Genomic DNA, 230,686 nt, shown 5'->3' on the forward strand with positions numbered 1-230,686 from the left:
GAAATTCTTGAAAACGGAAAATATATCAATCCGAAAAAATTACTAGCTTTTTAATGAGAAAAGCTAGTAACGCATAAAAAGTCAGTATTTTATCAAGAAAATGCAAAACGTGTTCTGAATAGCTTTGTCCTCACATAAGGTGAAGAAATGCGCAAATGTGCATCTGATTGCCAAAGCATTTTGTGAAATTGTGTGGAAAGGACGAAGAACGTGCATGAGCACATTCGGAAGCGCTGCATACGCCTCGGTGAATTACTGATTGAGACGCGTGAGACTGTGCGTGTCCTCGCGAAAATGACTGGTTATTCAAAAAGTACGGTGCACAAGGATTTAACAGAGCGATTACCAACAATTCATGAAGGATTAGCTGACCAAGTGAAAGAAATACTCGCCTACCATAAGGCCGTACGTCATATTCGCGGAGGAGAAGCAACGAAAAACAAGTGGAAAGAAAGAGCGAGTCAAGAATGATTCGTTCTTTTTTGTTGTGTTAGACAAACATAAGGATGATTTTCTAAGGAATAGTAATTCTATATTATAGCCGTTCACTGCGTAAAAAGAAAACAGTCTTATTCACTAAATTTAGGTGAAATTACCAATAGAATATGATAAAATATTCTAGATAAAGAGATAAAATGAACGTTATGTAGTTGGAACTGGCGGGAAGGAGAAATTATAAAATGTTTTCGAAAGATATTGGCATTGACTTAGGGACTGCGAACGTATTAATCCACGTTAAAGGGAAAGGGATTGTCCTCAATGAACCATCTGTTGTGGCGATCGATAAAAAGACAAATAAAGTATTAGCGGTAGGGGAAGAAGCCCGCCAAATGGTAGGGAGAACGCCAGGCAATATCACAGCTATTCGTCCACTAAGAGACGGAGTCATTGCAGATTTTGATGTGACAGAGGCGATGTTAAGACATTTCATCAATAAATTAAACGTAAAAGGATTTTTGGCGAAACCACGCATATTAATTTGCTGTCCAACGAATATTACAAGTGTTGAACAAAAGGCAATTCGTGAAGCTGCTGAAAAATCTGGTGGTAAAAAAGTATATTTAGAGGAAGAGCCAAAAGTAGCAGCAATAGGTGCTGGAATGGATATTTTCCAACCAAGTGGAAATATGGTAGTCGATATCGGGGGCGGAACAACAGATATCGCAGTTCTATCAATGGGTGATATCGTAACAAGTGAATCCATTAAAGTAGCAGGCGATGTGTTTGATAACGATATTTTGCAATATATTAAAAAAGAATATAAATTGCTAATTGGTGAACGTACTGCAGAGGCAATCAAAATGACAATTGGTACAGTTTTCAAAGGTAGTCGCAATGATACGATGGATATTCGTGGCCGTGATATGGTAACGGGTTTACCACGTACAATTACAATTGAGTCTGAAGAAATTGAACGTGCACTACATGAATCAGTAGCCATGATTGTCCAGTCAGCTAAAAATGTCTTAGAAAAAACACCACCTGAACTATCAGCCGATATCATTGATCGTGGAGTGATTATAACTGGTGGTGGTGCATTATTACATGGAATGGACCAGCTATTAATAGAAGAGCTAAAGGTACCTGTTTTCATTGCAGAGAGACCTATGGATTGTGTAGCCATTGGTACAGGTATCATGCTTGAAAATATTGATCGTGTGCCAGCATCCTTATAAAATTAAAATGAGGTGATTTCTTTGTTTAAAGGATTTTATACAGTTGCAACAGGTATGATCACGCAACAAAGAAGAACAGAATTACTTACCAATAATTTATCAAATGCGAATACACCAGGATTTAAGGCAGATCAATCTACGATTCGCTCATTCCCAGATATGCTAATGTCTAGCATTGGTAAAACAAATGCTCCTGCTCACCAACAAGCCGGCGCTGAATATATGAGTCAAGTAGGAGCTTTAAATACAGGGACATATTTACAAGAAACATTGCCAAATTACATACAAGGCCAAATCTATAACACTGATTTTACAACAGATATGGCATTGATTAATGGAAACTTACCACAAAATGAAGATGGTGTTACGGGTTCAATTTTCTTCCGACTAGAACATCCTGCTGGTGGTGAGGCTTACACACGTAATGGTAATTTCACATTAGATGGGCAAGGCTATTTAGTTAATGGTCAAGGATTATATGTACTAAATGATGCTGGGCAACGTATCCAGCTACCAAATGATGATTTCCGATTAGATGAAAGTGGCGCTATCTTTGTAAATAATCAACAAGTGGCTCGTGTTGGTGTATCATTTGCTACTAACCCGAACATGCTACAAAAACAAGATAATGGCCTTATTCGTACAGAAAATGGTGAGAACTTGCCAACAGCTTATGGAGCGAATGGTGTTTCCTTTACACTACGTCAAAACTTTTTAGAAGGTTCGAACGTAGATTCTGGTCGCACAATGACAGATTTAATGACTGCCTACCGTGCATTTGAAGCAAATCAAAAAGTATTACAAGCTTATGATCGTAGCATGGAGAAGGCTGTGAATGAAATCGGAAAAATTTAATGGGCGAACAGGAGGCTTTTATCAATGCTACGTACAATGATTACAGCTACAAACACAATGGGGCAACTACAAAACAAACTGGATACAATTAGTAATAACATTGCTAACAGTAATACAACGGGCTATAAAACAAAGGAAGCATCCTTTAATGAATTACTTTATCAGCAATTTAATAATGATAAGCAGGATCGCGCAGAACGACAAACACCTGTTGGTATTCGCTATGGATCTGGTGCAATGGTTGGCCAAATTAAATCCAATGAAAAGCAAGGTTCATTACAAACAACTAATCGTGATTTAGACTTAGCTTTCACAAAAGCGAAACAATATTTCAATATTTTGATGCCAGATGGTGAAAATGGAACTGAAACAGTGTATACTCGACAAGGTGACTTTTATTTATCTCCATTGAATAATGGAACAGTTATGCTTGTAACAGCAGAGGGTTATCCAGTAGCTAATGTTGCAGGACAAGCTATTACATTACCCGACACGGTTCAAAAGTTTGCTGTTCGAGATGGTGGTGTATTAGAAGCATCTTATCCAAATGGAGATATAATTCGTACGAATTTAGCTGTAACAGAATTCCAAAAGCCGCAATTAATGGAGCATGTTGCCGGTTCTTATATGGGATTACCTAATAATTTAGCTGAACTTGGCTATACGCAGGCGGAAGTTTTGACAGAGCTTGTGGGAGCCAACCGTCAGCAAATTGGCATGCAAAGTGGTACACTAGAAATGTCCAATGTTAACCTCTCGAAAGAAATGACAGAACTCATTCAAACACAACGTTCTTATCAATTCAACGCAAGAGCGGTGACATTAGCAGATCAAATGCTTGGACTAATTAATGGCATTCGATAGCAAGTTATCCAAAAACGCATAGTAAGGAATGAAGAGGAGTACAATCTATGACAAACGATTCACGTCGACGTTCTGTGCCGACACAAGAAACCGATACGCAACCGCAACCAGAAAAGAAAGAACGCCGCTCGACTGGAGAGCAACGCGAGGTTCGATGGGTGCAAATCCGACTGATTCCGATTTGGTTACGCATTGTAATTGTTCTCATTTTAGTCGTTGTTGCCGCAGCATTAGGCGCAATGTTTGGCTTTAGCGTTATTGGAGAAGGCAATGCTATGGATATTTTTAAACGAGAAACATGGCAGCATATATTTGATATTATGAATGGTAAAGAATAACTTTATTCTTTACCTTACTTTGTGTATACATACTTAATTTTTGAGGGGGAAATGACATGTTATCTGCAGAACAAATTCAAGCAATTTTACCACACCGCTATCCTTTTTTATTCGTAGATCGCATCATTGAATTAGAAGAAGGGAAGCGTGCAGTAGGATTAAAAAACGTTTCAATCAACGAAGATTTTTTTAATGGGCACTTCCCAGGTTATCCAGTTATGCCAGGTGTGTTAATTGTGGAAGCTTTAGCTCAAGTAGGTGGAGTGGCTTTATTAAATGCTGAAGAATTTAAGGGTCGTTTAGCATTTTTAACGGGTGTTGATAATTGTCGTTTCAAGCGTCAAGTCCTACCTGGCGACCAACTTAAATTGGAAGTAGAATTTGTAAAACTTCGTGGCGCAATGGGGAAAGGTCATGGTGTAGCTACTGTAGATGGAGAACTTGTATGTGAAGCCGACATTCTATTTGCCATTGGGCCTGAACAGCCTAAACAAGCTTAATTTGCATTTGTAGACCAAAAGATATAAAATAGATAAAGTCAAGTCAAAAATTGATTAGTAGGTTCATAAATTGCGATGGTAAATAAGCGATTGTGAATTGAAATAGATGTAATTTTTAGGTTTTACAAACGTAGGAGGATTATTAAGATGTATAAGGAATTGTCTTCAGGTATTAAAATTAGCATTACTCGTTCGATTTCAACATCTTTTGAAACATACTTAGCAAGTATTGGTTGGGATGAAGAGCGCTTTTCCATGGAAGACTTCATTGCAAGCTGGCAGACTTATTTTCAGGAGAATGCCGCATGGATCGAAAAAATCCCTGCTGATACATTGATGAGTGCACAGTTTCATGAAGAAATGGCACAAAAAATCGATGAGGTTATTGCCAAAATTTTAAATGAAGAACCAACAGCACAGCAAGTCGAAACAATCGAGGCATTGCAAAAAGAGCTAGGTACAAACTATAGCTACGACTGTAAAGCAGAGGCAGCATATATTGAACAGTTATTAAAAGAAAAACAAAAATAGTTTGTACAAAAATCGGATAGTTCCCTCCTTTCTCGGGCAATCTATGTAGGATCACAAATACAGTTGATGTATTTGATGACATAGTACCCAAGAAAGGAGGTTTTTTACTATGTGGAAAATGTCATTTTTAACCATCATTCTTGCAACTGCATTCCTTGGAGGTTGTAACTGGGGAAATAATGCAGTGGAAGATCACCCTGTTCGAGAAGTCGAGAATGACGTACGTCGAGGAGTCGACGATGTCGAAGACGCATTAGATCCGAATAATCGTGATGATGCATACAATCGCAATAATGTGAATGGGAATGGTGTAGATCGAGGTACTGTTAACGATAATACAACATTACCTGAAGCAACAACACCTGGTTCAAATGCCGATATGAACGGCACAAACGGCTATGACAACACACCAAATGCAAACGGTGTAAATGGTGTTGAACGTAATGACAACATGAACGGTAACAATAATAATGATGTTGTCGACGATAAAGTAAACAACACTGAAAAATACCGTGATGGTATGAACAACCGATAACATAAAAAGAGTGTTTCCTCTGCGGAAAACACTCTTTTTTCAATTTAGAGGAAAGCGAAGTGAATACCCGCGGAAGCAGACCTAATACTCGCGGAAGCAGAGTAAGTACCCGCGAAAACAGAGTGAATACCAGCGAAAGCAGGGTGAATACCTAAAAGCTAAGCAAAACCCCCATCAAAAAAATTCTTCATATGCTCCAGTAAATTTTCTGGTAAATGGTAAACACGATTCTTATAGGTACCGGTATATGGAAACTGAAACTTCCGTAGCAATCGAGTAGCTGCATCGTTAGAATTAATTCTAAAAAACGCTCGTAACTGTTTATTGGTAATAGAATGACTAATCAATAACCGATAATCAAGCATAGCCTCTGCGAAAATTTCTATACTTCTATAATGACAAAATGAACATTCCCAAATGCCACGATGGAAGTACATATTATTTTGATAGGTACATTTTGGACAAAGAACACCGTGTCGAAATCGTGATGGGGCAATTGATGTATGAATCTGAGGAATAATTTGTTTAGAAAGTAGTAGGTGCACTAATTGGGTTAATTGATTATCCATTAATTTTTTAGGGTGCTTTTTAAAAAGCGACTGGAGATACTTATGAAGTCCGGACGCATGAAAAATGGGAAGAGTACTAGTTGAATTGACGATGATTGTGGAAGGATTTGCTATAACAACAGCCCCTTCAACAGGAAGGGAATAACTTGTAATCAGATTTTTAAGAAATCCCATATGACGCTCAGTTTGAGTAAGAGCATTTGGAAATCCTTCAACAGTACCATCAACCCTTGTGCGTGTGCATTGATGTGTGTGTTGATTAAATTCAAGACGACCATGTATGTTTTTGATTTCTACAACCAACATAAAATGGGGACAAATAAAAAGCGTATCAATCTGATGCAGATGTTGAGCCGTGTTCATAAGACATAAATTATGTAAGACAAAAAAGGTATTTGGATATATTAATTCATGCCATACGTGATCAACCTTTTGCTCGCCAGCAAACCCTGCATCTAGTCGACGATACTGCTCTTGATAATAATGAAATTCTACATCATCCTTTAAAAGACGCCTCATCAAAGCCTCAAGCCATAATAATTTTAAAGGCTTCTTCCTTATAGCAACCACCAAATGTAACCCTCCTTTTTTAAATTGTATTGTACAAAAAAATTACTGCTTGTCCAATAAAAAAAACGATGCAAAATTCGCATCGTCAGTCATTTTTTAATTTTGGTCGCTTTTTCATATCTTGTGTAAAGCGATCCAGTAAATCCTCTAAAGAAACACCCTCAGCAAGTAGCTCGGAAAGTAATTGTTCTGCATATTTTGATCGTTTAATTTTAAGCGTACCTTTTAATAGTACTGAAACATGATCACCGATATCTTCAACAGTATGTACGATCACCTGAAAAGGAGCGGGTTCATTATCTGGGAATGAAATAACTGCACGTACATTGAAGACTGTAGTATTCGCTAAGAGCTCATCAAAGGTTGAGCGATATTGTTTTTCCATAAACAATTCAAGTACCCAAGATTGATGGCTATTTTCCTGATTAATAATGATGCCATCGATTAAAGGGAATGGTTGCACGCCATCTTTCGTGACAAGGTCAAAGGAAAGCATTTTAAAGGTTTTCAATATGTATATTCCTCCTAAGTCTGTCATTCTTTTAGTATAACACATGAGACAGCTGTTGTTTGTGATGCGCACCTGTGACGGTTTTTCAAAAACTGTGAAATTGCAGATTTCATGGAATAGCATTTGCCATTACAGCCTAAAGCATTCAGCTAGAAAATTAATAAAAAATAGAAAAATAAAAATGCCGATTTACCCAATTTATGCACAAAAACTGAAGGAAATTAACAATATTGATTTTTGCGAATACCGGAATCATTTTGTAAGATGAGAGCAATCAAAAGCAAAGGAGGTGAATGAATGAATCAAGTCGGATTGGTTGGAAGGTTTACAAAAGACCCGGTGTTACGTTACTTATCTGGAAATCGTGTGCAAACTCATTTCTCACTAGCCATTAATCGTAATTTTAAAAACAATCAAGGGGAAGTAGATACAGATTTTGTTTTCTGTACAGCTTGGGGAAGGCTTGCAGAGAATATCGTTAAATATTGCGGTAAAGGTTCATTAATCGGTGCCACTGGCCGTATTCAAACAAGGTCATTTGTAAATGAGGAAAGCACTAAGATTTTTATGACAGAGATAGTGGTTGAGGATGTTAGATTTTATCAACTTAAACAAAGAGATAGTGACGAAGCAGTTACTATACCGCCACAGCCACCGAATGAACAGGAACACTTAAAGGATTTTGTTTTACCTTAGCAAGTATAGCTTACATACGGGGCAAGAGAACATTCATTGTCTGATCCGCCATTCTCCTTATATTTCTTGCACCGTAACAAACAGAAAGGAATGATGTGGAACACAAATAAAAAACATTGCTGAAGACCGCACAGCAATGGAATTTTCAACACAACTAAATACAAATGATGAAGTAAGTAGGGAAAAGAAGTAGCAAGTTCCACTAAAAGCGCCAAGAACTATTTGCTCTTGGCGCATCTCATTATTATATATCTAATGTTATTAAATCGCGGAGTTCTTGATCTTCTAACTCGGTCAACCACTGGCTTGATTGAATAAGCTCTTCGGATAATGCAGATTTCTGCACCAGCATCTTATCAATTTTTTCCTCGATCGTGCCAATTGTCACAAACTTATGGACCTGCACAAATTGTGTCTGTCCGATTCGATATGCTCGATCGGTCGCTTGGTTTTCAACAGCAGGATTCCACCAGCGATCTGCATGTAAAACATGATTAGCTGCTGTTAAATTAAGTCCTGTTCCACCAGCTTTCAAAGAAAGGATAAATATAGGGAAATCTCCTGCCTGGAAAGCCTCTACTAAGCGGTCTCGCTGCTGCTTAGGCATGGCACCAGTTAAAAATGGTGCATCCACATTATATATTTCACTAAAGCAATGTTGTAGCAATTGTCCCATTCCAATATATTGTGTAAAGATGAGACATTGCTCGCCATTGTCCACAATCTCAGCTGCCATTTGTACAATGCGTTCTAGCTTAGTCGAACGTGCAAGCATTGTTTCGGCATCCTCGAAAGGTTCCTTTAAATATAAGGCAGGATGATTACATAGTTGCTTTAATTTACTGAGCATCTTTAAGACGCGACCCTTTTTTTGAAAGCCTGTTAACTGCTCCAGCTGATCAAGCGTCTCTAAAATATAGCCCTCATAGAGTGAAGCTTGCTCTGTTGTTAATGGACAATATTCATTCGATTCTAGCTTATCTGGTAAGTTAAGCTGTAAATGTGGATCTCGCTTTGTACGACGCAATAAAAATGGCTGAATTTTAGCTCGAAGCTTCTGCTTATGCGACTCTGATTCGTCCCGTTCAATAGGCAAAATAAATTCTTCATTGAAGCGACCGAAGCTACCTAGATAGCCCTTATGAATGAAATCAAAAATAGCCCATAACTCAGATAAACGATTTTCTACAGGTGTCCCAGTGAGAGCAATGTGATGGTCACCTAGCAATTTACGAATGGCTTTTGATTGTAATGTTTGCATATTTTTTATATTTTGGGCTTCATCGAGTACCACCGTTGCCCAATCGATATTCTGTAAAAATTCAGTATCCTGTGACACAGTACCATAGGTTGATAAAATGACATGTGGTCTTTCTGCTGTCACTAGCTGTTTAAACTCTTCATCCTTTGCTCGATTTGCTTGATAATGCGTATGCACAATCAGGGAAGGAGCAAATCGAGCAAGTTCTTTTTGCCAGTTCCCAAGCACTGAAGTGGGACAAATAATGATAGATGGTTTTGTGTAATCAGTTGATGACTCATAAATATGAAGCAAATAGGTAATCAATTGAACCGTTTTTCCAAGGCCCATATCATCAGCTAGACATGCACCGAAACCTTGTTGGCGCATAAAGACTAACCATTCAAAGCCCTCTAATTGATAAGGGCGTAATTCGGTTTGTAGAGACAATGGAATCGAGACGGCAGGCAAGCCTTTCTTCTCCAAAAGTTGCTCCATGTATGCTTTTAATGATTGTTGTATTTCCAATGCAAAGATTGGATCATCTCTCAGTGCATCATCTGCATCTTCTTCCTCAAGAGGGGCAGACAAGTCTTCTGGTAACTCTCTAAATAATAATTCTCGAACAGTCCAACTTTCATCTTCTGCTTGTTGCATCAATTCACGCATTTCTTGCATCCAATTGGCATCTACTCGGAACCATTCAGTACCAATACGAATAAATTCACGTTTCTCATCCACAAGTTTTTTAAATTGCTCAGCTGAAATCGTTTGTCCGTTCATAGAAAACTGCCATTTAAACGTTAAAATATCATCTAAACCTGCTACCTTCCTTGTGGAAACATTATTGGTTGTCACGCGTACTCGAATTTTGGATTGTTTTAAATCCTTTAGCCATGCTGGCAGTACAACATCAAAACCAAGTGCCTGCAATCTAGCAAGATCCTCACGTAAAAAAGAGCGAACTTCTAAATCTTCCAGTGTCACACGAATAAAGATATCACTATTAATTGTATCGATGGATAGAAGTTCTACAATTTGCTGTTGTTGCTGCGTAATTTCAGTCGCGAACATTCGCCACTTTGTAGGTAGTGCTTCTTCAATAGGTAAGGATTGTTTACGTATAGCAGGTGTCCAGTAGTTTTTTGTTGTAGCAGTGCTTAGGACCGTTTCTAATAACCATACATCGGCATCTTCTTCTGGCTCACTTAATCGTAAAGAGACGGAAACAGCTCCAGCTTGACGAGCTTGATCCAAAGGCCAGCCGCCACGTAGGAAAAAGGGTAGTAACTTTGGTAAATCAGCTAGTATTAGCCCAACCTGTGAAAGCTTCTGCTGTACAGCCGTTTCCAATAATGCTGAATCGATATGATCAATAGGGAAAGTTAATGATGAAAAATCATCTGCAATCACAGCATGTGACCAAAGTGATGGCTCTTGCCAGTATGCTTGTAATGCATAAACTTTATTTAACCATTTTATACTTTCTTCATTTGCACCAATCCAATTAATGAAGGGGTGCTGGAAGCTTGTTGAAAAAATATCTAGTAATTCAGCCGTAGAAACTTCAATCGTAAAATCAGCCCGATTTGTTAATAATCCATAAACATTTGCCTCATAAGTAAAGAATAGCGAAGAAATTAATGTATCAACATCGATTGCTGTACCATTTGCAGTAAAACCCTGCAACGTAAAATATCCTTCCCGAGCTACTTCGATACGGAGCTGTTGTGTTTTGGAAAAAGGGGAAGGAGCATTTATTGTCATCATACTAAGTTTCCTTTCTCAATTTCTTCTTGTAACGCACGTAGTCGTTTATATTCTGCACGAATGGTTTGCATATATGTTTCAAAATAAGCTGCTTTGCCAGCTCGCTTTGCAGCGCTACGCATACTTTTCCAAATACGCACAGCCTGTTTATAATTTAAGCGTGATTTTTGTGCAATTTCAGCCATTGCATAGACATGATATAGAGGTAAAACAGTTGCAGGTTCAACCTGTAATACATCCTTTAATCCACACATTTCTAAGTAGGAGAGGGATGATGGGTTTAGTTGATGTAGAGCGGCCCATTCCCGATAGTGACCTTTTTTAATTAAAAAACTTGAGAAGGGCTGTAGTCCATACACACCAAAGGCACTGTAAAGCATTGCTTCCTCTTCCTCCGTAAGTTGAATCTCGTCAAATAAAAGTTGAAATTGCCTTACGTATTGGGCACGCTGAACGACTGGAACGACCTCCTGTAGAAATACTTCTGTCAAAGGTAAAATTGCTCGTAAAATGATTGCTAATGAATAGGACTCTCCAGCACGTTGAGCAAAAGTAGCTAGTTCAAACAAATCCTGCATTTGTGGTAAATCAATCTGTGCCAAATTTTCAAGTAATAAATCCTCTTTCTGTAATAGCACATAAAATAATAATTTTAACGATTGTAGAGAAATTTCTGTTGAAGGTTTATTAAGATTATTTATAAATGCCAATTCCTGTTCACGACGAGGCTTCTCATAAAAAAGCACTGCCCATAGTAGCATGTATAGACGAAGGCGATTGGCGAAAAGCCCTTGTCTTTCTAATAAAAATTCTCTTACTAGCTCTTGGATGGCATCATAAAATGGATCTGTCGCAAATAGTCGTGATCGATTAGAAAGCTCTGTAAGAATGCTCTCAAAAGATTGCATGCTTTGCTCGATAAAATATTTCATATAAGGTGAATCTAACGAATGTCCAGTTGTTTCATTTAAATGCCGCCATATTGAATTAAAAATGGCTAGTTCCATATAGAGCTTATAAAGAGGTTGCCATTCACGCTCAAAGGGCATATGTCGACGAAGTCGCTCCAAAGCATCGGTTCTTACAGCGGAAAGCCCATAGCCTTCTAGTATGCGGCCAGGTGGTAATAATCGTTTCATCACCTCATCCACCATCATCGACCAGCTTTGCGGGCTGCGTTCATCTGCTAAAGATTTTAATTGAACTGATTTTTGTGCACGCCAAGCACTCGACCAATTTTGAACCGAATCAAAATATTGGTAGAGAGCGAGTAAAGCACCTACTTGATGTCGACACCATTTTGCTTGAGGACAGCTACAATGTAGCTCTTCCTTTGAAAAATCAATTTCAACAGAAGCGGGTCTGACATCTTGAACACTTGCATATAATATAGAACTTGCTCCATTAAATCGTTCAAAAACAATGGATTTATTCCTTACTGAAAAGACAGCACGGCGCACTAGTTCCTCATCTTCGGTAGAGGATGGATGTAACCCTTGTTCAGCTTCTTTTAATTTAGTCAGCACAAATGCTTGATGTTCCTTAGCTAATTGCGATATAGACAATGCCATAACCTCACTCCTTTCATCTTGTATGGCTATAGTTAACATTGTTAATTGTAAAAAGGAAAAAAAGACTGTCCTTCCATTATACGATTAAAATGCAGTAATGATAAGCTGAATGATCAGAAAGAAAAAAATGAGTTAAAGATAGTTAACAAGGCTTTTGATTTGTGTTAAAATCTGAATAATCAGATAACTAGGGAGGGATGAATGATGATGCAAGTTCAATACATGAAGCCGTTTTACACAAAAGTTACTGGAGATAAATTACGTCTCGTATTTGCTTATCAATATTTCTCTATTTTAAAAGAGAATGAGATTTTCCATTTCATTCCCATAGAAGGTAAAGAGATGATCATCAACATGAAGACACAGCAGATTGAAAATTTATCTGAGGTTTTTGTTTTCCAAAAAGGAAATCGCTTTATTCGGTTACCACTTTATCAACTATTGCTTATTACCAATGTTCATGAGCATTTAGCACCAATACTTGAAAGCGCTACACCAAAGCAACAAATTCCAATGGTTTCTACTGTGACGGTTGGCGAAATCGATCAGCTTATTGCAGAGCTAGAGGAGAAAAATTTGGATCATTTGATTGATCAGGCATTATTAGAGAATGATAAAGAACTCTTTTTCGAATTGCTACAGCAAAAGAGCCATCAACTTGGGGGTTTCAAAATTGAATAGATGGAATGTCCAGTAAGCACCTACTTATCATAAACGACAAGCAGGTGCTTTTATTATGTAGGTAATCCACTATAAAATGTTAAAAACGCATAAAAAATTAGAAACCATTTCCAATATTAAGGTCAATAGATGAGATGTTGGACCGATATAAAAACAAGAAGGTGGTGAAATCATGCTAGGTAAGTGGTCAGCAACAGGGATGGCAATCCTGAATAATATGAATCGTCATTATGGGACGATGAGTAAAGCCATGCTACGAATTTCTTCGGGATATCGAATTAATAGTGCAGCGGACGATCCAGCTGGACTGGCGATTTCTGAAAAAATGCGTGCTCAAATTCGTGGCTTGAATATGGCAGCTAAGAATATACAGGATGGTATTTCGCTTGTGCAGACGGCAGAAGGGGCACTGAATGAGACACATGCCATGATTCAGCGTATGCGTGAGTTAGCAGTGGAGGCAGCCAATGATACATTAACAGATGATGATCGTAAAAAATTAGATTTGGAATTTCAGGAATTAAAAAAGGAAATCCAGCGCACATCAACCGATACAGAATTTAATACGAAGACATTACTTAACGGGGATTATGAAACAAATGGCATCAAGATTCAAGCAGGCGCCAATGCAGGACAGAGTATCGAATTATTTATCAATGGGATGGGGTCCGAGAAACTTGGGTTGAAGGATGCTTCTATTGCTACTCGTGAGGAAGCGGAAAAAGCCATGTCTTCGATGGATAAAGCCTTAAAACAAGTTTCCAATGAGCGCTCACGTCTTGGTGCCTATCAGAACCGCTTGGAATATGCCTATAATGCCAATGTGAACACGGCTGAGAATTTACAAGCAGCAGAGTCTCGTATTCGAGATGCGGATATCGCTAAAGAGATGATGACTATGGTGAAGGCGCAGATTTTAATGCAAGCAGGTCAATATGTTTTAGCGATGCATATGCAACAGGCACAATCCATTTTAAAATTATTAGAAGTAGGAAAAAAATGATGAATTTCAATGTTAATTGAAATTCATCATTTTTTAATGTTTATTTTGACAAAGCATCAATTGCTAATTTAGCAGTTGCAGTTGCTTCATCTTGCAATGGGATGACGGCCTGGCGCATTTTTTCTTGAACTGTTGTATAGGATTCAAGAATGGCTACAGCTTGTTCAAACAATGTTACACCATTCCAATCATCAACCTCGACATGACCGATGACAGGCTGATCAACGATATCAGCAAAAGCATCAATTTTCGGATCATACGAAATGGCAATAAACGGTGTTGCATAGATTGCTGAGAAAATTAAGGAGTGTAGTCGCATACCTATCAATAGTTGAGATTGACCAATCACTGCGATTTTTTCCTCAATAGATAAATCAGCAGGAGCAATCAAGCTCTTTTCCTTCATAAGTGCTGCTACTTCCTGTGAAGTAGTAAAATCATGCTCACCATGCATAGGGAGGAAGACGATTTGCTCACCCTGACGTACTAATTCATCTAGGCTGTGTGCAATTTTTTCTTTGTAGGCAACAGCGGAAGGCCAATCTCGAACGCTTACAGAAATATAGCTATCGGCTGACAAAGAGACATCTTCTAGCCAATCACAATGAAAGTCATTACCGTTCAATCCCATAACAGGATCTGGCACGATTTTTGTTTCTTTTCGTACACCGATCTCTGTTAAAAGAGCTAAAGAGGCTCTATCTCTGACTGTTATTTGCTCGACCTTATTAAAAACTGTACGAACAATAAATTTACTAAGCGGGTGATTGATTGGACCCATGCCTTGGGCGTAAACAAATACTGGTTTTTTCAACCATTTTGCGATTTGAATAACGCCCGCATAGTAAGGAATCGTTTTCAAGCCTGTTTGATCCTGCATGAGACTACCACCACCACTAATCAGTCCATCTGCTGTTTTAAGTAATTGGCGAATTTCTTTCATTTTCCATCGGTTAATGGCTTTGACACCATATGTTTGCTCAGTAGCTGCTGGATTATTAGATAATACCGTGATCTCTATATCACTTTGCCACTTTTTTAAAGATTGGATAATGGACAGTAGAATGGCATCATCTCCGACATTATCAAATCCATAATAACCAGATAAAACAACGTGCATTATGACCACCTCGCGATTGCCTTAGAAACCCAACGATAACCGATTTTGAAGATGAGGATAAACACCAATCCTACTACAAGACCTAGCGATACACTGTAGAGTGTACGTAATACAGATACAGCTACTGGAATGTGTAGATGAGTAAATGTATTCATGATGGATAAGAAACCGATAACACCTGGTACTAGGAGAATACTTCCCCATTTGCGATTAATACCCATTACATATAACGCTAAAATGAAGAATGGGAAACCAATTAAAAATTCCTTTGTTCTTGGTCGAACATACAATGTATTTTCTAGCCATTGTCTAAAGGCTAATTCCATATCACTTACAGAGCCAGAGTTCCCTGTTCGGCTAATGTAAAATAATCCGACACCTGCCAACACAACGAGTAGTAGTACATGCCAATATTTTAACTCTTTATTTAACAATGTTACCGTATTTGATAAAGAGTTCTTAATGTTTTGTTCAGCTAGTCGGTTTACCTCAATCACTGTAAATAGTAAAACACCCATAATTGGAATAAGATAAACAAGCTTAACCCCTTTAAATACAGCAAAGCCTGTCATAAAGGCATTACCATTCAATAAGCCAATAACAATTACAATGCCAATAACGCTAATTGCTACTGCCTTTAAGTATTGGACCAATATGTTAGACACCTTCGTAGAACCTTGCGCTGATTTGATGACTGCATAGGTTGGGGCAAGGACTGCAATAATGAGTGCAAATGCTTGTAAGAATAGAGTACTTTTCAGGATAAAGTATGCAATTGCTAGTACAGCCATAAAGCCAGCTGCCGCGATACGAAGAGGCATCCATTTTACTAATTCTGAAATGATAAAGGTAAATAAAATACCTGCTACTAATACGGCTGCTGTGACCCAAGCTGGTACGACTACTTTATCAAATAGCTTTGGTTCACCTGCTTTGAAATGATCTGGCATTGTGTCATGCACACCATTTAAATAATCAATCGTCTCTTCTACATTTTCTTTGGCATTACCTGTTGTTTTAATATGATAGAAAATGGAGCGAATATTACGCTCTTTGACAGCTCGTGTTGTACGATCAATACTTGCATTTAGCTTTAATTTAGTCTCTCTGTTGACATTGATACTATGCAAACGAATCATATTGTAATCCGTCATTTGAGCGATTTTACTTTCGCCTTTGAGTGGGTTACTTTCAATTGTGTAGAAGTAATAGCCAGCATCATTTAGTTTTTCAACTAATTGATTGCCGTCTTCTTGTCCAAAACCGATAGCTTCATCACCTTGACCAAGTAAGCGGCCTGCTGAAGCCTCTTTTAAATCGACTAATTGATTGACCAACTTTTCGTTAGCTACTTCATTATCTGCATTTTCCACCTTAAAGATGTGAGCTAGTCCATGCTTACTAATCATGTCAATAGCAGGCTGATCATAGCCAATTGGTGTTTTTAAATCAAAATTGTGGTTAGAAGTAGGAAGGAAATAAAAAGGCTCTTCTCCTATTTGTACTTCCTCTGGTTCAATGCTCTCCATGATCAGCTTTTGGTAGCTTTCATTTTCAGGCACTCGAATATAATAGCCGCTATTAGAGATATCAACAGCATCTTTATAAGGTGTAAACAATAATTGTGCTGCTAACTCACTTTCTTTATAAACGGTAATTAAGTTTTGCTTTTCCATTTCCTTTAATGTTAAGGGCTCTAGACTCACAGTATTCAGCCCAGCATTCTTTAAGGAAGAAAGAATGTCATTCATTGTTAGGTCGCTATTTTTTTCTGCGGTTTGTATTTCATCATAGGGAATAACAATTTCATAAGCATCATTCGATTGCTCCGCATTCCACCTCTTCATGATACCTGTAGAGGAAACGACGAGTAAAAGAACAATGATTCCCCAAAGCCATTTCTGTTTTGACATAAGTGTCCTACCTCTCTTATTTATGAAAATCTTTTTCCGATAACAGGGATTTTCTTTAAATCTTGTTTATGAATAGCTTTCATCAGCCATAGTAGAAGGAAGTAAATAGCCCCACCAACTACGATTGCGATAGTTAGATAGCCCATTGCCGACATTCTTGACCAATGTGTAAAGTCAAGCCAAAGTGTTGGTAATCCAACTGCTGCTCCCATTACAATGGAAGACACAATCATTTTCACCGTATCTTTTCCAAGGACAGTAAAGCGAATCATACGATAAATAAAGACAGAATTCACAATAAATAACACAAAATACACTAGCAAAGTTGCATAGGCAGCACCATCTAAACCAAATGCTTGAATAAGGAAGATGTTAGAAAACACCTTAAGGACAACACCACTCAAAATAATGAGAGCTCCTGTTTTGGCAGCATTCATACCCTGTAGAATTCCTGTTCCAAGCAAAGTTAGTGATGTAAAGACAGAGCTTAGATTGATGATGGCTAACATTAAGCTTCCCTCTAAGTCTTTAAAAAGAGCTAGATTTAAAGGCAAGGTTAAGGCTAGTAACCCAATCGCAGCTGGCCATGAAATAAGGTGTGTCATACGATGAGTTTGCTCAATAATAGTGCGTGTTTCATCCAATTTACGCTCAGCTAGCTTCGTTGTAATCAACGGCACAAGCGGCAAGATTATCGACGAAGCAAAAACAGTCGTAATTTGAACTAATGTTAGTCCTCGACCATAAATACCATAAAGGTAGCTAATTTCACTCGCATCTGCACCAGCACTTCTTAAGCCATATGTAACCGTAAAGGAATCAACAAAGTTAAAGAGTGCCATTGTCACAGAACCGATCGCAATGGGAATCGAAATTTTTAAAATGGTTTTACTGTATTTAGAGAAATCCTTACCAGAATATTTCTCCTTACTCGTCACTTTTACCGAAGAACGGAAATATTTAAAGAGTAAATAGAAAAGTGACCCGAGGGCTCCTAATACAGAGCCTGCCATAATTCCACCAGCTACGATATCATTTGAATAATCCATTGCTACTAGGAAATACGCAACAATTAAAATTAACGCAACACGTACTAACTGCTCAATCACTTGAGAAATGGCAGTAGGTCGCATATCCCCAAAACCTTGGAAAAATCCACGATAGACAGCCATATAAGGAGCTACCAGTAATGTAAGGGCAACAATAATTAAGGCAATCTCTGTTGAGGGCCCACCAAGTGCATTCGCTATCTGCTCTGAAAAGCCGTAAATGATTGTAAAACTAATGACGCCAAAGGATAATGCAAGGATTCTTGCAGTCACATAAATTTTCTTAATTTTAGCAGTATCATGACTCGTCCTAGCTTCGGCTATTAGCTTAGAAATAGCGATAGGGATACCCGCAACGGATAAATAAAGTGCTACCATATAAACAGGATAGACAAGACTAAAAATACCAAGTACTTCATCACCAGCAATATTTTGAAGTGGTATACGGAAGATACTTCCGATTACTTTGGAAAGTAAGGTGGCAATCGTCAGGATGAGTGTGCTTTTAACAAATGTTGACTGACTCATTTTGTTTTGCCCTGACCTTTAAACTTTAATGCAAATACCTTTAAAGCAAAGCGAGGGAGCACAAGCATTCTTCCAAACCGACTCGGCTGGCGTAACAGTCGATAGAGCCATTCAAGATTTAACTTTTGCCAAATTACTGGTGCACGTTTTACAGTACCAGCGATGACATCGAAGGAGCCACCTACACCGATAAATACACCCTTTGAAAATTTATCAAGATTTTCTGTTATCCATTTTTCCTGTCTTGGTACACCTAATGCCACAAATACAAGATCAGGCTGTAAAGTTGCAATTTCTTTTGCAAAATCATTATTATTCCAGTCGAAGTAGCCATCATGATAGCCAACGACATCAACGTTTGGATAGTTCTTATGAATATTAGCAACCGTCTTTTCGATAGTTTCCTTTTGAGCACCTAGTAAATAGATTTTAAAATGCTTTTGCTGACCAACCTCTAACAGACGTACCATCGTATCATAGCCAGTTACTCGCTCTGGAAGTGAATCTCCAAGGATTTGTGCAGCCTTAACGACACCAATGCCATCTGCACAAATGTATGTTGCCTGCTTTAAGTAATTCATGACAGTTGGATTTTCATTTGCCTGCATGACGACTTCAGGATTGGCTGTCACAACGAAAATTTTTTCTTGCTGTTCAATACGATTAACGAGTAAATCAACAAACCCTTGTTGACCAATATGTAAAAAGGGTACGCCCATAATCGTTACATGCCTCATATAGTGTTCAAACCTTTCTGTAATTCCATTTTCACTGCAATCTATCATACCACAAAAGCAATATTGACAGGAAATTTTCGATAATGGGTTTAACGATGATTACCTAAAGTATAACTCTTATTAGTAACGATTTTTACATGGTATAGCAATCGTCCTATTAAGCTTTTTTAGGACACTATTTTGACGTAGAATTTACTAAATTTTAGGGGGATAGTATGAAAATTATATCCTAAAATTTCGAGTTTCTTCTATTATATAGCGCTTTCATCTCGTTGATAAAAAATGACTAACAAAAAGAGTGCGAATTATCATCGCACTCTTCTTTTGCGCATCCTATTAAAATCATTTTTTTACAATATAATCGCCATGTACCCAGCCTGTTTTTCCGTTGTAAAGCACCTGATACCAGGCACCATTTTTTATAAACTCACCTTTATCGTCTACAGCCCCGATAATAAAGCCATTCGGTTTAACAGTACCTAAAATAGCACTTGTCGTAGATGGTTCACTTCGAACATTAAGTGTAATGTTCATATTAACAATTTGTAAGCCATTTTCAAGACTCACATAATCATCAATCACCCAGCCCTCTTGTCCATTGACACTTACTTTCAACCAACCACCATTTTCACCAAGAACTTTAAAGGAGGTATCCTTTGGCAAATTCGTCATAATCGAAGCATTATCTGCTGTATTCGGATACGTTCTCATATTGAGATTAATCGTCGTCTTCCCAGTTGCTCCAGCTAACCCTAAATCCAATGCGTATTGCTTCGATGGACTCGGTAATGAAGGAGCGGAAGATTGACTTTGATAGGCAGGCACATCAAACACTAGGTTTGTTGTCGTATGAGCACCAATTAATTCATAAATATCATAGATCTTTTTCGCTTGAATGACAGCCCACATCACATGTGTTGCATACTGGTGGACTGTCGGATTATCAGGATTCCAACGCATTTTATAGAGCGTATCCTGCCCCCTGCTAATATACTGATCCTTTACAAATTGGGCACCTCCGATAATGGCATCCTGAACAGTAAACCAGCCATTTGTATAAGCGCGCTCCGCACCATACTTATTAGCATCAGCATCAATAGCGCCAATACCGTAAGCATTGTAGGTTGTCTTAATAGCAGTTAATTTATCACGATTTTCTGGTGTTGCTACCATTGGCTTGCCATTTGTATCTAATCCAACCTCGATCCCTTTAATTAGTGCAGAACCACCATTGGCTGTTTCATGCAAGGCATGGGAGACTAAATAAATAGCATTAATTTTATTGTCTACACCAGCTTGAATGAAGGCATCCGCTGTACCTGCTAAGCTTCCTTTATTGGCAAGTACTTTATCATTTAGCTCTTTTGCACTCAGATTATTGACGACAGTAGATAATTTTAGGAATTGATAATAAGAGGGGCTATCCTGCATAAAGCTTTTTGGGTGTACATAGTATGACACTAGTGCCTCGCTAGCCGTGAAAATGCCAGCACCATCGACCTTTGGATTATTCATGGTTTGTTTACTCACTACAGAGGAGTAATCATGTGAGTAATTCGTCGTCATGTATTGCTTACCACCCGTCCCAGGAGCCTCTAGATGGATTAAACGATAGAGCACGGTAGCTGCCTCAGCACGAGTTGTTTGAGCAAGAGGTGCAAATTGATTATTTGGCTTCCCAACAAGTAGTCCTGTTGTGACGACAGCTTGTACATCAGCATAGGCCCATTTGGCAATGCGCGTATTATCACTAAAAGCAATAGGGGAGGAAGAAGTATTGATGTTTTGATAAGTAAGAGCTCTTTTTAACATAGCGGCCATTTCCTGACGATTAATGTGATGATTCGGATGGAACTTGCCTTGCTCGTCACCTTTAATTAGCCCATGATAGCTTGCTTGCTCGACTACCCCATAATACCAGTCACCTTTTTTAACATCTGTAAAGGTCGCCTGACTAGAAGCTGCTGGTAAGTTCAGTGTTCTAACAAGAAAGGCTGCAAATTCAGCACGCGTGACAGCATCATTTGGACGATAATGGCCGAATTCATCACCCTTCATTAAATCGTTGGTAATAAGATAGTTCATTTCATTGTAGGCCCAGTGCTTCGAAATATCTTCTGCTGAAGCAGAAGTTGGCGCAAGATATAACATGCCTGCCAGCACGGCCCCGTAAAGAGGAAATTTACGTTTCATTTTTTAAGCTCCCTTCAATAGCTGATATGTTCTATCAAACTATCAAAAGTGTAGCATAAAAAGTGGCAATCTATTATTACAACATGGGGACAGATAGATTTAGCTTTTTACTTAATAATGAAGAAACTCATAAAGTTGTTGGGGAAGAGGCAGAATTCGCTAAGAAACGCCTTCTATATTTCTGTTTCTTTACAATTATAACTAAAATATTACGGGAGTCTTTAATTTTTGACAATTTAGTAACCATTCCAGAAAATGCTTGGTTATTATTGAGAGTAAGGTATAATAGGTAACGGAACTATATGTTACCAATACAAATGAGGATATAATTAGTTGTAAGTTTAATGGTTTCTATTAAATACCATATTAGGTATGGTAAAAAAATCTTCTATAACTAAATTTATGTCCCAATGCTTGAATTTCGGAAAAGATAGTGTTATATTATTGTAGAAAGTGAATAAACTTACTAGAATGGTATTCTACTACGCTTTTTCTAGTAAATTTACTAACAAATTTGCTTTAGTTTTGTATTATTCAAGAAAGCTATAATACATACATTTAGGTAACTAGGCGGTACTATAGTTTTCGTTGGATTAATATCAATTTAAGGAATTTTAGGGAGGAATACATTAATGGCAAAGCAAAACAAAGGCCGTAAGTTCTTCGCGGCATCAGCAACAGCTGCATTAGTTGCATCGGCAATCGTACCTGTAGCATCTGCTGCGCAAGTAAACGACTATAACAAAATCTCTGGATACGCTAAAGAAGCAGTTCAATCTTTAGTTGACGCTGGTGTAATCCAAGGTGACACTAACGGGAACTTCAACCCACTTAACACAGTAACTCGTGCACAAGCTGCAGAAATCTTCACGAAAGCTCTAGAATTAGAAGCTGACGGCGATGTAAACTTCTCAGACGTTAAAAAAGGTGCTTGGTACTACAACTCAATCGCAGCAGTAGTAGCAAACGGCATTTTTGAAGGCGTAAGTGCAAAAGAATTCGCACCAAACAAATCTTTAACTCGTTCTGAAGCAGCTAAAGTTCTTGTAGATGCTTTCGGTTTAGAAGGTAGCGAAAGCCTAAGCCAATTCGCTGACGCTTCTCAAGTTAAACCATGGGCTAAAGATGCTCTAGAAACTGCTGTAGCAAACGGAATCTTCACTGGTTCTGAAGAAAACGGTAAATTAAACCTAAAACCAAACGCAGCGATCACTCGCCAAGACTTCGCAGTAGTATTCGCTCGTACGCTTGAATTAGTTGATACAGAAGCACCAGTAGATGCTACTGTAAAAGCGATCAACAACACAACTGTTGAAGTAACATTCGACGAAAAAGTTGGTAACCTAGATGAGCTTAAATTTGAAATCGATGGCCTAGAAATTAAAAACAAAGCTCACAAACAATCTAATGATAAAGTAGTTGTATTAACTACAGCAGCTCAAGAAGTTGGTAAAGAATACACTGTTAAATTAGATGGTGAAGAGATCGGTAAATTCAAAGGCGTTGAAGCTGTAATTCCAACAGCTGTAGATGTTGTTGAGCAATCTTTACAAGCTAAACTTGGAACTCAAGTAACTGTAAAAGCTCAAGTTAAAGTGGAAGAAGGCAAATCAAAAGCTGGTATCCCTGTAACATTCAACATTGTAAATGCACAAGGTAATCAACAAAACCCAGGTGGTTCTTTAAACCAACCTATCATTGCTGAAGCACACACTGACGAAAATGGTGTAGCTACTTACACTTACACTCGTTATGCTTCAACTGCTAATCAATTAGCAACTAGTGACGAGGTGCAAGCATACGCAACTGGTAACGCAACACTTCGCTCATTTGGTAAAGTTTACTGGGCAGCTATTCAACCATTAACAATTACTGAAGTAACTGAAGGTAATACAATTAACAATGGTGCGAAAAAAGTTTATAAAGTTAAAGTTGCTCGTGAGCACGCTGAATATCAAGCAAATCCATTTGTAATTGATGGAAAAACTTATGCAGCTGGTAGCTATGTAAACATCGCATATGAAGAAAACTTAAATGTAACTCCAGATAAAGCTGTAAAAGCTGTGGATGTAATTGATGCAAACGGAACTAGCTTAAGCTATCCAGGTCAATTCACAACTTCTTTAGGTAACCAAAGCAATGTTAAAGTTGTAAAACTTCTTGTAAATTCTGATGGTGAAGCAACATTCACATTATCAGGTAGCAATGGTAAAGTAACACCTATCGTATTCGTTGACCAAAAAGAAAACCCAGCAAATGCTTCAGGTCAATACGGTCGTTTCAATCCAACTGAATTATTTGCTAAAGCTCCAACTGTTGACTTCAGCAAAATCCAAAATCTTGGTTTAAATGTAACTTCAGCTGGTACTAAAGATGCTGCAGCTTACCGTAACGTACCAACATTTGGTCAAAAAGATGCTGCAAGCTCGTCTGCAAGAGTATTTGCATACCGTGATGATGCTCCACTTGCAACTGGAAAATCTGCTTCTACAAAATTAGAGGAAGATATTGCAAACACAGGTGGTCGTGATTATAAAGCAGTATTAACAGATAAAGCTGGAAAACTTGCTCCAAGTGGAACAGTTGTAAAAGTTTCTGTTGAGAGTGGTTCAGCTTTAAAAACTACTGGTCCTATCTACTTAGTAGATAACAACCGCCAAATTGTCTACCAATTAGACAACTCTAAAACAACTGAAGAGTTTGCTTTAGCTACTGATTCAAAAGGTGAAGTTTCATTCACACTATTCGGTAACAAAGATAGCTATGCTACTCCAACTGTATTTGTTGAGACTGGTGACAAAACTGGTTTAGATAAAAACGATTTACAACAAGTGGGCGAAATTGCATACTTCGGCGATGTGAAAATTAGCACTGCTAAATTAACTGTAAATGGTAAAGATCAAAATTCTGCATCTGTATCAGAGGCAGCTACATTCTCTTACAAAACAGTTGATCAAAATAACAAACCATACTTCAATGGAACTGAATTTAATGTTAACTTCCAAGTAGATACAACATTTACTTCAGCAACAATTTATGATGCTCGCACAAATGCATTATTAGGTACTGTAAACCAAGGTAGCGCAGGTTCAGGTAACTTCACTGTTCGTACTACTAATGGTATTGCTTCAATTAAAGCTGTATCAACAAACGGTAATACAGTTAGCGTTCATGCGACTTCTGCAAACCTACCTTCTTTAACTGCATCTGCAACATTCACTAAAGTGAATACTGAAGGTATTGAAGCAGGTCAATCTGTAACTGGTAAAGTAATTGCAGTTGATAAAAATACTAACCGTATTTTATTATCTAACTCTACTGGTTCTGTAGTATACGAACTTTCTTATGATAATTCAGTTCTTTACACAGGAGCTATTCAATTACTTGAAGGTACATTTGAAACTGATTTATCTGTAGGTGATGAGTTAACATTTACTCAAGCAACAGATAAAGATAAAAAAGTGTTCAAAAATACAAACGTTAATTCAGGTGTTACATTAAAAGATAATGTTAAACTTGTATTATCTTACAATGATTCAGTTTATGACTTCTATAATCCAATTACATCTACTAATGGAGTAATCGGTAACGCTAATAAAGCTGCTATCGAAGTTCAAGGCAACAATGTAACACTTAAAAACCTTACTTTAAATGGTAATTTAGAAGTTACAGACAAAGTAGTAAACGACTTTACTTTAGATACTGTTAATGTAACAGGTACAACTACAGTTAAGGGCGGAGATGGCAACACATTCAATGCTATTAGCTCAAATCTTGGTCTTGTATTCTTAGATATTAAAGAGCATATTGCGTTAACAAGCTCAACAATTGGTGAATTAGTTGCCAAAGTAACAGGCTCTTCTGTAACAGGTAATGGTACTATTACTTCTCTTACAGTTCCTGCTGGCGTAACTGCTCCATCAGTTATTGGTGTAAATGTAACTGCAACAGCTCCAGAAGTACCATTTACTAATGTAGTAGTTAATACAACTGGTGACACTGCAACATTCACATTTGCTGCAAATGTTACAGCTAACATTGCTTCTGTATCTGGTGGTACTGTAGCAACAACAACTGGTGACACTGTAACAGTTAACTTTGCTCCTGCACTTGTAGGCGGCCAAGTAGTAACTGTAGTAAGCGGCGGTAAAACTTACACTGCTACTTATACAGCTGGATCAAATAAATTAACATTTACTCGTAAATACTAATTTTAGTAATTAAATTAGTTAGAGTTAATTAAATTAACAAAACCCTATGAAGAGTAATTTTCATAGGGTTTTGTTCTTTTTCTGTCTTTTGAAAACTCCTTGCTATACGAGGGGGCCCAAGAGCTTCTAGCTATGGACAAGAAAAAAACCCCATCCGTAAAATGAAATCAGGTCTGGTCAACCGACTTCGTACGAAAGGGGCTCCAAATGGATAATAAAGGTTTAGCACACACGACATGAAATTGTAAGTATCACATCGTCTTTGCGGTAAAAGCTACAGCCTGTCCTGATCATATTCATATGTTGGTGAGTAATTTTTCAAAAAATAAGTGTTTCATTGTTTGTGGGTTATTTGAAAGGGAAGAGTAGTTTGATGATATTCGATCGGCGTGCGAACCTGAAATCAAATATGGAAATAGGGAGTTTTGGTGTCCCGAATATTATGTAGATACACTAGGACGAAACAGAAAAATTATACAGAAATATATAAAGAATCAATTGCAAGAGGAGATTCTTGTGGATCAAATGACTATGAAAGAATTCATTGATCCATTTACAGGAGAAGAAATATAAGTAAAAAGCGAAAATAATAAAACTACTTTAGAGGTAGCGTGAAAACGGAGTGCGGTTGCCTGACTTTAAGTGTCTTTAGACATGGGCCAGTACCCCAAGTGTTTCACTCGTAGAGCAAAAAACTAGTTAGACTGTTGGTTCTGATTAAAATATTTTAAAATAATCGTAGTTTAACTAACTACCAAATATTGAAATCTAGAAAAATAATAAATTAGCATTTCTTTGTAGGTAACTAATATAAAAGTTCTGTATTGTCTAAGTCAACAGACAATAAGTCAGAGTAAAATTGATTATTGAAAGTAATTGCGAATTGGAAAGTAGGTAATCATAGAGAATAATACTAAAGTTGATGTCATTAACAAAAAGCTAATGAAGTTATTGTTGATAAGAAAGCTTAAAGTCCAATCAATTTATTTTGAAACAAAAATTAAAGGCGTATCAAACATAGTTTTATCTTTTGCTAACTGGCAGTCTACCCTACATATGGATGCTAATTTATAGTATAATAACGATATGCGAAAAATGACAAAGTTTGAGAAGGGTAGAGTTATAATGACATTTACTGAACCAATAAGGAAATATATATTATCAGGTATGGTGGCTTTTGTAGTAATTGGTCTAATAGTGGCAAATGTGATGGCCGATAAACAAGATGAGGAGTTTAAGAATACTGAAACGTTATATGGGCAAGCCATTCAATTACAATCAACGGGAGATTTGGCTGGAGCAGAAGATGCAATAAAAAGAGTTCTTAAAAAAGAACCTAAATCTGAAATTGCGAATTATACGGCCGCCTTACTTTCTGCACAAAATGGGGACATGAAACAGGCAGCTATTCTTATGCAAAAAACTTTAGATTTAAATCCTTATAAAGTAGAAGATCCTACTTTTATGATTCAGTTAGGAGAAGTTTTTATAGGTGCTGAGAGATTTGAAGATGCTAAAACTGTCCTATTACGCTGTCAAGAATCTGGTTGGGCATCAGAAAATATCCCTAACTACCAAGAGCATGTGGCAACCTTGCTAGCTCAAATCGAAAATTTACAACTAAAGGAAGGTACGAATAATGAGTAAGTTTTACGAAAAAGTTGCCTATCGTGATGTGGAGGAAGACATAAAATCGCAAAAATCTGTAGACAAATGGATATTTGGATTACTTCTTATTGTAATAGGTTTTGTACCATTAATCGTGATGGCGAGCATAGTAGAGGTTCAATCACCACTGATTACTAATGTAAGTGCATTAACTGGTGGAACAAAGGGTGATCTTTTTACGCACTACAAAGGTTTGGCTGTGTTAGTCATTACTCTATTAGCAAGTATTATGTTTATGGCTAAAATATTATTTATGAACGGTGAGATTCGAAAAACAAAATTGAATTATGCAATAGGAGCATTTGCTGCAGCAATTGTGTTATCAACAATTTTTTCACCAAACATTTCTATTGCATTGCATGGCCAATACAACCGTACAGATGGTGCCATTAGTTGGTTATGTTATTTAGCATTGTTTTTTATTGCGATGAATATAGATTATCCAAAGAAAGCTATTCAATATATTGTTTACGCAACTATTCCATTTGTTCTGATTAATTTTGTTATTATTACATTAAATTTTTATGGGAAAGATTTACTTCAAAAAGGTTGGGCTAAAAAGTTCTTTACAGCGTTTTTACCTGAAGGAGCATCCTTGGGAGAAGGCTCGGTATTATTAGGGACATTAAACCATGGGAACTACATGAGTGGAATGTTTGCTGTTATAGTTATAATGTTTTTAGCTAAGAGTATTCTAGATAAGAAGATCTTTAATAAAATAATTAGTTTTGTTATAGCTATAATTGCAGTTTTTGTTGTGTTTATGTCGTTATCAACAAGTGGGTTTTTGACAATCGTAGCAATGATGATTTTCATTTTATGGATTGCCCTTAAAAATGAAAAGAGGGTAATTGCTTTTATTCAAATAGTAGCGTTTTGTGCTATTTCTGTTGCAGGAATTCATATTTTAGCAGGAGAAAACTCAAAGGTATGGGATGAAACATTTGGTTTCTTTGTTTCTAGCAATCCGTATAAAGAAGAGGCAGCTGTTTTAAATAAAAATCTTTTCGACTTAGATAAAGCATATGCATCAGATAACACCTTTGAGCTTCCAGAGATTGCTCCTTCAGGTGTAGGTGCAGGTTCAGGGCGTGTTTATATTTGGACATACATTATGGATTTAGTCAAAGAGAGACCAATCTTAGGTTATGGTCTCGATACATTAATCTATAATTTCCCACATTATAATAAAGATGCGAGAGCGAATCTTGAAACTGAAGCAGTAATCGTGGATAAGCCTCATAATATGTATATTGGGGTTTTATATGGAACTGGGATTATAGGGTTTATTGCCTTCTTAGTTTTATTAGCATTTACAATGTTTAATAGTTTAAAAATAATTCTTAGTGGGAAAAATAGCTTAGTAGTGTTAGCCGTAGCAGTAATAGCATTTTTATTTCAAGCAATTTTTAATGATACATTGCCAGGGGTCACCGCTACAATGATGGTTATTTTAGGAATGTCAAGTATACAAATAGATATAAATAAATTTAATTTGACTTAATAACTTAAAGAATGCAATAAGTTTTAGAACGAAGAGGAAGTTATATGAGTATATTCAAAAATGTGAATAATAATAAAAACATAATTTTTAGTTTAGCAAAACAAAATTTTAAAAATAGGTACTTAGGCTCCCAATTAGGAATTCTATGGGCATTCATACAACCTACTATTATGATTGGTATATACTGGTTTGTCTTTGAAGTGGGATTTAAATCCTTACCAGTAAACGATTATCCTTTTCTTTTATGGTTTATAGCGGGTATTATCCCGTGGTTCTATTTTTCAGAGGCAGTTTCTAGTGCAACTACTTGTATCATAGAAAATACTCATCTTGTAAAAAAAATAGTATTTCCCATTTTTATTTTGCCTGTTATTTCAATCTGTAGTTCATTATTTGTACATTTGTTTTTTATTATAGTTACGTTATTTTTGTTTTTAGGACTTGGGTATGGTGCTGACCTATATTATCTTCAAATCACCTATTATTTAGTTTTTATGTTAGTAATGGTATCTGCTTTAGCGTATATAACATCAGCATTAATGATATTTTTAAAAGATACTGGGCAAATTGTTGCAATGATTCTCCAGTTTGGGTTTTGGTTAACACCAATAATCTGGACTATCGATATGCTACCTCAAAAATATGAGGTCTTTATAAAATTAAACCCAATGTTTTATATTGTTGATGGATATAGAGACTCTTTTATTAATAAAGTCTGGTTTTGGGAAAAACCATTTCTAACCTTTTATAATTTAGTTATTTTAATTTTATTGATTTTTATTGGAGCATGGATATTTAAGCGATTAAAACCGCATTTTGCTGACTTATTGTAGGAGGATAATTATGGGGAATAAAACTGTGATTAAAGTTAATAACTTAAGCAAGACATATAAGATTTATGACAAACCGATAGATCGTTTAAAAGAATCGATATCACCAATTAAAAAAAAATACCATAAAGAATTTAAAGCATTAGATAATATCTCTTTAGAAGTTAATAAAGGAGAGATAATAGGTATACTTGGGAAAAATGGTTCTGGTAAGTCAACATTATTAAAAATTATCACTGGAGTTTTAAATCCTACAGAAGGTCATGTTGAGATAAGTGGAAAAATATCTGCATTATTAGAATTAGGAGCAGGGTTTAATCAAGAGTTAACGGGTATAGAAAATATTTATCTAAATGGAATGATAATGGGCTTCTCAAAAAAAGAAATAGATGAAAAATTAGAGGAAATTGTAGAGTTTGCTGAAATTGGAGATTTTGTATACCAACCTGTGAAAACTTATTCAAGCGGAATGTTTGCAAGACTAGCCTTTGCTGTAGCAATTAATGTGGATCCGGATATATTAATAATAGATGAAGCACTTTCAGTAGGAGATATGTATTTTCAAGAGAAGTCATTTACAAAAATGAAAAGTTTTAGAGATAAAGGGAAAACTATTTTTTTTGTAAGTCACTCTGTACCAAGTGTTAGAAATTTTTGTAATAGAGCAATTTGGATACATGAAGGCGTATTAAGAATGAATGGGTCGGCAGAAGTAGTTTGTAGTGAATATTTAGATTGGGTTGAAAGCCATGCTGAGATGATTGAAACAGAAGCAGGCAATGTTAATATTAATCATAAATCTAAAATTTATATAGAAAAAGTAATTTTAGATAAAGAGATGTATATAACTGATGAAACAATAACTTTAAATATTTATTTAGGATTTAGAGAGAATGTAAATAATTATGGCATAGGTGTATTAATTTACAATTCTAAAAATGAAATTGTTACTCTTTATAACACTGTGCGAGATGATATTGAATTTAATAATCAACATAAAAAAATTTGCTTAAAAATTCCTCAAAATGATTTTTTAAAAGGACTCTACAGAATATCAATATCAATCTCTGATGAATTAGTAATGTTTCATTATGATAGAAAGGATAATATTGCTCAATTTAGAGTTGAAAATAAATCTAATAAAGATGGTATCCCTGTTGCTGAAGGGTATTTTAGAAGTAAGCATGAATGGATTTACTAATAAAAGCGGAATAATCGAGAAAAAATATTAATAATAAATTTAGCTTATAACTAAATTTACTATTAAGGATTAAATGTTTATAAAGGGAGGATTCACGTTGCTAGAAAATAAAAAGAGCAGCATTTTGCTAACCTGCCATTCACTTGTTGATTATGCAGGAGCAGAGATTAATGCTACAAGTCTTGCCATTCAACTTGAAGAATGTGGATTTGATGTAGAAATTGCTACTTTACAGTTTGGATACCCAATTAAGGATTTAATCAATAAAAAAAAAATAACAGTTAAAAATATATTAATAGAAGAATTAGAGAAAAAAGAATATGATATTATTTGGTCACATCATGTGCCAATTTTAAACTATTTGATTTTGGAAAAAGAGATTAAAGCTGAAAAAGTAATATTTAGTAGTTTATCTCCATTTGAGCCATTAGAGTTCCCACCAATATATGCAAATGAATTAACTTTATGTTTAGCTAACAGTATGGAAACTTATAATCAATTAAAGGTTGAGGGAGTTAATGAAGAGAAGATAAGGTTATTTCCTAATTATGCACCTAAAAGCTACTTTGAAAAATCAAGAAAAGAGTTTAAAGAAAAAATAAACAGGGTTTGTATTGTATCTAACCATGTTACTGCTGAACTTCAAGAATTATATAATTATTTGGAGCAAGAGCAAATTGAACTAGATATTTACGGAATAAACTATACTCCTATTGAGATAACAGAAGAGTTATTATTAAATTATGATGCGGTTATCACAATTGGGAAAACAGTACAATATTGTTTAGCATTAAAAATACCTGTTTTTTGTTACGATGTACATGGTGGACCAGGATGGATTAATGAAAAAAACTATGATAAAGCTAAGTACTATAATTTTTCAGGTAGAGGCTTTGGTCAAAAATATAATACTGAAGAAATAAAAAAACAAATAATTAAAGGATATAATGATACTTTAAAAAGTGTTGATTTATTATATCAAAAAGCAATAGATGAATTTAATTTAGAAAAAAATATTTATATTTTATTGTCTGAAATTAGGAATAATAGGGAAAAGGTAAATTTTGAAAAGATTAAAAAGTTATATCCAATAAGAAGAAGTAACCAAGCATTTTTAAGAGAGTATGAATATAATAATTATCGAAAAAATCTTATAAAGGATTTAGAACATTCCCTATATGGTATAAAGGACAATATTTTTAATGAAATTATCGTTAAAAATTTTACAGACGATAGCAGTTTTGATAAATTTACTAACAATTTAAAAAGAGATATCAATTTTACTAAAAAAGTAAATGACAATCTATCTTTGGAGTTAATAGTAGATGAAATTAAAGAAGAAATAAAGCTTTTAAAAGAACTAATCGAAGAGAAAGATGTTAGAAACAAACATTTATTGGCATTAGTTGAAGAAAAAGAAGCTAATAACAAATATCTATTGGAATTAGTTGAAGAAAAAAATAGAAAAATGTTAGAAATGACGAGTACAAAGCTTTGGATGTATGGTGAAAAATTTAGGAGAGGACTAATAAAAACAAAAAGTGTTGTCAAAAATCCTAAAAAGATAGCAAATAAAATTTTAAGAAAACCAAATTTGGTTAATGTCAGAAGTTATAATAATACTTCTCTAAATCTAAATGATCCACTAGTATCTGTTGTAATACCAATTTACGATAGAGAAGATGTGTTAATAGAAAGTATAGAGTCTATATTGAATCAAACATACAAAAATATTGAGTTAATATTAGTTTGCGATGGCTCTCCAGAGAATACATTAAAAATTGTTGATAGGTACAAAATCAATCCTAAAGTTAGAATATATAAATTTAATAATAATAGTGGAAATGCAGTAAGAGGAAGAAACAAAGCTATTAAAGAAGCTAGGGGGGAATACTTGGCTTTTCAAGATAGCGATGATATAGCAGAGCCAAATAGAATTCAATTATCGTTAGACTATTTAATTAAGTATAAAGTTGATGTGGTCTATGGTGGATGGAGAGCCATTGTAGAAGAATCACGAGAAATTGACTTACAAGATAAACAAGAAGTTTATAGCCCAGATTGTGATTATGAGTTTTTAAAGCAAATTTGTGTTCCATGCCAAAGTACTGTGATGGTAAGGTTAGAACCATTAAGAAAAGTTGGTGGTTTGAAAACCAAGATGAGATACAGAGAAGATCATGAATTGTGGTTAAGACTTGCATATAACGGGTATAAATTCAAAGCTATCCCAGAAATTTTAACCAACCTGAGGCTGCATGAAGGAAATTTAGAATTGTCATTTAAAGAAAATGATGATAAGTGGGAAAAGTTAACTTTACAAGAACATAAGATAATAGAGAGAATGAAGCCGAAAATAGGTTATGTAGTATCTGGTACAGGTATTTCTGGTGGACTTGCTGTTATTTGTCAACATGCTAATCAATTATTAAAAAGGGGATATGATGTATATATATATACTGAAGATGGGACTAATTCAATAGAATGGTTCCCAAATCAACAAGTACAGGTACTACCAATTAAAGAAATACCTGATAACCTGGATATTGTAATTGCAACATATTGGAAGACAGCTTATACAATTAAATCTATACCAGCATCAAAAAAGTACTATTTCATCCAATCTGATGAAAGTAAATTTTTCTCTGAAAATTCCCCTGAATACAAGGCTGCTCTCCAAACATATCAAATGAATTATGAATTTATTACCATGGCGAAATGGATTCAAACTTGGTTAAAAGATACCTTCGGAAAAGATTCATTTTATGTACCAAATGGTGTAGATCTAGACATTATGAAACCATCAGAACCTTTAATACCTAAAGGAAGTAAGGTAAGAGTACTGTTAGAGGGACCGATTGATGTACCATTTAAGGGGATGAAAGAAGCATTTGAAGTTGTTAAAGACTTAGATTGTGAGGTAGTATGTGTTAGTACAGCAGGTATACCTAAAAAAGAATGGAAATGTGATTATTTATATCAAAATGTCCCAATGGATAGAATGAGATACATTTATTCTAGTTGTGATATCTTGTTAAAGATGAGTAAAGTAGAGAGCTTTTGCTTACCAGCGTTAGAAATGATGGCGTGTGGTAATACCTGCGTCGTGAATAAATTCAATGGTATTGATGAATTTGTTATAGATGGATTAAATGGAAAAGTGGTTGAGTTAGGAAATGTTGAACAAGCAAAAGTTGCTTTAGAAGAGTTGATAAATAATGAGAAATTAAGAAAAACATTTTCAAAAAATGCTTTAAAAACTGCAGGAGAATGGAATTGGGATAAAAGTATTAATAAACTAGAGAAAATATTTATTGAATAATAATATAGAACTATAGTTTGGTGAGTTTAGTAAATGGGGTAAATTGGAGAGAAAATAATGAGATTTTTATTAAAGGTCAAACGCTATATTAAATTGTACGGTTTTACCTCTTTGTTGTATTTATTTATTGAAAAAGTGACGTTTTTTAAGAGATATAATTACTTCAATAATTTAGATAATAAAGATGAGAATATATCTTTTTTGATTGAGAATAGCAGATTTCAAAATAATGCATTAAAGTATAGTATAGTAGTACCGCTTTTTAATACTAATCTCTTTTTTTTAGAGAAAATGATAGAATCAGTTTTGAATCAAACATATAGTAATTTTGAACTCTGCTTACATAATGGTGGAAGTGAGAAAAAAGAAATTGAGGAAATAGTTAAAAAGTACAGTAAAATTGATTCTAGAATAAAATATAAGTCTTCTATAGAAAAACTAGGTATTTCAACTAATACCAATGAGGCATTAAAAATGGCTACAGGAGACTATATTGGGTTATTAGATCATGATGATTTATTACACCAAAATGCTTTGGAAGAATGTTATAAAGTTATATGCAATAAAGCTCCAGACGTAATCTACACAGACGAAGATAAAATAACAAAGAGTGGTAAGAGAAGATTGAAGCCACATCGAAAATCAGATTGGGCACCAGATACATTAATGAGTTATAACTATGTATGCCATTTTTTAGTCTTTAATAGAAAATTGTTAAACGATATAGAAGGATTTAATTCAAATTTTGATGGAAGTCAAGATTTTGATTTCATTTTAAGACTAAGCCAAATCACCAATAACATATATCATATACCTAAAATACTTTACCACTGGAGAATTAGTGAAACTTCAACATCGGGGGATATAGGTATTAAACAGTATGCTATAACTGCAGGACAAAAATCACTAGAAGCTTATTATAAAAAAATAAATAGGGATGTAATAGTGAATCAAAGTTTATTACCAGGTGTATTTGTCAGAGGTTTTAAAAACACGGAATGGTCTAAAAAAAAGATTTTAATAGTTGTGAGTGGAGAATTTGAAAATAGTCAAGAATTAATTAAATACTATAATCAATTGAATTTAGAGAGAGTAAAGTATGCAAAATGTATCATTTTAAATGAGAATCAAGAGATACATGAGTTTAAGGAAAATTGTGAAGTTATTTTAAAGAATAAATTTAATTTTTCAAACCAAGTGAATTCTATCTTATTAGAAAATGAATTTGAGCTATGTGTTTTTATCAATTATAATACTGAGATACTTGTATCAGATTGGCTAGAAAAACTGATCCTAGAAGCTGAATTTAATCATGTTGGAGCGGTAGCTCCTAAAATAATAATTAACAGAAAAGTTGAAAGTTTTGGTTTAGCAATTACTAAAAAGAAGATAGTTGATATTCATAATGGGATTAATAGAAACTTCAATGGTTATTTTTTAAGAAATCAAATCTCTCAAAATTTCACTGCCGCAAGTCCGCATATTTTGTTGGTGAAAAAAGATGTTTTTGATAAGATTGGCTACCTTGATGAAGCGTTAAAAACTCCTATGGCTCTAATAGAATATTGTTTGCGCATTAATTCTAAAGGGAAGTTTATCAAAATGATACCCCTAGAATTAGCGAAATGTAATAAGAAAAAATGGTTATCCAATTATGAGGAGAATTATATATTATCTAAGTACGATTCCTTTTTGGAAGAATATAGAGATAGATTTTACCCAATAGATAAGTAAAATATTGATATTAATTCTTAAGAAGGACGGAGTGTATAAAATGAAAGGAATTATTTTAGCAGGCGGAAGTGGAACACGTTTATACCCACTAACTCGTTCAGTTTCCAAACAATTATTACCGATTTACGATAAACCAATGATTTATTATCCTCTTTCTGTCTTAATGTTGGCAGGAATTAAGGAAATCCTTATTATTTCAACACCAGAAGATACACCTCGCTTTGAACAATTATTAGGTAATGGTGAAGATTTAGGGATACATTTAGAATATGCAGTACAACCATCACCAGATGGCCTAGCCCAAGCCTTCATTATAGGTGAAGAGTTTATCGGCAGTGATTCTGTTGCCTTAATTCTTGGAGATAATATTTTCTATGGTCACAAATTTACTACGATGCTAGAAAGAGCAGCTTCAAGAAAAGAGGGAGCTACTGTTTTTGGTTATAATGTAAATGACCCAGAACGTTTTGGTGTAGTAGAGTTTGATGAAGTTGGAAAGGCCATTTCTATAGAAGAAAAGCCTGAAAATCCCAAATCTTCATATGCTGTAACAGGTTTATATTTCTATGATAATAGTGTTGTAGAAGTAGCAAAATCTATTAAGCCTTCAGCACGTGGGGAACTTGAAATTACAGATGTTAACAAAGCCTATTTAGAAGCAGGAAATCTTCATGTAGAGTTGCTAGGTCGAGGCTTTGCTTGGTTAGATACAGGGACACATGAATCGTTACTAGAAGCTTCATCATTTATCGAAACAATTGAAAAGCGTCAAAGCTTAAAGGTTGCATGTTTAGAGGAGATTGCCTATCGCAAAGGATATATTACGAAAGAGCAATTACTAGAGCTTGCAGAGCCATTAAAGAAAAATGGCTATGGACAGTATTTAATTAAATTGGCGAATAAAAAATTATAAGGGGCCCTATGTAGTGAATTTGATTAAAACAAAACTAAAAGATGCCTATATCTTGGAACCAAAAGTGTATGGGGATCATCGTGGTTTTTTTATGGAAACATATAATACTAAATTATTGGAAGAACAGGGTTACTATTTTAATTTTGTACAAGATAATCACGCATTATCAAAAGAAAGTGGTGTACTAAGAGGACTACATTACCAATTAGATCCATTTGCTCAAACAAAGCTAGTACGAGTTACAAAAGGTGCTGTGTACGATGTAATTGTTGATATCCGTGAAGATTCACCTACATTCGGACAGTGGGAAGGGTTTATTTTGAGCGAGGATAATAAAAGACAATTACTAGTACCTCAAGGGTTTGCACATGGTTATTGTACATTAGTTGAAAATACAGAATTTCTTTATAAGGTAGATAATTATTATTCTCCAGAGCATGATCGTGGAATTGCTTGGAATGATCCGTATTTAAATATAGACTGGCCGACGTCAAATCCAATCTTATCTGAAAAAGATACAAAACATCCTAATCTTAAGGATTTAGGAAGCCAATTTATATATAAAGGTAAGGGATGATAAGTATGAAAATTCTAGTAACAGGCGGAGCAGGTTTTATTGGTAGTAACTTTGTAAACTACATGGTTGATAAATATCCTGAATATATGATTATTAATGTTGATGCTTTAACATATGCAGGTAATTTAGAAAATTTAAAGCCTTCTGAAGGCAGGCTAAATTATCAATTTGTCAAGGCTGATATAACAGATGCAGAGACGATGGATCAGCTAATTGGTGATGGTGTAGATGCTGTGATTAACTTTGCTGCAGAATCACATGTTGACCGAAGTATTACAAACCCTGGAATCTTTGTGCAAACAAATATTCAAGGAACTCAAGTATTATTAGATGCAGCTAAAAAATATAACATCAAAAAGTATTTACAGGTATCGACAGATGAAGTATATGGTTCATTAGGAGAGAAAGGCTACTTTACTGAACAGACGCCACTAGCTCCAAATAGTCCTTATAGTGCAAGTAAGGCTGGAGCAGATATGCTTGTACTTGCATACCATGAAACTTTTGGACTGCCAGTAAATATTACACGTTGCTCTAATAACTACGGTCCGTTCCATTTCCCTGAAAAATTAATCCCTTTAATGATTATTAATGCATTGAATGATAAAAAACTTCCGGTTTATGGAGATGGTAAGAATGTTCGAGACTGGCTACATGTAACAGATCATTGTAGTGCCATTGATTTAGTTTTACATAAAGGAATAAATGGTGAAGTTTATAATGTTGGTGGACATAATGAAAAAACGAACTTAGAGGTTGTTAAAGAAATCTTAAAGCAGCTTGATAAGCCAGAGTCATTAATCCAATATGTAGAAGATCGTTTAGGTCATGATCGTCGTTATGCAATTGATCCAACGAAGCTTCAAAAAGAGTTAGGTTGGGAGCCAAGATATACATTTGAAACAGGCTTAAAAGAAACTGTGCAATGGTATCTAGATAATCAAGCTTGGTGGGAAAATATCATTTCAGGAGATTATCAAAATTACTATCAACAACAGTACGGTGGTAAATTGTAATGAAGATTATGGTAACAGGTGCTAATGGACAACTTGGTCAGGAGCTTGTTAAACAGTTAGCAAATAGCTCGCATGATTTGTTTGCATTTACTAAAACTGAGTTAGATATCACGGATACAGAGAGTGTGCTTACTGTATGTAATGATATTCGACCAGATATTATTATTAATGCTGCTGCTTATACAAATGTTGATGGAGCAGAAACTAATGAAGAATTAGCTTTTCAAGTAAATGCTGTAGGGCAGCGAAATTTAACTGTTGCAGCAGAAAAAGTTGGAGCGAAAATTTGTTATATTAGTACTGACTATGTTTTTAATGGAGAAGCAATTTCTCCATATAATGAGTATAGGAATGTAGATCCATTAGGAGTGTATGGACAATCAAAGTATGCAGGTGAGTTTTTAACCCAAACGCTCAACGCAAAGTATTTTATTGTACGCACAGCATGGGTTTATGGAGAGTATGGTCCTAACTTTGTGAAAACCATGCTAAAATTAGCTGAGGAAAAATCCGAACTAGGTGTTGTTCATGATCAAGTTGGATCTCCTACTTATACAGTCGACTTAGCAGAGTTCCTCATTGAGCTAGTCCAAACGGAAAAATACGGTATCTATCATTGTACAAATAGTGGAACATGCTCGTGGTATGAATTTGCTCAAGAGATATTTAAATTAGCTAAAAAAGATATCAAAGTTAATCCATTAACGTCAGATCAATTCCCGAGACCTGCAAAGCGTCCTGCTTATTCTGTCTTAGGCGATTTGTCAATTCGAATAAATGGTTTTGCTCCTAGGAGAAATTGGAAGGAAGCTTTAGGTGAATATTTAAACAAAAATAACAATCTCCTTTAGATTGTTATTTTTGTTTATAAAGCTATAATTAAAATGTATTATAAAAGGAATAGAGGGGTAATTTGGCTAGTATAGCTGTTCAAATTGTTACATATAATAGTGCGGATTATATAACAGATTGTTTAGATTCAGTCATTTTGCAATCATATCTAGTTGAGAAGATAATAGTCATTGATAATAATTCAAATGATTGCATTGAAGACATTGTTTCTCGTTATTCGAATGTTTATTTTGTTCAAAATAGCATAAATAGCGGATTTGTAGGTGGTCATAACCAAGGCTTAAATTATGCTGAGACAGATTATGTTTTAGTATTAAATCCAGATGTAATATTAGATAAATATTATATAGAACATATTATAAAATTTATGCAGCTTAATGAAAAAGTTGGTGCTGCCACTGGTAAATTATATAGAGATTTAGATTCACACATTATTGACAGTACAGGGATTAATATAAAGAAAAGTCGTCGCGCAGTTGATCGGGGAAGTGGGGAAGTAGACCAAGGACAATATGACGACATGATAAATGTTTTTGGAGTTTCAGGTGCTGCAGCCGTTTATAAAAGAGAAATGGTTGAGATGATTTCTAGAGAGGGACAATTTTTTGACGAAAGTTTTTTTGCTTATAAAGAAGATGTTGATGTTAGTTGGAGAGCCAGGCTAGCAGGTTGGGAAATATGTTTTGTCCCTCAAGCTATAGCAAAACATGAACGTGGTTGGAAGGATAACAAATCAAGGAAGGATATCTCCCTTCAAACCAGAAAGCATTCCTATATCAATAGACATTTTTATATAATTAAAAACGATAACTTTTTTTACTTTTTATTGCATTTTCCTTTTATTTTACTATATGAAGCATCTTGTTTGGTTTATATTCTCCTAAAAGAACGAAAGCTTTTCTATGCATATAAACTTCTTTTTATGGAGTATAAAAGTTTAAAAAATAAGAAAGCGTTTATACAATCATATAGAAAGGCTCCTTCAAAAAAGATTTATCAATATTTTAAAGGAATATGGTAAAAATTAAAATGGATTTAAGTATAGTCATTGTAAATTATAATACAAAAAAGCTAACAATTGATTGTATTCAATCAGTTTTAAAATCAAATGTAAGTTTCCAATATGAGATTTTTGTAGTAGATAATGCTTCTTCAGATGGGTCTGTAGTACAAATACAAAATCTATTTCCGCAAGTGCATATGATATCTAATAAAGAAAATGTCGGATTTTCCAAAGCGAATAACCAAGCAATAAGAGAGTGTAACGGCCGTTATGTTTTATTGTTAAATTCTGATACTATAGTGAATGAGAATACATTAGATAAAATTATTTGTTTCATGGATAGAGAAACGAATATTGGTGCTGTTGGATGCGAAGTAAATTTAGCGGATGGTACATTGGATAAGGCTTGTCATAGAGGTTTTCCAACCCCAGAAGCTTCCTTCTATTATATGATGGGTTTAGCTCAAAAATATCCTACTAGCCCTAAATATAATAGCTATCATAAAAGCTACCTCAATATGAAAGAAATACATGACATTGATTGTTTAGTAGGTGCATTTATGCTGGTAAAACGAGAAGTAATTGAGCAAGTAGGGCTTTTAGATGAAGAATTTTTTATGTATGGGGAAGATATAGACTGGTGTTATAGAATTAAAGAAGCAGGATGGCGAATTGTTTATAATCCAACGGTATCTATAACTCATTATAAGGGTGCTAGTAGTCGAAAAAAACCATTTAAAATAGTATATGAGTTCCATAGAGCCATGTATGTATTCCATAAAAAGCATTTTGCAAAAAAATATAACTTTTTGGTTAATAGTATAGTTTATACAGGAATTACAATAAAACTAACATTTGCTACAATAAGTAACCTTTTGAAAAGATTACATTAAATATAAAGTTAAATAGGTGATTAAAGTGATAAGAGGAAAAGAGCGCTTTATAACACAGCTATATATGACAACAGATTTCATCTTTATTCAATTAGCATTTGCTGTTGCATGGTATTTTCGCTTTGTGATTAATAAAGAGCAACAAGGGTCGTATTTGCCACTAACTGATTATTTTATTTGGAACATTGTTTACTCAGTGGCATTTTTGGCTATAGGTTTTTTGATTGGCTTATACGTGCCGAAAAGAAAAATGAAGTTTGCAAAAGAAATTTCTAAAATAATCCAAGTTCAAATTTATAGTATGTTTGTTTTGTTAAGTGTTTTATTTATTGTTAAAACGATCGATATTTCAAGGATGTTCTTAATCATCTATCTACTAGTAGGATTTTTGATAATTGTCATGTATCGCTTTTTTGTTAAGCAACTATTAAGATCGATGCGGACAAAAGGCTTCAACCAACAGTTTGTGTTAATTTTAGGAGCGGGGTCAGTAGGAAAAAGATATATAGAAAACTTAGATAACCATCCCGAATATGGGCTAAAAGTAATTGGTTTTTTGGATGATTTTAAAGAAATCCATAGTGAAAAAAAAGTATTAGGAAAGATTAAGGATCTTTCAACAATATTAGAAAATAAAATAATTGACGAGGTAGTTATTGCTTTACCTTTAACGGTTTTTTCTAAATATCACCAAATTATAGAAGCCTGCGAAAAGGCAGGTGTACGAGTATCGATTGTGCCAGACTTCTATGATATATTGCCTGCAACGCCACACTTTGAACGATTTGGTGATTTACCAGTCATCAATGTTCGAGATATACCTTTAGACGAATATATTAATAGAGTACTAAAACGAATATTTGATATTGCTTTTTCGTTATGTGCAATAATTGTTATATCACCACTGTTATTGTTTATTGCTCTTGGTGTGAAATTAACCTCTCCAGGACCTATTTTATTTAAACAAGAGCGCGTGGGTCTAAATCGAAGAACATTTTATATGTATAAATTTAGATCGATGAAACACATGTCTGTAGAAGACTCTAATACACAATGGACTGTTGAAAATGACCCAAGAAGGACTAAATTTGGTACTTTCCTGCGAAAAACTAGTCTTGATGAATTCCCACAATTCTTTAATGTGCTGAAGGGTGACATGAGTATAGTTGGACCTAGGCCTGAGCGACCTTATTTTGTAGATCAATTTAAAGAAGAAATTCCAAAATACATGGTGAAGCATCATGTGAGACCTGGAATAACAGGTTGGGCTCAAGTATGCGGATTGCGCGGTGATACTTCAATTGAAGACAGAATAGAACACGATATTCAGTATATTGAAAATTGGACTTTACTATTTGATATAAAAATAATTATAAAAACAATTATTAATGGCTTTGTAAATAAAAATGCATATTAAATAAAAATTCCAATAATTAGAAAATTGGATAGTATTGTATATAATTCATGTAAATTTCTTTAGGAAGTGACGCTCAATGAAAAAAATCCGCAAAGCAATTATCCCTGCAGCTGGTCTTGGTACACGTTTCCTTCCTGCTACAAAAGCAATGCCTAAAGAAATGTTACCAATAGTAGATAAGCCTACGATTCAATATATTGTAGAGGAAGCAATTGCATCAGGGATTGAAGATATTATTATAGTTACAGGTAAAGGCAAACGAGCCATCGAGGATCATTTTGATAATGCCATAGAGCTTGAAACAAACCTACTTGAAAAAGGTAAATTCGATATTCTTGAGAAGGTGCAGGAATCTGCCAATGTAGAGATTCATTATATTCGGCAGAAGGAACCACTTGGTTTAGGTCATGCTATTTGGTGTGCTCGTAAATTTATTGGCGATGAGCCTTTTGCTGTGCTGCTTGGTGATGATGTTGTAAAAAGTGAAGAACCTTGTTTAAAGCAACTCATGAATCAATTTGAGAAAACTTTTTCAAGTGTCATAGGTGTACAAGAGGTGGCCGATGAAGACGTTCATCGTTATGGAGTGATCGATCCGGTAAGCAGAAACAACCAATTAATGCAAGTCACTAAATTTGTTGAAAAGCCTGCATTAGAGGAAGCTCCATCCAATTTTGCAATTATTGGACGCTATATTTTGACCCCAGAAATTTTCCGCTTCTTAGATGAAAAGAAGAAGGGGAAAGGTGGAGAAATTCAATTAACCGATGCCATTGAATCTTTAAATGGTATCCAAAGAGTCTTTGCCTATGCCTTTGAAGGAAGACGTTATGATGTTGGTGAGCAATTAGGATTTATAGAAACAATTATTGATTTTGCATTGGAACGTGATGATTTGAGTGAAGGTATAAAAGAATTTATTTTAAAAAAAGCCAAAGAATTAAGTGGTGAAACGATATGATACTAGTTGTTGGTGGTGCCGGTTATATTGGTAGTCATTTGGTGAAAGAATTAGTAAAAAGTCAAGATGTTGTTGTACTAGATAATCTGAGCACAGGTCATTCTTGGGCAGTAAACACAAGAGCTATTTTTGTACAAGGTGATTTGGGAGATCCTACTACTGTTCAATACATATTTGATACATATAAAATTGAAGCAGTTTTACATTTTGCAGCCTGTAGCTTAGTTGGTGAGTCTGTAATTAATCCTCTGAAATACTATGAGAATAATGTTGTAGCTACATTAAATTTATTAAAAATGATGAAGCAATATCAAATTAATAAGTTTATTTTCTCTTCTACTGCTGCAACTTATGGGATGCCAAATGTTGATGACATCGATGAAGAAACGCCAACTCATCCAATTAACCCATATGGTCAGTCGAAGTTAATGGTTGAGCAAATACTCGCCGATTTCGCACATAGCTACGGATTGAAATATGTTGTTTTACGATATTTTAATGTGGCAGGGGCTGATGAAACAGCTGAAATTGGCGAAAGTCATGATCCAGAAACACATTTAATTCCGATTATCCTTCAGCATTTAGGAGGACAGCGAGACTACATTTCAGTATTTGGCACTGACTATGATACACCTGATGGGACTTGTATTAGAGACTATATTCATATTACTGATTTAGCTAACGCGCATTTATTGGCACTTGAGGCATTATTAGAAAATAGGATTGCAACAGCAACATATAATTTGGGAAATGGTGACGGTTATTCAGTGAAGCAAATTATTGAAACTTGTGAGCAAATTACTGGGAAAAAGGCGAATGTACAGAATGTTGAACGACGTTCGGGTGATCCTGCTAAGCTAGTTGCCAATGCGGATAAAATTTATGCCGAATTAGGCTGGAAGGCCCAATTAGACATTCAAGATATTATAAAAAGTGCATGGAGATGGCATAAAAAACATTTCTAATTACCAATTCGACATTGTTCGAGTTGGTTTTCTTTTTTCTATATGTCATAATATACATATCAAAATTTACCTTAAGAAGAGAGGATTCTATAGTGTTTACAGAAATTGTGAAAACAACATTACTGAATTGTTCGTTAAATAATAGCGATCTTATTCAATATAAAGATCGTGTAAAAAAAATCCATAACACTTTACCACAATATCCTCTAACAGGCTGGATAGGGTTACCGCTAGAGAATCATGAAGGAATGCTTACTTCTATAGAAAATGTAGCAAGTGAAATAAGGGCTTGTGCTGATGTTTTGGTTGTTGTAGGTGTTGGAGGCTCCTTCTTAGGTGCGCGTGCGATACAGGAAGCGTTGATGCCTTACTTCGGATTAGGTAAGTGTGGTATAGAAGTTGTCTATGTAGGTCTTAATATGAGTGGTGCCTATATTAAAGAGCTTCTAGCTTATTTAGATACAAAACAAGTATATGTCAATGTTATTTCAAAGTCAGGTGGGACAATGGAACCAGCACTTGCCTTTCGTGTCATGCGTTTATATATGGAAGAGCGTTATGGTGAAAAGGCAAAAGAGCGCATTATTGTAACAACTGATGCAAATAAAGGTCTATTAAAAGGAATTGCCGATAAGGCAGGCTATCGTCAATTTGCCATACCTGATGATGTGGGTGGGCGTTATTCTGTTTTAACACCTGTAGGTTTGTTACCTGTAGCAGTTGCAGGTGTAGATATTCGTGCTTTAATGAATGGTGCTCGTCATGCTGCAACAGAGCTAGCAGAGGAAGATTTGGTACACAATGATGCCTACAAATATGCTGTGACGCGCCATATGCTCTATGAGCAAGGCTATACGATTGAATTACTTGCTTCGTTCGAGCCAGGTCTCAATAAATTTCATGAATGGTGGAAGCAATTATTTGGTGAAAGTGAAGGGAAAGAGTATAAAGGGCTTTATCCTTCTACTGTCAACTTCTCTACCGACTTACATGCTATTGGGCAGTTTATTCAGGAAGGCAGTCGCGTGATGTTCGAAACTTTATTACACTTCCATGAAATTGAGGGCGATTTAGCCGTACCTTTTGATGCACGAAATGAGGATGGCTTAAATTATTTGTCGAGTCGTACTTTTAATGAGATTAATGCTATTTCTAAGCAGGGAACAGCCCTTGCACATGCTGAAGGTCAGGTACCTGTTATTCAACTTGAATTGCCCAAACTAGATGCTTATCATCTTGGTTATTTGATTTATTTCTTTATGAAGGCATGTGCGATGAGTGCCTGCCTGCTAGAGGTTAATCCATTTGATCAGCCGGGTGTAGAGGCCTATAAAAGTAAAATGCTAGAGTTGTTGAAAAAAGAAAAGGTGATAGGTAAATGATGAATGTTCAGGAATTAATTAATTGCTGGTTAGCTCAGCCGCTTCCGAGTTATTTAGCTGAGGAGCTTACCACTATTGCTTCTGATAAACTGGCCATTGAAGATCGATTTTATCAATATGTATCATTTGGGACAGGTGGCATGCGCGGTTTACTAGGAGCTGGAACGAATCGGATAAACATTTATACGATCCGTCGTGTAGCAGAAGGCCTTGCTCGTTATATTGAGTCTAGTGGGGAAGAAGCTAAACAACGTGGCGTTGTATTGGCGTATGACACCCGTCATTTTTCCTATGAATTTGCCTGTGAGACTGCAAGTGTACTAGGAGTACATGGAATTCGATCCTATATATATAAGAAAGCTAGACCAACACCTCAGTTGTCGTTTACAGTTCGTAAATTAAATGCTTATGCAGGTGTCGTAATTACTGCAAGTCATAACCCAAAACAGTATAACGGCTTTAAAGTATATGGGGAAGATGGTGCACAGCTAACACCAGATTTTGCAAATGAGATTATCTACTATATGAACGAAATAAAGGATATTTTTGCTATTAAGGTAGAGGAGCTTGCTTTATTAGAACAGCAAGGGTATATTACATGGCTTGCTAGTGATTTAGATAAAGAGTACTTAACAAGTCTTTTGACTTTAAAGAGCAATCAAGATGTGGCTTTAAATATGAACATTGTCTATACACCATTGCATGGTGCTGGTTTGGTGCCAGTTAGTGAAGGATTACGGGCATTCGGCTTTCAACAAGTACACATTGTAGAACAGCAAGCTGTGCAGGATGGAGAATTTCCAACAGTTGCTTACCCAAATCCAGAGGAATCAAATGCCTTTGAGTTAGCAATGAAGCTAGGTAATCAGGTTGGGGCAGATCTATTGCTAGCAACTGATCCAGATGCTGATCGGTTGGGGGTAGCTGTTAAAAGTGATGATAGTTATAAGCTTTTGACAGGGAATCAGCTGGGTGCATTATTGCTGAATTATATATTGTCGACAAAACAACAGCTCGGTTCTTTACCTCAAAATGGAGTTATGTTAAAAACGATTGTGACTTCAGAATTGGGTACTCATATTGCAGAAAAATATGATGTAGCGACAGTAAATACATTAACAGGCTTTAAATATATTGCTGAGAAGATTGCAGAGTATGAGCGAACGGGTGAGTATTCGTATTTATTCGGCTATGAGGAAAGCTATGGTTATCTAATTGAAACTTTTGTGCGAGATAAAGATGCGGTGCAAGTTGCATTAAAGGTTGCAGAAATGGCTGCTTATTACGAGACGCAAGGTCATACATTGCTTGATCAGCTAGACAATTTATATAAGGAATATGGTTACCACAATGAAGCTCTGCTTTCCCAGCAATTTGAGGGCAAAAACGGACAAACAGAAATGCAAGTTATGTTACAACGTTTACGTGACAATATGCCAAAAAAAATTGTTAATTTGACTGTGCTGCGTACAGAAGACTATTTAGTAGGACAAGCTGTCTTAGCAAACGGAACAATAGAAGGGCTTACTCTTCCAAAAGAAAATGTAGTAAAGTTAATTCTTGAGGACGGTTCATGGATTGCTATTCGTCCATCTGGTACTGAACCGAAATGCAAGTTTTATATTGGTGTAGTAGGGGAAACCGCAGAGCATACACAGCAAAAGCTTGAGCAAGTGAAGGAAGCTGTGCTGGAGATAGTAAAGTAGAATAAAATTAAAAGGTGCTCCTTATTTAATTAGCAAATGAATAATTAAAGAGGAGCGCTTTATGTAAAATTGAAAATATCTATATTATCAAGACTCTATTGAATAATTTGAGTAAGCTTCATATTTTTCATATAGTTTAGTCCCTTTAATTCATCCTAAACATCTTGAAGAGCAACTACTGCTACTTTATTCCCCAACCCGCACGAGCAATTTTAGCCCCAGAAATAAACCCCTCATGTTGCAATGTTTCAACAATCTCTCCGAACATACCTTTATCTATATCAAAATCATAAAATCTTGGTTCTTCATTATTAAGTATTCCCTCTAAAATATATAAGATAATAATCTTATCTTTCTTATAAATCCTCCAATCTATTATTATTCAGTATAATGATGAGATAATACCTTTCACATGATGTCCTCCTTTTACGGAAATTCTTCGAAAGTTATGTAACTTTTTCATACAATAACATGTCTACTTAATAGGATGATTTGAAGTACTAGCATGAGTAGAAACTATTCTTCTATAAAGCCAAAGGAGTTTTATAGAAAATGTTCGTGCGAATTGGAAAAACTCCTTTCATTATATGAAGCTTTCGAAGGAGAAAGGCTAGCACCCTAGTACCAAATTCTACTCTTTTCGATATAAATCCCACATTTTAGGGGTTTTTCGTGTTAAGATGATAAAGACTATTGTAAGAGGAAAAAGGAGATTAAGATGTTAAAGAAACTAAGGACTACATGTATTGTATCAGCAGTTGCGTTGGCTACGATTTTGCCAGGACAAGCGTCTGCATCAGCTACTAGTAACAATGGAATTCAGATAAAAAACAATGTTTCGATTACGATTAATGGAGAGACGATTCAAGTCAATGATCCTATTTTAAATAAATCGGATTTCTTATTATTACCAATGCGTGCATTGTATGAAGCGGTTGGTGCAAGTGTGGATTGGGATAAGGAAACGTTGACGGCATCGGCGATTCGCAATGGTAAGATGGTTGATTTAACAATCGATTCGTATAAGGCTTTAGTAGATGGTCAAGAGGTTGCAATGGATGTTGCGCCATTTATGTATAAAGATCGTACCTACATGCCATTACGTTTCGTCAGCGAAAACTTTGATGGAGTTGTTAATTGGGATGAGGCTACTCAATCGGTGGATATTACATTATCAGATGAAACAACAGCACCACCGCAGGAAGACCCATATATCTTACATATCAATAACAAACGTATTGTCATGAAAGATCCGATTGTTTCAAAGGATGGAAGAACCTATTTACCTGCTAGCTATATTTATGATTATTTAGATGATTCATCTGGTACTTGGCAGCCTGATGGTTCCTTTGAATTGTTAATTGGTGGGATGAGCTTTATTTTCAATGATAACAGCAATCAGGCTTTGGTTAATAATGAAGCAGTGACAATGATCGAAAAGCCATTTATACAAAAAGGCAAAATGTACATTCCTGCTAAGTTTCTTGTGGATACATTAGGTGGAAATTTACGTTATATCACAGAGAAAAAAGAAATGTATATTTATGTTTACCGTTATATGTTTACAAGCCCCTTCCTAGATAAATCATATGGCACGACGTCATCACCCGAGGCTGTTCCTTCTGCTCGTTTAGAGGGGGATCGTGATTTATTTATTAGTGATAATCCCGAAACGTTAACACGTAAGCTTGTGCCAATGAATAATGCGACGCTTGCCCAATATGATGTCAAACCAACTGCGGCAACGAATAAGCATCGTGTCTTTGGCTGGCATTACAACACATTAGGTACGGACGTCAATCTTGGCATTACCGTTCAAAACAAGTCTACGACAGAGAGCATTAAAGTGACTGACTCGAAGGGCATTAGCCAAAAAACGGGTAATAGCTGGGTAGGTCATGACCTAGGTTTGTCAATTGCGGACGCTACTTTAAATAACAAGCTTCAAAAATCAGAAAGTAGTGGTATTGTCATTGCACCAGGGGAAACAAAGGTCATTGAAACATACGATTTACACTATGATTATATTATCGGCTTTTTACATGATTTAGATATTCAAGCAGTCAATGGTGGAAAGCCAGAGTATACGATTCGTACTGTGCTTTCAAAAGATAATACAGATTTAACAACAATCCAATCAGAACAGGTTGCCGTGGATGAGTATGCGAAACATCCAAGAGGTGCTTGGCCAAGTGCTACCATTCTAGCAGAGCTACCAGCCTATACAGTAGATACTCCAGAGGTAGGCTATAACATTTCCAATGGCCGTACAGACCATTTACAAACGGCTGAAAATTCATTTTCTCAAATCAATGGTGCTGTAGGAAACCCAGGTCACTTCGGTATGAACTATAAAGTATCCATTCCTGTTGTCAATCCAACTGGCTCTACAAAAACGATTAAGCTGAAGTTAGCTGGTCGAGGAGGATTATACAGCGGAGCGATTAAGGTGAATGGCAAAGTGTATTTAGTGCCTTCTTTAAGAGTAGGGGCAGAGTATGTTGAATTACCAGATTTCAAAATGAAGGGTTCAAAAGATACGATTGAATTAGAACTAATGCATGCTGGTGGTGTCAACCTTCCAGTAGCAATCTATGTAGAAACAAAATAAAAAAGTCACTGGCACGGGTCATGTGACATGGTACGTGCCATACTTTGAATTAATTCGGAGTGAAAAATGGCAAGAAAACTAATAACGATTATTGTAGTCCTACTCATGCTTACACTAACAGTTAGCCCCATCAATGGAAAAGCTGCTGGTTTAGGCAATAAAGTCAGTGAAGTTAAAACAGAGGTTTCACCACAGGTAATACATTCACAGCAAAACTATACGTCAGGTTCGATACGTCAGTTTGTAAATGTTTTAGATGTCAATTTAAATAATACATATACAAAACTAGAAATTGGTATGCCCAATCCTATTAATTCATTAAAAACAACATCAGCGATGGCCAAGCAAAACACATATGATGGGCATCGTGTTGTTGGGGCTGTCAATGCCTCTTACTTTTTAGGAAATGGTATGCCTGCGAACTTGTTAGCAGAAAATAATGAAATTGTGAACTATGGTATTTTGGGAGATACATATGATAGCCCAACACAAAAGCCAGTTGCATTTGGTTTATCGAAATCAGGGAAAGCGATTGCAGACTATTATTCTACGAATCTAACTTTCCAAGTGAATGGCAAAAGCTATCCTATCGATCTTATTAATAGTGAACGAGGAACAAATAAAAACGTTTTATATACACCGGAAAAAAGATCAACAGGGACAAATACATGGGGTGTAGAACTCGTTGTGTCGGGCGCTAGTCAAGATACAAGCACCTTGCATTTTGGTGACCAGTTCTCTGGTACAGTATCTCATGTAACAGCATATGGAGCAGAAGGTAACTCTTCTGTACCAGCAGATGGCTTTGTTATCTCTGTCCAAAATAAAGAGTTAGCCGCTGAATTAAGTAGCATTACAGCAGGTACAAGCGTGGATGTCAGCTTATCGATCGATCAAAAATGGATGGATGCCCAGTTCATCTTAGCTGCTGGACCAATGCTTGTGCGTAACGGCAAAGTGGATATTTCTATGCCAACCAATTCAGGGTTTGCTTCTACACGTAGTCCACGTACAGCAGTAGCTATAGATGCTACAGGTACAAAGGTATCTCTTGTCACGATTGATGGACGCATAAGTGGTCATAGTAATGGTGTTAATTTATCAGATTTAGCTGCTCATTTAATTTCAGTGGGTGCTTCTTCGGCTATTAACCTAGATGGAGGCGGCTCTACAGCAATGGTGGCGCGTAATCCAGGAGGTTATTTCGCCAACCTAGTGAATAGACCGTCAGAGGGTAGTGAACGTCGTGTATCTGCCATTTTACAGGTAGTGAATACAGCGCCACCAGGGAAAGTAAAATCAATTACGTTAAGTAGTGTTGGTCAGGTAATGAAAGGATCTTCTGTAGATATGCAAGTTGCAAGTGCCTATGATCAATACTTGAATCCAATGACCATCAACCCAGCAAATATGAACTGGACAGTTGAAGGAAATATCGGCAAAATGGACGGTGCAACCTTCACAGCAACACAAAAGGGTGAAGGAAAAATTATTGGCGAGTATGAAGGAATTCGTACGTCTACAGCTGTGAAAGTAGTAGATCTAGCAGAGAAACCAATTGTACTAGATAGCTTTGATAATACTTCTTCTTGGACAACAGAAACAGCGAAAGCCAATGTTTCATTAGCAAGCTCTAAAGAGTATGCTAGACAGGGGACTGCTAGCTTACAATTAAACTATGATTTCACAACAGCAGGCACAGGTACAAAAGCAGCCTATATGGTTGCGAAAACACCAATTGCTATTTCAGGGCAGCCTAAAAATATCGGTCTTTGGGTATTTGGCGATGCTGGTAAGCATTGGCTAAGAGGCGTTGTGATTGATGGTGCTGGAGCGAAGCATACAATTGATTTCACAAGTCAGGGCGGTTTAGACTGGAGTGGCTGGAAATACGTGACGGCAGATATTCCAAGTGATCTACCACAGCCACTAAAATTCGAGCGTTTGTATGTTGCTCAGCCAACAGCTTCTCTTCAAAAGAAAGGACAGCTGTATTTCGATCAATTACAAGCAGTATATAAAGACAATCATGTGGAATTAGTTTATACAGATGTAACAAAAGGGCATTGGGCATTTTCCGAAATCCAAAGCTTATACGATCAATCTCTTATTAAAGGATACTCAAATGGAACGTTCAAACCTGAGGCATCCATTACACGTGCCGAGGCAGCTACGATCATCGCTAGAGCTTTAAATCTAACTACAACGAAGGATTCTAGCTTTAAAGATGTGAGTAAGAGCCATTATGCATACAGTGCCATTGCCGCAGTTGAGCAGGCTGGCATTATTAAAGGGCAAGAGGCAGGGAAGTTTAATCCAAACGGACAGCTTTCACGTGCAGAAATGTCTGCCATTTTAACAAGGGCCTATAAGTTAACAGGTACAAGCAAAGTAAGCTTCTCTGATGTGAAATCAACACATTGGGCATACAGCCATATCCAAGCACTTGTGGCAAATGATTTAACTGGCGGCTTCCCAGATAACACATTTAGACCCGATGCACAAATTACACGTGCGCAATTTGCAAGCTTCTTAAATAGATGTTTATCATTAAAATAAAAATGACGAATCCCCTGTAGTAATCTACAGGGGATTTCTTTTGTAAAAAAAACCGCCTTGTCCATAAAAAGACGAGGCGGATTTAGATTAGAAAACGATATATTTCACATATTGCTTCCAAGTTAGCTCTTTAAAATGGCTCCATTGGATTTTCTCAACAGGTAATGTTCTGAAGGTATAGGCTTCGAGATTACGTTTCTCATTGGAGAGCATTGGCGTACCTTCATCAAGATAATCCATAAAAATAGCTGACTTAGCCGTTTTAAATTGCACATTGACATCAATTAGCTGAATTTTACCGTCCTGATTGATGATATATAACTTTTTGTTCCCTTTTTTAGCTGTGGTTAGCCACGATTTATCGACTTTATAGGAATCGAATGCTTCGTTGACAATAATAGAGGCTTTGCCAGTTGTCGAAAATGGGATGTCCTCGAGTGGGGCATCCTGCTGCAAGGTCACTTCATAATTAGTTGGTTGTGGCAAGGCAGCCGTTTTGGCTAGCTCATTTGCCCAAACTGTCTGATCGTCAGTAGCAATCGTTTGTTTTTCTAATACGATGCCAGATAGATCATCCTTGACATGTTTCACCTTGAAATCTACAGTTTGCCCTTCCTCCACCTTTTGCCATTCCTTTTCTGATAAATAGGCATACATTGCTTTTTCATTCGAATAGATTTCAAAAGTTAGCGCACCAGCTTCTTCCTTAATCGCTGCCACAACACCATCAATAGGGCTGACAATACCCTGACGAGATTGAATTTGTGTAATTTGGGCTTCAAGTAATGCAATTTGACGATTTGTTTCAGCAATATGTCGATTTAACAGGGCAACCGCTGTAGATGCTGAATTTTGTTGAGCAAGCTCTAATTTTAGCGTTACAGATAGCTTGTCATTGATTTGATCCGTATTAATGGAGCTTTTTGGATTCGAATCGTCACCATATTCATCCTCAATTTGATCAAGTGCATCCTGTAAATCTTGTAATTCTGTTTCATAGGCTGTGCGTTCAGATTCAAGCTTTGTTAGCTCCTCATCCACCTCATCCGTTTTATAGGTAGCAAGTACATCATTCATCATCACTTCTTGGCCACGCTTTACATTCACAGCTGATAAGTTAGTTGCATCAGCAGTAATCGTGTATGTCTCAGCAGGTGCTACAATGGTATCTTTATGAACACGCTCTGTATTCGTGCCGATATAAGCTTTTTGAAATTCATCGATAAAGTAGGATCGTGTCACGTTGCTATTATCTTTAAAGACAAAATAAGCATTTATGCCGATTACTAGCATTGCTAACACGATGGTCGTAGTTGTCCATGGTCTTGTTTTGATAAATGCCATCATCCTAACCCCCTAGCAATCCATTCTTTAATTGGTAGTACACTAATCAAACCAACAAATATGGCCATAAATAGCTGTACACCAATCAATTTGACTACTAACATTTTTCTACTAGCCTCTTCCTCCCATTTTGATAGGAAGAGATACTGTACAATAATGATTAAAACCGTTGTTACCGTCAATTGATTGAGGGTAAATAACACGAAATCTGTTTCAATCACCTGTAAGGCAGCAGGAGCTAAGGAGAAGAAAGAAAACATGGTTGTATAGCGTACTGCATAGAAAACAGCAAAGAGGATTGCTTTTTCAATTAATAGAAAGGCTACAACATAAAGCTGGACTTTTTTTATCCAAGTATAAGGAATGTCCGTTAATAGATGTAAAAGATAGGTAACACCATAATAATGGAAGCAAAAATAGACGATTGCCCATAAAACGGCACCAAGCATCGAAAGTATACGTGCTACATAGTATTCATTTTGTAAATCCTTTGCGAATAAGGATGTTAAATTTTCTGTCCCCATTCCCCAATATTCGCGAGCAGCAAACAACAGGATGAAAAGAATGAACACCGTTAGTACTCTTTTTTTATATCCGATGACCTCGCCTTCCTCTACGATGCTAGTAAAGTAGGTAGGATTTTTTAAGCTATGCCAGAACTTATAATGGTAAAACATAAAACAGCGTCCTTTCTTCCAAAATAGGATATCAAAGTTGTAGTATACACCTTGTAAAGATATTATGACATATGAAAATAGCTGTTTTTTTCCAATAAATTCATTGAAAAAACATAATCTCTTATTATATGTCGATTGGTGAAAACCTTATATAACACCATTGTATAGTATAATTGAAATAACTTCCTGTTTTTCTAGCTAGTAATTTAGAAAAATTACTTTTGATATGTCTCATTTTGTAAATATATTAGAATGGCTTGAAATCAAGCAATTTACACCGATACTAAAGTCATAAATTCTAAATGAAAATGAATACAATCATTTTCCTATACATAAACGATGAAAGGGTGGTTCGATGAATCGAAAATTGACAGCAGGGGTCATAACGGGTCTTTTATTGGCACCTACGGCTATAGCGAACGCACAGGAAAATGATGCACAATCCCGCGTCACAACACATACGGAGCAAGTTGCCTATATGAATGAAGTAGCAGCTACCACTTCAAGAGAGCAGCTTATTGCTCAATTTAGTAAGCTGTCGGAGGATTCCTTAGAAAGTGAAATGGTACTTGCGGGAGGCGATCTAATAGTTGTACAGAATTCAGGAGATTTTAATTCTGATGAAAAAGCAATAATTAAAGCGAAATATGATTATGTAGTAGAACAACGTCGACTTTTACTGAAGCTTAAAGAAATTGGCCCTAAGATTGATAAAATTTCGTATTCAAGCAAAATATTTACCGAAGAAGTTAAAAATATAAAAGCTGAATATGACACATTTTTAGGGAATAAAGAAACAGCTACATCATATCTCTATGTACAAGATCAATTTAAAAAAGCTATTGAGGTAGCACTTATTAATAATGCCAGCGGGGTAGCATCCGATATACGAAAATCAGTTTTGCAGTATGGATATGAGGAGGAGGCTCCACGCAATGCTTACTTTAAAGGTAAGGGAGCAGATATAGACAAACTAAATAAATTAATTAGTGATGCAGCTACAGCGAAATTAGCTACAGATGAATTAGATAAATTAAATTTACTAGATGCTACTGCAATAAAAAGTTTTACGACTACTTATAATGCACTTACAGCAGATCAAAAGAAAATAGTCGAAGCCTATAACCCCAAAAACGAAGCAGTAACACCTTTTAAAAAGTATAAGGATGTTATAACAGGTCTGTCCGCAGTGGATAAAGTCTCTTTAAGTATCGATCAGCTAAAGGCAAAGCAACCTTCAGACTTTTCCTCAGCAACAAGTTTTATAAGTGCCGTAGCAGCTATTGAAAAATCATATAATAGCCTAAACAATGCTCAAAAGAATTTAGTTTCAAACTATGATGATTTAAAACCATTTATACAAGCAGCAGATGTTTCTAAGCAAATCTCATCTCTAAGAGTTTCAAGTGAAAAGTCTTATCGTGATTCAGTTTCATCATTAAAGACAATCTACGATAATTTAGATAAAATTAAATTATATGTAAAAAACAGTGTAGATCTAGAAATAGCGAATGAGAATATTAATTCTGCAGTATTCATTGAAGGATTAATTGAGAAAATTAAGGATGCTCCTAATAAAGTTGAAGCAATTAAAACAGCACGAAAAGCTTATGATGTCCCTTCATCACAGTTAGGAGCAACTATCAACGCAGCAAATGTCAAAAAAATAGTCAATAATCTAGCAGAGCTCACAGCGTGGGAGAAAAATTTAGGTGCTGCCTTAAAGGTAGATAAGTTAATTGATAGCCTTGATCCTGCCGCCAAAACATTTGAAAGTAAAACTTTATCTGCGTGGACTGCCTTTAATAAGCTGACTGAAAATGATCAGAAGCTAGTGCAGGGAGCGACAAAGCTAATGCTGTTTCAAACATACGCAGAAGCATCGAAAACGATTAATACATTAAAGCCGACAACTGACTACGGTACACAGCTTACCAAGTTGAAAGAGACAGTGGAGAAATTAGATACGACTTTGCAAGGGCATGAAACAGCTCTTACTAATTTGAAAACACAGCTGCAAAACAAAATAGATGCTTTAGTTAAAGAGGAAGAAGCGGTACAGGCTGTTACAACGGAAATTGATCTGTTAAATAGCAATATAGCTATTGAAAAAATATTGGATGCACGAGCTCACTATAATGCGTTATCATCAACAGCTAAAAAGCGTGTGACAAATATTAAAGTGTTAACAGATTTAGAGAAATCCTATAAATCGGTTGTTAATGTTATCTCTCAATTTGAAAAATTGGATCCTTCCTCTAAAAGCTATATTTCTAAAGCAAAATCAGCTTATACGGCTTATGCGAAGCTAGATGATAAAAATAAAATATTTGTCCAAAATTATAAAGAATTAAAAGATGTAATTCCTGCAATTGACGTAATGGTGCAAATTAGTACATTAAGCCCTTCTAAAAAAACGTATAAAGATGATGTGGTAAAAGCAGATGAAGCGTTTAATAAATTGGGTGAATCTCTTAAGGCAAAGGTAGTAAATAGCGAGGACCTAACAAAAGCACAAGGCTATATCAATACGGCCAAAGCATTTGATGACCGTATTATAGCATTAGCAAATGAAGGCCCTGACACATTTGTCAAAAAGGTAGCCGAACTTACATTAGAATATAAAGCAATGGATAAGAACGCACAGAAGCTAGTGGAGCAAGCCAAAATGTTAAGCTCCTATGAAAAGGATAACAAGGCAGTAATCAAGGTGATTCAAATGATTGATGCCTTAAATCCAACAAATAAGGATTATACAAAAAAGGTTCTTGATGCACGTAAAGCCTATAATGCACTTGATCAAGTCTCCCAAAAGCGAGTAACAAACTATGCTAATCTCACTGCTGTAGAGGATGTTGCTTCCTTAATTGGTCTCATTGCGTCGTTAAAACCAACAAGTAAAACTTTCTATCAAGATATGAAAACAGCGCGTGAGCTTTATGATGCCTTGCCAGCAGAGAAGCAGCAAGCGATCGTGAACTATGATGCACTGGTAGCAGCAGAAAATGAACAGGGATTAGCACAGAGTGTAGTCGAGCTAATTAAATTAACAGAAGTGCAAGATGCTGACTATTTAACGAAGCTGATGAATGCGCGTGTAGCATACGATAAACTGTCATCTGACCAAAAGAAATTAGTGACGAATATTAAAGATTTAACAACACGTGAAAAAGCAGTGAAACCAATTTTAAGTGTGATGGTTCAAATTAATGAATTAGATCCAGAATCAACAAGCTTTGTTAGTAAGGTAAACTCAGCACGTAAAGCGTATGATAAGCTATCGAAGGATCAAAAAAAATACATCGATAATATTAATATTCTCTTAAAATTTGAGCCTGTCTCGAGTGTGATGGAATTGATTAGTAAACTAAAATCTTCAAGTAACACATTCCTTCAAGATACATCGCGAGCACGCTCACTTTACGATGCACTACCTGGCGATATGAAGCAATATGTGACAAACTACTATTTATTGCAAGCAGCGGAGTCTAGTATTTTAGGGGCTGGTAATGTCATGCAAATGATTAATGACTTACCAACCGTTGATCCAAAGCAATATGTGAAACGTATCCAAGAAATCCGTGCTGCTTACAATGCTTTACCAAAGGATCAGCAACGAGCTGTTCAAAATTATAAAGTGCTACAAGATCAGGAAAAGCTGATAAAGCCTGTAATGAGTATTGTAGAAGATATAGACCGATTGCTAACGGCAAAAGATATGAATAGCCAATACCAAAAGATTTTAAAAGCCTATGATAAGCTCAATGCTGATCAACGACGCTATGTTTATAACGACCAGCTATTGCTTTCACTAGATAATGTTATAAAGGTTTATAATAATATTGCTAAATTGAATCCAAAGGATAAATATTACTTTGGTATGGTGGAAGCGGCGCGTAAAGAGTATGATAGTTTGAATACGACAGATAAACAGCGTATCTCCAATTATTCTCTTTTACTCGAAGCAGAGAAAAGTTTAGCTGATGTGAAGAAGGTTGTGGAGATCATAGCGGGACTGTCTCCAAGCTCGTCGACATATATTGAAGATGTGGCGAATGCCGTTGCTGCCTATAAGGCATTGGACTCTAAAATTAAAGGACAGGTCATTAATGAGGATGTCTTAAAGCAGGCTGAAAAAGATGTGGCTGCCGTTCTCAAAGTTGTTCAAGCGATCGGAAATATTGATCCAGACAGCTCATCATTTGAGAAAAAAGTGCTAGCAGCTCAAAAAGATTATAGTAATTTGTCGATTGAGCAACAGGGCTTAGTGTATAATTACCGCATTCTAGAAGACTATCTTAAAATGATTCAATAGTATGATAAAAAAGGAGTTTTCCCAATGAGTATAACGGGAAAACTCCTTTTATAAGTAAGAAAAAATGAATCCTAATATTAATTTCCAAAAAAGTGAAACTATATCATCTGAAATTCGTATCTTATAGTATAAATGGTCACTTTGATTGGGAGGTACCATTTCATACATTTTTATTTTGCCAACGTGAGGAGGTCGCCCTGTTGAAAAAATTATTGAGTATAATGGTACTTTCAATAGCTGCAACCGTAGGAAGTTTAACTAGTTTTAGTCAAGTAGAAGCAGCATCTGCTAAGGCAGTAGATGTGACAAATTCATACTGGGCAAATGCCTCAATTCAACATATGCTCACAAAACAAATTATGACTACATATAACGACAACACGTTTAAGCCAGAGCAAGCTATTACAAGGGCAGAAGCTGCTGCTGCCATTGCTCGTTCTCTTCAAACAAACCTGGACATTGAGAACCCTTTAAAATTCAAGGATGTTCCTACAACACATCCATATTATAAGGAAATTTGCCAGCTTGTTAAACGGGGAATCATTCAAAAGAGTGATGCCTTTCATCCAGAAGAGCCTTTAAAGCGTATGCAGGTGGCAAAAATGCTAGCTCTTGCGTATGAAATTAGGGTAGATGGCAAAAATAACAGTCAATTTGCGGATATTACACGTACGCATTGGGCAAAAGATTATATTGAATCCTTAGCAGATATCGGCATTATTGGTGGGGTGGATGCTAAACATTTTGCTCCTGACCAATTGGTAACACGTGCACAGTTTGCTGTATTTGTTGAGCGAAGCATGGCTTTTCAGCAAAAAATTAAGGCATTGGAAGTAGTCTATGACTATCTAGCAAAGGATTATATCCCAACTGTTAACCTTTCTTCTGAGTGGTCTAAAAAGGTAATTGAATTAATAAATGTTGAAAGACAGAAGAATAAGCTAGAACCTGTTGCTTATGATTCGGAACTTACTCAAATTGCCATTATCAAAGCACAGGACATGGTAAATCGCCACTATTTTGAACACGTTTCCCCATTTTATGGGGCACCTTGGGATTTAGCGACATTATTTGATTACAACTATACAAGTTTTGGAGAGAATATTGCTAGAAATATTAAAACACCTGAAATTGCTGTTAAGGCATGGATGGCTTCACCTAGCCATCGAGATAATATTTTAAAAGAGCACTATACGAACACAGGTGTTGCAATAGCACAGGATAGCAAAGGAAATTACTATTGGGTCCAAATGTTCTCTAGTCAATAAGTTGTTGTGTAACAAAGAATCGCTAATATTACAGAAATGTTACGAAAGTTCCGAATTACGATAAAAAAATCCCCTTTTTAACGCTGAAAATACCGCCAAACGTTGGTATTACAGCGTTTTTTTGCTGTCTAAAACCGTTACACAATTGAAAAATAACATTCGCCTCTTTTGTGATAGTCTATGTATAGGCAAAAAAGTTTTGAGAGGGGTATAACAAAAGTATGAATAAGAAATGGTTATTACCGATTTTTGCATCATTTATGTTATTTTCAACTACTAATATTAATACTGCTGAAGCAGCGTCTAAAGCAGATTTAACTGATACAGCTTCTAAATATTTAGGTGTACCATATAAATACGGCGGTACTACAACTAGCGGTTTTGATTGCTCTGGCTTTACTTCTAAAGTATTTTCAGACTTAGGCATTCAATTAAACCGTACGTCAGGATCTCAATATCAACAAGGTACTGCAGTTGCCAAGAGTGATCTTCAAGTTGGCGATTTAGTATTTTTCAATACAAGTGGTAGTGGTATTTCACATGTGGGGATATACATAGGTGATGGTAAAATGATCCACTCTCAAACTGGTCAAGGTGTAAGCTACTCAAATGTGAATGACCCATATTATTGGGGCGATCGTTATGTAGGTGCTAAACGTGTGGCAACATTTGATGCTCAACAACAAGCTGAAGTAAAACAAGCAGCTATTGACTTTTCCGTATATGCTTCTCGTGCAGAGGTAGCAGTACAAATTGCAAAAGCTTTAAACTTAGATACATCTGATACTACTACTAGTTTCGTAGATGTAAAACCTACATATGCGCATGCAGGTGCTATTGCAGCTGTAGCAAAATTAGGTATCTTTGAAGGCGATGCAAATGGTAAATTCAACCCGTCTTCACCAATTACGCGTGCACAAATTGCAAAAGTATTAGTGCTAGCATTTGGTCTTGAAAATAATGGCGGAAGTGTAGCATTTAGTGATGTGCCTCAAAAGAGCTGGGCTAATGAATATGTTTCTACTCTAGCATCTAATGGCATTACAAATGGTGACGGAGACGGTAGCTTCGGTTCCGATGAATTACTAAAAATCGAACAATTAAAAGTTTTTATTGAAAGAATCCAACAATAAATTCATAAAGTTAACACTTTAATTGTGTCATAGATTGCAAGAAATGATCTTTTGAATAGCGTATAATGGAAGAAGGGTTTGCAATAGCAGACTCTTCTATTTTTATGATAATTTTGTAGGAAAGGATGTGAATTGGAAAATTAAAGTTTAACAGTTCTATTGTATGATGCTTTATTTAGCTAATTTTGTTAAAATGGACACGTTAAGAGAACAAGAAGGGAGGAAATAAGACATTGAACATCAAAAAAATTAGTCTTATCTTGTGCGTCTTATTCATTTCGGCTTCTATGTTTACGATACATAGTGCAAGTGTCAGTGCAGCTAACAATTCAAATATAACATTTGAAGATGTTACTAAAAATCACCCAGCCTATGAAGAAATCAATTATTTAGTAAATTTGGGGGTAATTCAAGGTTACTTTGTGAATGGTAAGAGAGTCTTTGGCCCAAATAATAGTGTAACAAGAGGACAAGCAGCCAAAATGGTTGTTGTTGCCTCTGGTAATAAACCATTAGTTGTAAATAAATCTAGCTTTTCAGATGTTACAGTCGGCACTGAAATGTCAGGTTATATAGAACGTGCTGTACAGCTAGGATTTTTCGACAAAAATATAAAAGGTCAATTCTTACCAAATAAGCCTCTAACTCGTGGAGAAATGAGTCATGTATTAACAAAGGCTTTTAATTTAGATACTAGTGAGTATGAGGGGATCGACTCACCTTTTACTGATGTAGGAATCACACATGAATATGTGAAATACATCAATACAATCTATTATAATGGCATTACCAACGGAACAGGTAATACGTATTTACCGAACAGCACTGTAACACGTTCTCAATTCTCATTATTCGTTGCACGTGCAAACAGTGAAAAATATCGATTAGAGCTTCCTGTAAAAGGTGTACAAGTTCCAGATACATCACAAGTCATTGGCTTAGTGAAGGTCACTACAGATGGGTTAAACATCCGTAAGACAAAAGATTCTACTTCAAGCACGAACATTGTGGGCAAAGTCAATACAGGCGGTAAATTATCAGTCTACGCTGTTGAAAGTAATTGGCTAAAGGTTACTTATAAAGGCGCATATGCCTATATTTATAAGCAATATGCAGAATTTGTAGATGCAGATGGCAATGCGTTAGGAACAGTCGAAAAAGAAGTAACGACAAAAAATGCTGTCAATTTATATGTGAAGCCTACATCTTCAGCAAAAGTCATTTCATCGATTAAAGCAAACGAAAAGCTTCCTGTTTACAAAACAATTGGTGGCTACTACTTAACACAAGTAAATGGTTTACCAGGTTATATTGTAGTGAATAGCACTACGGATATTGTGGAAGAAGAAAAGCCAAATCCTAATCCAAATCCAGATCCAACGCCACCAGCTTCTGGTGATGTGCTAGGTAGAGTCACAGTTGCTAATTTAAATGTTCGCAGTCAAAGTAACTCTACATCAGCCGTATTATTTAAGCTGAATAAAGGAGAGTATGTCCAAGTTAATAACATCAATGGTTACTGGGCAGAAATCACCTATAATGGCCAAACAGGCTATGTTCACAAGTCTTATTTGAAGCTATTAAACCAAACAGCTAAACCTTTACAAAATCGTATTATCATCCTAGACCCAGGTCATGGTGGTAAAGATCCAGGTACAGTAAAGGGCTCTGCTTCTGAAAAGAACATTACATTAAAAGTCAGCACACAAGTGAAACAATTACTAGAGAATGCTGGTGCAAAAGTTTATATGACACGTACTGGTGATACGTATCCATCCTTACAAGATCGCGTAGACTTTACTCAAGCAAACTATGGTGAAATTTTTGTAAGTGTTCATGTCAACTCTGCTGCTAATACGTCAGCGTCTGGTACTGAAACATATTATGCAATATCTACAGGAGATATGTATCAGGAAGACGTTGATTTAGCGACATATGTTAATAATCAAATTGTTAACAATTTAAATATGAAAAATCGTGGTGTCAAGCAAGAGCAATACTACGTAATTCGTAATATGGTGATCCCGTCTATTCTAGTAGAACTTGGTTTCTTAACGAATGCAGAGGATAACAGTAAAATGACAAATGATCAATACGTTAAATTATTTGCAGAATCTATTTATAATGGTATTTTGCAATACTATAAAAAACAATAATTGATTAAGAGACGATTTCAAAGGTGTACTAGCCTTTGGGATCGTTTTCTTATTCTCTATATACCCAAATAAGAGAAAGACAAACTAATTGATAGAAATGGCTATAAAATTCTCTCTAATCATACAAATAATAGCTAATTTGATTGCTACGGCTAGCTAGTATGAAAGATAAGGAAAAGACACTTTTGCAAATATGATTGGAGTGGAGCCAGCGTCACAGATGAGACCCTGGAGCGAACGAAAGAGTGAAGCGGCTCATCGGACGTCCCCTGGAAAGGACGCTGGCGGAACGGAAATCAACCTCCTGCCTTATGAAAAGGCCTTTTTTCTACTAGTGACTTTATCTTTTTTACAAAATGAAATGGCTGCCTCCTTTATAAGAGGCAGCCATTTACTGTTATTTCACGGTATTGATGAATTTAATATAATCCTTACTTATATATCCAGGTTCAGTGTTTAGTTTATCTGAAACAATTTGATACCAACCATTTGCGCTTGTATCTGTAACGATGACAGGCATATTACTTTTACTAAATGTGAAAAGTGGACTTTGACTTGTTGATGCATCTGCACGAACATTTAGCCCAGCTGTTGTTGTAAGAGCGATTTTATAAGGATTATTTGCATCTTTAAAGCCTAAAGCTTTTTCTGCACGATAGTAATGTCCTGCAATTTTTGCGCCCCAGAATGGATCTGAAGCGTATTTTACGTTGAAGCCGATAGCCTTAGAACCGACAACTGCGCCATTCGTATAACGTCCACCTGGCGTAATATAATTTGGCTGAAGGAATTTTTCAACTAGCTCATTAATATTGGCTTCTACACTATCAAACTTCTTATTTAGTGGATTTGTATCATAGACATATAATCCAAATAGATTGTTTAGATTTTGAGCGTGATCACTCATACCATAGGCACTCTCATGCTGTGCTAGGGATAAAATAAGCATAGCATTGATATGAGAATTGGCTTCCACTTCTTTTAATACAGAGCCTAAACCAAGTAGTTTACTTTTAGTTGTGGCATTTTTATAAATCGAAGCACCTGAGCTTTCAACCTCTGCTAATTTTCCCACAATATATTGATCTAGCTCATCTGCTGTATATTGAGTTGTTGCACGAGCTGGTAAGAACTGATAGTAGTTATAGGCTTCTCCTTTTGAAGAACCATCAGCATTGGTAAAGTTGATGCCATCCCAGCTAAAGTATTTCTCACCCTGCTTCATAAAGCTAGGGGCCTTGCCATACACGTAACTAGCAGAATATTTATTAGTTTTATAATCATATAAGGTATGTTTTATTTCACCGTACTCATTTGTGTAATAAGACCGACCTTTTACTAGAGCAGAAGGAATTAAGGTAACGTCAGCCTGCTTTAAATAGCCAGTATGACCAGCTAAGCGTACTTTTACTTGTGTGGCATCACTACCTAGATACTCCATTTCTGTATTACCAGCAACTGCGATTTGATCCTTAATCGTTTCAGAATTTAGAGCAACATAATTATTCGTTACAACATAACCTGAAGTCATTTTAATAATTTTATCATTTTGAGTAATCACTAAGGAACTAGTCGTCATCGCCTTTTCAGCTGTTTCAAAGCTAGTAAAGGTTTGTTTGTCTACCAAGTTACCATTGGAAATTTCTTTGACGATATATGTGGTAGTATTACCGTTATTACCAGTATTACCGTTATTACCAGTATTATTGTTGTTCCCATTATTACCAGTATTATTGTTGTTCCCATTATTATTAGTATTACCGTTATTTTCGGAGTTACCATTGTTTTCATTTTTACCAGCGTCAACCTGATCAGCAAGAAGAATTAATCGTAGAATAAATGTCGATGCCTCACCAATTGTGGCATTGTCTCTTGGTAAAAACATGCCATTGGAGCTTCCTTTAATAAGTCCTAATTGTGCACCGATTGCAACATCCTGACGGAAATCTTTAAAAATAGTTGCATTGTCTTTGAAGGTAATAGAAGAAGTACCTTTTGGTATTTTTAAATAATCAACTGCTCTGATTAGCATCACTGCCATATGCTCTCTTGAAATACGGTCATCTGGCTTAAATGAGCCATCCGTATAACCAGTAATAATTCCAGCAGTAGCGGCAAGCTTAATTTCATTTGCAAATAAATATGTGTCGGACACATCTGTAAACGTTATCTCGTTCTTTGTGTCCAAATTTAAAGCTTTTGCTATGTATGTGGCGAATTCACCACGTGTAACCGTAGCATTCGGACGATAGCTTCCATTTGCATCCTTCAGTAATGCATCTTTCTGAATTAAATAGCGTAGACCACTTTCATGCATATGTCCTGATAGCTCGTCTGCATAGACAGATTGGGGCTGCCAAATGACTAGACTAACAAGCATCATGAGCAACATAAAAATTGATAGTTTTTTCATAGTCTTACCCTCCTAAACTGATATCATTTTAACAAAGTTACACAATCAAGATAAGGGTCAAATGTTAGAAATACCATAAAATATACCAGCGATTTATAGGCAATAAGTATGCTTTTGTCATTTGATGTGAGAGTTAGTTTTAAATAGGGGAAGGAAAGTGAACCAAAATTCACATGAGTTTCTTCTATTATATATGTCATTTGTGTTACCCCAAAAAAAATAATGTCGTACATTGCTTTCTAAGAAGCAATGTACGACATTTTATTGAAGTAAATATTAAAGCATTTCTGAAGTTGTTTTTGCTTGCATATGCAGTTGTAGGTAGTCTGGGCCACCTGCTTTTGAATCTGTACCTGACATGTTGAAGCCACCAAATGGTTGGTAACCAACGATTGCACCTGTACAGCCACGGTTGAAGTAAAGATTTCCTACATGGAATTCTTCACGCGCTTTTTCTAGGTTCATGCGGTTAGTTGTGATAACAGCGCCTGTTAAACCATATTCTGTATCGTTTGCAATTTCAATCGCATGGTCGAAATCTTTTGCTTTTGCGATCGCTACCACTGGTCCGAAGATTTCTTCTTTCATAATACGTGCAGAAGGATCTACGTCCGCGAACACAGTTGGTTGTACGAAGTAACCGACTGAATCGTCTGCTGTACCACCAGCTACTAAACGACCTTCGCCTTTACCGATTTCAATGTACTCAGTAATTTTGTTGAATGCTGCTTGGTCAATTACTGTTGCCATGAAGTTGCTGTAATCAGTTGGGTCACCCACTGTTAAAGCGTTTGTTAACTCTTCTACGCGATTTACCACTTGCTCATATACATCTTCTACGATGACAGCACGAGAACATGCTGAACATTTTTGACCTGAGAAACCAAATGCTGATTTCACGATCGATTGTGCAGCTAATTCTAAATCTGCTTCTTTATCGACTACGATTGTATCTTTACCGCCCATTTCAGCGATCACACGTTTAATCCATATTTGGCCTTCATTTAACACAGATGCACGTTGGTTGATACGTAAGCCGACATCACGTGATCCTGTAAAGCTGATGAAGCGTGTTTTTGGATGATCAACTAAGTAGTCACCTACTTCAGCACCAGAACCTGGTACGAAGTTAACCGCACCTGCTGGAAGACCAGCTTCTTCTAATACTTCGATAAATTTATACGCTACAACTGGCGTTGTAGAAGCTGGTTTTAATAATACTGTGTTCCCTGTTACTAAAGCAGCTACTGTTGTACCAGCCATGATTGCAAATGGGAAGTTCCAAGGAGAAATAACAATACCGATTCCTAATGGGATGTAGTCATAACGATTGTATTCACCTGGACGGCTTTCGACTGGCTGACCGTTTTTAATGCGTAGCATTTGGCGACCATAGTATTCCATGAAGTCGATTGCTTCTGCTGTATCTGCATCAGCCTCTGCCCATGGTTTACCAGCTTCTTTTGTTAATAAAGCAGAGAATTCATGTTTACGACGACGTACGATTGCTGCTGCTTTGAATAGAACGTCCGCACGAATCGCTGGATCAACTTTTTTCCACGTTTTGAATGTTTCATCTGCTGCTTGCATCGCTTTTTCAGCTAAATCTTTGCTCGCTTTTGACACGCGACCAATGACTTCTGTTTTCTTTGCAGGATTGTACGAAACGATTTTATCTTCTGTTGTAATGCGCTCGCCACCGATAATGAGTGGGTAATCTTGACCTAAGTAACCTTCAACTTTATTTAAAGCCTCTACATAAGCATTGTAGTTTGCCTCTTGTGAAAAATCTGTGAATGGTTCGTGTTTGTATGGAATCATGTCAGTTTCCTCCCCATGGATAAATGGTGCCAAATGATTATGCACCTTTTAAGATTGTGTTAATTATATAATGCAATATAATTTGGCATTAATCAACTCAAATTTTAAAACTTTTTTTAATTTTTGCATCTGCTTTTCATATTGGTGTTAGAATAAGCTTAATGGATTACAGGAGGACAAAATGGATAACAAGGTACTACTAAGTATTTATAAATACGTCATTGAAAAAGGCGATATGGGCATTTGTGTGGTAGACACAGAGGGTAAATTGCTTATATACAATAAAAAAATGAGAGAATTGGAAGGCGTCAATGAGGATGAGTTTGAGGAGAGGCGAGCCTTAGAGATTATTGATTTTGAAATCGAAAAAAGTGATATTTATAAGGTCCTCAGCTCTGAAACGCCAGTACGCAATATAAAAAAAACGTATTGGAATAAAAAAAATCAAGAAGTGACCTACATAAGCAATATTTATCCGTTGCACTATGAAGGCTCTTTAATAGGCGCTGTGGAATTTGCCCGAGATATAACACAGCTTGAATACATGATGTATCAGCCTCTAAGAAGGTATGGCGCACCATTGACATTTGACATCATCACGGCTGTGTCACCCGTCATGAAGGATGTCATTGAAAAAGCAAAAATTGTGGCGCTAAGTAGAATGCCTGTTGTGTTAATAGGGGAATCAGGTACTGGGATTGATATGGTTGCTGAGGGAATACATCATGACCTAAAGGTGCAAAATGATATGTTTATTGCTTTAATTTGCCGTCGAGATGAGAAAACAGTATTAAAGCAATTTGAAAAATATATTGTGGAAAAGGAGAAAATAACCTTCTTTGCTGAGCGCATTGAATATTTATCTCTAGAGGCACAAGAAAAGATTGTTGAACTTTTAAATAATCATCCTAATCATCAGCATGTTTTAATTGCTAGTGTTGGCAAAGATCCAATTGATTTAATTCAAAAGCATGAGCTATCCAAAAAGCTTTATAGACTTTTTTCAGGTATTACGATTTATGTACCTCCTTTACGAGAAAGAAAAGAAGATATTATGCCTTTTATCGATGATTATTTCAAAAGACATCGTGATAGCTTTGGCTCGTCTATTCATGGGCTTTCAGAAGAAGTCCAAGATATCTTTTTAAAATATGATTGGCCAGGAAATTTAAAGGAATTAGAAGTCCTACTGGATGAAATAACCTCATTGATCACCAATGAAACGATAGTTGAATCACATATGCTGCCAGTGCATTTCAAATGGAAAATCCAAAGCTCTTGTGAGGAGACGGAAAAAGAGGTTTCTACGAGCGACTTGTTTGTCATTAAAAATCAACAGGATATTCGACCATTAGATGTCTATATGAAAGAGGTAGAGGAGTACTATATTTCAAAGGCATTGGATTTTCATCAAGGAAATATCTCCAAAACAGCCGCTGCCTTGGGGATTCGTCGACAAAGTTTACAGTATCGAGTTAAAAACTATAAGCTTAATAAAAAAAGCGAAAACATTGATTAACCATGTTTTCGCTTTTTTGGATAGGTTCTCGAAAGTGAAAGATAGAATGATCTAACTGAAGGATAAAAACACGAAACTGATGGATAGCTTCAAGCTTGTATAATTATTTTCCTTTTTTCGAAAGGCGACCAAGCGCAAATGCTGCTGCTCCTAAACCAATTGCCATGTTCGTTTTTTTGTTAAACACTTGTTTTGTCACAAGTGCTACATTTTGTGGACGCTCAGCTAAACGACGCATAAAGTAACCGTACCAATCATTACCAAATGGTAGATATGTGCAGAAATTATACCCTTCACGAGCAAGGTCTAGCTGCATTTCTTTACGGAAACCATATAACATTTGGAATTCGAATTTTTCATTTGGAATATTGTGTTGTTTCACAAATTGTTTTACATGGTTGATCACATTATGGTCGTGTGTCGCAATCGAAGTAAATTTACCATGTAGCAAATGATATTCAATTAGTTTTAAGTAATTATGGTCAATATCAGCTTTAGATTGATAAGCCACATTTTCAGGTTCTTTATAAGCACCCTTTACAATACGTAAGCGGAAGTTTTTATATTTCTCAATATTTTCCTCTGATTCGAAGAAGTAAGCTTGAATAACCGTCCCTACGTTATCATACTCTTTGTGTAATTCCTCTAATAATTCAAAAGAGCTATGTAAACGCTCGTAGTTTTCCATATCGAAATTCACGAAAATATTATATTGATGTGCAAGAGCTACGATTTCTTCTAAGTTTTCATAACAAAATGCGTAATCAATATCTAAACCTAATTGTGAAGGTTTAAGTGAGATGTGTGCATCAAGCTGTTCATCATGAATAGCTTGTACAACAGCTAAAATATTATTTTTGGCCGCAGTTGCCTCTGATTTTTCGTAGACGAACTCGCCTAGATTATCGACTGTACAAGAAATATTGGCCTTGTTTAATTCCTTAATTGATTGCACAACTTCTGGTAAACTTGTGCCAGCAACAACACTTTGCGCACCCATTTTTAAACCATATTTTTGTGCAGCGCTGTTTAATAATTTGTTCTCGGATAAGTAAATGAAAAAGTCACGTAATACCATTATATGCCTCCAAAAATGAAAATTTTAAATTCTTGGCGATTATAACACTTTTTTTGAAAAGTAAAATGGTTTGATTTTCAGAAAAAATATTTTTTAAAGCCAGTTAGTGAGATAAAACTATTGCAATCATTGACTTTTTCATGAAAAAAATTTAAATTAAAAATTTTTTTCAAAAAAAAAAGACTTTTCAAAATAAAAGATTTGCTTTATGTTAATTAATATATGTCTTAATTTGCACATAGGCATGATGGTATTTAGGACTTAAAAGACATAATTATTATTTTAATATAATTTATTAGTGGGTATTCTTTGAAGTGATTCTTAGATATCCACTTTTTCATTTTTCAATTTAAATATCATATTAATAGTAGTTTATAGTAAAAAAAAACAGGGTGTATTATAATAAAATGGTATATAATCAAGATTAAATTATGTACGTTTTGTGAATTTATAGTTACTTTTGATTTAGAATAGTGTGTCTATATAAGCAATACAAAAGGGAATATGACTACTCTAAACTAAGATAAGGTGGAAAGTATGGCAAGAGGCAGAAAATTTAATTCAAATGGCGAACAAAGTAAACAACTATTACTTGAAAAAGCGATAGAGCTATTTTCTGATAAAGGTTATCATTACACAAAAATTAGTGACATTGTAAAGGCTGCCAATGTAACTCAGCCTACTTTTTATCTCTATTTTAAAAGCAAGGATGCCCTTTATAACGATTTGAATGCGCAATTTCAAAGCGGATTCTTGGCAGTAATGAATAGTAAGTCAACTGACATTATTGAATATGGGTTACAGGGGTTTATCACGCTATTAGAGCAAAAGTTATTGAACTTGTTCGTATACATAATTGAAAATCCTGAATTAACAAAAATAGGTTTGATTGAATCCAAGCAAGCACAATTGGTAAAAAACCAAATGACACAGCAATTGATCCACCTTATTTATCTGCATAATTGTGACAAAGATCTACAACTGTATAGTGTGGATATAAAAATCATGATAGATAGTTTAGTAGGCTCAATAGAAAGACTCATCATTACGAATTTATTAGAAGAAAAAAGGTTACCTGCAGAACTTGCAAATGATATTGTACAATTATATTTTTGGAAAACCAAAGAAGTAATATGAAAAACTGTCATCGATACTTATTATCGATGACAGTTTCAGACTGTAGACAAAAGCCCTCGAGAAGTTCACTCTCGAGGGCTTTTGTCATTTTTCTTCCTATGTCGTCTTGATATTTGGTCATACATTGCCAAATCCAACATACGCTTCGAGCATAGTTGCTCTCTTAAGCTACTTGCCACGTCCAAGTAGCCAGTTTCTTTAAATTCATGGCAGCAAAAGTAAGCATCGCCTGCATGGACAATTTTTTTAGACCTCTTAAGGTTGTCCATCGCATACCATGCTTTTCCTTTGCATCGGCAAAGACACGCTCAATCGTTTCTTTGCGCTTTGCATAGATTTGTTTGATTTCATTGGAATGACGTAAATGTTCTGCTTCCTCTACATATGATTCCCAAATATGACGTTGAATGAGTTTTTGATGTTGCTTACTTTCTGTACATTGGGATAGGCTCGGACACTTCGCACAAATCAAAGGATTCGATTTATATTGACGATACCCTTCTTTAGTCGTTGTCGTATACTTCAATATCTGTCCTTGTGGACAAAGATAACAATTATAGTGCTCATCATATATATACTCATGCTTTCGGAAGAAACCATCTTTCGTTTTAGGACGTGTATAAGGAAGAACAGGCAACATTTGATTCTCTAATAAAAAGTTTGTAATTGCGGGTGTTTTATAGGCTGCATCTGCCGCAACAGCTAATGGTTTTTGAACGTTTTTAATGATTCTTTCCACAAGTGGCTGTAATACATGACTATCGTGCACATTTCCCGGAGTCACAATGGCACCCAAGACAAAGCCCTTTTCATCTGTCGCTGCATGAAAAGAATACGCAAACTGTTTCGTACGTTCATCCTTCACGTAATAGCCACTTTCAGGATCTGTCGTGCTTTCCTTTATTTCTTTCCATTCTTCTTTTTCAAATTTCTCCGGGGAAAAGGGCTTTTTTCCGTGTTCCTCACGATCAATATTTAACTCTAATTCAAGTTTCTCTTCATAAGCCCGTGTTTCTTTTCGCACAACTTTTTTATCATACTTTCGTTTATTCGCACTCGCTTTCACATGCGTAGAATCGATAAATAAATGGTCTGCATGGAGGAGTCCTTGATGCATAATCTCTTTTAATATACGATAGAATATCTGCTCAAATAGATCAGTGTCTTGAAAGCGACGGACATAATTTTTACCAAAGGTAGAGAAATGCGGAACTTCTGTATGGAAGCCAAATCCTAAAAACCAACGATACGCCATATTCGTTTCAATTTCTTTGATGGTTTGACGCATGGACCGTATACCAAAAACGTACTGAATAAACGTCATTTTAAAGAGAACAACAGGATCAATACTAGGGCGTCCTTTAGCAGAGTAGAGGTTTTCTACTAAAGGATAGATAAATGAAAAATCAATAGCCGCCTCTAGTTTTCGTACTAAATGATCTTGGGGAACTAATTGATCAATCGTTAACATTTCTAATTGTTCACGTTCATTGATTTGATTTTTCGTCATCATGGTTGATCACCTCGAAAGTGTACTTTTTATCAATAGATGAATAAGGAATTCTTTATGTAGAAGTTGATTGGAACGAAGGGTGGCGACTCCTGCGGGAAAAGCGGGAAAGTCGAGATCCTGGACTGAGCGAAGCGAGGGAAGCAGCTCGACCCCGCCCGCGGAAAGCGTCCGCCCGTAGTGGAAATCAACGGCTTTACTTTATTTTATTGTAAAAGAAAAAAGACTGTAGGCAAACTCAAAATTCATTGAGTTTGTCTACAGTCTGAAACTGTCATCGATACTTATTATCGATGACAGTTTTTTTAATTGCTTATTTTTATATGCTGATAGTAGCCTTTTTGATCTTTGCTCTTTGGGTGAATAAGTAAAATATATTCCTGGTTCGGTGATAAAGCACTCTTAGGCGTAACCGTTATTGAACGCCCTTCAATTTTAACTGCTACGGGTACTTCCTTAGCTCCTAAAGCAGCCAGTTGAATGTTGCTCTTAGCGATTTGTGAAGTAAGCCCTGAAGGAATTTTCACTGTAAATTTTTGTGTATCAGCTATATTTTTTACCGTGGAAAGTTGTTTATATTTAGGATACTTCTCCTTCAATGCATCATAATGTGCCTGGAAAATAGGTGCTGTTGTGGTTTGAACATTTGGCTTAACGCCGACTTCATGAATAGTATGACCCGCAGGACCTGTAAATTTACCAACTGTAAGCTTTAAATAGCTTCCATCTTGTAATGTGTAAAAGCCTTGCATAGCACCTTTCCCATAAGTTGTTTCTCCGTATAAAATAGCAGCTTTCTGGTCTTTCAACGATGCGGAAAGCATTTCAGAAGCGCTGGCACTATAGCGGTTTATAAGAATACGTGTATCTTTAGGAAACTTTGTATCTTGTTGAACTGCTGGGATGGTATAAGAGTTATGTGCTTCTTCTAATAAATAGGCAACTTTAGCAGATTGGAATAATCCTGTTAGTTCTTCAGCGGTTGTCACATAACCTCCACCATTATTTTGTAAATCTAAGATGAACGATGTTGCACCACGTTTTTTTAAGTCTATCAGCGCATTTTTAACAAGCTGTGCACCATCCTCTGAAAAAGAAGCCAACGAAATATAGCCCACATTTCCAAATAGCAGGTCAGTTTGTACATTCGGTAATGTGAATTTCTTACGTGTAATAGTTTTGGTAGTTTTTGAACCGTCACTATTTTTTAATGTAACTTCCACCTTAGTTCCTTCATTACCAATTAAAAGGGAAGAGGCCTCTTGTGTAGAACGACCGATAATGGATTCACCGTTAACGCCAATAATGATATCTCCAGCCTGAACACCAGCCTCAAACGCGCCACTGCCTTCGATTACTTGTAAAATATGAATTCCATCTTCGTGTTCTTCAATCACCACACCTATACCTATAGTAGATAGGTTGATGCTATTCATATAATTTTCAAATTCTTGCTTAGTGAAGTAGGTTGAGTAAGGATCAAGCATACTCATGATTTCTGAGATGGATGTAGCCTTCTCTAAGTTTCCATTAATTGTTCCAACGTAAGTATCTTTCACAATCTCCTTAATTTCCTTGATAAGCTGTGGATCATTTTCAGCAGCGTGAGTAGTTGTAAAAGGGAGAAGGAAGAAGCCTAGAACAAATACGAATGACCATATTAACTTTTTCATTGGATACCTCTTTTCTAGAACTCAAAATAGAATGTATCATTATTAGGTATTAAATGGATGGTTACATTATGCAATTGAGTATCTGATTTTTATTATACATGAAGCTATCGCTATAGTGGTGGACTTATATGAGATAGAAAAAGAATCTACTTGTCGCTATGGGCAAGTAGATTCCTGTAAATTATTTTTTTATCAATTTATGAATAATAAAACCAATTGATGCACCAACAATAGCTGGTAAAAGCCAGCCTAAATTTTGTTCATACATTGGCAATGCCTTTAGGATAGTTTCATAAGGTGTAATTTCAACTTTCATTTGTTTTAAGCCATCATATAGACTGACAAGGAAAGTTGGAATGAGTGCTAAAATATAAACAATTTGTCCACCTTTAAAGAAATGATCTGCTAGTGACAAGACCATCAATACCATAGCTAAAGGATAAATGATTAATAGCACAGGTAGTGAAGCACTAATTATTGTTGAAAGTCCCACATTTGTAATAGCTGTACTAAAAATAGTAAAGACAACTAAAAATGTTTTATATGAAATTTGAGGGAATAGCTTATGGAAAAATTGTGCATTAGCAGTTAATAAGCCAACAGCTGTTGATATACAAGCTAGTAAAATAGTCGCAGACAAAATAATACTTCCAAGGCTTCCAAAGAGCACCTCAGCTGATTTTGCAATAATATTTCCGCCATTATCAGAAATACCGATTGCATTGATACTTGTATTACCTATATACCCTAGAGAGATATAGACAAAGGATAAACCTATTGCAGCAACGACCCCCGCAAAAATCGTTGTTTTTACTTGTTTTCTCGTATCTTTCATACCCATATCACGCAAGGCCTGTAAAATGACGATACCAAAAACAAGAGCACTTAGAACATCCATCGTTAAGTAACCTTTTACAAAGCCTTCAGCTAAAGGTGAGACCTTATAGTTTCCTACGGCTTCTCCTGGTTCTCCCATAGGAGAGATGAAACTTTTAACAGCAAGCAATAAAATAACGAAAAGCAGGGCAGGTGTTAAAATTTTACCTACTCGATCAACGAGCTTCGAAGGATTAATAGATAAATATAGAATTAACGTGAAAAACACAATAGATGTGATAAAAAGTGGCGCCCAATGATCTCTCATACCTTCAGAAAGAAAAGGCGCAATGCCTATTTCGTAGGACACAGACCCAGTACGTGGTACAGCAAAGAACGGTCCAATTGCTAAGTAGACGATGGAGGTGAAAATCACCCCAAAAGCAGGACTAACACGGTTAGCAAGCAGTTGTAAATCGCCTCCTGCTTTGGCAACAGCAACAATCGCTAACAATGGTAGACCAACACCTGTTATAAGGAAACCAATCATGGCTACAGTGACATTTTCACCTGCTTGTTGGCCCAATAATGGTGGGAAAATAATATTACCAGCACCCAAGAACAAGGCAAATAGTAGTAATCCTACTGCTAAATTTCCTTTGATGAAATGCAAGATGTTTTTCATAAGTATATTAACTCCTTTAAGATTGAAAAGCTAAAACTTTCTAAAAATTTTAAATACAGAAGTGTATGTTATCATAGGAACACTAATCTTGCAATGAAAACAGTATTTTAATATAGTCGGATTTCGTCGTATTCTATAAGTTTTCTATAATGTTTGAAAAATAGTCAGTTTTTCCGATTTTTCATGCAATAGTTATCTAGTATGATAGACACACAAGGGAATATTCTAGCACGAACGGAGGCACTTTGGTATGCAAAAGACAAAAAAATGGAGAATTCTTGTTCTAAGTACTTTAGCAACTTCATTTTTAGCATTACAAACAGCAGAAGCAGCAACATATACTGTACAAAAAGGAGATACTTTAACGAAAATCGCCCAAAATCATCAAGTCACGATTGGGGATATTATGAAGTGGAATAATCTATCCAAAGATACGATTTATGTAGCTCAAAAGCTTGAGATTTCAAAACAATCAACGAATGAGGGAGTAAAGCCCGCCACTCCATCAACATCTGGAAAACCAGCAACTAGTTCTCATACAGTAGCAAAGGGCGACACATTATCAAAAATTGCAAAGCTATATAATGTGACAATTAAGGATATAATGGATTGGAATAAGCTTGAAAAAGACACAATTTTTGTTGGACAAGTACTGAAGCTTTCTTCAGATGCAGTGATACCCGATGGTGATTCTATACATAATAATGTGACTTCAGGTACGGGCGCTCCATCAAAAGTAACAGCGAAAGATCCAACAGCTAATGGACAAACAATTTATAACAAAACCGTTGAAGTTGCCAATACATTGGTTGGCACACCCTATCTATACGGTGGAAATACACCTGTAGGGCTTGATTGCAGTGGCTTTATTTTTTATGCCTTCAATCAAGGTGGTTTAAAAATAGGAAGAGCAAGCAGTGAGGGCTATTTTTACGGTAATACTACTCATGTAGAAAATCCAGTACCTGGCGATTTAGTGTTCTTTGAGAATACGTATAAAGAAGGTATTTCTCATATGGGAATTTATCTCGGTGATAATAAATTCATTCATGCGGGTACAGATGGTGTAGAAGTTTCGGATGTTACGTACTCTTACTGGTCTTCTAAATTAGTAGCCTACAAACGTTTTGATAGTGTGAAATAAAAAGTAGCGATTTTTGCCTTGGCAAAAATCGCTTTTAACAAAACCCCCTTTCTTCTAAAACAGAAAGGGGGTTTTAGGTTATTGTGTTACACGCGCTGTCCAACGAGAGAGGTCAGCACCTTTTGGATTTACTAATTGGGCAGGGAAAATAAATGTCCATGGCTTTGTGGAGTTTGGTTGGACAGTTAAGATTGGATCCATTTTAAATGAACCTTTTGCTATTTGTTTTCCTCTCGCATCAATAATCTCAAGAGGTAGTTGTTCCAAGTTTATAGCCTTATTATGACCATTACGAATAAATATAGAGACATTTAAGCTGCCATTATTCATAAATTTAGCTTGCAAACCTGTAAAGTTTACTTCAGTTTCCCCTAATTTGGGTAAAGTTTTAACAATTTTGGCAAGTTCCTCTTTTTGTTCTGCTGGTAACTGTTCTTCCCAGGTAGGGTCTAATTCTAGTTGATGGTCACGTAATGATACTAGATTAAAAGCTAATTTCCAACCTTCTTCTGGTATCTCATCAATTTTAATAGCTGACTTGTCAAATTCAAATACCCAAGGGCGAGCACTTTTCGCAGGGATTGTACCAAGTGCTTTAAAGTCAAATTTTTTAGAAGCTACAAGCTTATCGTTTTTATCCATGATAAAAAGTTCGATTTCACCAAGTTCAATGGCTTCAGAAAGCGAAGAACGGAAAAATGCTCGTACTTGCCATTTTCCAGAGCGATCCTCATCAATACTAATTGAAGAAAGAGATAATTGATTTGGTTTTAATGGTTCTAGCTCATTAGCAAGGAAGTTAAAGATGTATTTTTGCTCCTGAGGTACATCCCAATCTGGGTGGAAAGAAAGTTTTGTTTCAATAATATCCTCATTACTGTCATGTGAAGAAGTGTTTCCTAGTAAGTCCTTTGAGTCAATAGTATTTTCTTGACCAACTTTGTCTGATTTTTTAAAGAATGAAAATAAGCCCATTATTTATTGCTCCTCCTGTTGCGCTTCGATTGTTTTCATAAATCCAATAATTTCTATAATGATCGTACGTCGTAATTCTTGGAAGTTTTTAGCGAATAATTCTAAGCCTTCTCGTTGATAAATACGCATAGGATCTTCTTGTTGATAGTGGCGAAGTCCAATTCCTTCTTTTAAGTGAGCCATAGACTCTAAGTGCTTAATCCAACCACTATCTAAGTTGCTTAACATGATTTGAGGGATGACATCTATTACTTGTTCATTTTGAGCAAACGTATCCATTTTTGCAGTTAACTCATCTACAGGGGCTTGTAGAGAGTCTAAAATAGGTATAACCTTTCCAACTTCTCTATCAATTGTAATTGGAGATAGGAAGAGACTATTTAAAGTTGCCTCTATTCCATCATAGTCCCATTCAAACGGTGGAATATCATCAGGTGTAGCATCACGAACTGCAAAGTCTACTGTTTCATACAACATTTGCTTTAGTTGATCTAATAAATCTTCTCCACCTAAAATTTTGTCGCGAAGTCCATAAAGAACGGTACGTTGGTCATTGATAACATCGTCTAGTTTTAGGTTATATTCCCGCATGCCATATTGGGAACCTTCAACAATACGTTGTGTTCGGTCAATCAGCTCTTGAACCTCTTTATTTTGAATAATACCCTGATCATTTACAATCATTTTTGCAGAGAATTTTTCTACTTCTTCTTTTGCGTAGCGGCGGAACATATCATCTTCAATAGAGAGAATGAAGCGACTTTCGCCTACATCACCTTGACGGCCTGAACGCCCACGTAGCTGATTGTCTACACGACGGCTTTCATGCTTTTCTGTCCCAATTACATATAAACCACCAAGCTCGTGTACACCATCACCTAACATGATATCTGTACCGCGACCAGCCATGTTTGTCGCTACCGTAATACGACCCTTTTGACCTGCCTGTGAAATAAGTTCAACTTCTTGTTCAACTGTTTTTGCATTAAGTAATTGGAATGTTAATTTTTCCTTGTTCAGATAGTCAGCTACTGTTTCAGACTGTAAAATCGATGTTGTCCCAATTAAAATTGGCTGACCTTTTTCATGTCGTTTTTTAACCTCAGCTGCAACATACTTATATTTTGCTTCCTGTGTGCTAAAAATAAGGTCAGGCTGATCAATACGCTGACGCGGACGGTTTGTTGGGATTTGCACCACTTCCATGCCGTATACTTCGCGAATTTCTTTTTCCTGTGTTTTCGCTGTACCCGTCATCCCAGAAAGCTTTGGATACATACGGAAATAGTTTTGAATTGTGACCTGGGCCATTGATTTATTTTCATCTGTAATCGTTACGCCTTCTTTAGCTTCAATCGCTTGATGTAAGCCATCAGAAAGTGAACGACCTTCTAAAATACGACCTGTAAACATATCAACAAGCTCAATTTTGTCTTCTTTGACAATGTAATCCACATCGCGCTTAAACATAACATGTGCACGTACTGCTTGGATTACGTAATGGAAGAGTGTTTGGTGTTCTAAGTCATATAAATTATCGATATTGAAGGCAGCCTCAACCTTTTCAATACCTTTATCCGTTAGAGAAGTAGCCTTTGTTTCATCGTCAAAGTCATAATCTTCATCTTTCTTGAATCGTTTGGCTAACATAGCAGCAATGCGGTGTAATTCCTCATTAGAAGGCATTTTACCTGCGATAATTAAAGGTGTTTTAGCCTCGTCGATTAATACACTATCTACTTCATCGATAATAGCGAAGTGATAAGGACGTTGTACTTTATCTGCTAAGCTATAGGCCATATTGTCACGTAGATAGTCGAAGCCAAATTCAGTACCTACACCGTATGTTATATCTGCATTATAAGCTTCTTTTTTCTCATCAGGTTCCATCATCGGAATATTTAAACCAACAGTTAAGCCAAGGAAACGATGGATCTGACCAACAAGCTCATAGTCACGCTTTGCTAGGTAATCATTAACTGTGATGACATGAACACCTTTACCTTCTAATGCACGTACATAAGAGGGAAGAGATGCAACTAACGTTTTACCTTCACCTGTAGGCATTTCAGCAATATTACCTTCTGTTAATACTAGACCACCGATAAGCTGCACATCAAAATGACGCATTCCTAATACACGCTTTGAGGCTTCGCGTACAACAGCAAATGCGTCCGGGATAATCGATGTAAGAGGCTCACCTTGTTCTAATTGCTCTTTGAAAATAAAAGTCATTTCTCGTAATTCGGCATCTGACTTGTTAACATATTTTTCTTCAAGATTGTTAATTTGATCTACTATTTTGTAGTAGCGTTTTAATTGACGAGCACTAGTTTGCTCTTTGTTACTTTTGAAAATTGAGAACATGAAATATACGCTCCTTTAATGTTGTCTACATGCTAGACACACCATTATTCTATCAAATTTTACTTATGGTGACTACAATTGACTATATAGGAATCTATTAATGCTAAAATGTACAAAATATTTGTGAAATCGTGGAAAATGTTTAGAAAAAGTATATTTCAATGCTTGTTCATGCTATAATCAATTTGGATTTCAATGTAGATTATTTATTTGAGGAGGAGAGACATGCTTTATGTGTCTTTAATAGCAGCGTTTGTTGCATCCATTTTGTTAACTCCATTAGTGAAACGTTTAGCGTTTAGAATAGGTGCAGTTGATGCACCAAACTATCGAAAAGTACATGCTCGAATTATGCCAAGACTTGGCGGTTTAGCCATTTTCCTTGCCTTTATTATTGGCGTGACGATTTTATACTCATTTTTAGTTCATACAAAACATGGTAGTAATGAGGCTTTATTAGCTATCATTATTGGTGCTTGTATAATCGTAATCACAGGTGTTATTGATGATATGCGTGAGATTTCTGCGAAAGCAAAAATGCTTGGTCAGCTAGTTGCTGCACTGATTGTTGTTTTTGTAGGCGGTATTGAAATTGAAATGGTTAATCTACCGTTCTTAGGTACATTAGACTTTGGTTTATTGAGTATTCCATTAACGATCATTTGGATTATCGGTATTACGAATGCCATTAATTTAATCGACGGCCTTGATGGTCTAGCTGCAGGTGTTTCTACGATTGCACTGATTACATTAGCTGTCATGGCATTTATCATGAGCAATGTGTTTGTTTTAGCGTTAGCAGCCATTTTAGCTGTAGCTTCACTAGGTTTCTTATTCTATAATTTCCACCCAGCAAAAATCTTTATGGGTGATACAGGGGCATTATTCTTAGGATTTATGATCTCTGTGTTAGCGTTACTTGGTTTTAAAAATATTACATTCGTAGCTTTAATCATCCCAATCATTATCCTTGGTGTTCCGATTTCTGATACATTCTTTGCGATTGTTCGTCGTGTTCGCATGAAGAAGAAATGGTCTGACCCAGATAAATCACATTTACACCATCGATTACTTGATATGGGCTTTACACATCGACAAACAGTCCTAATTATTTACGGAATTGCAGTAATGTTTGGATTAGCAGCTATCATTTTCTCTATGGCAAAGGTTTGGGGAGCTATATTACTTGTAGCGGTCATCCTAACAGCTATTGAAATCTTTGTAGAGGTCATCGGATTGGCTGGTAAAAACTATAAACCATTATTAAATTTTGTACGGATATTTAGTAAATAAAATATAAGCAATCATACAATTTGTATGATTGCTTTTTTATATTTATAAATAGCGTGGATATAAGGATTTTATCAAATTGAAAACCCTGAACTATATATGAAATGTTCATTTATCGTTTCGTTAGAGTTAGAGATTCTTATTAATATTGCTTAGTTAATGTTATTTATCCATATTCAATAATAAACAAGTTACTAAATTAAACCCAGTTAATAATAAGTACAAAAATACTTATATATGTTTAAAACTAGTAATATGATAATTTCAAATTTCTTTAAAGTGTTTTTCATTCATAATGAATGCGGATAGGATTAAAAAAATCGCAGTTAAGAGAAGAACACCCTTTTTTTTCTATAAATGTTAAAATATTTGTAGTTCTATAATGTTATAGGATGAATGAAATTGAGAGAAAAGAAAGGGAGATTAGAATGAAGAAAAAAAGTATTTTACGTAGCATGGCAGCTAGCATGGCAGTTGCGGGAATGATGTTTGCTAGTATTCCAGCTTTGGCTGCTGAATCGCCAGAATCGCCAGAATTGCCAAAGCCAATTACTATTGATGGCAAAGAGTATGTCATGGATGAGACAGCAGGTGGTGGAAGCGATACGGCAACACATGACAATAGTATGAGTAAGGTTCAAACTTTTGCTTCTTATAAACTTTTGGGTAGTGACGTTGGGTTATACATTAATCAAAATAACCATGGTGGTGATCATTATGCGTATGGCTGGGTAAGAACTACAGCGCCAACTTTCACAGCTCGAGCTGAAATTTGGTCCAATGGAAAGGTTAACACTACAGGTCCAAATAAGTTAAATTCAGGTGATATCGCCTACGCATTTTCTAATCAAGCTATAGGTCTGGTTCCAAATGCGACACCTCGTATTTTCTACGCTTGGTAATAAATGGTAAATTTATTGTTACGCTTAGTAAAACCTATTTATTTCATTATAGGAATGATGCTACTTGTTATGTTGATAGCATGTAGCAAAACAGATGAAGTTAGAGTATCAGATATGCAACAAACTCAGACCGAAACAGTTGTACCGGAAGAATCCCAAACTATGACACTTGAACCTCAGACATTTGAAGATTACAAGGATTACATAAATTATATCTCTGGCATACCTGCATTTGAACCGTACTATAAAACCGTTTTTGCTTTTGAAGAGGTTTCCGGTGGCATAACAAATTAGCTGTTGGGCTTTGATCAGCAGTTAAATTATGGAGCTATAAAAACTGTCAAGAGGTGAGTATAAGAGGCAAATAGACGGATAGCACTATCTTGATGATGAAATAAGCGTTCTTAGAGTGACTGTTGTTAAAACATTGGAGTAGTGTCTAATAAGAGTTCATATAAAAAAGCCTTTCCATGAATTAAAATGGAAAGGCTTTTTAGATTTATTGAGGTTGCTCATTAGTCGAAGATTCTTCGCTGATGGCATTTCTTTCAGTACGGTTACTAGTAAGACTTGATGAAGATTCATTTAATCCAAGATGATTTTTTAATGTTTCTTTCACTTCATTAACAGATTCTTGACTTAATTGATAATAATATATCCCAGTTGATGTATCATTAGTACCATCTAATGTTAAAGTATCGATTCGTGGTACACCCTCTGATAAATAGGACAAGAAAGATTTCATTTCAGTAAATGTCATATTAGTCTTCATGTTATCACCAAGTGCCTTAATAACATCATCGTATTTTGTTATTGTCTTAACAGAGGCAACTTTTTTGATAATAGCTGAAAGAATTTCTTGTTGACGTTTACCGCGCTCAATATCATTATCTTGTTTACGTGTTCTTGCAAGTGCAAGTGCTTGGCTACCGTTTAACTGTTGTAAACCTGGTTGTAGGTTGATTGTATACTTGTCGAATTCATCTAATTCATGTAAAGCATAAGGTACTTCAGCTTCAATACCGCCTAATGCATCAACTACATCAATAAAAGCATTGAAATTCATACGTACATAATAGTCAATTGGAATATCTAATAATTTTTCAACAGTATCAATTGATGCCAGTGTGCCCCCATATGCATGAGCATGGGTAATTTTATCTTTATAGCCTACTTCAGGAATATAAACGTATGAATCACGGGGTATGCTTAGCATTTTAATAGTTTGTGTTTTATTATTTAATGTAGCTAAAACGAGTGCATCGGAACGTGAATGGTCCGAACCCTGTCCTCGATTATCACTATCATCAACCCCGACAAATAAAATGGATACATTATCATGTACTGGCTCTACTTTTTCTTCGCGAAGTGTAGAAACTTCTCGGCCTTCTAATTCTTCATGTGCAGAATCGGCAGCATGCTCTACCTGTTTAGTCAGGTAAACAGCATAAGCCGTTACGCAAATTACCAAGCTGGCAACTAATAGAAGTGTAACTTTTATAATTAATGAAGCTTTAGAAGACCTCTTTTTAGTCGGACTAACAGATCTTTTTTTCATAATAGTTATATTCTCCTCTAATTATTGGGAATAATAATGCAATGAAGCTAACTTTTATTCAATTATCACTAAGTAATTGTGTGGACAATAAAATAGCTTAACAAAAAAATTATACTATGCATATTTAGTTTCGACAATTAAAACTATTTAATTGACAATAAATTCTACAAATTGAGCATCTTCGAAAGTGATGGTAGCCTGTCCATTTGTCATTTCTGTTATCCAACTTCGGAACTGTTCTTCTTCCTCTTTTAGCACAGAAACAATGATTTCAACACCCTCCAAATAACGTATTTCCTCTAAAGAATATGATGAACTTCTTATTTCATTTTCGACTTTTCCTAGCCATGTATAATCAATAGCTACTTTCATGAAATGATGCAATTTACGTTCAACTATCTGTGCAGCAATTAATCCCTCTGTAGTTGCTTTTCCATAAGCACGAATAAGACCACCACCACCGAGCTTAATGCCTCCAAAATAGCGGGTCACAACAACGACCGTATCTTTTAATCCTTGTTTTTTTAAGACCTCTAACATAGGGACGCCTGCAGTACCACTAGGTTCCCCATCATCATTTGCCTTTTGAATATGATCATGCTCTCCAATAATATATGCGGAGCAGTTATGTGTTGCATTATGATGCAATTTTTTTATACCATCTATAAAAGAAATTGCATCCTCTTCCGTTTCTGCACGTTCTATATAAGTGAGAAAGCGAGATTTGGAAATGACAATTTCGCTTTCACCATATCCTTTTACTGTTAAATAGTTTTCTCTCATTCGTATCAATCTCCTTTTAACTAGAGTTCTATTCTATAATTTTCATGAAGAAAAAGCATTAAATTTTAGCATGGTAATGCTATAATAGGTGTAGACTATGGAATATGTGATTTTAGTCTATTAAATTAGTAAGTAATCATAAGACATTAGACTGGGGAGTATACTATGTTTTCAAATGATACCTTCGATTTAAAGTCGCTTGATGACATTTTTAATCGGATGTTAGATACAATCATGAGCTCAAAGGATGATATCTTTATTATAAGTGAACAAAGCCGCAGAAGCTTTGAAGATATGCAAAAAGAGCTGGAAATTGTTCGAAAACAAATATCAATCGTAATTGATGATGGCGATGCATTGGAAAAAAGTACGCAGCTTGCTAAGCAACGACTTGTGCTAGTGAGTAAAGCTTTTGATAATTATACCGAAGAACAAGTTAGAGAAGCATATGAAACTGCACATGATTTTCAAGTAAAGCTCTCCGTTATTAGAACACAAGAAAAACAGCTACGGGATAAAAGAGATGATCTAGAGAGAAGATTAAGAGGATTACTCGATACGATTGAACGTGCTGATCATATTGTTAATCAGGTAAATGTCGTTTTGAATTACTTAACTTCAGATTTAAGAAATGTTGGTTTAGCCCTTGAACAAGCAAAAATGAAACAGGATTTTGGGATACGTATTATTGCAGCTCAAGAGGAAGAGCGTAAGCGTTTATCAAGAGAGATTCACGATGGACCTGCTCAAATGCTTGCAAATGTCCTTATGCGCACTGATTTAATCGATAGAACGTATCGTGAAAAAGGTATTGAAAAGGCTTTGGCTGAAATTGCCGATTTAAAGAAAACGGTACGTAATGCTTTATCTGAGGTGCGACGTATTATTTATGATCTACGACCAATGGCACTTGATGACTTGGGAATTATTCCGACATTAAAGAAGTATTTATCGACAGTGACTGAATATAATCCAGGTGTTGAAATTCATTTCCAATCGAGAAGTACAGAAAAACGTATACCTTCAAATTATGAAGTATCCATTTTCCGATTAGTACAAGAATGTGTAACAAATGCCATGAAGCATGGTAAGTGTAAAGACATTTGGGTAAAGCTTGAATGGTTAAAAGATGCCGTCAACATTGTTGTAAAAGATGATGGCATAGGCTTTGACCCACAAGTAGTGAAAGATCATTCCTTTGGAATATTAGGAATGAAAGAACGGATTGAAATATTAAATGGTACTATCACCATTAGTAGTGAAATCAATCGAGGTACGACGGTGTTATTTAAAATACCGTTAAAAGCTGAATGATGTAATGGTTGCAGAAATTTAGGGGGTAAAGGACAAATGACAAAGATTATTATTGTAGACGATCACCAGCTATTCCGCGAAGGAGTAAAACGCATTTTAGATTTTGAAGATACGTTTGATGTAGTAGCAGAAGGTGACGATGGTACAGATGTGGTTACGTTATACGCTGAAAACGAACCAGACGTAGTGCTTATGGATATTAACATGCCAGGCAAAAACGGAGTAGAAGCAACGGCAGAGTTAATTACTGAATTTCCAGATGCAAAAGTGATTATGCTGTCTATACATGATGATGAAACATATGTTACGCATGCATTAAAATCAGGTGCTCTTGGCTATATGTTAAAAGAAATGGATGCAGATGAAATCGTTGAGGCGATTAAAGTTGTTGCCAACGGCGGTTCTTATTTACATCCAAAAGTAACGAAAAACCTAGTAGCAGAATTTAAACGACTTTCAGAACATGAAAATAAAGGAAACTTCCATCAAACTGAAATTCGTCGTCCATTCCATTTGCTAACTAAGCGTGAATGTGAAGTATTACAATTATTAACAGATGGTCAATCAAACCGTACAATCGGTGAGACACTGTTTATCTCTGAAAAAACAGTTAAAAACCACGTATCAAGTATTCTACAAAAAATGAATGTGAATGACCGTACACAAGCAGTTGTAACAGCCATTAAAAATGGTTGGGTTGAAGTACGCTAATTGCTAAAACTGTTTTTAAAAGCTACTTTTTTTGAAGTAGTTTTTAAAACAGTTTTTTATTGTTTTTTGGTAATAATTTGTATTGAACTTACTTGATGAAGAACAGGTCATTCACAATTTTGTAACATTACTATTCATGAGTATGAATATGATAACTAGCAATTCATGCAACATTTTACAGCCTAAGGCGTCATAAGGAAGATGTAGCACTTAAATGTTGAAAATGCACAACAAAATTCCTACGAAAGCATTTATATGCTACAATATGCGCGGGAGGTTTTTTGATGTTAAAGAAAAGTTTTCTAGCAGTTCTAATCTTATTAGTGTTAACTGCCTGTGGTAATAAAGATGAAAAGATGAGTGATGAAGAACGAGATAAAGTAATAGAGGATGGTACAGTTGGCTTTGAAATGATGGGTGGAAACGTAGAAAAGGCTGATAATGTACCAGCGGAAGATGAAAAGGCGATTTTAGCATCTTTTGATGAGTATATTGCTGCATTAAATGCTGAAGAAATTGATCGTTATATGAATACAATCTCGAAAAATCCAAAGGGTTTTAAATACGATGAAGAAAAAACATATGCATCAGAAGTATTTGATCAATTTGATATTAAGCGTGAAGTAGAAAATGTAACAATTGCAAAGTATGAATCAGAAGAGGCGCAAGTATTTGCCAACATGAAAATGCACTCACTTCAGCTTGAGACAAATGTCGAACATGAAAGTGCAGGACGTCAGGTAACAGTCTTTGTGAAAGAGGACAATGATTGGAAAGTGACGAGTGTCTTTTATATTGGTGATGACTCACAGTCAAGTACAGGAAATTAACAGAAGCTATCTTCATTCAACATAACAATTGAGTGAAGATATGCCTATTATACATAGACAATGAATGTGAAATGGAAGCTAGCTAACTAGCATAACTCTAGAAGGGCGAGAACGGGAATCCGACGTTCGTCATTCATTTCACATTCATTTCTTTTTGTTTTTCGTAATATATGCAAAAGCGACAGTAACAACAGTAACAACAACGAACAACAATTGCACCAAGTAGAAATAGATTGTAAACTAAGAATTATAGGAGAGTGGACATGGATGAGGACGGCAATCGTAACAGATAGTACTGCATATATTACAGCTGAGGAACGTGCAAGCTTAAACATTCACATGATACCTTTAAGTGTTAATATCTCAGGTCAATTATTTGCAGAAGAAGTAGATATCACAGCATCTGAATTTTATGATAAGGTGCGTGGAGCTAAAGAATTTCCCAAAACAACACAGCCTCCAATCGGAGAATTTGTCGCTCTTTTTGATGAGCTAGCAAGAGATTACGATGAGATTATTTCCATCCATTTATCGAGTGGTATTAGTGGAACATACCAAGGTGCAGTACAGGCCGGTGAAATGGTGGAAGGCATTGATGTTTATACCTTTGACAGTGAAATATCCTGTGCTGTTCAAGGCTTTTACGTATTAAGGGCAGCGGAAATGGCGAAAGAGGGCCATTCAGCAAAAGACATACTTGCAGCATTAGCGGACATGCAGCAGTCTATTCGTGCTTACTTCATTGTAGACGACTTAGCACATTTACAGCGTGGTGGGCGTTTATCTTCTGCAGCTGCATTAATCGGTGGCTTATTACAAGTAAAGCCTGTTTTACATTTCGTGGACAAGGTAATTGTACCTTTCGAAAAAATCCGAACACGTAAAAAGGCATTAAAGCGTGCAGAAGAATTGTTAGCAGAAGATGCCAAAAAGTATGCAGCGATGGACGCTGTTGTCATTCACGGAAATTGTCCTGCTGAAGCCCAAGAATGGCTAGAGCAATTAGCCGCAACGTACCCAAACGTAAACTTTAAATTGAGCTATTTTGGTCCTGTTATTGGTACTCATTTAGGTGAAGGGTCGATGGGATTAGGATGGACAAAAAAATAATGAATTGTGAGAAGTCTCTACAGCAAAAGTAGAGGCTTTTTTCTATGAAAGGGGAAGTTTTAATGAGATATAGGGGCTGGTTATTTCCCCCAGCATTACGTGATTTTCATGAAGGTCGCATTTGGTTAAAAGAACATTCGCCATTTTCATCTGAAGATATTGAGAAAGCAATACAGCGAAAATTCGTCAGTATAATAGAAGGAATTCAAATGAAGCCAGCTATGAAATGCAATCGTTGCCACAATACAGACCCTCAATTATTCACAAAATTCGATTGCTCAAAATGTCAGCAACAATGTGTGTACTGCCGACACTGTATTAAGATGGGGAGAGTCAGTAGCTGTACACAATTGATAATTTGGACAGGCCCCAGGGCGATAAAAATTAACAAGCATTCATTAAAATGGGTAGGGCAATACACTGAACTCCAGCAACAGGCTGCTAATGAAACCTTGGCAAGTGTGAAAGCAAAACGCTCCCATTTAATTCATGCAGTTTGTGGTGCAGGCAAAACAGAGCTACTTTTCCCATCTGTGTATGATGCATTAAAGCGAGGGCTACGTGTTTGTATTGCGACACCACGGACAGATGTAGTGTTAGAACTGTATCCACGCTTCCAAGAGACTTTTCCTGATACAGTTATTCATGCTTTATACGGTGGAGCTCCTCATCAAAAGGGCTATGCCCAGCTTATTATAGCAACGACCCATCAGCTCTACCGATTTGACAAGGCATTTGATGTCATTATTGTAGATGAGGCAGATGCTTTTCCTTATACATTTGATGAAACTTTACAAAGAGCAGTAGAAAAGGCTAAAAAGGAAAATACTCCTCTGGTATTTGTGACAGCAACCCCATCAGCATCATTACTCCATACTTTCCAGCAAGAAAGCTACTCTTTTATTCCAAAACGCTATCATAATCATCCATTACCAGTCCCACAAGTTCGTTCTTTATGGAGCTATAATCAATGCTTTAAGCGAGGTAAAGTCCCTAAAAGGTTAAAAAAGTGGGTGGAGGAGCGCTTACGCCAAAAGGAACCCTTTTTACTATTTTTCCCGACAATTGACTTAATGAAACGTGCAACGCCTCTTCTTCAAGGGTTAAATGAAGACATATTAGCTGTACATGCAGCTGACCCAGAGCGGAAGGTGAAGGTGTTAAAGCTACGAAATAAAGAAGTTCCGGGCTTATTAACCACTACGATATTAGAAAGGGGCATTACAATCAGCAATGTACAGGTGGCTGTGATAGGGGCAGAGTCATTGATTTTTACTGCAAATGCTCTCATTCAGATCGCAGGTCGAGTTGGACGAAATGTTCAATTTCCTGATGGGGACGTCCTATTCTTTCATCACGGTATTACGGCAGAGATGGATGAGGCATGCGCAAAAATTCAATTTTATAATAAGAAGGGATTTTCTGAATGAATAAAATAGAACATCGTTGTTTAATATGCACACAGCCATTAAAAATAACTATTTCCTGGAAAATGATTGTAACCAAGCAATTCTCGCCGACTATATGTGAAAAATGTGCCGCTCGTTTTGAACCTTCTCAATCTGCTACATCCCTTTATCAATATAATGAGGCGATGAAGGATTACTTACACCAGTTAAAGTTTCTTCAAGATGTGGCTCTTGCCAAGGTATTTCGACAGGAGCTCTATGATCGTCTCAATAAAGAAAAAGCGATTATACTACCCATTCCGATGCACCCTTTTAAGCAGCAGGAGCGTACTTTCTCGCATACTGATGAACTATTAAAGGCAGCGCATATTCCTTTTATGCAATTATTAGAAAAGACAACGACAGAAACACAAAGCTCCAAAAATAGAGAGCAGCGTATACAGGCAGCTCCACTTTTTCGCTTAAAGGAGGCTGCACAAGTCGAACATAAAAATTATCTTCTTTTTGACGATATAAAAACCACAGGGACGACTCTAGAGCATGCTACAACTGTTTTAAAGCAGGCAGGTGCTAAAAATGTCCAATACTTCACATTAATTGAAGGATGAAAATACCAATACATTATGTATAATAGTTAATGAGACAGCATTCGTAGATAAATTTGCTAGAAAGAGGAGGAAAGGCTAATGGCAGAGGTTCGTAATTGTCCGAAATGTAATGAATTTTTTAATTATACAGGAGTCCGAGAAGTGTGTCATAAGTGTGCACAATCAGAGGAGGAGCTTTATCAAATCGTTTATCGTTTCTTACGTAAACGTGAAAACCGTGCGGCAACTGTAGAACGTATTGTAGAAGCAACGGGAGCAGATAAAGACTTACTATTTAAATGGGTCCGTAAAGGCCGTTTACAGCCAGCAATGTTCCCTAACCTTGGCTACCCATGTGATAACTGCGGTCATCTCACAACGACAGGAAAGCTCTGCTCGAAATGTCAGGATGAATTAAAAGCAGACTTACGGACATTTGAAGCTGCCAAAGAGTTTCGCCAAAGTGTTGAGGAACGTGAGAGAGTAACCTATCACTCAGAGCGTAAACGTTAATTACTCCAAGTGTGTTAATTTTAAACAAAATTAGCACACTTTTTTCTATGTGAAAACTTAACATTATGTGAGACAATCCGAAATAATAGTAAGATAGGATTTAGAGATGGGGGGTATTGAAATGAAAATTACATCTTATGGAGTTAATGCAGTAAACGCCTATAAAAACCAAGTACGCAATGCAAAATCAAATACAAACAAGGCATCTTTCGCCGATAAAATTGAAATTTCAAAGGCTGCACAAGAAATGCGAGGTGTTTCAACATACAGTTCTGAGCGAGCAAACCATGTTCAACAGTTGAAAAAGGATATCGCTTCTGGTGAATACAAAGTAGACGCTCGTAAAGTGGCAGAGGATATGCTGAAATATTATCGTTTCTAGGGAATAGCAGAAAGGGTGTATAACGATATGTCTGTAGAAGCAATTAGTTCTACACTAACAATGCTAGAGAGAATGCATAAAAGCTTACTCGAACTAGCCTTTAAAAAAACAGAAATTATCAAAGCTGGCGATATCGAAGCGCTAGACCAATTGCTCAAGGATGAGCAGGCACACATAGCAGCCATCGATAAGCTCGAGCAACAGCGTCAGAAACAGGTAACGGACTATCTTGAGGCAAAGGGACTTGCTTCAGCTGACAAAACAACTGTCGCGGATGTCATCGAGGCTGCTGAACAACAAGCTGACAAAGCAACACTATCAGCAGTTCGCGAACGTTTAATGCAAATTATCAATGACCTACGAAAACAAAATGATCTAAATCAAAAACTTGTTTTCCAATCCTTACAAGTCGTCAATCTAACATTAGATGCAGTAAGACCTCGTACAGAGCAAATGAACTATTCCAGCAATGAGGTCCGTGGCACAAACAATATAGCTAAAAAATCATATTTCGATTCACAAGCATAACAAGGGAGGAAGAAACATGCGCTCAACATTTATGGGCTTAGAAGCTAGTAAACGTGGCCTCTTCACACAGCAAACTGCTTTATATACAACAGGTCACAATATTTCCAACGCCAACACACTAGGCTACTCTCGTCAACGAGTGAACATGCAGGCAACACCTGGATTTCCAACGGCTGGGTTAAATCAGCCCATTTATCCTGGACACCTAGGTACAGGAGTAGAAGCAGGCTCAATTCAACGTATTCGCGATGAATTTATTGATCGTCAATATCGTCAAGAAACGAATAAGTTTGGTTATTGGGAATCCCGTTCTAATGCGATTTCACAAATGGAAGATATTATGGATGAGCCATCCCAATTTGGCTTAAATGCAGCATTAGAACAATTTTGGAAGGGGCTAGAGGATGTCAGTACGAATCCAGAAAATGCATCGTCCCGAACAGTAGCGATTGAACGAGCAAAACATCTTGCACAATCATTCAATTATATGGACACACAGATAAAAACAATACAAGGTAATTTAGGAAACGAAATTAATGTATCTACAGATCGTATTAACTCTATATTAAAGAGAATTGCATCCATTAATAAGCAAATACAAGAGGTTGAACCTAATGGGCATGTTCCTAATGATTTGTATGATGCACGTGATGTGTTAATTGATGAACTAAATAGCTATATACCAGTATCGATTGAACGTGTTCCTTCAGGTGGGGTTGCTAGTGAGGTGGCTGAGGGAAGTCTAACAATAAAGTTTAAGCCGTATCCATCAGGTGCGCCAATTGAATTAGTTAATGGCAGAGAATATGCGGCATTCACTACTACGGGAACAGATGCAACAGGCACAGTAGCAAGTATTGATGGTAATGATTTAACAAAGGTTTTTCAGGAAATAAAAATTTCCAAGTTAGGTGAACCACCAACAAAGCCAGCTGCTGATGCTGTAGGATTGGAATCAATTAAATATAACGAACTTGAGCCTGGAAAAGGTAAACTACTATCACTTATTAATTCGTACGGATATGCTGAATATGACGCTGGAGGTGCTTTTTCAGGTATAAAAGGTTACTATCCAGAAGCATTAGCAAATTTGGATAAACTAGCTTCTACCTTTGCTAATACATTTAATGCTGTACATAAGGCAGGCTATGATTTGACAGGTGTACAAAATGGATTAAACTTCTTTGAAACGATGGATGGTTCTACAACAATTAATGCTGGCAATATTAAAATAAATGAAGAATTTACCAAAGATACTTCCAAACTAGCTGCTTCTTCTGCTCCTAATGAAGTAGGTAATGGTAAATGGGCAATTGAGCTAGCCAATTTACAATCAAAAGCAATTGGTGCTGGAGGATTTACAATTACAGTTGGTGCAAATACTGTTGTAATTCCACCTTCAACAGAGCATCTTGATAGCGCAACTTTCAACTCTTTCTATCAAGGAATGATTGGAAAATTGGGTACAGACGGTGAAGAAGCCTATCAATTAAATAAAACCTCTGAAAACCTGTTATTATCAATAACTTATAACCGCGCATCTGTCAGCTCGGTGTCCTTAGATGAAGAAATGACGAATATGATTACGTTCCAACAGGCGTACAATGCCAATGCACGTATGATTACAGTTGTCGATGAAACTTTAGATAAAATTATCAATGGTATGGGCCGTGTAGGACTATAAAATTACTAGAAAGGGGTTTTTCTTAACATGCGTGTGACACAAACGATGCTATCAAATAACATGCTGCTTAACCTAAACAGAAGCTATGGCAGAATGTCTAAACTACAAGACCAACTTAATTCTGGTAAAAAAATTACTAGACCCTCTGATGATCCTGTTATTGCTGTAAAGGGAATGGGCTATCGTCGGGATTTGGGACGAGTTGAACAATATACACGGAATATGAATGAGGTCAATAACTGGATAGATACAACCGATGAGTCACTGAACCAAGTAGGTGAACAAATGAAGCGTGTTCGTGAACTTGTGATTCAAGCAGCCAATGATACAAATACACCTGATGAGCGTGCAAAAATTAAGAAAGAAATTGATCAAATTCGCCAACAGATTCAGGATGTATCAAATACAAAAATTGGTGACCGTTATATTTTCAGTGGTACGAATACGGATAAACCTTTATTTGTAGATGCGACTCCCCCAAATGCTGATGGTTCAAAAATAATTAATGCGGATTATCAACTTTACGATGGAACAAATATTATTTCTACAGCAGCTGATAAATTAACAGCACCGAATGCTGATGTTCAAATTGAGGTCTATGATGGGATTCAATTACAAGTGAATGCACCTGGTGCTGATTTATTTGGGAATATCGATTCATTAATGGGGAAAATATCAAACTTATTGGATCCTGAAAGAGTTCCTGGGCCAGCGACCAGCGAAGAAATTAGTAAAGCATTAGGTGGTTTTACTTCCAATAGTAAATCGGATGATATAACAAATATACACAATAAAATCCTTGAGACACAGGCCGATATGGGGGCACGCCAAAATCGTGTCGAATTAATGGAAAATCGCTTGTCACTTCGGGAAATTAGCGTAACTAAACAATTATCAAACAATGAAGATGTTGATTATTCAAAAGCGATAACGGAAATGGTTACTTCAGAGTCTATTCATCAGGCCGCATTATCTGTAGGCGCAAGAATTATTCAGCAAACTCTAGTAGATTTTATTAGATAATACGCACTAGTTATAATCTGAAAACCAAGAGATTATAGGGAAAAGCAAAGTGATAATAGGTATAGCGAACAAACTTTATAAATGAAAAAGGAAAGCGTTTGGACAATTCGTTCAGACGCTTTTATTGAAAGGAGAGGTAAAATGAGACTCCCTCAAATTCAAATTCGTACAACAGATGCCAAATTAGACCTTCATATAGGAAAACCACAACAACACATTGAACAACCAGAGGCTACTCTGCATATTGAACAACCAGCCGCTATCTTGGAGATTCATACAACAAGAGGTGTTTTAAAAATAGATTCCTCACAAGCGAGGAGAGATTTAGGGTTAATTGGACCAATTGAAGCAACTAAAAATGCTGCGAAAGAAGGTCAACAGACTGCTCTAAGTGGTATTGAGAGACGAGTAAATGAAGGGCGACAAATAATGATGTCAGCTGGTAAAGGACAAGGACGAGCTATTATGCAAAATATTGCTAAACAAAATCATGGGCCCCATCGTGTACCGTTCAATATCAAATTCGTACCATCCATAGGCTCTGTAAAAATCGACTATACTCCTGGCACAACAGATGTCAATATTGAACGGAGAGAGCCAATAATTGACGCAAAGGTGAACAAACCAATCTACGAATACACACCAGGGAAAGTAACTGGTACAATGGTACAAAGACCAAATGTTGACATTGATGTAATTGGTTAAAGGAGAGAGTAATCTAATGGATATTGAAACAAAATTTTTAGGAACAGTTGAAATTAATGAACAAGACATCTTAACATTTGAAACAGGACTGCCAGGCTTCCCAAATGCTCGTAAATTCGTCTTGTTACCTCTCGATGCAGATTTACCGTTAGTAGTCTTGCAATCTGTTGAACAACAAGAACTTGGCTTTGTGCTCGCTTATCCATTTGCCTTTAAAAAGGACTATGAATTCGAAATTGATGAGGAAGTTAAAGAGGATTTGCAAATCGAAAAAGAAGATGATATTGTACCATACGCAATTTTGACATTAAAAGAAACGTTCCAAGAATCTACAATGAATTTACTAGCTCCAGTTGTCATAAATACAGTAAAAAAACTTGGAAAACAAATTGTGTTACAAGATAGTGCAAGCTATCCATTACGCTATCCAATCGGTGCTGCGGAAGGAAGTGCCAAGTAATGCTTGTATTATCTAGAAAAAAAGGCGAATCCATCATGGTTGGCGACCAAATTGAAGTCAAGATACTTGCGGTCGAGGGTGATCAAATAAAGCTCGGCATCTTGGCACCAAAATCAGTGAAGGTTCATCGCTCAGAAATTTTTGAAGCCATTCAAGAACAAAATAAAGAAGCACTGGCAACTTCTCCAAACTTGTTAAGCAAATTGAAAAAAAACAAATAAAATTTTTTTGAAAACTATTAAACATTCAATCTATCGTACGATATATAGATTGTAAGGCAGAAGTAGTACATACTACAGAAACCAAGCTCTCCCACAAGGATGTGGGTTACAAAAAAACAATTCAAGGAGGAATTCTATTATGAGAATTCAACACAACATTTCTGCATTAAATGCACACCGTAACTTAGGTGCAAACAACACTCAAGCTTCTAAAAACCTTGAGAAGTTATCTTCTGGTTTCAAAATCAACCGTGCTGGTGACGATGCTGCTGGTTTAGCAATCTCTGAAAAAATGCGCGGACAAATCCGTGGTCTTGACATGGCTACGAAAAACTCGCAAGATGCAATTTCTTTAATCCAAACTGCTGAGGGTGCATTAAACGAAACACACTCAATTCTACAACGTATGCGTGAATTAGCAGTTCAATCTTCAAGTGATACAAACGTTAACCTTGACCGTGATGCAATCCAACAAGAAATCACGCAATTAACGGAAGAACTTGACCGCATTTCAGAAACAACTGAGTTCAACACTCAAAAATTACTTGATGGTTCATTCTCAGGAACTTTCCAAATCGGTGCTAACGAAGGTCAAGAACTTAAAATGGACATCGACAAAATGGGTGCAGCAGCTTTAGGTTTAGTTAATACGACTACTATTGCTAAAGATGTAGCTGAATCAAGTACTACTGGCGCTAAATTAGCAGATGGAACATATACTATCAACGCAGCTGGTAATAAATTACTTGATGCTAAAGGCAATGAAGTTGGAGCAGTAGCAGCTGGTGTGATTACTGGCACAAATGGTGCAGAGTATAAATTCACTACTTCTGCAAGTCTTGCAAGTGGAACATTGACTATTAAAGATGGTAAAGCAACTGCACAAACTACTTTAAATTCAGCATCTTCAAAACTTTCAGCTGGTAAATATGAAGTTGTTGGTACTCAAGTGATTAAAGATGGTAAAGTAGTAGGTGAAATGGTTGGTACTGGTGCAACAGCAGCACTTACATTTAAACAAGGTGATGGTACTACTTTATCAATTTCTAAAGCTGATTTAAACCTAGCTGATGATCTTCAAGCAGGCTCTACATTTGAAATCAATGGTGTAAGTGTATCTACACGTGATCAAGCTTCTGGTACAATTACAAAAATTGATAATGCAATTACTAAGGTCTCTGATCAACGTTCAGCATTAGGTGCAGTTCAAAACCGTTTAGAGCACACAATCAATAACTTAGGTGCTGCTTCTGAAAACTTAACAGCTGCTGAATCACGTATTCGTGATACAGATATGGCGAAGGAAATGATGGAGTTCACAAAGAACAATATCTTAATGCAAGCTGCACAATCTATGCTTGCGCAAGCTAACCAACAGCCACAAGGCGTATTACAGTTATTGGGGTAATACCCAAACATTGAAGCCATAGCGCATTGCGCTATGGCTTTTTTACTGAAAGGAGTGAATTTATGTATATCGAAGATAATATTTCTTTCTTGACAAATAATAAGTATAACTGGGTTGCACCAATTACTGAAGATTTGGAGCCAATATTTAAAGGATCCGAGCCTAATGGTAATACATATTTCCAGTATAGTAGTGGTGAATATGTAGTTCTGAAGGATAAATTGGATAAGGATTACAAAAGTAGAGTTACACACAAGGAAATACTTGTTGTTTTTGGGGTATTTTCTGTTAATGAAATATCAAAACTATATCAAACTAAAAATAAAGACACCTTAATAATTATTATTGAACCTAATTTAACTGTATTTAATTATGTACTCAATAATAAAAATTTAAAAATTTTTTCACAACCAAATATAGTTTTGTTTGCAGACAATAGTCCAGAAAATATTATCACATTTTTACAGCCTATTATTTTTGATATTTCATATGTTCAATTATTGAAGAAGGTTAATTTTTATTTTACTGATTATTACCGTACAAACGATTTAAAATTAATGAAACAATATATTCAGTTAATACGACAAACCATTTTAGGAACAGTACGAGCCTTTGGAAATGATATTGTTGATAGTTTAATCGGTTTAGAACGTAATTTAAAGAACCTGCCTTATATTTTAACAGCAAAAGATACTGCTCAAATGAAAGATTTACATAAAGGTAAACCAGCTATTATTGTAGCAGCTGGCCCATCTTTGAATAAAAATTTTCATTTATTGAAAAGTGTTAAAGATAAAGCGGTTATTGTAGCGGTAGATACTATTGTAAAGAGATTGCTAGATGAAGGGATTATACCTGATTTTGTATGTTCAATAGAGCGAAGTGAACGTACATATGAATTTTTTTATCAAGAAAATAATATCCCAAAAGAAGTAACTTTTGTAGCACCAGCTGTAATAGAAACAAGGATATTAGAAGAATATAAAGGTAATATTTTACTACCGTTTAGAAATGAAATATCAGAAACTATGTGGTTACAGCGTATAATGAACCTACCGAAGGAATCAGGTATTTACATGGGTTCATCATGCGCTCACGTTGCGTTTGGTATTGCAGAACACTTGGGATGTTCACCGCTAATTTTAGTTGGACAGGATTTGGCCTTTAGTGATGATAGTGTGACTACACATGCAGAGGGTACTATATATCATAAACTTAATCGTGCACCAATCTCTAAAAGTAGACATGATACTGTAGAGGGATATTTTGGCGGAACAGTAACAACAACAGATACTTGGCGACAGTTTAAAGTATGGTTTGAAAAACGTATAGGTGAAGCCAATCTACATGTAATTGATGCTACTGAGGGTGGGGCTAGAATTTATTTTACAGAACGTAAAAGTTTGCAAGAAACGATTGCAAAATATTGTGAAAAAGATGTTCCTCATACAAGTACCTTACTTTCAAACATTAAATCTTACCCAATTGATAAGAATCAATTAAGAAATAATTTACAAACTGAAGTAGATTACTGTGAGGCATTATTAAAAAATATTATAATCTATTTTAAAAAAGTAGAAAATATGGAGATTGATTATAATAATTTTACAAAATACTATGATGAATTAACTGTCATTCATTATATAATCAAAGATGTTTGGGATAATGATTTATTATTGCATAACCTACAATCTTCAATATTGAAATATTTATGGGCATTAAATAGCAGGGAACAGATAATAAATAAAGAAAACGTACAAAATGAAAAAGAAGAACAAATAAAATTATTAGGGATAATGAGTAGAACGATATATGAAGTACAAGTAAATATTAAAGCTGCCCTATATGAAATAAATAAGGAGTAAATTTTAATGAATTTATATGAATTAGTTACTGATTTTAATACTTATATAAGTAAAGTTCCTAATGGTTGTTTATATATAGCCAATGCTTTAAGAAACAATGATCTAGCTAGTGCATTACAATCTATTCGTGATTTCTCAGAAGGAGCACTGTGGTTAGTTGATGCTACGGAGTTATTAAATAATAATAATATAATTTATGACCTAAGAATTAATGAGATACAGTATTTTTTAGAAATCATTAATGATAATTTAGAAAAGAAAAATTATCTTAAAGTTGCAGATATTTTTGAACAAGAGATTTTTTTATTTTTTAATGGTCAAAAATTGATAAGAAATTTTGATAGTTAACTATATAAAGGCTAAGTTCTTTGTTTAGAGCTTAGCTTTTTCTATAAAATATAGAGGTGATATTTATGTATACAGATTTTCAAATAGCTAATAGGAAAATTGGTTTAAGTTATCCACCAGTGGTAATTGCAGAAATAGGTATTAATCATGAAGGTTCACTTGAAGTGGCTAAGCAAATGGTAGATGCTGCACATCTAGCTGGTGCCGAAATGGTTAAGCATCAAACACATGTAGTGGAAGATGAGATGAGTTCAGAAGCAAAAAAAGTAGTACCAGGTAATACCGATGTGTCAATTTATGAAGTAATGGAGCGTTGTGCATTAAGTGAAGAAGAAGAAATTGAATTAAAAAAGTATGTAGAAGCTAAAGGTATGATTTTTATTAGTACACCTTTTTCACGTGCAGCTGCAGAGCGTTTAGAACGAATGAATGTACTTGCTTATAAAATAGGTTCAGGTGAGTGCAATAATTACCCTTTAATTGAACATATCGCATCTTATGGTAAGCCAATGATTGTATCAACAGGTATGAATGATATTAAAAGTATTAGTAAAACTGTTGAAATTATGGAAAGTTATAATGTCCCTTATGCATTGCTCCATTGTACTAATATTTATCCAACACCACCTGAATTAGTTCGCTTAGGAGGTATGCAGCAACTACAAAAGGCTTTTCCAAACTCGGTAATCGGACTATCGGATCATACAGTAAATAATAATGCATGTTTAGCTGCTACAGCATTAGGCGCGAGTATTTTAGAACGTCATTTTACCGATAGCAAGGATCGTCCAGGTCCTGATATTGAATGTTCAATGACGCCGAAAGAACTAAAAAATCTTATTGAAGGAAGTAAACAAATTGCCAGAATGCGGGGAGGTGTTAAAGAAGCTGCAAAAGAAGAACAAGTGACAATTGATTTTGCCTTTTCAACAGTCGTATCGATTAAACCAATAAAAAAGGGAGAAATTTTTACTAAAGAAAATCTTTGGGTGAAACGCCCGGGTACTGGAGCAATAAAGGCAGAACACTATAATGAAGTTTTAGGTAAAGTAGCTACAAAAGATATATTAAAAGATATACATATTGATTGGGGTATGGTTAAATGAAACGCATCGTATTTTTAACAGGTACACGAGCGGACTATGGAAAATTAAAAGCACTTATGCTTGCTGTCGAAAAAAGTGCGCAATTTGAGCTACAAGTCTTTGTAACAGGTATGCATATGTTATCTAAATATGGTTCAACATATAAAGAAGTAATAAAAGATGGTTTCTCGAATATATATCAATTTGTAAATACCCGTGAAAATCAAAATATGGATATAACGTTAAGTAATACGATTATAGGTTTTAGTAATTATGTTGAGGAAAATAAACCTGATTTAATAGTAGTACACGGGGACCGTGTTGAAGCATTAGCTGGAGCTATAGTAGGAGCTTTTAATAATGTAAGAGTAGCACATATTGAAGGGGGAGAAATCTCAGGCACAATTGATGAATCAATTCGTCATGCGATTACAAAGTTTGCACATTTTCATTTAGTTGCTAATGAGCAGGCGACTAAACATGTTATACAGCTAGGTGAAGATTCAAGTACTATATTTGAGATTGGTTCTCCCGATATAGATGTCATGCAATCTGGAAATTTGCCGTCATTATCTAAAGCGAAAGAGCGTTATGGGATTAAATTTGAGAGTTATCACATTGTTATGTTCCACCCTATTACTACAGAAATCGATACTATTCGTTATCAAGCAGATCAGGTAGTAACAGCAATACAACAATACAGCGATAACTTTATTGTAATCTATCCTAATAATGATGAAGGGAGCAAACAAATTTTCGATGCGTATGAACAACTAAAAAAATGTACTCATGTAAAAATTTTTCCTTCTATAAGATTCGAATATTTTTTAACCCTTTTAAAACATGCGAAAAGTATCATTGGTAATTCAAGTGCAGGTATTCGTGAAGCTGGTGTATATGCAACAGCTTCACTTGATATAGGTAATCGGCAGAAAGGTCGTTATAATGTATTAGAGTTGCCACATATAATACATGTAGAGCCAAGTACACAAGATATTCTACAAGCTTTAGATAAAATTAAATATCTAAATATAGAACCACAATCAATATTTGGTGCAGGAGATAGTGTTAAACGATTTATGAAAGTGTTACAAAATAGGGAATTATGGAATTCTCCAATTCAAAAGCAATTTATCCCAATAGGAGGTAAGTAAAATGTATAAAGGTAAACGTATAGTTGCCATCATTCCTGCTCGGGGTGGGAGTAAAGGAATACCTAATAAAAATATTATCGAAGTAGGGGGAAAACCTCTGATTGCATATACAATTGAGACAGCTCTCCAATCGAAATATGTTGATAATATTTTTGTAACAACGGATAGTGAAAAAATTGCTAAAATTAGTAGACAGTGGGGAGCAAGTGTCCCTTTTTTGAGACCGTCAATATTAGCAACAGATGAGGCAAAAATAATTGATGCAGTTATACATACATTGGAAAACTTACCTGAATTATATGATTATGTTTTAATTTTACAACCAACTCAACCTCTACGAACGACTATACAAATTGATAAAGCAATTGAATTAATAATCAATAGTCAAGAAGATAGTTTAGTTAGTGTATCTAAAGCAAAACAACATCCAATCCTAATGCGAACGATTGATGAAAATGGTAAACTGCAGTCGTTGTTGAGACAAAACAGTACAGTGCGAAGACAGGATTTTCAAGACATTTATATAGTAGATGGATCAATTTATATTAATGCTATTCCCGCATTAAATAATAACACGAGTTTAAATGATAATGATTTAGCTTTTATTACCAACTCAAAGATGGTTGATATAGACGAATTTGATGATTTAGAAAAACTAGAGGAGTTAATTAAGAGATGAAAATAAAGATAGCTCATTTGGCAAGTTTTACAGGAAATATTGGTGATATAGCTAATCACGAAAGTTTTTATTATAATTTCAAAAAGGCATTAGGCTGTGATATAGAGATTACAAAATTAGAAATCAGAGATTACTATTTAATATGGAATAATAAAAAGTTTGATAATGATTTTATTGATTTGGTGAATCAACATGATTTGTTTATTATTGGTGGTGGAAATTTGTTTGAACTATGTTGGGATTATTCAGAAACAGGGACTACAGTTAACCTTTCTAATGAGCAGCTAGATATGATAACTACCCCCATTTTAATTAATGCAATTGGATTAGATGTAAATAAAGGAGTTAACAAAGAAAATATAAAGAAATTTAGTGATTTTATTGCAAAATTACAAGAAAAAAATTCTTTTTTCACAGTAAGAAACGAAGGCTCTTTTGATATAGTAAAAAAGTTTTTCCCTCAGTATGAAGAATACATATTAAAAACTATGGATAATGGTTTTTATTTATCTGATATTATAAAAGATAAAAAGAACAAAAAAAAATATATAGGTATAAATATCGCTAAGGACATGGCTGATATAAGATATGAGAAAATACCATATGAATGTTTTATAGAAGAAATTTGTAAGGTGATTGAAAAGATTTGTAATGAAACTGACTATAAGATAATGATGTTGCCTCATATTTATTCAGACTTTGAAGCAATTATGGATATAATGGAAAGTTTAGACAATCAATTAGTAAGAACTAGACTGTCTATTGCCCCATTAATACATGGTTTAGAATTAGATACATTTAATTATTATCGACAATGTAAAGCAATATACGCAATGCGTTTTCATGCGAATGTTTGTGCTATATCTCTAAATATTGCGACTGTGCCAATATTGAATTATCCTAAACACATTGAGCTTTATGATGATTTAGGCTACAAAGAACGAGTAATTGATACAAATAATAAAAATTTTGTTTCTAAGTTAAATGCATATACTGAGAAAATTATTAGTAATGATTTTTATAATATAGATGCAGAAGAGTATATTAAGAACTCTAAGGAAGTTTATTATAAAAAAATTAAAGAATGGTGGAATTGTAGAAGTGGATTTCCGTGTAGTTAGTCCTAGTTTGATGTTCTAATAATAAGCTGTATTCGAAAGTCGTTCAGAAAATTTAAATTTCCTGAACGACTTTATTTATTTCAGTTTTCTTGGATCTTAACATCTATATTTTGTAATTACTTATTGTCCAAGATATTTTATTTAAAGAACAGGAACAATAGTTAGTGGCTGAAATTTGATATTTCAATATACTAAGATACCATTAATTTTGTGGTATTTTTTACCTTTTAATTTTCTGTTTAAAAGGTAATTAATAAAAAACTGTAACTCTCTTTTTTTTGTCCGATACTAATAATAACAATATTTGTATTAGATTATAGGAGGTATAAAATTATGCGCATTTCAGGAAATGCAGATACTGGTGCAGCAACTATTCAACAGCAAGTCTCCTCTAATGCACCAGCAGTGGAGAAAGTAGTAACGCAAGGAAGCGACACTACAATGAAAAGTGCTACACCGATTGTTGAACAAATACAACAACTTAGTAATGATGATGAAACAAAAGCAAAAGTACAAGAAGTTGTCGATAAAATGAATAAAATGCTGGAAGTAAATCAGAGTGCTGCAAAGTTTAAGTATCATGAGGGTTTAGAACGTTATTATGTAACTGTAGTAGATAGTGCTACTGATGAGGTATTAAAAGAAATCCCACCGAAAAAGTTACTAGACGCTTTTTATGAAATGCAAAAGCTATTTGGGATGATTGTAGACGAAAAAATATAATTATATTTTAAAATGGAGGACTATTTATGGTAATGCGAATAGGTGGATTAGCATCAGGGATGGACATAGATGCTTTAGTAGAAAAATTAATGAATGCAGAAAGAGCGCCATTAAATAAGCTTTTACAAAATAAACAAAAATATGAATGGCAACGCGATGCTTATCGGGATGTCAATACAAAATTAAAAACATTTGATACGTACATTTCAGATAACTTAGTGATAAAAAACTTAAGTTCAAAAACAGCAAGTAGCTCAAATTCAGATTTAGTATCTGCTATTGCTACTAGTAAGGCTACAGGAACACTTTCTATTGAAGGAGTTTCTCAATTAGCAGAGGCTGCCCGTACAACGAGTGGAAATACGTATGCAAGTAACTCTACAAATATGAGTACTTTGGTAGATGGAGCAAAATTTATTTCCTTTAAAGCACCAGGAGCAACAGAAGCAACAGAAATTGAAATTACGTCCAACATGACAGTAGAAGATTTTGTTAAGAAAGTAAATGATAGTGGTTCAGGTGTATCGGCGGTTTTTGAAAATGGTCATTTTTCTTTTACTGCTACAAATACAGGAGCTGGTAAAATAGAAATAAAAGGGTTGGATAGTAAAGGTGGCAATGATGTAGCTCTCACAAAGCTAAACTTAACTGAATCTGCCGGAAAAAATGCTGTCTTTACAGTGAATGGAATTGCTACTGAGCGAGCATCAAACTCTTTCTCTATTAATGGTTACAACATTACATTAAAAAAGACTTTTAATGAAGCTGCAGCACACGATGAACTTGTTAATATTGCAAATAAAAATTTTGAGAATGCAGAAAACAAATTAAATGAAGTTTTTGCTGAATTTGAACAAAAATATGGCATCACATTAAGTGGTAATGTTAATGACAAATTTACACAGATGAATAACGAACTTACAAGTATAATAGGCACACATCAAACTGCAGTAAATAATGGGATAAATGATTTGAAAAATGCAAGAAACACAAATATTAGTGTAGCGGTAACAGGTTTATCTCAAGATGCGCAGGATTTTATTAACTCATTAACAGATAAACAAAGAGTAGCCTTTGCTGCGAAAGATATTGAGAATGATGATTTATCTGATCTAAATTTCACACATGAACAGGCTGAAGCCTTCAGTAATCTAACTAGTGAGAAGTCAGCAATGAATGTTTTAACAGAAACTGACTTAACAAGAACAGCTGGCTCTGTTTACGATAATGTTTACAGTGCATTGTCAGCCGATGCGAAAAATGCTCTTTCTACAAAAACCTTTGATGAATTGAGAAACGACACATCACTTTCACCAGAAGATTTAAATATTTTGAATGCCTTAACAACCGAAGAAATCGCAGCGGTACAAGATGTTCATGATAAAACAAACTCATTGGCAAGTGCGAAAGCTGATTTAGTAACAGCAGTTACACATGGTTCTAATATGACACAAGCAAAAACAGCATATGATGATGCATTGGAATCAAAAAATAATTTACCGAGTGCTCCAACATCAACAACAACTGCATCATCTGTTACATTAACGTCAACAACAAACGTTGATGACATGATGAATAAAATTAAAGATTTTGTGAATATGTACAATTCATTCATTAAAGATTTAAAAGAGCAAACGACACAAACGAAATATCGTGATTATGCTCCATTAACAGAAGATCAGAAAAAAGATATGAAGGAAAGCGAAATTAAGCTATGGGAAGAGAAAGCGAAAAGTGGCTTACTTCGTAACGATTCACTTCTTCGTGACGGACTTTCTAAAATGCGCTCACTTGTTTATGAAGCTGTTCCTGGTCTTGAAGACTCAAAATTTAATACATTATTCAGTGTCGGTATCACGACTACTAAAAATTACAATGATGGTGGCGCACTAGAGATTGATGAAAAGAAATTACGTCAAGCATTAGAGGCAGACCCAGATGCTGTGGCTCGTCTATTTAAAAATGATGCTGGTAAAGACAAAGATGTTGTAGATGGTAAAGTTGTTGATACGCGCGGCTACCTTGCCAGATTGCGCGGATCAATGGATGAGTTTAAAATTTCAATTGAACAAAAAGCTGGCCGTGCAACAATGACAGATCAACAATATACGATTGGTAAAAACTTAATTGATACAGATAAGCGTATTTCTACATGGCAAGATAAGCTCAAAAATATTGAGGCACGTTACTGGAAACAATTCTCAGCAATGGAGCAGGCCATTAATAAGGCAAATCAGCAATCTGGAATGTTCATGCAACAAGGCGGAGGCTTCTAAATAAGGTAGGGGAAACATATGCAGCAAATAGATCAACTATTGCAAGCTTCAGCAAATTTATTTAAGCATTTGGGTGAAACTCCAAAAGGTGAAGACCGAGATGAATATATCGACACTATTAACAACATGTTAGACAAGCGTGGTGCCATTATTGAAGAATTGATGAATGATGGATTTCGTTTCGATGAACAAAATCGCATTCATCGTACATTGCTAGATTTAGATAATGGTATTAAAAAGCGTTTAGCAGATGTAATGGATGCAGTTAAACAAGACATGGCAAACCTACAAAAAACGAAGAAAAGTGAACAGCAATATTATAATCCTTACTCGAATGTTCGCGTAATGGATGGCATGTATTATGACAAAAAAAATTAATCGTTTATCTTCATTCATCGTGGTGGAAGTTGCTAGCTGAATGAAGATAAAGCTTTGGCAGATGTCATAGACTTTTTAAAAGGAGTGAATTGTGAGCATACAATTCAAAATCCAGACAAATTTACGCCGAGACGTAAATAGCTTTTCTTCGGAAAATGGTTTAAACTAGTAAATAAGTAACCTTTCAAAGGAGTTGTCCTTTATTGGCAGCAAATTTAACAGCACAAAACGCGTATAAACAAAATAGTGTGACTACAGCTTCACCTGGCGAACTGACATTAATGCTTTATAATGGATGCTTGAAATTCTTGCATAAGGCGAAACAAGCTATCCAAGATAAGAATATTCAAGAGAAAAATACAAACATTCAAAAAGCTCAGGCGATTATTAGTGAACTGATGTCTACACTCAATATGGATATTGAGATTTCGAAACAAATGCTACCTCTTTATGAATATATGAATCATCGTTTAGTAGAAGCCAACATTCAAAATGATGTAGCCATTATTGAAGAAGTGGAAGGATTGGTGACGGAATTTCGCGATACGTGGAAGGAAGTTATTCGCATTAATCGACAACAGCAATTTGGTCAGGGAAACAGCGGACAAATTTAGACACAATTAGAGACCATCGAAAGTGATGGTCTCTTTCTTGTTAAATCGTTATGATTATGAAATAGTCATAAATTAGGTCATTCAAAGGTAAAATATGTTACTTATTCCCTGTGGCTGTTAGTTGGGCATCATGGCATAATCAAAGCAATAAACATGTTTAAAAGAGTACTGGGGTGGGAATATGATCTTTAAGCGTCAAGAAGGTTTCCGATTTAAATTTAAGGAGCCGATTCAAATAACTTTTGCTATTTATGAGAATGGAAAGGTCAATCATGGACAAACGGCTATGGCTGAATTGTTGGATATTAGTCCACGTGGATTGAAGATGTTTACGGAAGTGGATTTAGGTATAAACCCTCCTCCATTAGATATCCATTTTGTGCTTGATACACAAGAAGTTCGAGCGTATGGAGAAGTAATTTGGAGTCGTCCATTTGGGAGCGGCAAGCAATACGGCATTTATTTTAATAATCAAGGACCAGTGGAAGATTTGATTGTTGGAGAACTAAAGCTTCGGCGAAAAAAGGAAGCAGCGGAAGCGAAAAAACAAAATAATAATTCATAAAAATTTTTGTAAAAAAAAGAATGATTTTAGAGGAATTTCACACACTTGTGTAGAAATAGATAGTATAGCAGTTATAAAGGAGGAGTTTACATGTTAAACTTTAACATTCGTGGTGAAAATATTGAGGTAACTCCAGCTATTCGAGAGTATGTTGAGAACAAAATCGATAAAGTTGAACGCTATTTTAACGAAGATGTTAATGCCAACGCTAATGTCAATTTAAAGGTTTACAATGACAAACAAACGAAAGTGGAAGTCACTATTCCAATGAAGAATCTAACTCTTCGTGCTGAAGAGCGTCATAATGATATGTATGCTGCTGTTGATCTAATTGTTGATAAATTAGAGCGTCAGATCCGCAAGCATAAAACAAAAGTAAACCGTAAATTCCGCGAGCGTGAAGGTGCAGGCCTTTATTTTGCTACTACTCAAGCAGCCGCAGATGCTGTGTCAGAGGAAGAAGAATATTCAATTGTTCGTACAAAGCAATTTGATTTAAAGCCTATGGATCAAGAAGAGGCAGTTCTACAAATGAATATGCTTGGACATGATTTCTATGTCTTTACAGATGCTGAATCGAACGGCACAAATATTGTATATAAACGTAAAGATGGAAAATATGGCTTAATTGAAACAACTTAAAACTTCATGATGACGAAGGCTCTCGCGATGGCGAGGGTCTTTTTTTGGTATGACAATCTTATGTAGTCGAGGTGACAGTTTGCATGAAACTGTTACACAATGGTAAAATGAAAGTTGAATCTATATAGGAAGTGAAAAACATTCATGGCAAACCTATTAAATAAATTATTTGATTTCAATAAACGTGAGCTAAAAAAATTAGAAAAAATTGCTGACCAAGTTGAGAGATTCGCTTCTCAAATGGAACAGCTTTCAGATGATCAACTACAAGCGAAAACAGATGAATTTAAAAAGCGCTATGCTGAGGGTGAGCATTTAGAGTCGATTCGTGCCGAAGCGTTTGCTGTTTGTCGAGAAGCGGCAAAACGTGTATTAGAGATGTACCCATTCCGCGTTCAAATCATGGGGGCAGCTGCTCTTGATGAGGGGAATATCGCGGAGATGAAAACCGGGGAAGGTAAAACTTTAACAGCGACAATGGCTGTTTATTTAAATGCCATCACTGGTAAAGGTGTACATGTTGTAACAGTCAACGAATACCTAGCGAGTCGTGATGCTGCTGAAATGGGACAACTTTATAATTTCTTAGGCTTATCTGTTGGGCTTAATTTAAATAGCCTTTCAAAAGATGAAAAACGTACTGCTTATGAGGCAGATATTACGTATAGTACAAACAATGAGCTAGGATTTGACTACTTACGTGATAACATGGTGCTTTACAAAGAGGAACGTGTACAACGTCCATTGCATTATGCTGTCATTGATGAGGTGGACTCGATCTTAATTGATGAAGCGCGTACGCCATTAATTATTTCGGGTCAGGCTGGGAAATCAGCACAGCTTTATAAACAATCAAATGCGTTTGTGCGTATGTTAAATGCAGAAACGGATTATACGTATGAAGAATCCACAAAAGGTGTTACGTTAACAGATGCAGGTGTGGAAAAGGCAGAAAAAGCATTTGGCATCGATAATCTATTTGATTTGACACATGTTCGATTAAATCATGCGATCAATCAATCATTAAAGGCGCATGTAAGTATGCATAATGATGTCGATTATGTTGTGCAGGATGGCGAAATTGTGATCGTTGATGGCTTTACTGGTCGTTTGATGAAGGGTCGTCGTTATTCTGATGGCTTACACCAAGCAATTGAAGCTAAAGAAGGCGTTGAGATTCAAAATGAATCGATGACTATGGCGACAATTACATTCCAAAACTACTTCCGTATGTATCAAAAGCTTGCAGGGATGACAGGTACAGCGAAAACAGAGGAAGAGGAATTCCGTAATATTTACAATATGAATGTTGTCGCTATTCCGACGAATAAACCGATTGCTCGTGATGATCGTGCTGACTTGATTTTTGCAACGATGGAAGGAAAATATAAAGCAGTTGCTGCTGATATCGCAGAGCGTCATAGAGCTGGTCAACCTGTACTTGTTGGTACAGTTGCTATTGAAACGTCTGAGATTATTTCTAAACTATTGGATAAACATAAAATTCCTCATAATGTATTAAATGCGAAAAACCATGAACGTGAAGCTGAAATCATTGCAAACGCTGGTACAAAGGGTGCAGTGACAATTGCAACAAACATGGCTGGACGTGGTACAGATATTAAACCTGGCGAAGGGGTACTCGAAATTGGCGGTTTAGCGGTAATCGGTACAGAGCGACATGAATCACGTCGTATTGATAATCAGCTTCGTGGACGTTCTGGTCGTCAAGGGAATCCTGGGGTTACACAATTCTACCTATCCCTAGAGGATGATTTAATGCGTCGTTTTGGCTCTGATAATATGAAGTCGATGATGATGCGCTTAGGTATGGATGATTCCCAGCCATTGCAATCTAAAGTTGTGTCGAGAGCTGTAGAATCAGCGCAGAAACGTGTCGAAGGTAATAACTTTGATGCGCGTAAACGATTATTACAATATGACGATGTACTACGTCAGCAACGTGAGATTATTTATAAAGAGCGTTATGATGTGCTAGAAACAGATAATATGCGTGTGCTTGTTGAGTCTATGATTCAAGAAACAATCGATAATGTTGTTAGCCTGTATACTCAAGGTGAACAGAAGGATTGGAACCTAAAGGCTATTGAAGACTTTGTAGCGGCTAATCTTTTAGAGGAAGGTCAACTTAAAGTATCTGATTTCCAAGGCCAGTCTGCTGAAGATATTAATCAGCTAATCTCTGATGCTGTTCATGTTCGTTATGATGAAAAAGAGGCAGAACTGACACCAGAGCGTATGCGTGAGTTTGAAAAGGTTATTTTATTACGATCAATCGATACAAAATGGATTGATCATATTGATGCAATGGATCAACTACGTCAAGGTATCCATCTGCGTGCTTATGGTCAAAACGATCCTCTTCGTGAATATCAACAAGAAGGCTTTGCGATGTTTGAGGATATGGTAGCCTCTATTCGCGAGGATGTTGCGAAATATGCGATGAAAGCAGAAATCCGCAATAATCTGGAGCGTGAAGAGGTGGCAAAGGGGCAGGCTGTTAATCCAAAAGAAGAAGGTGGCTCTGCGCCGAAAAAGCAACCAGTACGTAAAGCTGAAAACATTGGTCGTAATGATTTATGTCCATGTGGTAGCGGCAAGAAATTTAAAAACTGTCATGGCACAGCTCAATAATATCTAGGTGGAAAAATCATTTTAACTACGTGTTGAAATGATTTTTTCTTTGTAAAATAACTCAAAAATGAAGAAATTTTAGTATTAAAAGTCAGAATTTATAGACAATTGAAAAATGTGGGTATACAATAGCTGTAATAATAGGTATATAGTGCAAATTATTGATCCTATTATTATCCTGAATTTTTGATTGTGATACTAAGTCTTAAGGAGGATCGGGATTTTCAAGCAATCTTACTCATTGAAAATAGCGGGAATGTACGCATATTAGTATATTCCTTTTTATTTTGACTGGAAGCAACATAAAATGTATAAAGGGGGACTATAGATGCATAAAAAAGATGTTATGAATAGTGAAACAATGATGTATATGCCTGTGTACGATTCCTTTGGAAATTTATGTACGCAGGTGTATGAGAAAAATAATGTGTATATATCTACGCTACCACCAACGAAATTATTGGACTTTAATCTGCGTTATTTTGGTTCTAGTTTAAGAGGAGCGTTCGATGGTTCGAAAATGATCCTAGGTAAGCTTAATAAAAATCCTATTGTCGTGCACGAACGTTGTAATATTTTATGGTTCCCTAGTAGGTCTCCTCTACATCCTGACTGTATTTGGTTCGCTGTCCATCATATAGATGACTATGTAGCTGTGGATAAAAAGAAGACAAAGGTTACTTTTATGAATGGCAAGGAATTTATTGTGGATGTCAGTGTGAATGCGTTAGAGTCACGGATTCAAAAAGCTTTTTTATTAAAATATAGACTAGAGAAACGAACAAAATATTTACTTGTTCAGTATGACCGTGTGAAAGTATTTCAACGTCTTGCCAAGAATATGTTTGAGGACGAGACGCAGGATAGTTGACTTAATTCCATAAAACATCTGCTGAATAGTATGTTTTCGTTTCTAAAAACGTTATAATAAAAAGATACGGAGCTTTATGAATAAAGTGTTAGCTCCATGACTAACGTTCGGAGGATTTAACGATGATTGAATTAGCAGATGTACGCAATGTATTAGACACTACAGCCAAAAAATTGGCGGACTTTAGGGGGTCTCTTTGACTTAGAGAACAAAGAGGCACGTATTCAAGAGCTTGATGAAATGATGCTTGAGCCAGGCTTTTGGGATGATCAACAGGGTGCTCAGGTGATTATCAATGAAGGAAATGGCTTAAAAGCTATAGTCAATGAATATAAAGATTTAGTGGAAACACATGAAAATTTAGATATGACACTGGAACTTTTGCGTGAAGAACCAGACGAAGAATTACAAGAAGAACTAGGCAAAGAACTAGCAGAATTCCAACAAAAGATGGCTGATTTTGAACTTCAATTACTGCTAAGTGGCCCATACGATCAAAACAATGCCATTTTAGAGCTGCATCCTGGTGCTGGTGGTACAGAGTCACAGGACTGGGGTTCAATGCTATTACGTATGTATACACGGTGGGCTGAGAAGCGTGGATTTAAAGTGGAAACAGTGGACTATCTACCAGGAGATGAAGCTGGGATTAAATCTGTAACATTGTCAATTAAAGGTCACAATGCTTTCGGTTATTTACAAGCGGAAAAAGGTGTGCATCGTCTAGTACGCATTTCTCCATTCGATTCGTCTGGCCGCCGTCATACGTCTTTCGTTTCCTGTGATGTTATGCCAGAGTTTGACGACAATATTGAAATTGATATTCGTACAGAGGATTTAAAAATTGATACGTATCGTGCAACAGGTGCAGGTGGTCAGCATATTAATACGACAGATTCTGCCGTTCGTATTACGCATATTCCTACTGGTACGATCGTACAATGTCAAGCTGAGCGTTCACAGATTAAAAACCGTGAAAAAGCGATGACGATGTTAAAAGGGAAACTATATCAATTAGAACTTGATAAACAGCAGGCGCAATTAGATGAAATACGCGGTGAGCAAAAAGAAATAGGCTGGGGCTCCCAAATTCGTTCGTATGTCTTCCACCCATACTCGATGGTGAAGGATCATCGTACAAATGAAGAAACAGGTAATGTGGGTGCAGTAATGGATGGCGATTTAGATTCATTTATTAATGCCTATTTACGTTCAAAAATAAATTAATACCCAGATTCCCCAAGAGTGAGATGCTCTTGGGGAATCTTTGTTAAAAGGGTGGATGATAGGGTGCATCTTGACTAAGCTGTTTACGTTCACTCATGTAGTATTTATACAGCATAGAAGCGTTAAGAAATTGTTTACTAATGGATGCATATCGGATAGGTAGTTCGATTTGTTTATTATTTTTTAATGTTACAATACACCCCATTTCACTAGGTGTAATATTAATAATTGCATGAAGCCCTATCCATATATTGTGAATGGAGCTGGGTGAATAAGTTGGAAGAAAAATACAGGGATAACCATAATCAAAGGCCACGACGATTGGTAGCTTGTGTTGATTGCCGAAAAAACGTTTAGCCGATTGTTTTGCGGCTTCATAAGTTGATCCTAATGAGAGACAGGATTTTCGAAGGACATGCATCGGTTTGCGTGTAACAATCAGCTCATTATGCTTATCAATCACATGCGTGAAGACTTTGGAGTCGTGCTGAATGGGTTGCAGCAAATAAGTATTGAATGACATTAAGTAGCCGTTTACAAAGTTTGTTGTCATATAGGGAGTGCCTCCTTTTTTCTAGTGATAACGGTAGTGTAAAACAGAATATGACTTTCTTAAATTCGATGAAATAGTTGAAAATCGTTCAGAAAAGAACGAAATGCTTAGAGAATTTGCTCTAAATATCAATTGATTAATAGCTAATCCAAGATATTTTCGAATCGTAAGCATTGCTTTTTAATTTCAATTTTCATATAATTTAGAAAAGGATCGAGGTGAGATCGTTGGATAAATATTATTCGTATACAGATTTTCTGAAAGCCGTTGGTCAGTCGAAAAAAGTTGATGAGGCAGAGAAATTATTAAACGAGATTTATTTAGATTTATTTTTAAATCGTATCCAGCGTATGCATCGGCAAGAGCAGCTCATGGTTCTGATTGATAGAGCACTTGATGAAAAAGATGAAAACGCATTTTATCAATACGCATCCGAACTAACTTCCTTACAGCAAACAGAAGATGAATCATATTGACCAACCCGCTCTCCATATCTATTGGAGAGTGGGATTTTTTTGATTTTGAAAATAGTTGCATTGGATGTGAGGAGTGTATGTTTTGGTTAGAAAAAGTGGTTTTGCTTATAGAATGGGGAAAGTCATTTAAAAAGTTTGAGACGCTGTTTATAAAAAGTGAAAGCCGCTCCGATAAAGTAGAGTCCGCTCATAAAAAGAAGAGAGCCGCTCCAAAGGGAAGTGACCCTGCTCATAAAAGAAGGAGAGCCGCTCCAAAAGTACAGAGCCCGACTCGTGAGAGAGTGTGAGCTGCACATAAAGCAAAACAGGAAATCTCATCCATCGATGAAGCTTGAAAACCTAATAAAACGGCTATTATAAGAGTAATAAGTTAAATTGACCGTATTGTTATGTAATAAAAATTTTAGAGATGAAAAAAATTTTTACAAACATTCGTTCGTTAAATGTTCGAAATTTTAATATTGCTATGCTAAAATATATGTACAAATTGGAAGGAAAGGACGGGGACATGAGTGCAAACATTTGATTTACAAGCGCCATATCAGCCTAACGGGGATCAGCCACAGGCCATTGCGGAATTAGTGGAGGGTGTGAAAGCAGGCAAACGTCATCAAACATTGCTTGGTGCTACTGGAACAGGTAAGACGTTTACCATTTCGAATGTCATCCAGCAAGTCAAAAAACCAACACTAATCATGGCACACAATAAAACACTAGCTGGCCAGTTGTATAGTGAATTCAAAGAATTCTTCCCGAATAACGCCGTTGAATATTTTGTCAGCTACTATGATTACTACCAACCAGAAGCTTATGTACCGCAGACAGATACCTATATAGAAAAAGACTCTAGCATTAACGATGAAATTGATAAGCTGCGTCACTCTGCTACTTCTGCATTGTTTGAGCGTGAGGATGTCATTATTATTGCATCTGTGTCCTGCATTTATGGTTTAGGTTCTCCCGAAGAATATCGAGAAATGGTTGTTTCCATTCGTACAGGTATGGAAATTGAACGTAATCAGCTTTTACGCAAGCTTGTGGACGTTCAGTATGAGCGAAATGATGTTAGTTTTACTCGCGGAACATTTCGGGTACGTGGAGATGTAGTGGAAATCTTCCCAGCCTCTCGTGATGAGAATTGTATTCGTGTGGAATTTTTTGGTGATGAAATCGATCGCATTCGTGAGGTAGATGCACTAACGGGAGAGATTTTATCGGATAGAGAGCATGTTGCTATTTTCCCAGCATCCCACTTCGTTACACGAGAAGAGAAAATGCGTAAAGCGATTGAAAACATAGAAAAAGAATTAGAGGAACGACTTGCATTATTACGTGCAGAAGATAAATTACTAGAGGCACAACGTTTAGAACAACGTACACGTTATGACTTAGAGATGATGCGTGAAATGGGCTTTTGCTCTGGGATTGAAAACTATTCACGTCATTTAACATTGCGTGAAGCAGGTGCTACTCCATATACGTTGCTAGATTACTTCCCAGAAGATTTTTTACTTGTGGTTGATGAAAGTCACGTAACTCTTCCACAGGTTCGAGGAATGTACAATGGTGACCAAGCGCGTAAAGGTGTGCTCGTAGAACACGGCTTCCGCTTGCCATCAGCACTTGATAACCGTCCTTTGCGTTTTGAAGAGTATGAAAACCGTGTACATCAAGCAATTTATGTATCAGCCACACCTGGTCCATATGAGCTGGAGCATACACCAGAAATGGTAGAGCAAATTATCCGACCAACTGGATTATTAGATCCATTAATCGACGTACGTCCTATTGAAGGGCAAATCGATAATTTAATTGATGAAATACAAGATCGAATTGCGCGTGATGAGCGAGTTTTAGTGACAACGCTAACGAAGAAAATGTCCGAGGATTTATCGGCCTACTTGAAGGAAATGGGCTTAAAAGTAGAATACCTACATTCAGAAATTAAGACACTAGAGCGTATTGAAATTATCCGTGAGCTACGCAAAGGAACGTATGATGTGCTAATTGGTATTAATTTATTGCGTGAAGGTCTTGATATTCCTGAGGTGTCCCTTGTGGCGATTCTAGATGCTGATAAAGAAGGATTTTTACGTTCAGAGCGTTCTTTGATTCAAACTATTGGTCGTGCTGCTCGTAATGCGAATGGTCATGTCATTATGTATGCAGACCATGTAACAGACTCGATGAAAAAGGCGATTGATGAAACGAAACGTCGTCGTGCTTTACAAATGGCTTATAACGAGGAGCATGGTATAACACCTCAAACGATCATTAAGAAAATCCCAGATGTGATTCGTGCAACACAAGTAGCAGAAGAAGAGGAATCCTATGTAACAAAGGCAACAAAAGGCAAAAAGCTGACAAAGGCGGAAAGAGAACAGCTTGTGGCTTCTCTAGAAGTCGAAATGAAGGAAGCAGCAAAAGCGCTTGATTTTGAACGTGCGGCTGAGTTACGAGATACAATATTTGAATTGAAGGTAGAAGGGTGAATGACTTGTGAAAAATACTGAAATCGTCGTGCAAGGTGCACGTGCTCATAATTTAAAAAATATTAATGTCACAATTCCGCGTGACCAATTAGTCGTTTTAACAGGATTATCGGGCTCTGGAAAGTCTTCTCTAGCATTTGACACAATTTATGCGGAGGGCCAGCGTCGTTACGTTGAGTCCCTTTCCGCGTATGCCCGTCAATTTCTTGGACAAATGGATAAGCCAGATGTCGATGCGATAGAAGGTTTATCCCCTGCTATTTCCATTGACCAAAAAACAACAAGTCGTAACCCACGATCTACTGTTGGTACGGTAACGGAAATTTATGATTATCTACGTTTACTTTATGCTCGCATTGGTAAACCAATCTGTCCAAATCATGGTATAGAAATCACTTCCCAAACGATTGAGCAAATGGTGGATCGTTTATTAACCTATCCTGAGAGAACTAAGATGCAGCTCCTTGCACCAATGGTTTCTGGACGTAAGGGTACCCATGTTAAACTGCTAGAAGATTTAAAAAAGCAGGGGTTTGTTCGTGTACGAATTGATGGGGAATTGCGTGATTTAGATGATGCTATCGAACTTGATAAAAATAAAAAGCATTCCATCGAAGTAGTAGTGGACCGTGTTGTTATGAAGGAAGGGATTGCTGCTCGTCTGAGTGACTCTTTAGAAACGGCTTTACGCCTTGCAGATGGACGTGTGCTTGTTGATGTGATGGAACATGAAGAGTTACTATTTAGTGAGCATCACGCCTGCCCATTATGTGGTTTTTCTATTGGTGAGTTAGAGCCTCGTATGTTTTCATTTAATAGTCCGTTTGGTGCTTGTCCAAGCTGTGATGGCTTAGGTTCAACACAAGAGGTGGATTTAGATTTAGTGGTGCCTGATTGGGATCGTTCCTTGTTAGAGCATGCCATCGCACCATGGGAACCAACAAGTTCGCAGTACTACCCACAATTATTAAAAGCTGTATGTGATCATTACGATATTCCTATGGACGTGCCTGTGAAGGATTTGCCAAAGGAAAAAATGGACAAGGTTTTATATGGCTCTGGAAAAGACAAGATACACTTCCATTATGAAAATGAGTTTGGCAATGTGCGAGATCAAATGATTGAATTTGAGGGTGTCGTGCGCAATGTTGAGCGACGTTTTAAAGAGACGACATCCGATTATGTTCGTGAGCAGATGGAAAAATACATGGCACAGCAGGCTTGCCCTTCATGTAAAGGGTATCGTTTAAAGCCTGAAACGCTAGCAGTGAAAGTAGCTGATAAACATATCGGTGAGGTCACACAATATTCAATTCAGGAAGCAGACACATTCTTCAAAGAGCTTAATCTTACTGAAAAGGATATGCAAATTGCTCGATTAGTTTTACGAGAAATCGAAGAACGATTGGGCTTCCTTGTGAATGTTGGTTTAGACTATTTAACATTGAGTCGTGCAGCAGGTACATTATCTGGTGGAGAAGCACAACGTATTCGCCTTGCTACGCAAATTGGTTCACGATTAACGGGAGTCCTCTATATTTTAGATGAGCCTTCGATTGGTTTGCACCAGCGTGATAATGATCGGCTGATTAGCACGCTACAAAATATGCGTGACATCGGGAATACGCTGATTGTGGTAGAGCATGATGAAGATACGATGCTTGCAGCAGATTATCTCATCGATGTAGGACCTGGAGCAGGCGTCCATGGCGGTCAAATTGTGGCAGCAGGTACACCGCAGGAAGTTATGAATAATGAAAAATCTTTAACTGGACAATATTTAAGCGGTAGAAAGTTTATTCCTTTACCAATAGAAAGACGTCAACCAAATGATCGAAAGCTCTCTATTAAAGGTGCCAAGGAAAATAATTTACGCAATGTTAAAGTAGATGTTCCATTAGGCATATTTGTGGCAGTGACAGGTGTGTCTGGTTCAGGGAAATCGACACTGATTAATGAAATTTTATATAAATCTTTGGCACAGAAGCTGAATCGTTCAAAGGTTAAGCCTGGTGAGCATAAAGAAGTGACAGGTATCGATGAGCTTGAAAAAGTAATCGATATTGACCAATCGCCAATTGGGCGTACACCTCGTTCAAATCCAGCAACTTATACAGGTGTTTTTGATGATATTCGCGATGTTTTCGCAGCAACAAATGAAGCAAAGGTACGAGGCTACAAAAAAGGACGCTTTAGCTTTAATGTCAAGGGTGGTCGCTGTGAAGCATGTCGTGGTGACGGCATTATCAAAATTGAAATGCATTTCCTTCCAGATGTTTATGTACCATGTGAAGTATGTCACGGCAAACGGTATAACCGTGAAACACTTGAGGTGAAGTATAAAGATAAGAGTATTGCAGATATTCTAGATATGACGATTGAAAATGCAGTTGTGTTCTTTGAAAATATTCCAAAAATCCAGCGTAAGCTACAAACGATTGTTGATGTGGGGTTGGGCTATATGAAATTAGGACAACCAGCCACAACCTTATCGGGCGGTGAGGCGCAGCGTGTAAAACTGGCCTCTGAATTACATCGACGCTCAACAGGGAAATCCTTCTATATCTTAGATGAACCAACAACAGGATTACATGCCGATGATATTGCTCGTTTACTTGTCGTGTTGCAGCGTCTTGTTGAAAACGGTGATTCAGTATTAGTTATTGAGCATAACTTAGATGTGATTAAAACAGCTGATTATATCATTGACTTAGGTCCAGAAGGTGGAGACAAAGGTGGTACGATTGTTGCAACTGGTACACCTGAAGAGGTAGTAGAAGTAGCTGGCTCCTATACAGGCAAATACTTAAAGCCAATTCTGGAACGTGATCGTATGCGAATGGATGCTTTACTAGCTGAAGCTTCTAAGTCTTAAGGGTTTTACATTCGAATGGAAATGATTAATCTGGATTTGAAAGGTGATCTGAAATTGGAGAAAGTCGCTCAATCCAGATTGAAAATAATCCGATATGGGAAGAACCCGCTCAAATATAGGTCAGAAGTGATCCAACAAATCTAAAAAAAGAGCCATAAAATCTTCATAGGTAAAAGCCTGACGATGTTGAAATGAAAAGACCCAATTTATTCAATTTTGCAGTGAAACTTTTCACATGATGAATCGTATAAATAGTATAACGAACTGAGGGAGGCTATTTATTTATGCAAAATGAACGTCAACGAATTTTAGAACTTGTAGAAAAAGGAACAATTTCGGCACAAGAGGCGATTACATTATTAGAAGCATTAGAGCAACCTGGCAAGTCTACTCAACATGTTATGAATGATGTGTCGAAAGAGACGCAATCCTTTTCAAGTGAAAAAGAGCCATTATTTGAAGAAAAATCAAAAGATGGTGACAAGAAAAAAGATGATTTTATGAAATACTTCCAAGATGAAATGCAAGATTTTCGTAAGGATTTAACGCAAATCGGTTCTCTTTTTATGGATATGATGAATACGGCTGTTAAAAAGGTAAAGGAATTTGATGTAGCTTCTCCATTTGGAGATAAAAGTGAATTTACCCATACAGAAGAAGTGGCTGCTGCCAATGTAGACAATATTATCGTTGAATTACCTAATGGTAACTTCTCATTGGAATCCAGTGAAGGAGAAACTCTTCAGGTGATTTGCAAGGTAAAGGCACCTTTAATGAACGAAAGTGAAGAAGAAACTCGCAATCACTTTTTAGAGCAATTTGTTGTGAAAGAGGAAGAACAATCACTTCGTATTTTGAGCCAATTAAAGCTGGTTCAAGTCAATGTGAAGGTGCTAGTACCAAAGGATAAACTTGAAAAATTATCTGTTCGTCTAATGAATGGTAGTGTTTCATTACAGGATACAGATTTTGAAGAATTAAAAGTGAAAACGTTAAACGGTGCCATTAAAGGTACGAAGTTTAATTTTGGAAAAGCTGAAGTGGATTCTTCTAATGGTTCCATTGAATTAACGAATGTTCGAGGGAAGGATTTAGAGGCTGAAACATTGAATGGGCGTGTTTATTTGGATGGTGCATTGGATGAAGTTGAAGCTAAGTCTGTCAATGGACATGTAGTCGTAACAACATGCTCGACAAATTCTTCTAAAATTAAAGCTCAAACAGTTGCTGGAGCAGTAGAATTGTATGTCCCACGAACAATTTCATTGAGCGGTAAAGTCGTAACGAATTTCGGTAAAGTGGATGTGGGTATCCAGGATGTTTCTAAAATGGAGTCTCAAGATCAATTCTTATCCAAAGTAGTCCGTTTCGACAAAGAAGTTGAAAATGCGAATCGCCTATTTATCGAAGGTGAATCGAAAACTGGTGCTGTTTTAGTACGCTACACAACAACAGATGAACAACAAATTTAACAGTAGGAGCATTCAAGTTAAAGCTTGAATGCTTTTTCTTTTCAAACAGGATTCGACCTAGCATATAGAGGCGAATCTTGTTTTTATTTTTGTCATATTTTTAAGGATAATGGCAAGGAAAGAATGAAATAGAAGGAACTGCCACGGATTGAAATGAAAATGTAATAAAAAAACAGAAATAGAGTGCTATAATAGTAAAAGAAATACCTCTTACATAGATGAGAGTTTTAGGTGGTTTAATCATGATAGAAATGAAAAATGTGACAAAGAAATACCCAAACGGTGTTGTTGCGACAAATGGTATTTCCATTAATATAAAGCAAGGCGAATTTGTGTATGTTGTTGGCCCAAGTGGGGCAGGGAAATCCACATTTATTAAATTGATGTACCGGGAAGAAAAAGCAACATCAGGACAAATAATTGTAAATGGTATTGATTTAGCAACTTTAAAGAATAAGAAGGTCCCTTTTTTGCGCCGTCAACTTGGTGTAGTTTTCCAAGATTTCAAATTGCTACCTCGTTTGAATGTTTATGAGAATGTAGCGTTTGCGCTTGAAGTAATAGAGGAAAAGCCAGATGAAATCCGACGCCGGGTTATGGAAGTGTTAGAACTAGTTGGATTGAAGCATAAAGCAAGAATGTTTCCGAATGAACTTTCAGGCGGAGAGCAGCAACGTGTATCGATTGCTCGTTCGATCGTCAATGTTCCAAAAGTGGTGATTGCAGATGAACCTACGGGGAACCTTGACCCTGAAACATCATGGGAAATTATGAATTTATTTGAGGAAATTAATGCACGTGGGACAACGATTGTAATGGCAACCCACAACCGTGAAATTGTAAATACGATTCGTCGTCGTGTTATTGCCATTGAAGGCGGCTTAATTGTCCGTGATGAACACGGAGGTGAATACGGCTATGAAATTTAGTACAGTAAAGCGCCACTTCCGGGAAAGTATCAAATCACTTGGTCGTAATAGCTGGATGACCATTGCCTCTGTCAGTGCCGTTACCGTTACGCTCATTCTAGTAGGTGTTTTTGCGCTTATTATGATGAATTTAAATAAAGTAGCAACGGATTTAGAAAACGATGTCGAAATTAAAGTGTTAATTGATGAGACAGCAGATGAAGCTGCGGAAAAAGCACTCATCGAAAAAGTCAAAAAATTGCCTGGTGTCTCAGAAATGACATATTCCACTAAGGAAGATGAGTTAACCAAGCTAGTAAAAGACTTTGGTGATGATTTTAAACTATTTGAACAAAGTAACCCTTTACGTAACGTTATTTATGTAAAAGCCGCTGATCCACAGCAAACAGCAAAAGTTGCGAAAACCATTGATAAATATGAGTATACATATGATGTAATGTATGGCGAAGGAAAAGTTGAAAAACTATTTAACTTCTTAAATATTAGTCGTAATGTAGGAATCGTACTTATTTTAGGGTTATTATTTACGGCAATTTTCTTAATTTCGAATACAATTCGTATAACGATTATAGCTCGTCGTGATGAAATAGAAATTATGAAACTTGTAGGGGCTACAAATTCATTCGTGCGTATCCCATTCTTATTAGAAGGTATGTGGCTTGGAATTTTAGGTTCAATTATTCCGATTGCGGTTGTCACAACCCTTTACCACAATATATATATAATTATTGCACCACGTTTACAAGGAGAGCTTGTTCAATTACTAGATTTTTCTCCACTTGTGTATCAGGTAAGCGGTCTTCTGTTACTCATTGGTGTACTGATCGGTATTTGGGGAAGTTTCATGTCAGTACGTAAGTTTTTAAAAATTTAGTCACAACGGATATTTGTGAAAAAGAAAAGAATAGTCGAAGGGGAGTTCAATCGGTGAAAAGTAAGGCGAAAAACACATTAAAAACACTTGCAGCAGCATCTGCTCTAATTCTTTTTATCCAAACTCCATCAGCATATGCAACAAGTTTATCGGATTTAAAAGAAGAAAAGAAACAAGTTGAAACAAAGAAGAATCAGTTAAATTCATCTATCAGCAATAAATCAAATGCAATTACAGCTAATCAAGAAAAGCAACAACAAATCTTAGATCAAATTCAAGCATTGAACGCTGAAATCGACAAAACTAATAGTAATATTAAAAAAGTACAAGCAGATATTCGGGTAACAAATGAGGAAATTAAAAAGTTAGAAGCTTCTATTGAAGAGCTTTTGCATAAAATTGAAGAGCGCGATTTATTGTTACAAGAACGTGCACGTGCCATTCAAGCTGGGGGCTCTGTAAGTTATTTAGATGTATTGCTAGGCTCTAATAGTTTTGTAGACTTTATTGATCGTTTCTCTGCAGTTAATGCATTATTGGAAGCGGATCGTCAAATTATTCAAGATCAAAAAGATGATAAACAAAAATTAGAAGAGCAAAAGCAAAGTGTAGAAGAGAAACGTAAAAACCTAGAAGGTAAAAAAGCTGAGCTTGAACGATTAAAAGCATCCTTAGACAGTCAAAAAACTGAGAAAAATAAACTAGTAGACCAATTAGAGAAAGAGCAAGAAAAGCTGAAATCCGAAAAGGTATTACTTGAAAAAGAATACTCGGAGGCTTTGGAAGTAAGTCAGGAATTGCAAGATCAAATTATTGCTGAACAAAATCGTTTGGCTGAAATTGCGCGTCAGCAAGAGGCGAAACGTAAAGCAGCCGCCGCGGCCGCAGCAGCAGCTGCTGCTAACAATGGTGGCGGATCATCTGGTGGTACAGTCCATGCGCCTCAATCAAACGGAACTTGGATTAAACCGACGAATGGTCGCTTAACATCACCATATGGTTGGCGAAATCTTGGAGCAGGTCCTGAATTCCATTATGGTGTCGACCTTGCAAATGCAACGGGAACACCAATATGGGCAGCAGCAGATGGCGTTGTTTCTTACGCAGCACCACTTAGTTCGTATGGTAATGTTGTCATTGTGACGCACTCTATCGATGGACAAATTTACACAACCGTTTATGCACATTTAAGTGCATTTAATGTTAGTGTAGGACAAGAAGTAACACAAGGTCAGCAAATTGCAGCCATGGGTAGTACAGGTCGCTCTACTGGCCCACACTTACACTTTGAAGTGCATATTGGTCCTTGGAAAGGACAAGCAGTCGGCAGTGTAAATCCACTGAAATATATTCCATTGTAAACATAAAAGCTATACACTAGCGTTTTCTAGTGTATAGCTTTTAATATTTCATCGAATGTTTCACCATTCACACTTATAGGTTTACCCATTAATAGGCAATAAACCATTTTTGAATAAGTAATAGCCAATTGATAGACAACATCAGCTTGTTTGTTATTTAATAAGGTTCTTTTTACTCCCCAGGTACTTAAGACTAAATGCAAATCATCTAATCGTGGATTTTCACGATTGATAATGGCAAAACTTTTATTGGTACCATTGTCAACTTCCCAAATTGTCATCTTATTTACTATTTCTAGAAGATTTTTATTAGGTAAAAAATCTTGTAGTAAATGCTTTGTTCGATACTCTGAGTACAGCATCAGAACACTAATACCAAGAAATTAGCAGCAATCCATAGGATAAGTCTCTTTGAAAGTATCACTCCTCCCATTTTCTCATTTTGCGAATTATTCGATTGAAAGTTTCATCGCTATTATAAGATTCTAAATAATGTTATGATGAATATATACTTAATGGGGTATTTTTATTGTTGTTATTTCTGAAGATTTTCTTAAAACAGTGTGAAATAGTCTTTTTTTAAAAAGGTTCTATGCTATGCTTTCGGAGGAGGATTCGTTGAATTGATAAATACAGAGTGGTACTCAATCCGAACGTTAACTTTACCAGCTACTGCAGTCGCTTTACTTATTACTTTTATTATTGTGTGGCTTATCTTGCGCTTACAATTTTCTAAAAAGTGGTCTGAGCTATATAGTGATGCCATTTTCACCTTTATTATTGTTTGGAAGCTAAGTTTGCTTGTGACAGATTTCAAAACGGTAATAAACAATCCAATTACATTGCTTTATTTTAATGGTGGAACAATGGGGGTTCTTCTCGGTGTCATCGTAGCATCCTTGCAAATATGGAGAAAGCGACAGAGTCTACAGCTTGAGGAACAAGAGATGATAGCTGGTAGCTGGGCTATTATTCTAACGCAATCCATTTATCAAATGCTTGCTGTTCTACTTAATGACAACAACATATCGAGTGAAGTTATAACATTAGCTGTGCTAAGTGTAGTCACGCTCGTCATATTATGGAGATTAGTAGCGGTGAAACAAGCTCTCATACTCTATACAATTAGCTATTTGATAGTGGCTATCTTCCAGCCGCTTGGTATAGGGCAAATAGCTGTAGTTGTCAGTGTAATACTATTTTGTTTGGGCTTAACTATTCAGCATGAACGCATCAATGTGGGAGGTAAGAAATGAAAAAAAATATTGGGCTGCTGATCGTTGTGCTATTAGTGGTTGCGATGATTGGTACATATGTAAAACAACAAATTGACGAAGAACGTGCTATTGATAAATCGGCTCTAGGTAAGGATATGGAGGAGCTAGAAACCGGCTTAAGCAAAGGCGATATACCGCCTGATTTCACCTTAACAAGCTTAGACGGGGAAGATATCACGTTAAGCGATCTTCGTGGAAAAAAAGTCGTTTTAAATTTCTGGGCGACATGGTGCCCACCTTGTAAGGCGGAAATGCCGCATATGCAAAGCTTCTATGATGAGTATGCAGAAGAGAAAAACGTTGAAATTATAGCGGTCAATTTAACAGAAGCCGAACGTGATGTGACCGCTGATGCCAAAGTGGACACAGTGATGACATTTAGAGATAGCTTTGAGCTAACGTTCCCTATTTTATTGGACCCTGACAATGAAGCTGGCTTGAATTATCAAGTCATTACGATTCCAACCACCTATTTTATTGATTCCAAGGGCCTCATTCAACGCGCCATCAGAGGACCGATGGACGTGGATATGTTAAATGATTATGTAGATGCACTAGATTGATTCATAAAAAATCTGCTCGTTTTCTATTGTGGAAACGAGCAGATTTTTTTATTTTTCATGTAGCTAGGATGAATACCCGCGAAGTCGAGGCGAATACTCGCGGAAGCAGAGTAAATACCCGCGAAGTCAAGGTGAATACTCGCGGAACCAAGGTACATTCCCTAGAATCAACAACCAACATGCATGTGTAAAGTCAAATATTCTCTCTTAACAAATTTGAAAGGTAATTTTGTATGTTTGAAAAAATAGAGTCATACAGTAAAAGAGACGGAGGAGGGAAGATTTGCGCAAATTAACAGCCGGTGTCGGAGTCCTACTTAGTAGTTTGGTGGTGGGCAGTGGTATTTACTTTGATTGGTTTAATATTGGCGATAAAAAAGAGCCTGTTACGGAGGTTGATACTATTGGTGAGGCTATGACAATCATTGAAGAAAAATCAGTATATAGTACAAAAAAGGATGCATTGGTGGAGGGGGCTCTTCGTGGGATGGCTGATGCCATTAAAGATCCTTATAGTACGTATTACTCCAAGGAAGAGGCTGAGCAACATCGGCAAATGCTAGCTGAGGAACGAGTAGGCATCGGTATTGAACTAACAGAAAATAAAGGGAAGTTTATCGTTGTGTCACCTGTTCGCTCATCACCCGCAGAGAAAGCTGGCATGCGTTCACTCGATGAAATTGTACAAGTTGATGGGGTACGTATAGATGGGAAAACGATGAGTGAATTAATGCATTTAATTCAAGGAGAAAAGGGAACGAAAGTAACCATTGTTGTCTATCGTCCAAGTGAAGATAAGCATATTAAGATGACGATGGAGCGTGCAGCAATTTCCAATAAAACGGTAACTAGTGAGGTAGTGAAGGTAGAAGATACAGCCATTGGCTATGTAGTAATCTCATTATTCGGTGAAAAAACCGCCAATGAATGGGTGGCAGAAACGAGTAAATTACTTCGTAAAGATGTGGAAGGAATTGTGATCGATGTACGGGATAATCCAGGTGGTTATTTACATAGCGTCGCAGCGCTACTGAGCACAGTATTAGACAATGGCAAAGTATTTGCATATATGCAAAATGCGGAAGGTGCTATGGAACCATTAAAAACGCAAACAAAAGGCTTTGATGAAAAATATATAGAAACGATGAATAAAATTCCAATTGTTGTTTTGCAAAATCAAGGTAGTGCATCTGCAAGTGAAGTATTGAGCGGTGCTTTAAAAGGCTGGGGACGCGCTTCTCTTGTAGGGGTTAAGAGCTTTGGAAAAGGGACTGTACAAGAATCTTGGGAGCTTTCCAATGGCGGGGAGCTTAAATTATCAACCAACAAATGGCTAACACCAAAACGTGAATGGATTCATGGGCAGGGCATTGAAGCCAGTTTAATGATCGAGCAAAATGAACTGTTTGCTTTTCAACTGCATCCACTAACGGGTAAGTTTAAAGTGGGTGATATGAGTGAAGAGATTTCCTATTCACAAAATGCCTTGCAGAAACTAGGCTATCAAATCGATCGTTTAGATGGCTATATGGATGAAACGACCGCAGAGGCCGTTAATCTTTATCGTAAACAGAAAAAGTTAAAGCTAGCAGAAGATGAATTTTATATGGACACGACTTTCTTTAATAGTTTAAACGAAACGTTAAAGGATTTTAAAGCAGATCGTCAAAATGACCAACAATTCCAAATGGCCACTAGTTTTTTACTGCATACGATTGACCAATAAAACTTGCTGACAGAACAAAAATACCATAATACAAAGCTTTCTATGAGTTTGTACTACGCAAGCGTGTAGTCCTTTGATACAATAAATTCATAGTATTCAACAAAGAAATGGCGGGTGTTCGTATGGTTAGTGAGATATTAATAGAAATTGTAACAGCGATTGGCCGCTTTTTACTCAACCCATTACTATATATAGTCATAATATTTGCTATTATTTTAGGTTATCGTCGAGTAAAACAGGAGCGTAAAAATTTTAATAGACGTATTATTTGGGGCTGGACGGAGCTAATCGGACAATGGAAAGATGGGTGGCTCTATGCACTAATTATTTCTGTCATTAGTATTGGAGCAGGTCTAACTGTCCCAAAGGAATTTTTAATCATTTTAACGGCAGTTTCTATAGTAGCACTTCTCTTATTTGTCATGAATGCAATGTCACCTATTTTAACAATGGGGATTGCCACACTTGCCATATGGGGTATGTCCTATTACAATTGGTCATTTTCCTGGTGGAAAATTTCAATAGAGGGTGTCCATTTAGAGAGTGGCGCAATTGTGACAATTACCATTCTTGCGGGCCTTAGTGTCATTGCAGAAGGGCTATTAATTCGACGTATGGCGATGAAGGTTACAACACCTTGTATTGAGAAAACGAAGCGGGGTATGCAGGCAATTGTCTATCGGTCAAAAAATGTATGGGTATTACCTATTTTCTTTGTTATTCCTGGCGATGCGATTTCGGCTATATTCCCATATTGGCCACAGTTTACGTTAGGTCATAGTAGCTTTGCACTTGTGTTATTTCCACTTGTCATTGGCTTTACTAAACTGACAAGAAAGGAATTACCAGCTTACATGTATCCAAAAATTGGCCGACCTGTTTTTTTACTAGGACAGCTTATTTTAATTGGAGGATTGGCTGCATATTTTGAGCCATTGGTTGGATTCATTACACTTACTGTTGGTGTAATTATCCGTATTATAATTGCTATCTACTTTGCACAACAGGAAAAAACAGATCATTATGCAGTTGCGCCAAGTACGAAGGGGGCTATTATTGCAGCCGTGCTTCCTGATTCACCTGCTGAGAAAATGGGCTTACTTGCAGGGGAATGTATCCGTAAAGTAAATGGTGTGTCAATTTTTACAGAAAAAGAGTTATACGAAGCACTGCAATTAAATGCAGCTCATTGTCGTCTCGAGGTTTTAGACCGAAACAATGAATTACGTTTAACGCAACATGTGATTTATAGCAATGATCATTACCGCATTGGATTATTATTAGCTGAGCCGAGGGAAGTATAATGGACGTTTTTGGGAAAATGATGTTAGCATTATTCATACCAGCTTTATTGGTATTACTATTCACTAGAATTACCTATAATCGCTATGTTGCATTATTATTAGCCATTGCACTTATTGCTGCCTCTGTATATGCAGGCTATACGTCCCCACCTATTATTTTCGTTATCGATGCATTTTCATTAACAGTAGGCTTTTGGCTAGCAAGTAAAATGAATAAATAAGAAAGGGTCAGTCCAGGCATAAACTGTACCCTATAAGATGACCTTTTTCAAGTGTCTATCTTATAGGGTACAGCTTACCAATAGGACTGACCTATTTACATGAAAAATCGCACAGCTGCCATAATGATTACTCCTGCAACTACTGTAATCGATAAGCTTTTTGTGACAAGGGCAATAATAAGAGTAGGAACAAATGTAATAAAGACTGGCCAATCAAATGTCACTACTTTGCCGCTTTCAGTATCTATTAAATTTTCAATGACAAGAGCACTTAATATGCAAACAGGAATAAAACTAAGCCATTTTAGCACAACATCAGGTAGTGTTACACTACGCACAAAAATAAATGGAATGACACGTGGTAGCCATGTTACAAGTGCGCAACCGATAATAAGCCAGACCATATAAGAAGTTGTTGTCATTTATCTGTCACCACCCCAATTGTTGCGACAATCACGGTTGCCAGTAGCACAGCCACATGTGAAGGGACTACATAAGAAAGACCATACATAATAACCGCCATATAGCCAATTAACTTGATATAATGCATGATTTTACTTTTGCCAACACTGCTCAATTGCAAAACTAAAAGTGCAATAAACATGGCAACCAAGGCAAAATCTAAACCCCATTTTTCAGGATTTGCTACCCACTGTCCTAAAAAGGCACCCGTAATACAGGAAAGAATCCAGAAGATATAGGCTGTTATATTTAACCCATCCATCCATTTACCATATAATTTACCTGTTTGCATTTGCTTTGTGACTGCTACACCAAAGGTTTCATCCGTTAATAATGTACCAAAGCCAACATTTTTAAGCATGGAGTAGCGCGTAAAATGAGGTGCTAATGTTAAACTCATTAATAAATGGCGTAGATTCACTACGAAAATGGTTACAATGATAGCAGAGGCAGGGCTACTTGTTAAAAGAAGTGCACAAAAAATAAATTGTGCAGAGCCTGCGTAAATCAGTATCGTTAATAGCGCGATTTCAAGGACAGATAACCCTGAAGCGGAACCTACAACCCCAAATGCCAGTCCTATACTAATATAACCGAGTAATGTAGGCACGCAATCTTTCACGCCTTGTAAAAAACTGTCATTGGAAGAGCTTGTTGTGTCATCATGTTGAAGCTCTGTTGTACTTGTCATAAATAGGTCATCCTTTCTTGATAATTTCCATGTATACTATTGATGGAATTGTTTGATAGTTCTTGATGTTTATTAAAGTATACATATGTCTGATAAAATAAACAATAGAAATTGGTGAGTAAAGATGGAACAAATGAGTCGAAATTTAGCATTTCAATTAAAGAAAATTAGACAGCAACGTCATTTAAGTCTCGATGATGTGGCCAAAGCGACAGGTGTCAGTAAAGCACAGCTTGCGCAAATCGAAAAAGGAGAGGCCAATCCGACTGTTTCAACAATTTGGAAAATTGCAGCGGGTATGCGTATGTCATTCTCTTCATTATTACAGCCGCCAACTGCCCATTACATGCGTTATAGCAGTAAAGATGTACCACATGTAGATGAGGATGATGGACGTTATCGTGTCTACTCCATTATTCCGTATAATCCAGAGCGAGGCTGGGAGTTTTATAAGGTTGAAATGGAGCCAGGAGCAGTTAGTAGGAGTGAAGCCCATACAGAAGGGGTAGAGGAAACTGTAATGGTTATTAAAGGACAAGCAGTTATTTCTGCTGGAGACATGCATGAATTACTAGATGAAGGGGATACACTAGTATTCTCAGGACATCAACCCCATGAATATCGTAATACTTCAGAAGGGTTAACAATTTTTCATTTAATTTTACAGTATAAATAGAGGTGTCGACGTTGAATGAATGGTTTACTGTAGAAAATATTGAACAGGTTGCGGCACAGTATCGAACGTTTGGCCCAATCATTGGTTTACTGCTCCCATTTTTAGAGGCATTTTTACCATTCCTACCATTAGTCGTATTCGTTGTGGCGAATGCCAGTGCATTCGGCTTATGGCTAGGATTTCTATTATCTTGGCTAGGCTCTGTAGCTGGCTCCTATGCGGTTTTCTTACTTGTGCGTCATTTTGGCAAACATCCAAGACTACAATTCTTAACAGGTAGTAAAAAAGTACAGAAGCTTATTAAATGGGTGGATATGAATGGCATCAGCCCTCTTTTTGTCCTCCTCTGCTTCCCTTTTACACCATCTGTGATTGTCAATATTGTAGCGGGGTTGTCACATATCCATAAAAAATTTTACTTAATCGTTTTACTTGCAGGAAAGTTTGTCATGATTTTAGGTATGAGTGTATTGGGCTATGATTTAAAATCGCTCTTGACAAGCCCAGTGAGATTGATAATTGCAGCTGTGGCCATTGTTATTTTATGGTGGGTTGGGAAGTTGATAGAGAAGCGTTTGAATGCCCGTGTAGAAAGAGATCTAAAGCAAGCGCGAAATTTGACGAAAAAGCAGGATCACCATGCCGGTTAGTAAATAATCTGTAGCCTCTTTCATTATGTGAAGAGGCTGCTTTTTTGTGTAATAAATCAACCTTTTTATAGGTGAAGGTTGATAGATAGTATTTACTAGGTTTTTTCGATAGAATTTAAGATAGATGATTTATGTTGTTTTGAGTAGGCTGGGAAAACTGCTCCACCATAGATGAGAATTGATCAATTGAATGGGAAACCGCTCCAAAATAGATGAGAGATAAGTAATCAATCCGGTGAAAGAATCCATAAATGTACAAATTTTTATTTCATTAAAAGAGACACCCGCAACAGCAAGTTAGTGAGGAGGGGGAAAGCAAATGACATTGCGTATTGTTTCAGGACGTTCGGGAACAGGGAAATCGGCATTTATTCATCAGGAAATTGTTGAGCAATTAAAGACAGATCCATTAGGGCATCCGATTTTCATTATAGTGCCTGACCAAATGTCTTATTCTACGGAATATGAGCTGACAAATAAGCATGGTTTACAAGGCTTGATTCGAGCACAGGTGATGACGTTTAAACGTTTAGCATGGTTGGTTTTACAGGAAACAGGAGGTATTGCTCGTAAAGAAGTGAATGGCTATGGCTATCGAATGCTTATTCGTAAACTTTTGGAGGAACAAAAAAGCGAGTTTTCCTTATTTCGACAAGCAGCAGGAAAACGTGGCTTTACAGAGGAAATTGAAACCCTTTTAAGAGAATTTAGTCGCTATAGCGTCAATAGCTCAGTCTTGGCAGAGGTAACGGAATCGTTAAAGGCAATAGATGCACCCAATACATTGCAGGCGAAAGCGAATGATTTACATGTTGTTTTGCAGGCATTAGAGGAACGACTTGGTACGACATATGTTGACAGCGAGGGCTATTATCCGATTTTAACAGAGCACCTGAAATATGCAGAAACGATGAAGCGAGCGACCATTTATATTGATGGTTTCACCGCTTTCACTGTGCGAGAGTTAGAGCTGGTTCGTGAATTGTTAAAGGTAACGAAGCAAGTAACGGTCGCCCTTCCCTTTGATCATATTGATGAAGCCTATGATGAACAAGCTTTATTCCATGAAGCAGCCTTAACGAATCAACGTCTTCATGATATAGCAAAAGAAGAAGGCATTGATGTCGAATTACCATTACATTTTTATAAGACTCAAAGATTTCATTCTAAAGATTTACAGCATGTGGAGGCAAAGTTTGCTGATTTGGAGCCCCAAACGAAAAAAACTTCAGGAGATGTAACCGTGCTTGAAGCATCAAATCGTCGAGCGGAGGTACATGCGATTGCCCGGGAAATAACAAAACTGACAAGAGAAGACGGTTTTCGCTATCAGGATATCGTACTTTTGTATAGACAAGCAGATCTCTATGATCCACTTATTACAAGTATTTTCCAACAATATGAAATTCCTATTTTTACAAATACAAAAAAGACAATGTTACATCATCCATTAATAGAGCTAAGTCGTTCAGCCTTGGAGGTTATGACCTCGAATTGGAAATATGAGCCAGTTTTTCGTGGTGTCAAAACAGATTTGTTTTTTCCATTACAAGCGGAGTTAACAATTTGGCGTGAGCGAGCAGACCGATTAGAAAATTATTGCTTGGCACAAGGCATCTATGGTGAACGATGGTTTGAGGAGGCACGTTGGTTTTATAAAAAGTATCGCGGTCTAGAATTCCATTCGCGTGTACAAACAGATGAAGAGCGTGCAATGCAGGCAGAAATCGAGGCCATTCGAGATGAAATTCGCCAACCTCTAAAACTATTACAAGACAAGCTTGATAGCGCCAAGAATGGCAGAGATATTGCGACTGCTTTATTTGAACTTATAGAGTCATTACAGGTATATGACAAACTGCAAGCCATGAAAGATCGTGAGCTAGAGCGAGGTGACGCATTAGCTGCAAGTGAACATGAACAAGCTTGGAATGAATGGATTGCTGTTCTTGACCAATTCGTTTATATGTTTGGTGAGCAGGAGATGTCTGTAGAGCAAGCAGCCAAAATTCTTGATGAAGGCTTTGATACATTAGAATTTTCAAGAATTCCGCCAACCCTTGATGAAGTAATGGTGGCTACTGTTGATTTAGCTCGTTTATCCAATATCAAAGTCGCTTTTGTAATAGGAATGAATGATGGTGTTTATCCAACTCGGATGGAGTATGAGGGCTTGTTGTCAGATATCGAACGTGAATGGTTTAGTCAAATTGGCTATGAACTTGCCCCTACCTCTACTAATCGTTTATTACAGGAAAATTTCTTGTTCTATCGTGCTATTACAACGCCATCTAACAAATTGTATATGACCTATCCTACGGCGGATGAGGAAGGCAAGGCCCTCCTAGCCTCACTTTATATGAAGAAAATAATAGGAAATGACAAAAAGGCTGGGTTATTAAGTGGTGTATCAATAGAACGTGTGGTAATCGACCCGATTGAATTACTAGATGGAGATGTTTTACCATATTTACGTCATCCAAGGACTGCATTGGCACATCTAATGGTACAGCTACGTCAGGCTGAACATAGCCGTGAACTAGCTCCAGAATGGCTAGCTTTACAAAGATTTTATAAACAAGATCCTTATTGGGCACTCATTTTCGACCGCGTACTTTATCCAATTACCCATAAAAATGAGGCTGAGCCACTTGAAACCTATATTACACAGGAATTATATGGTCAGAAGCTAACATCGAGTGTGTCGCGAATTGAGAAATACTTCAGATGTCCTTTTTCTCATTTCACTACGTATGGTCTACGTCTTGAAGAACGAGCTGAGTATCGCCTAGAAACGTTTGCAATGGGTGACTTATTCCATGAGGCATTAAAGTGGATTACAGAGGAAACACATCGTCAGCAATTATCTTGGATTCGTTTAACAACAAAGCAAATTAAACAATTAGCACGTCAAGCAGTAGAACAAATTGTTCCAGTCTTTTCCCATCAAATCCTATTATCCAGTGCACGTTATCGCTATATTCAGCGTAAGCTAATTCGAATTGTTGAGCGTACAATGACAGCACTGACACAGCATGCAAATGTATCACACTTCAAACCAATTGCAATTGAGGCGTCGTTTGGTCCTGGACAACATGAACAGCTGCCACCACTAGAGATTGATTTGACTGGTGGCAAGAAAATGTTTATGCGTGGACGTATTGATAGAGTGGATAGTGCAACAATAGATGACCGCTCTTATTTGCGGATTGTCGACTATAAATCCTCAGCTCGTGACCTTGATTTAAATGAGGTTTATTACGGATTATCCTTACAGGTCCTAACGTATTTAGATGTGGCAATGGAAAATAGCTCTTACTGGCTAGCAGGTGAAGCAGAGCCAGCAGGGGTACTGTATGTCCATGTCCATAATCCGATGCTGAAGCTGGATAAAGATTTGACGGACAGTGAAATAGAAGAGGATCGTTTAAAGCAGTATAAAATGAAAGGTTTGCTATCTGAAAATGCTGAAGCGATTTTATCGATGGACGAGCAATTGGAAGAAAGTAGTGGGCATTCAAAAATCATTCCTGTCTATATGAAAAAAGATGGAACACCGTCTGAATCACAATCGCGTATAGTTCCTGTCAATGATATGAAAAAGTTGCAACATTTCGTTCGTCGTAAACATCAGGAGGCAGGGAATGGTATCCTATCTGGTGATACGGCCATTAGCCCTTATAAATTAAAAGCTAAAACGGCATGTGATTATTGTCAATTTGCTGCGGTTTGCCAATTTGATCCATCAGATGGTAAACAAAACTATCGTCAATTAATGCAAGCAAAGCCGAATGATATTGTCGATAAAATTCGGAAGGAGATAGAATAGCATGGTACAAACAATTCCTGTTAAGCCAGTAGATGTCACATGGACAGACGATCAGTGGAAGGCCATTTATACTAGCGGTCAAGATACGCTTGTATCGGCTGCAGCAGGGTCTGGGAAAACAGCGGTTCTGATCAATCGTATGATTGAAAAAGTCATTGCTACTGAAAATCCGATCAATGTAGATGAACTATTGGTAGTGACCTTTACAAATGCCTCAGCCGCTGAAATGCGTCATCGTATGTCTGAGGCATTAGAAAAGGCGATAGCAGAAAATCCAACATCTAATCATTTAAGACGGCAGCTTAGTCTTGTTAATAAAGCACAAATTTCGACATTGCATTCCTTCTGTTTAGCAATTGTGAAGCAATTTGCGTACTTACTTGATATAGACCCAGGCTTTCGTATTGCCAATGAAGCAGAAATAGCATTATTGCGAGATGATGTTTTAGCAGAAGTTTTAGAAGATGCCTACGATTCTGAGGATGAGGATCACGTACAAGCCATCTATCGTCTTGTCGATAGCTTTACCTCAGATCGTGATGATCAAGCCATTGAAACACTGATTAGTAAACTTTATGATACGTCTCGTGTCCATGCCGAGCCTCAAAAATGGCTTTGGGGCCTGCCGAAAGCATATGAATTAGCTGATGAAGTAACAATAGATGATTTAGAGCTATCTCAATACGTCAAATTAACCGTACGTCATAGCCTGGAAGAGGCGTTTATGTTAATTTCTGAAATGCGCACAATTACATTACTGCCAGATGGACCTGCACCCTATGCAGAAACGGCAGAGGTAGATTTTGCTATGATTCAGGAAGGGATTCGCATTAGTCAAAGTGGGACATGGCAGGAGCTATTTGATTATTTTGCAACGGTAAAATGGTCTACCTTAAAGCGGGTATCGAAGGATGCACTAGTTAATGTAGAGCTACAGGAGCTGGCGAAGAAAAAACGAGAAGCAGCCAAAAAAATGATGAATAAAATCAAGGAGACATATTTTATTCGTACGCCTGCACGGCTACTTGAGGAAATAAGATTAATGGCACCGACCATTACTACGCTAGTTGAATTGACCACTACATTTAGTGAACAATTTCGACTAGCCAAGTTGGAACGGGGAATCATTGACTTTTCAGATTTGGAGCATTATGCACTTCAAATTTTAACGGTAGAGATAGATGGTGCGCTTCATCCATCACCGGTTGCACTAGATATGAAAAAGCGTTTTAAAGAAGTACTTGTGGATGAATATCAGGATACCAATATGCTACAGGAAACCATCTTACAGCTTGTCAAAACGGGTGAAGAACAAGATGGCAACCTTTTTATGGTTGGGGATGTTAAACAAAGTATTTACCGTTTCCGATTAGCTGAGCCAAAGCTTTTTATGAGAAAATATAGTGAATACTTGGAGTCACCTGATGCAACGGGGATGCGAATAGATTTAAACGCTAACTTCCGAAGCCGAAAAGAAGTATTAAATGCTACAAACTATGTTTTTGCACAAATTATGGGTGAGCGTGTTGGTGAAATTTCTTATGATGACAATGCGTCACTAAAGCCTGCTGCGCCATATGATGAGAAAGAAATACCTGTTGAGCTGGTCGTATTGCATCCACCGCAAGAAGAGGAAACAACAGAAGAGCTGGAAGAACTAAGCAATGAGGCAACGGAGCTAGAGGAATTAAAAAAATCACAATATGAGGCACGATTTATTATCGATCGTATACGTCAGATGATGGAGGATGGAACAACTGTATACGATACGAAAACAAAAACAGAGCGACCATTAAAGTATAGTGATATTGTGATTTTAATGCGCTCGATGACATGGTCAACAGACTTAGTGGAGGAATTTAAGCTGGCAGGGATTCCACTCTATGCAGAATCATCTAAAGGCTATTTTGACGCACTCGAAGTAATGATTATGTTAAATGTCCTGAAGGTAGTCGATAATCCCTATCAGGATATCCCCTTAGCCTCTGTACTGCGCGCACCGTTTGTTGGTTTAACAGAAAATGAGCTGGCGAAAATACGTTTAGCCGATCAAAAGGTACCTTTTTATGATGCTTTACGACAATTTATTCGTAGTGAAGGACATGGTGTGCAAACCACTACATTTGAGAAGTTGCAACGCTTTATGTTGGCCTTTGAAAATTGGCGTGATTTAGCACGTCGAGGATCATTATCAGATTTAATCTGGAAAATTTATTTAGATACACATTATTATGAAATGGTTGGGGCAATGCCGAATGGCAAACAGCGTCAGGCAAATCTACGCGTATTACATGATCGTGCGTTAATGTATGAAAAAACGGCATTTCGAGGACTATTCCGTTTTTTACGCTTTATTGATCGTATGCGTACGCGTGGCGATGATTTAGGTACGGCCAAATCAATTGGCGAAAAGGATGATGTAGTACGTCTGGTGACAATACACTCTTCCAAAGGTTTAGAATATCCAGTCGTCTTTGTAGCAGGAATGGGACGTCCGTTTAATAAAATGGATTTTCATCAGCCTTATTTGTTTGATCAAGATTTTGGACTAGCTGTTAAGGCCATTGATCCTGAAAATCGTATCACCTATACATCGTTACCGTTTTTAGCATTGAAGGAGAAAAAAGAACTGGAGATGCGTGCAGAAGAAATGCGTGTCTTATATGTTGCAATGACGCGTGCGAAGGAGCGTTTGATTTTAGTAGGCTCAGTGAAGAACTGGGAGAAAACACGGGACAACTGGCAGGACGCACAAAGTTTACCAATGAATGCACCGCTTCAAGAATATTTACGTGCAAGAGCTAATAGTTATTTGGACTGGGTTGGCCCAGCAGTAGCAAGACATGCAGATTTTGCAACAGTAGCAAGCACATCTTATAAAGAACTGGATGATCAATCACATTGGTGGGTTCAAGCCATCGAGACAAAGCATTATTCATATGAGATAGAGGAGGCGATGGGCGATGAAGTACAGCAAGTGCTTGCGATGCAAGAGGATGAGGACTTGCTGGCTGAAATCACTACCCGCTTTCAAGCGCAGTATGTCTATCAAAAATCTACAAGAAAGCGCTCCAAAACATCTGTTAGTGAGATAAAGCGATTAGAAAATTTACAGCGCCAGGAGGAACCTGAATTTTATTTTGCCTCTCCTATCAAGCAAAAGACTTCGTCCATTGCACCTCGACCCGCTTTTTTACAGGAGCAACAACTAACTAGTGCTGAAATTGGTACAGCTGTGCACACAGTGATGCAGCATGTCCCTCAATATGGCTTTAGTCATATCAATGCTGTAAGGGACTTTGTGGAGGATTTAGTGGCAAGACAGCTTTTAACAGAGGCGGAGGGCAAAGTAGTTCCACAAGCGAAAATTTATCATTTTTTTGAGACAGAAATAGGGCAACGCTTTCAACGAGCAAGGCAGATACGTAGAGAAATGCCGTTTACAATTAGTAGAATCGATGAAGATGGTGATGCTCAAATTGTGCAAGGGATCATTGACTGCCTATTTGAGGATGAATACGGTAATTGGGTCTTGTTGGATTATAAAACGGATCGTATACAATCTCATTTTGCGCAGGAGCCAGCCCTGTCAAAAGAAATACTAGGTCGTTATGCCGTACAGCTTCGTGTTTATAGCGAAGCCATTGAATCTATTTTACACATCAAGGTGAGCGATAAAGTATTATTTTTATTCGATAATGAACAGACCATACATGCATAAAGAACTTGTTACGGGCAAAGTGGGGCAAAGTTTTTTCTTGCCCTGCTTTCACCATAGCTGCTAGTCAAGAGGAGGCTATTTTGTGGAGTTAAAACCAACAATGTTGCAGGAACGAATAGCAACATTAGATATTTTACGAGGTATTAGTTTAGTAGGTATCTTACTTGTAAATATGTATACCTTTTATTTGCCAATGCCGCATATTGATTTGGCATCATGGTTTACAACCCCATCGGATATTGTTTGGCAGAAAAATATTGATATTTATGTGCAAGGTAGCTTTTACCCGCTTTTTGCCATGCTATTTGGTTATGGGCTAGCCATGCAGTGGCAAAAGGCACAAAGTCGTGACCAAAACTTTTATACGCTGGGGCTTCGTAGACTGTCCATCCTGTTTGCCTTTGGTTTTATCCATGCTGTGCTAATTTGGTGGGGCGACATCTTAATGATGTATGCATTTTGTGGCGTTTTCTTAGTGCTTTTACTACGTTTGAGTCCTATCTGGCTATTAGCGAGTGCTTTGACTATTAATGGCTTGATGCAAGCTTTTATGCTCTTTGTAGTAGGGATTGTAAATTTTAATACAAAAGTAGATGATTACTTAGATATCGTATCAGTAGAGAAGGCCATCACGGCTTATGGGACAGGGAACTGGGTAGATGCCTTTATGCAACGCTTAACAGATTTATCGACGCAGGCAGGTATCGAGATGTGGTTTGTCGCACTGTTCACGATTTTACCGTATATGTTAATAGGTGCTGCTGCCTCTAAATGGCGTTTAGTAGAACGGGTTAAAGAATTGAAGTGGCTCTGGCTGACGTTTGCAATTGCTGGATTGGTCATCGGTATTGGTATAAAAAGCTTATCTATAATGTTTACAAGAACATATTTACTAGATTATTTAAAGGTATACATAGGGGGTCCAGTTCTATCGGTGGGCTATATTGGAGTTATTGTGTTACTTTGCTTAGTGCCAATAATGCCAAAGGTACTTAGTCCTTTTGCTAAAATTGGTCGCATGTCATTAACGATGTATATTCTTCAATCTATTATAGGTACTTGTTTATTCTACCAATTTGGCTTTGGCTGGTATGGTAAAGTAAGTGTAGAAACAGGGGTATTAATTGCTGTCGGTATTATTGTTGTGCAAATGATCATAGCAGAAATTTGGTTATCTAAGTGGAAACAAGGGCCGTTAGAGACAATATGGCGTAAATTAACATATAAGCAAAAAATAGAAGTGCGTTAATATATTCCTCTTCACATGCATATTTTATGAAGATATAACAACTTATAAAAATGTTGTCGCAAAAATGAGGTAATTTCTATCATATTGTTGTATTATGTAGAAAAAAGAAGGAGCTCTTTCAATCATGAAAATTTTATCATTCAAATTAGGTGGACATGTAAGCTTTGGACCAAAAGTAAAAAAAGAAGAAGCGGTATGGGATGTACTCGCTATTCAAAGTGAACTTCAAGTTCTCCCTTCTTTTTCAAGTTCAATCGTGGATGGCATTGCTTTAGGCTTTGATTTTGTGGAACAGATTCGAAAATTAGTAGAAGCAGCAGAAAAATCAGATAATGCTAATAGTTTTAAACGTGAATTTACAGAGATCGAATGGCTTTCACCAATTCCACGTACACCTAAAAATATTATGTGTATTGGTAAAAACTATGATGAACATGCAAAGGAAATGGGTGCAGAAGCAGCACCAGCGGATTTAATGGTATTCACAAAATCACCAACTGCAATTGCAGCAGATGGACAAACAATTTCCATTCATGCCGATCTTTCTTCAAAAATGGATTATGAAGGCGAGCTAGCTATCGTTATTGGTAAACGTGGCAAAAACATTCCTAAAAACTTAGCGTTTGATTACGTATTTGGTTATACAATTGCCAATGATGTAACAGCTCGTGATTTACAAGAGAAACATAAACAATTCTTCTTAGGTAAAAGCTTGGATGGTACTTGCCCTCTTGGACCATACCTTGTGACAAAGGATGAGATCCCAAATCCACAAGACTTAACAGTAGTCACAAAGGTCAATGATGAAGTACGTCAAAACGGCTCTACGAAAGATATGATGTTCTCTGTTGAAACGTTAGTATCCATCCTATCTCAGCATGTAACATTAGAGCCAGGAGATGTGATTTTAACAGGTACGCCAGCTGGTGTTGGCAAAGGGATGAACCCGCCGCAATTCTTAAAATCTGGAGATACAGTAAAAGTATCTATTCAAGGAATTGGTACTTTAGTCAACCATTTTGAATAATGATGATATCAATCCGCGAGAGTCTATACTCCGCGGATTTTTTACTTCTTTAAGGCACAGTAACAGAAGTAAAAACTATGAAATGCAATGATTCCAAGTTTTAAATGATGTAAATTATGTGAACACTATTGTAATATTTGAAACCCTTTCCATCGCATGGTAGGATAGAGTTTGATAGAAAAAGAATGAGGTGGGACAAACATGAGTTTTTTAACTAGCCAAACGCATTTGCATATTACTACTTGGGTAGTAGGTATTGTCATCTTTTTAATTGCGGCACTAATGGGCAAGCAATCAAAAGGCTTACATATGACATTACGTCTGTTTTATGTATTAATAATCATCACAGGTGGAGCATTATTTATCGAGGCAATGGACTATGGTAAAGGTATGCTTTACGGTTTTAAATTCTTAGGTGGCATACTTGTAATTGGTATGATGGAAATGGTATTAGTGCGCCAAAAGAAAAATAAACCAACAGCTATGTTTTGGATTTTATTTGCAGTATTCCTATTAATCACTTTGTTCCTAGGATTTAAACTGCCAATGGGGCAAGATTTCTTAGCATAATGATTTAAAAGTCGTGAAGTAGTTGCTTCACGGCTTTTATTTTGTAAATGAAAAGGGAAGACGGAATTGACACCTTTTTGTCGTAATTCATTTCGCATTTACGCAAAATCTTTGGAAAAGATAGCGACGTGACAGAGTTATTTGGTAAAATGACGTTGATTGGTTTGAAAGAGAGGGAATAACAGTGAAATTTAAGAAGTGGATAAGTGCGACGGCTGCATCACTTTTATTAGCAACTTCATTCGTAAGTACACCAGTAGCACATGCGGATGAATCAGCAACTAGAACAATAGCAGAGGAAAGCATCTATGATTTACTCGTTGACCGTTTCTTTAATGGCTCGGGCACAAACGATTTTGATACAAATACGCAGGACCCTTCGAAATTTGCGGGGGGCGATTTTACAGGTTTACAGGATAAACTGAAATTTATCGGTGAGATGGGCTATACAATTGTTTCCATTGGGCCTATTTTTTCTACAGAGAAATATGATGGATCAATGCCAACAAGCTATACTACAATTGAACGTCATTTTGGAACAACGGAAGAATTTCAAAGTGTTGTAGAGGCCTATAAAGCTAAAAATATGTCCATTATGGTGGATTTTCCACTTACAAATGTGAGTCCAAATCATGAGTGGGCAAAGGATGCATCGAAAGCGGATTGGATTGCATCTACCAATAATGGACAAGTACAGTGGGATTTATCGAATAAGGATGTGCAAGAAGCACTTATTCAAGCAGTAACTGAATTTGTTTCTACATATGACATCGGTGGTATTCGTTTAACAAATATCGCAGGGGCTGATACAGCGTTTATCAATGCGGTAATAGCTGCATTAAAAGAGACAAAAACGTCACTTTATGTGATAGCAAATGAAGAAAGTGATGCTGACTTTGATGCAACTTTCTCACCTGTAACAGCAGATATCTATCGAAATATATTTAAAAACGTGGATATGGATTCTTCAAAATTAATGGAACCCTTCACAGGAGAAAAACCGACACAAATTATGGTGGATTCACTTGAAACCCATCGTTTTACATTTGACTCTGCTAATGAAAATATGTTCCCACCTACCCGCTTAAAAATGGCGATGGGTGCTTTATTTATGCTACCAGGAATTCCTGTCGTACAATACGGGACAGAAATTGCTATGAATGGGGAAGCAAAACCAGATACACACCAGCTTTATAACTTTAAAACAGACGAAGAACTGATTGATTATATTAAAAATGTTCAATCTTTACGTAATCAATCAGCTACTTTACGTAATGGTGATTTTGAAGTCATTACAAATGAAAATGGGCTTCTTGTCTTTACACGTTCTTCTGACGAAGAAAAGTGGGTAATCATGGTTAATAATACTGGTAAAACACAACGCGTCGACTTAACACCTGAACAACTTGGTGAAGGGAAAATGCTGAACGGTATTTTACATGAGGAAAAAGTTCGCATAAATGAAAAAGAAGTTTATCCTGTTATTTTAGACCGAGAAATGGTTGAAATTTATCAAGTTCGCAATGATGAAGGCTTAAACACTCCTTATATGGTAGCTCTTGGCTTAGTATGGGTGATCTTTATTGGCTTTGTTGTCATCATCATTAAACGAGGAAAAGTTCGCCGTCAGGAGCAAGACCTCCAATAATAATCACAAGACAAAAAAGCATGCCAGGAGCCATCCTAGCATGCTTTTTATTAGCCTTCAAAGCTTTTATTTGTGAAGAAAATCGCAATAGTCCCAGGTCCGACATGTGAGCCGATCGCGGAGCCTATCATGGTAATTTGCACAGCTTGAGGTGAAAAACGCTCCTGGATAGAGGCTTTTGCTTCATTCGCAAAGGCAGCGTCGTCACTATGGCTAATACCTACGATTTTATTTGTAAAGCTGCCACCACGCTCCTGCATTAAATCTAACATCCGATTAAGTGCTTTTTTTCGACCGCGCGACTTTTCAATCGGTACAAGTTTGCCATCTTCTACATTTAAAATAGGCTTAATACTAAGAAGGCTGCCTAAAAATGCACTAGCTTTTGATACACGACCACCTTTTGCAAGGTAATCTAAGTCTTCTACTGTAAATAAATGCTCCACCTGAGGTGCAAGGGTATTTATTTTAGAGGCCATATCTTCTAGGGATACTCCTATATTTCGCAGTCGAACAGCTTCTTCCACAACAAGGCCATGTCCTAGTGATGCGCATTTAGAGTCGATAATGACTAGTTTTAAGGAAGGATACTGCTCAAGTACCTGATTGCGAATCATTTGAGCAGTACTATATGTGCCTGATAATTCTGATGAAAAAGCGATATAAATACCTTCTTCATCATTTTTGGCTAACTCCTCAAAATGCTTCAAAAAGAGCTCAGGTGACACTTGTGATGTTTTTGGCTGAGCACCTTGGCGTATTGCATCATAGATCTCTTTGGAATCAATTGAAATCACATCTTCATATTCTTTGTTGTTCAATTGCACTCGTAAAGGGAGTAGCACGACATCATTTTCTTCATAGTAAGATTTTGGTAGATCACATCCACTATCCGTAAAAATCTTCATTCTCTTATCCCCCTAATTTCAACTTACTTTTAAAGCTTTTTAACTTTCTTCAGTAGATACTCACTATAAATGGAAGGGGTACCACTGAATAAAGTTAAACTGGTAAAAATGGAATGTTAACTTGAACTTACTACTTAACTATGATAATTTCAAGCGTTCAATGAGTATTTTTGCAATTCCATCATCATTATTCGTTGCAGTTACTTCATTAGCTATGTTTTTAAGACTTGAGATACCGTTCCCCATCGCTACACCAAGTCCAGCATATTCAATCATTTCTAAATCATTGTCTTCATCGCCAAACGCGATGATGCGCTCACGTGGGATACCTAAATCTTTTGCCACATGCGCTATGCCAACAGCTTTATTTAAGCCTCGACGCACAATTTCAATAATATGAAGAGGTGCGCCCCAGCGACGATGCTCGATGACTTCAGCATGCACTGCCTGTAAATGATCACGTATAATAACCGAATTGGCTTCATTTGCCTGAATCAGCAAACTTGTGGGATTTTCCAAGAGATGTGTGTATAAATCGCCAAGTGTAATTCTTGGATTACCCATATTAAAAATATTTAAAATACGATCGTCTTCTGTGTGGACATAAATATCATCTTTTACCTCAGCGATAATATTTTCGTATTCATAACTGTTAATAGAATCAACAACATCATGTACGACACTTAAATCAATTGGTGTGTGCATATGTTGCCAAGAGACATTTTTAGGATGATGCACATATGCGCCATTAAAATTAACAATGGGTGTAGTGAGCCCAAGTTCATGATAATAAAGATCGCTTGCACGGTATGGACGTCCCGTCGCAATCATCACTTGATGCCCTTGTTCCTTAGCCTGCAATAATGTTTTTTTTGTTTTTGCAGAAATTTGTTGTTGATCTGTTAATAAAGTTCCATCTAAGTCTAATACGATTAAATGCGGTTTCATAGCTCGTTGCCCCTTTCCTATAGTTTGAATAGTATCTCTTTGTCTTACATTCGTCAAAATTTTGTCACAGTGAAAAAAGTTTGCTAACATAAAGATGAGAGAATAGTTGGGAGTGACAATAATGTTTGTAGAAAAAGAAGTGTGGGGAAATATTCCTTTATTACATATACATACAGACAAGATGAATGAAGAAACCCCGGTAGTCATTTTTTTGCATGGCTTTATGAGTGCAAAAGAACATAACTTACACTATGCATACCAATTGGTGCATAAAGGGGTGCGTGTCCTATTGCCAGATGCAAAATTTCATGGTGAGCGTAGCGAAGGCCTAACGGAAATGCAAATGAATTTAAATTTTTGGGACATTGTTTTAAATTCTATTCATGAAGTACAACAATTATATGATGAATTAAAGAATAAAAATTTATTAGCTAGTCATAAAATTGGCATAGGAGGCACTTCAATGGGTGGCATCGTGACATCAGGCTGTATGAAACTTTATGATTGGATACAAACAGCTGCAATATGCATGGGTGCACCTGGTTTTATAAAATTGGGTGAATACCAATTGCAACAATTTGCTAGAAGCGGAGTTAACTGGCCGATGTCAGAGGAAGACGTTGAAAAAATTAATGAAGCCCTTGCTAAATATGATGTCAGTTTCACACCAGAAAAATTCGCGGGTCGCCCTGTATTCTTTTGGCATGGAGAATTAGATAAAACAGTTCCTTTTCACGAAACATATAAATTTTATGAATCATTACGGGAATACTATGAAGCAAACCCTGAATATTTAAAGTTCATGGTGAACAAAAGGGCTGGACATGCTGTACCACGAGACGGTATGCTAGCAGCTACAGCATGGCTTGCACAGCATTTGGCATAACAGGATGCATCTGCTATGATAAGGTTAACACTATGATGGAAGGAGAAATACGAATGGATCAGGATATGAAAGATAGCATGTTAGGTGCTTTAGAAAACGTAATTGACCCTGAGCTTGGCATTGATATCGTCAACTTAGGTTTAGTATATGATGTGGAATTAGATGATGAAGGTGTTGCAACTGTTACGATGACACTAACATCTATGGGTTGTCCACTTGGTCCAGTCATTGTGGATCAAGTGAATACGGCGTTAGGGGAACTTCCTGAAGTGAAAAGTACAAATGTTAATATTGTATGGAATCCACCTTGGTCGAAAGATAAAATGTCACGCTATGCAAAAATGGCATTGGGCGTACGTTAAGTTAAAATTATTTAAAACCCTGCTTATTGAAAAATAAGCAGGGTTTTTGCTTGTAACGAAACTAATCAATACGGCATATTTGTAATGGACAATTTTCACAGGCAATTTCATTTTTTAAAAATTGTAAATCATGAATGGTAATAAATCCTTTATCAAATGTGATAATCTCATGTTTTTTTAAATCATTCAGCATACGATTAATCATTTCCCGACTTGTCGCACACAAATTTGCAATTTCTGTATTTGTTAGCTGAAAATCAATAAAAATCGCGTCATTTTCTACAGGTTTACCATACGTATTGGACAGTCGAATGAGCGTTGAAAATAGAGCACCTTTTTTACCGTTTAACACTAAATCGCGCAAACGACTCTGATGCTTTAAGTTTTCTGTTTGTAGCCACTTCATGTATTCCACCATAACAGTCGGCTGCTCTTCTAGTAAATGTTCCAAAGATTTACGACTCAAAACATACAACGTAGAGGGTTCTAAAACTTTGGCAGTCATCGAATTATAGACAAGATTACAAAATAACGAACCTTCTCCTATTATGTTGTCAGGGCCACAAATGCGAATGGTTAATTCCTTTCCCGTCTCGGATTCTTGGCTAATCGAAATAACACCTGATTGGATGTAATAAATTTCTTTTGCCCGTTCACCCTCTAGAAAAATTTTATTTCCTTTATTCACTTTGATAAAAACACCGTGGTTTTGAAAAAGATCTTTAATTTTTTCAAACATATTATCCATTAAAACCATATCTCCAACACATCGCTTTCTTTTTGTAATAAATGGCGATTATTACAAAAGGATAGTGGATTTCGATACTAAAACACAGAAACATATCATTATTATAACGTAAACTTCCATAATAAGTGAAAAATTTTTAGGGCGATTTCTTTGCTAAGCATTGTCGAGTGATGTAAAATAAAGTTAGTCAAAAAAGGTCAAACTTTTTTCATATAAACAAGAGTGGGTATATAAATAATGAGAAATATGAAAATAAAGGAGTGCTAGCTATGCAATTTCAACAAACAGACAATAAAAAACCATTAGAACAATTTGGCCGCAATTTAATTGAAGAAGTAAAAAATGGCAAGATGGACCCTGTGATTGGGCGTGATGAAGAAATTCGAAATGTAATTCGTATTTTAACACGTAAAACGAAAAATAATCCTGTATTAATCGGTGAACCAGGAGTTGGTAAAACGGCGATTGTGGAAGGTTTAGCACAGCGTATTGTAAAAGGTGATGTACCAGAAGGCTTGAAAGAATGCGTATTATATGAATTAGATATGAGTGCGTTAATCGCTGGTGCAAGTTATCGTGGACAATTTGAAGAACGCTTAAAAGGTGTGCTAAAAGAAGTAAAAGAATCAGAAGGACAAATCATTCTATTTATTGATGAAATTCATACGATCGTAGGTGCAGGGAAAACAGATGGCGCTATGGATGCAGGAAATATGCTAAAACCTATGCTAGCACGTGGTGAATTACACTGTATTGGTGCTACTACATTAGACGAATATCGTATGTACATTGAAAAGGATCCTGCCTTAGAACGTCGATTCCAGCAAGTACTAGTGCGTGAGCCATCTATAGAGGATACAGTATCCATTTTACGTGGTTTAAAAGAACGCTTTGAATTACATCACGCCGTACGTATTCATGACAGAGCAATTGTTGCGGCAGCAGAACTATCCAACCGCTATATTACAGAACGATTTTTACCTGATAAGGCCATTGATTTAATTGATGAGGCTTGTGCAATGATTCGTACAGAAATTGATTCAATGCCACAGGAACTAGACGCAGTCACACGTCGTATTATGCAGCTTGAAATTGAGGAACAGGCATTGCGTAAGGAAAAGGACGAGGCAAGTAAAAAACGTTTGGAGCAATTACGTGAAGAATTAACAAAGTTAAAAGAATCCTCTGAGGGCATGCGTCAACAATGGGAGGCCGAAAAAGAAAAGCTACACGATATTCAGAAAAAACGTGAAACATTGGATAAATATCGTCGTGATCTAGATGAGGCAGAAAGTAAATATGATTTAAATAAAGCTGCTGAATTACGTCATGGTAAAATTCCGACACTTGAAAAAGACATTCAGGTCCTTGAAAAGGAATTAGAGAACGGTGCAGAATCTCGTATCTTACGTGAAGAGGTAACAGCAGATGAAATCGCAGCAATTGTTTCACGTTGGACAGGAATCCCTGTAACAAAATTAGTAGAGGGTGAGCGTGAAAAACTATTACGTTTAAAGGATACATTACATGAACGTGTAGTTGGACAAGATACAGCAGTTCAATTAGTGACAGAAGCTGTATGGCGTGCACGTGCAGGTATCAAAGATCCACACCGACCTATTGGTAGCTTTTTATTTTTAGGTCCAACTGGTGTAGGTAAAACAGAACTTGCCAAGGCACTTGCTGCACAGTTATTTGATTCAGAAGATCACTTTATTCGGATTGATATGAGTGAATACATGGAGAAACATAGTGTGTCTCGACTTGTTGGGGCTCCTCCAGGCTATGTGGGCTATGAGGAAGGTGGACAACTAACGGAAGCAGTTCGCCGAAATCCTTATTCGGTGGTGCTACTAGATGAGATTGAAAAAGCTCATCCTGATGTGGCGAACATTCTATTGCAAATTTTAGATGATGGGCGCATTACAGATAGTCAGGGACGAATAGTGAATTTTACAAACACAGTAGTCATTTTAACTTCGAATATCGGCTCTAGTTATTTAATGGAGGCAAAGGAAAATGATGCCGCTGTGGAGGACTTAGTCATGTCAGCCCTACGACAACATTTTAAACCTGAGCTATTAAACAGAATGGATGACATCATCTTCTTCCATGCATTATCTACTAAACATTTTACTGCGATTGCCTGGAAGTATGTGGAGCAATTAATTAAACGTGTCGCAGAGCAAGAAATTACTTTATCTGTCGAGCAAGAAGTTATTGATTGGGTAGTAGAGCAAGGTGCAGATGCCCAATTTGGAGCAAGACCACTAAAACGCTTTGTACAGCGACATATCGAAACAGCCGTTGCTAGAGAACTCTTACGCGGAGAAGTTTTACCAGGGGAGACGTTGCATGTGAAAATGCATGAGGGTCAATGTGTTGTGGAAAAATAACAGAAAAAACCTGTTCGGCATGAAGCTGAACAGGTTTTTTCTAGCTGAATTAATGATGGTCTGCAGCTTCTGGTGTAGGGTCGTTTGGAATGATTGCTCCAATAATAAAGATAAGGATGGAGAATACAACAGAAACGATTGCCCCAGTTTTGAAATCAAATGGTACACCAAGTACAGAGCTGACTACGTAGTTTAACATAGAAACTAGTAGGAATGACCATATGAACGTTACGATATATTGCATTAATTTCACCTCAACCGAACTTTTTTCATCATAAGGTTTTACTCATATTCATTATCATATCATAACATAAATCAAAAAAAAATGAACCATTTATGTGAAACATGGCGATTTTGTCACAACAAATATGAGATTTAGTATTTTATGTTTGGTAATGTAAAGTATTTAGGAACAGCTGTGAAATAGGGGAATGCGCTCCTAAGCGAATGAAAAGTGCTCCAAAAGGGAAGAACACCGCTCATACATGATGCAAGGTGCTTTGAAAAATAATGAACAAACTCAACAATGTACGATAGATAAAGCTCTAAACAGAATAACCTCAATCCATAAAATTCTTCACTTCTATATTCAAAGAACACTACCCTCAGCCGCATAAATTTTAAATCATCTTGCGTCATTCCTTTTATATGCGTTATAATTATGACCAGTTACTAATAATTGATAGTAAGAAAGCTGAGGGGTTGCTATATGAACGCTGGTATTATAGGAATAGGCAAATATGTTCCTGAGAAGGTCGTTACAAATTTTGATTTGGAAAAAATCATGGATACTTCTGATGAATGGATTCGTACTCGAACAGGCATTGAAGAACGTCATTTTGCGGCAGATGATCAGGAAACTTCAGATTTGGCAGTAGCTGCTGCAAAAGAAGCTATTGCAAATGCGGGTATTACGCCTGAGGAAATTGGTTTAATTCTTGTAGCAACTGTCACACAGGATCAAACTTTTCCAAGTGTAGCTTGTATGATTCAGGAACAAATCGGAGCAGTAAATGCTGCAGCAATGGATCAAGCAGCAGCATGTGCAGGATTTATATATAGTTTAGTGACAGCAAAGCACTTTGTTGAGGCAAATGCTTATAAATATGTCTTAGTAGTAGGTGTTGAAAAGCTGTCGAAAGTCGTTGATTGGGAAGATCGCAATACAGCTGTATTATTTGGCGATGGTGCCAGTGCAGCTATCATTGGGCAAGTCTCTGAAGGTAGAGGTATTCTATCCTTTGAACTTGGTGCAGATGGTACAGGTGGAAAGAATCTTTATTTAACGAAGCAAGATACAATTGCGATGAATGGTCGTGAAGTGTTTAAATTTGCTGTTCGACAAATGGGTGAATCGGCTGTTAATGTATTAGAGAAAGCTAGTTTAACAAAAGAAGATGTTGATTTCCTAGTGCCACATCAGGCAAATATACGTATTATGGAATCTGCACGTGAGCGGTTAGAGCTACCACCAGAAAAAATGTCAAAAACGATTCATAAATATGGAAATACTTCAGCAGCATCTATTGGTATTTCCTTGGTAGATGAGCTCGAAGCAGGTAAGATTAAAGAGGATGATTTATTAGTCCTTGTAGGTTTTGGTGGCGGCTTAACATGGGGTGCCGTAGCCATGAGATGGGGAAAATAAGTAGGAAAAATGCTTGAGGGGAGTAAGACAATGAGTAAAAGACGAGTAGTAATTACAGGAATTGGCGCAGTTACACCACTAGGAAATAGCATCGAAGAAACATGGGCAAACATTAAAGCTGGTAAATCTGGCATTGGTGAGCTGACACGTTTAAATAAAGATCTTTTTGCCGCAAAAATCGCCGCAGAAGTAAAGGACTTTGATATTGAAAAATACATTGATCGTAAAGAAGCACGTAAAATGGATCGCTTCACACAATACGCATTAGCGGCTTCTATTATGGCAATGGAAGATGCACAGCTAACAATTGATGAAGAGCTAGCTCCACGTGCAGGTGTATGGATTGGTTCTGGTATCGGTGGAATGGAAACATATGAACAACAATTTTTAACATTCCAAGAGCGTGGCGCAAGACGTGTTAGTCCTTTCTTTATCCCAATGATGATTCCTGATATGGCATCGGGCCAAGTCTCTATTCACTTTGGTGCAAAGGGGATTAATTCTTGTTCTGTAACGGCATGTGCTTCAGGCACAAACTCTATTGGTGATGCCTTTAAAGTAATTGAGCGTGGGGATGCGGATGTTATGATTTCTGGTGGTGCTGAATCACCAATCGTAACAATGGCGGTTGCAGGTTTTTGTGCCAATACAGCACTATCATTAAATCAAGATCCACAAGCAGCATGTCGCCCATTCGATAAAAACCGTGATGGCTTTATTATCGGAGAAGGAGCGGGTATTGTCATTTTAGAAGAATATGAACATGCAAAAGCTCGGGGTGCCAAAATCTATGCTGAAGTCTTAGGTTATGGTGCAACAGGGGATGCGCATCACATTACAGCTCCAGCTCCAGAGGGTGAAGGTGCAGCACGTGCGATGACGCAAGCGTTAACAGATGGTGGCGTAGAGCCATCACAAGTTGATTATATTAATGCCCATGGTACAAGTACGCCATATAACGATTTATTCGAAACACAAGCTGTGAAAACTGCTTTTGGTGATCATGCCTATAACCTTGCAATGAGCTCAACAAAATCTATGACGGGTCACTTATTAGGAGCAGCAGGTGGTGTGGAAGCTATTTTCACAGCATTAGCCCTTAAAGAAGGGGTTTTACCACCTACAATCAATTTAAAAGATCCTGATCCTGAATGTGATTTAGATTATGTTCCAAACGAAGCAAGAGAAGCAAATATTCAATATGCAATGAGTAATTCTCTTGGTTTTGGTGGTCATAATGCAAGTCTCCTATTCAAAAAATATGAAGCATAATAGATAAACATAAAAAAACGTCAGCCAAATTTAAATGGCTGACGTCTCAGACTGTAGACAAAAGCCCTCGCGAAGTTGAACTGACCCAAAAAAGTTAGACATATTTAGTTAAGCAACTGCTAAGACCTGAGTTCGGTACTCCACCGGGCTTAGGTCTTTTAATTTTTCTTTCATTCGTTTGTGATTGTAGTAGTAAATATAGTCGTTGAGTTCCTGTTCAAAATGTGCCATGGATTCAAATTCTTGTAGATACAGGAGTTCAGATTTTAATAAGCCAAAGAAATTTTCGATGACTGCGTTGTCCAAACAATTACCCTTACGGGACATACTCTGCGTAATTCCATGTTGCTTTAATGTTTGTTGATACTTTTTCATTTGATAATGCCAACCTTGATCTGAATGAAGAATGACTTGATCACTTGATTCGAGGCGCTCCAATGCTTGTTCTAACATATTATGGACTAGTTTATACACTGGACGCTTCATTACCGTGTATGCAATGATTTCGCCATTACATAGATCAAGGACGGGTGATAAATAGCGTTTCTCACCAAATAGATGGAACTCTGTCACGTCTGTTACCCATTTCTCGTTCATTTTTTCCGCTGTAAAATCGCGTTGTAATATGTTTGGGGCAATTTTTCCGACGTTACCTTTATACGAACGATATTTCTTCATGCGGACTTCACACTTTATGCCAATGGCATTCATCAAGCAGTTAATCGTTTTTGGATCGTGATGAATACCAAATTTTTTTAGTTCTTTGGTGATCCGACGATAACCATAACGTCCCTTATGTTCATGATAAATGGACTGAATTGCGACTTTCACATCAGCGTATTTATCATGACGATTCAAACGCTTTTCCCAGTAATAATACGTACTACGTGGAATATCAGCGACTTTGATTAATTCCACTACTTCATAGATTTCCTTTAGTTCATAAATTACTTGCGCTTTGATTTGATTGGTAATTTTTCTTGCATTTGAACTAAAGTATTCAACTTTTTTAAGTACGCATTCTCCATTTCTAATTGTTTAATTCGTGCTTCTAACGCCTCAACAGATCCTTCAGCTGGTGTTGATTTCGTTGTTCTTTTTGTCTCTTTTTTCATAGATGGATGCCCCTTTTTCTTAGAAACAAGGGCATCATAACCACCAACTTCAAACTTCAACTTCCAATTCCGAATCATGCCAGGAGATGAAATATTGAATAGTGCAGCTGTGTCTCTCGAAGATGTACCTGTCTCGTTCATATAATTAAGTACATTCATTTTATAGTCAGCTGAATAGTTTGTATAGGACTTTAAGAAAGTCTCTACGCCATTTTTTTGATAACGGCGAACCCATTCACTGACAATCTGAGCTGTCACACCGATATCTTTCGCAATTTCGATCAAAGTTTCATTTCCATTTAAATATCGTTGAACTGCTTGAATACGTTGTTCAACATTTACTTTTGCCATAAAAAAACCCCCGTAAAAGTTAGATTGATGTCTAACTTTTACGGGGCAGTTCAAGTTCACTCTCGAGGGCTTTTGTCATTTTTCTTCCTATGTCGTCTTGATATTTGGTCATACATTGCCAAATCCAACATACGCTTCGAGCATAGTTGCTCTCTTAAGCTACTTGCCACGTCCAAGTAGCCAGTTTCTTTAAATTCATGGCAGCAAAAGTAAGCATCGCCTGCATGGACAATTTTTTTATACCTCTTAAGGTTGTCCATCGCATACCATGCTTTTCCTTTGCATCTGCAAAGACACGCTCAATCGTTTCTTTGCGCTTTGCATAGATTTGTTTGATTTCATTGGAATGACGTAAATGTTCTGCTTCCTCTACATATGATTCCCAAATATGACGTTGAATGAGTTTTTGATGTTGCTTACTTTCTGTACATTGGGATAGGCTCGGACACTTCGCACAAATCAAAGGATTCGATTTATATTGACGATACCCTTCTTTAGTCGTTGTCGTATACTTCAATATCTGTCCTTGTGGACAAAGATAACAATTATAGTGCTCATCATATATATACTCATGCTTTCGGAAGAAACCATCTTTCGTTTTAGGACGTGTATAAGGAAGAACAGGCAACATTTGATTCTCTAATAAAAAGTTTGTAATTGCGGGTGTTTTATAGGCTGCATCTGCCGCAACAGCTAATGGTTTTTGAACGTTTTTAATGACTCTTTCCACAAGTGGCTGTAATACATGACTATCGTGCACATTTCCCGGAGTCACAATGGCACCCAAGACAAAGCCCTTTTCATCTGTCGCTGCATGAAAAGAATACGCAAACTGTTTCGTACGTTCATCCTTCACGTAATAGCCACTTTCAGGATCTGTCGTGCTTTCCTTTATTTCTTTCCATTCTTCTTTTTCAAATTTCTCCGGGGAAAAGGGCTTTTTTCCGTGTTCCTCACGATCAATATTTAACTCTAATTGAAGTTTCTCTTCATAAGCCCGTGTTTCTTTTCGCACAACTTTTTTATCATACTTTCGTTTATTCGCACTCGCTTTCACATGCGTAGAATCGATAAATAAATGGTCTGCATGGAGGAGTCCTTGATGCATAATCTCTTTTAATATACGATAGAATATCTGCTCAAATAGATCAGTGTCTTGAAAGCGACGGACATAATTTTTACCAAAGGTAGAGAAATGCGGAACTTCTGTATGGAAGCCAAATCCTAAAAACCAACGATACGCCATATTCGTTTCAATTTCTTTGATGGTTTGACGCATGGACCGTATACCAAAAACGTACTGAATAAACGTCATTTTAAAGAGAACAACAGGATCAATACTAGGGCGTCCTTTAGCAGAGTAGAGGTTTTCTACTAAAGGATAGATAAATGAAAAATCAATAGCCGCCTCTAGTTTTCGTACTAAATGATCTTGGGGAACTAATTGATCAATCGTTAACATTTCTAATTGTTCACGTTCATTGATTTGATTTTTCGTCATCATGGTTGATCACCTCGAAAGTGTACTTTTTATCAATAGATGAATAAGGAATTCTTTATGTAGAAGTTGATTGGAACGAAGGGTGGCGACTCCTGCGGGAAAAGCGGGAAAGTCGAGATCCTGGACTGAGCGAAGCGAGGGAAGCAGCTCGACCCCGCCCGCGGAAAGCGTCCGCCCGTAGTGGAAATCAACGGCTTTACTTTATTTTATTGTAAAAGAAAAAAGACTGTGGGCAAACTCAAAATTCATTGAGTTTGTCTACAGTCTGAAACGTCAGCCAAATTTAAATGGCTGACGTCTTTTTTTATAGTTTTGTGAATAAATGATAAGTAAGAAGAAATAGAAAGGATGCCATTACTATGTTTCGTCTCTTTTTATTTTTAGTAAGTTATGGCTTAATGATCCTCTCTTTAGGGAATCTCATATTGTATTTAAATTACCGCACACTAGGTTATTCATGGAAGGTTGTTTTCAAATTTATTTTTCAAACAACAGAATTTTATATGGCGGTAGGAGCCTGTATCATCATCTGCGCAGTTGTGCTTGATTTGGGCTTTGATCGATCCTCAGACAAGCCGTAAGTTTAGCGACGTGCGCGCCCAAGACCCATAGCATCTTCCATACGTTTTAATGTAGCACTAGCAATCGCATTCGCCTTTTCAGCACCTTCATCTAGAATGACATCTAACTCTGATGATTCTACAAGATGATAGAATTTTTCTTGAATCGGTATTAAGTGTTCAATTACTGCTGTTGCTACACCCTGCTTGAATCCACCATAACCAATTCCCTCATATTTTTTGACTAAATCTTCAACGGCTACCCCTGAAATAGCTGATTCGATTGTCAATAAATTTGAAACACCTGGTTTATTTTCCACATCAAATGCAACGATGCCGTCAGAGTCAGTTACAGCTGATTTAATTTTTTTCTCAATGTCTTTCGCAGTATCTAATAAGCGGATTGTCGCTTTCGTATTTGGATCTGATTTACTCATTTTCTTTGTTGGCTCTTGTAAGGATTTAATGCGTGCGCCTGCTTTAGGTAATTGAATTTCTGGAATTGTTAAAACATCGCCAAAGCGTTTGTTAAAGCGTTCTGCAAGGTCACGAGTTAGCTCAATATGCTGCTTCTGATCATCACCGACAGGGACTATATTTGTGTTATAAAGTAGTATGTCCGCGGCCATTAGCGGTGGATATGTTAAAAGAGCAGCAGATACGCTTTCCTTACCATGTGATTTATCTTTAAATTGTGTCATACGTTCTAGCTCACCGATAGACGCAACACATTGTAACATCCATCCTGCCTGAGCATGCGCTGGCACCTCTGATTGAATAAATAAGGTCGATTTTTTAGGGTCAATGCCAGTAGCAATATAGGTAGCAGCAAGCTTTCGAATACTTTCTCGTAATTCTTTCGGATCTTGTGCAACAGTGATGGCATGTTGATCAACGATACAATAAATAGCGTTTCCTTCATCTTGTAGTGCCGGGAACTGCTTGAATGCTCCTAAATAGTTCCCTAATGTTACGATACCTGTAGGCTGTACGCCAGAAAAAATAGTTGTCATTAAAAATTCCTCCTCGAAATCAATTTCTGTAACTTGTGTCACAGCGTTGTTTTCACCTTTCCATTTGGCGATGAAGACAAAAAAACATCATGCGTCCTCATTAGATTTTTTCTAATGAAGGGACGAATGATGTTTGAATCCGCGGTACCACCCAGCTTGCCTAAAAAGGCCACTCAGCTTCGTAACGTGAAGGGACGAGCTTTGCTAATAGCTTCAAGTAGCGTTCACAAAGCTAACTCGGAAGTCCATTCCACATGCATCCACGATCTGTTTACAGCAACCACAGACTCTCTATACGTGAATTAGCATATGTACTACTCTTCGTCAGCGTTTTTCTCAATTTAAATTGTTCAAATTGATTTGATTGCAAAGAATTATATTATAAAGATTCCTTTGTGTAAAGTCAGACTTTTGACGGTGTTTTTTTTCTAGAAAAAATTATATGCTTTTTTTGTTATGTAATTTTGTTATAAATTTATAATTTTTTATTAAAAAATTGTTTAGATGTACACGTGGGATTGACAATTTTCTCGATTATTTTTCTTAAATGAGAACAACTGAGCTATCTGTTTAGATGTTTAAAATGCTTTAAAAATGGGAATGGTAGTAGTAGCACATAAGTTTGAAGAAAATACACCATATTTGAAAGCTGTATAAATAGACAGAATATTTATGGATAGGTTCAGATTTTTTTTATTGGAACTATATTCAAATACAGCGGAGTACTGTATAATGGTACTGTGTATTTTACATTACATTAATTCTAATTTAACACATTGGTTCTGGTTTATAGATAATGATTTAGAAATGAAAGGATGTGTCAGAATGATCGTAACCCTATTTACATCACCAAGTTGTACCTCTTGTCGTAAAGCGAAAGCGTGGTTAGAGGAGCACGAAATTCCATATACAGAACGTAATATATTTTCTGAACCGCTTAGCATAAGTGAAATAAAAAAAATTTTACGTATGACGGAAGACGGAACTGATGAAATTATTTCCACTCGTTCTAAAATATTCCAAAAATTAAATGTGGACGTTGAAAGCTTACCATTACAACGTTTATATGAGTTAATTCAGGAATATCCGGGCTTACTACGTAGACCAATCATTTTAGATGAAAAACGTCTGCAGGTTGGCTACAATGAAGATGAAATTCGTCGTTTTTTACCTCGAAAAGTTCGAGCATATCAGTTACAAGAAGCGCAACGAATGGTGAATTAAACCTTTCTATTCTGAATAATATATGTAATAGATGTTACAGATGTGGAATACATGTTGTGACATCTTTTTTTATGTTTTACTTCTGTAAAACCTTCTATAATGAAGTATAATAATTAATAGGGAAAAGTCATATATTTCCGTAAAAGTATGTTAAACTTGATTTAAGTTAAATAGTTTACTACAATTTCAATAATTCAAATATCTTCTGTGAAACGGTGTATATCCTTTTCATTTTATGACAGAACAGCATACAATAGAGTTAGAGACAACTGTGAACACAAAAATTCATGTTTGCGGTTACTCGATGGTTTTACTGTAGTGTGGTCAAAGGTTGAAAAACAAATGCAGTATGAAGGTTAAAAACAAAGAATAAAAGCATACTAATGAAACAAACTGTTTTTCGACATATGACAGTGAAGGGAGATGAGGTCTAGTGGACATCGAACGTGTAAATGAAAATACACTCAAGCTCTTTATTACGTACAATGATATAGAGGATCGCGGCTATAGTCGTGAAGAAATTTGGTACAATCGAGCAAAGGGTGAACAACTTTTTTGGGATATGATTGATGAAGTAAACACGGAGGATTATTTTGATGTAGAGGGTCCGATTTGGATTCATATCAATGCATCTGAAGTAGGCTTAGAAATCATTGTCACACGTGCACATATTTTAAAAGACGGTGAAACATTAGATGGTCATTCGAATTTTGATGAACACAAAGATATGTTTGCACCATTCGATGAAGTTGGAGAGGATCTTCTTAGCCAACTAACTCAATTTGGTGACATGGATGAGTCAGAATTATTTATGGATACAGACATTTATGTTTATAAATTTAAAGATATTGATGAGTTAATCCCTGTCGCAAAACGAATGACAGACGAATTAGTGGATTCCTCATTATTCAAATATGAAAATTGGTACTATCTAGTTGTTGATTTTGGAAACGCAGATGAGGATTTAAATCGTCATGATAGAAATGCAGTTATCAAGGAATTTTTAACACCATCCAATTTTACAATTCATCGTCTAGAGGAGTACGGTGAAAAAATTATGGAATTCAATTGCTTTGAAACAGTTCGAAAATACTTTGCATAGGCAATGAAACACTAATTATTTTAGACTGTAGTGAAACTCGTAAATGAATCGAGTTTCGCTACAGTCCTTTTTTATGTTTTCAACATCGCAGAGTTCTAAATAAGAGCGCATTTTTAAAATTTCAAGAAAAAACTGCTTTATTTTTGTTTGTGAAAATCCATTCTATTATAGTTGACTAAAAAGGAGCTGATACTATGCTGATTGCCTATAACAATCAACAGCAACTATTTATCCCCTATCAATATACGAGGAAAGCTTTACAGCGATATAGGCAGCACATGAAATTTTATTGTCCTCAATGTTTAGAACAAGTTCAATTGAAAATAGGTAACTATAATATTCCCCACTTTGCTCACTTCACAAAAAATCAATGTTCACAGCTATTCGCAGAAGGTGAATCTAAATTACATTTACAAGGTAAAGTGCAATTATATGAGTGGCTCCAAAAGCATGGACATCAGGTGGAACTAGAACCATATTTAAAGGAGCTTTCTCAGCGCCCAGATTTGCTTGTTACACGCGATAAGGAGCAGTTTGCAGTTGAATTTCAATGTAGTACAATCTCTCATGAAAAATGGCACCAACGAACAATGGGCTATGAAAGAAACGATATACAAGCAATTTGGCTTTTTCAAACTCCCCAAAGTAAAGAAGCCGTCAATGGCATCAGAAAAATTAGAATCTCTCCATTGCTGCAAAAAGCGTTTATAACGACAACGGATTTACCATATTTACTGACGTACAATGCGGTGACTGCCCAGTTTGTTTATTGGACGAATCTTCTTCATGTTCACGGGCATACTTTCATAGGTAAAGTACAGAAAATTTCGATCGATCAACAATATTTCCCATTTTATAGACCTCAACGTATTACCCAAGAAGAATTTCAACGCTATTGGCAGCTCTATAAACAGGCTTGTAGGCAATTTGCGTATAGTCGTCTTATACATAGCAAGAAGGGGGCACAAGATCCATTTTTACGTAATTGCTATGAATTAAATCTGTCTCTTACTGCTCTGCCACCATACATTGGAATTCCAGTGAAAGAAGGCGCAGCTATCCCTTTGTTTACGAGCGAATGGCAAATACTGCTGTTTTATTTTAGTAAACAATTAGGACGTCTTCCATTTGAATTAACAAAAGGGCAGATGGAAAACTTTTTATGCAAGTATCAGCTAGAAGTAACCGAACAAGCACTAAGAGCTATTCAAAATTATGGGTATCTTCTTAAGCGTATGCAACATGAGGATGGTTTACTAGATAATTGTGAGCAAGTCTATGTACATTTATTTGCAATTGCCACAATATACTGAGAAAATATGAGAGTAAAAGGAAAAAAGCACATATAAAGGGGGCTGGCATATATGGCTAGTAACAGTAATCAGGTTTTGGTTAGAAAAGAAGTACCAGAAGAATTAACATGGCGCTTAGAAGACATCTTTGCAACAGATGAAGCTTGGGAAGAGGAATTGAAGGAGGTTGCAGAGCATGCTAAACAAGCACCTAGCTATGCAGGTACTTTAAATAACGGGGCAGAGGCATTATTAGCAGCTTTGCAGTATCATGATCATATATATGAACGTGCAATGAAGCTCTACACATATGCTCATATGCGCTATGATCAAGATACGACAAATGGCTTTTATCAAGATATGAACAGCCGTATTCAAACATTGGCAACGAGTATCTCAGCTGGCCTTTCCTATTTAACGCCAGAAATTCTGACATTAAGTGAAGAAACGATTGAACGCTACTTAACAGAAAATCAAGACCTACAACTATATAAACAATCTTTAAAAGAAATTACAATGGCACGTCCACATGTATTACCAGCCGAACAGGAGGCATTGCTAGCGCAAATGTCTGAGGTGACAGGTACGGCTTCGAATACATTCAGCATGTTAAACAATGCCGATATGGTATTCCCTCATGTGAAAAATGAAGAGGGAGAAGAAGTACAACTTACGCATGGTAATTATATCAAGTTTTTAGAGAGCAAGGATCGCTCTGTACGTGAAGGCGCATTTAAAGCTATGTACGAAACATATGGCAAGTTTAAAAATACGTTTTCGGCTACACTAACTGGTAATGTGAAGAAGCATAATGTAAGTGCTCGAATTCGTCATTATGAATCTGCACGCCACGCTGCCATGTCTAATAACTTCATTCCTGAGAATGTTTATGATCAGCTGGTGGAAACAATTCATAAGCACTTACCAGCTATGCAACGTTATATTTCGTTGCGAAAGAAATTATTGGGTGTAGACGAATTGCATATGTGGGATTTATTTGCGCCACTAGTTAAAGAGGTGGAAATGAAAGTCTCTTATGATGAAGCGAAAGATATTTTAGTAAAAGCTTTAGCTCCGTTAGGGGAAGAATATCAAAGCATCGTTCAAAACGGACTGGATAACCGTTGGGTCGATGTTTTAGAAAATAAAGGGAAGCGTAGTGGAGCCTATTCTTCAGGCGCCTATGGTACAAATCCGTATATTTTAATGAATTGGCAGGACAATGTGAACAATCTATTTACATTAGCACATGAATTTGGCCATAGTGTTCATAGTTATTATTCACGCAACAACCAGCCATTTGTTTATGGAGACTATTCTATTTTTGTGGCAGAGGTTGCTTCTACTTGCAATGAAGAGTTATTAAATGACTATTTACTGAAAACAATTGATGATCCACAACAAAAAATATACTTATTAAACCATTGGCTAGATGGCTTCAGAAGTACTGTATTTAGACAAACAATGTTTGCGGAGTTCGAACATCTTATTCATCAGATGGATAAGAACGGTGAATCCTTGACAGCAGATCGTTTAACAGAAGTTTACTATGAATTAAACAAAAAGTACTTCGGTGATGATATGGTGGTAGATGAGGAAATCGGCTTAGAATGGGCTCGTATTCCACACTTCTACTATAATTACTATGTTTATCAGTATGCGACTGGTAAATCAGCCGCTACAGCATTAAGTAAACAAATATTAGAGGAGGGTGCACCAGCTGTAGAACGTTATATTAATAACTTCTTAAAAGCGGGATGCTCTGATTTCCCTATTGAGGTATTAAAGGCAGCAGGCGTTGATATGAACGAAGCTAAGCCAATTGAAGATGCATGTAAAGTATTTGAAGAACGTTTAAATGAATTGGAAAAATTATTGTTAAATAACTAATTAAATGGGCTATAGGAATGTTCCTATAGCCCAATTCTTTTTATAAACACCATAAATTGAAAGGAAAGAATAATGTTTTTTTTTGATTTCTAAATAGTTTAAAAGTGTACATCTTGGAAAAATACTGTTTGTAATCGCTTTCTATTTGACAAATTTGTGAATCTAGTATTGGTTTCATTGCTAAATATATTATTCCATGATAGAGTAATTCTTGTGAAATAAATCACAAAACAAACATACACCCCTTTGTTTGAACGTGAACATTTCTCCCATCCCCTTTGTGAAAAAGAAGCGTCTCTATCGGTCGAGGATAGAGGCGCTTCTTTGTATTTTGCGTTATCTTGAAAAAGGGACTCCATCATGATGATTGGAGTCCCTTTTATTTTATTATTTAAGACGCCATAACGTAGCGTGAGTAGTCTGGATTCGTTCGATCTTTTGTTGCAGCATACGTTTCTTTAGTTCACGCTCTGCTGCTTGCTCTGTTAATGAATAGATAAAAGCTATTTCATTTGTAGAAAGAGTATGGAATTTAGAAAATAAGTCCTCTATTGATGGTAAAGGCTGACGGACAAGCTGTTCGTTCAGCATTTCTTGTAAAATATGTTCATAAACTTCATAGGAATAGCTACCACTAACTTTTAGTCCCTCATCTTCGATACATTCATTGAAAAATACGATACTTGGTACTTCATCTACTTCCATTTCGCGTTTAATATATAAATCGCATTGGAAAGCACGTGCTGCCTCTTTTGAACCAAAGTCAACAGTAAACTCATTCATATCGAGTTGAACATCCTCAGCTATTTTTAAAAGCGTTGCATAGGAGTTTACATCTTGATGACTTAATAATACGTATTCTTGTAGTTTCGATAAATAACGCGCACCTGCACGTTTCCCCTGCAATTCAGCTGCTTTAATAGCGATAGAAGGTAAAACAGGATGATTAATATCAAGTTCGATTCCTGAAATACAGCCTTTGACACGTTTACTTAAGCAATTTAAAGAGGTAAGTTCTGTACTTAAAACAAAGCGCCATGTGAAGTAATGGTTGTATTCAAGCTGTAATTTACGAAGAGTTGCTTGCATACTGAAAGCTTCTGGGCAAAGTGGATCTACGAAAATATACAATTCAATTGGCTTGTTTGCAGTAGAAATCGTTGGCGTTGGCTCTTGCAACATTTGAATATTATTCACGTAACAATTCCCCCTCATCGTCATTTGGCGTATTAACCATGTGATGAGCTGTTAATACTAAACGTTGATAATAAGTTTCACGGAACTTCCCTTCCAAACCTACCTCATCCATTGCTTCTGACATACACTCTAGCCAAGCTTGAGCGCGGTCAGGTGTAATAGGAAAATTCATGTGACGCGCACGCATCATCGGATGACCATGCTCCTCAGTAAAAAGATTTGGTCCCCCTAAATACTGTGTTTGAAATTGAATTTGTTTACGGGCTGTTTCTGTTAAATCCTTTGGAAAGATTGGAATAAGATCAGGATGCTGAGCAACTCTTTTATAGAACGCATGAATGAGTTCTGACAGTTTTTCAGCTCCCAGCTCCTCATAAGGAACAGTGTATTTTCGACTCATAAGTTATATGCTCCTTTAATTCTTTATATCGTAAAGTACCATATTGTATACTTCATCCTCATCAAATTGTGAAATTCTTGTGACTACCTTCATTCTATCAACGTCTTTTCGTTAACACAAACAAAGAGCTCTTTCGAATTGCTGTTCGCTACAAAAGCACAAATTTCACCACTATGGGTGAAATTTGTTGGAAATGACATAAATAACAGGAAAGATGCGATTACACTGTAAAGTAATTCATCACTTTTTTGACATAATTCTGTGTTTCTTTGAAAGGAGGGATCCCTCCATATTTTGTAACACGAGATGCGCCAGCATTATAAGCTGCTAATGCTAGTGTAGGGTCATTATTAAACTTATCGAGCATTTGACGCAAATATTTTGCACCAGCCATAATATTCTGCTCTGGATCAAAAGCGTTAGTCACACCCAAATATTGTGCTGTTTTGGGCATGAGTTGCATTAAACCTTGCGCCCCCGCATGGCTTACTACAGTTGGATTAAAATTAGATTCTTGTTTAATAACTGCTGCGATAAGCTTCGCGGGTATCTGATAAGTAGCGGCCGCTTTTTCAATAATGGCAGTATACTCATTTGATCCTGCTAGTGAATTGGCATATGCTGTAGAGCCTATTACATCGTCTGAAACATAGGAATCAAGTTTGTTAGTAGTATATGTGTTTGCTAAAGCTTGTTTGACTGATTCAGGTATAAACACCGCATTAGAGCCTTTGTAAAGTAATGACTCTAATGGACTTTGCTCCAAAGTAGCCAATGCATTGACGAAATTTGAATTATTTGCTGTTCCTGTAGCAAGCAAGCTTGATAATTTAGCATTACTTGCTGTCGAAGTTTCTCCTAATAATTCGTTAATCATGTCAGAAAAAATAGACTCATTGTCTGTGGGTGAACTTTCGCTTGATCCAAGTGTTTGCAAAGCTCGAATTTCTAGTAAAGATTTGAATGATTGAATATCCAAGGAGTCAGACACCTTCCTTTTTCTACTTTTATAAATTTTGTGCTTTTAGTGCCTTCATAAAACGAGCAATTTTTTTATCAGTTGGTTGCTTATCAATACCATATTGTTGTAAAAATTCGTCGAAAATTATATTTCCTTTTATTGCATCTTTTGCTTCATATTCTACCTCATAATCGTCGCACTGCAAATAGAAAGAATGATCAAAAACAAGAAGTCCCTCTTTGTAGGGAATTTCGACACGATCTGTAGTGAGAGTACCAAATACATGCAATTGTTCTAAAGGAATGTTATGAAGCGCTAATCTTTTACCTACCTCTTGAGCATAAAATCCCTTGCCATCTAACATTTGTTGCGCCTCTATGGCTGTTATTTCATCCGTCGTTTCAAGGTGAGCATGCTCAGCGTTTTTTTCTTTAAGCGTACATTCGTAATAATCACCAATTTGTCTAATACGAAGCCCACTTTGTAGTTTGCGAATAGCTTGATTAGGTGTATCAAAATAATGATTTGCTTGACGATGAATAGCATTTTGGCTAATGTGGAACTCTTGTAATAATTCCTCGTATTGCTGTTTTGTTAATAGATTTTTAAATTCAATCTCAATTTCTTGCGTCATTTATAGTCACCTATTTATTTTTTATTTTTCATCCGTTGTTTCGCTTGAATTAATATTTACACACTGCAACTATTTACCCTGTGTGCTAAAATAAGAGGAAGAGTACAACGAAAAGGGGAACCGCATGTGCGTAAAATTTATACAATAGATACATCGAATTTTGAACAGGATCAACTTCATTTTAGTTTAAACGACAATGAAGTAAATTTACAATTAAAACCTGCTGGACAACTCATTGCAGATTCAGATGATTTTGCATTCATTTATTTACTTGATGCAGGTGAAGACTATCATTACTTGCGTTTTCCACCGAGTAGTTGGGAGAATCTTGTACATATTTTACAAAAAGGGAAAAATCCATTGCTACGAATAGGTGAAGAAGTGATTGAACTGACAAATTTCTACGAGGAATTAGAAATGCTCGTGTATAATATTGAAGGAAATTACAATTATGGGGCAGAATTTGTCCAAGCAGTGGAACAACACTTCAAGGCTATTCTCGCTGAATAGAAAGACAAAACGAACAGACGGTGGTGTTCGATACCGATTGTCGGGAGGTTTTTACAATGGGACAATGGGAAATTTTTTTAAGTCCTTATAAACAAGCAGTAGACGAATTAAAAGTAAAATTAAAGGGCATGCGTTCGCAATTTGGTATTGTTAATGCCAATTCGCCAATTGAATTTGTCACAGGACGTGTCAAGCCTTTAGCAAGTATATATGACAAAACGTTAGAAAAAGGACTAGCTTTTGAGCCTTCTAAACAACTTGGTGATGAACTTGGCGATATTGCTGGCCTTCGGATTATGTGTCAATTTGTTGATGATATTTCAACGGTAACTGAGCTAATTCGTCAGCGAAAAGATATGCGTGTAGTGGAAGAACGCGATTATATTACACATAATAAGCCTAGTGGTTATCGCTCATACCATATGATAGTGGAGTATCCTGTTGAAACAATTCAAGGAAAAAAAGTAGTATTAGCGGAAATACAAATCCGAACACTAGCTATGAATTTCTGGGCTTCAATAGAGCATTCTTTAAATTATAAATATAAGGGGATGTTCCCAGAAGAAATTAAGAATCGTTTGCAAAGTGCTGCGGAGGCAGCATTTCGGTTGGATGAGGAAATGTCATCCATTCGTAGTGAAATTCAAGAGGCACAGGCCTACTTTAGCGAATATAAAGAAGCATCGAATCCTAATTTACTAACGGAGAAGGAGCGTGACGCACAATGAAATTTTCGATTCAATCACGTAGAGATGCACAATCCAACGAACTGATGGAACTTGCTAAAACCTATTTACAGGATTTTGGCTTGACCTATGATGAAGAGACGCCAGAAATTGTTGTTTCGATTGGAGGAGATGGCACACTATTGCATGCCTTTCATCGATACTCTCATTTATTAGACCAGGTAGCCTTCGTTGGTATCCATACAGGGCATTTAGGATTTTATGCGGATTGGAAACCATCTGAATTAGAAAAATTAGTTTTGTCCATTGCTAAAAAGGATTTTAATGTTGTGGAATATCCACTGCTGGAAGTAAGGGTAGAGCATCATAATGCCGAATCCAATACGTATCTTGCTTTAAACGAAGCAACCGTCAAATCACCAGATGTTACACTTGTGATGGATGTTGAGTTAAATGGCAATCAATTTGAGCGTTTCCGTGGCGATGGTCTTTGTGTATCCACTCCTTCGGGTAGTACGGCTTATAATAAAGCACTAGGTGGAGCCATCATACATCCTACACTAGCGGCACTCCAAGTCACTGAAATTGCCTCAATTAATAACCGCGTTTTCAGGACAGTAGGATCGCCATTAATCTTGCCAGCACACCATCATTGTGTATTGCGTCCTGTAAATGAACAAAATTTTAATATGACTGTTGATCACTTGCAAATTACTCAAGGTGATGTGAAAGCCATAGCGTTTAATGTAGCAAATGAAAGAGTACGTTTTGCCCGTTTCCGACCATTCCCATTTTGGGAGCGAGTGCATGAATCATTTGTTGCAAATGAATAACGTGGATACAAGATTTACATTACAATTTGAGGCGAAGAAAAATGGCCAATTATTACGAGAGGCACTTCAAGAGTGGCGTATTTCTAAGCGAGCTCTAACAGCTATTAAGTTTGATGGTGGCATGTTGACTGTGAATGATGTCGAACGTAATGTGAGACATATCCTGCAAGTTGGAGATTGTGTGAAAGTAACGTTTCCTCCCGAAGAAAAAAGTGAAGGGCTTGCTATTGAGCATGGGGATTTGACCATTGTATATGAAGACGATGCCATCTTAGTGCTCAACAAACCAGCCCATCAAAGTACGATACCCTCACGAGAGCATCCAACCAACAGCATTGCAAATTTAGTTTGTGGCTATTTTCAGCAACAAGGATTGGCCTCTACGGCTCATATTGTTACAAGGCTAGACCGAGATACATCAGGTTTACTATGCATAGCTAAGCATGCTCATATTCATCATTTAACAGGGCTTGCTCAACGTAAGAGAGAGATTTCAAGACAATATGAAGCCATTGTACATGGACATATCGAACAAAACTTTCAATCGATTATAGCTCCGATTGGTCGTAAAGAAGGTAGTATTATTGAAAGAGAAGTACGGGAAGATGGGCAATATGCACATACAGATGTAAAGGTTCTGAAGCGTTTTTCACTGGGAGCTGAACCAATGACACATGTACGACTTCAACTGCATACAGGGCGTACACATCAAATTCGCGTGCATATGTCGCATCTTGGACATCCACTTGTAGGGGATGACCTTTATGGTGGTAGTCGTCTTCAAATTGATCGACAAGCATTACATTGTGTATCTTTAAGTATGGAACATCCTTTAACAAGTGTGCCATTACACTTTACAAGTATGCTAAATGAAGACATGCAAAGATTACTGAAGGAATCTTCTGCATAAATTTTTGATAAAAGGAGGTGTTCGCGCAAACGAGCATCTCCTTATCATTTTTTGATTTAGGTTAAACCGCGTATTAGAGAAGTAGATTATTTTTACACCTTATTCATAACAAAGTGACAAAGGTAAGGTATAGTAAAATAGGATCGTCATGATTTTAGGCGTAATATTGAAATTTATAAAAATCTGCCCAATTGCTCATAAATATAACTTAAAAAAGAGTTTGCAGAAAAGGTACATTACACTCTATTATATAGAAGGTAGATTTACGGCAGGCATTGCCCGTAAAATGATTGAAAGCTAGGAAGGAGGGGACAAGCATGATAGAGGAAAGAAATGAAAAGGATGATGTGCAATTTGATGAGGCACATCTACGAGAAATGCTAGAAGCACATAATATTGAAGCATTCCGTGATGAGTTTTTAGAACTTCATCCATATGATCAGGCAACGTTTTATGAAAAGGTGGAACCTGATATAAGGAAAATCATCTATTCGTTCTTGTCTCCGACAGAAATGGCTGATATTTTTGAGGCAATCGATATTGAAGATGATGAGTATAAAGCATATCTTGCTGAAATGGATCAATCATACGGTGCAGAAATGCTATCTCATATGTACGCAGATGATGCGGCAGATGTCTTAAATGAACTGGATACAGCACAGCGCGAAAGCTATTTAGAAATGATGGATGAAGAAGCGGCAGAAGATATTAATGAACTACTAAGCTACGATGAATATACTGCTGGTTCTATCATGACCACTGAATATGTCGCTATACCAGAAAATTCAACAGTTCGTTCAGCTATGGCCATATTGCGTAAAGAGGCACCAGATGCAGAAACTGTTTATTATATTTTTGTAGTGGATGAAGAACATCGTCTGACGGGTGTTATATCGTTACGAGATTTAATCATTGCAGACGAGGATACACTTATTCGTTCTATTATGAATGAGCGTGTCGTAATGGTACATGTAGGCGATGACCAAGAAGAAGTCGCGCAAATTATGAAGGATTATAATTTCTTAGCGACACCTGTTATTGATGATAAAGGAGAATTACTTGGTATTATCACGGTTGACGATATTATTGATGTTATTGATGAAGAGGCTTCTGAGGATTACTCTAAATTAGCCGGTATTTCGGATATGGATAAATTTGATGTAACACCATTCCAAGCGGCTAAAAAACGTTTGCCTTGGCTAGTAGTTCTACTGTTTCTAGGTATGTTAACAGCTAACCTAATGGGGCAATTTGAGGATACATTAGATAAGGTTGCCTTACTAGCGGTCTTTATTCCATTAATTTCAGGAACTTCAGGTAATAGTGGAACACAGGCATTGGCCGTGGCAATTCGAGGGATTGCAACAGGTGATGTAGAAGAACATAGTAAATTTAAGTTACTATTACGTGAAGCAGGTACTGGCTTAATGTCAGGCATTGTTTGTGGATTAATTGTTATTGGGATCGTTTATTTTTGGAAACATGAACTTGTCCTAGGTATGTTAGTAGGGGCAGCACTTTGTGGCTCTATTTTAGTGGCGACTTTAGCTGGTTCATTTATTCCATTGTTAATGCATCGACTAAAAATAGACCCTGCTGTTGCATCAGGACCCTTTATTACTACTTTAAATGATATTACAAGTATTTTAATTTATTTGGGCTTAGCGACAGTTTTCTTAAGCCAAATAGGCTAAGAACCAATTTGCTTACTTTCGCATATTGTATGGAAAAAAGGGAAGTGAGTAAAGTGGATCAAGAACCACGCTTGTTTATAAAATCACCATCATATTTTTTAAATATTTCTAAGGTGTTACATGAACTTGATTTGGATGAAAGTACATCTGTCTATGTGAAGGACAATATGTTCGATGAGCAAATAGTTGAAGAAAAAAATGAGATAGTAGATGATGTACAAATAGATCCTTATTTACTGAAACAGCTCCAATTTTTAGAAAAACCATTTCGTCAGAGAGCCTATCAGCCATTATTAGTTTGTTTAAAGGATGGTAGAAAATTAACTGGGACAGCTTCAGATGTACAGAATGATTCTTTAATGCTCACATCATTAGAATTGAAAATACAGGAGATCATTCATTTTGAAGATATACAGCAAATACTTTGGCGAGGAAGAAAATTGCCAACTTTATAAAAAAAGTGTACAGCAGAGGATGCTGTACACTTTTTTTATGTGTGTGTGTCAAAGGTGAAAGAATTAGTCACAAATCCCTAAGTCAACATCAGCGATACATTGTACAGCGCAGAAGCAAGATAAATCCACAGTAATACAGCTATCTGTTGAGCTCCAGTCATCTACTTTACAGATTTTCTTCATGTTGATACAACAACCGTCTTTGCTTAGTAAGTCTACTGTACTTTCACTAGAGTCAAATGTACATAATGGCTCTAAAACACGTAAAGTAGCACAGCATTCATCAAACATATCTTCTACGCGGAAGAATACAGATGTACAAATACAAGGATCTGCTGTTGGAGAGTTAAAGAATGCTTTGAAAGGAGTACCATCTTTTGTAATTAACATGAAAACACGTGTATCTGCTTGTGAGCGTGCAGGACTAACAATCCCGCCTAGTGGCTCTAAGAAACAGTTTGCTGTACATGGAGAACACTCATCTCGCACCGCTTGATTTTGAATATCTAAAATAGCGCGAACTACGTCACAAACGCAGCCTGCTGAATGGATTGGTCCAATAGGATTTGTTGGCTTACCACAACCCATATTGTCACCCCCTTTCCTTGTTACTACTTCTACAATATGTACTTTTGAAAACTGGACTCGGGCTTTTGTGTATTTCTTTGAATGAATAGTTTTTTTATGTGTGGAGAAACTGTAAAGAAAAGGAGGGTAAAACTTGAGGCTACTAGGAATGACGTTACCTCTCTTAGTTGTTTTATCGCTGTTAAATGGTTGTGCTGAAAAGGAAAAATTTATCGTCTATGGGTCTCCACAAAATGAAAGTGAAGTCGAAACCCTTATTAAAGAAGAAGACTATGTTGATCGCTCAACGGTTATTCAATATGACGATAGTATGCTTATCGCAGTACAAATTAAACCATGGGAAAAGTGGAAAAAAACTAAGTTAGAGAAAAAATTGCAAAAGAAATTTGAAGAGAAATATCCAAACAAAGAAGTGTTTGTCTCCGCTGATTACAAAATTTTTTATGAAGCCAATAAAATAAAAAAGGATCAGATGGAAGATAATAAATTAAGCGATAAAATTACAGAACTAAAAGAGCTTGCAAAGGAGGAGACATAAATGGAAAAAGAGCAGTATCAACAGTTAGAGCAAAATGTTACACCAAAGCCCCCTTATTTAAAGAATGTAGCAAAAGCCTTTTTCGTTGGCGGTTTTATTTGTGCAATCGGTCAAGCTGTGTCTCTTTTTTATATTATTTTCTTCAATTTTACAGAAGCAACAGCAGGAAATCCTACGGTTGCAACGATGGTATTTTTCGCAATGATATTAACAGGTCTTGGCCTTTATAAAAGAATTGGTCAATTTGCTGGGGCTGGATCAGCAGTTCCAGTAACAGGCTTTGGTAATGCTGTTATTTCGGCAGCAATCGAGCATCGTTCTGAAGGGCTAGTATTGGGAGTCGGAGGAAATTTATTTAAATTAGCAGGATCAGTTGTTTTATTTGGTGTAGTGTCAGCATTTTTTGTAGCGCTCATTAAATATATCCTCGTAACGATAGGAGTGGTTTCATGGTAATTGTATTTCAATCGAAGCCCTCTCTTTTAGCAGGTGGTGTGGTAGCAGGTCCATTAGAAAATAGGAGTATTTTTAGTCAATATTTTGACTCTGTGTATGATGATGAACGTTGGCAAATGAAAACAAACGAACAGGGACATCGTAAAATGATCGAAGAGGCCTGTGAATTTGCTATGAAAAAAATGGGCGTACAAAAAGGTGATATCAATTATTTAATGGGTGGAGATTTAGTCAACCAAATGACGCCAACTAATTTTGCCGCTAGGGATTTAGAAATCCCTTTTATTGGACTCTTTTCGGCATGTGCCACATCTGTATCTTCAGTCATTATTGCATGCCTGTTAACCGAGTTAGGTGCTGCTAATTTTTCATTAGCAGGTGCCTCTAGTCAACATAATGCAATTGAACGCCAGTTTCGTTACCCCATCAATTATGGCGCACAAAAACCACAAACAGCTCAGTGGACTGTAACTGCTGCTGGTTATGCGTTAATTGGGAAGCATCGAGAGGAATATCCTTCTATAGAAGCGGCAACAATTGGAAAATCCGTTGACTATGGTATGGATGATCCTTTCCATATGGGTGCTGCAATGGCACCTGCTGCTTTTCAGACGATTCAATCTCATTTACAACAGAGAAATCAAAAAATTTATCATTACGATTTAATTTTAACAGGCGATTTGGGACAGCTTGGCTTAAAGCTATTGAAAGGAATGCTTGTGGAAAATGGCGTGAAAAATGAAGAGCTCACGTTATTACGTGATGCAGGTGCTGAATTTTATGGACAGGATGAAGCATTTCAATCTGGTGCAAGTGGAGCAGGCTGTTCGGCAGCTGTTTTTTTTAGTTATGTTATTCAACAAATGCGTGCAGGGAGCTATAAGCGAGTATTACTAGTAGCAACGGGGGCGTTATTATCTCCGCTATCCTATCAGCAAGGCGAGACGATTCCATGTACGGCACATGCGATAGAAATTACGATGAAATGAGGCAAAAAACATGGTTATGACTTTTGTATTTGCATTTATTGTTGGAGGCATTATTTGTGTCATAGGCCAATTATTAATGGATGTTGGCAATTTAACACCGGGCCATACACTAAGTACGTTAGTGGTTGTAGGTGCGATTTTGGATGGTATGGGCTTATATGAGCCATTAATTAATTTAGCTGGAGCAGGGGCGACAGTGCCCATTACATCCTTCGGGAATTCATTAACACATGGTGCCCTGGCAGAGGCAGAAGCACATGGACTTGTTGGCGTATTAACAGGCATGTTCGAAGTAACAAGCTCAGGAATTAGTGCTGCTATTGTGTTCGGCTTTATTGGTGCCTTAATATTTAGACCAAAAGGAAATATTGACTAGACGAATACCCCTCCCATTTTTACGACCGAAACATATTATAGGTTGTAGAAGGGAGGGGTGCTTTTATGGGATACCAAGGCTGGGGCTCACAACCGTACGGAAATAACGTTGGTGGGTGGAACAATAGCTACTGCGGAGGATACTCTGGAGGCAACAACAACTATGGTTATGGTTCTACATTTGTTCTAATTGTTGTACTATTCATTCTATTAATTATTGTTGGCGCTACTTACATCTAATTTGATGAACATAATAAAGGCTTTAGCTTTTATTTAGGATATTCTAAATAAAGTTAAGGCCTCCACCATTTGCGAAATGTTTCGTGCAAGACGCAAGGTCATTTTGAGTTTTTATGATAGGAGGGAAAACATGCATCGCTCGTTTTTTAATTCGATTGAGCAAAAAACAGGTGTATCGATGGATGAAATCTTCGCATTAGCCAATGCCATTCAACATGCGGATTTTACAAGTGAAAAACAAGTAAGAAAAATTGTACGACGTGTTGCTAAAATATCTAACCGATCGATTACGCAAGAGTTAGAAGATAAATTAGTACAATCTATTATTCAAGATGGAGCATCACTAGATTTCGATAAAATCACTAGAATGATGAAGTAGCGCATGGCATATCTACTTGGCAATGCAGCTTGTTACGATAGAGTAGATAAATGGTGGCAAGCGAATTCGTCTCATAAAAAAGGGGTGTTACGACATTATATATATCGTAACACCCTTTCATTAAATATTCTTCTCCATAGCACGGTGTGGAATACCAGCATCCATAAACTCAGGCGAGGTAACTGTAAAGCCTAGCTTTTCGTAAAAGGGAATTGCATAGCTTTGTGCATGAAGTTTTAAGGTTTTTTTATTGATAGAAATGGCATGCTTCTCCATTTCCTTCATAATTAAAGCGCCTAATTTTTTCCCGCGTTGGGATTGTAAAATACAAACACGCTCAATTTTAGCTGTATTGTTGTCAATACTACGTAAACGTGCTGCTCCTACAGGCTCATCGTTATCATACATAATGAAATGTGTTGCAGTTGCATCCTCAGCATCACATTCTAGATGAAGCGGAACACCTTGCTCTTCAACAAATACTTTTTTGCGAATAGCAAAGGCATCATCGTGTTCTTGCTTTGTTTCAACAATTTTAACGTTATGCAACAATTACTCAGCTCCAGACAAACGGAATGTTTCGTAAGTTGTCCATGAACCATCTTCTAATTGATATAAAAGATGAATGCGATCAATTGTATCTTTTTCATCAACGCCTGTCATGCGTAATTGACCAAAAATGTCATCATGCTCTGAATCTGACATTTTTTGAGCGATTGTAATGTGTGGAACAAATACATGCTTCATTTCCCCAGAAGGGATTTTTTCTTGAAGATCGTGTTGGAATGCTGCTAATTGTTCTGTTGGTTCAATGCGGAAGTAAATCGCATTTGTTGTAGGGAAAAACGAACTAATGCGAGATGCATGAATGTTTAAAGGTGCATATTTAGCAGCAAGTTCATCTAATTGCTTGACGATGGTTTGAATTTCTTCTTCAGACGCATCGAAGCTGTCCTTTAATGTCATATGCGGTGTAATCTTTGCATAATGAGGATCGTATCGTTTGCGATAAGTATTCGCTAAATCTTGCAATTTTTTTGATGGAAATGCCACAATACCGTACTTCATAGTCCATTACCTCCCGAAAATAAACAATTTTTCTAATTAAGTATAACAGAAATTTCAGTTTTCGTAATTTGAATCGCCTAATATTAATTGAAATTTTCAATTAATGCACGTCGAAGATCTGGTTTCCAATATTTCCATGTATGATTGCCATCAAACTCGTCATAAAATGTAGTAAACCCTTTATTTATCATGAGATCATGCAATTGACGATTAGGTGTTAAAAAATCTTTGATGGTTTTATCCATTGTCACAACCTGATCTTCGCCGTTGCCAACGATATGGTAGATAGAAATAGATCCTGGATCTTTAAAATTTTCCACAGCCTTTAATACATCAGCATCTACATAAGGTGATTGTAGTATGACTTTGCCAAAGATGCTAGGATACTTTAAAGCAGCCATTAAGGAAGCAGTAGCAGCCATAGAGTCACCAATCACTCCACGACTCATACCCATTTGGTAAGTGGCATACTCCTGATCTAAATATGGCACTAGCTCATGTGCTAAAAAGCGAAGATAGGCTTCATGTTGCTCACCGCTTGGGATATATTTATGACGACGATCTTTTATGTCTTTGTAAGGAACAAATGCAATAATTAAATTTTCGATTTCATAGTCATCAATCAGTTCATCAGCTAGCTTTGTAATACCACCAAGTTGGAAATAATCTTTACCGTCTGATGCGATTAAAATGTTGTATTTATATAGTGGAGAATAATTTGCAGGAACATAAATATAGAGCTGTAATTCTTCCTGTAATGACTCACTGTAAAATGTTAAATCCTGTACTGTTCCCTTATCCAATGATGACACTCCTTCTTGTGTTTGTAACAAAATTGTACCATATTACGTAAGTAAAGGTATAATAGGTTGGGCTAGCATTATACTAGCAATAAAAATCGAAATGAGGGTTAATTATGCATAATAAAAGTATTCGTGTGCACTCTGACGAAGTAGCAAAGGCAGCTCAAGCCGCGTTAATTCGTAGAGGTGTAGCGATAGAGGATATCGCGCAAATTGTTTACGAAATGCAAAAAACCTATAATGAAGGTCTAACACTAGAGCATTGTGTTCATTCTGTTGAACGTGTATTACGTAAGCGAGAAGTGCAACATGCCTTATTAGTAGGAATTGAATTAGATGAATTAGCAGAGAAGAAGTTATTATCTTCACCACTACAACAAATTATCGAATCAGATGAAGGTCTATTTGGTGTAGACGAAACAATCGCACTAGGATCTGTATTTACATATGGCAGCATTGCCGTTACTACTTTTGGTCACTTAGATAAGCAGAAAATAGGGATTATTAAAAAACTGGATACAGAACCCGGACATCATGTCAACACGTTTTTAGATGATTTGGTTGCTAGTATAGCGGCTTCAGCGGCCTCCCGTATTGCACATCGTATGCGTGACCTAGAAGAAGAAGGCGAAACATTCGCTGATATCGAACCTGAAGAGCTAGGACCAAAGCCAAAATCACATAATGAAATTTAAAATGAGTTTCTTCCATTAAAAAAGAGCCTTCTCAAATTTTGGTGCTGCACCCCAAAAGTTAGAGTAATAAATCTAATTTTTGGGGTGTTTTTGTATGGCGAAATATAGCCAAGGTTTTAAATTAAAGATCGTTAATGAGTATTTAAAAGGGAATCTGGGCTACCTATTATTAGCGAAAAAATATGGTATGCCATCTCCAACCCCAATAAAACGTTGGGTTAGGGCTTATAAAGCTTTTGGAGAAGAAGGTTTACAACGGAAAAACCAGTATGAGGAATATCCTGTTCAATTCAAATTAGATGTATTAAACTTTATGAAACAAACAGGTGCTTCTTACCAAGATACAGCCATTCGATTTAACATGAATCAACCTAGTTTAATCGCAACTTGGAACAGTAAGTTTTTAAAAGAAGGAGTAGAAGGCCTGACACATGCGAAGGGAAGGTCATCTATGTCTAAAAAATCAAAAGCTACCGTAACAAAAGTAGACAAAATAATGTCTCGTGAGGAGCAGTTAGAACGGGAAAATGAACGACTTCGTCTAGAGGTTGCGTATTTAAAAAAGTTGAAGGCTTTTCGAGAGAACCCGGATGCCTTCCTCGAAAAGCACAAGCCGCAATCGCCTTTGAACTCAAAGAAGAAGGATTCCGATTAAAAGACATCTTTAAACAAGTTGATATTCCAGAAGCAACGTATCACTATCACATCAAGCAACTGAAGAACGAAGATCCAGATCAAGCGTGGAAAACGTTGATTTTAGAGACTTTTGAGCAACATGAAGGGCGATATGGATATCGTCGGATTCATGCGGAATTAAAGGGTCAAGGACATACAATCAATCATAAAAAAGTACAACGAATCATGTGTGAATTGAATTTAAAATGCGTGAAATTCGTGCGTAAATCACGCTATAAATCGTATAAAGGTACTGTAGGAAAAGTCGCGAAGAATCGATTAAACCGCCGTTTCCATACAAAGTATTTCTTACAAAAACTCGTGACAGACGTAACAGAATTCAAATGTACAAACAACGAAAAACTCTATTTAAGTCCGATGATGGATTTATATAACGGTGAAATACTGGGCTTTAGTATGTCTAAACGCCCTACACTTGATTTCGTAATAGACTCATTGAAACAAGTACTCCCAATTATTCAAGGACATGCCCAATACCGTACAACGATTCACTCAGATCAGGGCTGGCACTATCAACATCATCTATGGGGGCTAACATTAAAGCGAAACAGGATTTTCCAAAGCATGTCTCGTAAAGCAACCTGTGCAGACAATGCCGCAATGGAGAACTTCTTTGGTTTACTCAAACAAGAAATGTATTACGGGGAAGAATTAGTCTCCTATGAAGCGTTAAAGAAGAAAATAGAGAAGTATATCGATTACTACAATAATGAACGAATTAAACAAAAACTGGCCGGTATGAGCCCGGTAAAATACCGAACTCATGCCAGCCAATTAGCTGCATAACTAAAACTCTAACTTTAAGGGGTCACTACAATTTTTTGAGAAGGCTCTTTTTGTATTACTTATTATCGTTATATGCTTTTACAAATTCTTTTACTTTTTCGCTGTCTGCTTCAAGTTTTAAACCTGTATCAATTAATGGAGAAACTGTGGATACAGCTGGTTTTTTATTGCCTTGATAATAGCTAATGAATTCATCTTGGTTAATAGAGTATAGAATTGCTTTACGTAAATCTGCTGAATCAGAAACCGCACGGCCAGATGTATTCATCTGTAGGTACGACACAGCATTACTATCTGCCGTGTTTAATGTTAGTTTAGCATCTGATTTGACAATATCCAGTTTCGTTTCTGGTACTGTTTGTAGAACATGAATTTCACCATTACGTAATGCAGATAGGGCACTATCAACATCAGAGATAAAACGGACATTGATTTTAGCCATTTTTGGCTCATATTCGCTGCCAGCTCGATAAGCAGGATTTTTCGCAAATTGTGCTTCATAATCATTTTTCTTCACTAAAATGTAAGGACCACTTGCGTATAGCTGGTTATTGAATGTAGCTGAACCTTCCGTTACAGTAGCTTGATCACCATAGGCAATGTCCTGGTCAGGGTTGTAGTTAGCCACATCATACGTATTAATACTTGTAACCTGTTTTTCAGATACGATACCACCAGATTGGTGTGCTAAATAGTTTAATACTTGTGGGAAAGGTGTAGGTGTTGTAATTTTAACAACTTGGTATGCACCTGCTGCATTATTAACAGCACCTTTATCTTTTGCTAATTGCGCTACAGAAGCAGGTAGGTTTTGTGATAATGCTTCTAAAACGGATTGCTCAGAGCCTGCTACTTTTTTATTTTGTAATTCAGTTAAATCAGAAACGATTTCGACTGTTTCAATGTTTTCATGAATGCTGTAAGTACGATGATCTGGTACTGAATTAGCGTCTTTCGCACGGTTTAATGAGAAGACTACATCTTCAGCTGACACTAATTCACCTGTATCAACAGCTGCACCATCTTTCACTGCTGCAAAATTGATATCATCGCGTAAAATGAAGTAATATTCTTGATTACCTTCAGCCATTACATGGTTGTAAGATAATGAACCATCTGACACAACGTCATCTGTGTCTGTTAAGTTAACAAGACGAACATACATATTCGTGTTTAATGTGTTAATTGAACCATCATTCCCTTTGATTGGGTCTAGTGAAGTAAGAGAATTGATTGTTTGGTGTAAAATTAAAGGTTCTGTTACATTTTTAGATGTATCATTAAATTCTATTTTTTCCCAAACTTGTGCGCGGGATTTTGGTAAAAGTACTGTTTTAGGGTTTACAAGTTCAGAGTAGATACCTTGATACTTATTGGAAATATATAAAGGCGCAATATAAGCTTGATCGAATACTAATAATTGTTCTAAATCTTTATATTTCGCTGCTGCTTCTTCACCAGTCAATGTACTCGCTTCATCAATCAACGCATCTAGTTTTGAATCTGCCACCACACTGTAGTCACCACCAGTTTTAAATAAACCACGAACAGCATAGTCGGGGTTCCCTGTAACTGTCGTCCAGCTTGAAAGAGCAAGATCATAGTTACCTGCTTCTTTTTGAGCAGAGAAAGAACCGTAATCTGGTTGAATATTTAGCTTTACATCAAAACCATTTTTCACTAATTGGTCACGTACAATGTTCATGTCTTCTTCCGAAGCTGCCATTCCTAATACTTCAATGGCAATCTTACCATTGCTCTTGTCACTATCTTTTGAATCTTTACTGCCTTCTACGTCAGTTTTTGTTTGTACACAGCCAGCCAAAGCTAGTACTGCAACGAATAAAAATACAAGTAATTTCTTCATAGTTACCTCCGATTAATTTGTTTTTGGATCTAAAGCATCTCGTAAACCATCTCCTAAGAAGTTAAAGGAGAGGACAAGAAGCATAATACAAAGACCTGGGAAAATCGCGACATATGAATGTGTTTCCAGGTACGTACTACCAACCTTTAAAATATTGCCCCATTCGGGAATGTGTGGCTCAATACCAAGCCCTAAAAAACTTAAACTACTTGTTGAAATAACAGCTCCGCCAATCGTTAATGTTGCTTTCACAATCATTGGTGCTAAAGAATTGGGGACAATGTGCTTGAAAATAATAGCTGCATCAGATGCACCTAATGCTCTAGCCGATTCTACAAATTCATAATTAGCAAGCTGCATAACATTTGCCCGCATTGTACGGGCATAGGTTGGGATTGCTCCAACACTAAGTGCAATAATAAGATTCACAGTATTAGCACCAAATGCGGCGATAATAGCAATGGCTAACAATATCCCTGGAATGGCATATAAAATATCGAGACTTCGCATGATGATATTATCAGTTGATTTACCATAATAGCCTGAAAATGCTCCTAATGCGCCACCAATAACTGCGGGGATAATCGTGGAGAAAAATCCGACGATTAATGATATTTGTGCCCCAAACACAATACGAGAAAATAAATCTCGACCATAATTATCTGTTCCTAGTGGGTATTCTAATGTAGGCGTTTGTAGCAATGCTCCATAATTATTTTCAGTAGCGAAATCATAGTCGAAAGTCCAAGAGCTTGTAACGGATAACGAGAACATGAAAATAATGAAGAATAAGCCGAATACAGCCATTGTATTGCGTAAAATCTTTTCCCATATTTTTTGCCATTTCTCAATAGAGGATGGATTTGCCTTTCGAGCCTTTTGGATAAGGCTATATCCTAGTAAAGTCGCAAATAGATTACCAGTGAAAGTCGCCAATAGTAGGATAATACCTGGAATGAGCATCCATTTTGGTGCCTCAGTTGCTGTGACATATTTCGTACATACTATGGCCATCACGATATAGAGAAGCGAGAGTACTAAGAAAACGCCCATTGCTAGTAAAAAGGTATCTGTTACATATGGCTTACATAAATTCAATGCTGCAATACCTAAGATGAATAGCTGTGTTATAAAGGCATAGGCAGCAAAAGTATATTCTGCAGTCTTTCTTTTTGACACAAGCATAAATGCAAAGGATGTCGAAAAAATATTACCTGACAGTATCGTTATTAAAAGGGGATAGCCAAACATTCGAGTATTTTTTTGAATGTCACCATACGTTGCTAAATCCTTTCTAATTTGTAGATTGACGAAGGCAACATATGCAGTAGTAATGGCATAAATAACAAAAAGAAGCAGAACCACTGGTCGCCAGCTATTGCTGGAAAAATTATAGCTATAGGCTAGAAATAGTAAAGAAAACAGTAAGGAAAAGACAAAAGTAAAATGAGAATTGACATATTCCTGTGTAATCTTCAAGAGTAGTTTGACATGTAAGATGTTTTTCACAGGTGATCCTCCTTTAAGACTTCTTCATTTTCGAGCGAATGCGTGGATCAAAAAAGGCATACATGATATCAATGAATAAATTGACAATCGAAATGGTGATGGCAATATAAACAACGCCCCCAAGAATGGCCGGAATATCAGGAATAAATTGTTTATCGACGATATAGCTACCTATCCCACTAATGTTGAATACCTTTTCTGTTACAGATGCGCCTCCCAACATACCTCCAAAAAGAAGTCCAATCACCGTAATAATCGGAATCATAGCATTGCGAATGGCATGTTTTGAAATCACTTTGAATTCATTTAAGCCCTTAGCCTTTGCTGTAATAATGTAATCCTCATGAATTACCTCAAGCATACTTGACCTTGTCATCCTAGCAATAGAAGCCGTAATGGATGTTCCCAAGACGACAATTGGCATGATAAGCGATAGCCAATTATGAGGGTTATAGGTAGCTGGAAACCATTGTAGCTTTAGAGCAAATGTCAAAATAAAAATTAAACCTTGCCAAAAGCTTGGGATGGATAAACCAATTAAAGCAATGAACATAAATGTATAATCCAAATATGAATTTGGACGAACAGCTGAAATAATTCCGACTGGAATGGCAATAGCAATAGCCATTAGCAACGACAATAGGGCAATTTCAAGAGTGACAGGAAATTTTGTAGCAATGCTATGTGTGATATCTTCTTTACCTGCAAAGGATGTACCTAAATCAAATGTAAATAGACCGGATAATGCGTTCCATAGCTGTGATAAATAAGGTTGATCCAACCCATGAATGCGATTAAAGTTTTCTATTTGCACAGGTGTTGCTTCAACTCCGAGTAGGTTTCTTGCTGGATCAAAGGGTGATAAATATAAAATGGTAAACACTAATGTAGCCACACCAACAATCACAATGAAGCTTTGTAAAATACGTTCAATGATAAATTGCAGAAATGGATTCGCAAATAAGATAAGTACTACATAAAATAAAACAGCTGGTAGAAAGGTAAGAGCCACAAAACGTTTGTTAGTTAGTTGCTGATTAAAAAATTGGACATAGGATAGTTGCTGTATGTCTTCTTTTTGTAAATCCTGATCCACTTGCTGTTGAAGCTTCTTTTGAGCTAAGTGCTTGGCAGTGATCTGAATTTGTGACGCCAATACAGCCTCTTTAAAAAATGTAGCTTTTGCTATTTCTTGCTGCTCAAATTCTTTTTGCCACTGGGTAACCAATCCTTGCTCTATATAGTACTTACTACGCAATGCAAAAGCCTGATCATAAATGTTTGAATGTTTCCTTTTCCGATAGATAAAGTATGTAAAAGGGTGAACTAAAATACTAAAAAGAAAAAGAAGTAGATGATAAGGCTTTTGATGCATTAGTTTTTGATAAACCGTAGAAAAGAAAATAAATTTCTCGGGTTTTAAATGATTTTTTGAAGTAATCATGCATTTCCTCCAAACGTAAATAAAATATTCAGCATTATATTGTATAATTCCTATCAGTATTGTAAAGTATGGATTATACTTGAAAGTAAGTCAATCAAAAATTTTAAAAAGGATGGGTCGAATGAGTGAAAAGCTTTTAGAAATCAATAATCTTCGGGTATCCTTTATCACAGGGGAGACAGAATTTGAAGCCGTTAAGGACGTTAGCTTCCATCTAAACAAAGGTGAAACACTCGGAATTGTGGGAGAGTCTGGGAGCGGGAAAAGTGTTACGGCTCGCTCCATTATGCGTTTATTACCATCGCCACCGTCATTTTTGAAATCTGGCTCAATTGTGTTTAAAGGGCAAGAACTCACGGAATTCAGTGAAAAACAAATGGAAGGGATACGTGGACAAGATATTAGTATGATTTTCCAAGATCCGATGACATCCACAAACCCAACTATTCGAATAGGCGATCAAGTGGCTGAAAGTTTAATCAAGCATCAGTCAATGTCCAAAACCGACGCCTATCAACAAACAATAGAATTATTAAAACTGGTTGGTATTAGAGACGCAGAAGAACGGTATCGACAATATCCTCATGAATTTTCAGGTGGTATGCGTCAACGAGTAATGATTGCTATGGCGCTTGCTTGTAATCCCTCACTGCTTATTGCAGATGAACCAACAACAGCACTGGACGTTACTATTCAAGCTCAAATCCTAAAATTAATGCGCGATATGCAAAAGAAAATGGGAACGTCTATTATTTTAATTACACACGATTTAGGCGTTGTTGCAGGTATGTGTGATCGCATCATAGTGATGAAAGAAGGAGAAATAGTTGAACAGGGCACAACAGAAGAAATTTTTGCAAATGCCCAGCATCCGTATACCCAGAAATTATTGAATGCCTTACCAAAATTGCATGAGAAAAAGCAGCCAAAAGAGATTGCTACTATACAGCCAGGTATCGATCGACATAAGCCGTTAATCGAAGTGACCCATCTATCTAAAGAATTTCCATTAGGTCGTGGTCAAACGTTGAAAGCAGTGAATGATTTATCATTCTCTATATATCCTGGTGAAACATTGGGCTTGGTTGGTGAATCAGGTTCGGGTAAATCGACTACAGGTCGGACGATTCTCCAGCTTCATCAGCCTACAAATGGCGAGGTTCTATATCAAGGAATACCTGTAACAAGGCTATCGAAAAAACAGCTAAAGGCAATACGTCGTCATATGCAAATTATTTTCCAAGACCCCTATTCATCGTTAAATCCTCGTAGAAAAATCTTAGACATTATTGGCGAGGCTCTTGATATTCATGGTCTAGTGAAGACGCATGAGGAGAGACGACAACGAGTAGAGGAATTGCTTGAACTTGTCGGTTTGAAGAAAGAACATGCCATGCGTTATCCTCATGAGTTTTCGGGAGGGCAGCGTCAACGAATTGGTATTGCGAGATCATTAGCGGTTGAGCCAAACTTTATTGTTTGTGATGAACCCTTATCGGCACTAGATGTATCCATTCAAAAGCAGATTGTTGATTTATTAAAAGAATTACAACAAAAGCTTGGGTTGACGTATTTATTTATTGCCCATGATTTATCCATGGTGAAGCATATCAGTGACCGTGTTGCCGTCATGTATGGTGGGAAGATTGTAGAACTGGCAGAAAGTGAAGAGCTATATGCTAACCCACAACATCCATATACACGTGCATTATTACGTTCTATTCCTGTTCCAGATCCTGCAATAGAGAAGCAAAAATATAATGAAGCTGAACATGCAGAAGATGTGAAAATGCGTTATGAGGTTGAAAATAGTCAGTTAGTAGAGGTTTTACCAAATCACTGGGTAGCAGTGACAATATGATAGCTTGAATGTAGTAGCTTGATATTTTACAATAGAGACATCGTGAAACTTGTTGTCTTCCTGATGATGAGGTGCACAACTTATACGAATCGTAAGTATAAGCAATGATGATTAGTTGTGAGGGACCTACTACATGAAAATGCAAGATATAAAAACATTAATAACAAGTGGCACGATTATTTTGGCTGTAGCATTGTACATGATATTTGGCAGATCACCTGCGGAAGATCAAAGTACTAAATCAGTTACAGATCAGCAAGGTACTATTACCATTGAACAAGTGGAAGGAAAAACAGGTAATAAACGCTTTGTGATAGACTATATTAAAGCATATGATGGGGATACGATTCAGGCGACAATTAATGGTGAGAAACAAAAAATTCGTCTATTAATGGTGGATACTCCTGAAATGAATTACAACAAAGGTGGCGCTCAGCCATATGCGGAAGAAGCAAAAGAGTATACGATCAATTTATTGGAACAGGCTAAGAAAATTGAAGCGGTCTATGATGTTGGACCAGAAACAGACAATTATGATCGCCATCTAGCCTACGTGTTTGTAGATAATGTCTTATTGCAGGAATCTTTATTAAACGAAGGGCTTGCAGTTGTACGTTATATTCATAAGCCAAATAATACATTTGAAGAAGCATTTAGAGCTATTCAAAAAAAAGCTCAGGATGCAAAATTAAATATTTGGTCACATGAGGATTACTTCCAAAAAGATGGTTTCCACCCTGATGTAGTTCAATAATCTATAATTCCATTACTATACGCTTTTAAGTTTAATTTTAGCTAGGAAGCTGCTGCCAGTATCTTATAGGTAGCAGCTTTTTATTTTAAATTTCATTTGCAAAAGTATTTAGCATGGTGAGAGGGCGATTCACTTTTATAGGGTCGTCTCTATGTATGTAATGCACACATGAAATTGGCGTAAAAATCTAATGTGTTCAGTACACGGTAGCGGAGAAAGCGATCGCACAAAGGAAAGCAAGCAACCAGCAACGTTTTGTTTTCAAAACAGTGGAAGACAACTACTGATAAATGAAAAAATCATTATTATTAATGTTGACAATTTATATGATAATGATTATCATTATCATATAAAGAATATTCCTTGTTCTACAATACAGTGTAGAGAGGATGAACTTTAGCTACTTTTCTCCAGAAGTTTGCTAGTTCATGATTACGCTCCTGAACCCCCCTCATTTTTGGGAACGTTAAAAATTGTAGACGGCTTATTCTATTATAGAATAAGCCGTCTACAGTCTGAATCTATTTACTACTCATTAGTAAATGGGTTCTCTTTTTATGTTTGTACATCTTTCGTCCATTCGGCTACTTTTTCTCGATTGTTAGCAATCCATTTTTTCGCAGCATCTGGGGCACTCATGCCTTCCATTATATCAAACATTACACTTTCTATATCTTTAGCACTCCAGTTGAAACGGTCAAGGACACTATAGGCTTCTGGAGCATCCTCTTTTAAACCATTCCGCGCAAAAGTGCCAATATATTCTTCTGTTCCATATAAACCTTTGGGGTCATCTAAGTACTTTAAATCATAGGCATTAAAGATCCAGTGTGGTGACCAGCCCGTGATGATGATTTCTTCATTATTAGAGATAGCCTGACTGAGTGCTGCAGTCATTGCACCAGCAGACGAGGTCAAAACATTCCAACCTTCCAGATTTTTATATTCCTTATAGGCATTTTCTGTCGTAGCCATCATATTAGCTCCTGGTTCAATGCCTGTAATGGTTTGATTAGCTTGGTTTGTTAAATCTTCAATAGAATCGACATCCATATAACTTGGTACAACCAAACCAATCTTAGCACCAGTTAGGTTTTCTCCTAAGTTCTCTATCTTATTGTTGTATTTTTCTACTTGTGGGGCATGTGTTTGTGGCAACCAAGCAGATACCATACCATCGACCTCTCCGTTTGCTAGTGCTTCCCACATGATCCCATTGTCTAAAGGTGTCAATGTTACCTTATATCCTAAATCTTCTAGTACTTGTCCTACTACATGTGTAGATGCAACCTCAGTATCCCATTCAACATATGCTAAATTGATTTCACCTTTCTCAGTATTCTTTGTGTCCTCATTTTCTGAACCACATGCAGTTAACACAATAAGGCATATAAATGCTATGCCTATTTTCAATAACTTGATGAGTTTCATATTACATCTCCTTTCTATTGTTTCTTACATAAAAGTAAAAATACTAGCAAGTAACAACTTAATTTTATAAACAAGTTGTTACTTTTGTCAAATTGATGGTTTAATCAAACCATGCTAAAAGATAGAACATAATCAACTAAAGTTTGTTGTGCCCATTAATTTTTTTATTGTTGACATAAGATAGGTGAAAGTGGAGACGGAGATTTGAGGAGGCGTAGTATGCATTGGATTACAATTATCCTAATAGGAATTGCTGCGAATTTAGATAACTTGGGGATTGGTCTAGCCTATGGTGTCAAACAAGTTAAAATTCCAATTTTATCAAATGTGGTGATTGCTGTTATGTCGATGATTGTCACATATGTCGCAGTAACAGCTGGTAGCACAGTTGTCGAGTATATTTCACCGCATACTGCTAATTTACTAGGGAGTTTACTACTGTGTGTGATTGGTCTATGGACTTTGATGTCCAATAATTTTTCTAATCAGCGGATAGCAGGAAATCCCGAATTATTTGATGAAGATAAAAATCTAGTGATCTCAACAAGAGAAGCAATGGCACTTGGCTTTGTCTTGTCAGCAAACTGTTTAGCAGGGGGGATTGCAATAGGCGCAAATGGCATCTCAGCCCTTTGGACAGTCATTTCTATCGGCGTATTTTCCTTTATCACAGTTGGAGTAGGAAGTAGATGTGGCTCTTTACTAGCAAAAACGTTTATTGGCAAGCATTCTACAGCAATCTCAGGATGGCTACTTATCATGATTGGTATTTTTGAGGTTTTTGCAAAATAATATATTGCTGCGGCTAAATATCACCAAATATTGGTGATATTCTTTTTATTACATAGAGAGGGATGTACCGATGAATCGGACATCTTTTTTTATGTTTTAAAAATTTATTTTTAATTACTTGACGTAACTAAATTATTAATATATAGTAGGTTACAGAAAGTAATTAAAAACTTTTCATAAGCTAAGATGTAAACAAATAAGTAACTACAAATGTTTATCCTATCCAATTTTGGGTAACATAAAAGATGTAGTTGCTTCATATTTTAAAATATATCTCGAAATCGAGATAAAATCAACCAATTGGAGGAATTTATAATGGCAAAATGGAACATTGATTTAGGACACTCAGCAATTAACTTTCAAGTAAAACACATGATGGTATCAAAAGTTAAGGGTGTATTTGACAGTTACTCAGCTGATATTGAGGCAGCAGATCTTGCAGATTTAACAACTGCTAACATTAGTTTTACAATCGATCCAGCAAGTATTAATACACGTAGCGAAGATCGCGATAATCATTTAAAAGCAGCAGATTTCTTTGATGCCGAAAAATATCCAACGATTACGTTTAAATCTACAAATATTGCTAAAAAAGCTGGCGATGAATATGCGGTAACTGGTGATTTAACAATTAAAGACGTTACAAAATCAGTAACTTTTGATACAGAATTTAATGGAAAAGGCACAAATCCATGGGGTCAAGAAGTATACGGCTTTGAAGCTGAAACAACAATTAATCGTGAAGACTTTGGTCTAACTTGGAATGCGGCATTAGAAACTGGTGGGGTCCTTGTTGGGAAAGATATTAAAGTAACGGTTGAATTAGAAATTAATCCAGCTTAAAAATAGATAGCTAGGGCATGTTTGAAGTAATCTTCAAACATGCTTTTTATATAGCTCAAAGTAGATGATGCAATCTAGTAAAAAGAATTTGAGAAAAATTACCAGTAAATAAGTTTCTTGCATATTTTTAGTAATTACTGCATATAAATCATCATATTGTTTTTGGGGGCGATAGGATGAATGTATTAGTGACAGGTGGCTATGGTTTTATTGGCAGTGCAGTAGGTAGGCGTTTTTTTGAAGAAGGTGCAACGGTTTATATTATTGATAATTTAAGTACGGGGCATTTACGGAATGTTGACTTTGAGCATAAATCGTATCTTTTAAATGTTGAGGATGAGGTTTGCGAGCATCTCTTTAAGGAAATAAACTTTGATGTGGTCGTTCATTGTGCAGCGCAAACGAGCGTGCAGCAATCTATTCAGGAGCCAGTAAAGGATATTTTGACAAATATAGTTGGACTTAGCCAAATGCTTTTTTTATCATCCAAGTATAAGGTACAGCACTTTGTCTTTGCCTCCTCAGCAGCTGTTTACGGAGATAGTCACTATCCTCCATTAGAGGAATCAGATGTCTGTGAACCAATATCTATGTACGGATTAAACAAGAGCATTGGCGAAACCTACTGTGAGAAGTGGCAAAAAGATTATCGTTTGCCTGTTCTTATCTATAGATTTGCTAATGTTTTCGGGCCAAGACAGCAAATGCAAGGTGAAGCAGCTGTGATTCCAAGTATGTTAAAAAGCAGTATGGTAGGTAAACCATTTACAATATATGGTGATGGAGAACAAACACGTGATTTTATTTATGTAGATGATATTGCTGATGCTATATACGCAGGTGTATCTGCACGTTTACAAGGCACGTATAATGTATCCACTAATGAGGCTTGGTCTATTCACCAAGTCATCTTACTGCTCCAACACTTAAACCATCCACTTGAAATTCAATATGCTCCAGCACGAGAAGGAGATATTGAGCATTCGTTTTTAAATAATAATAAATTAGCCAATGCAATTGGTTGGAAGCCTAAAATTTCTTTTGCAGAAGGCATTGAACGTACATTGCACGCGCTACAAAATGAATCATTAGCAGAAATTCAACAAAAAAGTGGATAAAGGGACAATAAAGTAAAAAGACATATTACATTGCGTAATATGTCTTTTTCTATGTCTATAGTATAATAATTCATTAAAGAAATGGTTGTGGACGGAGGCTTACATATGCTTGTAGATTTTAGAGTAAAGAATTGTTTAAGTTATAAAGACGATACGTTGTTTTCAATGGTAGCTGGAAGTCGCCTACGAAAATGGAAGGATACCCATACAATTCAGTTTGATACACTTCGTCTTGTAAAAAGCGCATTTATTTTTGGTCCAAATGGAAGCGGAAAATCTAATCTGTTTACGGCTATTAAAGTATTACGTTCCTTGCTTTTTAATTTTGAAAACTTAAATAATGTAAAGCAGTTACGTCTACCCTATCAACCGTTTAAGTTAGGAAGTCAGCAAGACAAACCAACAGAGTTTATGATATCGCTTTTTTTGGACGGAGCTTTATATGATTATGAAATTCAGTATAATGCTTCTCAAGTTCTCTATGAACGTCTTGTGAAAACGAACAAGTCACTGAAGGAAGAACTATTTGTCAGACAATGGGATGGTACAGAATATTCTTATGAGACATTTCAAACAGCTTCACAGGAATTGACAAAATATACACGTAATAATACAGCCTTTCTATCGGTATTACATGTTTTTAATGATCCAGACGCTTTAAAGATATTCGATTGGTTTTTACATAAAATTCTTTTCCTAGATGAAGCAAATCGGTTATCAAGTCATCCTCTTATTCGTAAACTTGAAGAGGAGCCCTTTAAAAAGGAAGTGATCAAACTGCTAAAAATTGCAGACCTCTCCATTCAAGATGTCACGGCTAGGCGTGTGGAACGCAGAGAGAAAAATACAATTGGCTATGAGTTTGATTCGCCTGAGGTGATTCAAGAAGTAGATATTGATCTACATTATTTATCATTTGATGAAGCAGGTGCACCGATAGGGACAAAAACAATTAATTGGACAATGGATTCTAAGGGCACAGTGCGAATGCTACATTTAGCCTGTGTGATGGTGGATGCTTATAATAAAGGAAAAACCATTTTTATAGACGAATTTGACACAGCCTTCCATGTATCGATTTGTGAGTTTTTAATGGCTATTATGAATAGCAAACGCAATAGCAGTAATCAATTTGTCGTGACAAGTCATGAAATTGAATTGCTTGATCAGCCACTACGCTCCGATCAAATTTGGTTTGTGAATAAAAGCTTTAAAAATGAATCAGAACTATACTCCTTATTTGATTTTGCAGATTTACAAAAGAAACGTGGAGATCTTTCTTATGCGAAACGCTATATGAAAGGGGAATTCGGTGCAACGCCTGTCATTAATGAGTATTTATCAGAAAAATACTTAGAAGAAACGGAGGTATCTGAGCAGTGAGAGTACGTCAACAAGGGAGCCGAACACTGCGTAAAACTATTTTAATTTATTGTGAAGGTGAAACAGAACGCATCTATTTTGAACAAATGCGTATTTTAAAGCGCTCTAAGATGGTGAGTGTCAAAATAAAAAACGTTAAGCGTTCAGCGATCAAGCTTGCCCAACATGCTTATCGAGATTCCAGCTACCAATACTTTGATGAAGTTTGGATTGTTTTTGATAAAGATGATCTAACCGAAAAGCAACTAGAGGAAGTAAATCAATTTTGTGAGGAAAAAAATATTCATATTGCCTATACAAATGAAGCATTTGAATTGTGGTTACTCTTGCATTTTGAGGAAGTTGATAGTACAGAAAAATATCCTCGTGCTGTCCTCAATGACAAAATGGAACAGCACCTTGGTGTGAGTCGTTATTTTCGGCATAAGGCTGATGAATCCATCATAGCCCCCATTGCATTACGGCATGAGGTAGCCATTAAAAATTGCACAGATATGATGGCACTCCGAGAGACAGAGTGCCGTGACAACCCATACTGTAACATACATGAAATGATACGATACATATTTTAAGATTGAGCAGGTTTTCTATTCACAAATAGAAACCTGTTTTTATCTTTACATAAGCTTTGTCGAAATGAAGGCATGTTTCTTCTTTTAAAACATATAGTGTATATGGAGCGAAATTAGTACATGTATGAAAGGGGATTGCGTGGATAACTCAAAGTCGAATCAATCCAAAAATGTAGAGGGAAATCCAAAGGATCATCAATTAGAGCCGTTTCGTGTCGAGAATGAGGGTACGAAAATGACAACGAATCAGGGACTAAGGGTGTCCAATGATGAGGATTCGTTAAAGGCAGGTGTTCGTGGTCCGACAATTATGGAAGATTTTCATCTTAGAGAAAAAATTACCCATTTTGATCATGAGCGTATTCCAGAGCGTGTTGTACATGCCAGAGGTTTTGCAGCACATGGCGAGTTTGAATTATATGAATCCATGTCCGAATATACGAAGGCAAATTTTTTGCAGGATCCGAAAAAGAAGACACCTGTGTTTGTCAGATTTTCGACAGTGGTAGGAAGTTTAGGTTCAATGGACACAGCTCGTGATGTACGTGGGTTCGCAACAAAATTTTATACAGATGAGGGGAATTATGATTTAGTTGGTAATAATATACCTGTATTTTTTATCCAGGATGCCATTAAGTTTCCCGATTTAATTCATGCTGTAAAGCCTGAGCCTCATAATGAAATGCCACAAGCAGCCTCCGCACACGATACTTTTTGGGATTTTGTAGCCAGTAATCAGGAAATTGCACATATGGTAATGTGGGTAATGTCTGACCGTGCCATTCCGCGAAGCTTTCGTATGATGGAAGGTTTCGGTGTGCATACATTCCGTTTCGTCAATGACAAGGGAAGATCGAGATTTGTGAAATTCCATTGGAAGCCTGTGCTAGGAGTGCATTCTCTTGTTTGGGATGAAGCCCAAATAATTGCAGGGAAGGATCCAGATTTTCAACGAAGAGATTTATGGGAAGCCATCGAAATTGGAGATTATCCAGAGTTTGAGTTAGGCATACAGATACTAGAACCTGAGGATGAATTTAAATTTGATTTTGATATTTTAGATGCGACAAAGCTTTGGCCAGAGGAACTCGTACCTGTGAAGAAAATTGGAAAGATGACCTTAAATCGCAATGTGGATAATGTCTTTGCTGAAACAGAGCAAGTTGCCTTTCATCCAGGTAATGTTGTGCCTGGCATAGATTTTACCAATGATCCCTTGCTACAAGGTCGATTGTTTTCCTATTTAGATACACAATTGATTCGATTAGGTGGACCAAATTTTGCAGAAATTCCTATTAATCGCCCGATTTGCCCAGTGCATAACAATCAACGTAATGGCTTTAGTCGACAGACCATTAATTTAGGCAGGGTAAGCTATCATAAAAATTCATTAGCAAATAATACACCAGCCACCTCTACTGCAAGAGAAGGTGGATATGTTCATTATGAAGAAAAGGTTGAGGGAAGAATCACGAGAGCGCGTAGTAAATCCTTTGACGATCACTTTTCACAAGCAAGGCTATTTTGGAACAGCATGTCTCCACCTGAAAAACAACACATTATTGATGCCTTTAGCTTCGAAGTAGGAAAAGTGAAAAGTAAATCTGTTCGTCAGCAAGTAGTGGATATGTTTGTTCATGTGGATAAAGTAATGGCTACCACAGTGGCAGACAACGTTGGTGTTAATCGACCTAATGGCGAGCAGTCTAAGGTAACGGCCTCTTCACCTGCACTGAGCCAAGCAAATACCGTTAAATTGCCCTATACGCTGAAAGTAGGCGTCTTAATTGGTGATGGCTTTGATGCAAATGAGGTCGGGGAAGTATTGAAATATTTAACAAGACAAGGCGTGCGCTATAGCATAATCTCTGATCGACTAGGTGTGGTAATAGGGAATAATGGTGTGCAATTAACGGCTACTGACACATTTATCACAACCGATGCTGTATTATTTGACTCGTTATATGTTGTTGGAGTAAAGGCAAGTAATCAGGCGAAGTTCAATACTTATATCGTCAATTATATAAATGAAGCATATCGTCACTTTAAGCCTATAGGATTTGCTGCAACTGGCACAACCTTCTTCAATATGTCGAATGCCAATGTAGGGCCAGGAATCATTTTAGCTACAGGTAATAAAGATTTTCCGAAAAAATTTGTAGCTGCCATTGCCCAGCAACGATTTTGGCAACGAAATATTTATTAAATAGTTCAAAGAACGTCGAATACTCACGAAAGAGAAACGAATGCTCATAAACTAAACAAATAAGTCAAAGGCCTTTCATTGTAATGAAAGGCTTTTACTATGTCTGTCATTGCATTCAAAATTTGCAAATGATATGGTGATACATGAGGTGAAAATTATGGAAAATTTTGATATTGCTATTATTGGGGCGGGACCTGGTGGCTATGTGGCTGCCATACATGCAGCCAAGAATGGTAAAAAAGTAGCGCTAATCGAACGAGATAAATTGGGAGGAGCCTGCTATAATGTTGGCTGCATTCCATCAAAAATTTTATTGGAACATAGTAAACTTGTGCAGGCAATAAAAAGAGGGAATAGCTGGGGAATAGAAGTACCTAAAGTGGAAATTAATTTTCCTCGACTAATGCAACGGAAAGATACAATAATTCATGAACTACTAACAAACATTGAGCATTATATTATCAACAATCATATAACTTTATATCGTGGTGAAGCTTCAGTCGTAAAGGACTTAACGATATCTATCGGGAATGAGACGATAATGGCATCCGATATAATTTTAGCGACAGGTAGTAAACCCTTTGTTCCACGATTTGAAGGATTAGAGACATCTACCTACTATACGACGGACACATTTTTTAATATAGACAAGCTTCCAGCCCAGCTAACGATCATTGGCGGGGGCGTAATTGCCATTGAAATGGCGTTTAGTTTAGCACCCCTCGGTACAAAGGTAACAGTGCTTAATCATAGCGAGGATATTTTACAAACGGAAGAGGCGGAAGCAAGACCGCTGATTCGAGAAAAGTTGAAGAAACTTGGGATTGAACTTGTGACAGATTTTCAATTTGAAAAATTTGAAGGTAATATCATTCATACATCTAAAGGATCTTATACATATGAAAACCTTTTATTTGCAACTGGACGTCGTCCCAATATAGAAATTGCTGAGCAATTAGGAGTAACTTTAGATGGTCGATTAATCGCTGTCAATGAGCACTTTGAAACAAGCCTGCCGAATATTTATGCGATTGGTGACTTAGTGGGGGGTTATCAACTTGCACATTCTGCCAGTGCTGAGGGTATTTACGTTGTCGATTATATTGTAGGAAATCAACCAATACCAATTGATCAAACAAGCATTCCACGTTGTGTTTATACAAACCCTGAAATAGCTACATTTGGTTTACTAGAAGAGCAAGTCAAAGCGCCGTACATTGTAACGAAAATGCCTCTACAAACAAACCCAAAGGCATTAATGGAGGGGAATACCGAAGGCTTTGTGAAGCTAATTTCATCTAAGGATAATGGGCAAATTTTAGGGGCGTGTGTAGTAGCTGATGGCGCAACAGAAATGCTTAATACGCTATTAGCAACAAAAAAGGCTGGTGGTACAGCTCGATCACTTGCACATATTATTTTTCCACATCCTACTGTATCGGAGCATATTGGAGATGTAGCTAAAGCTGTGTTTGGGAAAGCAATACACCAATAAAAAGCTGTTGACATTCTAGAAATTTATGTTAAATTAATTTTATAAGAATACTAGGTATTTAAGTTAACTAGACATCTAGAGGCTTCTATTTTACAAAACGATTGTTCATCGATTTGTAGAATAGGGGCCTTTTTTATAACATTGATAAAAGGAGTGGGCAAGATGACAAAAGCAGTCATTATTAATGGAAGTAATTCGAAAAATTCTCGAGTTACTGCCATTCATGAAAAGGTGGAGAATCATTTCATTGCACAAGGAGTAGAGGTTCACTCAAATTATATACATGGGCTCCCAGCTACAGATTTATTAACAGCAAATTTTTCTAGTAAGGAAATACAGTCTGAAAATGAGCATGTTAAGGAAGCAGATTTTATTGTCATCCTTACACCAATTTATAAAGCATCCTATACAGGTATTTTGAAGACTTACTTGGATCTACTACCACAAAAAGCCTTGCTCGAAAAGGCTATACTCCCCATTGCTGTAGGCGGTTCGATCAGTCATTTGTTGGCATTGGAATATGCATTAAAGCCAGTGTTAGCTGTACTAGGAGCCACATCCATTACTAATTCTGTTTACATTTTAGATAAACAAATTATTCGTTTGGAAGATGGAGGCTTTGCGATAGAAGAAGAAGCCATCAGTAGACTTGAAGCACAATTAGATCAGTTGCGGCATGTATTCATTATTAATTGAATAAATAAAAACGCATTATAGGGGCATCCTATAATGCGTTATTTTTTAATTTCCTTCTGGATTTTCTTCATTCTCCACAGGTATTGTAGAGAGATATAAGAAAGCCTCATCTTGCAATAGCGATATTTTTTCTTCACAAATTCCATGCGATAATGGTCCGGAAAAAATGGACTCCCACCATGTTCCTGTTGTTGTTGTCATTCATCTACGCCCCCGTTTCGGTTGTAATATGTAGTTGTATATTTCCCGAGATGAAAAAACTAAAACATTTCATTTTCACATATTGCTATTTCACCCCCTCGATGTAGAAAGAGGATTTTTGCCTCTCGATGTTGTATCGTATAGACAAAGATAGTTTGTTTCGAAATGAAAAAACTATGTATGCCATTTTAAAAAAGGGGTGCTTTATTGATGAATTTTACGTCACAGGATGTGGAAAATATGATTACAGAGCAACGTCAATTTTATTTTTCCCGTGCTACAAAAAGTGTGAAATTTAGAAAAGAGCAATTAAAGAACTTAAAAATTTCAATTTTGAAATATGAGAAGGAAATATTGAATGCACTATACTTAGACCTTCGTAAAAGTGAATTTGAGGCGTATGCAACAGAAATTGGCATTGTATTAGATAGTATTTCATATATGGTAAAACATGTAGAGGAATGGATGGAACCAGAAGCAGTCAAAACACCGATACAATATCAAATGGGCAAGAGCTTTATTGTTCGTGAGCCCTATGGCGTAACATTAATTATCGGGCCATTTAATTATCCATTCCAACTTGTAATGGAGCCACTAATTGGTGCCATAGTTGGAGGAAACACTGCAATTGTCAAACCATCAGAAACCTCTGTACACACAGCAGCCATTGTGAAAAAAATCATTGAGGAAACGTTCCCGTCTTCATATGTACGTGTTGTGGAAGGTGAAAAGGAAGAGGTTACGGCTCTTATTCATGCTTCCTTCGATTACATCTTTTTTACAGGCAGTGTGGCCGTTGGTAAAGTAGTAGCAAAAGCTGCTGCAGAACGTTTGACACCAGTTGCTTTAGAGCTTGGTGGCAAAAGTCCAGCAATTGTCGATCAAACAGCAAATCTAGAGGTAGCGGCAAAGCGGATTGTATGGGGTAAATTTACTAATACTGGACAGACATGTGTGGCCCCTGATTATCTGCTTGTACACAAGGACGTTTATGATCGTTTTATGAAAATATTAAAAGAAACAATCCGTTCGTTTTATGGCAAAAACCCTTTAAAAAGCCCTGATTATGGGCGTATCGTCAATTTAAAGCAATTTGATCGTTTACAGCAAATAATTGTGGAAGAACGTGATGCCATTACATATGGTGGACGAATAGATCGGGATGATTTATATATTGAACCTACAATCGTTGAATATGTAAAGTGGACAAGTCCATCAATGCAGGAAGAACTATTTGGTCCTATCTTACCTGTTATGATGTATAATGATTTGCCACTTGCCATTCATCAAATCAGGCAATTACCGAAGCCTTTAGCGGCATACTTCTTCTCAGAACATGAAAAAGCTATGCAATACTTTTTGGAAGAATTACCGTTTGGTGGTGGGTGTATTAACGACACCATCACACATGTTGGAAACTTACATTTACCATTTGGTGGTGTAGGTCCATCAGGTGTGAAAGCATACCATGGCAAAGCGAGCTTTGAAAACTTTACTCACCCGAAATCTATCTTGAAGAAATCATCCAAGCTGGAGACAAATGTGTTATTCCCGCCATATAAACAGAAAGTGAAAATTGTGCGCTCAATTATGAAATAGCTTAACAATGGAGGTATCTTCTGATGCCTCCATTGTCACTATAAGCTTAAGGTGCATAGACAATTGTTCTCTAAATAACTCTTTCTCGTTATGTCGAAAAATGCCGATTGGTGATTATAAATGAAAATTTGAAGAAAACATGATTTTTTCTTCGAATGAAAGCGTTTTCGTTGAAAAAACACAAGAGAGGCATTTTATTTATCATGAAATAAGTAGTAAAATAAGTTCAATAGAACGTGGGGGTTTTCATATTGTCGTTTTTTGTCGATTATTAAGAATGATGACATGAGTGTAGAGATTGATTGGAGGACTATGAAATGTATGCAGAGGAATTGTTAAGCGCATTACCTTTGAAAAAAATAATTGGCGTGCTGCCAGATCAGGTTAGCGATATCGTAATAGATTCAAGAAGTGTGCAACCAAATAGCATGTTTGTTTGTATCAAAGGTTATACAGTAGATGGGCATGATTATGCGCAAAAGGCTGTGGATGGTGGCGCAACAATTGTTGTGACGGAGCGAGAATTACCGCTAGGAGAGACGATTGCACAAGTGATTGTGAAAGATACAGATCGTGCAGTAGGTTTACTAGCTGCAAAGTTCTTTGATTATCCTTCTAAGGACATAACGATGATTGGTGTAACAGGAACGAATGGTAAAACATCCGTAACAGGAATTATTCAAAATATAATGCATGGTATGGGCGAGAAATCGGCTTTATCCGGTACAATTGGCTTTAATTTAAATGGAATTTTATATGAATCAGCTAATACAACGAGTGATGCGTTATCGACACAACAAATGATTTTCCGTGCAAAAATGGAAGGCTGTCGATTAATGACAATGGAAGTTTCATCACACGGATTAGCACTTGGACGTTTAGCAGGTGTTGATTATGATATCGCTATTTTTACGAATCTAACGCACGATCATCTTGATTTCCATGGTACGATGGAGGAATATGGCCATGCAAAAGGGTTATTATTTTCCCAACTTGGACAAGATTTAGAAAAAAATAAATTTGTTGTGTTGAATGCTGACGATGCTTGGTCAGAGCGATATGCTGCAATGACACCATTTCCGGTGTGGACATATGGTTTAAAGAATGAAAATGCTGATTTCCGCGCCATTAACTGTGAGTATCACGACTATATGACATCATTTGACGTGGAAATGCCTGAAGGAATTTATCGTGTAAAAATGAATTTGCTTGGGGAATTTAATATTTATAATGTATTGGCAGCCATGATTGCGTTTTATGGTAGGGGCTATTCAATGGAGTCCATTATTGAACAAATTGAGCAACTACCACCAGTCAAGGGTCGTATGGAGAAAGTATGTTCAGAGCTACCGGTGCAAATTTTTATTGATTATGCCCATACTCCAGATGCAATTGAAAAGGCGATTGAAGCAGCGCAACCTTATAAAAAAGGCAAGCTGATTTTCTTAGTTGGAACAGGTGGCAATCGTGATAAATCGAAGCGTCCTGCCATGGCTGAGAAAGCGTCTGCTGCGGAATATGTCATTTTAACGACAGATGATCCTCGCTATGAAGACTATGATAGTATTACAGGCGATCTTGCTAAAGGAATGCTTCATGATAATTATGCTTGTATTGGAGATCGTGCAGAGGCAGTGCGCCATGCGGTTGAAATTGCTGAGCCAGGTGACATGATTATTTTTGCTGGTAAAGGTCATGAGGATTATCAAATTATCGAAAATACCAAATTTCCACATAGTGATGCAGAAATTGCGATAGAAGCAGGCCGATTAAAATTCGTGTGATGAAAGCTAAATTCTTAGGAAACCCTTTTAGTTGTAACTAAAGGGTTTTCTTTTTTGAGATTTCATGTAAAAAGGTTGTACGAAAGGCAAGTCTTCTTTTATTATTATTAAGTATGAAAAAAGGAGAATGACGAGATGAATTCAAATTTAGAAAAAGATATACTATCGCGTCGTACTTTTGCCATTATCAGTCACCCTGATGCTGGAAAAACGACGATTACAGAAAAGCTTTTACTTTTTGGTGGTGCCATTCGTGATGCAGGTACAGTAAAAGGGAAAAAAACAGGTAAATATGCAACATCGGACTGGATGGAGATCGAAAAACAACGTGGGATTTCGGTTACTTCATCTGTCATGCAATTCGATTATAATGGCTCTCGTGTGAATATTTTGGATACCCCTGGTCACCAAGATTTCTCAGAAGACACATATCGTACATTGATGGCTGTAGATAGTGCTGTCATGGTAGTGGATGCTGCAAAAGGGATCGAGGCCCAGACTTTAAAGCTATTTAAGGTTTGTAAGATGCGTGGTATTCCTATTTTTACATTTATTAATAAGTTAGACCGTCAAGGGAAAGAGCCGCTTGAATTGATTGAAGAGCTTGAAGAGGTATTAGGTATCAATGCATATCCTATGAACTGGCCAATCGGTATGGGTAAAGAGTTCCTTGGTATTTATGATCGTTACAATAAACGCATTGAGCAATTCCGTACAGATGAGGCGGAACGTTTCTTACCAATAGACGACAATGGGGAGCTTGCTGTAGAGCATCCAATGAAGGTGACTTCTTATTATTCACAAGCAATGGACGATATTTTACTTTTAGATGAAGCGGGGAATGCCTATTCTGAGGAAAAAATACGTCGTGGGGAATTAACACCTGTATTCTTTGGTTCAGCATTAACGAACTTTGGTGTTCAAACTTTCCTTGAAACTTATCTACAATTCGCACCGACGCCTCAGCCAAGAATTACTGAAGATGAGCAGTTTATTGATCCTGTGGAGCATGATGAGTTTTCAGGCTTTATTTTCAAAATTCAGGCCAATATGAATCCAGCACACCGTGATCGTATTGCCTTTGTACGTATTGTTTCTGGTAAATTTGAACGTGGGATGAATATGACGTTATCTCGTACAGGAAAGTCATTTAAAGTCACACAATCTACACAGTTCCTTGCAGACGATCGTGAGACAGTAGATGAAGCAGTTGCTGGCGATATTATTGGTTTGTACGACACAGGAACATACCAAATTGGCGACACTGTTGTAGGTGGCAAGAAAACATTCCAATTTGAAAAATTACCACAGTTTACACCAGAATTATTCGTCCGCGTAACGGCAAAGAATGTTATGAAATCAAAGCAATTCCATAAAGGAATTTTACAATTAGTGCAAGAGGGTGCTATTCAATACTATAAAACGCTGCATACAGAGGAAGTTATACTTGGAGCAGTTGGTCAATTACAATTTGAAGTATTTGAACATCGTATGAAAAATGAATACAATGTGGAAGTAAAAATGGAGCCTATTGGTTCGAAAATCGCACGCTGGATTGAAAATGAAGAGGATGTCAAAGAATCAATGTCATCAGGTCGATCAATGCTTGTAAAAGACCGTTTTGACAATCTTGTTTTCCTATTTGAAAATGAGTTCGCTATGCGTTGGTTTGCAGATAAAAACGAAAATATTCAACTTTATAGCCTTCTATAATCATAAAACACGAATCGACAATTTTGCGATTCGTGTTTTTTTGCAAGGAAAAATGACACTGTTTGTAGAATATATACATTATTAGGAAATATAATTTTCCTTAAAGGTAGTATCTCAATAACGGGAGCTTATTTATAAAATAATCTCCTTTTCGGCTATGATAGAAAGGAAGAGGTAGAAAAGGAGTTTGTTTAGATGAATATTAGTCATTTTTCCATTAAAAGACCTGTCTTTACGATTGTTACTATGCTTTTAGTCATCATATTAGGCGGTGTATCATTATTAAAAATACCGATTACGTTAATTCCGGAGTTAAATCCTCCTATCGGAGTGGTTGTCACCTCTTATCCTAGGGCAAGCCCGACGGAGGTAAATGAAAAGATAACGAAGCCATTAGAGGCTACACTTGCTACCTTACCTGGTATCAAAAAAATCCAGTCAACCTCACAGGAAGGCTCCAATTTAATTGTGCTTGAGTTCAACTGGTCCGCAAATATGGATGTTGTACAACTTGATATTTTACAGCGAATTGATATGACCCCATTGCCTAATGATGCTGGCAAGCCGAGTTTCCTAAAATTTGATCCTTCTCAATTTCCTATTATTCAGCTATCTTTACGTGCAGAAAATAATCAAGTAGATGTACGTGTATTAGCAGAGCACTTAGAGAAAGAACTACTACGGACAGAGGGTGTAGCCAGTGTGAATGTTTCTGGCAAATTGATTGAAGAAATCCAAATAACATTGGATGAAGCAAAGCTAGTTGAAAAAGGCTTGACACAGACAGATGTGATGCAAATCGTTCAAGCGAATAATGTGTCTCTTCCTGGTGAGCCTGTTTCAACAGATGATGGAAAATTGCTAACAACACGTATAGTTAGCACATTATCTTCTCCGGAAAGCATTGCCGACTTAATTGTTTCGGTAGACCCTTTAACAGGCAAATCATTAACAATTGGTGATCTTGCAACCGTTGAGAGGACAGAACAACAATCTATTACCACAACACGTGCAAATGAGCATCCAGCAGTTCTTATGTCTGTATTACAGGAATCTGGTGCAAATACAGCTGATGTTTCTAAAAATTTCCAAAAATCCTTGGAGGCATTACTAAAGAAAGAACAGTATAAAGGAATCACAGCAGATATTTTAGTTGATCAAGGAAATTATGTGGATTTAGCAATTAGTAATATTGGCTCTTCCTTACTCTTAGGTGGATTATTTGCGATGTTCGTTCTATTTGTTTTTTTACGTAGTGTAAAGAATCCGATCATCATTGGTATTGCGATTCCTTATTCCGTTATTGTCACATTTGTTTTGATGTTTTTTGCGAATTTTTCCCTCAATATTATGACATTAGGTGCTCTGGCACTTGGGATTGGTATGCTTGTGGATAATGCCATAGTCGTTATTGAGAATATAGAAAGACATCTAGGACTAGAAAAGGACCCGATTACTGCAGCAAAGGAAGGCACAAAGGAAATAGCCCTTGCCATTACAGCTTCCACTTTAACCACAATAGCAGTATTCATCCCTGTTATGTTCATCGAAGGATTGATTGGTCAAATTTTTACAGAGTTTGCCTTAACAATCTCGTTCAGCTTAATTGCCTCTTTAGTAGTTGCGCTTACAGTCGTTCCGATGCTAGCAAGTCGACTTTTAAAAATGAAAAACAATAATTTTTATGTACAACGCAGTAAGTCCCGATTTTATAGGCATTACAAGGCGTCTATTGTATGGGTACTAAAGCATCGAATGCTTATACTACTTTTTACAGTTGTTTGCTTTAGTCTTTCTTTGTTTGGACTGACTAGAATAGGTACTGAATTTTTACCGCCTACAGATGAGGGGTTCACCTCTATAAGTGTCAATCTTGAAAACGGTGTCGCTGTATCAGAAACGGAAAAGATTGTTAAGCAAATTGAGGAACGTTTAAAACAGGAAAAGGATGTAGATGTGTATGTTAGTTTAATTGGCGGTACACAACAATCCCAAGCACGTGGACAAACTAACGCCAATCAAGCTGAGATGTATGTAAAACTTGTCCCATTAGCAGAAAGGCAACGCTCCATTTTCGAATTTGTGGAAGAACTAGAACAAGATATACAGGAAGAGCTTGGAGAGCAAGCTGAAATTACTTTTAATGTATCGACAGCTACAGGTTCGTCACCACACACCTTAACATTCCGCTTAACAGACTCTGATGAAAAGAGGCTACAGCAAACTGTTAAGAAAGTGCAGCAAGAACTACTAGCGATTCAGCAGGTGACAAATGTCTCTACGGATTTAGATATTACTGTTCAAGAGATACAAATTGAGGTTAATCGTGAAAAAGCAAAAGACTATGGTCTTGCTCCAGCACAAATCGCTCAAACTGTAAATCAAATGACAAAAGGTCAATTAACGTCCCAATTGACTACTGATGACGGCGCAGTATTACCCGTTTATACAGGCTTTGGGCAGTCATTTAATACGAGTATAGATGCTTTAAAAGCCATGCAGCTACGTTCGCCAGCAGGATTATTTGTAAAATTAGAGGAAGTGGCTACTGTTTCTATGCAAGAGGGGCCGGTATCCATTCGTCGTTCTGATCAAGCAGCAGCAGTGGCCTTTTTTGTAGATTATGAAACAAAGGAATCGTTGGGAGGAATCTCAGCAAAAGTAGATGAAGCCTTAGAACAAGTTAATTTACCATCTACTACTCAAGTTGTGTTCAGCGGGGACAGAGAGCTCTATGATAGTGCAATCGATGATATGTTACTAGCTGTGATGCTAGCCATTGTGCTTGTATATATTGTGATGGCAGCTCAATTTGAGTCATTTAAATATCCGTTTGTTATCATGTTTACCGTCCCATTAATGATTATTGGTGTTGCGATAGCTATGTTCCTAACAAATACTTTAATTGGTGTAACCTCAGTTATCGGTATCTTAGTGCTGGTAGGAATAGTCGTAAATAACGGTATTGTGCTGGTAGATTATATTAATCAGCAAAAGGCAATAGGCATGCCAGCTTATGAGGCAATTTTACTTGCTACCCAAGATCGGCTACGTCCAATTTTAATGACAGCCTTAACAACTATTTTAGGGCTATTACCACTCGCACTGGGCATTGGAGAAGGGACCGAGATGAATCAGCCAATGGGCATTGCTGTTATCGGAGGGCTTGTGACCTCAACTTTACTGACGCTGTATATTGTACCGATCATTTACAGTTTAATGGATAAAGAAACAAGAAAGATGCACTAGGTTCAAGGGGGAATGGTAGATGAAGGTTCATTTTTTTACAGGTTTTCCTGGTTTTATTTCAAGTCAACTAATTCGAGCATTATTTCAAAAGAAACAAGCACAACAAGTAATTGCAATCGTATTGGCAGGTGAAGCCATAAAGGCACATAAAGAAAAAAACAAAATATTAGAGGATTTTCCTGACTGTTCGATTCGAATCGTGGAAGGCGATATTACATTACCAAACCTTGGATTAGAAAATCAAACCATCAAAGAAATTGTACCGCAAATTGAAGTGCTTTGGCATTTAGCTGCTATCTATGATTTAGCTGTACCACGTGATATTGCTTGGAAGGTAAATGTTCATGGTACAACTATGGTTAATGATTTTGTTCGCACCTTACCAAATTTACAGCGGTATATGTATTTCAGCACTGCCTATGTGGCTGGTACACGTGAGGGCGTACTGCGTGAAAATGAATTAATTCGACCAAGGGCATTTAAAAACCACTATGAGGAAACAAAATATGAGGCTGAACACCGAGTAGAAGATTTAAAATCGGAAATACCGTTGACAATAATTAGACCTGGAATTGTGCGTGGTCATTCCCAAACTGGTGAAACCATTAAATTTGATGGTCCTTATTTCTTTTTAAACTTAGTTGAACGTTTGAAGGGTTTACCTTTTATTCCGTATATTGGTCAAACTACATCGACGATTAATGTAGTGCCAGTTGATTATATTATAAATGCTTCTACTTTTCTGGTTAATGAACAGAGTGCAGAAGGGAAGACACTTCATTTAACTGATCCTAATCCTCACCCTGTACAGGAGGTATACCGTACAATGGTGAAACTAGTTACAAATTCTTATCCAAAAGGACGTTTACCATTTATATTGGCTAAGCTATCATTGCAGATTCCATTTGTTCGAAAAAAATTAGGTGTTGAACAAGAAACATTAGATTATTTAACATGGAATGCCTCATTTGATGCGACTGAAGCACATCATATCTTACAAAAAGGGGGTATTACATGCCCTGATTTTATACAGACGATGCCAAAAATGATTGAGTTTTATTTAGCACATAAGGAAGAGAAGAGCTATCAAATTCAGATTAAGTAACGAAAAAACATATAGATATTTTTGTCAGCTGTAAATGATAGTGCTATAATATTTGAAAGAAGATACCTTCGACAATTTGTCAAAGGGGAGTAGCTAACAGGCAATTAACTTTACCTGGTTTCACATTCGTCAATACATGGTACAACCATCGGGTGTGATAGTGAATGGCTCTATACGTATAACGTGTAGATTGAAGTACCATAAATAGAAAGGGTACGAATTTACTTAGCGAGACCTTTGCCTGAATTAGGGCAGGGGTTTTTTTCTTTTATACTTGGATGACAGGGTCATTGAGGGTATAGAGAGCTTAGAGGAGGCACTAGAATGGAAGCGATTTTATTACAATATGGCTGGGTGTTAATTGTCCTTGTTGTATTAGAGGGATTACTTGCAGCTGATAACGCGGTAGTAATGGCTGTTATGGTGAAGCATTTACCACAAGAGCAGCAAAAAAAGGCGTTATTTTATGGACTATTTGGAGCATTGATATTCCGATTTTCCGCATTATTTGTTATTACAGTTTTAGTAAATTATTGGCAAATACAAGCGGTCGGTGCAGCTTATCTATTGTTTATGTCTGCGAAAAATATATATGATTTACGGAAACATAAAGATGAAGAAGAAGCAACTGAAAATGCTGGGAAAAAAGGTTCTGGTTTCTGGTTAACAGTACTAAAGGTAGAGGCAGCCGATATAGCATTTGCTATTGATTCGATGCTAGCAGCCGTTGCAATTGCTGTAACTTTGCCACACTTAGGTGAATTTGATATTGGTGGCATCAATGGCGGTCAGTTCATTGTAATGCTCCTTGGCGGATTTATTGGTGTCATTATGATGCGGTTTGCTGCCCAATGGTTTGTAAAAATATTAAATGATTACCCTTCACTTGAAACAGCGGCATTTCTTATCGTTGGCTGGGTAGGTGTGAAGCTAGTTGTCTTAACATTGGCACATGAGAAGGTGGGGATATTGCCTAAAGAATTTCCACATTCCACGGCATGGGAGTTAACATTCTGGATTGTCCTAGTTGGTATTGCTTTTGTCGGCTATTTAGTCGGTGTAAGAAAGAAAAAATAAGTATATGAACGTTGGAGGAATAGTTATCACTATTCCTCTTTCTTTTTTTATATATTTTTTCTATACTATAATCTATCTAGTTGGGCATCATATGTGGGAGGAGTTGTTAAAGTGCCTTGGAAAAAATCATCAAATAAACTAGTCACACCATTTCAGGTACTTGTTTCTTATTATTTTATAGCGATAGCGATTTCCTTCCTGTTATTACGGCTTCCAGGCGTGCATCAAGAAGGTGTAAAAGTCTCTTTTTTAGATAGCTTGTTTACAGCAGTAAGTGCAGTAAGTGTTACTGGGCTAACAACGATTAATATATCGGAAACCTATACTACCTTTGGGCTTGTAATGATTCTTGTTATTTTACAGTTAGGTGCCATTGGTATTATGTCACTTGGTACCTTTGTGTGGCTGCTTGTTGGGAAAAAAATAGGCATGCGTGAGCGTCAGTTAATCATGATTGATCATAACCAGTACAGTGTCTCTGGTGTAGTTAAGTTAATCCGCGAAATTTTAAAAATTTTATTTGGCATTGAATTAACGGGTACCATTATTTTAACGCTACATTTTACCAATTATTTTGATACCTTAGAAGAAGCCTTTTTACATGGAATTTTTGCCTCTATTTCTGCTACGACAAATGGAGGATTCGATATAACGGGAATGAGCTTACTCCCATTCCATAATGATTATTTTGTACAGATGGTTACCATGGTACTGATTGTATTAGGTGCTATCGGATTTCCAGTATTAATTGAATTGAAGACTTTTTTGCTTAATCGACGCGAGAATTTCCGTTTTAGTTTATTTACTAAAATTACTACTTCAACATACGCCATTTTATTTATAGTTGGTGCGCTTGTCATTTTACTCCTTGAATCATTTCATTCTTTTAAGGAAATGTCTTGGCATGAGGCATTATTTTCAGCAATGTTCCATTCTGTATCAACGAGATCAGCTGGACTGACTACTTACGATGTCACGACTTTTAGTGAAGCTACAGATATTTTCATGAGCTTCCTAATGTTCATTGGCTCTTCCCCAAGCTCAGTTGGTGGAGGTATTCGTACCACAACTTTTGCCTTGGCCATTTTATTCTTAATTACCTTTGCTAGAGGAAGAGAGGATATTCAAGTATTTGGACGAGAAATTCATTTGATTGATGTCTTCCGATCATTTGTTGTCATTTTATTAGCCTTTTTCATGGTATTAGTTGCAACCCTTATCTTGCTTATAACAGAGCCACATGCATCACTTATTCAAATTATTTTTGAAATTACCTCAGCGTTCGGAACATGTGGTATGTCGTTAGGCATAACCTCTGATTTATCAGTGGTTGGTAAAATCATTATCATTATTTTAATGTTTATTGGTCGAGTTGGATTAATCTCATTCCTTTATACTCTTGGAGGTGGCGGAAGAGGAAAGAAATCAGGCTTCCACTATCCGAAGGAGCGAGTAATTATTGGTTAAATTTTAAAGTATGTGAGGCATTAAGTAAGGAAAATTCCATCGTATACCTCATATAAAAGTAAGAAATTATTATCTTGTCATAAAATATTCAAAAAATTTAAACTTTTATTTCCTGATTGGATAGATTGTTTTTTGGGTATTTTTTACAAAGTTCTGCCAATCTTTTTTTGAGAAATTTGACCTATATTAGTAAGGCTGGCTATGAGTACTTAACTAACCGAACAATGTAGCGAAGAAAGAATAAATTTAGCAGTATTTATTGTTACTATGAGGATTTAAGAATCGTTTAAGTAATAAAAAAAAGCTAGTCCTGATCGTTATGACAGGACTAGCGTTTCTTATTAGTTAGAGTAGATTGTTGCAAAGTAAGGTGCTTGACCATGTCGGAAATAGGTTAACAGATAGCCATTTTTTTGTACAATTTTGCCATTTGCAAACTCTTGGTAGTCAAGAGCATGAGGGATAATCAAGGTATGCTTAAACAACTCTTTTTCAGTTAACTTAAAGTTAGCAAATTCCTCACCTGCGATAGCTGGATCTTCTCGTAAAGCGTGATAAAGGGCTTTTTGTTGCTCTTCTGTAGGACGCTCATTCCACCACAGCTTCCGTGGTTGGAACTGCTGAGCCATTAAGTAATCAAGCTGCATTAAACTCTGGACAATGTTTAAATTCACATCATCAACCGTTTCTAAAAACATTAATAAACGACGGAATAAATCCTCTAGCTGATGGCCAATACGAGACCAACCTTTTGTTTCCCAATATGTTCCGAAGTTTTGGAAGAAATCAAATGGTGTATCAAAGACCTCTGTAACCAAGTATTCAATCGTATGATCCATACGGTGATCATTCCAATACTTTTCAAGAACATCCTCTGCATGTTTAATGCGAACGATATCTTCAAATGATAGAACATTATTTGAAAAGATTTCGTAAGGAGATAGATCCACATAGGTATAGCCAAACTTTTCGGCTTCTAATCGAAGTCCTGTGCCGCGTAAAAGTTTCAAAAATCCAAGCTGTAATTCCTCTGGCCGCATTGCAAAAACGTCATTAAATGTTTGGCGAAAACTAGCATAATCTTCTTCTGGTAAACCAGCAATTAAATCTAAATGTTGATCTATTTTTCCGCCATCTTTCACCATAGTTACTGTTCGCTTTAGTTTTTCAAAGTTTTGACGACGTTTTACAAGAGTATTTGTTAAATCGTTCGTAGATTGAACACCTATTTCGAATCGGAACAAACCTTTTGGTGCATTATCATTTAAGAATTGAATGACTTCAGGGCGCATTATATCAGCCGTGATTTCAAACTGGAATACAACACCTGGTTTGTGTTCATCAATTAAAAATTGGAACATTTCCATTGCGTAGCTACGACTGATGTTGAAGGTGCGATCCACAAATTTAATTGTTCGAGCTCCGTTATCCATTAAGAAACGAATATCCTCTTTTATTTTTTCACGGTTAAAGTATCGGACGCCAACTTCAATAGAAGATAAACAAAATTGGCAGCTAAATGGGCAGCCTCGGCTTGTTTCGATATATTGAATTCGCTTACCTAGGTAGGGAAGATCCTCCTCAAAACGAAAAGGACTTGGTAATTCGCGCAAATCAATTTTAGGTGGCATAGCGTGAATCTTGACTTTCTCGTCCTCTAAATAACAAATACCAGGAACATCTTCTAACAATATTTCACCGTGGAAATAGCGCAGTAATTGCTTAAATGATGTTTCTCCTTCACCCATCACAATGAAGTCTACCTCAGGTATTCGACGTAACCAATGGTGACAATCATAAGAAACCTCAGGTCCCCCGAGCAGAATTTTAACATTTGGACAGACAGTTTTTAACATCTTGATAACGTGAATTGTTTCTTCGATGTTCCAGATATAGCAACTAAATCCAACGATATCAGGTTTTTTTTGGAATAAATCTGATACAATATTAAAAGCAGGGTCTTTAATAGTATACTCTGCTATAATTGGATTAAACTCCGGTAAAGCTGCGCCTTTTAAATAGCGCAATGCTAAATTTGTGTGAATATACTTTGCATTCAAAGTAGTTAAAATAGTATTCATGCAATAATCTTCCTTTCAACATCCTATTGTATCAGTCAAGTATCTGACATACAATATAATTCTTTTTACCTATTTATTTTGTGAACGGTTCGTGAAATAATTTAAAATACTTAAATTTACTAAATTTTGTAATAATAGAATCGTGCTGTCATAAAGTATAGTAAAGGCTCAAAATTCGATTTTAGAGGTTTTTTACTCTTTTGAAAGGTTCGGTGAGAAAGTTGAAGCAAAATGATATTAATCAATGTTTTGGAAATCTTATGAAAAGTACTTCGTCACCAACACTTATACTCAATAAAGCAGGGAAAATTTTGAACGTCAATGAGGCTGCTATCAATCTTTTCAATCTTAATTTAACCTATATTGGCTATTTAGCTATGGACGAGCCATCTAATTTTAAATGGACTAAGTTCGTCAAACAGTTACAAAATGATTTGCGTTCAGAGGAAATTTTCAATATTCGCACAGTTGGAAATGAATACGAAATGTTATCTTTCAAATGTTTTTACGATCCCAACACAGAGGAAATTGTTGCGCAAATTTCAACATTAAATGATGATGTTGCCCATAAGTTATATGTTAGCCAAGCACATGAGAGAGCGCAATCATTTAATGCCTACGATTACTTACCTTATGCTGTTATTGTTAGTGACGCTAGTGGTATTATTCTTGGGCTAAATAAATATGCCGAAATGTTTCTGAAAGTTGAAAATTCACAACTTCTTCATAAAGCGCATCAGCATATATTTGATTCATTTACATTGAAAAAAGGGCAAATTACAACCTATCTTTCTAAGTTAATGGGTGAAAAACATGCAAGCATTCATGTAGTCGATGAAACACAGGTGAGCAGAACTTGCTATTATGAAATTTCAAGTATTTTTGATGAATACAATAATATTATTGTCACTGTTATTAATGATGAAACAGAGAAAAAGCAACTTCAGCATAAAGTTGAGCATCAGCAAGCATTAAACGTTGTGGGACAGATGGCAGCGAGCATTGCTCATGAAATTCGTAACCCATTAACTTCTTTAAAGGGTTTTACAGAATTACTAAAATTAAATGCTGATGATGAATCACGCATGTATCTCTCTGTTATTGACAGTGAGCTTCAACGGATGGAGCAAATTTTATCCGAATTATTAGTGTTGTCTAAGCCAACAACAATGAAAGTGGAATTATTAGAACTGGATCATATTGTAAAGCAAGTCATTGAGTTTATGCTACCAGATGCACTCATGAAAAATATTATGATTCAGTATATTTCAACCTCTAATCAAGTCTATATTGGCGGCAACGAGAATCGACTAAAGCAAGTGCTGATGAATTTAATTAAAAATGCGATGGAATCCATGAATAATGGTGGTACGATTACCGTCGAAATGGCAACAAACGACTGTGCGATTGTCGAACTTATGATAAAAGATGAAGGTGTTGGCATGGACAGCACGACACTTCAAAACCTATTCCAGCCTTTTTACACGACAAAATCAACAGGGACAGGACTGGGCCTTGCTTTCGTGAAAAAAGTGATTGAAGAACATGAAGGAGTAATAGGCGTTAGTAGTGAACTACAGAAGGGGACATGCTTCCATCTGCAGTTTCCAATTTACACGTTTAATCAGATGGATACAATGGAAGTATCCACAAAAGATTCTGCTTATTTAGTAACATAAAGAAAGTAAAAATGGTTGCATAATGAACAACAAAAACTTCTAAATCATATATTGCTTTTGACAATGCTTTTCTAATGTCGCTATAATGTCATGTATAAAGAGCGAAGTGAGAGGAAAAGAATATGCCGTCAGAAGATCTAAAACAATCTTTAAAATTATATATTGTATTATCACGTGCACTAAAAGCAATTAATGAAACAACACATCAGTTATTTCAGGATAATGGTTTAAACCCAACTGAATTTGCTGTTCTAGAACTTCTCTATCATAAAGGAAGACAGCCATTACAGCAAATTGGCAATAAAATTTTGTTAGCCAGTGGGTCTATTACGTATGTCATTGATAAGCTGGAGAAGAGAGGTTACTTATTACGAGTATCTTGTCCTGCTGATCGTCGTGTTACGTATGCAGAAATCACCCCTGAAGGTGAAGCTTTTATGGGAGAGCTGTTCCCAAAACACGAACAGCATTTGCATGAATTAATGAGTGTACTATCTCCAGAAGAAAAAGAACAAGCTATTACGTTATTGAAGAAAATTGGTCTTTCTATAAAGGACCTATCTTATTAAAAAAGTTGTCTCATTGATTTGAGACAACTTTTTTTTATGATCAAATAGAAGGACGATAGACTATGTCTATCGCCCTTATCATTTTATTATTTTTTAGATATAGTTGCTGCCATATTAAGCATAGCATCTGTTAAATCTTGTTCATCATTATCATGAATAGTTAATTTTGTAATGAGACCATCTTTCTCAAGGACAACCCCAATTACTTTCTCAGTGTCGAAGTCCACAACATAACCCTCGATATTTTGAACATCTTTGAATGCTGCTAATTCCTCAGCAGTTAGAGCGACTGTTTCACCCACTGCGTTCATATAATCTTGCATAGTTGTTTTTACTTCTTCAAAGCTCGATTGTGAAGCTTCAATTGTTTCAATACGCATAAACACTTCGTCATCATCATTGGACACTAACATGTCTTTACCAGGCTCTTCTTGTGTAAGTGTAAATCCAGGAAGTTGTTGTAGTTTATAGCTTTGATCAACACTTGCAGATTCAGTTGCCTTTTCTGTTTTATCTACACCATTTTGGACGTATTTTACATCTTGTTGAGGCTGTTTAGAAGCATCCTCTGTATTTGTATCATTTGATGCAGGTGTATCTTCTTCCTCATTTGATTCACCTGCTGTATCATCTCCAGATGGTTTTTGATCGGCAGCAGTATTTGATGGCTCATTTTGCTGAGCATCTGAATCCCCTGTTTTATCAGATGTATTACAACCTACAACTAATACGGCTGTTAGTAATAATGCAAGAATAGAAACTAATTTTTTTTGCATAAAAAACCCTCCTTTTCTAAATTAAACGTAAGTAAAGATAAAATGTTTCCAAATATTAATGTTATGATGTTAAAGGTAACACTAAAAATAATAATAGTACAAAAACGACATGAGCTACAATAACAAGTGGCATACTTTTACGCCATTCATATAAGAAGCCCCAAATAATGCTTGTTACCAATGCAGCAATGACACCAAGCATAAATCCGCTAAGGGCAATTGATACAGCACATAATACTGCGGTAACTATGACAGCCAGCGGTGGGCGCATAAAACGTTTTAACTGTTGTTGGATATAACCACGCCAAAATAATTCTTCACCTATAGCAACGATAAATACGAGTAAAACATAGTGCCAGATATTTTGTGGTCCGTAGCTTGCTAAAAATTTTTGAACGGATTGTACTAAGTTATTATTAATATATGGAGCGAGCCAGTAACCAAAGCGAATAATACCATATGTGATGGTACCGTATCCAATACCAAAGAGTAAAAATTGCCATGTAGGTAATTGATCTTCAATGGAGCCAGCTAAGATGGCAATGGCAATACATACTAGTAGAGTGAATGCATACATGTACCAAAATACAGCTTGGTTAGCAAAGGTAAAAGCAAGCATGCCATAAACGAATAATAAAGAAAGGAGAAATAGTATTGTTTGTTTCGAATTTGTTAGCATATTCGACCTCCATACCTTAATCTTATCAAAAAAATAGTCCCTTATCATCTATTAAGACAAATAGGGACTATTCAGACTATTAAGCTTCATTAGTATATAAGATTTTATATCGTTTATGATTGACGACCGTTTTTTCTTCAATTTCAAGGGAATCAAAATTCTCCATATATGTTAAATTAACGATCACCGAATTTTCATTTACCTTTTCTACAATACCTTGGAGACCATTTTTAAACTCGATAATATTTCCAACTTCAGCTATTTTCACAGACAGTCAGCTCCTTCATCGACTAATAATATACAGTTTGCATGAAAAATTGGTAAACGTAAAGCTTTTTTTAAATAATTCATAATTTATTACACAAATGAGGAAAAGAGAGGAATAAATTTCATGGAAAAATACGAAAATATGCTTAAACAATTACAAAATGGGGAAAGAGAAAGTATTGAAATTCAAAAGGAAGAATTTTATGAATTTAGAGAAATACTTGTAAAACACCCATTATTTAAACATTTTAGAGGTGAGGCCAAGCAAAATGGGCGAATTATCTACACTTATACTGAAATACCAAGAAGTTAATTTGTCGAACATTGTCGTAAGTTAATGCTGTAAGAAATGAAATATAAATGTATAATAATGGTATGATTATTTGTGTGTGGAGGGTTGTATGAATGGTCAATCTACTCTTGAAACAAATGGAACAAACTCGTGAGATGATGATTCGCTCAGGTGTAGAAAACGGGTTACAAAATGCAAAAACCATTCAACTGAGTCGCAGATTAGATCAGTTAATGAATACTTATTATAGACAGATGGCATTTGAAGAAGAAAAAGACCAAGAAGACTAACAAAAGATTGTTCCAGTATTCAGAGTAAAAAAACATTTTAACATATATGTTTAAAATGCATTTCAATGGGGAATAACTTACTATGAACACAGCAACATTCTCATTTCCCCCTTTAGAGCAGTGATCCCCCAATCACTTGCTCTTTTTTTTTGCTTATTCGGTATATATGCCCTACCTATAAATTTTAGTACAAGTTGTGGGAAGAATTTGAATTATCCCATTCATTCACCTAAACTGAAAGATATAGAGTTGGACTCTCATGGAGAGTGCAGACATTCTAGAACAAAGGAGCATGTACATATGACAAAGAAACGAATTGCATTTATTGGAACTGGAGTAATGGGTGCTAGTATTATTAAGCATTTATTAAAAAATGGTCATGAAGTTACTGTCTATACTCGTACGCAAGAAAAAGCAGAATCTCTTGTTGCTTTAGGGGCATCATGGGCAAGCTCGCCTGCTGAAGCATTTAGAAACCATGAAATTGCCTTTACAATGGTTGGTTATCCTTCAGATGTAGAGGAAGTATATTTTGGGGAAAATGGCCTCTTCCAAACAGCAGAACAAGGCAACATTGTTATTGATATGACGACATCAGAGCCATCTTTAGCAAAGAAAATTTATATGCATGCTCAATCCATCGGAGTAGAGGCTTTAGACGCCCCTGTTTCAGGAGGGGATATTGGTGCACAAAATGGCACTTTGTCAATCATGATTGGTGGTGATCAGGTCACATACGACAAGGTATTGCCAATTATGAAGCAGTTTGGAGAAAATATAATTTATCAAGGTGAAGCAGGAGCTGGGCAGCATGCAAAAATGTGCAATCAAATTGTCATTGCCTCTGGTATGATTGGCGTGTGTGAATCATTAGCTTATGGACTAAAGGCAGGTTTAGATTTACCTACTGTACTACAATCGATCTCTTCAGGTGCAGCCGGATCATGGTCTTTAAGCAATTTAGCCCCACGTATGATAAAAGAAGATTTTGCACCAGGGTTTTATATTAAACATTTTGTAAAGGATATGAAAATAGCTTTAGATGAGTCAAACAAAATGGGCATCACATTACCAGGACTTGCATTAGCCTATGAAATGTATGAGAAATTAATCGCAGCAGGCTATGGTGATAATGGTACACAAGCACTCTTGAAGTATTATAAATAATTCGCGATGCGATTATGAATAGGAAACCTGAAGGCTCCTTAATGGGAGACCTTCAGGTTTTTTTGTTTTACTCTTTCCCGAAAAGTTGAGAATCCAGTGAGAAGCTGGATGCGCCTGCGAGAGCAAAGTAAAGAGCTATTGCACCTAATGCTAAATCTAATTCATAACCAGCCAATCCATTTGCCCCGATAAAGCCGATGCTAAGCTTTGCTGTAAAGATCGCTACAATCATTGTAATCGTTAATAAAGCACCAAATATTCTTGTTGCTAAACCTAAAATAATTGCGATTCCACCAACTAATTCAATAATTGCCACGATATACGCCATAAATCCTGGTATACCTAGACTATCAAAGAAGTCAGCTGTATAGCTAATACCGCCTTGAAATTTTTGAAAACCATGCACTGCAAAAATAACGCCTAGAACGATACGTAAAATTGTTGAACCAATATTTTGCATAATAAAGTAACTCCTTTTCTTTTTGCTTACAATTCGTAACTTAGTTTATTTTTAAAAACAACTTTTGTCAAGTAACTTAATGTGTTTTTAGAACAGGTTTTTTAAAAAAGTGATATACTGTTAAATAGGAACTAATATACAAAGGGGGAAGTCATTTGGATCAAAAAAATATTTGTCCACGATTTGAAAAAGCACTCATGATATTAAATCATCGTTGGAATACGCTACTTATTTATCAGCTACTAGATGGTCCGCAAAGGTATTCGACCATTAAAAATCAGCTGAATATTAGTAGTCGTGTATTAACAGAACGTTTAAAGGAGTTAGAGACTGAGCAAATAGTGCTACGTACAGTAATTCCCTCAACACCAGTTGTCATTGAGTATGAATTGACGGAAAAGGGTTATGCTATTGCACCTGTGCTAAAAGCGATTGAGCACTGGTCCTCTGAATGGGTAACCATAAATATAGAATGATAAAAAGGTATTCAAGCGAGGGGCTTGAATACCTTTTTTTGGATTCATACAGAAAATAAGCGTTCAATTATCGACCATTTGGCAGTTATTTTTCAGTGAATTTACTGTTATATTGTAAATAATATTAATTTTCTTTAAAAAAAGGTATTTTTTATTTCAGAGAGAAATTAATTGTTTATTATAGAGAATGGAGAGGAGGGTATTATGAAGAAGAGTACAGCTATAGACGTACAACATCGAAGTCAATTAGCCATTTATTTATCATTACCGATACTTTCATGGGCATTTTATGATTTTGCGAATACAATTTTTTCTTCAAATATAAATACAATATTTTTTCCCTTTTACATGGATGAGGTTTTAGGAACAAATGAAGTGATGCAACAAGTTGCGAGCACCTTTATATCTTATGCAAATGCCATTGCAAGCTTGTTGCTCGTTATCTTTTCACCCCTTTTCGGTGTGTGGATTGATAACACAGGTTATAAAAAGAGATTTATTGTATGGTTTGCATCCATATCTATTCTGTTTACGTTTATGATGGGAATATTTGCGAATGTACAAACCACTGTCAATTACTCTGGTGTGCCTCTTAGTTTATTTTTGGTAGTTGCAAGTTTTGTCATAGCAAAATTTTTCTTTAATTCAAGTTTAGTATTTTACGATTCTATGATGGGTGATCTAGGAACAAAAGAAGAGATGCCACTCATTTCAGGGTATGGTGTTGCAATCGGATATCTTGGTACACTTTTTGGATTACTTGTTTACTTGTATGTTGGTAACAGCGATTTTCATCGAGCGTTTATTCCAACAGCCATTCTGTATCTATTCTTTTCATTGCCATTATTCTTAATTAATAAAGATACGCCGATCCCAAAGTCGCAACGGAAGTCCTTAAAGTTTTTAGATGGTTATAAAGAAATCATTCAAACATTTAAAGATATGAAGCAATATAAAGCAATCTTTACCTTTATGATTGCTTATTTCTTTCTAAATGATGCCATTGCGACAACGATTGCTATGATGGCTGTTTATGCGACAACAATTGTTGGCTTTAGTTCTGGACAATTTATCGTTCTTTATTTGGTCTCTACTGTCTCAACAATCATTGGGTCACTTGCCTTTGGGTATATTACGAAATCAATAGGAGCTAAACGTGCCATTACAATTGTTGCAGTTATTATGATTGTTGCTTTGATATTCGCTGTTTTTGCTTCAGCACAATGGATGTTCTGGCTTGCTGGTAGTCTATTTGGTATATCACTTGGCTCAATGTGGGTGACATCTCGGACATATATTATTGAATTATCACCGAACGAAAAACGTGGACAATTTTTTGGTTTGTTTGCTTTTTCAGGTAAAGTATCCTCCATTATTGGTCCAGTCATATATGGAACTGTTACATTGTGGATGAAGGATTATGGTACTATTGCTAGTCGTGTAGCATTATCGACGTTGATCGTTATGACGGTCGTTGGTCTATTGGTACATCTAAAAGTTAATGATAAAAATGGAAATAGCAAGTAGGAGAAATGTATTGCCTATGATACAATTGAATTATAAACAGATGTAGAGAAAGGAGCGGGGTTGCATTGGAACATAAAGGAATATTATTAGAAAGTGGAACAAATGAGCTAGAGATTGTTGAATTTGAAGTAGCTAACAATAAATTCGGCATCAATGTTATTAAAGTAAAAGAAATTATTCAACCGATCCCAGTAACGTTTATCCCACACGCGCACCCGCATGTAGAAGGAATCATTCAATTACGAGGTGAGGTATTACCTGTTGTAGATATGCTACGAGTATTAGGGATTCAAGGTGCTGAGCGTAATCCACAACAAAAATATATTGTAGCAGAATTTAATAAACAACGTGTCGTTTTCCATGTAGATAATGTAACACAAATTCATCGAATTTCTTGGAATCAAATTGAAAAGCCTTCAGATATGTATCAGGGAGGTACATCACAAGTAATCGGTGTGATTAAACAGAATGAGCAAATGATTCTATTACTAGATTTTGAAAGAATTATGGTGGATATCAATCCTGCGTCAGGAATTAGTGTGGAATCTGTGAAAAAGCTCGGTAAACGTGAGCGATCTGGAAAGAGAATTTTAATTGCAGAAGATTCACCGTTATTACGTAAATTACTGTTCGATACAATGAATGAAGCTGGTTATGACAATGTAGAATTCTTTGAAAATGGCCGCGATGCTTATGAATACTTAGAGGGAATTGCGAAGAGTGGCAGTGACATAGCGGAGCATATTCAATTGGTGGTAACGGATATTGAAATGCCACAAATGGATGGCCATCATTTGACACGAAAAATCAAAGAGCATCCCGATCTTCAAAAGCTTCCTGTTATCATTTTTTCAAGTCTAATTACAGACGACCTTCGTCATAAAGGGGATCAAGTAGGGGCTGAGGATCAAATAAGTAAGCCAGAGATTGCAGAGCTCATTTTGCGTGTTGACCAACTGATTCTGTAATCACCATGGCTTACATGATACTTCTCAATTTTAATAATGGGTATCCTGCAAGTATAAATAAATGAAAGTAAAGTCGGATGCCTTAATTAAGAGGGTCCGATTTTTTGTATATGTCCTAATATTATGAACAAAATAAATGCTAGATGCTTGAAGGATGTGATTATTTGAATGAATTAAAAACAGCTATTATTGATATCGGCTCCAATACTATCCGACTAGTGTTATATCAATATAATATTGAAGAGGGACTTCGTGAGCTTGGAAATATTAAGACGGTAGCACGATTGCGTACATATTTACAGCCCTCAGGAGAGATGTCTGACGAAGGTATTCAAGTGTTATCAGAAACTTTATTGACATTTAAAGCCATGCTTGAGGATTTTGAAGTAACAGATGTAATAGCTGCTGCGACTGCTGCTATTCGACAAGCCACTAATCGAGACAAAATTATTGAGGAAATGAAAGAACGGACTGGTATCCAAATAGAGCTTTTATCAGAAGAAGAAGAAGCCTATTTTGGCTACGTTGCTGTTGCTTATTCCATGGGTACGAAATCGGCCGTAACGATAGATATCGGTGGTGGTAGTACCGAAATTACGCTGTTTGAAAATAAAGAAATTCAGCAATCACATAGTTTCCCTTTTGGGACAGTTTCTTTAAAGCAACGTTTTGTAAAAGGTGAAATTATTAATAGTAGTGAGAAAAAAGAGCTTGTTGCCTTTGTCAAAGAGCAGTTCCAAACACTCCCTTGGATAAAAAATGTTGCTCTACCTATTATCGCAATTGGTGGTAGTGCGCGGAATATTGCTCAAATACACCAACAAAAGCATGATTACCCTATTGCCAGCGTTCACGGTTATGAAATGACAAAGGAAAATTTGGATGATTTAGGCTTATTTTTAGGGCAATTAAGCTTTCAGGAATTGAAACAATTGGATGGGCTCTCATCTGACCGCGCAGATATCATTGTTCCTGCATTAGAGGTATTCAGAGTATTGATGGAGGTAGTTGGTAGTGAGTCCTTCCAACTGACCAAGCGAGGTTTACGTGAGGGACTCATTATTCAACGGATTTTGCAAACAAATCCACAGGCGTTTGATAAATATAATGTATTTGAAGGAAATGCTAGAAGATTAGCACGTCAGTATGGTCGGAGTGAAATGGAAGTAGATTATTTAATGCATTTAGCAGACCAATTGTATCGTGAATGTTGTCATTTAGGCTACTTGCAATATCATCCAGAAGATTTGCATTTATTAGCAAAAGCGGCGAAGGTTTTTAATATAGGAGAGTATATCGAATTAAGCTCTTCAAGCCAACATACTTTTTATTTAATTGCAAATCAGTCCATTGATGGTTTAAATCATTTAGAACGAGTAAAACTAGCACTTCTTGCCTCCTATAAAAATAAAGATTATTTCGAACGATTTGCTGCTCCATTTGCTACATGGATGAGTCGAGAGGAACATCGTAAAATAAAAGATTTCGGAGCGTTATTAAAATTTGTCTATGCATTAAATGTTTCAAAACGCAATATAGTACATGCTATTGAAATGCTCACAGAAGAAGATCATGTTCAGCTTAATATATATGTAAAAAAGAATGCAGCGGCTGAAAAATATCAAGCCAATCGACATAGAAAGCATTTAGAACGTGCATTAAAAATCCCAATGAAGATCAATTTTATTGAAGAAGGGTGGAACAATGGATGACAACTGAAGTAACGAAAAACGAGCTACATGAGGAAGAATTTTCCGAAAACTACAATCTATTGTTAGAGGAAATTGCAAAGCCTCAATATTATAATAATCGCGAATTAAGCTGGCTTGCCTTTAATGAGCGAGTGCTAGAAGAAGCAGAGGATATTAATAATCCTCTGCTTGAGCGTTTAAAATTTTTAGCTATATTTAGTTCCAATTTAGATGAATTTTTTATGGTACGTGTTGCAGGCTTACAGGACCAGGTTCGTGCTGGTTTTCATAAGCCCGAAAACAAATCTGGCTTAACGCCAAAGGAACAGTTGGCCAAAATAGCAGAACGCACACAAGCATTAGTGCGTCGACAAACTGAGGTGTATAGACATTTAATCTATGATTTACTACCTCAACATAATGTACATATTGCGGACATGAAAGATTTAAATAGCAAGCAAAAATCATTTATCAATGAAATGTTTGCAGAAACTATCTTCCCTGTTTTAACCCCTGTTGCAGTGGATGCATATCGTCCTTTCCCAACCTTGCTTGGTAAAACTTTGAATTTATTAGTGCTGTTAGAGCAGGATGAGTCAGATCTTGAAAGTCGTGAAAGAGTAGCGATTGTCCAGGTTCCATCTGTGCTAGATCGCTATATAAAAGTACCGTCCGAAGAAGGAAAGACAGTTGTAGTTTTATTGGAGGATGTGATAGTAGCGCATATTGAAAAGCTGTTTTATGGCTATAGCGTAAAATCAGCACAAGCCTTCCGCTTAACAAGAAATGCAGATTTAACTATCCATGAAGAAGGGGCTCGAGATCTTCTCGTGGAGATCGAAAAAGAGCTGAAAAAGCGAAAGTGGGGAGTAGGAAGCCGTTTAGAAGTTCGAGTGGGAGAAATGAACGAGGAAGTGCTGCAATACTTACTAGATGAATTCGAAATAGAAGAATCCGATGTATTCCATATTGATGGTCCTTTGGATTTAACGTTTATGTTCTCTTTTGTGAAAGGTATTTCAGTAGGTCGTGAGCATTTAGAATATGAAAGCTTTATCCCACAGCCACCTTTAGATTTACAGTCTGACGAAAATATTTTCGAAAAAGCACTTCAACAGGATATATTTTTCCATCATCCATATGAATCTTTTGCCCCTATTGTTGATTTTATTTCTGAGGCCGCTGTCAACCCGAATGTGTTGGCTATAAAACAGACATTATATCGAGTAAGCGGGAATTCCCCTATTATTCAAGCGTTAAAGCTTGCCGCTGAAAACGGTAAACAAGTAACGGTATTAGTGGAGCTAAAGGCACGTTTCGATGAAGAAAATAATGTACACTGGGCAAAACAATTAGAACAAGCAGGTTGTCTTGTGATTTATGGGATGAATAATTTAAAAACACACTCAAAAATCACGCTAGTCGTTAGTCGTCGTAACGGCAAAATTGAACGTTTTGTCCATTTGGGTACCGGAAATTATAATGATGCTACTGCAAAAATTTATACGGATATGGGCATAATAACGACAGATAAAGAGTTTGGCATTGATGCGACAAATTTCTTTAACTACTTAAGTGGCTATACAGAAAAACCTACCTTTAATCATTTAGTCGTTGCACCATTTGATATACGAGATGAGTTTATTCGTTTAATGGATGAGGAAATTGCCTGTCATAAAAAATATGGAAATGGTTTTATTCGTGCAAAAATGAATTCATTGACAGACAAAGATTTAATGATGAAGCTTTATGAGGCATCCATTGCGGGTGTAAAGGTCGAGCTTATTATTCGTGGTATATGCTGTATTAGACCAGGAATCCCAGGTATTAGTGAAAACATTACCGTAACAAGTATTGTTGGTCGTTTCCTTGAACACTCTCGTATTTATTGGTTCCATCATAATGGGGAAAATAAAGTATATTTATCCTCTGCAGATATGATGACACGCAATATGATTAAACGTGTAGAAATTTTATTCCCTGTATATGCAAGTGAAGCAAAAACTCGTATTATTGACATAATGAATGCACAATTAATGGATACTGCGAAAGCTCGTATTCAAGACTCTAATGGTAAGTATCATTATAAAGAGTTTGATCGTAGCGAAGATCCATTAAATAGCCAGGAAGTTTTCTTGAAGGATGCATTAAAGCCTACGCTAGACGAAGAATAGAGCAAACACGCTACTTAGTGAGGGATAGAATGAAAAAATGTAGAGAAAATGTAGCGCCATTTGCAGAATATCAACAGCTCATGCAACTAAATCCATTTGATGCAATTATTTGTTTGAGACAAGTTGATAACACAGTGTTTGAGGTCGTTGAATTTAATGAAAAGCTATCGTCAATGATTGAGCTGGAGGATATAACAGCCAAAAACGCTGAGAACTTTTTTACTAAGCAATGCTGGCTGCAATTGTCGGGATTTCTAATTGAAGAAATCAATAAACAGCATACTCTAAAATTAGGTAACGGGTTTCAAGAGAAAACTTTTGTGCTCCATGTTCAGCACATTTCTGAATCAGTCGTTGCCATTATTCTTCGAGCGACAACATTTGAAGAAAATCCCTATTTACAGTTCATTGAACAACATATAAGTCCAGTGTTAACGACAGATTTACAAGGTCGAATAATTCATCAAAATATTGCTGCTACTGCTACACTATCGAGAGCGCAGCACAGTCTAATTGGACTAGATATTTTTTCATTACTAGAAAGTAAATACCTCAATGAATTTAAATTATTATTTACCAAAACAATCGAAGGTTCAGCGTTTGGCATGCCTAAATGCTTATTGAAAGGTGATTTACTAAGCAAAGAGCCCTTTTATTTAAGAACGCATCCAACCTATTATAATGGTGAAGTTGTGGGTGTCCACCTATTTGTTAAAGATGCGAATTCATTTATGAATGATCATGAAGCATTCTATTACCTAGCACTAATGGATGAATTAACAGGTATTTGGAATCGAAAAGCTTTTAAGGAGCATTGGCTACAGCATTTAAATGATAAAAAGCAAGTGCATAAGCAAGCCGCTCTTATTTTAGTTGACATTGACCGTTTTAAAAAGTTTAATGAATCCCTTGGCGAGAGCAAGGGAGATGATTTGATGCGCATGTTTAGTCATAGGTTACGGGAGCTTTGCTACTCAAAGTGTTCGCTATATCGATATAATAGTGATGAGTTTATTTTTGTGCTAAAAGATGCAACCATTCAAAAAATTGAACGAACTGCAAACTTGATTATGGACGTATTAAAACAGCCATTTATGATAGATGGACAGGAATATTTTATTAGCGTATCGATTGGGATTTCACTTAGCCCAGCAGATGGTAAAGATATCGAGACACTTGTACGGAAAGCAGATAAAGCTTTATTTTCTGTTAAAGAACATGGTCGTTCACATTATCGCTACTACCGTGAAGATATGACGGCCATTTTTCCAAACGAAGCATTGATGGAGGCACATTTACGTCGTGCAATTGAATTTAATGAACTAAGTCTCCATTTACAACCGCAAATGGATTTAGCAAATAATAGCATCAATAGCTTTGAAGCATTATTACGATGGAATAACCGTAAATTTGGTTTTGTATCACCAGCACAATTTATTCCTATTGCGGAAGCCTCAGGGTTGATTATTGAAATCGGTGATTGGATTATTGATGAGGTATGTCGTTACCAAAAAGAATGGCAATCGAAAGGATATCGTCCTGTACGGATTGCAGTCAATATATCCCCAAAACAGTTTAGAAAAGAAAATTTTGCCCGAAAAATTAAAACAACTTTAAAGAAATATGGTGTACCGCCTGAATTATTAGAAGTAGAAATTACCGAAAGTTCCATGACAAATGTACATGAAACATTTTCGATTCTTACAGAACTGAAGCAATTAGGTGTTTATGTGTCTGTGGATGACTTTGGAACAGGCTATTCCTCATTAAGTTATCTCAAGCGTTATCCGATTGATATTATTAAAATTGATCAGTCATTTATTGCAGATATAGCAAAGGATGACAAAAATGAAGCCATCATAAAAGCCATTATTTCGATGTCTCATAATTTAGGATTAGAGGTCATTGCTGAGGGAATTGAAGAACCAATACAAGTCGATTTTCTCAAACGCCATCGTTGTCAAAAAGGGCAAGGCTATTTGTATAATAAACCATTACCAGTTGAAACGATTGTACAACAATATTTTGTAAGCTAGAAAACGGGTAGCACTTTCATCATAAAATAGATGAAGTGCTACTTTTTTATTTGCCGTTTTTAAGACCATTTAAGACAATTGCTGTAAATTGCGCCATCTCAGAGGCTAGGTCAAAGTCTTCACTATGTATCAACCAATCATAGACATTGGCACGCATACAGCGCTGAATAAGTGTTTGTATGGTAGCAGCAGAAACATCTTGTCTAAATTCCCCATGTTGAATTCCTTCCTCGATATATGTATTCATTATCTGAAAAATCTTACGTTGTGGATTGATTAAATAATGATCCTGTTCTACTTGGTTTGTCATAGCAGCCGTATACACTGTACGTAATAAATCCTTCCCCACAATATTTGTTAAATATTTCATTTGCTCTTGATACACTAATAGAATTTTTTCACTTGCTGGTAATGAGGGATCAATATTTTTTTCAACTGTACGATAAAAATTATCAAGCTCCTTAAATTTTTCTAAAATAACATCATATTTAGATGGGAAATGTGTATAAAATGTACCCTTTGAAACATTACATGCTTTCGTAATTTGTTCAACAGAAACATGTTCATAACCATGCTTGTTAAATAAATCTAAAGAAGTTTTTAATAATTTTTCACGTGTTTCTAATGCCTTTTTCTGTCTGCTTGTGAGTGTTTCCATTGGTAGCTAATACCTCCTTTTTGAAATATTGTAAAATATCTTTTGTAAAAAATATTCAGAAAATATTAAATTTTTAATTGACGAGATGGAATTTGATTGATTATGATTTAAATGACCGAAGTCAATGACTGCGGTCAATGAAGTTATCTCGTTATTAATGTTACTTTAAAAAATGAAAGTTGGCTAGTATATCATCAAGTTTTCCGTTGTATTTTCAAAGAATGGGGAGGTTACAATGAAGGAAAAATTAGGTTTTATTGGCTTAGGGAATATGGGTTTACCGATGGCTATTAACTTATTAAGAGCAGATTATCAGGTATATGGTTTCGATACGAATGCGAAAGCAATGGATCAATTCGCAGCAGCAGGTGGTTTCGGCCTTGAGACAGCTATGGATATTGCGAAACAATGTGATGTTATTATGACAAGCTTGCCTACCCCTCAGGTTGTAGAATTGGTTTATCAGTCAGAGCAAGGAATTTTACAACATGCAAAGAAAGGATGCCTACTGATTGATTTTAGTACTGTTAATCCCGAATTGAATGATACGTTACATACAGAGGCTATAGCTTTGGGATTACGTTATTTGGGAGCTCCTGTCAGTGGGGGTGTCATTGGGGCTATCAATGCGACATTAACTATTATGGTTGGTGGTGACACAGATGATTATAAAAGTGCCAACAAAATATTCAGAATAGTCGGTAAAAACATTTATCACTTAGGCACATCTTCAAGTATAGGAACGCGAATTAAATTACTCAATAACTTAATGATTGGCTTTTACACAGAGGCAGTCGCTGAAACGATTGTACTTGGTGAAAAAATGGGTATTCAGGCAGACACGCTCTATGATGTATTAAGTAATAGTTATGGGCAAAGCCGTATTTATGAACGTAATTATTTGGAATATATGAAAAATGATAATTATGAGCCGGGCTTTTCGACAAATCTACTATTAAAAGATTTGAAGTTAGCTAAGGAAATGGCTGATGAAGCAGGCGTATCGCTACGAATCGGCGAAAAGTTAGTGGATCTTTATAGTGAAATTGCTCAGCAGGGCTATGGAGAAAAAGATATGTCTGCAGCTTATTTAAGTTTAAAAGAAAAATGTAAACTAGAACAATTTTAAGAGGAGGAAATGGATATGACAACGACACAAGAGGTTAAAACATTAACACATTTTATTGGTGGCAAATTGGTTGAAGGAAAAAGTGGCCGATTCGGTTCGGTATTTAACCCAACAACAGGTGAAGTCATTGCTAAGGTACCCCTTGCAACAGTAGAGGAAACACAAGAGGCAATCGAGCAAGCTCAAGCAGCATTTCCAGCTTGGCGTGAGACATCAGTGGCTAAGCGTGCAGAAATTGTACTAAAGTTCCGTAACCTTATCACTGAAAATATGGAAGAGCTATTACAAATCATTTGTACTGAAAGCGGTAAAACGATTGAAGATGCCAAAGGTGAAATTACACGAGGACTTGAATCTGTTGACTTAGCCATTGGTGCGCCACACTTAATGAAAGGAGAGTACTCTGTAAATGTTGGAGGTCAAATAAATGCTTATTCTGCAAAGTATCCATTAGGGGTTGTGGCAGCAATTTCTCCATTTAACTTCCCCATCATGGTGCCTCTAGCACAAACGAGTATGGCCATTGCTGTAGGAAATGCGGTTGTTTTAAAAGCATCCGAGCGTGTGCCAATGACTGCATTGTATGTTAGTGAGCTTTGGAAGAAGGCGGGATTGCCTGATGGTATTTGGACAGTAATCAATGGTGATAAAGATGCAGTCAATGAACTTTTAGAAAACCCAGCTGTGCAAGCGATTTCATTTGTTGGATCAACACCAGTTGCAAAGTATATTTATGAAACTGGGTCAAAATATGGAAAGCGTGTTACGGCACTTGGTGGGGGTAAAAACAATATGGTTGTAATGCCTGATGCGGATCTTGAACAGGTAGCTAATGCCTTTATTGGAGCAGCGTATGGGGCAGCCTCACAACGCTGTATGGCGATATCTACCATTATGCCTGTAGGAAAGGATACTGCAGATCGTCTAGTGGAGATTCTGAAGGATAAAATCGCTAATCTGAAGGTTGGCCCTTATACAAATCCTGATTCAGATTTTGGCCCTGTTATTTCTCAACAATCGAAAGAAGCAATTCTTACTGCAATTGATCGAGGGGAAGCCGAAGGAGCTTCAGTAATTTGTGACGGACGAGAGCTTGACATTGTCAAAGAGTCTAAAGGGTTTTATGTAGGACCTACATTATTAGATCATGTAAAACCAGGAATGGAAGTTTACGAGCAAGAAATATTTGGACCAGCTCGCAATGTTGTTCGTGTAGATTCCTTAGAGGAAGCTATTACTCTTATAAATAAGCATGAGCTAGGCAATGGTGTCACAATCTTTACGAATGATGGATTAGCAGCTCGAAAATTTACAACAGAAATTGATGTTGGCATGGTTGGTGTCAATGTACCAATTCCAATTCCTGTTGGCTACCATAACTTTGCAGGCTTTAAAGGCTCTCGTTTTGGTGAGGGGCAT

Annotated in this window: 197 protein-coding genes, 2 pseudogenes and 1 other annotated feature (2 of these 200 running past the window's edge); of the genes and pseudogenes, 148 read left to right on the top strand and 51 right to left on the bottom strand. The window is 36.6% G+C overall.

Annotated elements, in window-relative coordinates; translation table 11 throughout:
• The 9 genes from LCP48_RS03325 to LCP48_RS03365 all read left to right on the top strand — a co-directional run.
• Positions 1-54, top strand: partial view of a M23 family metallopeptidase gene (locus LCP48_RS03325; RefSeq protein ID WP_004269484.1) — the 3' end only. Its footprint begins 624 nt before the window's first position; only the last 54 of its 678 coding nucleotides appear in the window; its start codon lies off the left edge, out of view; the stop codon is at positions 52-54.
• Between the two features lie 156 nt (positions 55-210).
• Positions 211-471, top strand: a complete 261-nt coding sequence (locus tag LCP48_RS03330) for a sporulation transcriptional regulator SpoIIID (protein ID WP_004269485.1) — start codon at positions 211-213, stop codon at positions 469-471.
• A gap of 209 nt (positions 472-680) precedes the next feature.
• Positions 681-1,676, top strand: coding sequence for a rod shape-determining protein (gene mreB, locus LCP48_RS03335; protein ID WP_004269486.1), 996 nt, complete (start codon positions 681-683; stop codon positions 1,674-1,676).
• Positions 1,677-1,697: 21 nt separating this feature from the next.
• Positions 1,698-2,531, top strand: coding sequence for a flagellar hook-basal body protein (locus tag LCP48_RS03340; protein WP_004269487.1), 834 nt, complete (start codon positions 1,698-1,700; stop codon positions 2,529-2,531).
• Between the two features lie 24 nt (positions 2,532-2,555).
• Positions 2,556-3,395 (top strand): flagellar hook-basal body protein, encoded by an 840-nt coding sequence (locus LCP48_RS03345; RefSeq protein WP_004269488.1) that lies wholly within the window; start codon positions 2,556-2,558, stop codon positions 3,393-3,395.
• Positions 3,396-3,442: 47 nt separating this feature from the next.
• Positions 3,443-3,733, top strand: coding sequence for a DNA-directed RNA polymerase subunit beta (locus LCP48_RS03350; protein ID WP_004269489.1), 291 nt, complete (start codon positions 3,443-3,445; stop codon positions 3,731-3,733).
• Positions 3,734-3,789: 56 nt separating this feature from the next.
• On the top strand, positions 3,790-4,233 hold the full coding sequence (gene fabZ / locus LCP48_RS03355; protein WP_004269490.1) for a 3-hydroxyacyl-ACP dehydratase FabZ: 444 nt from the start codon (positions 3,790-3,792) through the stop codon (positions 4,231-4,233).
• A gap of 147 nt (positions 4,234-4,380) precedes the next feature.
• Entirely contained in the window at positions 4,381-4,764 is a 384-nt protein-coding gene (locus tag LCP48_RS03360; protein WP_004269491.1) for a hypothetical protein, read from the top strand.
• A 109-nt stretch (positions 4,765-4,873) separates the two neighbouring features.
• Complete coding sequence (locus LCP48_RS03365) at positions 4,874-5,299, top strand: hypothetical protein (protein ID WP_004269492.1); 426 nt, start codon at positions 4,874-4,876, stop codon at positions 5,297-5,299.
• A 158-nt stretch (positions 5,300-5,457) separates the two neighbouring features.
• Here the strand turns inward: LCP48_RS03365 and LCP48_RS03370 are convergent, their stop codons facing one another.
• Both LCP48_RS03370 and LCP48_RS03375 read right to left on the bottom strand, forming a co-directional pair.
• Positions 5,458-6,438, bottom strand: coding sequence for a nuclease-related domain-containing protein (locus LCP48_RS03370; protein WP_225341008.1), 981 nt, complete (start codon positions 6,436-6,438; stop codon positions 5,458-5,460).
• A gap of 85 nt (positions 6,439-6,523) precedes the next feature.
• Positions 6,524-6,949, bottom strand: coding sequence for a YwpF family protein (locus LCP48_RS03375; RefSeq protein ID WP_004269494.1), 426 nt, complete (start codon positions 6,947-6,949; stop codon positions 6,524-6,526).
• Positions 6,950-7,246: 297 nt separating this feature from the next.
• Here LCP48_RS03375 and LCP48_RS03380 point away from each other — a divergent pair, with 297 nt between their 5' ends.
• Positions 7,247-7,645: a single-stranded DNA-binding protein gene (locus LCP48_RS03380; protein WP_004269495.1), complete on the top strand. Its 399-nt coding sequence runs from the start codon at positions 7,247-7,249 to the stop codon at positions 7,643-7,645.
• Between the two features lie 244 nt (positions 7,646-7,889).
• On the opposite strand, the gene LCP48_RS03385 is transcribed toward LCP48_RS03380, so the two are convergent.
• Complete coding sequence (locus LCP48_RS03385) at positions 7,890-10,655, bottom strand: DEAD/DEAH box helicase (protein ID WP_225340681.1); 2,766 nt, start codon at positions 10,653-10,655, stop codon at positions 7,890-7,892.
• Positions 10,652-12,226, bottom strand: coding sequence for a hypothetical protein (locus LCP48_RS03390; protein WP_004269497.1), 1,575 nt, complete (start codon positions 12,224-12,226; stop codon positions 10,652-10,654). The genes LCP48_RS03385 and LCP48_RS03390 overlap by 4 nt, the downstream gene beginning before the upstream one ends.
• Before the next feature lie 204 nt (positions 12,227-12,430).
• On the opposite strand from LCP48_RS03390, the gene LCP48_RS03395 reads away from it, so the two are divergent.
• A complete protein-coding gene (locus LCP48_RS03395; protein WP_004269498.1) occupies positions 12,431-12,907 on the top strand; it encodes an IDEAL domain-containing protein in 477 nt (158 codons plus the stop codon).
• Between the two features lie 172 nt (positions 12,908-13,079).
• The gene (locus LCP48_RS03400; RefSeq protein WP_225340682.1) at positions 13,080-13,910 is read left to right on the top strand and encodes a flagellin N-terminal helical domain-containing protein; all 831 of its coding nucleotides are present in this window, start codon (positions 13,080-13,082) and stop codon (positions 13,908-13,910) included.
• Between the two features lie 40 nt (positions 13,911-13,950).
• Here the strand turns inward: LCP48_RS03400 and csaB are convergent, their stop codons facing one another.
• The 5 genes from csaB to LCP48_RS03425 form a co-directional block, all read right to left on the bottom strand.
• Complete coding sequence (csaB, locus tag LCP48_RS03405; RefSeq protein WP_225340683.1) at positions 13,951-15,030, bottom strand: polysaccharide pyruvyl transferase CsaB; 1,080 nt, start codon at positions 15,028-15,030, stop codon at positions 13,951-13,953.
• Positions 15,030-16,943 (bottom strand): DUF5693 family protein, encoded by a 1,914-nt coding sequence (locus tag LCP48_RS03410; RefSeq protein ID WP_225340684.1) that lies wholly within the window; start codon positions 16,941-16,943, stop codon positions 15,030-15,032. The genes csaB and LCP48_RS03410 overlap by 1 nt, the downstream gene beginning before the upstream one ends.
• A gap of 20 nt (positions 16,944-16,963) precedes the next feature.
• Complete coding sequence (locus LCP48_RS03415; protein ID WP_225340685.1) at positions 16,964-18,520, bottom strand: putative polysaccharide biosynthesis protein; 1,557 nt, start codon at positions 18,518-18,520, stop codon at positions 16,964-16,966.
• Entirely contained in the window at positions 18,517-19,257 is a 741-nt protein-coding gene (locus LCP48_RS03420) for a WecB/TagA/CpsF family glycosyltransferase (RefSeq protein WP_225340686.1), read from the bottom strand. The genes LCP48_RS03415 and LCP48_RS03420 overlap by 4 nt, the downstream gene beginning before the upstream one ends.
• Before the next feature lie 342 nt (positions 19,258-19,599).
• On the bottom strand, positions 19,600-21,450 hold the full coding sequence (locus LCP48_RS03425) for an S-layer homology domain-containing protein (protein ID WP_225340687.1): 1,851 nt from the start codon (positions 21,448-21,450) through the stop codon (positions 19,600-19,602).
• A 632-nt stretch (positions 21,451-22,082) separates the two neighbouring features.
• On the opposite strand from LCP48_RS03425, the gene LCP48_RS03430 reads away from it, so the two are divergent.
• The 21 genes and pseudogenes from LCP48_RS03430 to LCP48_RS03530 all read left to right on the top strand — a co-directional run bounded on the left by LCP48_RS03430 (position 22,083) and on the right by LCP48_RS03530 (position 52,775).
• Positions 22,083-25,661: an S-layer homology domain-containing protein gene (locus LCP48_RS03430; RefSeq protein ID WP_225340688.1), complete on the top strand. Its 3,579-nt coding sequence runs from the start codon at positions 22,083-22,085 to the stop codon at positions 25,659-25,661.
• 255 nt (positions 25,662-25,916) lie between these two features.
• Positions 25,917-26,234, top strand: a pseudogene (gene tnpA, locus LCP48_RS03435) (IS200/IS605 family transposase).
• A 552-nt stretch (positions 26,235-26,786) separates the two neighbouring features.
• Positions 26,787-27,308 (top strand): tetratricopeptide repeat protein, encoded by a 522-nt coding sequence (locus LCP48_RS03440; protein ID WP_225340689.1) that lies wholly within the window; start codon positions 26,787-26,789, stop codon positions 27,306-27,308.
• Positions 27,301-28,833, top strand: a complete 1,533-nt coding sequence (locus LCP48_RS03445; RefSeq protein WP_225340690.1) for an O-antigen ligase family protein — start codon at positions 27,301-27,303, stop codon at positions 28,831-28,833. Before LCP48_RS03440 ends, LCP48_RS03445 begins: the two co-directional genes overlap by 8 nt.
• A 44-nt stretch (positions 28,834-28,877) precedes the next feature.
• Entirely contained in the window at positions 28,878-29,666 is a 789-nt protein-coding gene (locus tag LCP48_RS03450) for an ABC transporter permease (protein WP_225340691.1), read from the top strand.
• A 10-nt stretch (positions 29,667-29,676) separates the two neighbouring features.
• The gene (locus LCP48_RS03455) at positions 29,677-30,864 is read left to right on the top strand and encodes an ABC transporter ATP-binding protein (protein ID WP_225340692.1); all 1,188 of its coding nucleotides are present in this window, start codon (positions 29,677-29,679) and stop codon (positions 30,862-30,864) included.
• Between the two features lie 97 nt (positions 30,865-30,961).
• Complete coding sequence (locus LCP48_RS03460; RefSeq protein ID WP_225340693.1) at positions 30,962-34,186, top strand: glycosyltransferase; 3,225 nt, start codon at positions 30,962-30,964, stop codon at positions 34,184-34,186.
• Positions 34,187-34,243: 57 nt separating this feature from the next.
• Positions 34,244-35,920 (top strand): glycosyltransferase family 2 protein, encoded by a 1,677-nt coding sequence (locus LCP48_RS03465; protein WP_225340694.1) that lies wholly within the window; start codon positions 34,244-34,246, stop codon positions 35,918-35,920.
• 40 nt (positions 35,921-35,960) lie between these two features.
• Positions 35,961-36,833, top strand: coding sequence for a glucose-1-phosphate thymidylyltransferase RfbA (gene rfbA, locus LCP48_RS03470; RefSeq protein WP_225340695.1), 873 nt, complete (start codon positions 35,961-35,963; stop codon positions 36,831-36,833).
• Positions 36,834-36,846: 13 nt separating this feature from the next.
• Entirely contained in the window at positions 36,847-37,410 is a 564-nt protein-coding gene (gene rfbC / locus LCP48_RS03475; RefSeq protein ID WP_225340696.1) for a dTDP-4-dehydrorhamnose 3,5-epimerase, read from the top strand.
• Between the two features lie 5 nt (positions 37,411-37,415).
• On the top strand, positions 37,416-38,426 hold the full coding sequence (gene rfbB / locus LCP48_RS03480) for a dTDP-glucose 4,6-dehydratase (protein WP_225340697.1): 1,011 nt from the start codon (positions 37,416-37,418) through the stop codon (positions 38,424-38,426).
• A complete protein-coding gene (rfbD, locus tag LCP48_RS03485) occupies positions 38,426-39,277 on the top strand; it encodes a dTDP-4-dehydrorhamnose reductase (protein WP_225340698.1) in 852 nt (283 codons plus the stop codon). The genes rfbB and rfbD overlap by 1 nt, the downstream gene beginning before the upstream one ends.
• A 62-nt stretch (positions 39,278-39,339) precedes the next feature.
• Positions 39,340-40,299, top strand: a complete 960-nt coding sequence (locus LCP48_RS03490; protein WP_225340699.1) for a glycosyltransferase family 2 protein — start codon at positions 39,340-39,342, stop codon at positions 40,297-40,299.
• A gap of 8 nt (positions 40,300-40,307) precedes the next feature.
• Positions 40,308-41,174 carry a glycosyltransferase family 2 protein gene (locus LCP48_RS03495; protein WP_225341009.1) on the top strand — a complete coding sequence of 289 codons (867 nt, stop codon included), beginning with the start codon at positions 40,308-40,310 and terminating at the stop codon, positions 41,172-41,174.
• 25 nt (positions 41,175-41,199) lie between these two features.
• Positions 41,200-42,591 carry an undecaprenyl-phosphate glucose phosphotransferase gene (locus LCP48_RS03500; RefSeq protein WP_225341010.1) on the top strand — a complete coding sequence of 464 codons (1,392 nt, stop codon included), beginning with the start codon at positions 41,200-41,202 and terminating at the stop codon, positions 42,589-42,591.
• A gap of 76 nt (positions 42,592-42,667) precedes the next feature.
• Positions 42,668-43,552, top strand: coding sequence for a UTP--glucose-1-phosphate uridylyltransferase GalU (galU, locus tag LCP48_RS03505; protein WP_225340700.1), 885 nt, complete (start codon positions 42,668-42,670; stop codon positions 43,550-43,552).
• Entirely contained in the window at positions 43,549-44,517 is a 969-nt protein-coding gene (gene galE / locus LCP48_RS03510) for a UDP-glucose 4-epimerase GalE (RefSeq protein ID WP_225340701.1), read from the top strand. Before galU ends, galE begins: the two co-directional genes overlap by 4 nt.
• 92 nt (positions 44,518-44,609) lie before the next feature.
• Positions 44,610-45,899 carry a glucose-6-phosphate isomerase gene (locus LCP48_RS03515; protein WP_225340702.1) on the top strand — a complete coding sequence of 430 codons (1,290 nt, stop codon included), beginning with the start codon at positions 44,610-44,612 and terminating at the stop codon, positions 45,897-45,899.
• Complete coding sequence (locus LCP48_RS03520) at positions 45,896-47,605, top strand: phospho-sugar mutase (RefSeq protein ID WP_318528167.1); 1,710 nt, start codon at positions 45,896-45,898, stop codon at positions 47,603-47,605. The genes LCP48_RS03515 and LCP48_RS03520 overlap by 4 nt, the downstream gene beginning before the upstream one ends.
• Before the next feature lie 718 nt (positions 47,606-48,323).
• Entirely contained in the window at positions 48,324-50,216 is a 1,893-nt protein-coding gene (locus LCP48_RS03525) for a stalk domain-containing protein (protein ID WP_225340703.1), read from the top strand.
• A gap of 66 nt (positions 50,217-50,282) precedes the next feature.
• A complete protein-coding gene (locus LCP48_RS03530; RefSeq protein WP_225340704.1) occupies positions 50,283-52,775 on the top strand; it encodes an S-layer homology domain-containing protein in 2,493 nt (830 codons plus the stop codon).
• 87 nt (positions 52,776-52,862) lie between these two features.
• Here LCP48_RS03530 and LCP48_RS03535 read toward each other — a convergent pair whose 3' ends face one another.
• Positions 52,863-54,122 (bottom strand): efflux RND transporter periplasmic adaptor subunit, encoded by a 1,260-nt coding sequence (locus tag LCP48_RS03535; protein ID WP_216486178.1) that lies wholly within the window; start codon positions 54,120-54,122, stop codon positions 52,863-52,865.
• Positions 54,119-54,796 (bottom strand): hypothetical protein, encoded by a 678-nt coding sequence (locus LCP48_RS03540; RefSeq protein ID WP_225340705.1) that lies wholly within the window; start codon positions 54,794-54,796, stop codon positions 54,119-54,121. The genes LCP48_RS03535 and LCP48_RS03540 overlap by 4 nt, the downstream gene beginning before the upstream one ends.
• Before the next feature lie 355 nt (positions 54,797-55,151).
• Here LCP48_RS03540 and LCP48_RS03545 point away from each other — a divergent pair, with 355 nt between their 5' ends.
• From LCP48_RS03545 to LCP48_RS03560, 4 genes are all read left to right on the top strand, one after another.
• Positions 55,152-59,111: a rhoptry family protein gene (locus tag LCP48_RS03545; protein WP_225340706.1), complete on the top strand. Its 3,960-nt coding sequence runs from the start codon at positions 55,152-55,154 to the stop codon at positions 59,109-59,111.
• Between the two features lie 200 nt (positions 59,112-59,311).
• Positions 59,312-60,379, top strand: coding sequence for a CAP and S-layer homology domain-containing protein (locus tag LCP48_RS03550; RefSeq protein ID WP_225340707.1), 1,068 nt, complete (start codon positions 59,312-59,314; stop codon positions 60,377-60,379).
• A 221-nt stretch (positions 60,380-60,600) separates the two neighbouring features.
• Positions 60,601-61,512, top strand: a complete 912-nt coding sequence (locus LCP48_RS03555; RefSeq protein ID WP_009371892.1) for a C40 family peptidase — start codon at positions 60,601-60,603, stop codon at positions 61,510-61,512.
• Positions 61,513-61,745: 233 nt separating this feature from the next.
• Positions 61,746-63,668: an N-acetylmuramoyl-L-alanine amidase gene (locus LCP48_RS03560; RefSeq protein WP_202341974.1), complete on the top strand. Its 1,923-nt coding sequence runs from the start codon at positions 61,746-61,748 to the stop codon at positions 63,666-63,668.
• A gap of 397 nt (positions 63,669-64,065) precedes the next feature.
• Here the strand turns inward: LCP48_RS03560 and LCP48_RS03565 are convergent, their stop codons facing one another.
• Together LCP48_RS03565 and pruA are read right to left on the bottom strand one after the other, a co-directional pair.
• Entirely contained in the window at positions 64,066-66,081 is a 2,016-nt protein-coding gene (locus tag LCP48_RS03565) for an S-layer homology domain-containing protein (protein ID WP_225340708.1), read from the bottom strand.
• A 276-nt stretch (positions 66,082-66,357) separates the two neighbouring features.
• The gene (pruA, locus tag LCP48_RS03570; protein ID WP_066036915.1) at positions 66,358-67,902 is read right to left on the bottom strand and encodes an L-glutamate gamma-semialdehyde dehydrogenase; all 1,545 of its coding nucleotides are present in this window, start codon (positions 67,900-67,902) and stop codon (positions 66,358-66,360) included.
• 181 nt (positions 67,903-68,083) lie between these two features.
• On the opposite strand from pruA, the gene LCP48_RS03575 reads away from it, so the two are divergent.
• Complete coding sequence (locus LCP48_RS03575; RefSeq protein ID WP_216486601.1) at positions 68,084-69,421, top strand: AAA-type ATPase lid domain-containing protein; 1,338 nt, start codon at positions 68,084-68,086, stop codon at positions 69,419-69,421.
• A gap of 103 nt (positions 69,422-69,524) precedes the next feature.
• On the opposite strand, the gene LCP48_RS03580 is transcribed toward LCP48_RS03575, so the two are convergent.
• Positions 69,525-70,499, bottom strand: coding sequence for a proline dehydrogenase family protein (locus tag LCP48_RS03580; RefSeq protein WP_004230892.1), 975 nt, complete (start codon positions 70,497-70,499; stop codon positions 69,525-69,527).
• A 537-nt stretch (positions 70,500-71,036) separates the two neighbouring features.
• On the opposite strand from LCP48_RS03580, the gene LCP48_RS03585 reads away from it, so the two are divergent.
• The gene (locus LCP48_RS03585; protein ID WP_225340709.1) at positions 71,037-71,636 is read left to right on the top strand and encodes a TetR/AcrR family transcriptional regulator; all 600 of its coding nucleotides are present in this window, start codon (positions 71,037-71,039) and stop codon (positions 71,634-71,636) included.
• Positions 71,637-71,799: 163 nt separating this feature from the next.
• Here LCP48_RS03585 and LCP48_RS03590 read toward each other — a convergent pair whose 3' ends face one another.
• The 3 genes from LCP48_RS03590 to brnQ all read right to left on the bottom strand — a co-directional run bounded on the left by LCP48_RS03590 (position 71,800) and on the right by brnQ (position 76,320).
• Positions 71,800-73,149, bottom strand: a complete 1,350-nt coding sequence (locus LCP48_RS03590; protein ID WP_225340710.1) for an IS1182 family transposase — start codon at positions 73,147-73,149, stop codon at positions 71,800-71,802.
• 302 nt (positions 73,150-73,451) lie between these two features.
• On the bottom strand, positions 73,452-74,819 hold the full coding sequence (locus LCP48_RS03595; protein ID WP_202341970.1) for a S41 family peptidase: 1,368 nt from the start codon (positions 74,817-74,819) through the stop codon (positions 73,452-73,454).
• A 181-nt stretch (positions 74,820-75,000) separates the two neighbouring features.
• Positions 75,001-76,320 carry a branched-chain amino acid transport system II carrier protein gene (gene brnQ, locus LCP48_RS03600; protein WP_202341969.1) on the bottom strand — a complete coding sequence of 440 codons (1,320 nt, stop codon included), beginning with the start codon at positions 76,318-76,320 and terminating at the stop codon, positions 75,001-75,003.
• A 250-nt stretch (positions 76,321-76,570) separates the two neighbouring features.
• Here brnQ and LCP48_RS03605 point away from each other — a divergent pair, with 250 nt between their 5' ends.
• The gene (locus LCP48_RS03605; RefSeq protein ID WP_216486593.1) at positions 76,571-77,464 is read left to right on the top strand and encodes a C40 family peptidase; all 894 of its coding nucleotides are present in this window, start codon (positions 76,571-76,573) and stop codon (positions 77,462-77,464) included.
• A gap of 78 nt (positions 77,465-77,542) precedes the next feature.
• Here the strand turns inward: LCP48_RS03605 and LCP48_RS03610 are convergent, their stop codons facing one another.
• Entirely contained in the window at positions 77,543-78,439 is an 897-nt protein-coding gene (locus LCP48_RS03610) for an accessory Sec system S-layer assembly protein (protein WP_202341967.1), read from the bottom strand.
• A gap of 3 nt (positions 78,440-78,442) precedes the next feature.
• Positions 78,443-80,806 (bottom strand): accessory Sec system translocase SecA2, encoded by a 2,364-nt coding sequence (secA2, locus tag LCP48_RS03615; RefSeq protein WP_202341966.1) that lies wholly within the window; start codon positions 80,804-80,806, stop codon positions 78,443-78,445.
• Positions 80,807-81,031: 225 nt separating this feature from the next.
• Here secA2 and LCP48_RS03620 point away from each other — a divergent pair, with 225 nt between their 5' ends.
• The 3 genes from LCP48_RS03620 to LCP48_RS03630 all read left to right on the top strand — a co-directional run bounded on the left by LCP48_RS03620 (position 81,032) and on the right by LCP48_RS03630 (position 83,292).
• Positions 81,032-82,099: a glycosyltransferase family 4 protein gene (locus LCP48_RS03620; RefSeq protein WP_004230902.1), complete on the top strand. Its 1,068-nt coding sequence runs from the start codon at positions 81,032-81,034 to the stop codon at positions 82,097-82,099.
• 452 nt (positions 82,100-82,551) lie between these two features.
• Positions 82,552-82,998 (top strand): hypothetical protein, encoded by a 447-nt coding sequence (locus LCP48_RS03625; protein ID WP_225340711.1) that lies wholly within the window; start codon positions 82,552-82,554, stop codon positions 82,996-82,998.
• Positions 82,999-83,013: 15 nt separating this feature from the next.
• The gene (locus LCP48_RS03630) at positions 83,014-83,292 is read left to right on the top strand and encodes a hypothetical protein (protein WP_225340712.1); all 279 of its coding nucleotides are present in this window, start codon (positions 83,014-83,016) and stop codon (positions 83,290-83,292) included.
• A gap of 205 nt (positions 83,293-83,497) precedes the next feature.
• On the opposite strand, the gene LCP48_RS03635 is transcribed toward LCP48_RS03630, so the two are convergent.
• On the bottom strand, positions 83,498-84,556 hold the full coding sequence (locus LCP48_RS03635) for an LCP family protein (RefSeq protein ID WP_225340713.1): 1,059 nt from the start codon (positions 84,554-84,556) through the stop codon (positions 83,498-83,500).
• Between the two features lie 147 nt (positions 84,557-84,703).
• Entirely contained in the window at positions 84,704-85,339 is a 636-nt protein-coding gene (locus LCP48_RS03640) for a YigZ family protein (protein ID WP_004227595.1), read from the bottom strand.
• Positions 85,340-85,504: 165 nt separating this feature from the next.
• Here LCP48_RS03640 and LCP48_RS03645 point away from each other — a divergent pair, with 165 nt between their 5' ends.
• The 30 genes from LCP48_RS03645 to prfB all read left to right on the top strand — a co-directional run bounded on the left by LCP48_RS03645 (position 85,505) and on the right by prfB (position 114,427).
• The gene (locus tag LCP48_RS03645; protein ID WP_004227593.1) at positions 85,505-86,653 is read left to right on the top strand and encodes a sensor histidine kinase; all 1,149 of its coding nucleotides are present in this window, start codon (positions 85,505-85,507) and stop codon (positions 86,651-86,653) included.
• Between the two features lie 36 nt (positions 86,654-86,689).
• The gene (locus LCP48_RS03650; protein ID WP_004227590.1) at positions 86,690-87,364 is read left to right on the top strand and encodes a response regulator transcription factor; all 675 of its coding nucleotides are present in this window, start codon (positions 86,690-86,692) and stop codon (positions 87,362-87,364) included.
• Between the two features lie 284 nt (positions 87,365-87,648).
• Positions 87,649-88,194 (top strand): DUF3225 domain-containing protein, encoded by a 546-nt coding sequence (locus LCP48_RS03655; RefSeq protein WP_004227588.1) that lies wholly within the window; start codon positions 87,649-87,651, stop codon positions 88,192-88,194.
• Positions 88,195-88,461: 267 nt separating this feature from the next.
• Complete coding sequence (locus tag LCP48_RS03660) at positions 88,462-89,304, top strand: DegV family protein (protein ID WP_004227586.1); 843 nt, start codon at positions 88,462-88,464, stop codon at positions 89,302-89,304.
• 44 nt (positions 89,305-89,348) lie between these two features.
• Positions 89,349-90,734 carry an ATP-dependent helicase ComFA gene (locus LCP48_RS03665; RefSeq protein WP_216486589.1) on the top strand — a complete coding sequence of 462 codons (1,386 nt, stop codon included), beginning with the start codon at positions 89,349-89,351 and terminating at the stop codon, positions 90,732-90,734.
• Positions 90,731-91,321 carry a ComF family protein gene (locus LCP48_RS03670; RefSeq protein WP_004227582.1) on the top strand — a complete coding sequence of 197 codons (591 nt, stop codon included), beginning with the start codon at positions 90,731-90,733 and terminating at the stop codon, positions 91,319-91,321. The genes LCP48_RS03665 and LCP48_RS03670 overlap by 4 nt, the downstream gene beginning before the upstream one ends.
• 78 nt (positions 91,322-91,399) lie before the next feature.
• The gene (locus tag LCP48_RS03675) at positions 91,400-91,813 is read left to right on the top strand and encodes a TIGR03826 family flagellar region protein (RefSeq protein WP_004227580.1); all 414 of its coding nucleotides are present in this window, start codon (positions 91,400-91,402) and stop codon (positions 91,811-91,813) included.
• A gap of 121 nt (positions 91,814-91,934) precedes the next feature.
• Positions 91,935-92,195: a flagellar biosynthesis anti-sigma factor FlgM gene (gene flgM, locus LCP48_RS03680; RefSeq protein ID WP_004227578.1), complete on the top strand. Its 261-nt coding sequence runs from the start codon at positions 91,935-91,937 to the stop codon at positions 92,193-92,195.
• 27 nt (positions 92,196-92,222) lie between these two features.
• Positions 92,223-92,723 carry a flagellar protein FlgN gene (locus LCP48_RS03685; RefSeq protein WP_004227576.1) on the top strand — a complete coding sequence of 167 codons (501 nt, stop codon included), beginning with the start codon at positions 92,223-92,225 and terminating at the stop codon, positions 92,721-92,723.
• A gap of 16 nt (positions 92,724-92,739) precedes the next feature.
• Complete coding sequence (flgK, locus tag LCP48_RS03690; protein ID WP_004227574.1) at positions 92,740-94,407, top strand: flagellar hook-associated protein FlgK; 1,668 nt, start codon at positions 92,740-92,742, stop codon at positions 94,405-94,407.
• A 27-nt stretch (positions 94,408-94,434) separates the two neighbouring features.
• Positions 94,435-95,430, top strand: coding sequence for a flagellar hook-associated protein FlgL (gene flgL, locus LCP48_RS03695; RefSeq protein ID WP_225340714.1), 996 nt, complete (start codon positions 94,435-94,437; stop codon positions 95,428-95,430).
• A gap of 141 nt (positions 95,431-95,571) precedes the next feature.
• Positions 95,572-96,135 carry a DUF6470 family protein gene (locus LCP48_RS03700; RefSeq protein ID WP_004227569.1) on the top strand — a complete coding sequence of 188 codons (564 nt, stop codon included), beginning with the start codon at positions 95,572-95,574 and terminating at the stop codon, positions 96,133-96,135.
• A gap of 16 nt (positions 96,136-96,151) precedes the next feature.
• Positions 96,152-96,595, top strand: a complete 444-nt coding sequence (gene fliW / locus LCP48_RS03705) for a flagellar assembly protein FliW (RefSeq protein ID WP_225340715.1) — start codon at positions 96,152-96,154, stop codon at positions 96,593-96,595.
• Positions 96,595-96,816, top strand: coding sequence for a carbon storage regulator CsrA (gene csrA / locus LCP48_RS03710; protein WP_225340716.1), 222 nt, complete (start codon positions 96,595-96,597; stop codon positions 96,814-96,816). The genes fliW and csrA overlap by 1 nt, the downstream gene beginning before the upstream one ends.
• A gap of 139 nt (positions 96,817-96,955) precedes the next feature.
• Positions 96,956-98,224 (top strand): flagellin N-terminal helical domain-containing protein, encoded by a 1,269-nt coding sequence (locus LCP48_RS03715; RefSeq protein WP_225340717.1) that lies wholly within the window; start codon positions 96,956-96,958, stop codon positions 98,222-98,224.
• Positions 98,225-98,286: 62 nt separating this feature from the next.
• Positions 98,287-100,089, top strand: coding sequence for a motility associated factor glycosyltransferase family protein (locus LCP48_RS03720; RefSeq protein WP_225340718.1), 1,803 nt, complete (start codon positions 98,287-98,289; stop codon positions 100,087-100,089).
• A 6-nt stretch (positions 100,090-100,095) separates the two neighbouring features.
• A complete protein-coding gene (locus LCP48_RS03725; RefSeq protein WP_225340719.1) occupies positions 100,096-100,437 on the top strand; it encodes a hypothetical protein in 342 nt (113 codons plus the stop codon).
• A 65-nt stretch (positions 100,438-100,502) separates the two neighbouring features.
• Positions 100,503-101,543: an N-acetylneuraminate synthase gene (gene neuB, locus LCP48_RS03730; RefSeq protein ID WP_225340720.1), complete on the top strand. Its 1,041-nt coding sequence runs from the start codon at positions 100,503-100,505 to the stop codon at positions 101,541-101,543.
• Positions 101,540-102,676: a UDP-N-acetylglucosamine 2-epimerase gene (gene neuC, locus LCP48_RS03735; RefSeq protein ID WP_225340721.1), complete on the top strand. Its 1,137-nt coding sequence runs from the start codon at positions 101,540-101,542 to the stop codon at positions 102,674-102,676. Before neuB ends, neuC begins: the two co-directional genes overlap by 4 nt.
• 1 nt (position 102,677) lies before the next feature.
• Entirely contained in the window at positions 102,678-103,355 is a 678-nt protein-coding gene (locus LCP48_RS03740; protein WP_225340722.1) for an acylneuraminate cytidylyltransferase family protein, read from the top strand.
• Positions 103,352-104,476 (top strand): polysaccharide pyruvyl transferase family protein, encoded by a 1,125-nt coding sequence (locus LCP48_RS03745; RefSeq protein WP_225340723.1) that lies wholly within the window; start codon positions 103,352-103,354, stop codon positions 104,474-104,476. The genes LCP48_RS03740 and LCP48_RS03745 overlap by 4 nt, the downstream gene beginning before the upstream one ends.
• 333 nt (positions 104,477-104,809) lie before the next feature.
• Positions 104,810-105,199: a flagellar protein FlaG gene (locus tag LCP48_RS03750; RefSeq protein ID WP_004227547.1), complete on the top strand. Its 390-nt coding sequence runs from the start codon at positions 104,810-104,812 to the stop codon at positions 105,197-105,199.
• A 26-nt stretch (positions 105,200-105,225) separates the two neighbouring features.
• Complete coding sequence (gene fliD / locus LCP48_RS03755; protein ID WP_004227546.1) at positions 105,226-107,475, top strand: flagellar filament capping protein FliD; 2,250 nt, start codon at positions 105,226-105,228, stop codon at positions 107,473-107,475.
• Between the two features lie 18 nt (positions 107,476-107,493).
• Entirely contained in the window at positions 107,494-107,853 is a 360-nt protein-coding gene (locus LCP48_RS03760; protein ID WP_004227543.1) for a flagellar protein FliT, read from the top strand.
• A gap of 203 nt (positions 107,854-108,056) precedes the next feature.
• On the top strand, positions 108,057-108,467 hold the full coding sequence (gene fliS, locus LCP48_RS03765; RefSeq protein WP_004227541.1) for a flagellar export chaperone FliS: 411 nt from the start codon (positions 108,057-108,059) through the stop codon (positions 108,465-108,467).
• A gap of 181 nt (positions 108,468-108,648) precedes the next feature.
• Positions 108,649-109,032, top strand: a complete 384-nt coding sequence (locus LCP48_RS03770; protein WP_004227539.1) for a PilZ domain-containing protein — start codon at positions 108,649-108,651, stop codon at positions 109,030-109,032.
• Between the two features lie 90 nt (positions 109,033-109,122).
• Entirely contained in the window at positions 109,123-109,674 is a 552-nt protein-coding gene (gene hpf, locus LCP48_RS03775) for a ribosome hibernation-promoting factor, HPF/YfiA family (RefSeq protein ID WP_004227537.1), read from the top strand.
• A gap of 144 nt (positions 109,675-109,818) precedes the next feature.
• Positions 109,819-112,329 carry a preprotein translocase subunit SecA gene (gene secA / locus LCP48_RS03780; RefSeq protein WP_004227534.1) on the top strand — a complete coding sequence of 837 codons (2,511 nt, stop codon included), beginning with the start codon at positions 109,819-109,821 and terminating at the stop codon, positions 112,327-112,329.
• A gap of 328 nt (positions 112,330-112,657) precedes the next feature.
• Positions 112,658-113,200, top strand: coding sequence for a competence protein ComK (locus tag LCP48_RS03785; RefSeq protein WP_225340724.1), 543 nt, complete (start codon positions 112,658-112,660; stop codon positions 113,198-113,200).
• A gap of 122 nt (positions 113,201-113,322) precedes the next feature.
• A protein-coding gene (gene prfB, locus LCP48_RS03790; protein ID WP_404805647.1) for a peptide chain release factor 2 occupies positions 113,323-114,427 on the top strand; the annotation gives its coding sequence in 2 pieces (ribosomal slippage) (positions 113,323-113,397 and positions 113,399-114,427; 1,104 coding nt in all).
• 43 nt (positions 114,428-114,470) lie between these two features.
• Here prfB and LCP48_RS03795 read toward each other — a convergent pair.
• The gene (locus LCP48_RS03795) at positions 114,471-114,980 is read right to left on the bottom strand and encodes a competence protein ComK (protein ID WP_004227527.1); all 510 of its coding nucleotides are present in this window, start codon (positions 114,978-114,980) and stop codon (positions 114,471-114,473) included.
• A 227-nt stretch (positions 114,981-115,207) separates the two neighbouring features.
• Here LCP48_RS03795 and LCP48_RS03800 point away from each other — a divergent pair, with 227 nt between their 5' ends.
• From LCP48_RS03800 to LCP48_RS03830, 7 genes are all read left to right on the top strand, one after another.
• Positions 115,208-115,456, top strand: a complete 249-nt coding sequence (locus LCP48_RS03800) for an IDEAL domain-containing protein (protein WP_004227526.1) — start codon at positions 115,208-115,210, stop codon at positions 115,454-115,456.
• 512 nt (positions 115,457-115,968) lie between these two features.
• On the top strand, positions 115,969-117,948 hold the full coding sequence (gene uvrB, locus LCP48_RS03805; RefSeq protein ID WP_225340725.1) for an excinuclease ABC subunit UvrB: 1,980 nt from the start codon (positions 115,969-115,971) through the stop codon (positions 117,946-117,948).
• A 7-nt stretch (positions 117,949-117,955) separates the two neighbouring features.
• The gene (gene uvrA, locus LCP48_RS03810; RefSeq protein ID WP_004227519.1) at positions 117,956-120,823 is read left to right on the top strand and encodes an excinuclease ABC subunit UvrA; all 2,868 of its coding nucleotides are present in this window, start codon (positions 117,956-117,958) and stop codon (positions 120,821-120,823) included.
• Positions 120,824-121,107: 284 nt separating this feature from the next.
• Positions 121,108-122,295, top strand: coding sequence for a DUF4097 family beta strand repeat-containing protein (locus tag LCP48_RS03815; RefSeq protein WP_004227517.1), 1,188 nt, complete (start codon positions 121,108-121,110; stop codon positions 122,293-122,295).
• A 242-nt stretch (positions 122,296-122,537) separates the two neighbouring features.
• Positions 122,538-123,224 carry a cell division ATP-binding protein FtsE gene (gene ftsE, locus LCP48_RS03820; protein WP_004227515.1) on the top strand — a complete coding sequence of 229 codons (687 nt, stop codon included), beginning with the start codon at positions 122,538-122,540 and terminating at the stop codon, positions 123,222-123,224.
• On the top strand, positions 123,214-124,098 hold the full coding sequence (gene ftsX, locus LCP48_RS03825; protein ID WP_225340726.1) for a permease-like cell division protein FtsX: 885 nt from the start codon (positions 123,214-123,216) through the stop codon (positions 124,096-124,098). Before ftsE ends, ftsX begins: the two co-directional genes overlap by 11 nt.
• Before the next feature lie 53 nt (positions 124,099-124,151).
• Positions 124,152-125,459, top strand: coding sequence for a murein hydrolase activator EnvC family protein (locus tag LCP48_RS03830; protein WP_004227512.1), 1,308 nt, complete (start codon positions 124,152-124,154; stop codon positions 125,457-125,459).
• A 26-nt stretch (positions 125,460-125,485) separates the two neighbouring features.
• On the opposite strand, the gene LCP48_RS03835 is transcribed toward LCP48_RS03830, so the two are convergent.
• On the bottom strand, positions 125,486-125,740 hold the full coding sequence (locus LCP48_RS03835) for a hypothetical protein (protein ID WP_225340727.1): 255 nt from the start codon (positions 125,738-125,740) through the stop codon (positions 125,486-125,488).
• A gap of 342 nt (positions 125,741-126,082) precedes the next feature.
• Here LCP48_RS03835 and LCP48_RS03840 point away from each other — a divergent pair, with 342 nt between their 5' ends.
• From LCP48_RS03840 to LCP48_RS03860, 5 genes are all read left to right on the top strand, one after another.
• Positions 126,083-126,715, top strand: coding sequence for a hypothetical protein (locus LCP48_RS03840; protein WP_004227510.1), 633 nt, complete (start codon positions 126,083-126,085; stop codon positions 126,713-126,715).
• Positions 126,712-127,299 carry a redoxin domain-containing protein gene (locus LCP48_RS03845; RefSeq protein ID WP_009374154.1) on the top strand — a complete coding sequence of 196 codons (588 nt, stop codon included), beginning with the start codon at positions 126,712-126,714 and terminating at the stop codon, positions 127,297-127,299. The genes LCP48_RS03840 and LCP48_RS03845 overlap by 4 nt, the downstream gene beginning before the upstream one ends.
• Positions 127,300-127,582: 283 nt before the next feature.
• On the top strand, positions 127,583-129,025 hold the full coding sequence (locus LCP48_RS03850) for a S41 family peptidase (RefSeq protein ID WP_004227506.1): 1,443 nt from the start codon (positions 127,583-127,585) through the stop codon (positions 129,023-129,025).
• Positions 129,026-129,147: 122 nt separating this feature from the next.
• Positions 129,148-130,329, top strand: coding sequence for a PDZ domain-containing protein (locus LCP48_RS03855; RefSeq protein WP_225340728.1), 1,182 nt, complete (start codon positions 129,148-129,150; stop codon positions 130,327-130,329).
• Positions 130,329-130,550: a DUF2198 family protein gene (locus tag LCP48_RS03860; RefSeq protein WP_004227503.1), complete on the top strand. Its 222-nt coding sequence runs from the start codon at positions 130,329-130,331 to the stop codon at positions 130,548-130,550. Before LCP48_RS03855 ends, LCP48_RS03860 begins: the two co-directional genes overlap by 1 nt.
• 95 nt (positions 130,551-130,645) lie before the next feature.
• On the opposite strand, the gene LCP48_RS03865 is transcribed toward LCP48_RS03860, so the two are convergent.
• Both LCP48_RS03865 and LCP48_RS03870 read right to left on the bottom strand, forming a co-directional pair.
• On the bottom strand, positions 130,646-130,972 hold the full coding sequence (locus LCP48_RS03865; RefSeq protein WP_004227502.1) for an AzlD domain-containing protein: 327 nt from the start codon (positions 130,970-130,972) through the stop codon (positions 130,646-130,648).
• Positions 130,969-131,703: an AzlC family ABC transporter permease gene (locus LCP48_RS03870; RefSeq protein ID WP_009374151.1), complete on the bottom strand. Its 735-nt coding sequence runs from the start codon at positions 131,701-131,703 to the stop codon at positions 130,969-130,971. The genes LCP48_RS03865 and LCP48_RS03870 overlap by 4 nt, the downstream gene beginning before the upstream one ends.
• Positions 131,704-131,827: 124 nt before the next feature.
• Between LCP48_RS03870 and LCP48_RS03875 the strand changes: the two genes are divergently transcribed.
• The 8 genes from LCP48_RS03875 (at position 131,828) to LCP48_RS03910 (ending at position 145,073) form a co-directional block, all read left to right on the top strand.
• The gene (locus LCP48_RS03875) at positions 131,828-132,379 is read left to right on the top strand and encodes a helix-turn-helix domain-containing protein (protein WP_004227499.1); all 552 of its coding nucleotides are present in this window, start codon (positions 131,828-131,830) and stop codon (positions 132,377-132,379) included.
• An 11-nt stretch (positions 132,380-132,390) separates the two neighbouring features.
• Entirely contained in the window at positions 132,391-133,029 is a 639-nt protein-coding gene (locus tag LCP48_RS03880) for a TVP38/TMEM64 family protein (RefSeq protein WP_009374150.1), read from the top strand.
• 319 nt (positions 133,030-133,348) lie between these two features.
• A complete protein-coding gene (gene addB, locus LCP48_RS03885) occupies positions 133,349-136,858 on the top strand; it encodes a helicase-exonuclease AddAB subunit AddB (RefSeq protein ID WP_004227495.1) in 3,510 nt (1,169 codons plus the stop codon).
• A gap of 1 nt (position 136,859) precedes the next feature.
• A complete protein-coding gene (gene addA, locus LCP48_RS03890; protein ID WP_004227493.1) occupies positions 136,860-140,579 on the top strand; it encodes a helicase-exonuclease AddAB subunit AddA in 3,720 nt (1,239 codons plus the stop codon).
• A gap of 82 nt (positions 140,580-140,661) precedes the next feature.
• Positions 140,662-141,828 carry a DUF418 domain-containing protein gene (locus tag LCP48_RS03895; RefSeq protein WP_225340730.1) on the top strand — a complete coding sequence of 389 codons (1,167 nt, stop codon included), beginning with the start codon at positions 140,662-140,664 and terminating at the stop codon, positions 141,826-141,828.
• 124 nt (positions 141,829-141,952) lie between these two features.
• Positions 141,953-142,855, top strand: a complete 903-nt coding sequence (locus LCP48_RS03900) for a fumarylacetoacetate hydrolase family protein (RefSeq protein ID WP_004227489.1) — start codon at positions 141,953-141,955, stop codon at positions 142,853-142,855.
• Positions 142,856-143,056: 201 nt separating this feature from the next.
• Positions 143,057-143,425 carry a YisL family protein gene (locus LCP48_RS03905; RefSeq protein ID WP_004227486.1) on the top strand — a complete coding sequence of 123 codons (369 nt, stop codon included), beginning with the start codon at positions 143,057-143,059 and terminating at the stop codon, positions 143,423-143,425.
• A 184-nt stretch (positions 143,426-143,609) separates the two neighbouring features.
• The gene (locus LCP48_RS03910; RefSeq protein ID WP_225340731.1) at positions 143,610-145,073 is read left to right on the top strand and encodes an alpha-amylase family glycosyl hydrolase; all 1,464 of its coding nucleotides are present in this window, start codon (positions 143,610-143,612) and stop codon (positions 145,071-145,073) included.
• A gap of 50 nt (positions 145,074-145,123) precedes the next feature.
• On the opposite strand, the gene LCP48_RS03915 is transcribed toward LCP48_RS03910, so the two are convergent.
• Entirely contained in the window at positions 145,124-145,981 is an 858-nt protein-coding gene (locus tag LCP48_RS03915) for a DegV family protein (protein WP_004227482.1), read from the bottom strand.
• A gap of 138 nt (positions 145,982-146,119) precedes the next feature.
• Entirely contained in the window at positions 146,120-146,929 is an 810-nt protein-coding gene (locus LCP48_RS03920; protein ID WP_004227480.1) for a Cof-type HAD-IIB family hydrolase, read from the bottom strand.
• Positions 146,930-147,050: 121 nt separating this feature from the next.
• On the opposite strand from LCP48_RS03920, the gene LCP48_RS03925 reads away from it, so the two are divergent.
• Together LCP48_RS03925 and LCP48_RS03930 are read left to right on the top strand one after the other, a co-directional pair.
• Complete coding sequence (locus tag LCP48_RS03925; protein ID WP_004227479.1) at positions 147,051-147,815, top strand: prolyl oligopeptidase family serine peptidase; 765 nt, start codon at positions 147,051-147,053, stop codon at positions 147,813-147,815.
• 53 nt (positions 147,816-147,868) lie between these two features.
• Positions 147,869-148,177, top strand: coding sequence for a metal-sulfur cluster assembly factor (locus LCP48_RS03930; RefSeq protein WP_004227477.1), 309 nt, complete (start codon positions 147,869-147,871; stop codon positions 148,175-148,177).
• 61 nt (positions 148,178-148,238) lie between these two features.
• On the opposite strand, the gene LCP48_RS03935 is transcribed toward LCP48_RS03930, so the two are convergent.
• Complete coding sequence (locus LCP48_RS03935; RefSeq protein WP_004227475.1) at positions 148,239-148,925, bottom strand: Crp/Fnr family transcriptional regulator; 687 nt, start codon at positions 148,923-148,925, stop codon at positions 148,239-148,241.
• A 269-nt stretch (positions 148,926-149,194) separates the two neighbouring features.
• On the opposite strand from LCP48_RS03935, the gene LCP48_RS03940 reads away from it, so the two are divergent.
• Positions 149,195-151,321, top strand: a complete 2,127-nt coding sequence (locus tag LCP48_RS03940; RefSeq protein WP_004227472.1) for an ATP-dependent Clp protease ATP-binding subunit — start codon at positions 149,195-149,197, stop codon at positions 151,319-151,321.
• A gap of 49 nt (positions 151,322-151,370) precedes the next feature.
• Here the strand turns inward: LCP48_RS03940 and LCP48_RS03945 are convergent, their stop codons facing one another.
• Positions 151,371-151,565 (bottom strand): YjzD family protein, encoded by a 195-nt coding sequence (locus LCP48_RS03945; RefSeq protein WP_004227469.1) that lies wholly within the window; start codon positions 151,563-151,565, stop codon positions 151,371-151,373.
• Positions 151,566-152,030: 465 nt separating this feature from the next.
• On the opposite strand from LCP48_RS03945, the gene LCP48_RS03950 reads away from it, so the two are divergent.
• Positions 152,031-152,969, top strand: coding sequence for a beta-ketoacyl-ACP synthase III (locus LCP48_RS03950; protein ID WP_004227468.1), 939 nt, complete (start codon positions 152,031-152,033; stop codon positions 152,967-152,969).
• Between the two features lie 30 nt (positions 152,970-152,999).
• Positions 153,000-154,241, top strand: coding sequence for a beta-ketoacyl-ACP synthase II (gene fabF, locus LCP48_RS03955; protein WP_004227466.1), 1,242 nt, complete (start codon positions 153,000-153,002; stop codon positions 154,239-154,241).
• Positions 154,242-154,349: 108 nt separating this feature from the next.
• Here fabF and LCP48_RS03960 read toward each other — a convergent pair.
• Both LCP48_RS03960 and LCP48_RS03965 read right to left on the bottom strand, forming a co-directional pair.
• Positions 154,350-155,707, bottom strand: a protein-coding gene (locus LCP48_RS03960) for an IS3 family transposase (RefSeq protein ID WP_085986378.1) whose coding sequence is annotated in 2 segments (ribosomal slippage) — positions 154,350-155,254 and positions 155,254-155,707 — 1,359 coding nt in all. Because the reading frame shifts where the segments join, the coding sequence is not laid out codon by codon here.
• Between the two features lie 154 nt (positions 155,708-155,861).
• On the bottom strand, positions 155,862-157,211 hold the full coding sequence (locus LCP48_RS03965; RefSeq protein ID WP_225340732.1) for an IS1182 family transposase: 1,350 nt from the start codon (positions 157,209-157,211) through the stop codon (positions 155,862-155,864).
• A 356-nt stretch (positions 157,212-157,567) separates the two neighbouring features.
• On the opposite strand from LCP48_RS03965, the gene LCP48_RS03970 reads away from it, so the two are divergent.
• The gene (locus LCP48_RS03970) at positions 157,568-157,789 is read left to right on the top strand and encodes a YuzI family membrane protein (protein WP_004227464.1); all 222 of its coding nucleotides are present in this window, start codon (positions 157,568-157,570) and stop codon (positions 157,787-157,789) included.
• A 2-nt stretch (positions 157,790-157,791) separates the two neighbouring features.
• Here LCP48_RS03970 and trpS read toward each other — a convergent pair whose 3' ends face one another.
• Positions 157,792-158,781 carry a tryptophan--tRNA ligase gene (gene trpS / locus LCP48_RS03975; RefSeq protein WP_004227460.1) on the bottom strand — a complete coding sequence of 330 codons (990 nt, stop codon included), beginning with the start codon at positions 158,779-158,781 and terminating at the stop codon, positions 157,792-157,794.
• Positions 158,782-158,896: 115 nt separating this feature from the next.
• Positions 158,897-159,118: a binding site (T-box leader), on the bottom strand.
• Between the two features lie 491 nt (positions 159,119-159,609).
• On the opposite strand from trpS, the gene spxA reads away from it, so the two are divergent.
• The 4 genes from spxA (at position 159,610) to pepF (ending at position 164,289) form a co-directional block, all read left to right on the top strand.
• Positions 159,610-160,005 carry a transcriptional regulator SpxA gene (gene spxA, locus LCP48_RS03980; RefSeq protein WP_025116803.1) on the top strand — a complete coding sequence of 132 codons (396 nt, stop codon included), beginning with the start codon at positions 159,610-159,612 and terminating at the stop codon, positions 160,003-160,005.
• A gap of 433 nt (positions 160,006-160,438) precedes the next feature.
• On the top strand, positions 160,439-161,107 hold the full coding sequence (gene mecA, locus LCP48_RS03985) for an adaptor protein MecA (protein ID WP_004227456.1): 669 nt from the start codon (positions 160,439-160,441) through the stop codon (positions 161,105-161,107).
• A 194-nt stretch (positions 161,108-161,301) separates the two neighbouring features.
• Positions 161,302-162,420, top strand: coding sequence for a competence protein CoiA (locus tag LCP48_RS03990; RefSeq protein ID WP_004227454.1), 1,119 nt, complete (start codon positions 161,302-161,304; stop codon positions 162,418-162,420).
• 51 nt (positions 162,421-162,471) lie between these two features.
• Positions 162,472-164,289 (top strand): oligoendopeptidase F, encoded by a 1,818-nt coding sequence (pepF, locus tag LCP48_RS03995; protein WP_004227452.1) that lies wholly within the window; start codon positions 162,472-162,474, stop codon positions 164,287-164,289.
• Positions 164,290-164,676: 387 nt separating this feature from the next.
• On the opposite strand, the gene LCP48_RS04000 is transcribed toward pepF, so the two are convergent.
• From LCP48_RS04000 to LCP48_RS04015, 4 genes are all read right to left on the bottom strand, one after another.
• Complete coding sequence (locus LCP48_RS04000) at positions 164,677-165,486, bottom strand: DsbA family protein (RefSeq protein ID WP_004227450.1); 810 nt, start codon at positions 165,484-165,486, stop codon at positions 164,677-164,679.
• On the bottom strand, positions 165,479-165,886 hold the full coding sequence (locus tag LCP48_RS04005) for a globin domain-containing protein (RefSeq protein WP_004227447.1): 408 nt from the start codon (positions 165,884-165,886) through the stop codon (positions 165,479-165,481). Before LCP48_RS04005 ends, LCP48_RS04000 begins: the two co-directional genes overlap by 8 nt.
• Before the next feature lie 220 nt (positions 165,887-166,106).
• On the bottom strand, positions 166,107-166,865 hold the full coding sequence (locus tag LCP48_RS04010; protein WP_009374145.1) for a lytic transglycosylase domain-containing protein: 759 nt from the start codon (positions 166,863-166,865) through the stop codon (positions 166,107-166,109).
• Between the two features lie 28 nt (positions 166,866-166,893).
• Positions 166,894-167,481: a CYTH domain-containing protein gene (locus LCP48_RS04015; protein ID WP_004227442.1), complete on the bottom strand. Its 588-nt coding sequence runs from the start codon at positions 167,479-167,481 to the stop codon at positions 166,894-166,896.
• Between the two features lie 126 nt (positions 167,482-167,607).
• On the opposite strand from LCP48_RS04015, the gene LCP48_RS04020 reads away from it, so the two are divergent.
• The 6 genes from LCP48_RS04020 to LCP48_RS04045 all read left to right on the top strand — a co-directional run bounded on the left by LCP48_RS04020 (position 167,608) and on the right by LCP48_RS04045 (position 172,569).
• Positions 167,608-167,991, top strand: coding sequence for a UPF0738 family protein (locus tag LCP48_RS04020; protein WP_004227440.1), 384 nt, complete (start codon positions 167,608-167,610; stop codon positions 167,989-167,991).
• Between the two features lie 56 nt (positions 167,992-168,047).
• Positions 168,048-168,719 (top strand): GTP diphosphokinase, encoded by a 672-nt coding sequence (locus tag LCP48_RS04025; protein WP_004227437.1) that lies wholly within the window; start codon positions 168,048-168,050, stop codon positions 168,717-168,719.
• Complete coding sequence (locus LCP48_RS04030; protein WP_004227435.1) at positions 168,716-169,510, top strand: NAD kinase; 795 nt, start codon at positions 168,716-168,718, stop codon at positions 169,508-169,510. The genes LCP48_RS04025 and LCP48_RS04030 overlap by 4 nt, the downstream gene beginning before the upstream one ends.
• A complete protein-coding gene (locus LCP48_RS04035) occupies positions 169,485-170,420 on the top strand; it encodes an RluA family pseudouridine synthase (RefSeq protein ID WP_225340733.1) in 936 nt (311 codons plus the stop codon). Before LCP48_RS04030 ends, LCP48_RS04035 begins: the two co-directional genes overlap by 26 nt.
• Before the next feature lie 317 nt (positions 170,421-170,737).
• Positions 170,738-172,114, top strand: coding sequence for a magnesium transporter (mgtE, locus tag LCP48_RS04040; RefSeq protein ID WP_004227432.1), 1,377 nt, complete (start codon positions 170,738-170,740; stop codon positions 172,112-172,114).
• 53 nt (positions 172,115-172,167) lie between these two features.
• On the top strand, positions 172,168-172,569 hold the full coding sequence (locus LCP48_RS04045) for a hypothetical protein (protein WP_004227430.1): 402 nt from the start codon (positions 172,168-172,170) through the stop codon (positions 172,567-172,569).
• Between the two features lie 63 nt (positions 172,570-172,632).
• Here LCP48_RS04045 and LCP48_RS04050 read toward each other — a convergent pair whose 3' ends face one another.
• Positions 172,633-173,157, bottom strand: a complete 525-nt coding sequence (locus tag LCP48_RS04050; protein WP_004230953.1) for a CotY/CotZ family spore coat protein — start codon at positions 173,155-173,157, stop codon at positions 172,633-172,635.
• A gap of 133 nt (positions 173,158-173,290) precedes the next feature.
• On the opposite strand from LCP48_RS04050, the gene LCP48_RS04055 reads away from it, so the two are divergent.
• From LCP48_RS04055 to LCP48_RS04080, 6 genes are all read left to right on the top strand, one after another.
• Entirely contained in the window at positions 173,291-173,695 is a 405-nt protein-coding gene (locus tag LCP48_RS04055; RefSeq protein WP_225340734.1) for a YhcN/YlaJ family sporulation lipoprotein, read from the top strand.
• Positions 173,696-174,151 carry a stage V sporulation protein AC gene (spoVAC, locus tag LCP48_RS04060; RefSeq protein ID WP_004230957.1) on the top strand — a complete coding sequence of 152 codons (456 nt, stop codon included), beginning with the start codon at positions 173,696-173,698 and terminating at the stop codon, positions 174,149-174,151.
• Entirely contained in the window at positions 174,145-175,140 is a 996-nt protein-coding gene (locus LCP48_RS04065) for a stage V sporulation protein AD (RefSeq protein ID WP_054549787.1), read from the top strand. The genes spoVAC and LCP48_RS04065 overlap by 7 nt, the downstream gene beginning before the upstream one ends.
• A gap of 16 nt (positions 175,141-175,156) precedes the next feature.
• The gene (gene spoVAE / locus LCP48_RS04070; protein WP_004230960.1) at positions 175,157-175,516 is read left to right on the top strand and encodes a stage V sporulation protein AE; all 360 of its coding nucleotides are present in this window, start codon (positions 175,157-175,159) and stop codon (positions 175,514-175,516) included.
• A 65-nt stretch (positions 175,517-175,581) separates the two neighbouring features.
• Complete coding sequence (locus tag LCP48_RS04075) at positions 175,582-175,755, top strand: YjcZ family sporulation protein (protein WP_004230967.1); 174 nt, start codon at positions 175,582-175,584, stop codon at positions 175,753-175,755.
• A 130-nt stretch (positions 175,756-175,885) separates the two neighbouring features.
• Positions 175,886-176,134, top strand: coding sequence for a stage VI sporulation protein F (locus LCP48_RS04080; RefSeq protein WP_004230969.1), 249 nt, complete (start codon positions 175,886-175,888; stop codon positions 176,132-176,134).
• Positions 176,135-176,254: 120 nt separating this feature from the next.
• Here the strand turns inward: LCP48_RS04080 and LCP48_RS04085 are convergent, their stop codons facing one another.
• From LCP48_RS04085 to LCP48_RS04095, 3 genes are all read right to left on the bottom strand, one after another.
• Positions 176,255-176,683: a GNAT family N-acetyltransferase gene (locus LCP48_RS04085; RefSeq protein WP_192807168.1), complete on the bottom strand. Its 429-nt coding sequence runs from the start codon at positions 176,681-176,683 to the stop codon at positions 176,255-176,257.
• A 3-nt stretch (positions 176,684-176,686) separates the two neighbouring features.
• A complete protein-coding gene (locus LCP48_RS04090; protein WP_004230972.1) occupies positions 176,687-177,202 on the bottom strand; it encodes a YjcG family protein in 516 nt (171 codons plus the stop codon).
• An 83-nt stretch (positions 177,203-177,285) separates the two neighbouring features.
• Positions 177,286-178,005, bottom strand: coding sequence for an alpha/beta hydrolase (locus LCP48_RS04095; protein WP_004230974.1), 720 nt, complete (start codon positions 178,003-178,005; stop codon positions 177,286-177,288).
• A 113-nt stretch (positions 178,006-178,118) separates the two neighbouring features.
• Between LCP48_RS04095 and LCP48_RS04100 the strand changes: the two genes are divergently transcribed.
• The 3 genes and pseudogenes from LCP48_RS04100 to LCP48_RS04110 all read left to right on the top strand — a co-directional run.
• A complete protein-coding gene (locus tag LCP48_RS04100) occupies positions 178,119-178,700 on the top strand; it encodes a phosphatidylglycerophosphatase A family protein (protein ID WP_004230976.1) in 582 nt (193 codons plus the stop codon).
• Between the two features lie 94 nt (positions 178,701-178,794).
• Positions 178,795-179,355, top strand: a complete 561-nt coding sequence (locus tag LCP48_RS04105; RefSeq protein WP_004224868.1) for a helix-turn-helix domain-containing protein — start codon at positions 178,795-178,797, stop codon at positions 179,353-179,355.
• Positions 179,316-180,182: pseudogene (locus tag LCP48_RS04110) on the top strand (IS3 family transposase); the annotation flags it as partial. The gene LCP48_RS04105 and the pseudogene LCP48_RS04110, both read left to right, overlap by 40 nt.
• Before the next feature lie 55 nt (positions 180,183-180,237).
• Here LCP48_RS04110 and LCP48_RS04115 read toward each other — a convergent pair.
• Genes LCP48_RS04115 through LCP48_RS04125 form a run of 3 tightly spaced genes read right to left on the bottom strand, consistent with a single transcriptional unit; the run spans position 180,238 to position 185,002 of the window.
• Complete coding sequence (locus tag LCP48_RS04115) at positions 180,238-182,049, bottom strand: ABC transporter substrate-binding protein (protein ID WP_004224510.1); 1,812 nt, start codon at positions 182,047-182,049, stop codon at positions 180,238-180,240.
• Positions 182,050-182,061: 12 nt separating this feature from the next.
• On the bottom strand, positions 182,062-183,558 hold the full coding sequence (locus tag LCP48_RS04120) for an ABC transporter permease (protein ID WP_004224513.1): 1,497 nt from the start codon (positions 183,556-183,558) through the stop codon (positions 182,062-182,064).
• Between the two features lie 13 nt (positions 183,559-183,571).
• A complete protein-coding gene (locus tag LCP48_RS04125; RefSeq protein WP_004224517.1) occupies positions 183,572-185,002 on the bottom strand; it encodes an ABC transporter permease in 1,431 nt (476 codons plus the stop codon).
• Between the two features lie 121 nt (positions 185,003-185,123).
• Between LCP48_RS04125 and LCP48_RS04130 the strand changes: the two genes are divergently transcribed.
• Positions 185,124-186,863, top strand: coding sequence for an ABC transporter ATP-binding protein (locus tag LCP48_RS04130; protein WP_263643094.1), 1,740 nt, complete (start codon positions 185,124-185,126; stop codon positions 186,861-186,863).
• Positions 186,864-186,996: 133 nt separating this feature from the next.
• Positions 186,997-187,617 carry a thermonuclease family protein gene (locus tag LCP48_RS04135; RefSeq protein WP_009371871.1) on the top strand — a complete coding sequence of 207 codons (621 nt, stop codon included), beginning with the start codon at positions 186,997-186,999 and terminating at the stop codon, positions 187,615-187,617.
• Positions 187,618-188,172: 555 nt separating this feature from the next.
• Here the strand turns inward: LCP48_RS04135 and LCP48_RS04140 are convergent.
• Positions 188,173-189,048: a glycine betaine ABC transporter substrate-binding protein gene (locus LCP48_RS04140; RefSeq protein WP_004224527.1), complete on the bottom strand. Its 876-nt coding sequence runs from the start codon at positions 189,046-189,048 to the stop codon at positions 188,173-188,175.
• 219 nt (positions 189,049-189,267) lie between these two features.
• Between LCP48_RS04140 and LCP48_RS04145 the strand changes: the two genes are divergently transcribed.
• The 8 genes from LCP48_RS04145 to ssuE all read left to right on the top strand — a co-directional run bounded on the left by LCP48_RS04145 (position 189,268) and on the right by ssuE (position 198,153).
• Positions 189,268-189,840, top strand: a complete 573-nt coding sequence (locus LCP48_RS04145) for a manganese efflux pump (RefSeq protein WP_004224530.1) — start codon at positions 189,268-189,270, stop codon at positions 189,838-189,840.
• A gap of 315 nt (positions 189,841-190,155) precedes the next feature.
• The gene (locus LCP48_RS04150) at positions 190,156-190,683 is read left to right on the top strand and encodes a YceI family protein (RefSeq protein WP_004224534.1); all 528 of its coding nucleotides are present in this window, start codon (positions 190,156-190,158) and stop codon (positions 190,681-190,683) included.
• A gap of 176 nt (positions 190,684-190,859) precedes the next feature.
• Complete coding sequence (locus tag LCP48_RS04155) at positions 190,860-191,801, top strand: NAD-dependent epimerase/dehydratase family protein (RefSeq protein WP_009371866.1); 942 nt, start codon at positions 190,860-190,862, stop codon at positions 191,799-191,801.
• 105 nt (positions 191,802-191,906) lie between these two features.
• Positions 191,907-193,184: an AAA family ATPase gene (locus LCP48_RS04160; protein WP_009371864.1), complete on the top strand. Its 1,278-nt coding sequence runs from the start codon at positions 191,907-191,909 to the stop codon at positions 193,182-193,184.
• Complete coding sequence (locus tag LCP48_RS04165; protein ID WP_004224549.1) at positions 193,181-193,756, top strand: RloB family protein; 576 nt, start codon at positions 193,181-193,183, stop codon at positions 193,754-193,756. Before LCP48_RS04160 ends, LCP48_RS04165 begins: the two co-directional genes overlap by 4 nt.
• Before the next feature lie 124 nt (positions 193,757-193,880).
• Positions 193,881-195,962, top strand: coding sequence for a catalase (locus LCP48_RS04170; RefSeq protein ID WP_051145739.1), 2,082 nt, complete (start codon positions 193,881-193,883; stop codon positions 195,960-195,962).
• A gap of 157 nt (positions 195,963-196,119) precedes the next feature.
• On the top strand, positions 196,120-197,457 hold the full coding sequence (lpdA, locus tag LCP48_RS04175) for a dihydrolipoyl dehydrogenase (RefSeq protein ID WP_225340735.1): 1,338 nt from the start codon (positions 196,120-196,122) through the stop codon (positions 197,455-197,457).
• A 162-nt stretch (positions 197,458-197,619) separates the two neighbouring features.
• Positions 197,620-198,153 carry an NADPH-dependent FMN reductase gene (gene ssuE / locus LCP48_RS04180; RefSeq protein WP_004224554.1) on the top strand — a complete coding sequence of 178 codons (534 nt, stop codon included), beginning with the start codon at positions 197,620-197,622 and terminating at the stop codon, positions 198,151-198,153.
• Positions 198,154-198,198: 45 nt separating this feature from the next.
• On the opposite strand, the gene LCP48_RS04185 is transcribed toward ssuE, so the two are convergent.
• Positions 198,199-198,354: a hypothetical protein gene (locus LCP48_RS04185; protein WP_225340736.1), complete on the bottom strand. Its 156-nt coding sequence runs from the start codon at positions 198,352-198,354 to the stop codon at positions 198,199-198,201.
• A 210-nt stretch (positions 198,355-198,564) separates the two neighbouring features.
• On the opposite strand from LCP48_RS04185, the gene LCP48_RS04190 reads away from it, so the two are divergent.
• From LCP48_RS04190 to LCP48_RS04220, 7 genes are all read left to right on the top strand, one after another.
• Positions 198,565-199,953 (top strand): aldehyde dehydrogenase, encoded by a 1,389-nt coding sequence (locus LCP48_RS04190; protein WP_004224560.1) that lies wholly within the window; start codon positions 198,565-198,567, stop codon positions 199,951-199,953.
• Positions 199,954-200,270: 317 nt separating this feature from the next.
• Entirely contained in the window at positions 200,271-201,737 is a 1,467-nt protein-coding gene (locus tag LCP48_RS04195; protein WP_004224562.1) for a UDP-N-acetylmuramoyl-L-alanyl-D-glutamate--2,6-diaminopimelate ligase, read from the top strand.
• A 135-nt stretch (positions 201,738-201,872) separates the two neighbouring features.
• Entirely contained in the window at positions 201,873-203,450 is a 1,578-nt protein-coding gene (locus LCP48_RS04200) for a peptide chain release factor 3 (protein ID WP_004224564.1), read from the top strand.
• 195 nt (positions 203,451-203,645) lie between these two features.
• Positions 203,646-206,699: an efflux RND transporter permease subunit gene (locus LCP48_RS04205; protein WP_225340737.1), complete on the top strand. Its 3,054-nt coding sequence runs from the start codon at positions 203,646-203,648 to the stop codon at positions 206,697-206,699.
• Between the two features lie 19 nt (positions 206,700-206,718).
• Positions 206,719-207,804 (top strand): SDR family oxidoreductase, encoded by a 1,086-nt coding sequence (locus LCP48_RS04210; RefSeq protein WP_004224571.1) that lies wholly within the window; start codon positions 206,719-206,721, stop codon positions 207,802-207,804.
• Between the two features lie 324 nt (positions 207,805-208,128).
• The gene (locus LCP48_RS04215; protein ID WP_004224572.1) at positions 208,129-208,881 is read left to right on the top strand and encodes a TerC family protein; all 753 of its coding nucleotides are present in this window, start codon (positions 208,129-208,131) and stop codon (positions 208,879-208,881) included.
• Positions 208,882-208,992: 111 nt separating this feature from the next.
• Entirely contained in the window at positions 208,993-210,348 is a 1,356-nt protein-coding gene (locus LCP48_RS04220) for a TrkH family potassium uptake protein (RefSeq protein WP_004224574.1), read from the top strand.
• Positions 210,349-210,689: 341 nt separating this feature from the next.
• Here LCP48_RS04220 and LCP48_RS04225 read toward each other — a convergent pair whose 3' ends face one another.
• Positions 210,690-212,429 carry a B12-binding domain-containing radical SAM protein gene (locus LCP48_RS04225; RefSeq protein WP_009371859.1) on the bottom strand — a complete coding sequence of 580 codons (1,740 nt, stop codon included), beginning with the start codon at positions 212,427-212,429 and terminating at the stop codon, positions 210,690-210,692.
• Positions 212,430-212,740: 311 nt separating this feature from the next.
• On the opposite strand from LCP48_RS04225, the gene LCP48_RS04230 reads away from it, so the two are divergent.
• Positions 212,741-214,108 (top strand): ATP-binding protein, encoded by a 1,368-nt coding sequence (locus tag LCP48_RS04230; protein ID WP_225340738.1) that lies wholly within the window; start codon positions 212,741-212,743, stop codon positions 214,106-214,108.
• A gap of 122 nt (positions 214,109-214,230) precedes the next feature.
• Positions 214,231-214,677, top strand: coding sequence for a MarR family winged helix-turn-helix transcriptional regulator (locus tag LCP48_RS04235; protein ID WP_004224579.1), 447 nt, complete (start codon positions 214,231-214,233; stop codon positions 214,675-214,677).
• 86 nt (positions 214,678-214,763) lie between these two features.
• Here the strand turns inward: LCP48_RS04235 and LCP48_RS04240 are convergent, their stop codons facing one another.
• From LCP48_RS04240 to LCP48_RS04250, 3 genes are all read right to left on the bottom strand, one after another.
• Positions 214,764-215,453 carry a hypothetical protein gene (locus LCP48_RS04240; RefSeq protein WP_009371854.1) on the bottom strand — a complete coding sequence of 230 codons (690 nt, stop codon included), beginning with the start codon at positions 215,451-215,453 and terminating at the stop codon, positions 214,764-214,766.
• Positions 215,454-215,514: 61 nt separating this feature from the next.
• Positions 215,515-216,132, bottom strand: coding sequence for a CPBP family intramembrane glutamic endopeptidase (locus LCP48_RS04245; protein ID WP_004224581.1), 618 nt, complete (start codon positions 216,130-216,132; stop codon positions 215,515-215,517).
• A 79-nt stretch (positions 216,133-216,211) separates the two neighbouring features.
• On the bottom strand, positions 216,212-216,400 hold the full coding sequence (locus LCP48_RS04250) for a YkvS family protein (RefSeq protein ID WP_004224583.1): 189 nt from the start codon (positions 216,398-216,400) through the stop codon (positions 216,212-216,214).
• A 123-nt stretch (positions 216,401-216,523) separates the two neighbouring features.
• On the opposite strand from LCP48_RS04250, the gene LCP48_RS04255 reads away from it, so the two are divergent.
• From LCP48_RS04255 to LCP48_RS04265, 3 genes are all read left to right on the top strand, one after another.
• On the top strand, positions 216,524-216,712 hold the full coding sequence (locus LCP48_RS04255) for a hypothetical protein (protein ID WP_004224587.1): 189 nt from the start codon (positions 216,524-216,526) through the stop codon (positions 216,710-216,712).
• Positions 216,713-216,804: 92 nt separating this feature from the next.
• Positions 216,805-216,981 carry an aspartyl-phosphate phosphatase Spo0E family protein gene (locus LCP48_RS04260; RefSeq protein ID WP_004224595.1) on the top strand — a complete coding sequence of 59 codons (177 nt, stop codon included), beginning with the start codon at positions 216,805-216,807 and terminating at the stop codon, positions 216,979-216,981.
• A 300-nt stretch (positions 216,982-217,281) separates the two neighbouring features.
• A complete protein-coding gene (locus LCP48_RS04265; RefSeq protein WP_004224597.1) occupies positions 217,282-218,148 on the top strand; it encodes an NAD(P)-dependent oxidoreductase in 867 nt (288 codons plus the stop codon).
• Positions 218,149-218,215: 67 nt separating this feature from the next.
• On the opposite strand, the gene LCP48_RS04270 is transcribed toward LCP48_RS04265, so the two are convergent.
• A complete protein-coding gene (locus LCP48_RS04270) occupies positions 218,216-218,608 on the bottom strand; it encodes a DoxX family protein (protein WP_004224600.1) in 393 nt (130 codons plus the stop codon).
• Between the two features lie 155 nt (positions 218,609-218,763).
• Between LCP48_RS04270 and LCP48_RS04275 the strand changes: the two genes are divergently transcribed.
• From LCP48_RS04275 to LCP48_RS04300, 6 genes are all read left to right on the top strand, one after another.
• Complete coding sequence (locus LCP48_RS04275; RefSeq protein ID WP_004224602.1) at positions 218,764-219,084, top strand: winged helix-turn-helix transcriptional regulator; 321 nt, start codon at positions 218,764-218,766, stop codon at positions 219,082-219,084.
• A 204-nt stretch (positions 219,085-219,288) separates the two neighbouring features.
• Positions 219,289-220,611, top strand: a complete 1,323-nt coding sequence (locus tag LCP48_RS04280) for an MFS transporter (protein WP_225340739.1) — start codon at positions 219,289-219,291, stop codon at positions 220,609-220,611.
• A gap of 65 nt (positions 220,612-220,676) precedes the next feature.
• The gene (locus tag LCP48_RS04285; protein WP_004224606.1) at positions 220,677-221,579 is read left to right on the top strand and encodes a chemotaxis protein; all 903 of its coding nucleotides are present in this window, start codon (positions 220,677-220,679) and stop codon (positions 221,577-221,579) included.
• A 164-nt stretch (positions 221,580-221,743) separates the two neighbouring features.
• Entirely contained in the window at positions 221,744-223,291 is a 1,548-nt protein-coding gene (locus tag LCP48_RS04290; RefSeq protein ID WP_009371853.1) for a Ppx/GppA family phosphatase, read from the top strand.
• Entirely contained in the window at positions 223,288-225,444 is a 2,157-nt protein-coding gene (locus LCP48_RS04295) for an RNA degradosome polyphosphate kinase (protein WP_004224608.1), read from the top strand. Before LCP48_RS04290 ends, LCP48_RS04295 begins: the two co-directional genes overlap by 4 nt.
• Positions 225,445-225,473: 29 nt before the next feature.
• Positions 225,474-227,480, top strand: coding sequence for a GGDEF domain-containing phosphodiesterase (locus LCP48_RS04300; protein ID WP_009371204.1), 2,007 nt, complete (start codon positions 225,474-225,476; stop codon positions 227,478-227,480).
• A gap of 46 nt (positions 227,481-227,526) precedes the next feature.
• Here LCP48_RS04300 and LCP48_RS04305 read toward each other — a convergent pair whose 3' ends face one another.
• Positions 227,527-228,138, bottom strand: a complete 612-nt coding sequence (locus LCP48_RS04305) for a TetR/AcrR family transcriptional regulator (RefSeq protein ID WP_225340740.1) — start codon at positions 228,136-228,138, stop codon at positions 227,527-227,529.
• A 235-nt stretch (positions 228,139-228,373) separates the two neighbouring features.
• On the opposite strand from LCP48_RS04305, the gene LCP48_RS04310 reads away from it, so the two are divergent.
• Together LCP48_RS04310 and LCP48_RS04315 are read left to right on the top strand one after the other, a co-directional pair.
• Positions 228,374-229,267: an NAD(P)-dependent oxidoreductase gene (locus tag LCP48_RS04310; RefSeq protein WP_004224622.1), complete on the top strand. Its 894-nt coding sequence runs from the start codon at positions 228,374-228,376 to the stop codon at positions 229,265-229,267.
• Positions 229,268-229,282: 15 nt separating this feature from the next.
• Positions 229,283-230,686 carry the 5' portion of a CoA-acylating methylmalonate-semialdehyde dehydrogenase gene (locus LCP48_RS04315; RefSeq protein WP_004224624.1) on the top strand. It continues 117 nt past the right edge of the window, so 1,404 of the gene's 1,521 nt are visible here — the first part of the coding sequence; the start codon lies at positions 229,283-229,285; its stop codon lies off the right edge, out of view.

The sequence above is a fragment of the Lysinibacillus capsici genome, assembly GCF_020217405.1.
GTDB classification, from domain to species: domain Bacteria; phylum Bacillota; class Bacilli; order Bacillales_A; family Planococcaceae; genus Lysinibacillus; species Lysinibacillus capsici.

Coding starts and splice junctions, on each gene's coding strand:
- mreB (WP_004269486.1), top strand. CDS start 681: ATGTTTTCGAAAGATATTGGCATTGACTTAGGGACTGCGAACGTATTA.
- LCP48_RS03345 (WP_004269488.1), top strand. CDS start 2,556: ATGCTACGTACAATGATTACAGCTACAAACACAATGGGGCAACTACAA.
- LCP48_RS03350 (WP_004269489.1), top strand. CDS start 3,443: ATGACAAACGATTCACGTCGACGTTCTGTGCCGACACAAGAAACCGAT.
- fabZ (WP_004269490.1), top strand. CDS start 3,790: ATGTTATCTGCAGAACAAATTCAAGCAATTTTACCACACCGCTATCCT.
- LCP48_RS03360 (WP_004269491.1), top strand. CDS start 4,381: ATGTATAAGGAATTGTCTTCAGGTATTAAAATTAGCATTACTCGTTCG.
- LCP48_RS03365 (WP_004269492.1), top strand. CDS start 4,874: ATGTGGAAAATGTCATTTTTAACCATCATTCTTGCAACTGCATTCCTT.
- LCP48_RS03380 (WP_004269495.1), top strand. CDS start 7,247: ATGAATCAAGTCGGATTGGTTGGAAGGTTTACAAAAGACCCGGTGTTA.
- LCP48_RS03385 (WP_225340681.1), bottom strand. CDS start 10,655: ATGATGACAATAAATGCTCCTTCCCCTTTTTCCAAAACACAACAGCTC.
- LCP48_RS03390 (WP_004269497.1), bottom strand. CDS start 12,226: ATGGCATTGTCTATATCGCAATTAGCTAAGGAACATCAAGCATTTGTG.
- LCP48_RS03395 (WP_004269498.1), top strand. CDS start 12,431: ATGATGCAAGTTCAATACATGAAGCCGTTTTACACAAAAGTTACTGGA.
- LCP48_RS03400 (WP_225340682.1), top strand. CDS start 13,080: ATGCTAGGTAAGTGGTCAGCAACAGGGATGGCAATCCTGAATAATATG.
- csaB (WP_225340683.1), bottom strand. CDS start 15,030: ATGCACGTTGTTTTATCTGGTTATTATGGATTTGATAATGTCGGAGAT.
- LCP48_RS03410 (WP_225340684.1), bottom strand. CDS start 16,943: ATGTCAAAACAGAAATGGCTTTGGGGAATCATTGTTCTTTTACTCGTC.
- LCP48_RS03415 (WP_225340685.1), bottom strand. CDS start 18,520: ATGAGTCAGTCAACATTTGTTAAAAGCACACTCATCCTGACGATTGCC.
- LCP48_RS03420 (WP_225340686.1), bottom strand. CDS start 19,257: ATGAGGCATGTAACGATTATGGGCGTACCCTTTTTACATATTGGTCAA.
- LCP48_RS03425 (WP_225340687.1), bottom strand. CDS start 21,450: ATGAAACGTAAATTTCCTCTTTACGGGGCCGTGCTGGCAGGCATGTTA.
- LCP48_RS03430 (WP_225340688.1), top strand. CDS start 22,083: ATGGCAAAGCAAAACAAAGGCCGTAAGTTCTTCGCGGCATCAGCAACA.
- LCP48_RS03440 (WP_225340689.1), top strand. CDS start 26,787: ATGACATTTACTGAACCAATAAGGAAATATATATTATCAGGTATGGTG.
- LCP48_RS03445 (WP_225340690.1), top strand. CDS start 27,301: ATGAGTAAGTTTTACGAAAAAGTTGCCTATCGTGATGTGGAGGAAGAC.
- LCP48_RS03450 (WP_225340691.1), top strand. CDS start 28,878: ATGAGTATATTCAAAAATGTGAATAATAATAAAAACATAATTTTTAGT.
- LCP48_RS03455 (WP_225340692.1), top strand. CDS start 29,677: ATGGGGAATAAAACTGTGATTAAAGTTAATAACTTAAGCAAGACATAT.
- LCP48_RS03465 (WP_225340694.1), top strand. CDS start 34,244: ATGAGATTTTTATTAAAGGTCAAACGCTATATTAAATTGTACGGTTTT.
- rfbA (WP_225340695.1), top strand. CDS start 35,961: ATGAAAGGAATTATTTTAGCAGGCGGAAGTGGAACACGTTTATACCCA.
- rfbB (WP_225340697.1), top strand. CDS start 37,416: ATGAAAATTCTAGTAACAGGCGGAGCAGGTTTTATTGGTAGTAACTTT.
- rfbD (WP_225340698.1), top strand. CDS start 38,426: ATGAAGATTATGGTAACAGGTGCTAATGGACAACTTGGTCAGGAGCTT.
- LCP48_RS03495 (WP_225341009.1), top strand. CDS start 40,308: ATGGATTTAAGTATAGTCATTGTAAATTATAATACAAAAAAGCTAACA.
- galU (WP_225340700.1), top strand. CDS start 42,668: ATGAAAAAAATCCGCAAAGCAATTATCCCTGCAGCTGGTCTTGGTACA.
- galE (WP_225340701.1), top strand. CDS start 43,549: ATGATACTAGTTGTTGGTGGTGCCGGTTATATTGGTAGTCATTTGGTG.
- LCP48_RS03520 (WP_318528167.1), top strand. CDS start 45,896: ATGATGAATGTTCAGGAATTAATTAATTGCTGGTTAGCTCAGCCGCTT.
- LCP48_RS03525 (WP_225340703.1), top strand. CDS start 48,324: ATGTTAAAGAAACTAAGGACTACATGTATTGTATCAGCAGTTGCGTTG.
- LCP48_RS03530 (WP_225340704.1), top strand. CDS start 50,283: ATGGCAAGAAAACTAATAACGATTATTGTAGTCCTACTCATGCTTACA.
- LCP48_RS03535 (WP_216486178.1), bottom strand. CDS start 54,122: ATGATGGCATTTATCAAAACAAGACCATGGACAACTACGACCATCGTG.
- LCP48_RS03540 (WP_225340705.1), bottom strand. CDS start 54,796: ATGTTTTACCATTATAAGTTCTGGCATAGCTTAAAAAATCCTACCTAC.
- LCP48_RS03545 (WP_225340706.1), top strand. CDS start 55,152: ATGAATCGAAAATTGACAGCAGGGGTCATAACGGGTCTTTTATTGGCA.
- LCP48_RS03555 (WP_009371892.1), top strand. CDS start 60,601: ATGAATAAGAAATGGTTATTACCGATTTTTGCATCATTTATGTTATTT.
- LCP48_RS03565 (WP_225340708.1), bottom strand. CDS start 66,081: ATGAAAAAACTATCAATTTTTATGTTGCTCATGATGCTTGTTAGTCTA.
- pruA (WP_066036915.1), bottom strand. CDS start 67,902: ATGATTCCATACAAACACGAACCATTCACAGATTTTTCACAAGAGGCA.
- LCP48_RS03575 (WP_216486601.1), top strand. CDS start 68,084: ATGGATAACAAGGTACTACTAAGTATTTATAAATACGTCATTGAAAAA.
- LCP48_RS03580 (WP_004230892.1), bottom strand. CDS start 70,499: ATGGTATTACGTGACTTTTTCATTTACTTATCCGAGAACAAATTATTA.
- LCP48_RS03585 (WP_225340709.1), top strand. CDS start 71,037: ATGGCAAGAGGCAGAAAATTTAATTCAAATGGCGAACAAAGTAAACAA.
- LCP48_RS03590 (WP_225340710.1), bottom strand. CDS start 73,149: ATGATGACGAAAAATCAAATCAATGAACGTGAACAATTAGAAATGTTA.
- LCP48_RS03595 (WP_202341970.1), bottom strand. CDS start 74,819: ATGAAAAAGTTAATATGGTCATTCGTATTTGTTCTAGGCTTCTTCCTT.
- brnQ (WP_202341969.1), bottom strand. CDS start 76,320: ATGAAAAACATCTTGCATTTCATCAAAGGAAATTTAGCAGTAGGATTA.
- LCP48_RS03605 (WP_216486593.1), top strand. CDS start 76,571: ATGCAAAAGACAAAAAAATGGAGAATTCTTGTTCTAAGTACTTTAGCA.
- LCP48_RS03610 (WP_202341967.1), bottom strand. CDS start 78,439: ATGGGCTTATTTTCATTCTTTAAAAAATCAGACAAAGTTGGTCAAGAA.
- secA2 (WP_202341966.1), bottom strand. CDS start 80,806: ATGTTCTCAATTTTCAAAAGTAACAAAGAGCAAACTAGTGCTCGTCAA.
- LCP48_RS03620 (WP_004230902.1), top strand. CDS start 81,032: ATGCTTTATGTGTCTTTAATAGCAGCGTTTGTTGCATCCATTTTGTTA.
- LCP48_RS03625 (WP_225340711.1), top strand. CDS start 82,552: ATGGCAGCTAGCATGGCAGTTGCGGGAATGATGTTTGCTAGTATTCCA.
- LCP48_RS03635 (WP_225340713.1), bottom strand. CDS start 84,556: ATGAAAAAAAGATCTGTTAGTCCGACTAAAAAGAGGTCTTCTAAAGCT.
- LCP48_RS03640 (WP_004227595.1), bottom strand. CDS start 85,339: ATGAGAGAAAACTATTTAACAGTAAAAGGATATGGTGAAAGCGAAATT.
- LCP48_RS03645 (WP_004227593.1), top strand. CDS start 85,505: ATGTTTTCAAATGATACCTTCGATTTAAAGTCGCTTGATGACATTTTT.
- LCP48_RS03650 (WP_004227590.1), top strand. CDS start 86,690: ATGACAAAGATTATTATTGTAGACGATCACCAGCTATTCCGCGAAGGA.
- LCP48_RS03655 (WP_004227588.1), top strand. CDS start 87,649: ATGTTAAAGAAAAGTTTTCTAGCAGTTCTAATCTTATTAGTGTTAACT.
- LCP48_RS03660 (WP_004227586.1), top strand. CDS start 88,462: ATGAGGACGGCAATCGTAACAGATAGTACTGCATATATTACAGCTGAG.
- LCP48_RS03665 (WP_216486589.1), top strand. CDS start 89,349: ATGAAAGGGGAAGTTTTAATGAGATATAGGGGCTGGTTATTTCCCCCA.
- LCP48_RS03670 (WP_004227582.1), top strand. CDS start 90,731: ATGAATAAAATAGAACATCGTTGTTTAATATGCACACAGCCATTAAAA.
- LCP48_RS03675 (WP_004227580.1), top strand. CDS start 91,400: ATGGCAGAGGTTCGTAATTGTCCGAAATGTAATGAATTTTTTAATTAT.
- flgM (WP_004227578.1), top strand. CDS start 91,935: ATGAAAATTACATCTTATGGAGTTAATGCAGTAAACGCCTATAAAAAC.
- LCP48_RS03685 (WP_004227576.1), top strand. CDS start 92,223: ATGTCTGTAGAAGCAATTAGTTCTACACTAACAATGCTAGAGAGAATG.
- flgK (WP_004227574.1), top strand. CDS start 92,740: ATGCGCTCAACATTTATGGGCTTAGAAGCTAGTAAACGTGGCCTCTTC.
- flgL (WP_225340714.1), top strand. CDS start 94,435: ATGCGTGTGACACAAACGATGCTATCAAATAACATGCTGCTTAACCTA.
- LCP48_RS03700 (WP_004227569.1), top strand. CDS start 95,572: ATGAGACTCCCTCAAATTCAAATTCGTACAACAGATGCCAAATTAGAC.
- fliW (WP_225340715.1), top strand. CDS start 96,152: ATGGATATTGAAACAAAATTTTTAGGAACAGTTGAAATTAATGAACAA.
- csrA (WP_225340716.1), top strand. CDS start 96,595: ATGCTTGTATTATCTAGAAAAAAAGGCGAATCCATCATGGTTGGCGAC.
- LCP48_RS03715 (WP_225340717.1), top strand. CDS start 96,956: ATGAGAATTCAACACAACATTTCTGCATTAAATGCACACCGTAACTTA.
- LCP48_RS03720 (WP_225340718.1), top strand. CDS start 98,287: ATGTATATCGAAGATAATATTTCTTTCTTGACAAATAATAAGTATAAC.
- LCP48_RS03725 (WP_225340719.1), top strand. CDS start 100,096: ATGAATTTATATGAATTAGTTACTGATTTTAATACTTATATAAGTAAA.
- neuB (WP_225340720.1), top strand. CDS start 100,503: ATGTATACAGATTTTCAAATAGCTAATAGGAAAATTGGTTTAAGTTAT.
- neuC (WP_225340721.1), top strand. CDS start 101,540: ATGAAACGCATCGTATTTTTAACAGGTACACGAGCGGACTATGGAAAA.
- LCP48_RS03740 (WP_225340722.1), top strand. CDS start 102,678: ATGTATAAAGGTAAACGTATAGTTGCCATCATTCCTGCTCGGGGTGGG.
- LCP48_RS03745 (WP_225340723.1), top strand. CDS start 103,352: ATGAAAATAAAGATAGCTCATTTGGCAAGTTTTACAGGAAATATTGGT.
- LCP48_RS03750 (WP_004227547.1), top strand. CDS start 104,810: ATGCGCATTTCAGGAAATGCAGATACTGGTGCAGCAACTATTCAACAG.
- fliD (WP_004227546.1), top strand. CDS start 105,226: ATGGTAATGCGAATAGGTGGATTAGCATCAGGGATGGACATAGATGCT.
- LCP48_RS03760 (WP_004227543.1), top strand. CDS start 107,494: ATGCAGCAAATAGATCAACTATTGCAAGCTTCAGCAAATTTATTTAAG.
- LCP48_RS03770 (WP_004227539.1), top strand. CDS start 108,649: ATGATCTTTAAGCGTCAAGAAGGTTTCCGATTTAAATTTAAGGAGCCG.
- hpf (WP_004227537.1), top strand. CDS start 109,123: ATGTTAAACTTTAACATTCGTGGTGAAAATATTGAGGTAACTCCAGCT.
- secA (WP_004227534.1), top strand. CDS start 109,819: ATGGCAAACCTATTAAATAAATTATTTGATTTCAATAAACGTGAGCTA.
- LCP48_RS03785 (WP_225340724.1), top strand. CDS start 112,658: ATGCATAAAAAAGATGTTATGAATAGTGAAACAATGATGTATATGCCT.
- LCP48_RS03795 (WP_004227527.1), bottom strand. CDS start 114,980: ATGACAACAAACTTTGTAAACGGCTACTTAATGTCATTCAATACTTAT.
- LCP48_RS03815 (WP_004227517.1), top strand. CDS start 121,108: ATGCAAAATGAACGTCAACGAATTTTAGAACTTGTAGAAAAAGGAACA.
- ftsE (WP_004227515.1), top strand. CDS start 122,538: ATGATAGAAATGAAAAATGTGACAAAGAAATACCCAAACGGTGTTGTT.
- ftsX (WP_225340726.1), top strand. CDS start 123,214: ATGAAATTTAGTACAGTAAAGCGCCACTTCCGGGAAAGTATCAAATCA.
- LCP48_RS03835 (WP_225340727.1), bottom strand. CDS start 125,740: ATGACAATTTGGGAAGTTGACAATGGTACCAATAAAAGTTTTGCCATT.
- LCP48_RS03845 (WP_009374154.1), top strand. CDS start 126,712: ATGAAAAAAAATATTGGGCTGCTGATCGTTGTGCTATTAGTGGTTGCG.
- LCP48_RS03855 (WP_225340728.1), top strand. CDS start 129,148: ATGGTTAGTGAGATATTAATAGAAATTGTAACAGCGATTGGCCGCTTT.
- LCP48_RS03860 (WP_004227503.1), top strand. CDS start 130,329: ATGGACGTTTTTGGGAAAATGATGTTAGCATTATTCATACCAGCTTTA.
- LCP48_RS03865 (WP_004227502.1), bottom strand. CDS start 130,972: ATGACAACAACTTCTTATATGGTCTGGCTTATTATCGGTTGCGCACTT.
- LCP48_RS03870 (WP_009374151.1), bottom strand. CDS start 131,703: ATGACAAGTACAACAGAGCTTCAACATGATGACACAACAAGCTCTTCC.
- LCP48_RS03875 (WP_004227499.1), top strand. CDS start 131,828: ATGGAACAAATGAGTCGAAATTTAGCATTTCAATTAAAGAAAATTAGA.
- addB (WP_004227495.1), top strand. CDS start 133,349: ATGACATTGCGTATTGTTTCAGGACGTTCGGGAACAGGGAAATCGGCA.
- addA (WP_004227493.1), top strand. CDS start 136,860: ATGGTACAAACAATTCCTGTTAAGCCAGTAGATGTCACATGGACAGAC.
- LCP48_RS03900 (WP_004227489.1), top strand. CDS start 141,953: ATGAAAATTTTATCATTCAAATTAGGTGGACATGTAAGCTTTGGACCA.
- LCP48_RS03905 (WP_004227486.1), top strand. CDS start 143,057: ATGAGTTTTTTAACTAGCCAAACGCATTTGCATATTACTACTTGGGTA.
- LCP48_RS03915 (WP_004227482.1), bottom strand. CDS start 145,981: ATGAAGATTTTTACGGATAGTGGATGTGATCTACCAAAATCTTACTAT.
- LCP48_RS03920 (WP_004227480.1), bottom strand. CDS start 146,929: ATGAAACCGCATTTAATCGTATTAGACTTAGATGGAACTTTATTAACA.
- LCP48_RS03925 (WP_004227479.1), top strand. CDS start 147,051: ATGTTTGTAGAAAAAGAAGTGTGGGGAAATATTCCTTTATTACATATA.
- LCP48_RS03930 (WP_004227477.1), top strand. CDS start 147,869: ATGGATCAGGATATGAAAGATAGCATGTTAGGTGCTTTAGAAAACGTA.
- LCP48_RS03935 (WP_004227475.1), bottom strand. CDS start 148,925: ATGGATAATATGTTTGAAAAAATTAAAGATCTTTTTCAAAACCACGGT.
- LCP48_RS03940 (WP_004227472.1), top strand. CDS start 149,195: ATGCAATTTCAACAAACAGACAATAAAAAACCATTAGAACAATTTGGC.
- LCP48_RS03945 (WP_004227469.1), bottom strand. CDS start 151,565: ATGCAATATATCGTAACGTTCATATGGTCATTCCTACTAGTTTCTATG.
- LCP48_RS03950 (WP_004227468.1), top strand. CDS start 152,031: ATGAACGCTGGTATTATAGGAATAGGCAAATATGTTCCTGAGAAGGTC.
- fabF (WP_004227466.1), top strand. CDS start 153,000: ATGAGTAAAAGACGAGTAGTAATTACAGGAATTGGCGCAGTTACACCA.
- LCP48_RS03965 (WP_225340732.1), bottom strand. CDS start 157,211: ATGATGACGAAAAATCAAATCAATGAACGTGAACAATTAGAAATGTTA.
- LCP48_RS03970 (WP_004227464.1), top strand. CDS start 157,568: ATGTTTCGTCTCTTTTTATTTTTAGTAAGTTATGGCTTAATGATCCTC.
- trpS (WP_004227460.1), bottom strand. CDS start 158,781: ATGACAACTATTTTTTCTGGCGTACAGCCTACAGGTATCGTAACATTA.
- LCP48_RS03990 (WP_004227454.1), top strand. CDS start 161,302: ATGCTGATTGCCTATAACAATCAACAGCAACTATTTATCCCCTATCAA.
- pepF (WP_004227452.1), top strand. CDS start 162,472: ATGGCTAGTAACAGTAATCAGGTTTTGGTTAGAAAAGAAGTACCAGAA.
- LCP48_RS04005 (WP_004227447.1), bottom strand. CDS start 165,886: ATGAGTCGAAAATACACTGTTCCTTATGAGGAGCTGGGAGCTGAAAAA.
- LCP48_RS04015 (WP_004227442.1), bottom strand. CDS start 167,481: ATGACGCAAGAAATTGAGATTGAATTTAAAAATCTATTAACAAAACAG.
- LCP48_RS04025 (WP_004227437.1), top strand. CDS start 168,048: ATGGGACAATGGGAAATTTTTTTAAGTCCTTATAAACAAGCAGTAGAC.
- LCP48_RS04030 (WP_004227435.1), top strand. CDS start 168,716: ATGAAATTTTCGATTCAATCACGTAGAGATGCACAATCCAACGAACTG.
- LCP48_RS04035 (WP_225340733.1), top strand. CDS start 169,485: ATGAATCATTTGTTGCAAATGAATAACGTGGATACAAGATTTACATTA.
- mgtE (WP_004227432.1), top strand. CDS start 170,738: ATGATAGAGGAAAGAAATGAAAAGGATGATGTGCAATTTGATGAGGCA.
- LCP48_RS04050 (WP_004230953.1), bottom strand. CDS start 173,157: ATGGGTTGTGGTAAGCCAACAAATCCTATTGGACCAATCCATTCAGCA.
- spoVAC (WP_004230957.1), top strand. CDS start 173,696: ATGGAAAAAGAGCAGTATCAACAGTTAGAGCAAAATGTTACACCAAAG.
- LCP48_RS04065 (WP_054549787.1), top strand. CDS start 174,145: ATGGTAATTGTATTTCAATCGAAGCCCTCTCTTTTAGCAGGTGGTGTG.
- spoVAE (WP_004230960.1), top strand. CDS start 175,157: ATGACTTTTGTATTTGCATTTATTGTTGGAGGCATTATTTGTGTCATA.
- LCP48_RS04075 (WP_004230967.1), top strand. CDS start 175,582: ATGGGATACCAAGGCTGGGGCTCACAACCGTACGGAAATAACGTTGGT.
- LCP48_RS04080 (WP_004230969.1), top strand. CDS start 175,886: ATGCATCGCTCGTTTTTTAATTCGATTGAGCAAAAAACAGGTGTATCG.
- LCP48_RS04090 (WP_004230972.1), bottom strand. CDS start 177,202: ATGAAGTACGGTATTGTGGCATTTCCATCAAAAAAATTGCAAGATTTA.
- LCP48_RS04100 (WP_004230976.1), top strand. CDS start 178,119: ATGCATAATAAAAGTATTCGTGTGCACTCTGACGAAGTAGCAAAGGCA.
- LCP48_RS04105 (WP_004224868.1), top strand. CDS start 178,795: ATGGCGAAATATAGCCAAGGTTTTAAATTAAAGATCGTTAATGAGTAT.
- LCP48_RS04115 (WP_004224510.1), bottom strand. CDS start 182,049: ATGAAGAAATTACTTGTATTTTTATTCGTTGCAGTACTAGCTTTGGCT.
- LCP48_RS04125 (WP_004224517.1), bottom strand. CDS start 185,002: ATGATTACTTCAAAAAATCATTTAAAACCCGAGAAATTTATTTTCTTT.
- LCP48_RS04130 (WP_263643094.1), top strand. CDS start 185,124: ATGAGTGAAAAGCTTTTAGAAATCAATAATCTTCGGGTATCCTTTATC.
- LCP48_RS04135 (WP_009371871.1), top strand. CDS start 186,997: ATGAAAATGCAAGATATAAAAACATTAATAACAAGTGGCACGATTATT.
- LCP48_RS04140 (WP_004224527.1), bottom strand. CDS start 189,048: ATGAAACTCATCAAGTTATTGAAAATAGGCATAGCATTTATATGCCTT.
- LCP48_RS04145 (WP_004224530.1), top strand. CDS start 189,268: ATGCATTGGATTACAATTATCCTAATAGGAATTGCTGCGAATTTAGAT.
- LCP48_RS04150 (WP_004224534.1), top strand. CDS start 190,156: ATGGCAAAATGGAACATTGATTTAGGACACTCAGCAATTAACTTTCAA.
- LCP48_RS04155 (WP_009371866.1), top strand. CDS start 190,860: ATGAATGTATTAGTGACAGGTGGCTATGGTTTTATTGGCAGTGCAGTA.
- LCP48_RS04160 (WP_009371864.1), top strand. CDS start 191,907: ATGCTTGTAGATTTTAGAGTAAAGAATTGTTTAAGTTATAAAGACGAT.
- LCP48_RS04170 (WP_051145739.1), top strand. CDS start 193,881: ATGAAAGGGGATTGCGTGGATAACTCAAAGTCGAATCAATCCAAAAAT.
- lpdA (WP_225340735.1), top strand. CDS start 196,120: ATGGAAAATTTTGATATTGCTATTATTGGGGCGGGACCTGGTGGCTAT.
- ssuE (WP_004224554.1), top strand. CDS start 197,620: ATGACAAAAGCAGTCATTATTAATGGAAGTAATTCGAAAAATTCTCGA.
- LCP48_RS04185 (WP_225340736.1), bottom strand. CDS start 198,354: ATGACAACAACAACAGGAACATGGTGGGAGTCCATTTTTTCCGGACCA.
- LCP48_RS04190 (WP_004224560.1), top strand. CDS start 198,565: ATGAATTTTACGTCACAGGATGTGGAAAATATGATTACAGAGCAACGT.
- LCP48_RS04195 (WP_004224562.1), top strand. CDS start 200,271: ATGTATGCAGAGGAATTGTTAAGCGCATTACCTTTGAAAAAAATAATT.
- LCP48_RS04200 (WP_004224564.1), top strand. CDS start 201,873: ATGAATTCAAATTTAGAAAAAGATATACTATCGCGTCGTACTTTTGCC.
- LCP48_RS04205 (WP_225340737.1), top strand. CDS start 203,646: ATGAATATTAGTCATTTTTCCATTAAAAGACCTGTCTTTACGATTGTT.
- LCP48_RS04210 (WP_004224571.1), top strand. CDS start 206,719: ATGAAGGTTCATTTTTTTACAGGTTTTCCTGGTTTTATTTCAAGTCAA.
- LCP48_RS04215 (WP_004224572.1), top strand. CDS start 208,129: ATGGAAGCGATTTTATTACAATATGGCTGGGTGTTAATTGTCCTTGTT.
- LCP48_RS04225 (WP_009371859.1), bottom strand. CDS start 212,429: ATGAATACTATTTTAACTACTTTGAATGCAAAGTATATTCACACAAAT.
- LCP48_RS04235 (WP_004224579.1), top strand. CDS start 214,231: ATGCCGTCAGAAGATCTAAAACAATCTTTAAAATTATATATTGTATTA.
- LCP48_RS04240 (WP_009371854.1), bottom strand. CDS start 215,453: ATGCAAAAAAAATTAGTTTCTATTCTTGCATTATTACTAACAGCCGTA.
- LCP48_RS04245 (WP_004224581.1), bottom strand. CDS start 216,132: ATGCTAACAAATTCGAAACAAACAATACTATTTCTCCTTTCTTTATTA.
- LCP48_RS04255 (WP_004224587.1), top strand. CDS start 216,524: ATGGAAAAATACGAAAATATGCTTAAACAATTACAAAATGGGGAAAGA.
- LCP48_RS04260 (WP_004224595.1), top strand. CDS start 216,805: ATGGTCAATCTACTCTTGAAACAAATGGAACAAACTCGTGAGATGATG.
- LCP48_RS04265 (WP_004224597.1), top strand. CDS start 217,282: ATGACAAAGAAACGAATTGCATTTATTGGAACTGGAGTAATGGGTGCT.
- LCP48_RS04270 (WP_004224600.1), bottom strand. CDS start 218,608: ATGCAAAATATTGGTTCAACAATTTTACGTATCGTTCTAGGCGTTATT.
- LCP48_RS04280 (WP_225340739.1), top strand. CDS start 219,289: ATGAAGAAGAGTACAGCTATAGACGTACAACATCGAAGTCAATTAGCC.
- LCP48_RS04295 (WP_004224608.1), top strand. CDS start 223,288: ATGACAACTGAAGTAACGAAAAACGAGCTACATGAGGAAGAATTTTCC.
- LCP48_RS04300 (WP_009371204.1), top strand. CDS start 225,474: ATGAAAAAATGTAGAGAAAATGTAGCGCCATTTGCAGAATATCAACAG.
- LCP48_RS04305 (WP_225340740.1), bottom strand. CDS start 228,138: ATGGAAACACTCACAAGCAGACAGAAAAAGGCATTAGAAACACGTGAA.
- LCP48_RS04310 (WP_004224622.1), top strand. CDS start 228,374: ATGAAGGAAAAATTAGGTTTTATTGGCTTAGGGAATATGGGTTTACCG.